At 69.7% G+C, this 230,686-nt stretch carries 191 protein-coding genes and 3 pseudogenes (2 of these 194 running past the window's edge); 75 read left to right on the top strand and 119 right to left on the bottom strand.

The features are described from left to right. From OG963_RS38255 to OG963_RS38245, 3 genes are all read right to left on the bottom strand, one after another. Window positions 1–736, bottom strand: partial view of an electron transfer flavoprotein subunit beta/FixA family protein gene (locus tag OG963_RS38255; RefSeq protein WP_093778800.1) — the 5' portion only. It extends 50 nt beyond the left edge of the window; 736 of the gene's 786 nt are visible here — the first part of the coding sequence; it begins with the start codon at window positions 734–736; its stop codon lies off the left edge, out of view. Between the two features lie 200 nt (window positions 737–936). Continuing rightward, window positions 937–1,443, bottom strand: coding sequence for a flavin reductase family protein (locus OG963_RS38250; protein WP_093778798.1), 507 nt, complete (start codon window positions 1,441–1,443; stop codon window positions 937–939). Between the two features lie 196 nt (window positions 1,444–1,639). After that, on the bottom strand, window positions 1,640–1,966 hold the full coding sequence (locus OG963_RS38245; protein ID WP_093778796.1) for a thioredoxin family protein: 327 nt from the start codon (window positions 1,964–1,966) through the stop codon (window positions 1,640–1,642). 218 nt (window positions 1,967–2,184) lie between these two features. On the opposite strand from OG963_RS38245, the gene OG963_RS38240 reads away from it, so the two are divergent. Beyond that, complete coding sequence (locus tag OG963_RS38240) at window positions 2,185–2,907, top strand: 1-acyl-sn-glycerol-3-phosphate acyltransferase (protein ID WP_030925391.1); 723 nt, start codon at window positions 2,185–2,187, stop codon at window positions 2,905–2,907. A gap of 30 nt (window positions 2,908–2,937) precedes the next feature. On the opposite strand, the gene OG963_RS38235 is transcribed toward OG963_RS38240, so the two are convergent. The 5 genes from OG963_RS38235 to OG963_RS38215 all read right to left on the bottom strand — a co-directional run bounded on the left by OG963_RS38235 (window position 2,938) and on the right by OG963_RS38215 (window position 7,581). Next, window positions 2,938–3,630: a B3/4 domain-containing protein gene (locus OG963_RS38235; RefSeq protein WP_371799921.1), complete on the bottom strand. Its 693-nt coding sequence runs from the start codon at window positions 3,628–3,630 to the stop codon at window positions 2,938–2,940. Between the two features lie 23 nt (window positions 3,631–3,653). Continuing rightward, a complete protein-coding gene (locus OG963_RS38230) occupies window positions 3,654–4,253 on the bottom strand; it encodes a transglutaminase family protein (RefSeq protein WP_371799920.1) in 600 nt (199 codons plus the stop codon). A 78-nt stretch (window positions 4,254–4,331) separates the two neighbouring features. After that, window positions 4,332–5,393: a low specificity L-threonine aldolase gene (locus OG963_RS38225; RefSeq protein ID WP_176902382.1), complete on the bottom strand. Its 1,062-nt coding sequence runs from the start codon at window positions 5,391–5,393 to the stop codon at window positions 4,332–4,334. Next, window positions 5,390–6,157, bottom strand: a complete 768-nt coding sequence (locus tag OG963_RS38220) for an SDR family NAD(P)-dependent oxidoreductase (protein WP_093778878.1) — start codon at window positions 6,155–6,157, stop codon at window positions 5,390–5,392. Before OG963_RS38220 ends, OG963_RS38225 begins: the two co-directional genes overlap by 4 nt. Before the next feature lie 26 nt (window positions 6,158–6,183). Beyond that, a complete protein-coding gene (locus OG963_RS38215; protein WP_371799919.1) occupies window positions 6,184–7,581 on the bottom strand; it encodes a DUF6421 family protein in 1,398 nt (465 codons plus the stop codon). 337 nt (window positions 7,582–7,918) lie between these two features. Between OG963_RS38215 and OG963_RS38210 the strand changes: the two genes are divergently transcribed. Further along, entirely contained in the window at window positions 7,919–8,044 is a 126-nt protein-coding gene (locus OG963_RS38210; RefSeq protein ID WP_256223535.1) for a hypothetical protein, read from the top strand. Window positions 8,045–8,142: 98 nt separating this feature from the next. Then, a complete protein-coding gene (locus OG963_RS38205; RefSeq protein WP_093929789.1) occupies window positions 8,143–8,826 on the top strand; it encodes a glycerophosphodiester phosphodiesterase family protein in 684 nt (227 codons plus the stop codon). A gap of 64 nt (window positions 8,827–8,890) precedes the next feature. Here OG963_RS38205 and OG963_RS38200 read toward each other — a convergent pair whose 3' ends face one another. After that, window positions 8,891–9,445: a GNAT family N-acetyltransferase gene (locus OG963_RS38200; RefSeq protein ID WP_093778786.1), complete on the bottom strand. Its 555-nt coding sequence runs from the start codon at window positions 9,443–9,445 to the stop codon at window positions 8,891–8,893. Window positions 9,446–9,520: 75 nt separating this feature from the next. Between OG963_RS38200 and OG963_RS38195 the strand changes: the two genes are divergently transcribed. From OG963_RS38195 to OG963_RS38165, 7 genes are all read left to right on the top strand, one after another. After that, window positions 9,521–9,907 carry a VOC family protein gene (locus OG963_RS38195; RefSeq protein WP_030925406.1) on the top strand — a complete coding sequence of 129 codons (387 nt, stop codon included), beginning with the start codon at window positions 9,521–9,523 and terminating at the stop codon, window positions 9,905–9,907. 144 nt (window positions 9,908–10,051) lie between these two features. Further along, window positions 10,052–10,648 (top strand): DUF5134 domain-containing protein, encoded by a 597-nt coding sequence (locus tag OG963_RS38190; RefSeq protein ID WP_093929788.1) that lies wholly within the window; start codon window positions 10,052–10,054, stop codon window positions 10,646–10,648. 86 nt (window positions 10,649–10,734) lie between these two features. Further along, entirely contained in the window at window positions 10,735–11,670 is a 936-nt protein-coding gene (locus tag OG963_RS38185) for a M56 family metallopeptidase (RefSeq protein WP_093778782.1), read from the top strand. Between the two features lie 34 nt (window positions 11,671–11,704). Next, window positions 11,705–12,424: a phosphatase PAP2 family protein gene (locus tag OG963_RS38180; RefSeq protein ID WP_093778780.1), complete on the top strand. Its 720-nt coding sequence runs from the start codon at window positions 11,705–11,707 to the stop codon at window positions 12,422–12,424. A 19-nt stretch (window positions 12,425–12,443) separates the two neighbouring features. Then, window positions 12,444–13,136, top strand: a complete 693-nt coding sequence (locus OG963_RS38175) for an HAD family hydrolase (RefSeq protein ID WP_030925416.1) — start codon at window positions 12,444–12,446, stop codon at window positions 13,134–13,136. A 79-nt stretch (window positions 13,137–13,215) separates the two neighbouring features. Continuing rightward, the gene (locus OG963_RS38170) at window positions 13,216–13,395 is read left to right on the top strand and encodes a hypothetical protein (protein ID WP_030925418.1); all 180 of its coding nucleotides are present in this window, start codon (window positions 13,216–13,218) and stop codon (window positions 13,393–13,395) included. A gap of 61 nt (window positions 13,396–13,456) precedes the next feature. Further along, a complete protein-coding gene (locus OG963_RS38165; RefSeq protein ID WP_030925420.1) occupies window positions 13,457–13,681 on the top strand; it encodes a hypothetical protein in 225 nt (74 codons plus the stop codon). Between the two features lie 260 nt (window positions 13,682–13,941). On the opposite strand, the gene OG963_RS38160 is transcribed toward OG963_RS38165, so the two are convergent. Next, a complete protein-coding gene (locus OG963_RS38160; protein ID WP_030925423.1) occupies window positions 13,942–15,432 on the bottom strand; it encodes an LVIVD repeat-containing protein in 1,491 nt (496 codons plus the stop codon). A 158-nt stretch (window positions 15,433–15,590) separates the two neighbouring features. On the opposite strand from OG963_RS38160, the gene OG963_RS38155 reads away from it, so the two are divergent. Together OG963_RS38155 and OG963_RS38150 are read left to right on the top strand one after the other, a co-directional pair. Continuing rightward, window positions 15,591–16,277, top strand: a complete 687-nt coding sequence (locus OG963_RS38155) for a DUF305 domain-containing protein (RefSeq protein ID WP_176902381.1) — start codon at window positions 15,591–15,593, stop codon at window positions 16,275–16,277. Window positions 16,278–16,355: 78 nt separating this feature from the next. Next, window positions 16,356–17,738 (top strand): FAD-dependent oxidoreductase, encoded by a 1,383-nt coding sequence (locus tag OG963_RS38150; protein WP_093778776.1) that lies wholly within the window; start codon window positions 16,356–16,358, stop codon window positions 17,736–17,738. A 51-nt stretch (window positions 17,739–17,789) separates the two neighbouring features. On the opposite strand, the gene OG963_RS38145 is transcribed toward OG963_RS38150, so the two are convergent. Together OG963_RS38145 and OG963_RS38140 are read right to left on the bottom strand one after the other, a co-directional pair. After that, window positions 17,790–18,176, bottom strand: coding sequence for a helix-turn-helix transcriptional regulator (locus OG963_RS38145; RefSeq protein ID WP_256328264.1), 387 nt, complete (start codon window positions 18,174–18,176; stop codon window positions 17,790–17,792). A gap of 186 nt (window positions 18,177–18,362) precedes the next feature. After that, window positions 18,363–18,774: pseudogene (locus tag OG963_RS38140) on the bottom strand (acyl-CoA thioesterase). Window positions 18,775–19,079: 305 nt separating this feature from the next. Here OG963_RS38140 and OG963_RS38135 point away from each other — a divergent pair. The 3 genes from OG963_RS38135 to OG963_RS38125 all read left to right on the top strand — a co-directional run bounded on the left by OG963_RS38135 (window position 19,080) and on the right by OG963_RS38125 (window position 23,959). After that, window positions 19,080–20,840, top strand: a complete 1,761-nt coding sequence (locus OG963_RS38135) for a glycoside hydrolase domain-containing protein (RefSeq protein ID WP_093778772.1) — start codon at window positions 19,080–19,082, stop codon at window positions 20,838–20,840. A 37-nt stretch (window positions 20,841–20,877) separates the two neighbouring features. Next, window positions 20,878–21,957 (top strand): peptidoglycan-binding protein, encoded by a 1,080-nt coding sequence (locus tag OG963_RS38130; RefSeq protein ID WP_319740110.1) that lies wholly within the window; start codon window positions 20,878–20,880, stop codon window positions 21,955–21,957. Window positions 21,958–22,141: 184 nt separating this feature from the next. After that, window positions 22,142–23,959, top strand: coding sequence for a peptide ABC transporter substrate-binding protein (locus OG963_RS38125; protein ID WP_256328263.1), 1,818 nt, complete (start codon window positions 22,142–22,144; stop codon window positions 23,957–23,959). Between the two features lie 98 nt (window positions 23,960–24,057). Here OG963_RS38125 and OG963_RS38120 read toward each other — a convergent pair whose 3' ends face one another. From OG963_RS38120 to OG963_RS38030, 19 genes are all read right to left on the bottom strand, one after another. Next, window positions 24,058–25,497, bottom strand: coding sequence for an aldehyde dehydrogenase family protein (locus OG963_RS38120; RefSeq protein WP_093778766.1), 1,440 nt, complete (start codon window positions 25,495–25,497; stop codon window positions 24,058–24,060). Window positions 25,498–25,532: 35 nt separating this feature from the next. Then, the gene (locus tag OG963_RS38115; RefSeq protein ID WP_030925442.1) at window positions 25,533–26,312 is read right to left on the bottom strand and encodes an SDR family oxidoreductase; all 780 of its coding nucleotides are present in this window, start codon (window positions 26,310–26,312) and stop codon (window positions 25,533–25,535) included. Next, window positions 26,312–27,217, bottom strand: coding sequence for a dihydrodipicolinate synthase family protein (locus OG963_RS38110; RefSeq protein WP_093929784.1), 906 nt, complete (start codon window positions 27,215–27,217; stop codon window positions 26,312–26,314). The genes OG963_RS38115 and OG963_RS38110 overlap by 1 nt, the downstream gene beginning before the upstream one ends. A 13-nt stretch (window positions 27,218–27,230) precedes the next feature. Then, window positions 27,231–28,028 (bottom strand): enoyl-CoA hydratase-related protein, encoded by a 798-nt coding sequence (locus OG963_RS38105; protein ID WP_093778760.1) that lies wholly within the window; start codon window positions 28,026–28,028, stop codon window positions 27,231–27,233. Beyond that, entirely contained in the window at window positions 28,025–29,212 is a 1,188-nt protein-coding gene (locus OG963_RS38100) for a CaiB/BaiF CoA transferase family protein (protein WP_371799918.1), read from the bottom strand. Before OG963_RS38100 ends, OG963_RS38105 begins: the two co-directional genes overlap by 4 nt. Then, window positions 29,209–30,600, bottom strand: a complete 1,392-nt coding sequence (locus tag OG963_RS38095; RefSeq protein WP_371799917.1) for an FAD-dependent oxidoreductase — start codon at window positions 30,598–30,600, stop codon at window positions 29,209–29,211. Before OG963_RS38095 ends, OG963_RS38100 begins: the two co-directional genes overlap by 4 nt. A gap of 13 nt (window positions 30,601–30,613) precedes the next feature. Beyond that, window positions 30,614–31,930 (bottom strand): MFS transporter, encoded by a 1,317-nt coding sequence (locus OG963_RS38090; protein ID WP_371799916.1) that lies wholly within the window; start codon window positions 31,928–31,930, stop codon window positions 30,614–30,616. Between the two features lie 104 nt (window positions 31,931–32,034). Beyond that, a complete protein-coding gene (locus tag OG963_RS38085; protein ID WP_051878556.1) occupies window positions 32,035–32,643 on the bottom strand; it encodes a helix-turn-helix domain-containing protein in 609 nt (202 codons plus the stop codon). 326 nt (window positions 32,644–32,969) lie between these two features. Continuing rightward, window positions 32,970–33,908, bottom strand: a complete 939-nt coding sequence (locus OG963_RS38080) for an LD-carboxypeptidase (RefSeq protein WP_371799915.1) — start codon at window positions 33,906–33,908, stop codon at window positions 32,970–32,972. Continuing rightward, window positions 33,905–35,044 carry a M20/M25/M40 family metallo-hydrolase gene (locus OG963_RS38075; protein WP_218133118.1) on the bottom strand — a complete coding sequence of 380 codons (1,140 nt, stop codon included), beginning with the start codon at window positions 35,042–35,044 and terminating at the stop codon, window positions 33,905–33,907. Before OG963_RS38075 ends, OG963_RS38080 begins: the two co-directional genes overlap by 4 nt. 4 nt (window positions 35,045–35,048) lie before the next feature. Then, window positions 35,049–36,179 (bottom strand): o-succinylbenzoate synthase, encoded by a 1,131-nt coding sequence (gene menC / locus OG963_RS38070; protein ID WP_093778750.1) that lies wholly within the window; start codon window positions 36,177–36,179, stop codon window positions 35,049–35,051. Continuing rightward, window positions 36,176–36,976: a hypothetical protein gene (locus OG963_RS38065; RefSeq protein WP_319740107.1), complete on the bottom strand. Its 801-nt coding sequence runs from the start codon at window positions 36,974–36,976 to the stop codon at window positions 36,176–36,178. Before OG963_RS38065 ends, menC begins: the two co-directional genes overlap by 4 nt. Continuing rightward, entirely contained in the window at window positions 36,966–37,952 is a 987-nt protein-coding gene (locus OG963_RS38060) for an ABC transporter ATP-binding protein (RefSeq protein ID WP_093778746.1), read from the bottom strand. The genes OG963_RS38065 and OG963_RS38060 overlap by 11 nt, the downstream gene beginning before the upstream one ends. Then, complete coding sequence (locus tag OG963_RS38055; RefSeq protein ID WP_093778745.1) at window positions 37,949–38,941, bottom strand: ABC transporter ATP-binding protein; 993 nt, start codon at window positions 38,939–38,941, stop codon at window positions 37,949–37,951. Before OG963_RS38055 ends, OG963_RS38060 begins: the two co-directional genes overlap by 4 nt. 2 nt (window positions 38,942–38,943) lie before the next feature. Beyond that, a complete protein-coding gene (locus tag OG963_RS38050; protein WP_030925471.1) occupies window positions 38,944–39,858 on the bottom strand; it encodes an ABC transporter permease in 915 nt (304 codons plus the stop codon). After that, entirely contained in the window at window positions 39,855–40,925 is a 1,071-nt protein-coding gene (locus tag OG963_RS38045) for an ABC transporter permease (RefSeq protein WP_078878987.1), read from the bottom strand. The genes OG963_RS38050 and OG963_RS38045 overlap by 4 nt, the downstream gene beginning before the upstream one ends. Window positions 40,926–41,001: 76 nt before the next feature. Then, entirely contained in the window at window positions 41,002–42,846 is a 1,845-nt protein-coding gene (locus tag OG963_RS38040) for an ABC transporter substrate-binding protein (protein WP_256223531.1), read from the bottom strand. 145 nt (window positions 42,847–42,991) lie between these two features. Next, window positions 42,992–44,356 (bottom strand): M20/M25/M40 family metallo-hydrolase, encoded by a 1,365-nt coding sequence (locus tag OG963_RS38035; RefSeq protein ID WP_256328261.1) that lies wholly within the window; start codon window positions 44,354–44,356, stop codon window positions 42,992–42,994. Further along, complete coding sequence (locus OG963_RS38030) at window positions 44,353–45,255, bottom strand: MurR/RpiR family transcriptional regulator (RefSeq protein ID WP_093778741.1); 903 nt, start codon at window positions 45,253–45,255, stop codon at window positions 44,353–44,355. The genes OG963_RS38035 and OG963_RS38030 overlap by 4 nt, the downstream gene beginning before the upstream one ends. Before the next feature lie 114 nt (window positions 45,256–45,369). On the opposite strand from OG963_RS38030, the gene OG963_RS38025 reads away from it, so the two are divergent. The 3 genes from OG963_RS38025 to OG963_RS38015 are packed head-to-tail and all read left to right on the top strand — an operon-like array spanning window position 45,370 to window position 49,399. Then, window positions 45,370–45,993 (top strand): XRE family transcriptional regulator, encoded by a 624-nt coding sequence (locus OG963_RS38025; RefSeq protein ID WP_078878988.1) that lies wholly within the window; start codon window positions 45,370–45,372, stop codon window positions 45,991–45,993. Window positions 45,994–45,998: 5 nt separating this feature from the next. Next, window positions 45,999–47,372, top strand: coding sequence for a diaminopimelate decarboxylase (lysA, locus tag OG963_RS38020; protein ID WP_371799914.1), 1,374 nt, complete (start codon window positions 45,999–46,001; stop codon window positions 47,370–47,372). Continuing rightward, window positions 47,369–49,399, top strand: a complete 2,031-nt coding sequence (locus OG963_RS38015) for a prolyl oligopeptidase family serine peptidase (protein ID WP_362274772.1) — start codon at window positions 47,369–47,371, stop codon at window positions 49,397–49,399. Before lysA ends, OG963_RS38015 begins: the two co-directional genes overlap by 4 nt. Before the next feature lie 88 nt (window positions 49,400–49,487). On the opposite strand, the gene OG963_RS38010 is transcribed toward OG963_RS38015, so the two are convergent. From OG963_RS38010 to OG963_RS37985, 6 genes are all read right to left on the bottom strand, one after another. After that, window positions 49,488–50,642 (bottom strand): anhydro-N-acetylmuramic acid kinase, encoded by a 1,155-nt coding sequence (locus tag OG963_RS38010; RefSeq protein ID WP_093778735.1) that lies wholly within the window; start codon window positions 50,640–50,642, stop codon window positions 49,488–49,490. A 79-nt stretch (window positions 50,643–50,721) separates the two neighbouring features. Then, window positions 50,722–51,744, bottom strand: a complete 1,023-nt coding sequence (locus OG963_RS38005) for an oligopeptide/dipeptide ABC transporter ATP-binding protein (RefSeq protein ID WP_362274775.1) — start codon at window positions 51,742–51,744, stop codon at window positions 50,722–50,724. Then, entirely contained in the window at window positions 51,741–52,781 is a 1,041-nt protein-coding gene (locus OG963_RS38000) for an ABC transporter ATP-binding protein (RefSeq protein WP_093778731.1), read from the bottom strand. The genes OG963_RS38005 and OG963_RS38000 overlap by 4 nt, the downstream gene beginning before the upstream one ends. Continuing rightward, on the bottom strand, window positions 52,781–53,692 hold the full coding sequence (locus tag OG963_RS37995; RefSeq protein WP_093778729.1) for an ABC transporter permease: 912 nt from the start codon (window positions 53,690–53,692) through the stop codon (window positions 52,781–52,783). Before OG963_RS37995 ends, OG963_RS38000 begins: the two co-directional genes overlap by 1 nt. 2 nt (window positions 53,693–53,694) lie before the next feature. Then, window positions 53,695–54,693, bottom strand: a complete 999-nt coding sequence (locus OG963_RS37990; protein WP_093778727.1) for an ABC transporter permease — start codon at window positions 54,691–54,693, stop codon at window positions 53,695–53,697. 128 nt (window positions 54,694–54,821) lie between these two features. Then, complete coding sequence (locus OG963_RS37985; protein ID WP_177309233.1) at window positions 54,822–56,654, bottom strand: ABC transporter substrate-binding protein; 1,833 nt, start codon at window positions 56,652–56,654, stop codon at window positions 54,822–54,824. Window positions 56,655–56,934: 280 nt separating this feature from the next. Here OG963_RS37985 and murQ point away from each other — a divergent pair, with 280 nt between their 5' ends. Beyond that, window positions 56,935–57,843, top strand: a complete 909-nt coding sequence (gene murQ, locus OG963_RS37980; RefSeq protein ID WP_093778723.1) for an N-acetylmuramic acid 6-phosphate etherase — start codon at window positions 56,935–56,937, stop codon at window positions 57,841–57,843. Window positions 57,844–57,905: 62 nt separating this feature from the next. Here the strand turns inward: murQ and OG963_RS37975 are convergent, their stop codons facing one another. Further along, complete coding sequence (locus tag OG963_RS37975; RefSeq protein WP_078878989.1) at window positions 57,906–58,853, bottom strand: MurR/RpiR family transcriptional regulator; 948 nt, start codon at window positions 58,851–58,853, stop codon at window positions 57,906–57,908. Window positions 58,854–58,939: 86 nt separating this feature from the next. Further along, on the bottom strand, window positions 58,940–60,016 hold the full coding sequence (locus OG963_RS37970) for a serine hydrolase (RefSeq protein ID WP_176902376.1): 1,077 nt from the start codon (window positions 60,014–60,016) through the stop codon (window positions 58,940–58,942). Between the two features lie 136 nt (window positions 60,017–60,152). Here OG963_RS37970 and OG963_RS37965 point away from each other — a divergent pair, with 136 nt between their 5' ends. From OG963_RS37965 to OG963_RS37955, 3 genes are all read left to right on the top strand, one after another. Next, window positions 60,153–61,073 (top strand): GNAT family N-acetyltransferase, encoded by a 921-nt coding sequence (locus OG963_RS37965; protein ID WP_371799913.1) that lies wholly within the window; start codon window positions 60,153–60,155, stop codon window positions 61,071–61,073. Between the two features lie 58 nt (window positions 61,074–61,131). Further along, window positions 61,132–62,664 (top strand): glycoside hydrolase family 3 protein, encoded by a 1,533-nt coding sequence (locus tag OG963_RS37960; RefSeq protein ID WP_093778717.1) that lies wholly within the window; start codon window positions 61,132–61,134, stop codon window positions 62,662–62,664. Window positions 62,665–62,947: 283 nt separating this feature from the next. Next, window positions 62,948–65,974 carry a carbohydrate binding domain-containing protein gene (locus tag OG963_RS37955; RefSeq protein ID WP_371799912.1) on the top strand — a complete coding sequence of 1,009 codons (3,027 nt, stop codon included), beginning with the start codon at window positions 62,948–62,950 and terminating at the stop codon, window positions 65,972–65,974. Window positions 65,975–66,036: 62 nt separating this feature from the next. Here OG963_RS37955 and OG963_RS37950 read toward each other — a convergent pair whose 3' ends face one another. From OG963_RS37950 to OG963_RS37925, 6 genes are all read right to left on the bottom strand, one after another. Beyond that, window positions 66,037–67,119, bottom strand: a complete 1,083-nt coding sequence (locus OG963_RS37950; RefSeq protein ID WP_093778713.1) for an aldose epimerase family protein — start codon at window positions 67,117–67,119, stop codon at window positions 66,037–66,039. A gap of 124 nt (window positions 67,120–67,243) precedes the next feature. Next, on the bottom strand, window positions 67,244–68,278 hold the full coding sequence (locus OG963_RS37945; RefSeq protein ID WP_093778711.1) for a LacI family DNA-binding transcriptional regulator: 1,035 nt from the start codon (window positions 68,276–68,278) through the stop codon (window positions 67,244–67,246). Window positions 68,279–68,366: 88 nt separating this feature from the next. Then, window positions 68,367–69,437, bottom strand: a complete 1,071-nt coding sequence (locus OG963_RS37940; protein WP_093778709.1) for an ABC transporter permease — start codon at window positions 69,435–69,437, stop codon at window positions 68,367–68,369. Then, entirely contained in the window at window positions 69,434–70,408 is a 975-nt protein-coding gene (locus OG963_RS37935; protein WP_030925525.1) for an ABC transporter permease, read from the bottom strand. The genes OG963_RS37940 and OG963_RS37935 overlap by 4 nt, the downstream gene beginning before the upstream one ends. Beyond that, entirely contained in the window at window positions 70,405–72,045 is a 1,641-nt protein-coding gene (locus OG963_RS37930) for a sugar ABC transporter ATP-binding protein (protein WP_371799911.1), read from the bottom strand. Before OG963_RS37930 ends, OG963_RS37935 begins: the two co-directional genes overlap by 4 nt. A gap of 107 nt (window positions 72,046–72,152) precedes the next feature. After that, entirely contained in the window at window positions 72,153–73,238 is a 1,086-nt protein-coding gene (locus OG963_RS37925) for an ABC transporter substrate-binding protein (RefSeq protein WP_371799910.1), read from the bottom strand. Window positions 73,239–73,760: 522 nt separating this feature from the next. Here OG963_RS37925 and OG963_RS37920 point away from each other — a divergent pair. Further along, the gene (locus OG963_RS37920; RefSeq protein ID WP_371799909.1) at window positions 73,761–76,211 is read left to right on the top strand and encodes an RICIN domain-containing protein; all 2,451 of its coding nucleotides are present in this window, start codon (window positions 73,761–73,763) and stop codon (window positions 76,209–76,211) included. A gap of 76 nt (window positions 76,212–76,287) precedes the next feature. Here the strand turns inward: OG963_RS37920 and OG963_RS37915 are convergent, their stop codons facing one another. The 12 genes from OG963_RS37915 to OG963_RS37860 all read right to left on the bottom strand — a co-directional run bounded on the left by OG963_RS37915 (window position 76,288) and on the right by OG963_RS37860 (window position 95,160). After that, entirely contained in the window at window positions 76,288–79,590 is a 3,303-nt protein-coding gene (locus tag OG963_RS37915) for a LamG-like jellyroll fold domain-containing protein (protein ID WP_371799908.1), read from the bottom strand. 406 nt (window positions 79,591–79,996) lie between these two features. Then, on the bottom strand, window positions 79,997–80,377 hold the full coding sequence (locus OG963_RS37910; RefSeq protein WP_256328256.1) for a glycoside hydrolase domain-containing protein: 381 nt from the start codon (window positions 80,375–80,377) through the stop codon (window positions 79,997–79,999). A 223-nt stretch (window positions 80,378–80,600) separates the two neighbouring features. Beyond that, on the bottom strand, window positions 80,601–81,698 hold the full coding sequence (locus tag OG963_RS37905) for an NADH:flavin oxidoreductase/NADH oxidase (RefSeq protein WP_093929763.1): 1,098 nt from the start codon (window positions 81,696–81,698) through the stop codon (window positions 80,601–80,603). A gap of 155 nt (window positions 81,699–81,853) precedes the next feature. Then, window positions 81,854–82,234, bottom strand: a complete 381-nt coding sequence (locus OG963_RS37900; protein ID WP_093778520.1) for a hypothetical protein — start codon at window positions 82,232–82,234, stop codon at window positions 81,854–81,856. 28 nt (window positions 82,235–82,262) lie between these two features. After that, the gene (locus OG963_RS37895) at window positions 82,263–85,445 is read right to left on the bottom strand and encodes a glycosyl hydrolase 115 family protein (protein WP_093778519.1); all 3,183 of its coding nucleotides are present in this window, start codon (window positions 85,443–85,445) and stop codon (window positions 82,263–82,265) included. A gap of 92 nt (window positions 85,446–85,537) precedes the next feature. Beyond that, the gene (locus tag OG963_RS37890) at window positions 85,538–87,073 is read right to left on the bottom strand and encodes a sodium:solute symporter family protein (protein ID WP_371799907.1); all 1,536 of its coding nucleotides are present in this window, start codon (window positions 87,071–87,073) and stop codon (window positions 85,538–85,540) included. Between the two features lie 61 nt (window positions 87,074–87,134). Next, complete coding sequence (locus OG963_RS37885; protein ID WP_371799906.1) at window positions 87,135–88,403, bottom strand: glucarate dehydratase family protein; 1,269 nt, start codon at window positions 88,401–88,403, stop codon at window positions 87,135–87,137. 37 nt (window positions 88,404–88,440) lie between these two features. After that, window positions 88,441–89,541 carry an endo-1,4-beta-xylanase gene (locus tag OG963_RS37880; protein WP_030925541.1) on the bottom strand — a complete coding sequence of 367 codons (1,101 nt, stop codon included), beginning with the start codon at window positions 89,539–89,541 and terminating at the stop codon, window positions 88,441–88,443. A gap of 99 nt (window positions 89,542–89,640) precedes the next feature. Next, window positions 89,641–92,031 carry a glycoside hydrolase family 3 N-terminal domain-containing protein gene (locus OG963_RS37875; RefSeq protein ID WP_093929759.1) on the bottom strand — a complete coding sequence of 797 codons (2,391 nt, stop codon included), beginning with the start codon at window positions 92,029–92,031 and terminating at the stop codon, window positions 89,641–89,643. A 51-nt stretch (window positions 92,032–92,082) separates the two neighbouring features. Next, on the bottom strand, window positions 92,083–92,976 hold the full coding sequence (locus tag OG963_RS37870; RefSeq protein WP_093778511.1) for a carbohydrate ABC transporter permease: 894 nt from the start codon (window positions 92,974–92,976) through the stop codon (window positions 92,083–92,085). 4 nt (window positions 92,977–92,980) lie between these two features. After that, window positions 92,981–93,910, bottom strand: coding sequence for a carbohydrate ABC transporter permease (locus tag OG963_RS37865; protein ID WP_030925545.1), 930 nt, complete (start codon window positions 93,908–93,910; stop codon window positions 92,981–92,983). A 2-nt stretch (window positions 93,911–93,912) separates the two neighbouring features. Further along, a complete protein-coding gene (locus OG963_RS37860) occupies window positions 93,913–95,160 on the bottom strand; it encodes an extracellular solute-binding protein (RefSeq protein ID WP_256223528.1) in 1,248 nt (415 codons plus the stop codon). 213 nt (window positions 95,161–95,373) lie between these two features. Here OG963_RS37860 and OG963_RS37855 point away from each other — a divergent pair, with 213 nt between their 5' ends. Both OG963_RS37855 and OG963_RS37850 read left to right on the top strand, forming a co-directional pair. Further along, the gene (locus OG963_RS37855) at window positions 95,374–96,432 is read left to right on the top strand and encodes a LacI family DNA-binding transcriptional regulator (RefSeq protein ID WP_093778507.1); all 1,059 of its coding nucleotides are present in this window, start codon (window positions 95,374–95,376) and stop codon (window positions 96,430–96,432) included. Between the two features lie 367 nt (window positions 96,433–96,799). Further along, window positions 96,800–99,472: a SpoIIE family protein phosphatase gene (locus OG963_RS37850; protein WP_371799905.1), complete on the top strand. Its 2,673-nt coding sequence runs from the start codon at window positions 96,800–96,802 to the stop codon at window positions 99,470–99,472. 102 nt (window positions 99,473–99,574) lie between these two features. On the opposite strand, the gene OG963_RS37845 is transcribed toward OG963_RS37850, so the two are convergent. After that, window positions 99,575–100,291, bottom strand: coding sequence for a cupin (locus tag OG963_RS37845; protein ID WP_093778504.1), 717 nt, complete (start codon window positions 100,289–100,291; stop codon window positions 99,575–99,577). 240 nt (window positions 100,292–100,531) lie between these two features. Here OG963_RS37845 and OG963_RS37840 point away from each other — a divergent pair, with 240 nt between their 5' ends. Beyond that, window positions 100,532–101,620: a sialidase family protein gene (locus OG963_RS37840; protein ID WP_093778502.1), complete on the top strand. Its 1,089-nt coding sequence runs from the start codon at window positions 100,532–100,534 to the stop codon at window positions 101,618–101,620. A 230-nt stretch (window positions 101,621–101,850) separates the two neighbouring features. Here OG963_RS37840 and OG963_RS37835 read toward each other — a convergent pair whose 3' ends face one another. After that, complete coding sequence (locus tag OG963_RS37835; protein ID WP_030925558.1) at window positions 101,851–102,270, bottom strand: hypothetical protein; 420 nt, start codon at window positions 102,268–102,270, stop codon at window positions 101,851–101,853. Between the two features lie 553 nt (window positions 102,271–102,823). After that, complete coding sequence (locus OG963_RS37830; protein WP_371799904.1) at window positions 102,824–103,744, bottom strand: hypothetical protein; 921 nt, start codon at window positions 103,742–103,744, stop codon at window positions 102,824–102,826. Between the two features lie 496 nt (window positions 103,745–104,240). Between OG963_RS37830 and OG963_RS37825 the strand changes: the two genes are divergently transcribed. After that, window positions 104,241–104,543 (top strand): helix-turn-helix transcriptional regulator, encoded by a 303-nt coding sequence (locus tag OG963_RS37825; protein ID WP_093778538.1) that lies wholly within the window; start codon window positions 104,241–104,243, stop codon window positions 104,541–104,543. Next, window positions 104,540–104,932, top strand: coding sequence for a VOC family protein (locus tag OG963_RS37820; protein WP_093929756.1), 393 nt, complete (start codon window positions 104,540–104,542; stop codon window positions 104,930–104,932). Before OG963_RS37825 ends, OG963_RS37820 begins: the two co-directional genes overlap by 4 nt. 99 nt (window positions 104,933–105,031) lie before the next feature. Here the strand turns inward: OG963_RS37820 and OG963_RS37815 are convergent, their stop codons facing one another. Both OG963_RS37815 and OG963_RS37810 read right to left on the bottom strand, forming a co-directional pair. Then, window positions 105,032–105,316 carry a hypothetical protein gene (locus OG963_RS37815; RefSeq protein WP_371799903.1) on the bottom strand — a complete coding sequence of 95 codons (285 nt, stop codon included), beginning with the start codon at window positions 105,314–105,316 and terminating at the stop codon, window positions 105,032–105,034. A gap of 13 nt (window positions 105,317–105,329) precedes the next feature. After that, window positions 105,330–106,007 carry a uracil-DNA glycosylase gene (locus tag OG963_RS37810; RefSeq protein ID WP_078878994.1) on the bottom strand — a complete coding sequence of 226 codons (678 nt, stop codon included), beginning with the start codon at window positions 106,005–106,007 and terminating at the stop codon, window positions 105,330–105,332. A 388-nt stretch (window positions 106,008–106,395) separates the two neighbouring features. Between OG963_RS37810 and OG963_RS37805 the strand changes: the two are divergent. The 3 genes and pseudogenes from OG963_RS37805 to OG963_RS37795 form a co-directional block, all read left to right on the top strand. Further along, window positions 106,396–106,518 (top strand): annotated as a pseudogene (locus tag OG963_RS37805) (uracil-DNA glycosylase); the annotation flags it as partial. Next, entirely contained in the window at window positions 106,515–107,546 is a 1,032-nt protein-coding gene (locus OG963_RS37800; RefSeq protein ID WP_093929754.1) for an N-acetylglucosamine kinase, read from the top strand. The pseudogene OG963_RS37805 and the gene OG963_RS37800, both read left to right, overlap by 4 nt. A gap of 119 nt (window positions 107,547–107,665) precedes the next feature. Continuing rightward, complete coding sequence (locus OG963_RS37795) at window positions 107,666–108,589, top strand: hypothetical protein (protein WP_362273058.1); 924 nt, start codon at window positions 107,666–107,668, stop codon at window positions 108,587–108,589. A 115-nt stretch (window positions 108,590–108,704) separates the two neighbouring features. Here OG963_RS37795 and OG963_RS37790 read toward each other — a convergent pair whose 3' ends face one another. Both OG963_RS37790 and OG963_RS37785 read right to left on the bottom strand, forming a co-directional pair. Then, entirely contained in the window at window positions 108,705–109,766 is a 1,062-nt protein-coding gene (locus OG963_RS37790; RefSeq protein ID WP_093778496.1) for a lactonase family protein, read from the bottom strand. A 134-nt stretch (window positions 109,767–109,900) separates the two neighbouring features. Further along, window positions 109,901–111,415 (bottom strand): FUSC family protein, encoded by a 1,515-nt coding sequence (locus OG963_RS37785; RefSeq protein ID WP_093929753.1) that lies wholly within the window; start codon window positions 111,413–111,415, stop codon window positions 109,901–109,903. A 766-nt stretch (window positions 111,416–112,181) separates the two neighbouring features. Between OG963_RS37785 and OG963_RS37780 the strand changes: the two genes are divergently transcribed. Further along, window positions 112,182–113,615, top strand: coding sequence for an APC family permease (locus OG963_RS37780; RefSeq protein ID WP_093778492.1), 1,434 nt, complete (start codon window positions 112,182–112,184; stop codon window positions 113,613–113,615). Window positions 113,616–113,702: 87 nt separating this feature from the next. Next, window positions 113,703–114,188 carry an Lrp/AsnC family transcriptional regulator gene (locus OG963_RS37775; protein WP_093778490.1) on the top strand — a complete coding sequence of 162 codons (486 nt, stop codon included), beginning with the start codon at window positions 113,703–113,705 and terminating at the stop codon, window positions 114,186–114,188. 130 nt (window positions 114,189–114,318) lie between these two features. Here the strand turns inward: OG963_RS37775 and OG963_RS37770 are convergent, their stop codons facing one another. Next, window positions 114,319–114,540, bottom strand: coding sequence for an AMP-binding protein (locus OG963_RS37770; protein WP_256328253.1), 222 nt, complete (start codon window positions 114,538–114,540; stop codon window positions 114,319–114,321). Here OG963_RS37770 and OG963_RS37765 point away from each other — a divergent pair. From OG963_RS37765 to OG963_RS37740, 6 genes are all read left to right on the top strand, one after another. Beyond that, window positions 114,521–114,853 (top strand): hypothetical protein, encoded by a 333-nt coding sequence (locus tag OG963_RS37765; RefSeq protein WP_218133115.1) that lies wholly within the window; start codon window positions 114,521–114,523, stop codon window positions 114,851–114,853. The genes OG963_RS37770 and OG963_RS37765 overlap by 20 nt on opposite strands. A gap of 554 nt (window positions 114,854–115,407) precedes the next feature. Beyond that, window positions 115,408–115,635: a hypothetical protein gene (locus OG963_RS37760; protein WP_030925584.1), complete on the top strand. Its 228-nt coding sequence runs from the start codon at window positions 115,408–115,410 to the stop codon at window positions 115,633–115,635. Between the two features lie 73 nt (window positions 115,636–115,708). Beyond that, window positions 115,709–116,515 (top strand): HlyD family efflux transporter periplasmic adaptor subunit, encoded by an 807-nt coding sequence (locus OG963_RS37755; RefSeq protein WP_093929751.1) that lies wholly within the window; start codon window positions 115,709–115,711, stop codon window positions 116,513–116,515. Continuing rightward, complete coding sequence (locus tag OG963_RS37750) at window positions 116,512–118,791, top strand: NHLP family bacteriocin export ABC transporter peptidase/permease/ATPase subunit (protein WP_319740093.1); 2,280 nt, start codon at window positions 116,512–116,514, stop codon at window positions 118,789–118,791. The genes OG963_RS37755 and OG963_RS37750 overlap by 4 nt, the downstream gene beginning before the upstream one ends. A 1-nt stretch (window position 118,792) precedes the next feature. Further along, window positions 118,793–121,663, top strand: coding sequence for an NHLP bacteriocin export ABC transporter permease/ATPase subunit (locus tag OG963_RS37745; protein WP_093929749.1), 2,871 nt, complete (start codon window positions 118,793–118,795; stop codon window positions 121,661–121,663). A 302-nt stretch (window positions 121,664–121,965) separates the two neighbouring features. After that, the gene (locus tag OG963_RS37740) at window positions 121,966–123,456 is read left to right on the top strand and encodes an MFS transporter (RefSeq protein WP_093929748.1); all 1,491 of its coding nucleotides are present in this window, start codon (window positions 121,966–121,968) and stop codon (window positions 123,454–123,456) included. 2 nt (window positions 123,457–123,458) lie between these two features. Here OG963_RS37740 and OG963_RS37735 read toward each other — a convergent pair whose 3' ends face one another. From OG963_RS37735 to OG963_RS37715, 5 genes are all read right to left on the bottom strand, one after another. Beyond that, window positions 123,459–124,793: an MFS transporter gene (locus OG963_RS37735; RefSeq protein ID WP_371799902.1), complete on the bottom strand. Its 1,335-nt coding sequence runs from the start codon at window positions 124,791–124,793 to the stop codon at window positions 123,459–123,461. Between the two features lie 363 nt (window positions 124,794–125,156). Beyond that, complete coding sequence (locus tag OG963_RS37730) at window positions 125,157–127,286, bottom strand: acetate--CoA ligase family protein (RefSeq protein ID WP_371799901.1); 2,130 nt, start codon at window positions 127,284–127,286, stop codon at window positions 125,157–125,159. Further along, window positions 127,283–127,681: a Zn-ribbon domain-containing OB-fold protein gene (locus tag OG963_RS37725; RefSeq protein ID WP_218133114.1), complete on the bottom strand. Its 399-nt coding sequence runs from the start codon at window positions 127,679–127,681 to the stop codon at window positions 127,283–127,285. Before OG963_RS37725 ends, OG963_RS37730 begins: the two co-directional genes overlap by 4 nt. Before the next feature lie 5 nt (window positions 127,682–127,686). Continuing rightward, window positions 127,687–128,841, bottom strand: coding sequence for an acetyl-CoA acetyltransferase (locus OG963_RS37720; protein ID WP_093778475.1), 1,155 nt, complete (start codon window positions 128,839–128,841; stop codon window positions 127,687–127,689). Further along, window positions 128,838–130,010, bottom strand: a complete 1,173-nt coding sequence (locus OG963_RS37715) for an acyl-CoA dehydrogenase family protein (RefSeq protein ID WP_093929746.1) — start codon at window positions 130,008–130,010, stop codon at window positions 128,838–128,840. The genes OG963_RS37720 and OG963_RS37715 overlap by 4 nt, the downstream gene beginning before the upstream one ends. 309 nt (window positions 130,011–130,319) lie before the next feature. Here OG963_RS37715 and OG963_RS37710 point away from each other — a divergent pair, with 309 nt between their 5' ends. Then, window positions 130,320–130,952 carry a TetR/AcrR family transcriptional regulator gene (locus OG963_RS37710; protein WP_030925601.1) on the top strand — a complete coding sequence of 211 codons (633 nt, stop codon included), beginning with the start codon at window positions 130,320–130,322 and terminating at the stop codon, window positions 130,950–130,952. 120 nt (window positions 130,953–131,072) lie between these two features. Continuing rightward, a complete protein-coding gene (locus tag OG963_RS37705) occupies window positions 131,073–131,867 on the top strand; it encodes an acyl-CoA thioesterase domain-containing protein (RefSeq protein WP_093929745.1) in 795 nt (264 codons plus the stop codon). 97 nt (window positions 131,868–131,964) lie between these two features. On the opposite strand, the gene OG963_RS37700 is transcribed toward OG963_RS37705, so the two are convergent. Beyond that, window positions 131,965–132,831 carry a MaoC/PaaZ C-terminal domain-containing protein gene (locus OG963_RS37700; protein ID WP_093778469.1) on the bottom strand — a complete coding sequence of 289 codons (867 nt, stop codon included), beginning with the start codon at window positions 132,829–132,831 and terminating at the stop codon, window positions 131,965–131,967. A gap of 1 nt (window position 132,832) precedes the next feature. Beyond that, window positions 132,833–133,756, bottom strand: coding sequence for an SDR family oxidoreductase (locus tag OG963_RS37695; protein ID WP_093929744.1), 924 nt, complete (start codon window positions 133,754–133,756; stop codon window positions 132,833–132,835). A 502-nt stretch (window positions 133,757–134,258) separates the two neighbouring features. Between OG963_RS37695 and OG963_RS37690 the strand changes: the two genes are divergently transcribed. Both OG963_RS37690 and lepB read left to right on the top strand, forming a co-directional pair. Continuing rightward, window positions 134,259–134,831: a hypothetical protein gene (locus OG963_RS37690; protein ID WP_030925616.1), complete on the top strand. Its 573-nt coding sequence runs from the start codon at window positions 134,259–134,261 to the stop codon at window positions 134,829–134,831. Window positions 134,832–134,994: 163 nt separating this feature from the next. Beyond that, window positions 134,995–135,612, top strand: coding sequence for a signal peptidase I (gene lepB, locus OG963_RS37685; RefSeq protein ID WP_256328252.1), 618 nt, complete (start codon window positions 134,995–134,997; stop codon window positions 135,610–135,612). Between the two features lie 39 nt (window positions 135,613–135,651). Here the strand turns inward: lepB and OG963_RS37680 are convergent, their stop codons facing one another. From OG963_RS37680 to OG963_RS37670, 3 genes are read right to left on the bottom strand one after another with little or no spacing between them, the layout of a single operon-like run. Then, window positions 135,652–136,665, bottom strand: a complete 1,014-nt coding sequence (locus OG963_RS37680) for an NAD(P)/FAD-dependent oxidoreductase (protein WP_093929930.1) — start codon at window positions 136,663–136,665, stop codon at window positions 135,652–135,654. Next, the gene (locus tag OG963_RS37675) at window positions 136,662–137,180 is read right to left on the bottom strand and encodes an isoprenylcysteine carboxyl methyltransferase family protein (RefSeq protein ID WP_093778463.1); all 519 of its coding nucleotides are present in this window, start codon (window positions 137,178–137,180) and stop codon (window positions 136,662–136,664) included. The genes OG963_RS37680 and OG963_RS37675 overlap by 4 nt, the downstream gene beginning before the upstream one ends. A 7-nt stretch (window positions 137,181–137,187) precedes the next feature. Next, the gene (locus OG963_RS37670) at window positions 137,188–138,252 is read right to left on the bottom strand and encodes a type III polyketide synthase (RefSeq protein ID WP_093778461.1); all 1,065 of its coding nucleotides are present in this window, start codon (window positions 138,250–138,252) and stop codon (window positions 137,188–137,190) included. A 42-nt stretch (window positions 138,253–138,294) separates the two neighbouring features. Between OG963_RS37670 and OG963_RS37665 the strand changes: the two genes are divergently transcribed. Both OG963_RS37665 and OG963_RS37660 read left to right on the top strand, forming a co-directional pair. Next, window positions 138,295–139,221 carry a UbiA family prenyltransferase gene (locus OG963_RS37665; protein WP_319740087.1) on the top strand — a complete coding sequence of 309 codons (927 nt, stop codon included), beginning with the start codon at window positions 138,295–138,297 and terminating at the stop codon, window positions 139,219–139,221. Between the two features lie 125 nt (window positions 139,222–139,346). Next, window positions 139,347–139,742 carry a nitroreductase family deazaflavin-dependent oxidoreductase gene (locus OG963_RS37660; RefSeq protein ID WP_030925629.1) on the top strand — a complete coding sequence of 132 codons (396 nt, stop codon included), beginning with the start codon at window positions 139,347–139,349 and terminating at the stop codon, window positions 139,740–139,742. A gap of 33 nt (window positions 139,743–139,775) precedes the next feature. Here the strand turns inward: OG963_RS37660 and OG963_RS37655 are convergent, their stop codons facing one another. Beyond that, on the bottom strand, window positions 139,776–140,768 hold the full coding sequence (locus OG963_RS37655) for an aldo/keto reductase (RefSeq protein ID WP_093778457.1): 993 nt from the start codon (window positions 140,766–140,768) through the stop codon (window positions 139,776–139,778). A 164-nt stretch (window positions 140,769–140,932) separates the two neighbouring features. Between OG963_RS37655 and OG963_RS37650 the strand changes: the two genes are divergently transcribed. Together OG963_RS37650 and OG963_RS37645 are read left to right on the top strand one after the other, a co-directional pair. Continuing rightward, a complete protein-coding gene (locus tag OG963_RS37650) occupies window positions 140,933–141,781 on the top strand; it encodes a metallophosphoesterase (protein ID WP_371800350.1) in 849 nt (282 codons plus the stop codon). A 223-nt stretch (window positions 141,782–142,004) separates the two neighbouring features. Beyond that, window positions 142,005–144,188 (top strand): discoidin domain-containing protein, encoded by a 2,184-nt coding sequence (locus tag OG963_RS37645; protein ID WP_093929741.1) that lies wholly within the window; start codon window positions 142,005–142,007, stop codon window positions 144,186–144,188. Window positions 144,189–144,413: 225 nt separating this feature from the next. Here the strand turns inward: OG963_RS37645 and OG963_RS37640 are convergent, their stop codons facing one another. Further along, complete coding sequence (locus tag OG963_RS37640; RefSeq protein ID WP_093778451.1) at window positions 144,414–145,163, bottom strand: DUF4118 domain-containing protein; 750 nt, start codon at window positions 145,161–145,163, stop codon at window positions 144,414–144,416. Window positions 145,164–145,625: 462 nt separating this feature from the next. Here OG963_RS37640 and OG963_RS37635 point away from each other — a divergent pair, with 462 nt between their 5' ends. Next, the gene (locus OG963_RS37635) at window positions 145,626–146,093 is read left to right on the top strand and encodes a DUF5709 domain-containing protein (protein WP_030925642.1); all 468 of its coding nucleotides are present in this window, start codon (window positions 145,626–145,628) and stop codon (window positions 146,091–146,093) included. A gap of 322 nt (window positions 146,094–146,415) precedes the next feature. Here OG963_RS37635 and OG963_RS37630 read toward each other — a convergent pair whose 3' ends face one another. Together OG963_RS37630 and OG963_RS37625 are read right to left on the bottom strand one after the other, a co-directional pair. Continuing rightward, window positions 146,416–146,856 (bottom strand): GNAT family N-acetyltransferase, encoded by a 441-nt coding sequence (locus tag OG963_RS37630; RefSeq protein WP_093778449.1) that lies wholly within the window; start codon window positions 146,854–146,856, stop codon window positions 146,416–146,418. Between the two features lie 61 nt (window positions 146,857–146,917). Beyond that, window positions 146,918–147,835 carry an adenosine kinase gene (locus OG963_RS37625; RefSeq protein ID WP_093778447.1) on the bottom strand — a complete coding sequence of 306 codons (918 nt, stop codon included), beginning with the start codon at window positions 147,833–147,835 and terminating at the stop codon, window positions 146,918–146,920. Window positions 147,836–148,040: 205 nt separating this feature from the next. On the opposite strand from OG963_RS37625, the gene OG963_RS37620 reads away from it, so the two are divergent. After that, complete coding sequence (locus tag OG963_RS37620; RefSeq protein WP_371799900.1) at window positions 148,041–150,584, top strand: polysaccharide lyase family 8 super-sandwich domain-containing protein; 2,544 nt, start codon at window positions 148,041–148,043, stop codon at window positions 150,582–150,584. Between the two features lie 295 nt (window positions 150,585–150,879). On the opposite strand, the gene OG963_RS37615 is transcribed toward OG963_RS37620, so the two are convergent. Next, window positions 150,880–152,067, bottom strand: a complete 1,188-nt coding sequence (locus tag OG963_RS37615) for a PP2C family protein-serine/threonine phosphatase (protein ID WP_319326522.1) — start codon at window positions 152,065–152,067, stop codon at window positions 150,880–150,882. 269 nt (window positions 152,068–152,336) lie between these two features. On the opposite strand from OG963_RS37615, the gene OG963_RS37610 reads away from it, so the two are divergent. Further along, window positions 152,337–152,876 (top strand): DinB family protein, encoded by a 540-nt coding sequence (locus OG963_RS37610; RefSeq protein ID WP_093929737.1) that lies wholly within the window; start codon window positions 152,337–152,339, stop codon window positions 152,874–152,876. A gap of 78 nt (window positions 152,877–152,954) precedes the next feature. On the opposite strand, the gene OG963_RS37605 is transcribed toward OG963_RS37610, so the two are convergent. Then, window positions 152,955–153,431 (bottom strand): (2Fe-2S)-binding protein, encoded by a 477-nt coding sequence (locus OG963_RS37605; protein ID WP_030925664.1) that lies wholly within the window; start codon window positions 153,429–153,431, stop codon window positions 152,955–152,957. Between the two features lie 16 nt (window positions 153,432–153,447). Further along, on the bottom strand, window positions 153,448–155,799 hold the full coding sequence (locus tag OG963_RS37600) for a molybdopterin cofactor-binding domain-containing protein (protein WP_319326514.1): 2,352 nt from the start codon (window positions 155,797–155,799) through the stop codon (window positions 153,448–153,450). Window positions 155,800–156,441: 642 nt separating this feature from the next. On the opposite strand from OG963_RS37600, the gene OG963_RS37595 reads away from it, so the two are divergent. Then, a complete protein-coding gene (locus tag OG963_RS37595; protein WP_256223575.1) occupies window positions 156,442–156,981 on the top strand; it encodes a DoxX family protein in 540 nt (179 codons plus the stop codon). Between the two features lie 428 nt (window positions 156,982–157,409). Here the strand turns inward: OG963_RS37595 and OG963_RS37590 are convergent, their stop codons facing one another. After that, on the bottom strand, window positions 157,410–158,315 hold the full coding sequence (locus OG963_RS37590) for a class I SAM-dependent methyltransferase (protein WP_093778435.1): 906 nt from the start codon (window positions 158,313–158,315) through the stop codon (window positions 157,410–157,412). Between the two features lie 135 nt (window positions 158,316–158,450). Here OG963_RS37590 and OG963_RS37585 point away from each other — a divergent pair, with 135 nt between their 5' ends. Further along, window positions 158,451–158,669, top strand: a complete 219-nt coding sequence (locus OG963_RS37585; RefSeq protein WP_093929735.1) for a hypothetical protein — start codon at window positions 158,451–158,453, stop codon at window positions 158,667–158,669. Here OG963_RS37585 and OG963_RS37580 read toward each other — a convergent pair. From OG963_RS37580 to OG963_RS37555, 6 genes are read right to left on the bottom strand one after another with little or no spacing between them, the layout of a single operon-like run. Then, window positions 158,656–160,110 carry an arabinose isomerase gene (locus OG963_RS37580; RefSeq protein ID WP_371799899.1) on the bottom strand — a complete coding sequence of 485 codons (1,455 nt, stop codon included), beginning with the start codon at window positions 160,108–160,110 and terminating at the stop codon, window positions 158,656–158,658. The genes OG963_RS37585 and OG963_RS37580 overlap by 14 nt on opposite strands. Continuing rightward, window positions 160,110–160,436, bottom strand: coding sequence for an L-rhamnose mutarotase (locus tag OG963_RS37575; protein WP_093778431.1), 327 nt, complete (start codon window positions 160,434–160,436; stop codon window positions 160,110–160,112). Before OG963_RS37575 ends, OG963_RS37580 begins: the two co-directional genes overlap by 1 nt. A gap of 16 nt (window positions 160,437–160,452) precedes the next feature. Then, the gene (gene rhaS / locus OG963_RS37570) at window positions 160,453–161,541 is read right to left on the bottom strand and encodes a rhamnose ABC transporter substrate-binding protein (RefSeq protein WP_093929734.1); all 1,089 of its coding nucleotides are present in this window, start codon (window positions 161,539–161,541) and stop codon (window positions 160,453–160,455) included. Between the two features lie 46 nt (window positions 161,542–161,587). Then, window positions 161,588–162,574 carry an ABC transporter permease gene (locus OG963_RS37565; protein WP_030925687.1) on the bottom strand — a complete coding sequence of 329 codons (987 nt, stop codon included), beginning with the start codon at window positions 162,572–162,574 and terminating at the stop codon, window positions 161,588–161,590. Beyond that, window positions 162,571–163,647, bottom strand: a complete 1,077-nt coding sequence (locus OG963_RS37560) for an ABC transporter permease (RefSeq protein ID WP_218133113.1) — start codon at window positions 163,645–163,647, stop codon at window positions 162,571–162,573. The genes OG963_RS37565 and OG963_RS37560 overlap by 4 nt, the downstream gene beginning before the upstream one ends. A 31-nt stretch (window positions 163,648–163,678) precedes the next feature. Further along, the gene (locus OG963_RS37555; RefSeq protein WP_030925692.1) at window positions 163,679–165,208 is read right to left on the bottom strand and encodes a sugar ABC transporter ATP-binding protein; all 1,530 of its coding nucleotides are present in this window, start codon (window positions 165,206–165,208) and stop codon (window positions 163,679–163,681) included. Between the two features lie 211 nt (window positions 165,209–165,419). Between OG963_RS37555 and rhaI the strand changes: the two genes are divergently transcribed. The 4 genes from rhaI to OG963_RS37535 all read left to right on the top strand — a co-directional run bounded on the left by rhaI (window position 165,420) and on the right by OG963_RS37535 (window position 172,559). Next, complete coding sequence (gene rhaI, locus OG963_RS37550; protein WP_030925695.1) at window positions 165,420–166,589, top strand: L-rhamnose isomerase; 1,170 nt, start codon at window positions 165,420–165,422, stop codon at window positions 166,587–166,589. A 241-nt stretch (window positions 166,590–166,830) separates the two neighbouring features. Beyond that, window positions 166,831–168,876, top strand: a complete 2,046-nt coding sequence (locus tag OG963_RS37545) for a bifunctional aldolase/short-chain dehydrogenase (protein ID WP_093778423.1) — start codon at window positions 166,831–166,833, stop codon at window positions 168,874–168,876. 225 nt (window positions 168,877–169,101) lie between these two features. After that, on the top strand, window positions 169,102–170,568 hold the full coding sequence (locus tag OG963_RS37540; protein WP_093778532.1) for a rhamnulokinase family protein: 1,467 nt from the start codon (window positions 169,102–169,104) through the stop codon (window positions 170,566–170,568). Between the two features lie 323 nt (window positions 170,569–170,891). After that, window positions 170,892–172,559, top strand: coding sequence for a carbohydrate binding domain-containing protein (locus tag OG963_RS37535; protein WP_371799898.1), 1,668 nt, complete (start codon window positions 170,892–170,894; stop codon window positions 172,557–172,559). Window positions 172,560–172,725: 166 nt separating this feature from the next. On the opposite strand, the gene OG963_RS37530 is transcribed toward OG963_RS37535, so the two are convergent. The 11 genes from OG963_RS37530 to OG963_RS37480 form a co-directional block, all read right to left on the bottom strand. After that, window positions 172,726–173,562: an SDR family oxidoreductase gene (locus tag OG963_RS37530; RefSeq protein ID WP_093778419.1), complete on the bottom strand. Its 837-nt coding sequence runs from the start codon at window positions 173,560–173,562 to the stop codon at window positions 172,726–172,728. A 103-nt stretch (window positions 173,563–173,665) separates the two neighbouring features. Beyond that, on the bottom strand, window positions 173,666–174,904 hold the full coding sequence (locus tag OG963_RS37525) for a cytochrome P450 (RefSeq protein ID WP_093778417.1): 1,239 nt from the start codon (window positions 174,902–174,904) through the stop codon (window positions 173,666–173,668). 75 nt (window positions 174,905–174,979) lie between these two features. Then, window positions 174,980–176,374 carry an NAD(P)/FAD-dependent oxidoreductase gene (locus OG963_RS37520; protein WP_030925707.1) on the bottom strand — a complete coding sequence of 465 codons (1,395 nt, stop codon included), beginning with the start codon at window positions 176,372–176,374 and terminating at the stop codon, window positions 174,980–174,982. After that, entirely contained in the window at window positions 176,364–176,609 is a 246-nt protein-coding gene (locus tag OG963_RS37515) for a ferredoxin (protein ID WP_093778415.1), read from the bottom strand. The genes OG963_RS37520 and OG963_RS37515 overlap by 11 nt, the downstream gene beginning before the upstream one ends. 168 nt (window positions 176,610–176,777) lie before the next feature. Beyond that, window positions 176,778–177,455 (bottom strand): hypothetical protein, encoded by a 678-nt coding sequence (locus OG963_RS37510; protein WP_093778413.1) that lies wholly within the window; start codon window positions 177,453–177,455, stop codon window positions 176,778–176,780. A gap of 334 nt (window positions 177,456–177,789) precedes the next feature. Beyond that, window positions 177,790–178,257: an anti-sigma factor gene (locus OG963_RS37505; RefSeq protein WP_093778411.1), complete on the bottom strand. Its 468-nt coding sequence runs from the start codon at window positions 178,255–178,257 to the stop codon at window positions 177,790–177,792. Between the two features lie 241 nt (window positions 178,258–178,498). After that, window positions 178,499–179,317 (bottom strand): ABC transporter permease, encoded by an 819-nt coding sequence (locus OG963_RS37500; protein WP_093778409.1) that lies wholly within the window; start codon window positions 179,315–179,317, stop codon window positions 178,499–178,501. Then, entirely contained in the window at window positions 179,314–180,252 is a 939-nt protein-coding gene (locus OG963_RS37495; RefSeq protein ID WP_093778407.1) for an ATP-binding cassette domain-containing protein, read from the bottom strand. The genes OG963_RS37500 and OG963_RS37495 overlap by 4 nt, the downstream gene beginning before the upstream one ends. A gap of 149 nt (window positions 180,253–180,401) precedes the next feature. Further along, window positions 180,402–181,097, bottom strand: coding sequence for a response regulator transcription factor (locus OG963_RS37490; RefSeq protein WP_030925727.1), 696 nt, complete (start codon window positions 181,095–181,097; stop codon window positions 180,402–180,404). Next, entirely contained in the window at window positions 181,069–182,328 is a 1,260-nt protein-coding gene (locus OG963_RS37485; protein ID WP_051878603.1) for a sensor histidine kinase, read from the bottom strand. Before OG963_RS37485 ends, OG963_RS37490 begins: the two co-directional genes overlap by 29 nt. 301 nt (window positions 182,329–182,629) lie before the next feature. Then, window positions 182,630–183,124 carry a lamin tail domain-containing protein gene (locus tag OG963_RS37480; RefSeq protein WP_362273108.1) on the bottom strand — a complete coding sequence of 165 codons (495 nt, stop codon included), beginning with the start codon at window positions 183,122–183,124 and terminating at the stop codon, window positions 182,630–182,632. A 743-nt stretch (window positions 183,125–183,867) separates the two neighbouring features. Here OG963_RS37480 and OG963_RS37475 point away from each other — a divergent pair. Beyond that, a complete protein-coding gene (locus OG963_RS37475; protein WP_319740081.1) occupies window positions 183,868–185,358 on the top strand; it encodes a UDP-N-acetylmuramoyl-L-alanyl-D-glutamate--2,6-diaminopimelate ligase in 1,491 nt (496 codons plus the stop codon). 109 nt (window positions 185,359–185,467) lie between these two features. Here OG963_RS37475 and OG963_RS37470 read toward each other — a convergent pair whose 3' ends face one another. Continuing rightward, window positions 185,468–186,694: a cytochrome P450 gene (locus OG963_RS37470; RefSeq protein ID WP_319326483.1), complete on the bottom strand. Its 1,227-nt coding sequence runs from the start codon at window positions 186,692–186,694 to the stop codon at window positions 185,468–185,470. A gap of 107 nt (window positions 186,695–186,801) precedes the next feature. Here OG963_RS37470 and OG963_RS37465 point away from each other — a divergent pair, with 107 nt between their 5' ends. Next, window positions 186,802–188,073, top strand: coding sequence for an FAD-dependent oxidoreductase (locus tag OG963_RS37465; protein ID WP_093929726.1), 1,272 nt, complete (start codon window positions 186,802–186,804; stop codon window positions 188,071–188,073). A 505-nt stretch (window positions 188,074–188,578) separates the two neighbouring features. Here the strand turns inward: OG963_RS37465 and OG963_RS37460 are convergent. Then, window positions 188,579–189,046 (bottom strand): ester cyclase, encoded by a 468-nt coding sequence (locus tag OG963_RS37460; RefSeq protein WP_093778372.1) that lies wholly within the window; start codon window positions 189,044–189,046, stop codon window positions 188,579–188,581. Between the two features lie 477 nt (window positions 189,047–189,523). Continuing rightward, window positions 189,524–190,081 (bottom strand): VOC family protein, encoded by a 558-nt coding sequence (locus tag OG963_RS37455; protein ID WP_371799897.1) that lies wholly within the window; start codon window positions 190,079–190,081, stop codon window positions 189,524–189,526. A 605-nt stretch (window positions 190,082–190,686) separates the two neighbouring features. Between OG963_RS37455 and OG963_RS37450 the strand changes: the two genes are divergently transcribed. Next, on the top strand, window positions 190,687–191,709 hold the full coding sequence (locus OG963_RS37450; protein ID WP_371799896.1) for a LysR family transcriptional regulator: 1,023 nt from the start codon (window positions 190,687–190,689) through the stop codon (window positions 191,707–191,709). On the opposite strand, the gene OG963_RS37445 is transcribed toward OG963_RS37450, so the two are convergent. Continuing rightward, complete coding sequence (locus OG963_RS37445) at window positions 191,681–191,839, bottom strand: hypothetical protein (RefSeq protein WP_176902406.1); 159 nt, start codon at window positions 191,837–191,839, stop codon at window positions 191,681–191,683. The two genes, OG963_RS37450 and OG963_RS37445, sit on opposite strands and share 29 nt — an antisense overlap. A 93-nt stretch (window positions 191,840–191,932) precedes the next feature. Between OG963_RS37445 and OG963_RS37440 the strand changes: the two genes are divergently transcribed. Next, window positions 191,933–192,316, top strand: coding sequence for a hypothetical protein (locus tag OG963_RS37440; protein WP_371799895.1), 384 nt, complete (start codon window positions 191,933–191,935; stop codon window positions 192,314–192,316). Between the two features lie 59 nt (window positions 192,317–192,375). On the opposite strand, the gene OG963_RS37435 is transcribed toward OG963_RS37440, so the two are convergent. Together OG963_RS37435 and OG963_RS37430 are read right to left on the bottom strand one after the other, a co-directional pair. Continuing rightward, window positions 192,376–193,077: a 2-phosphosulfolactate phosphatase gene (locus OG963_RS37435; protein WP_305367606.1), complete on the bottom strand. Its 702-nt coding sequence runs from the start codon at window positions 193,075–193,077 to the stop codon at window positions 192,376–192,378. 179 nt (window positions 193,078–193,256) lie between these two features. Further along, complete coding sequence (locus tag OG963_RS37430; protein ID WP_371799894.1) at window positions 193,257–193,760, bottom strand: hypothetical protein; 504 nt, start codon at window positions 193,758–193,760, stop codon at window positions 193,257–193,259. Window positions 193,761–194,547: 787 nt separating this feature from the next. On the opposite strand from OG963_RS37430, the gene OG963_RS37425 reads away from it, so the two are divergent. Next, window positions 194,548–195,267 carry an SDR family oxidoreductase gene (locus OG963_RS37425; protein ID WP_093779714.1) on the top strand — a complete coding sequence of 240 codons (720 nt, stop codon included), beginning with the start codon at window positions 194,548–194,550 and terminating at the stop codon, window positions 195,265–195,267. A 57-nt stretch (window positions 195,268–195,324) separates the two neighbouring features. Here OG963_RS37425 and OG963_RS37420 read toward each other — a convergent pair whose 3' ends face one another. Both OG963_RS37420 and OG963_RS37415 read right to left on the bottom strand, forming a co-directional pair. Continuing rightward, window positions 195,325–196,086: an SDR family oxidoreductase gene (locus OG963_RS37420; protein WP_319326424.1), complete on the bottom strand. Its 762-nt coding sequence runs from the start codon at window positions 196,084–196,086 to the stop codon at window positions 195,325–195,327. Between the two features lie 178 nt (window positions 196,087–196,264). Further along, window positions 196,265–196,738 (bottom strand): VOC family protein, encoded by a 474-nt coding sequence (locus OG963_RS37415; RefSeq protein ID WP_371799893.1) that lies wholly within the window; start codon window positions 196,736–196,738, stop codon window positions 196,265–196,267. A gap of 405 nt (window positions 196,739–197,143) precedes the next feature. Here OG963_RS37415 and OG963_RS37410 point away from each other — a divergent pair, with 405 nt between their 5' ends. Then, complete coding sequence (locus OG963_RS37410; protein WP_371799892.1) at window positions 197,144–198,112, top strand: alpha/beta hydrolase; 969 nt, start codon at window positions 197,144–197,146, stop codon at window positions 198,110–198,112. 228 nt (window positions 198,113–198,340) lie between these two features. On the opposite strand, the gene OG963_RS37405 is transcribed toward OG963_RS37410, so the two are convergent. From OG963_RS37405 to yicI, 3 genes and pseudogenes are all read right to left on the bottom strand, one after another. Then, window positions 198,341–198,688, bottom strand: coding sequence for a MazG-like family protein (locus OG963_RS37405; RefSeq protein ID WP_362273162.1), 348 nt, complete (start codon window positions 198,686–198,688; stop codon window positions 198,341–198,343). Window positions 198,689–198,772: 84 nt separating this feature from the next. Beyond that, a pseudogene (locus OG963_RS37400) lies at window positions 198,773–199,183 on the bottom strand (cytidine deaminase); the annotation flags it as partial. A 438-nt stretch (window positions 199,184–199,621) separates the two neighbouring features. Next, window positions 199,622–201,877 carry an alpha-xylosidase gene (gene yicI / locus OG963_RS37395; protein WP_093779726.1) on the bottom strand — a complete coding sequence of 752 codons (2,256 nt, stop codon included), beginning with the start codon at window positions 201,875–201,877 and terminating at the stop codon, window positions 199,622–199,624. A gap of 464 nt (window positions 201,878–202,341) precedes the next feature. On the opposite strand from yicI, the gene xylA reads away from it, so the two are divergent. The 8 genes from xylA (at window position 202,342) to OG963_RS37355 (ending at window position 212,300) form a co-directional block, all read left to right on the top strand. After that, window positions 202,342–203,511: a xylose isomerase gene (xylA, locus tag OG963_RS37390; protein WP_319326413.1), complete on the top strand. Its 1,170-nt coding sequence runs from the start codon at window positions 202,342–202,344 to the stop codon at window positions 203,509–203,511. Between the two features lie 146 nt (window positions 203,512–203,657). Continuing rightward, window positions 203,658–204,920 (top strand): sugar ABC transporter substrate-binding protein, encoded by a 1,263-nt coding sequence (locus OG963_RS37385; protein WP_093777754.1) that lies wholly within the window; start codon window positions 203,658–203,660, stop codon window positions 204,918–204,920. 11 nt (window positions 204,921–204,931) lie between these two features. Beyond that, a complete protein-coding gene (locus OG963_RS37380) occupies window positions 204,932–205,879 on the top strand; it encodes a carbohydrate ABC transporter permease (protein ID WP_093777752.1) in 948 nt (315 codons plus the stop codon). Between the two features lie 5 nt (window positions 205,880–205,884). Next, window positions 205,885–206,742 carry a carbohydrate ABC transporter permease gene (locus OG963_RS37375; RefSeq protein WP_371799891.1) on the top strand — a complete coding sequence of 286 codons (858 nt, stop codon included), beginning with the start codon at window positions 205,885–205,887 and terminating at the stop codon, window positions 206,740–206,742. Between the two features lie 8 nt (window positions 206,743–206,750). After that, entirely contained in the window at window positions 206,751–208,130 is a 1,380-nt protein-coding gene (locus OG963_RS37370) for a GH1 family beta-glucosidase (RefSeq protein WP_093777750.1), read from the top strand. A 353-nt stretch (window positions 208,131–208,483) separates the two neighbouring features. After that, entirely contained in the window at window positions 208,484–209,977 is a 1,494-nt protein-coding gene (locus OG963_RS37365; RefSeq protein ID WP_371799890.1) for a hypothetical protein, read from the top strand. A gap of 227 nt (window positions 209,978–210,204) precedes the next feature. Further along, window positions 210,205–211,914 carry a cytochrome c oxidase subunit I gene (gene ctaD / locus OG963_RS37360; protein ID WP_093930795.1) on the top strand — a complete coding sequence of 570 codons (1,710 nt, stop codon included), beginning with the start codon at window positions 210,205–210,207 and terminating at the stop codon, window positions 211,912–211,914. Beyond that, window positions 211,911–212,300 (top strand): cytochrome c oxidase subunit 4, encoded by a 390-nt coding sequence (locus OG963_RS37355; RefSeq protein ID WP_093777744.1) that lies wholly within the window; start codon window positions 211,911–211,913, stop codon window positions 212,298–212,300. Before ctaD ends, OG963_RS37355 begins: the two co-directional genes overlap by 4 nt. Before the next feature lie 9 nt (window positions 212,301–212,309). On the opposite strand, the gene OG963_RS37350 is transcribed toward OG963_RS37355, so the two are convergent. Next, window positions 212,310–213,950: a cytochrome bc complex cytochrome b subunit gene (locus OG963_RS37350; RefSeq protein WP_371799889.1), complete on the bottom strand. Its 1,641-nt coding sequence runs from the start codon at window positions 213,948–213,950 to the stop codon at window positions 212,310–212,312. A gap of 410 nt (window positions 213,951–214,360) precedes the next feature. Continuing rightward, complete coding sequence (locus OG963_RS37345; protein WP_327424184.1) at window positions 214,361–214,636, bottom strand: hypothetical protein; 276 nt, start codon at window positions 214,634–214,636, stop codon at window positions 214,361–214,363. A 609-nt stretch (window positions 214,637–215,245) separates the two neighbouring features. Here OG963_RS37345 and OG963_RS37340 point away from each other — a divergent pair. After that, entirely contained in the window at window positions 215,246–215,986 is a 741-nt protein-coding gene (locus tag OG963_RS37340; protein ID WP_093930812.1) for a class I SAM-dependent methyltransferase, read from the top strand. Window positions 215,987–216,385: 399 nt separating this feature from the next. Here OG963_RS37340 and OG963_RS37335 read toward each other — a convergent pair whose 3' ends face one another. Genes OG963_RS37335 through OG963_RS37320 form a run of 4 tightly spaced genes read right to left on the bottom strand, consistent with a single transcriptional unit; the run spans window position 216,386 to window position 219,163 of the window. After that, window positions 216,386–217,246 carry a DUF4232 domain-containing protein gene (locus OG963_RS37335; RefSeq protein WP_371799888.1) on the bottom strand — a complete coding sequence of 287 codons (861 nt, stop codon included), beginning with the start codon at window positions 217,244–217,246 and terminating at the stop codon, window positions 216,386–216,388. Beyond that, entirely contained in the window at window positions 217,230–217,763 is a 534-nt protein-coding gene (locus OG963_RS37330) for an RNA polymerase sigma factor (RefSeq protein WP_371126468.1), read from the bottom strand. Before OG963_RS37330 ends, OG963_RS37335 begins: the two co-directional genes overlap by 17 nt. Window positions 217,764–217,783: 20 nt before the next feature. After that, entirely contained in the window at window positions 217,784–218,437 is a 654-nt protein-coding gene (locus OG963_RS37325; protein ID WP_371799887.1) for a class F sortase, read from the bottom strand. A gap of 3 nt (window positions 218,438–218,440) precedes the next feature. Continuing rightward, window positions 218,441–219,163, bottom strand: coding sequence for a DUF4232 domain-containing protein (locus OG963_RS37320; RefSeq protein WP_093777734.1), 723 nt, complete (start codon window positions 219,161–219,163; stop codon window positions 218,441–218,443). 533 nt (window positions 219,164–219,696) lie between these two features. Between OG963_RS37320 and OG963_RS37315 the strand changes: the two genes are divergently transcribed. Then, a complete protein-coding gene (locus OG963_RS37315) occupies window positions 219,697–222,147 on the top strand; it encodes a SpoIIE family protein phosphatase (protein WP_093777732.1) in 2,451 nt (816 codons plus the stop codon). Window positions 222,148–222,307: 160 nt separating this feature from the next. Here the strand turns inward: OG963_RS37315 and OG963_RS37310 are convergent, their stop codons facing one another. Further along, a complete protein-coding gene (locus tag OG963_RS37310) occupies window positions 222,308–223,021 on the bottom strand; it encodes a TetR/AcrR family transcriptional regulator (RefSeq protein WP_093777730.1) in 714 nt (237 codons plus the stop codon). Between the two features lie 135 nt (window positions 223,022–223,156). Between OG963_RS37310 and OG963_RS37305 the strand changes: the two genes are divergently transcribed. From OG963_RS37305 to OG963_RS37295, 3 genes are all read left to right on the top strand, one after another. Beyond that, window positions 223,157–224,377: a saccharopine dehydrogenase family protein gene (locus OG963_RS37305; RefSeq protein ID WP_371799886.1), complete on the top strand. Its 1,221-nt coding sequence runs from the start codon at window positions 223,157–223,159 to the stop codon at window positions 224,375–224,377. Between the two features lie 245 nt (window positions 224,378–224,622). Beyond that, the gene (locus OG963_RS37300; protein WP_371799885.1) at window positions 224,623–226,986 is read left to right on the top strand and encodes a GH92 family glycosyl hydrolase; all 2,364 of its coding nucleotides are present in this window, start codon (window positions 224,623–224,625) and stop codon (window positions 226,984–226,986) included. Window positions 226,987–227,259: 273 nt separating this feature from the next. After that, on the top strand, window positions 227,260–228,222 hold the full coding sequence (locus tag OG963_RS37295; RefSeq protein ID WP_093777807.1) for an alpha/beta fold hydrolase: 963 nt from the start codon (window positions 227,260–227,262) through the stop codon (window positions 228,220–228,222). A 240-nt stretch (window positions 228,223–228,462) separates the two neighbouring features. On the opposite strand, the gene OG963_RS37290 is transcribed toward OG963_RS37295, so the two are convergent. After that, window positions 228,463–230,686, bottom strand: the 3' portion of a protein-coding gene (locus OG963_RS37290) for a penicillin acylase family protein (RefSeq protein ID WP_371799884.1). 5 nt of this gene lie beyond the right edge of the window; the window shows 2,224 of its 2,229 coding nt (coding positions 6–2,229); its start codon lies beyond the right edge, outside the window; its stop codon occupies window positions 228,463–228,465.

The raw sequence follows: 230,686 nt of genomic DNA, 5'->3' as shown, positions 1-230,686 counted from the left end.
CACCCTCGTCCTTGACGATCGTGCCCGCCGTACGAGCCGGACGCTGCGCCGCGGAATCCACCGCGGTCCACGCACCCGCCAGACCGACCTCGTCCGCATCGATCTCCAGATCCTCCAGATCCAAAGACTCGACCGGCTTCTTCTTCGCCGCCATGATCCCCTTGAACGACGGGTAACGCGCCTCACCCGACTGGTCCGTCACCGACACCACCGCCGGCAACGACGCCTGCAACTGCTCCGACGCACTGTCACCGTCACGACGCCCGGTCACCGTGCCACCCTCGACCCGCACCTCGGACAACAACGTCACCTGCGGCACACCCAGACGCTCCGCCAGCACCGCCGGCAACACACCCATCGTCCCGTCCGTCGACGCCATCCCGCACACGACCAGGTCGTAACCCGTCTTCTCGATCGCCTTCGCCAGCACCAACGACGTACCGATCACATCCGAACCGTGCAGATCGTCGTCCTCGACATGAACAGCCTTGTCCGCACCCATCGACAACGCCTTACGCAACGCGTCCTTGGCATCCTCCGGACCCACCGTCAACACGGTGATCTCCGCATCATCCGCCGCGTCCGCGATCTGCAACGCCTGCTCCACCGCATACTCGTCCAGCTCCGACAACAGACCGTCGACATCCTCACGGTCCAGCGTCAGATCATCCGCGAAATGCCGGTCACCCGTCGCATCGGGCACGTACTTCACACAGACAACGATCCTCAAGCTCACGCCGGCTCTCCTACTGCATCGTCATTTCTGGGCTGCCTTGATGCACGCAGCATAGGCGCCTGATGGGGCGGATTCCGGTCGGGGCGACCGACGCTCCGAGCGAAATATTACTCGCCAGTACACCCAGTGCGGCACCCATAAGCAAGCGCTTTGACTGTGACCTAGCCGACGCTGGCCGCCCGTGCGCCGCCTGGGATCTCTCAGTCCCGCAGCGCCGTGAAACGGCCCTGGTGGTAGAGGAGCGGACGGCCGGCTCCGGTCGGATCTCCGACGACCGCCTCCGCGATCACGATCCGGTGGTCGCCCGCCGGGATGCGTGCCACCACGCGGCAGACCAGCCACGCCAGCACTCCGTCGAGCACCGGCACTCCTTCCGGGCCGTTGCGCCAATAGGTGGACGGGCCGAACCGGTCGGCGCCGCTGCGCGCGAATGTGGCGGCCAGTTCCTCCTGGTGCTCGCCGAGTATGTGTACGCCGACGTGGTCGGCCTCCGCCACGACCGGCCAGCTGGACGACGAGGTCCCCACACCGAAGGAGATCAGCGGCGGCTCGGCGGCGACGGAGTTCAGAGAGGTGGCGGTGAAGCCGACCGGCCGGTCACCGGCGGCGGTGATCACGGCGACACCGGTGGCGTGCTGCCGGAAGACGGAGCGGAGGAGGTCGGGGGACGCCGTGCGGGCGGTGCCGAGCTCGGGCGAAGCCGTCATGGAGATGTCCTTCTGCGAGGGAGGCGTACGGGGCCGTGGGTGCTCAGGCACCCGGACAGCGCGCACTCGCGTTGCGGGCCAGGTCCACGTGGGCCCGGCTGTGAAGAAGGGGTTCCGGCGGCATAGCGTCAGACTGACGATGCGTGGTGGGTGCAGTCAAGCAGGTTCCGCAATGTGGGAGATGCATCACGGTCCGTCACATCGCGTGTCCCAGTGCCGCGACGACATCCACGGTGCGTGGCTGCCCGACCGCTCGCCGGACGATCCGGCCGGCCGCGTCGAGCACCAGCACCGTCGGGGTACGGCTGATGTCGAGTGCGCGCACGAGAGTGAGATGCGCCTCGGCGTCGATCTCGACGTGGGCGACGCCGTCGACCATTCGCGCCACCTCGTCGAGAGTGCGGCGGGTGGCCCGGCAGGGCTGGCAGAAGGCGCTGGAGAACTGCACGAGGGTGGCCCGATCCCCCAATTCCGCGCCGAGTTGGGCGGCGTCCAGCCGTCCCGCGTGTGTCTGCCCGTCCACCTTCGGCCTCCTGTCAGAGCTCTTCGCAAAGGGTCAGCACCACGGGGCGCGGAGGCATTCCCGGCCCTTCCACGTGATGAGAATCTCGCGCCCCGTGCCCGCGGAGACTGGCCAGCGCGACGCACATGGGGCACGATCGGCGCAATGCCGAAAACCTACGGCTGCGTAACTTCCGCCGGGAGAACCCTCCTCAGGCGCAGAAGAAGGGTCTTCTCCAGATGGCAGAACTCGTCTATCGGCCGGTCATCGGCGCCGCTCGCACCATGTTCAAGGCGCTGGACCTGAAGATCGACGCTCAGGGTTCGGAGCACATCCCGAAGACCGGCGGTGCCGTACTGGTCAGTAACCACATCAGCTACCTCGACTTCATCTTCTCCGGGCTGACCGCACTGCCGCAGAAGCGGCTGGTCCGCTTCATGGCGAAGGAATCGGTCTTCCGGCACAAGGTCTCCGGTCCGCTGATGCGCGGCATGAAGCACATCCCGGTCGACCGGAAGCAGGGCGAGGACGCGTACGCGCACGCACTCGCCTCACTACGGTCCGGCGAGATCATCGGCGTCTTCCCCGAAGCGACCATCTCCCAGTCGTTCACCCTGAAGAGCTTCAAGTCGGGCGCCGCACGACTGGCCCAGGAGGCCGGCGTACCCCTGATCCCGATGGCGCTGTGGGGGACGCAGCGGATCTGGACCAAGGGCCGGCCGCGCAACTTCAAGCGCAGCCACATCCCGGTGACGATCCGGGTCGGTGAGCCGGTCGAAGCCCCCACCGATCAGTACGCGGGTGCGATCACCCGGCGGCTGCGCGAGCGGGTGCAGGAGCTTCTCGAAGCCGCCCAGCGCGCGTACCCGGTGCGGCCGAGGGACGCGAGCGACACCTGGTGGGTGCCCACGCATCTCGGCGGTACGGCTCCGACGCCCGCCGAGGTGCGTGAGATCAGCTGACCCGACCGGGTCACGCCCACGGCTGAAACGTCACTCCGGGGTGCGGACGGTGATCTGTGCTCCGGGGCTGAGCTTCTCCAGCGATTCGGCGAGTTCGGTGCCTGCGGCTTCGAGCTCGCCGATCGTCATGGGGGCGAGGGCCTCCAGCAGGAACAAGGCGTTGACGGACTCCTCGGTGAGCCGGGTACGTACGCCCTGCCGCCAGTTCCACCGACGGCAGGTGACGCCCTCGTCGTCGCACCAGACGACTTCGCCGGGCTCGGGATGCTCCACGGCCTCCTCGCCACCCGCGACGGTGCGGAACGGCTCCTGGCCGGTGGAGCGCACCAGCCGCATGGCGCCTTGGATGCGGTCGGTGTCCTCGCCGCCCACCGGGATCAGATGGGCGACGCTGATCGCGTTGTAGAGGTCGACCAGCACGTTGATGCGCGGCAGACCGGCGTCCGTGAGAGCCCGCCTGGCGAGAGCCTCGGCGGAGTTGCGGGTGCGGGACGGCTTGGCGCCGAAGGCGGTGTAGGCGTCCCGCCAGGCGGCGACATGGGGGTCCTCGTGCGGCGCCCTGCCGTCGAGCCGCGCGACGAGACGCCGGGTGGCATCGTCGAGCAGAGCCGAACTGTCTTCGTTGCTCTCCCCGTTGACCAGGCCGCGCGCCTCGACGGTCAGGTAGGTGAAACCGGGGGCGAGCGTGCGTACGTCGTCGGAAACGGTGAGCGTCGGAGTCATCGGCTGCCTTGCCTCGATACGGTTCAGAGCGCGGTCGGGAGAGTGCGCCAGAGCTGCGTGCGATCCTCGGCACACTGCATGGCGAGCAGAACCGCCGGGTGCGGTGCTTTATAGAGTACTGGATAGTCCACTCCATTGGACTGCGGTCCGATCGCCCAGGCCAACCGCTCCTCGTCGAGCGAGAACTGGGCGTCGATACCGGGCTTGTTGCCTCGCGGGTCCTGGCGGTCCCACCGGTCCCGCCCCGGCAGGCGCACGGCGATCAGGCCGTGCAGGACCTCCGGATCCCCGTTGTCGTCGGCGAAGCCCTGATAGCAGAGCGCGGTCGGGATGCCCGCCGCGCGCAGGAGGGCGGCCAGCGCGTGGGACTTGGAGTGGCAGATGCCATTACGGGTGGCCAGGACGTCCGAGGCCCGCCAGGTGACCCGCGGATCACCTGAGTCGACGGAGTGCTCAATGGTGTCGCGTACCCACTCATAGGCTGCGACCGCGTATGAGTATGCATCGACAGTATCGGCACGAAGGCGGTCGACGGTCTCCCTCACGAGCGGATGCTCATGATCGATAGCCTCGTCAGTAGCGAGATAGGCGGAGATCTCGGGGACTTCCTGTGCCAGTTCCATGCGCACAGAGCATACGGAAGCGGTCGACCGGAAGGCAATTACTTTCCGGTCGACCGCATATTCATACGATCACTCGCGCTACTTGGCCATCTCTTCCTTCAGCGCGAGAACGAATGCGTCGACGTCGTCCTCCGTGGTGTCGAAGGCGCACATCCAGCGCACGTCGCCGGCGGCTTCGTCCCAGAAGTAGAAGCGGAAGCGCTTCTGGAGCCGCTCGCTCACCTCGCGGGGCAGCCGCGCGAAGACGGCGTTGGCCTGCACCGGGTGGAGGATCTCCACGCCGTCGACCGCACGGACGCCCTCGGCGAGCCGCTGGGCCATGGTGTTGGCGTGCCGGGCGTTACGGAGCCACAGGTCCCGGGCGAGCAGCGCCTCCAGCTGCACCGACACGAAGCGCATCTTCGACGCGAGCTGCATGGACAGCTTGCGCAGGTGCTTCATGGCCCGTACGGCGTCCGGGTCGAGGACGACGACGGCCTCGCCGAACAGGGCCCCGTTCTTGGTGCCGCCGAAGGAGAGGACATCGACCCCGACCGCATTGGTGAACGTACGCATCGGCACGTCCAGCGACGCCGCGGCATTGGCTATCCGCGCCCCGTCGAGATGGACCTTCATGCCCCGCTCGTGGGAGTGCTCGCAGATGGCCCTGATCTCGTCGGGCGTGTAGACCGTGCCGAGTTCGGTGTTCTGCGTGATGGACACGACCTGGGGCATGGCACGGTGCTCGTCGTCCCAGCCGTACGCCTGCCGGTCGATGAGCTCAGGGGTGAGCTTGCCGTCCGGCGTCGGGACGGTCAGCAGCTTCAGGCCACCGACACGCTCCGGGGCACCACCCTCGTCCACGTTGATGTGCGCTGACTCGGCGCAGATCACCGCACCCCAGCGATCGGTCATCGCCTGGAGGGAGACGACATTCGCGCCCGTTCCGTTGAAGACCGGGAACGCCTCCGCGGAGGAGCCGAAGTGGCTGTGCATGACCCGCTGGAGGTGTTCGGTGTAGTCGTCCTCGCCGTAAGCGATCTGGTGACCGCCGTTGGCCAGGGCGATGGCCGCGAGAACTTCCGGGTGGGCACCCGCGTAGTTGTCACTGGCGAAACCGCGCACCTGCGGATCGTGGTGACGTCGCGCGTCGGTCCTTATGGTTGCGGGGTCAGCCACAGACGCTTTCCGTTCACTTCCGGGGCGGGCCGTTCCCATACGCCGGCGATGGCATCGGCCAGCTCCTTGACGTCGGTGAAGCCCGCGAACTTCGCATTCGGGCGCTCGGCGCGCATCGCGTCGTGCACCAGTGCCTTGACGATCAGGATCGCAGCCGCCGTCTTCGGCCCTGCGTCGCCCCCCGCCTTACGGAAGGCGTCGGCGAGCGCGAGGGTCCAGGCCTCGGCGGCAGCCTTCGACGCGGCGTAGGCGGCGTTGCCCGCGGTGGGGTGGCTCGCCCCGGCCGCGCTGATCAGCAGGAAACGGCCGCGGTCGCTGCGAAGCAGGCCGTCGTGGAATGCCAGCGAGGTGTGCTGCACGGTACGGATCAGCAGCTTCTCCAGCAGATCCCAGTCGGCGAGGTCGGTCTCGGCGAAGGTGGCGCTGCCGCGCCAGCCGCCGACGAGGTGGACCAGGCCGTCGATCCGGCCGAATTCCTTCTCGGTCTTGGCCGCCCATTCGCGGGTGGCGGCCAGGTCGAGCAGATCGACGGTGTCGCCGGTGACGGTGGCGCCGCCGTGGGCGTACCGCGCGGCGTCGACGGCCTCGGCCAGCCGGGTGGGGTCGGCGTCCGAGGCGACCACGATCGCGCCGGCTTCCGCGAGCCTGAGAAGCGTCGCTCGGCCGGCCGGTCCTGCGGCTCCCGCGACCGCGATGACAGCGCCTTCGAGCGCGCCGTTGCCGTTGCCCGTGCCGTTCGCGTTCATGGCCATCGCCTCCTCGGTACGGGCGCTCACGCGGCTGCCTGCTCGGCGTGCGCGGCGGTGATCCCCTTGGTGGAGGCGATCACATGCTTCAGCTTCTTGGAGAGCGCCTCATAGAACATGCTCAGGGGAAACTCGTCCGAAAGCACGTCGTCCACGAGCTTGCGCGGCGGCTGCGTCAGGTCCAGGGCGTCCGGGCCCTTGGCCCAGCGGGAGCCGGGGTGCGGGGCGAGGTAGGTCGAGACCAGGTCGTACGCGGCGAACCAGTGGACCAGCTTCGGGCGATCGATGCCGTCGCGGTAGAGCTTCTCGATCTCGCCGCAGAGCTGATTGGTGACCTGCGGGGCGCGGTCCCAGTCGATCTTCAGGGTGTTGTCGGTCCAGCGGATCACATCGTGCTTGTGGAGGTACGCGAAGAGCAGCTGACCGCCGAGACCGTCGTAGTTGCGGACGCGCTCGCCGGTGACCGGGAAGCGGAACATCCGGTCGAACAGCACGGCGTACTGCACGTCGCGGCCCTGCGGGAATCCGTCGGCCTGCAGCTTCACGGCCTCCTTGAAGGCGGTGAGGTCACAGCGCAGCTCCTCCAGGCCGTACATCCAGAACGGCTGGCGCTGCTTGATCATGAACGGGTCGAACGGCAGGTCGCCGTGGCTGTGGGTGCGGTCGTGGACCATGTCCCACAGCACGAACGCCTGCTCGCAGCGCTGCTGGTCGCCGACCATGTCGCGGATGTCCTCGGGCAGCTCGACCCCGAGCAGTTCGACGGAGGCCTCGGTGACGCGGCGGAAACGAGCGGCCTCGCGGTCGCAGAAGATGCCGCCCCAGCTGAAGCGCTCGGGCGCCTCGCGCACGGCGATCGTCTCCGGGAAGAGCACCGCGGAGTTGGTGTCGTAACCCGAGGTGAAGTCCTCGAAGGTGATGCCGCAGAACAGCGGGTTGTCATAACGGGTGGCTTCGAGCTCGGCGAGCCACTCCGGCCAGACCATCCGCAGCACGACCGCTTCGAGGTTGCGGTCCGGGTTGCCGTTCTGCGTGTACATCGCGAAGACGACCAGGTGCTGCAGGCCGTCGGCGCGGTTCTTGGCAGGCTGGAAGGCCAGCAGCGAGTCGAGGAAGTCCGGCACGCCGAAGCCGCCGTCCGCCCAGCGACGCAGGTCCATGACAAGGGCGCGGTGGTACGCGGCGTCGTGCGGGAGCAGCGGGGCAAGCTCCTCGATCGCGGCGATCACCCGGTCCAGCGTCGCCCGGACGGTGGCCGGGGAGGGCGCGCCGTCGGCGTCGAAGTCGATCGATCCGTCCTTCGACTGCCAGGGGCGGATCTCCTCCACGGCATTCTTGAGCGCAGGCCAGGCCGGCTGCTCAACCACCCGCTGTGCAGCAGTTATCGCGCCGGCGGCGGCATCGTGCACAAGAATTTCCGTCATCACACTTCCTCCACGGGAGAACCTCGCGTTAAGCAACCGTATCCGTGTGCGGTTCCTCGAGACAAGTGGGCCCCAGAAAATTATCCTGCCGACCCCCCATGGTCACCGACATTTTTCCTGTCGCACCTCGCTCCTGCGGCGACTTCCGCCGCCTGGACGGGCGGCGCAGCGTCTTCGACTCGTACACCTGTTCGTTCAGACCGCGCCCGGCACGCCCACGCACGGGTGACACGGCTCGCGGCACACCTGCCGCCGGCGGTAGGACGGACGGCATCCACCCCCGCCGACCGCCGTGCCGGCCCCTGCCGCACCACCCACCCGACGGGAGACCTTCCGCGTGAGCATCCGTGCCGTCCTGGTCGCAGCAGTCATCACGGGGTTCCTGCTCGGCGCCGCCGAGATCCAGGGTCACGGCGCCACTCCCCCGCGCGGGGCCACCCACCTCCTCGCGCCGGGTCGCTAGGCTGCCGAGTGCCGAAATGCCGCAAGGCTGTAGTGCCGTACTGCCGCGTGGGTAGGAGCAGCACGCGGGGAGCCGCCGTCGACGGAAGCGAGATTGCCTTGACTTTTCTCACCATCGGTCATCGCGGGGTGATGGGTGTCGAGCCGGAGAACACTCTGCGGTCGTTCGTCCACGCCGAACGGGCCGGGATGGACGCCATCGAGCTGGACCTTCACCTCAGCAAGGACGGCGCGCTCGCCGTCATGCACGACGCCGAAGTGGACCGTACGACCGACGGCACGGGCCTGATCGCCGACAAGACCCTCGCCGAGCTCCGTGAACTCGATGCCGGGCAGGGCGAGCGGGTGCCCGTCTTCGAGGAGGTGCTCGACGCCGTACGCTCCCCCGTGCAGGCGGAGATCAAGGACGTGGCGGCCGCCAGGGCGCTGGCCGAAGTGATGCGGCGGCGCGATCTCGTCGACCGGGTCGAGGTGCTGTCGTTCCACGACGAGGCGGTCGCCGAGATCGCCCAACTCGTGCCGGGGGTGCGGACCGCGCTCGTCGCCAGCCGCTGGAAGAGCGACGTGGTGGACCGGGCCAAAGCGGTGGGCGCGGCGACGCTCGTGCTGAACATCCGCCGCCTCACCCTGGAGGTCGTCGAGCAGGCGCACGCCGAAGGCCTGAAGGTCATCGGCTGGGTGGTGAACACCCAGGATCACCTGCGGCTGGCTCGCGGCCTGGGGCTGGACGGCGCGACCACCGACTTCCCGGAGATCCGCCGCGCCGGCCGTTTCACGGCGTAGGCGCAGTACGCGGTGCTGCTGCTCACCCTTGTGTGCTGCGTGCGACCGCTCGTACCGGGTACCGCTAGACGTTCAGATCCTTGATCAGCAGTTCGAAGGCGAGATCGTCACGCTGCGGGATGCCGAAGCGTTCGTCGCCGTACGGGAACGGGGTCAGCTTTCCCGTACGGCGATAGCCGCGGCGTTCGTACCAGGCGATCAGCTCCTCGCGCACCGAGATGACGGTCATGTGCATCTCGGTCGCGCCCCAGCTCTCCCGGACGGTGCGCTCGGCCTCGGCGATGATGATCTTGCCGAGTCCGCCGCCCTGCAGCTCGGGACGGACCGCGAACATCCCGAAGTAGGCGGCCTCACCACGGTGTTCCAGCTGGCAGCACGCGATCGGTTCCCCATCCCGTTCCACCACGAGCAACCGGCTGCCGGGAGCTTCGACGACCTGACGGACCCCGTCGGGGTCGGTCCGCTGTCCGTCCAGGATGTCCGCCTCGGTGGTCCATCCGGCCCGGCTGGAGTCCCCTCGGTACGCCGACTCGATCAGCGTCACGAGTGCGGGCACATCGGCGTCGGTCGCGTCGCGGAAGGTCAGCTGTCCCGAGTCACGGGGCGGGGCGGTGTCCATGGTGAGGCTCTCCGTTTCTCTGCTGGGCCGTGCCGCAGCAGCGTAACCCGGAGCTCTGTGCCTAGGGTCTGGCCCATGGTGCATGTGCTGAGCAGCAGGGTCCTGTTGAGCCCGACGGATCCCGAGCGGTCACGGGTGTTCTACGGAGAGTCCCTCGGACTCCCGGTGTACCGGGAGTTCGGCACCGGTCCCGAGCGGGGCACGGTCTACTTTCTCGGCGGTGGCTTCCTGGAGGTCTCCGGGCGCTCCGCAGCGCCGCCCTCGCCCGCGCTGCGGCTGTGGGTCCAGGTCGCGGACGTCCAGGCGGCCTACGAGGAGCTGTCGGCCCGTGGCGTCGACGTGGAGCGGCCACCGGTGCGCGAGCCGTGGGGGCTCGTGGAGATGTGGATCTCCGATCCCGACGGCGTCCGGATCGCGGTCGTCGAGGTGCCGGCGGACCACCCGTTGCGCTTCCGGCCCTGATCCCTCGACGGCGCGGAAGTGGTGTTTCCCTCCGGCCGGTTCCCGCCACGCGCTCCCCTCGTACCTCAGTGCGCCGCGTACGACCTGCCCGGCCGGGGCATCGACTAGTCGACACCGACGTCGTACGTCCTGGGGAGGTGCACTGTGCACGGACCGGCGATGTCCAGTTGGCTGCTGATGGCGTTGTGCGGGGTGACGGGTGCGTACTGCCTGCTGCGGATGGGCAACGGGACGCGGGAGGAGCGCAGAACGGCGCGCGCGGAGGCCCTGATGGGCTTCGGGATGGCGGCGATGGCGGTGCCCGCCGCGGTCGTCACGCCGCCCGTGTGGGGATGGGCGGTGTACGTGGTGCTGTTCGGCGGGGCCGCGTTGCGCGCCCTGTGGTTCGCCCGGCACAAGGGTCACCATCTGCACCATCTGGTCGGCTCGCTGGCGATGGTCTACATGGCGGTGGTGATGGCGGCGCCCGGCAGTGGCGCGTCGGCACACGGGGGTCGAGCCGGTCACGGTGGGCATGAGATGGCACAGGTCGCCGGGGGGCTGCCGCTGCTGACCGGGGTGCTGCTGGTCTACTACGCGGCCTATGTGCTGCGGTCCGGGGCGCGGCTGATACCCGTCGCCGCCACGGTGGGCGTGGCCGGCGGACCGACCGGGGGCGCATGGGGCGCACGGCCCGAGCTTGCGCTGGCCTGCCGGCTGACGATGGGGATCGCCATGTTCGCGATGCTGCTCACGTTATGAGACAGAAGGCACGGCAATCCGTGGCGTACGTCACTTGCCGAGCGCAGCCATACCCGTGGGTAGTGCGCCGCTCATAGGCTGACGCCATGTTGGTCTCGCTTGCGCTGCTGCTGCTCGGTGCACTGGCCGCCGTCGTGACCCCGCGGCTGATGGCGCGGGCCGAATGGCCGGAGCGCGAGCCCGTCGTGGCGCTGTGGGTGTGGCAGTGCGTGGTGGCTGGGGTGCTGCTGTCCTTCGGGCTCTCCATGACCTTCAGCGCGGCCGCCGCCTGGCAGGCCGTACGCGGGCAGGTGTTCGCGCCTGCTCCCCATGCCGTGGTGGAGGCGTACGCGCTGGCCGCGTACGGGCCGTGGTCCGCCGTCATCGCCGTGCTGCTGGCGCTCGGCGGCGTCTGGAGCGGTGCGATGCTGACCCGGGAGGTCCGCCGGGCACGGCTGCGCCGCAGGAGGCGCCGGGCCGAACTGCTGGTCCGTTCCCCGTTGATGCCCGGCGAGGAGGCCGGCAGCGGCCCGCTCGTGGTGCTGGAGGGCGAACGCCCGGATGCCTGGTGGCTGCCGGGGACCGCACCCCAACTGGTCATCACCACCGCCGCACTTGGCCGACTGAAGGGCCGCCAACTGGATGCGGTGCTGGCTCATGAGCAGGGGCACGCCCAGGCACGGCACGACTGGCTGCTGCACTGTTCGGCGGCGCTGGCGACGGGCTTTCCGCAGGTTCCGGTGTTCGCCGCGTTCCGCGACGAGATGCACCGGCTCGTCGAACTGGCCGCCGACGACGTGGCTTCGCGGCGCTTCGGACGGCTGACTATCGCTCTGGCCCTGGTCGAACTGAACGAGGACCGGGGTGTGTTCGGCCCGTGCCCGACGCCGGACGCGCAACTGCCGCTGCGGGTGAACCGGCTGCTGTCCCCGGTGGAGCGACTCACCGCCGGACGCCGGCTGCGGCTGACCGCGGCAGCCGCCCTGGTGCCGGTGGTGCCGCTGCTGGTGGCCTTCGTGCCGGGACTCAGCGCACTGGGATAGCCGGTGCGGCGGTCCGTCCGCGAAGATCTCCCCCATGCACTCCCCCTCACCACCCCTTTCCCCGCCGGACCGCGCGCCCGCCACCGCGCCCCCTCTCGGCACGGGCATCGTCTGCGGATCCCTCGCCCTGGTGCTGTTGATGCTGGTCACCGTGGGCTGGTCCCCGTTGATGTCGCTGGACCGTACGGTCGCCGACTCACTGCACCGGCGGGCGGTGACCGAGCCCGGACTCGTCCACGCCAACCGGATCCTGACGGACTGGGTCTGGGATCCCTGGACGATGCGTGCCCTGACCGCCGTCGCCGTGGTGGGGCTGTGGTTGCGCGGCGCCCGGATGCTCGCGGGATGGGTGGCGGCGACGAGCCTGCTCGCCACCCTGCTGCAGCAAGGGCTGAAGGCCGCCGTGGGCAGGGAGCGGCCTCGGTGGCCGGACCCGGTGGACTCCGCCCATTACGCGGCGTTCCCGTCCGGACACGCCATGACCGCCGTGGTGACGTGCGGCCTGCTGCTGTGGCTGCTGCGCCGGCACGGCGCGGGGCGACGGGTGTGGTGGGCGGCGCTCACGGTGGCGTGGGTCTCGGTGGCCGGAGTGGGGCTCACCCGGCTCTACCTGGGGGTTCACTGGCTGACCGATGTGCTCGGCGGCTGGCTGCTCGGGGCGGCGGTGGTCGCGTTCTCGATCGCGGGGTTCGCACGGTACGAGGAGCGTGGGCGGGGCGGCGCAGACGGGGCGGCCTTGCCGCGTCGTCCCTGAAGCGGCAAGGATCGGACCCATGGTGTTCAAGGGTGCGCTCTTCGACTTCTCCGGGACCCTCTTCCGCGTCGAATCGGTCCGGTCCTGGCTGGGCGCGGTCCTCGCCGAGCGGGAGACGACCGTGACCGATGAGGACTTCGACCGGTATGTGGAGGGGCTGACGACTGCCGGGGCGCTGCCGGGCGGCCCGGACCCCGAGCGCGTACCCGAACAGTTGGCCGAGGTGTGGGCCACCCGCGACAAGAGCGCGGAACGGCACCGGGCGGCGTACACCGGGCTGGCCCGCCAGATCGGCCTGCCGGATCCGGGGCTGTACGACGCGCTGTACGACCGGCACAAGTCACCGGCGGCGTGGCGCCCGTACCCGGATGCGGCCGAGGTGCTGGGGGCGCTGCGCACGAGCGGGGCCCGGATCGGCGTGGTCAGCAACATCGGCTGGGACCTGCGGCCGGTCTTCCGCGCCCACGGTCTGGACGCCCTCGTCGACGCCTACGTCCTGTCGTACGAGCACGGCATCCAGAAGCCGGACCCACAGCTTTTTCACATCGCCTGCACGCTTGTCGGACAGGACCCCACGGATGTGGTGATGGTCGGCGACAGCCGACACGCGGACGGTGGAGCGGCGGCACTCGGGTGCGAGGTGCGCTTCGTGGACCATCTGCCTGTGGAGCAACGGCCGGACGGACTGCGGGCGCTCGGATTGGTTCCATGATCCGGGCAAGGAGACATGTGAGAGATGTCCCTGACGCCCAATGGGTCGGATTGTCACATCGGGGCCTTAGCCTGTAAGCATGTCCCGTTCTCCGCGCTCCTCCAATTCCATGCGTTCCGCCGCAGTGGTGAATGAAGAGATTCGTGACCTGTGGCAGCGCTCCGGCGGATGTCTCTCACCGGACGACGAGCAGGAGTACCAGCGGCTGCTGGTGGAGTGGGCCGCGGTGACCGGCGGGAGTGCGAGGTCCGCCGCCTGACGACCGGACCGGCTGGGCCATTCGCTGTGCAGCCGCCCTCGACGCGTCGCACCCTGGGGGCATGACTTCTCCCCCGATCGTGATTTTCCGCCCATCCCCCTCCGGCGGGCGCCGCGTCACCGTGCAACGAGACGGGCGGGTCCAGATCCTGGGGCTGGCCCACTCCGATCACGATGTGATCGTCTTCCTGGAGGGTGCGGGGCTCGAGGACCCCGAGCACATCCTCGACAGTCCGGAGTGGGTCGAGTGGCGGGGCGGGCGGGCCCACCGGTACGAAGCCGCGTGAGGAACAGCCGATTCCGGCGATCCCCTGCGTCGCCGGAATCAGGCAGCCGCGCCGGTCGACCGGGTCCGTCGGACACCGGTCGGGGCCGCGCTGATGACGGACGACATGAACCGGTCAACGCAGAGGTACAGCATGCGCCTGCGCCGGACGCCGGTCAACGAGGCGTCGCACCGCGATTGACGGCCGTGTGCCGCCGGGCGGGGATCCGCCCGGCGGCACACGGCGTGAGCATGCGGTTCAGTAGTGACTGCGCGGCCGGGTCAGTGGTCGAAGTAGTCCGGCTGCGTCTGCACGTTGAGCTCCGGCATCCGCACCCGCTTCGCGGGGTCGGTCCGCCGATCGTCGAGCTTCAGGACGTCGAAGCCCTTGGCGATGTCGTTGGAATAGATGTAGCCGTTGTAGTAGTACGCCGACCAGGGGCCGGCCGTGGTGACGGCGTCCAGACTGACGGGGCCGCGCTCGAAGTACGCGATCTCCTTCGGCGCCGAGGAGTTGGTGAAGTCCCATACCGAGACTCCGCCCTGGTACCAGGCCTGGACCATCAGGTCGCGGCCCTTGACCGGGATGATCGAACCGTTGTGGGCGACACAGACCTCGGTGGCGGCCTGCGGACGGTCGATCTTGAAGTAGCTGCGGAAGACCAGCTTGCGGTGGTCTCCCCGGCCGACGATGTCGTAGATGCCGTCGGCGCCGCGCTTCGGCCCGATCTCCTCGTTGCAGGTGGCGGCGCCACCGCCGCCGAGCTCGTCGGTGAAGACGACCTTGTCCGCCTTCTGGTTGAACGTCGCCGAGTGCCAGAACGCGAAGTTCACATTGTCCTGGACCCGGTCGATGATCTTCGGGTTCTCCGGATCCTTGATGGAGAACAGCAGGCCGTCGCCCATGCAGGCGCCGGCGGCCAGGTCCTTCGAAGGCAGCACGGTGATGTCGTGGCAGCCGGTCGTCTTGGAGACTCCCGGGTTGGTGGGCGCGCCCGGGTTACCGCCGTCCGGGAAGAGCACCGGGAAGTTCACGATCGCGGCCGTCTGGGGCGACTTGCGCGGCACCTTGATGACGGTGATCCCGTCGTGCGGCGGCTGACAGTCGGGGAACGTCTCGTTCGGCGAGTACGAGGACACGTACACGTACACGCTGCTGCGCTCCGGAACCAGCGTGTGGGTGTGCGAGCCGCACGCGGTCTCGACGGCGGCGACGTACTTCGGGTTGCGCTTGTCGCTGATGTCGAAGATCTTCATGCCCTCCCAGGAGGACTTCTCCGTGGCGGGCTGGGTGGTGCTGGCGCACGAGTTGTCGCTGCGCGAGGAGTCGGTGGACAGGAACAGCAGGTTCCCGGAGACCGAGACGTCGTTCTGCGATCCGGGGCAGAGGACCTGGGCGACGGTCTTCGGGGACCTCGGGTTGCTGATGTCGAAAATCCGGAAGCCGTCGTAGTTCCCGGCGAAGGCGTACTTCCCCTGGAACGCCAGGTCCGTGTTGAGGCCCTTGAGCGCGTCCTTCGGGATGTTCGCCAGCGGGGTGATGTTGTCGCTGTGGACGATCTCGTCCACGCCGGGTATCTCGCCGTCCTGGATGGCGGCCGCGGCCACAGCCTCCTGGCTCGCGGAGAGACCGGTACCGGTGGCTGGGTGATCACCGGGGTCGGGTGTCGCGGCCGCTGGTCCGGCCATCAGCAGAGTGGCGAAGAGCCCGGCGGCGGCTGCCGCCACACCCAGACGTCTGCGCCGCACTCGGGTGGTGTGCAACGAAGTCACTGCGTCCTCCCCTGTACCAATGCGTGGTTGAACGGTTGACTGACCCCGGCAGTATCGTCCTTCCCATGGGTATCCCAACAGATGGCAACAGGAACGTAATGAAAGTTCCCGCCACTTGAGATCGCGCAAGTGCGTCGAACGATTGGCAACCACCCCATATATCGCTGGAGGCAGCCTTGTTGATATACCGTCAGGTTGCGCACGTGCGCAGATCCCTGGTCGTGGCCGCTGTCGCGGCCGCCGTGCTCTGTCTCGGCGCGTGCGATGCGGGCAGCGGGGATCACGACGCGAACGCACGGGCCGGCGGGGGCCCTTCGGTCGTGGCACCGGGCAAGCCGGGCGAGCCCGCGCAGACGCTGTCCGCCGAGGATGCGGCGAAGGCCACCGTCGACGACACTCCCAACTCGGCCGACTTCCGCTACGTGCAGCTGATGATCCAGCACCATGCCCAGGCCCTGGAGTTGACGGCGCTGGTGCCGTCCCGTTCCTCGTCCACCCCGGTCAAGCGGCTCGCCGAGCGCATCTCCGCCGCCCAGAAGCCGGAGATCGGTGCCATGGAAGGGTGGCTCAAACACAATGGCGGCGAGAAGCGCGCGGGTGGCCACGACCATGCCGGGATGCCCGGCATGGCGACGCAGGCGCAGCTGAAGCAGTTGCGCGCGGCCGAGGGCAAGGCCTTCGACGAACTCTTCCTGAAGCTCATGATCACCCACCACCAGGGAGCGATCACGATGGCGACCGAGGCCCTCTCGGAGGGGAACAACGTCCTGGTCGAGGAGATGGCGGGCGACGTCGTCGCTCAGCAGACGGTCGAGATCGACCGGATGCGCGCACTGTCCACCTGACGCGCCGAGCGGCCGCGTCTCTCCCCTGCTCCGCCTCCCGGTGCGATGCTGGAGGCACGCTCCGGGAAGAGGTGCACCGTGCTCCGTGTCGCCGTCGTCGGCTCCGGACCCAGCGGGGTCTACACCGCGCAGTGTCTGGTCCAGCAGTCCCGGATGCCCGACGTCCGGGTGGACGTGCTGGACAGGCTGCCCTGCCCGTACGGCCTCGTGCGTTACGGCGTCGCCCCCGACCACGAGAAGATCAAGTCGCTGCAGAACAGCCTGCGGACCGTCCTGGAGCACGAGCGGATCACCTTTCTCGGCAATGTCCAGGTGGGCGGGGACGGACTGCCACCCGATCGGCTGAGCGAGCTCTACCACGCGGTGGTCTACTGCGTCGGGGCGGCGACCGACCGCGGTCTCGGCGTTCCCGGCGAGGATCTGCCCGGTAGCCACTCGGCGACCGAGTTCGTCTCCTGGTACAGCGCGCACCCCGATTCGGCCGCGGACAACTTCGCTCTGCGGGCCCGTTCGGTCGTGGTGATCGGGGTCGGCAATGTGGCGGTCGACGTCGCGCGGATCCTCGCCCGCAGCGCCGAGGATCTACGGCCCACCGATGTCCCGCACCCGACGCTCGGTGCGCTGGCCGGCAGCCGGGTGCGCGAGGTGCACATGGCGGGCAGGCGCGGACCGTCCCAGGCCAGGTTCACCACCAAGGAGCTGCGCGAGCTGGGCGGGTTGCCGGGGGCGCGGGTCGTGGTGGACACGGCTGAGCTGGCCCTCGATCCGGCGTACGCCTCCGCCGGGGCGCCGGCGGATTCGCCGGTGCCGCTGCCGGCGGTGGCGCGGCGCAATATCGAGGTACTGCGTGGGTGGGCGGAAGCCGACGTCCCTGCCGCCGGGCCCGACCCGGTGCGCACGATCCACCTGCGGTTCTTCCTGCGCCCGGTCGAGCTCCTCGAACGGGACGGGCGGGTCGCCGGGGTGCGGTTCGCGCGTACCGCACCGGACGGCGGCGGAGGCATAAAGGACACCGGGACCTACGAGGAGATCGACGCCCAGCTCGTGCTGCGGGCCGTCGGTTACCGCGGGCTGCCGCTGCCCGGTCTGCCGTTCGATCCGGCCCGCGGCACCGTGCCTCATCTGGCGGGGCGGGTGCTGCGCGACGGGGTTCCGTCGCCCGGCGAGTACGTCGCGGGGTGGATCAAGCGGGGGCCGACCGGAGTGATCGGCTCGAACCGGTCGTGCGCGAAGGAGACGGTCGCGTCGCTGCTGGACGACGCACCACTGCTCGAGGGGCGTCCGACGGCCCCCGATCCGGTGGCCGCGATGCGGGCGTGGGGGCTGCGGCCCGTGGAGTGGGAGGGCTGGCAGTCGATCGAGCGGGCGGAAGCGGCACTGGGGCGGTCGCTCGGCCGTGGGCCGGTGAAGATCCCGGACTGGGATGGACTGCTGGAGGCCGCACACAGCGGCCGGCGCTGAATCAAGGACCGCGGACGGACCCTCGGCGCGGTGGCGGCACCGAACGCGCTGTCAGCCTTCGCCGAGCCGGTCCCCCTGCCGGGTCACGGCGGCGAGAACGGTGTCGAGGAGTCCAGGGAAGAGTGCGTCCAGGTCGTCGCGGCGCAGCCCGTTCATCTTGGCGGTGCCCCGGTAGGTCTGACTGATGATGCCGCTCTCGCGCAGCACCCGGAAGTGGTGCGTGGTCGTGGACTTGGACACCGGCAGTTGGATACGGGAGCAGGTGAGCTCGCTCTCCGCGGCCGCCAGCTCGCGGACCACGCGCAGCCGCATCGGGTCGGAGAGCGCATGGAGCACCGCCTCGATGCGGATCTCCTCACGTGCCGGGTGGGCCAGCACGCGGGCACCGGTGCCCGGGGCGGCGGTGCCACTCGCGGCAGTGGCGCTGGTCGCGGTCACGTCGGCTCCTGTCGTCGCTTCGTCCGGAAGCTCCATGGTACGAGACTCATCGTACTTCGCCGTGCATCGCACCACGGGCACGGGACCGGCAGACCAGATCCTTCCGCCTGAACGAGAGCGGGCACTGCGCCGACGTCATACATGAGGCGGGGCGCCCACCGTCGCGCACGGCCGGTCCGCCTGCGGTCAGCCGCTGCGCGGGTCCGGGTTTCCGGCGAGAGAGGCGGGGCGGCCGGCCGGATCGGCGGTGAGCCTGCGGGCGGCCAGGTCGAGCATGCCCGCAACGCCCGTGACCGACGCCGCGACCGCGCCGTCCTCCTTGATGATCTTCTGCATCACCTCGAAGGTCTTCCCGCTGCCGTACACGAACCGACAGGTCCCGCGCCCTCGCTCGCCGCCCAGTTCGGGTGGGAACTTCACGCCGCTTCGAGCGCGACCGGCCCACGCCACCGGCCGGCAGTTTCTCCTGCGGCAGGCCGGCGACTCGCAGCAGCTCCCACCGGGCGTGCTCGGCGTACCGCGGATGGACGGCCTGGTGCAGGTGTCCCTGCGTATCGGGTCCGGAGCCGCGCACCGTCACTTCGACCAAGAAGGCCATGGACGTCGCAACATCGCTGCGCCGTCCGTCATTCTCAGCGCCGGGACGCCCGAAACCGTCGCATACGGGAGCTGTGTTCCTGAGGTTGCCCTCGAACCTCCTTGCCGATCAACGCGGTTGGTGACCGGAACGGCTTCACGAGCTTGGTAAGAAATTTTCGGCAATAGGTAGTGCAACGCAACTCAATGCCGCGCTACGTTTCGCCTGCCCTGCTCACGGCGGCGCCGCACGACGATGCGAGCCGGCCCCGTGGTTCGGGTGAAAGGCGCATGTCCTGTCCATCCCAGAAGCCGACCTGGAGTGCCATGAGACTGCCCAGACCACCACGAGCGCGCCTGCGCGCCGCGACCACCGTGGTCACCGCCCTGGCCGCACTGAGCACCGCCGCCCTGGCCGGCGCCGCGGTGCCGGCCGGCGCCGCCGACGGCGCCAAGGATGTGTCCTACCGGGGCTATCACGTACGTGTGCCCAGTAGTTGGCCGGTCATCGACCTGGCCGCGCACCCAGACACCTGTGTGCGCTTCGACCGCCACGCGGTCTACCTCGGCCACGCCACCGATGCCGGTCAGGCCACCTGCCCGCCCGGCCTGGTCGGCCGTACCGAAGCGCTGGTGATCGAACCACTGGACGCCGCCGGCCGGAAGGCGGTGGACGGCTCCACCCGCATCGCGCCCGAGGGCGCCGCCAGGGCCGCGTCCCCGCGGACCGGTGGTGCGCCGTCCGGGCGGATACGCCAGGCGGTGCCGGCAGCCGGAGTGCTGGTCACCGCCTCGGTGGGCACGGACGAAGCGGCCGCGCAGACCATCCTCGACAGCGCCGATCTCGACGCCGACGCCGAGGCGGTGAACCTGTCCGCAGCCCCGGCGGGCCGGGCCGAGGCCATGTCCGCGTCCGCCGTCGCCGCCCAGCCCGGCACGTACACGGGTCTCGGCTTCGACCCCTGCGCCGCACCGTCCAACGCCCAGATGTCCGCCTGGTCCGCGTCGCCGTTCCGGGCCATCGGGGTGTACATCAGCGGCATCAGCGCCGCCTGCGACCAGCCGAACCTGACCGCGCCGTGGATCCAGACGCAGACCTCGGCGGGCTGGCACATCATCCCCATCCATGTGGGACTCCAGGCGCCGTGCAACTCCTTCAGCCACAAGGTGTCGTCCACCCTCGCCACCGCCGCGAGCCAGGGTCACAGCGAGGCGCAGGAAGCCGTCGCCGCCGCTGCCGCGCTCGGGCTGCCGCAGGGCAGCGTGCTCTACGACGACATGGAGGCGTACGACCAGACCAACACGGCATGCAGCAACGCGGTGATGACCTTCCTCAGCGCCTGGACCGAGGAACTGCACGCCAGCGGTTACCTCTCCGGCGTCTACACCTCCGCCACCTCCATGGCCGACCTGGCCGGGGAGTACACCACCGGCACCTACACGATGCCGGACCACATCTGGTTCGCCCGCTGGAACGGCAAGGCCGACAACGACGCCACGCCCTACGTTCCCGACGAGTACTGGGCCGATCACCAGCGCATCCACCAGCTCAGCGGGGACACCGACGAGACCTGGGGCGGCGTGACCATCAACATCGACCGCGACTACCTGGACGTCGGAGTGGGACCGTTCGCCGGTTCCTGCACGGCCAGCCTCGACTTCTCGGCGTACGGATCGATTTCCGCGGGCTCCTCCGGCGGCCTGGTCAGCGCCGCCCAATGCCTGCTGACACGCCAGGGGTACTTCACCGGCGCCGTGGACGGAGCCTTCGGCTCGGGCACCACGAGCGCCGTCCAGTCCTTCCAGAGCGCCAAGTCGCTGCCGGTCACCGGCACCGTCGACTCCCACACCTGGACCGCCCTGCTGTCCGCGGGCACCAGGCCGACCCTCCAGTCAGGCTCCACCGGAACCGACGTCAAGCGCCTGCAGCGTGCGCTGATCGCGGCCCGCGGTCAGACGCTCACCATCGACGGCGACTTCGGCCCGGCGACCACCACCGCGGTCAAGGCCTACCAGACCGCCCAGGGCCTGACCTCGGACGGGATCGTCGGCAATCTGTCCTGGTCCGCCCTGCAAGCCGGCAAGTGACCCCCGATCCATGGCGATTCAGACTCCTGGGAGAACCATGCCTGCATACGGAAATCTCCGCCGGGCCGGCCGCGGTCTCGCGGTCGCGGCGGCAGCGGGACTGCTCGCACTGAGCACCGCGATGCCCGCGGCGGCCGCGACCATTCCCGCACGGACCAATCTGCTCTCCTCCGACTGCCCGAGCACCGTCAAACAGGGCCAGTTCAGCGGCTGTGTGACCGAGCTGCAGACGCTGCTCGACCTCGGCGGCGCCTCGCTGACGGTGGACGGCGACTTCGGCCCGGCGACCACCGCGGCGGTCCAGGCGTACCAGACCTCCAAGGGCCTCACCTCGGACGGTCTGGTGGGCCCGGCCACCAAGTCCGCGCTGTACTACGAGGACCCCGCGGTCGCCATCGACCTGCGCACCCTGCGCTGCCCGGTGGACCTGGAGCCCGACGAGAACGACGGCTGCGTCACCGAGCTGCAGAACAAGCTCAACGCCCATGGCGCCTCGCTGACCGTGGACCATGTCCTCGGCACCGGCACCACCAATGCGGTACGCACCTACCAGTCCTCGGTGGGGCTGCCGGCCACCGGTGTGGTGAACCCCGCCACCAAGGCGAAGCTGTACGGCGACCCGGCGCCCCAGCAGCCGGCGGACCTCGGCTCGGGCCGCTACGCGGCGGTCGTCGACTTCGGCGAGCAGGCCACCGGCCAGAACATCCAGTACGTCTGGGGCGGCGGCCACGAGACGGACTTCGGCCCGTCGATCGGCATCTGCGACGACTACGGCGGCTCGATCACACCGTGCCCGGCCGACAAGGAGGTGGGCCTGGACTGCTCGGGGTTCGCCCGCTGGCTGTACTGGCGGGCGGGGGCCGGCGACATAGGCCAGACCACCAAGGACCAGGTGGTCAACCCGCGCTTCATCAAGGTCACCGCCGCCACCGCGATCCCCGGTGACCTGGTGTTCTTCGGCGGCTCGGCGGCGACCGTGCACCATGTCGGGGTCTACACCGGCACCGTGAACGGGGTGGCGATGATGGTCAACGCCCCGCAGACGGCCTCGTACGTGCGCGACGACACCATCGCTTCGCACAGCGACCTGCTCGGCTACTACCACCTCTCCAGCTGACGCTCGGCTCGACCCGGCTCAAGGCGGCCGGCTCCGCACGACGGGGCCGGCCGCCGCTCTCGCCAGTCGATCTTTGTAAATTCTTGCCGTCGCTATGGACTTTGACGCACATCACTTACGAAGATGCACACCAGCCAATGCGCCTCCGCTGCATTCCCGTCCCCGCCCAAGGGAGTTGCCCCCTGTGAACGTGCGCATCCCGCGCAGAGCCGCCGCCGCCCTCGCCGCTCTCGCCCTGCCGATCCTCGCCCTTCCCGTGCCCGCCGCCCGAGCCGACGGCGCCGGCACCACCCTCCGGGTCACCATGGACACCTCCGGAGTGGACACCCTCAATCCCTTCCTTGCGTACTTCGACGGCGCCCTGGACATCTTCGGCCAGGTCTACCCGTCGCTCAACTCGCTCCGCCCGGACGGCAGCGCGGCGCCCTACCTCGCCGACTCCTGGACCACCTCCGCCGACAAGCTCAGCTGGACCTTCAAGATCCACAAGGGTCTGAAGTGGTCCGACGGCCAGCCGATCACGGCCGAGGACGCCGCCTGGACGCTGAACCTGATCATGACGAACGAGACCGCAGCCACCGCCAACGGCTCGCTGGTCCGGAACTTCGCCAAGGTCGAGGCCACCGATGCGAACACCCTGGTGATCACCACCAAGGATCCGCAGTCGAACATGCTGTACGTCTCCACCCCCAGCAGCATCCCGATCGTGCCCAAGCACATCTGGGAGAAGCACACCGGTGACCTGAAGAGCTTCAAGAACAACAGCTTCCCGCTGGTCGGTTACGGCCCCTGGAAGCTCGTCACCTACAAGACCGAGCAGTACGCCAAGCTCGACGCCAACAAGGACTTCTTCCTCGGCGCCCCCAAGTTCGACCACCTGCTCGAGCAGCAGTACAAGACCACCGACGCCGCGGTGGCCGCACTGCGCAGCGGGCAGCTCGACTACGTCACCTCGATGAACTCCACCCAGTTCAAGGCCCTGCAGAGCGAGAAGAACGTCAAGGCCTTCCAGACGCCCGGTCACCACTGGAGCGCCATCGAGATCAACGCCGGGGCGAAGACCCGTAACGAGAAGGCGATCGGTACGGCGAACCCCGTGCTCGCCGACCAGGCCGTGCGCACCGCCATCGCCTACGCGACGGACAAGAAGACGCTGGTCAAGAAGGTCCTCAACAACCTGGGCGCGCCCGGTGTGGGCTACCTGCCGCCGGCCTGGAGTCAGTGGGCGTGGACCCCCGAGCCCGGTGAGGCGACGGACTTCGACCCGGCCAAGGCCAACGCACTGCTCGACGAGGCCGGTTACAAGAAGGGCAAGGACGGCATACGCACGGCCCCGAAGTCCGGCAAGAAACTGGATCTGCGCCTGGGTATCCACTCCGACAGCACGGGCGACGCGCAGATCTCGTCCTACGTCAAGGGCTGGCTCAAGGACATCGGCATCGAGGTCACCATCCAGCCGTTCGGCATGACCAAGCTGAACGACAACCTGGCCAAGGGCGACTGGGACATGTTGATGGACAGCTGGGGCACCGGCCCCGACCCGAGCTACATGCTCGGCATCCAGACCTGTGACACACGCCCGCAGGACGACGGCACCAGCGGCTCCACGGACGCGTTCCACTGCGACAAGGAGTACGACAAACTCTTCCAGGAGCAGATCAAGGCCTTCGACCCGGCCGAGCGCGCTCGGATCGTCGGTCGGATGCAGGACATCCTGTACCGGCACAACCAGGACATGATCCTGTACTACGACAACGGCCTGTACGCGGCCCGTACGGACACCGTGAAGGGGCTTGTCTCCGGCAAGGCGGACGCGACAGGCGTGATGCCCACCCAGCTGGCCTTCTGGAACTACGCCAAGGCCGCACCGGCCGCAAGGAGCGCCGAGTCCTCCATGTCCACCGGGACCGTGGCCGCCGGTGTCGGTGCTGTGGCAGTGCTCGGCGTCGTCGGCGGGCTGGCGGTCCGCCGCCGCAAGGCCGGCGCGGGCGACCGGGAGTAGCCCACGCACCGGGTCGGCACCGAGGCCACCACGGCCTCGGTGCTCCGGCCGACAACGCAACCGCAGCGGTTTGCGGGATCGTGCGGCTGGTCGGTGGCTCAGGCGTCCCAGCCCATGTAGACGGACTTGGACCAGGAGTAGAACTCGGTGGCCACGGCTCCCTGCTCCCGGAAGGTGTTGCTGGACGAATCCTTCACTCCCCCGAAGGGCACGTTCAGGTCGAGTCCGGTCGTCGGGCGGTTGACCTTGATCACGCCGGCCCGGACGCGCGCGGCGAACCGCTGCGCGTCGGCGAGGCTCCGGGTGCACACACCTGCGGCCAGCCCGTACCGGGAGTCGTTGACCAGCTCGATCGCGTCGTCGAGATCCTCGGCGACGAGCACGGCCACCACGGGCCCGAAGATCTCGTCACGCGCGACGGCGCTGTCCCGGCCGGCACCGGTGAGCACGGTGGGTGCCAGCATCAGGCCCTGGGGGGCGTCGCCGCCGGCTGCGACGGTCACGCCCTCGTCCCGCGCCCGCTCGATCGCCGCGCTGACACCGGCGAGCTGTTGCTCGCTGACCACCGGGCCCATCAGCGTGCCACCGTCCAGACCGTTGCCCGGACGGTAGCGTTCCGCCTGCTTGGTGAGCGCCGCGACGAAGGCCTCGTACACGCCCGGGGTACAGATGACCCGGGAGGACGCGGTGCAGGCCTGTCCGGTGAGGGCGAAGCCGCCGGCCGCGGCGATCTGTGCGGCCTGCTCGACGTCCGCGTCGTCGAGCACCACCAAGGCGTTCTTGCCACCCATCTCGACCTGCACCCGGCCGCGGCGCTCGTGGACGGTGCGCTCGATGTGCATGCCCACCGACGTGGACCCGGTGAACGACACCGCCGACACCCGGGGGTCGGTCACCAGCGCTTCACCGACGACCGGTCCGGCGCCGTGCACCACATTCAGCACGCCGGCCGGCAGACCCGCCTGCACCAGCGCATCGGCGAGGTGACGGGTCGACACCGGGGTGAGTTCGGCGGGCTTGAGGACCACCGCGTTGCCCGCGATCAGTGCCGGCGCCATCTTCCAGGCCGGGATGGCGATCGGGAAGTTCCACGGGGTGATCAGTCCGACCACGCCCAGCGCCTCGCGTCGGGTGTGCACCAGGGTGTCGGGCTGCGAGCTGGGCAGCGTCGTGCCGCCGAGCCGCCAGCCCTCGGAACCGAAGAAGCGGAACACATCGATCGCCCGGCGCACTTCGCCCCGGGCCTCGGCCAGCGTCTTGCCTTCCTCCCGCACCAGGTCGCGGGCGATCTCCTCGTGACGGCCGCGCAGAATCTCCGCCGCGTCCATCAGGATGGCGCCGCGCGCGGGCGGGGGCAGCGACGCCCAGCCCGGCTGGGCGTCGCAGGCCGCCGTGACCGCGGCGTCCACTGCATCCGCGCCGGAGGCCGGCGAGACGGAAACCAGGTCGGACGGGTCCGCGGGATTGCGACGCTCGTAACCGTCGCCGGGGAAGTCCTTGCCACCGATCAGGTTGCTGATCCGATGCAGAGTGCTCATGAATTGTGGTCCTTCATCGGGTGGATTCCGGCCGGTCACAGGCTGCGGACGAGGCCGCCGTCGCACCGGAGCGCCGTTCCGGTGACGTACGAGGCGGGCGCACTGCAGAGGAAGGCCGCCGCCGCCGCGAACTCCTCCGGGGTGCCGTACCGCCCGGCGGGGATCGCGGCCCGGGAGTCGGCCGCGACATCGGCGACCGGTCGCTGCTCCCGCTCGGCGCGCGCGGCGTCGAGCTGCGCGACCCGGTCGGTGGCGATCCGACCCGGCAGCAGCAGGTTGACGGTGACTCCGTCGCGGGCGACCTCGGCGGCGAGGGTCTTGAGGTAGGCCGCGAGGGCGGCCCGGCCTGCGTTGGACAGCACCAGGCCGGCCAGCGGCTCGGCGACACCGCTGGAGCCCACGGCGAGGATCCGCCCCCAGGCACGCTCCCGCATGCCGGGCAGCACCTGTGCCACCAGACGTTGCTGGGCCAGCAGGAGCGAGTCCACGGCCGATCCGAGGTCCGTGCCCGCGCCGTCGAGGTCGACGGCGCGGCCGGGCTTCGGGCCCGGGCCGTTGAGCACCAGGATGTCCGGGTCGCCGTACGCCGCGCGTGCGGCCTCGATCAGTTGACGCGGCCCGTCCGGTGCCGTGAGATCGGCCTGGACACCCACGGCCTCGGGCAGCCCGGCGGCGATCTTCTCGGCCAGGTCACCGCGCCGTCCGGCGACGACGACGGCGGCCCCCTCGGCCGCGAGCGCCTCGGCCACCGCGCGGCCGAGGCCACCGGTGGAGGCGGCGACGACAGCGGTACGTCCACGTATTCCGAGATCCATCACCGCACCCCCTTCCGCAGAGCGGCCAGGGCCGGCCCCAGGTGCCGCTCCAGTTGCGGGACGAGCGACTCCGGCATGGCAGCGGCCGGCGGGCGCACGCCGGCCTCCATGACCAGCCCGCGACGCCGGATCGCCTCCTTGCGGACAGCCAGTCCGATTCCCGCCTGGGCCTCGAAGTTGACCAGCGGCAGATACGGCAGGTACGCCTCGCGGGCGGCGTCGTAACCGCCGCCGCGCCAGGCGTCGACGCAGGCGACCAGGCCCTCCGGGCAGGAGAAACCGGTCATCGCGCCGGCGGCCCCGGCCGCCAGCTCGTCCAGCAGACCGAGCCCGCCGAGGCCGCCGAAGACGGGCACGTCGAGCTGGGCGGTCAGGACCGCGACGGCCGCCGGGGTCGGCGGTGCCTCGGCCTTCACGCCGACCGCCGAGGGGACTGCCTGCACGGCGCTGACCAGGTCGGCCGTACGGACGGCGACTTTGCTGGCCTCCGGATAGTCCTGGACGACGATGCCGGCGCCCGTGGCCTCGTGCACGGCGTTCAGGTGCGCGGCGACGACGCGCGGGTCCGGGGAGTTGACCTGGACCATGAGCCCGGCGAGGCGGTCACCGACCACCTCGCGTACCAGCCGGGCCTCCTCGATCACCGGTGCCGTGGCGAGTCCGGTGACACCGACGACGAGCGGCAGTTCCACGGACGAGGCGACCACTTCGAGCACCGTGCGGCGTTCGTCGGCGGACAGCCGGGCGGCCTCGCCGAAGACGCCGAGCACGGTGAGACCGGTGGCGCCGATGCCCTCGTAGTGCTTCACCAGCCGGGACAGGCTGGTCTCGTCGACCTCCAGGGACGGGCCGAGGAACGGTGTGGCGACCACTCCCCACACGCCGGATGACAAATTGTCGACCATGAGTTGCTCTCCTTTACCGGCCCGGCCAGACGGGCGCGCGCTTCTCCTGGAAGGCGAGCACGCCCTCCTTGCCGTCCTCGCTGTCCAGCGCCTCGGTGAGGGCCGGCAGCCGCATCGCGTGGGCCTCCCGCGCCGACAGGTGCTCGGTGCGCTGCACCATCTGCTTGATGGCGCGCAGCGAGGTGGGGGCACAGGCGAGGATGTCGGCGACCCAGCGGTCGACGGCGTGGTCCAGCTCCTCGGCCGGTACGACCTCGTTGACCAGTCCCATGCGGTGAAGTTCGGCCGCGGGCACCTTGCGGCCGGTGAGCAGCAGTCCCATGGCCTGAGTGTGCTGCAGCCTACGGACGAGCCGGAAGACGCCGCCGTCGAGCGGGATCCGGCCGACGCGCGGTTCGGTGAGGCCGAACCTGGCGTTATCGGCGGCCACGACGATGTCGCAGCCGAGCACCATCTCCATGCCGCCGCCGAGCGCGTAGCCGTTGACCCGGGCGATGACGGGGACGTCGAGGCTGGTACGAAGGCTCAGGCCGCCGAAGCCGTTGGGGTCGAGATCGGCCCAGTACTGCAGGCCGGTCTTGTCGACCGCGTCGGCGGACATGTCGGCGCCCACGCAGAACGCCCGGTCTCCGTCGCCGGTGACCACGACGACGCGGACCTCCCGGTCGGCCTCGATCTCGGCCCAGATCTCGTTCAGCCGGGCCAGCGTCTTCGCGTCGACGGCGTTGAGCACCTTGGGACGGCTGATGGTGACCCGGGCGACGTGCCCGTCGCGCTCGTAACGCACCTCGTCGGTGTACGGGTCACTCATCGCAGGATGCCCTTCTCGCGCAGCACGGCTATCTGCTGCATGTCGTAGCCGAGTTCGCCGAGGATCTCCTCGCCGTGCTCGCCCAGTCGGGGCGGCACCCGGCGAACGGTGGCCGCGCCCTCGGACAGGTGGATCGGCGCGTTGAGCGCGCGGATACGGCCCGCGACGGGGTGGTCCATCTCGACGATCATGTTGTTGACCGCCGTCTGTTCGTCGTCCAGCGTCTGCTCCAGACTGCGCACCGGGGCGCAGAGGATGTCCTCCTCCTCCAGGCGCTTGACCCAGTAGCCGGTGGACCTGCCTGCGACGGCCTCCGCGAAGATGCGCTGCAGCTCGGGCCTGTGGGCGAACTGCTTCTCGAGGGTGTCGAACTCGGCGCGTTCGCCCAGGTCCTCGTCGAGCTCCAGGGCGCGGCTGATGTGGTGCAGCGGGTCGGCCTTGAAGCCGCCGACCATGATCAGTGCACCGTCGCTGGTGGGAAGCACGGCGGTGAGCGGCATGGCGGCCCAGTTGATCTCGGATCCGCGGTTGAGCTGCTGGCACGCCTCCTGCATCTGCATGTGGAGCATGGAGTCGTACATCGACACCTCGACCTTCTGCCCCTCGCCCGTCCGGTCGCGATGGAGCAGGGCGAGCAGGATGCCCTGGAGAAGGTGCATGCCGGTGGTGTAGTCGCACAGCGTGGTCGGGTAGAGCGTCACGGGGTCGTCGTCCGCGACCCGGCGCCACATCACACCGCTGTACGCCTGGGCGATGGCGTCCTGGCCGCCCTTGTGCGCGTAAGGCCCAGAGGTGCCGAAGCCGGTTCCGGATGCCCAGATGATCCGCGGGCTCAGCTCCCGAAGCGCCTCGTAGCCGAGGCCGAGACGCTCCATGACACCGGCCCGGAAGTTGCTGACCACGACGTCGGCGCCGCGCACCAGTTCCTGGACGGCCTCGAGTCCCTCCTCGGTACGGGTGTCGATGCTGATGCTCCGCTTGTTGCGGTTGATCGACAGGAAGATGGGGTTGTCCAGGCCCGCCGGGTCCGGGATCGAGGTACGGGCGATGTCGCCCGTACCGGGCCGCTCCACCTTGATCACATCGGCGCCGTAGTCGCCGAGCAGCTGCGTGCACGACGGGCCCATGAAGACCTGGGTGAAGTCGACGACGGTGATGCCGCTCAGCGGCTGTACGGTGCTCATGCGCGGACCTCCATGGTCGCGTCGACGGTGGCGTTCTCGGCGGGGACGTCGCCCGGGTCGGCGCCCTGGTCGCGCATCCGGCTCTGGATCACGGCCGGGTCGACGTCCCGTACCGGCACGCCCTGCTCGACCGCGGTCGCCGCGGCGATACCGGCGGCCTGGCCCATGGCCATGCAGGGCGGAATCTCGCGCGAGATGCGCTGTGCCTCGGGAGTGGCCGAGTAGTGACGGCCGGCGACCAGCAACTGGTCGACGCCGCGCGGCAGAAGCGAGCGGTACGGCGTGTAGTAGTCACGGCCGCGCGAGACACTGTCGGCGAAGTGGCGACGGGAGGTGACGTCGTCCTTGGTGACGACGTACTCGCCCTGCAGCAGACGGGTCTGGCGGACACCCATCTGCTCGGCGACATCGAGCAGATACGCACCCTCGAAGCCCGGCAGGTCCGACCTGATGTGGTCGAGCACGTTGCCGATACGGCTCCGCGCCTCGAACTCGGCCTCGGTGAGCGACTCCGGATCGGTGCCGTCGAATCCGGTCATGTGCGGCGCGTTGCACCACACCACACCGGGTACGGGCGTCTTGAGCCACCACAGCTCCCAGGCGCCGCCGAGCAGCCGCTTGATCTTGCGGTTGATCGCGCGGGCCTCCCGCGGGTTCTCCTGCTCGAAGCGCTCCGCGGCCGCGGTGTCCACGCCGCCGAGCCGGAAGACCAGGGTGACGAGGTAGTTGTCCTTGTCGTACGTGGCGCCGGCGCGGGATGCCACGTCGATGTCACCCGTGGTGTCGATGACGACATCGCCCATGACCGCCTGCGGACCGGACTTGGTCTCGCAGACGACACCCTTGACCGCCCCGTCCTGGACGATCGGCCGGGAGAACCAGCTGTGCAGCCGGAGGTCGACCCCGCTCTCGCGGACGAGGTCGTTGGACACGCGCTTCCAGCCGTCGGGGTCGAAGGCGACCGCGTAGCAGATCGGCTTGGGGCTGGTGTGGGAGTGGAAGTCGAATGCCCCCCAGCGGCCCCACTTGTTCCACATCTCCTGGGAGGAGACGCGCTCCTCGGCCGGCGGGTAGACCGCGAGTCCCAGCTTGGCCATCCGCTCGACGTACTCGTCGACGATACCGGTGACCGTGATCTCGTTGCCGTTGATCATGTCGTCCAGGACGAGGACCATGCCGCCGGAGGCGAGTCCGCCGAGCGCCGAGTAGCGCTCCAGCAGTGTCACGCTCGCCCCGCTGCGGGCGGCGGAGACCGCGGCGCTCACACCGGCGGGGCCTCCGCCGACCACGACCACGTCGGAACGCCGGACGACCGGCGCCTCGATGGCGTCAAGTGTGACGGACTGTCCGTGGACAAGTGCGCCGGACGGCGCGGCTGTTGTGGACATGGTGGGACTCCTTTCAGCTTCCGGCGCGTACGGAACCGCGGCGGAAGGCGAGCATGTAGAGCAGAACGCTGAGCAGGCAGAGCACGGCGACATAGACGGGGAAGGCCCATCCGGCGCCGGCGTCCTGCAGCCACAGCAGGACGTACGGGGCGGTGCCGCCGAAGCCGGCGACGCCGACCGCGTAGCCGAGACCGACGCCGGTGACGCGACAGCTCGCCGGCATCAAGGTGGCGGACACCGTGTTGTAGAGGCCCATCGTGAAGGCGAGTACCGGGGCGCCCACCAGCATCACGAGCGCGAAGGTGGTCATCCCCTTGCCCTGGTAGGCGAGGACGACGAAGACCAGTGGGACGACCGCGAGGCGGGTGACGATGAACGTCCGCGAGATACGCTTCCGGTCGGCGAGCCGGCCGACCAGAGGGTAGAGCGCGCCGACGACCACGCCCGACAGGGTGGTGACCGCGAACACGGTGCTGGGGTCCTCCGCGTATGCGGAGCGGGCCAGGTTGGGCAGACCGGTGGTCCAGGTGTAGTTGATCGCCTGGGCGGCTGCGACGACGAAGATGACGGTGAGCAGCGCCAGCTTGTGGTGGGCGACCTCTGCCCACACCTCCCCCGTCCTCCGGGGCTTCCCGGCGGTGTCGGGGTCCGCGGCGTCGGCCGCGCTGTGCAGGGTCTCCGGCAGGGAGCGGCGCAGCCAGAGGAAGAAGAGGCCGCCCAGCGCGCCGATCACGAACGGGATGCGCCAGCCCCAGTCACCCATGACCTCGGGGCCGACGGCCTCGCTGGTGAGGAAGCAGACCAGTGACGCCGCGACGATGCCGACCTGGACGTAGATGCTGATGATGCTGCCGAAGCGGGCGGTGCGGCCCTCCGGCGCCATCTCCACGATGTAGGCGGAGTTGAGCGGTGCCTCGATGCCGGTGGACAGCCCTTGCAGGATCCGGCAGGCGAGGAGGATCACGCCTGCCCACACGCCGATGACCGCGTGGGAGGGCAGCAATGCGATGACCGTGGTGGTGAGGACCATCGATCCGATGGACAGCAGCATGACCAGCCGCCTGCCCAGTCGGTCGGCCAGCGTGCCGAACACGATGGCGCCCAGTGGCCGGGCGGCGAACCCCACCGCGAAGACGGCCAGGGCGGACATGGTGGACGACAGGCCGTCGGTGGCGGGGAAGAACTGCGGTCCTATGGAGGACGCGAGCAGGCCGTAGACCATCCAGTCGTACCACTCGACGGCATTGCCGCCGCCGAGCGCCAGCAGTGCGCGCCGCTGGGAGAGGGGATTACGGGCTGCGGTAGCTGATCTTTCGTGGAGCGATGCCATAGCGGGGGCACCTCGCGGTGAAAGGCGCACGGCTCAGGCCGTGCGGGACCTGCGCCCGGGCCGACGGCCGGGGCGTTGAGGAAGGGGAGTACGGCGGAGGCCGCCTACCAGCTGGGCGGGGTGATGACCCAGACGGAAGTCGACGGCTCGTCGCCGGGGTTGGCGTACCAGTGCGGCGTACTCGACGAGTACGTGATCGAGTCACCGGCCTCGAGCCGGTGCCGGACGCCGTCGAGATAGACGTCCTTGACGCCGGAGAGAACGATTCCGAACTCTTCGCCGTTGTGGCGGAAGGGCGTGCTGCTGGTGTCATGCCCCGGCTGGGTCTCGACCCAGAGGACCTCGAGCGCGCCGTTCAGCGTAGGGGTGAGCAGCTCGTAGCTGGCGTCGTCGAGTCCATCGGTGCCGTGGAAGTCGAGAGTGCGCCGTTCGGCACGCCGCACCACGGGGCTGATCTGTTCGGTCAGGTGGAAGAGCCTGCCGATGGGGATGTCCAGCCCGTGCGCGATCTGGACCAGGGTGGCGAAGGACGGATTGCCCTTGCCCCGTTCGATCTGACTGATGAGGCCGGTGCTCACACCGGATCCTCGGCTGAGGTCGTCGAGGGTGTAACCGGCTTGCTTGCGCAATGCCTTGATCTGGATTCCCACTGTGGCGACGAGCGCGTCCAGATCCGGCTGACCGTCCTGGGGTACGTAGTTTGCGTCACTCACAGCTTCGACCTGCCTCAGTGGCGTGGGGACGGAAGGAGCTTCGCCGGTGAACAACGAGCGCTTCGGCGGAGCATGTGCGGCCTCGGCGACCCGGGCTTGGTCATATTGAAGAGCTTCACTAGATTGAAAACAACCCCTCAGAGTGAAGAACTTCAACCGAACAGGCGGCGGTCCGTACCGCGTCCGTCGCAGCGGTCGCCGGCGAATGATCAGCCCGGGTCAGGACATGCAGAAGCGGCGGGGAACTCCTCCCCGCCGCGTCCGCACTTCTCCGGCCGATGTTCCCGGCCACCGCCCGAAGGGCGCCTGACCGGCCGTCGGTCCGGTCAGGCGAGCACCGGTCCGTCGAAGGTGAGCGTGCCCCCGTCGACATCGAGGCGGGCCGGTACGCCGACCGGGAAGGTCTGCATCGGGACACCGTGGCCGATGTCGGCGCCGGCCAGCACGGGGGCCCCGAGGTCACCGAGCCGGTCGATGAGCAGGGCGTCGATCTCGGCCGGGTCACCGCAGCCGGTGAAGGTGCCGCAGAGGATGCCCGCGACCCCGTCGAGGTAGCCGGACCTGCGCAGCTGGGTGAGGATGCGGTCCAGCCGGTACGGCTCCTCGTCGACGTCCTCCAGGAAGAGGATGCCGCCGCGTGCCGGGCGCGAGGTGGGGGTCGCGAGCGAGGAGCAGAGCAGGCTGGCGGTGCCGCCGAGCGTGACGCCCTCGGCCGTGCCACCGACCAGGGTGCGGGCCGCGGGGAAGGAGAGCCGGGTGGCCTCGGCCGGGGTGAAAAGGGTCCTGGCCAGGGAGTCGAAGGCGTACGAACCGGCGGAGAAGTCGTCCGAGACGGGCATCGGGCCGAACAGTGACACCCAGCCCAGGTGCACCGAGACCGCCTCGATGAGCGCGGTGACGTCCGAGTAGCCGACCAGCACACGTGGCGTGGGGGTGCCCAGGGAGGCGAAGTCGACGCCCTCCAGGGTGCGTTGGGCGCCGTAGCCGCCGCGGGCCATGAAGACGGCACGGTAGCGGGGGTCGGTGAGAGCGGTCGTGAGGTCGGCGGCGCGGGTCGCGTCGTCGCCTGCGAGATAGTCGAATGGGACGCCGGCGGCGCGCGCCGAGGGCAGCACGTCGACGATCAGACCGAGACTCTCCAGGGCCGCGACGCCCTTCTCCAGGTCCTCGGCGCGCGGCGCGCCCGAGGCGGCGGTGACGGCGACCCGGTCACCTGCTCCGAGAGCGGGCGGGCGGAGCAGGCCTGTGTTTTCGGCGGAGGTCATGCGGACTCCTCGGGTGCGATGAGGTAGGCGGCGAGCAGAGCGGCACGGTCCAGAAGTGAGGCGACCGAGGCGCGTTCGGACATGGAATGGGCGCCCGCGCCGTCCGGGCCGAGGCCGTCGGCGGTGGGTATGCCGAGCGAGCCGGTGAGGTTGGTGTCACCGGCGCCGCCCGAGGTGCCGGTGAGCAGATCGGTGCCCCGCTCGGCCGCGAGCGCGGCGAGTCGCGCAGCAAGGGGGTTTGCCGGGTCGCGCTCCCAGGCGGGGCGGTACGACAGCCGGGTGACGGTCAGCTTTGCGTCCGGGCGGACCGGAGTGAGGGAGTCGAGGGCGCCGAGTACGGCAGCCTCGGCGGCAGGCGTGGCGAAGCGCAGGCCGATCTCGGCCGAAGCCGTCCCTGCGACGACGTTGGCGCGGGTGCCACCGCTGATGCTGCCGATGTTGAACTCGGCGGCGGGCGGCGCCGGGACGGCGCCCCGCACCACCGCGATCTGGTCGATGAGTTCGTCGATCGCTGAGGTGCCGAGTGAGGCGTCGAGCCCGGCGTGCGCCTCCACGCCCTGGACGTCGATACGCACCCGGGCCACTCCCCGCCTGCCGGTCTTCAGTGTGCCGCCGGGCAGCGGCGGTTCGAAGCCGAGGGCTGCGAAGGCGCCCTCGGCGTGGGCGGCGATGATGCGGCGGCCGTCCGGGGAGCCGATCTCCTCGTCGTTGACGACGACCAGGCGCACCGGGCGGGACGGGGAGAGGCCCTGTTCGCGAAGGAGAACGAAGGCCAGCTCGATGGCGACGAGGGAGCCCTTCATGTCGTACACGCCGGGGCCGGTGACCGTGTCGCCGTCCTCGTGGAGCGTGAAGGGACGCTCGACGGTGGTGCCGACGGGAAGGACGGTGTCGCTGTGGCCGATGAGGAGTATGTGTGCGTCGTCGGGGGCCGTACCCGGCCACTCGCAGACCAGGTGGTCGCCGTCCGGTCCCCTCTCGCGGGTGACCCGGGCTCCGAGAGCCCGATAGGCCTGCTCCAGATCGGCGTTCACGATCCGGAGGAGTTCGGGTTCTCCCGACGGGCTCTCGGCCATGACGAGGGCCTCCAGGCGGGTGAGTGCCCGATCGCGCAGCTGCTCGGCGTCGAATCGCATCGGTTCAGCCTTCCTTCAGTACGGCGTGCCTCAGCCGGTTCGCCCGGATCAGGGACTCGTCGACATGGACACCGAGGCCCGGGCGGGCGTCGGGCACCGGGACCAGGCCCTCGGTGGCGCGGATCGGCGGGGTGACGATGTCCTGGCGGTAGTACTTGTCGGAGCCGGAGACGTCCGAGGGCAGGGTGAAGCCCGGCAGTGAGGCGACGGCGAGGTTGGCCGCGCGCCCGATGCCGAACTCGTGCATTCCCCCGCACCACACGGGGACTCCGGCCTCGCGGCACACGTCGTGCACTGCGACGGACGGTCCGATTCCGCCGAGCCGGGACACCTTGATGTTGACGATGTCGGCCGCGCCCAGGTGCAGTGCGGTGGCCAGTACGGCGGGTGAGGTGATCGACTCGTCGAGACAGACCGGGGTGTCGAGCCGGGCGGCGAGGCCGGCGTGGCCGAGCAGGTCGTCCTCGGCGAAGGGCTGCTCGATCATCAGCAGGCCCTGGTCGTCGAGGGCGGTGAGGGCGGCCAGGTGCTCGGCGGAGTCGGCCCGGTAGCCGGTGTTGGCGTCGACCTGGAGGGCGATACCGGGGAAGGCCGCGCGTACTGCCCGTACCGGCTCCAGGTCCCAGCCCGGTCGGCACTTGAGCTTGATGCGGCGGTAGCCGTCACCGACATGCCGGGCGACCTGATCCAGCAGGGCGTCGACGGTCGGCTCGATGCCGAGACTGACACCCGCGCTGATCCTCTCGGCGGTGCCACCGACGAGGGTCGCGAGGGTCTCGCCGCGGGCCTGCCCGTACAGGTCCCAGCAGGCCATGTCGAGCCCGGCGCGGGCGAAGTGGTTGCCCGAGAGGCGGTTGGTCAGCGCCGTCGCGTCGTCGGGGTGCTCCCAGGCGTGGCCGAGGACCATGGGGGCGAGGTGCTCGCTCAGTACGTACCAGCAACTCTCGGTGGATTCGCTGCAGTAGTACGGGTCGCTGGGCGAGGCGCACTCGCCCCAGCCGACCGTGCCGTCGGATGCGGTCGCCCTGACCACGATGTGGTCGAGGTGCGACTTACGGTGGGAGCTGGTCTCGAACTCATGGATCAAGTCCAGTCGTACAAGGGAGAGTTCGATCTCGGTGATGGTGATCGTCATGAGGCGCCCTCCTGGTCGGTGCCGCGCGGAACGAACCGGTAGACCGCGAGGTCGTCGGTGACACGCAGGCAGGAGACCCCGACATGGGTGGTCAGGGCCTCGATGAAAGTCTCCCTGAGCGAGGTGCGCAGCGCGGCGGCCGCGGCCGCTCCTATGACGGTGCGGTGCAGATCCCATCGGGCGGGTACGGCGATCAGCAGGTCGTCGCCGTGGGCGAGACGCTCACCGGGTCGCCAGGCCCGCTCGGGGAGTCCCGGCTGGACCATGGCCGGTCGCGTCAGGTCCCAGTCGAGGAGGAATCGGTCGGTGGGTTCGCCCGCGTCGTCGCCGAAGCCCTCGCCGCCGTACATCGACGGCTTGAGCACGCGCACCCGCCCGCCGAGCACATCCAGGTTGAAGTGCGCGTTGCGGGTCTTCAGGGGGTCGTACGACCAGCGGATGCGGGTCAGTCCCATGGCCAGGGTCCGCTCCCGCTGCGCATGCTTGAGGAGCCGCCCCACTCCCTGCCCCTGGAGGTGGCGGGCGACCACGGCGAGCTGTGAGAACTGGAACAGCTCGCCGCCCCCCTCGCGGGCCAGGAAGCTGTATGCGAATCCGACCGGCCGCGCCGGGTCGCCGTCGCCCTCGTACGCGGCGACGACGATGCCTCCGTTGGACTGGATCGCGGTCAGCAGGCGGGGGTTGAGGCCCCCGTCCGACGGCCGCAGCCCCATCACCTCGGCATACAGACCGATACAGGCCGCCATGGCGGCAGGACCTTCGACGTCGCGTACGACGAGTGCGGGCTCAGCGGCCATGGGTGAGATGGCAGGCCGCCTGGGCGGGAGCCGGGTCGGCGGTCAGTACGGGCAGCTCGCGTGTGTCGCAGCCGGCGGCGGCCCGCTCGGCGCCCTTCAGTTCCGGCCAGAGCGGGCAGCGCGGGTGGAAGCGGCAGCCGGACGGGATCCGGGTCGGGTCCGGGGGCTCACCCGTCAGCACGGTCGGCCGTTGGTCACGTCCGGCCTCGGGCAGCACCGAGAGCAGGGCCTTGGTGTACGGGTGCTTGGGGTGCAGCAGCACCTCCTCGACGGTGCCGACCTCGACGATCCGGCCGAGGTACATCACGGCGACCCGGTCGGCGATGTTCCAGGCCAGACCCAGGTCGTGGCTGACGACGAGGGCGGACAGGCCCAGGCTGTCGCGGAGTTCGAGTATCAGCTTGAGGATCTCGCCCCGCACCGAGGCGTCGAGGGATGCGACCGGCTCGTCGGCGACGATCACCGAGGGGTCCAGGGCCAGGGCTCCCGCGATGACGACGCGCTGCTGCTGGCCGCCGGACATCTCGTGCGGGAACCGGTGCAGGAACCGCTCCGGAGGACGCAGCCCGGCACGTGAAAGAGCCGTGTGCACACGGGAGTTGAGTTCATCCGTCGTGCCGTGCAGCCGGGGCCCCTCGGCGACGGCGTCGTAGACGTTCTGCCGCGGGTTGAGGGCGCCGCCCGGGTCCTGGAGTACCAGCTGGGCGTGGCGGCGGTACTCCTTGAGCGCCCGGGCGGAGTAGGTGAGGGGCTTGCCCTGGTAGCGGATCTCGCCGCTGGTGGGCTTGATGAGGCCGACGAGGGCGCGGGCGAGGGTGGACTTGCCGCAGCCCGACTCGCCGATCAGGGCGACGATCTCGCCCTGGCCGACGGTCAGGTTGGCTCCGTCCACGGCGCGGGCGGGCCCACGGCCCGCGCGCGCCGGGTAGGTGATGCGGAGGTCGCTGACCTCCAGGGCCGGGGCGGCGGTACTCATGCCTGGCTCCCTTCGGTTACGGGGGTGTGGGCGTCCAGAACGCGCAGACAGGCGGCGCTGCGCCGATCGCCCGCGGGCCACAGCTCGACGGCCTTCGTACGGCAGGCGTCGACGGCGTGCACACAGCGCGGGACGAAGGCGCAGCCCGTGCCGAGCGCCGCGACGTCCGGCGGGTCGCCGGGCAGTCCGGAGGGCGCGAACCGGGACGCCGGGTCACCGATGGTGGGGAACGCCCTGGCCAGTGCCTCGGTGTACGGGTGCCGGGGAGCTTCGATGACCTGCTGCGAAGGGCCGGTCTCGACGATCTCGCCGGCGTACATCACGGCGAGCCGGCCGCACATCTCGGAGAGCACCGAGAGGTCGTGACTGATCATGATGACGCCGACGCCGGAGTTCCGTACCAGCTCGGTGAAGAGCTCCATGATCTGCGCCTGCACCATCACATCGAGGGCGGTGGTGGGCTCGTCGGCGATGATCAGGTCGGGGCGGCAGGCGAGGGCCATGGCGATCATGATGCGCTGACGCTGGCCGCCGGAGAACTCGTGCGGGTAGCTGCCCATGCGCCGCCGCGATATGCCGACGCTGTCGAGCAGTTCGGCGGCGCGTTCGCGGGCGGTGCGCGGGGACACCTTCTCGTGGAGCAGGATCGGCTCGCAGATCTGCTCACCGATGGGGCGCACGGGGTTGAGCGCACTCATGGCGCCCTGGAAGACCACGGACGCGCCGTTCCAGCGCACGGTGCGCAGTGCGGACCACTTGGCGGCGAGCAGGTCCTCGCCTTCGTACAGCACCTGTCCGGTGACCTTGGCGCTCTTGGGCAGCAGCCGCAGCAGGCTGAGCACCATGGTCGACTTGCCGGAGCCGGATTCGCCGGCCACGCCGAGGGTCTCGCCCCGGTCCAGGGTGAAACTGACACCGCGCACGGCGGGGATGAGGCTGTCGCCGTCGCGGTAGGTGACGGAGAGGTCGCGTACGTCGAGCAGGGTCATGGTCAGCCCACCATCCGCGGGTTGAGGACGTGTTCCACGGCACGCCCGGTGAGGGTGAAGCCGAGGACGACGAGAAGGATCGCGATGCCGGGCGTACCGACGTACCACCAGGCACCGGAGGTCATGGCGCCTTGGTAGAAGGCGGCATTGAGCATGGAACCCCAGGAGACGCCGGTCGGGTCGCCGAGACCGAGGAAGGTCAGGGTGGCCTCGGAGAGGATCGCCGAGGCGACGGTGAGGGTGGCGGAGACCAGGATCAACGGGGCCACGTTCGGCAGGACATGACGAACCATCACCTGGCGGTTGCCCGCGCCGAGGACCTTGGCGCGCTCGATGAACGGGCGGGCCTCCACGGCGAGGGTCTGGGCACGGACCAGGCGGGCGGTGGACGTCCAGGAGGTCACCGCGATGGCGATGGTGATGGACGCGGTGCCCTGCCCCAGGACCGCGGCGAGGGAGATGGCCAGCGGCAGGCTGGGCAGCGCGATGAACCAGTCGGTGACGTGCATCAGGGCCTTGCCGAGCTTGCCCGGGTAATGGCCCGCGAGCAGTCCGATCGTCGAGCCGAGCACCATGGTGAGCACGGTCGCGATGACACCGATGGACAGCGACGAGCGCGAACCCCAGATCAGCAGGTCCACCACGGAGCGGCCGGCCTGGTCGGTCCCGAGGAGGTAGCCGGAACCGGGCGCGGAGAGCAGCGGGCCGTCGACCTTGGTGACGTCGAGCTGCTCGGGGCCTATGAAGAGCGGGGCGCAGAGCGCGAGGACCGTGGCGACGAGCAGGATGCCCAGGCCGACGAGACCGGACGGGCGCTTGGCGTAGGCGCGCATGAAACGGCCGACGGAGGCCAGCCGGGGAGGTGAACCGGCCGGGGCTGCCGCGGCGGTGATGTCAGTGGTGTCGGAAATCGTCATCGCACACGCACCCGGGGGTCGAGGAAGCGGTAGAGCACGTCGGCGAGGAGGTTCATCAGGATCACACTGGCGCTGAAGATGATGAACGTGCCCTGCAGTACGGGGATGTCGGGCACTTTGAGTGCCTCGATGGTCAGCGAGCCGAGACCCGGCCAGCTGAACACGGTCTCGACCGTGATCGCTCCGCCGACCATCGTGCCCAGGTGAAGAAAGATCACGGTGACCGAGGGCAGCAGCGCGTTGGGCACGGCGTGCTTGCGGCGAACGGCGTCGTCGACGAGTCCCTTGGCCCGGGCCGTCAGCAGATACGGACTGCCCAGCTCATCGATGATCGACGAGCGCATGATCGACACGTACTGGGCGAACACCACGAGCACCATCGTCAGACACGGCAGCACCATGTGACGGGCCACGTCGAGGACATGGCCGAAGCCGGTGGCACCGAGCGACGGGTCGGACATGCCGCCGGAGGGGAACAGATCGAGGCCGACGCTGAGCCAGATCAGCAGGATCATGCCGAGCCAGTAGGTGGGGACTGACCAGAAGGTGAGCGCCGCCGAGGAGGTGATCTTGTCGAAGAGGCTGCCGTGCCGCCATCCGCTGCGCACCCCCAGCCACAGGCCGACCACCACGGATATCGCGGTGGCCGTGCCCATCAGGAGCAGGGTGGGGCCGACGCGTTCGCCGATGAGGGAGGAGACATCCTGCTGGTACTGCCAGGAACGGCCCAGATCCAGGTGGACGATGTCGTTGACGAAGTGCAGGAACCGCTCCCACACCGGCTGGTCCAGGCCCAGCGTCTGGCGCAGATGAGCCATCTGGGCATCGCTGGTGGGCCGGCCGCGGGTCATCGTCTGGACCGGGTCCGAGGGCATCAGCTGGAAGATCACGAAGCCGATGCCCAGGACGATGACGAAGCTCACGGCAGCTGCGGCGAGCTTGCTGCCCAGGAAGCGGAGGAAGTCTGCCCGCCCCGAGCCCGGGCGGGAGGCGGCGTCGGCCGCGTCGCTCCCGGGCACGGGGCCGACGGCGCTCGCGCTGTCGGACGTATCGGACGTAATGGTCATGAGTTCTCGATCTGCTCGGTCTGGTGGACCCCGCACACCCGGTGCTGCGACCAGGTGCGCGGGGCGGGCGAGGTGGTTACTCCCGCTCGTCGGCCGACGAGCGGCGCTTGATGCCGAAGGCGAGGCCCGCCACGACGAGCACGCCGATGCCGATGCCGGCCCACAGGGTGGTGGAGCCCGACGAGGCTTCCTTCACGGCGGCGACCGGGGTGGCGCTGCGGAACTGGCCGAAGGTGTACTGCATCGGGTAGACGCCCGCGGAGTCCGCCTTGCCGACCGCGAGGTTCTTCACCGTACGGGCGTTCGTCGCGCTCAGGCCCGTGGCGTAGTACAGGATGACGTTGTTGTCGGCCTTGTAGAGGATGTCCTGCATCTTGCCGACGGTCGCCGCGCGCTGCGCCGGGTCGAACTCGGTGACCTGCTGCTTGAAGAGCTTGTCGAACTCCTTGTCGCAGTGGAAGGAGTCCGTGGAGCCGTTCGTGCCGTCGTCCAGCGGCAGCGCGTCGCAGTTCTGGATGGAGAGCAGGTACGTCGGGTCGGGGCCGGTGCCCCAGCCGTCCATCAGCAGGTCCCAGTCGCCCTTGGCGAGATCGTCGTTGAGCTTGGTGGAGCTCAGCGGCTCGGCGGTCAGCTCGACACCGATCTGCTTCATCCACCCGGTGAGGTAGGTGGCGATCTGGGTGTCGGTGGCGGCGTCGGAGTGGGTGCCCAGGCGCAGCTTCAGCGGCTTCTTCGTCTTGGGCGAGACACGGATTCCGTCCTTGCCCTTGGTGTAACCGGCCTCGTCCAGTATGGAGTTGGCCTTCGCCATGTCGTACGACTGCTCGTCGCCCGGGGCGGGCTTCCACGCCCACTGCTTCCAGGTGGGCGGGATGTAGCCGGAGCCGACCTGGCCCAGGCCGTCGAGCACCTTGTCGACGAGGGTCTGCTTGTCGGTCGCCTGCGCGATGGCGCGACGCACGGCGGCGTCGGCGAGAGCCGGGTTCCCGGTGCCGATCTTCTTACCTGAGCGGGTACGGGCACCGGAGTTGATCGCGACGCTCATCCAGCGGCGGCCGGCGTTCTGGAAGGCGGTGGTCCGCTTGTCGCTCTGCAGGGCCTTGAACTGGGTGGAATTCAGATCGGACACGTAGTCGAGCTGGCCGCTGCGCAGTGCGGCGACAGCGCCGTCGACGGCCTTGTACCGCTGCTGGACCAGGTGGTCGAACTTCGGGGCGCCGAGGACGAAGTCCTTGTTGGCGTCGTACTTGACGTACTGCTCCGGCTTGTAGGCCGTGAGCGTCCAAGGGCCGTAACCGACGATGTCGCCGGAGTCGTTCTTGAAGTCCTTGAGGTCCGTGACGTGCTTCTCCCAGACGTGCTTGGGAACGATCGGCACACCGCTGTAGGGGATGGACACGAACGGGGTGTTCGCCTGGGGCTTCTTGGTCTTGATGACCAGCGTCGTGGCGTCGGGCGCGGTGACCGAGGCGAAGTTCTCGACGAGTGAGCCGTTGGCAGTGCCTGCCACCTCGTTCGTACGGATCAGATTGAGGGTCCAGGCGGCGTCCTCGGCGGTGATCGGCCGGCCGTCCGACCACTTCAGTCCCTTGCGGAGGGTGAAGGTCCAGGTGAGCTTGTCGGCCGACGGCGTCCACTTGGTCGCCAGGTACGGCGCGGGAGTGCCGTCGGTGTTCAGGGAGTTCAGTGAGGGGTAGACGGCGCTGAAGACGTCCAGCGAGCCGGCGAAGTACGCCAGGAACGGATTCAGCGAGTCGATGCCGTTGCCGGTCATCGCGGCGCGCAGGGTGGTGCCCTTGGTGTCGGCTGCGGCCCCGGGGGCCAGAGCGACCGAGCCGAGGGCGAGAGCGCCGGTGAGGGCTGCGGCGGCCAGTGCCGTAGCACGACGGCCTGTCGAGCTGCGGACCATTGTGTGTGTCATTTCGTGCCAATCCAGGAGCGTGGGCAGGACGCGGACCTCGGGGGTCCGCGTCGCACCGGTGAACGTGCTGTGTGCTGGCTTGCTGTGGCGAGCCGGGGCGATGCCGCGTGTCTCGTCTGTCGTGCGGCCGGTGAAGGCCGTCGGGTCAGCCCGATGCGGGGCCGGCCGGATCCGCCCGGAGGAAGGTGTCCAGGACCCGGACACCGAAGGCGAGGCTGTCGGTGAGGACGTGCTCGTCGACGCCGTGTACGTAGTTCCAGCTGTTGAAACCGGGCGGGGTGGTGCCGGGGGCGAAGCCGTAGCCGGCGATGCCCAGCCGGGCGAAGGCCTTGGCGTCGGTGCCGCCGGACATGCAGAACGGCAGGACCAGGGCCTGCGGGTCGTGGGCGCGCAGGGCGTCCGCCATGGCCGCGAACTCCGGCGAGGTGTGGTCGGCGGCGACCGGCTCGGTCCAGCTGGCGAACTCGCGGGTCACCTTGGTACCGAGCACCGCGTCGACGGCGGCGAAGAACTCCTTTTCGGCTCCGGGCAGGACGCGTCCGTCGATACCGGCGGTGGCTTCGCTGGGGATGACGTTGTGCTTGTATCCGGCGTTCAGCCGGGTCGGGTTGAGCGAGTTGGACATGGTCGACTCCACCAGCCGTGCGGCCTCGCCGAGTCGGGCGACGCTCGCCGGGTCGGCCGGGTCGATCGTGATGCCGAGTTCCGACCCGAGCCCGTCGAGCAGCGCCCGGACCGGCGGGATCAGATGAACCGGCCAGGTGTGCGCGGTCAGTTCGGCCACGGTGCGTACCAGAGTGGCCACGGCGTTGTCGGGGTTGCGGCGGGAGCCGTGGCCCGCGGTGCCGTGCGCGCTGAGGGTCATCCAGGCGCTGCCGCGCTCGCCGGTGGCGACCGGGTAGAGACGGCGGCCGTTGGGCAGATGGACGCTGTAGCCGCCGGACTCGCTGATGGCGGCGGTGACACCCTCGAAGAGTCCGGGGTGCTTGTCGACGAGGAACCCCGCTCCGTACGCGCCGGTGTCCTCCTCGTCGGCGACGAACGCCATCACGATGTCGCGCGGCGGGCGGGTACCGGTCCGGGCGAATCCGGTGGCGCAGGCCAGCATCATCGCGTCCATGTCCTTCATGTCCAGGGCGCCCCGGCCGCGTACCGCGCCGTCGGTGACCTCGCCACTGAACGGGTCGAAGGACCAGTCGGAGGGTTCGGCCGGCACGACGTCCAGATGGCCGTGGACCAGCAGTGCGGGGGCCAGCGGGTCGGCGCCCGGGATCCGGACCACGGTGGAGGCGCGGCGCGGCTCAGACTCCAGCACCTGCGGCGTGTATCCGGCGTCCGCGAGGACTTCGGCCACCCATTCGGCGGCTTCCCGCTCACCGCGCGAATCGCCGCCGCCGTAGTTGCTGGTGTCGAAGCGGATCAGCCGCGAGCAGTGGTCGATCGTGTCGGCGGCCAGTGTCTCGTGGTGGGAGAACTGCTCTGCGGAAGGGTCGGTGAACTCCGGGATCACGGAGCGGTCCTCTCAGGAGGGTCGGCGGGAGTGGTGCCCTCGCCGTCGCTCAGCGCCCAGGTGAGTGCGTGGCGGCGCTGGGCGCGACGGGCCGCGCCCTTCGCTCCGGCCGCGGCAAGTGAGGCGAGCAGATGGCCGGTGGCGGTGACGGCGGTCGGCGAGTGGGTGCGCGACTCGCTCCGGGTGTTCACCGCGAGGACATGGGTGGCGTAGGCGCACACCGGGCTGTCGTAGCCGTCGGTGATCGCTACGACCGTGCCGCCCAGCGCATGGAACTCACGGGCCACGCGTACGGTGTGGCGGCTGTAACTGCGAAAACTGAAGGTGATCAGTACGTCCTGGTCGCCTGCGTCGGCGAGGGCGGTGACGGCCGCTCCCATTCCGGGCTGGACGAGGGTGACGTCACGGAGCGCGGCGGAGAGATCGGCCGCGACCAGAGCCGCGTACCCGATGGACTTCATGTCACCGAACACCCAACGGCGGCGGCCCGCGACCACGGCGCGCGCGGCGAGTTCCAGGGCGCCGTTGGCATGCAGCGCGTCGAGGGTGCCGGCCAGGTTCTCCTGCTCCCGCGCGAGGATACGGCGCAGCGCGGTCCGATCTCCGGGTTCACCTTCCCGGTCGGCGATGCGCTGGTCGGGAACGGGCAGCCGGCGGCCCGTCTCACGGGCGGCGCAGGCACGCAGGTCCTCGGTGTCGGCGAAGCCCGCCATGGCGAGCAGCTGGTCGAGATCCTCGGCGTTCGCGTCGGCGGCGCGCAGGAGTTGGGCGGGGCGCCGGGACAGCGCGGCGGGGAAGTCCGCAGCGAGTACGGCGTGCAGGCGGACGGCCCCGGGGCCGCAGTGCGCAGCGGCGCGCTCCAACAGTCGAAGCACGAGGTCGGGCGTCAGGACAGACATCAAAACCTCCCTCCATGCCGTGAACTCCACCGCTACGACCAGGGATTTCTTCCCTGAGTATCACTTGCTGGCGGATACATTGATCTAAGGTGGCGCGAGTATTACTGTCACCGCATGCCTGAGTCAAGGGATGTTCCAGCCCCCGCCCCGCCGACGGTCGACTCATCGGTCGAGGCGTCCGCCGCAGATCGGGCAACCGCCCGACTGGCCAAGGTCGTTGCCTCGGCACGCAGGACGGCAGGCCTGACCCTGGCCGCCACCGCGGCCGGGTCAGGTCTCTCGCCCGCGTACGTGTCGCAGATCGAATCCGGCTCGGCGAATCCGACCGTCCGCAGCCTGGCGCAGCTCGCGAAGGTGCTGGGTCTCGAACTGCACGAGCTGCTCGGCGCCGGACGTGGCGACACTTCCGACAACAGCCCGTTCCCGGCACGTTTCACCACACTTCCGGGCTTGACCGCAATGTCGGACGGTCAAGGAATCTGGAACATGACGGCTCATGACGCGACCGTGCTCCATTCACGCCTGATAAGGGGTGAACCGGGCGATCACGCCCGACCGATCCGGCACGCCGGAGAGGAACTCGTGGTGGTGCTGGCCGGACAGTGCCGGCTCCGCGTCTCGGACACCGCCCGCGTGCTGAATCCGGCCGACGCCTGCCATTTCGCCGCATCCGAAGAGCATCAGATCACGCAGACCAGCGACGACTTGCTTCTGCTCGTCGTCCTCACGAAGGAGTGACGCAGGTGGTTCCACCAGTCGACAACTCGCCCGACGCCGCCCCCACCCGCGCCGCGGGACCGGACGAGGCACCGGACATCTGGCCGCTCACCGCCAAGGACATGGACGGCGAACTGCACGTGGGTTCCGTGCCGATGACGGCTGTCGCCCAGGCCTGCGGCACGCCGCTCTACGTCGTGGACGAGGCGGACTTCCGCGAGCGGGCCCGCCAGTGGCGGGAGTCCGGGGCGGACCGCGTGCACTACGCGTCAAAGGCCTTCCTCTGCCCGGAGATGGTCCGCTGGGTCGGCGAGGAGCGTCTGCACCTGGACGTCTGCAGCGTCGGCGAGCTCGAACTCGCCGTCGCCGCGGGCTTCGACCCCGCCCACATCGTGCTGCACGGCAACAACAAGCTCCCCGCCGAGCTCAGCGCGGCCGTCGAGCACGGGGTCGGGGTGGTCGTCGTCGACTGTGCCGAGGAGATCGACCGGCTCGCCGGCTACGCGGCCGACGCCGGCCGGGTCCAGGACGTGTATCTGCGCATCGCGCCGGGCGTCGCCGCCGACACCCACGACTACATGGCCACCGGCAGCGACGACGTGAAGTTCGGCTTCCCGGTCAACGGTGGATTCGCCGAACGGGCGGTCCTCACCGTCAGTGGCATCCCCTCGTTGCGCCTGACGGGCATCCACTCCCACCTGGGTTCGCAGATACTCGACCCGTCCGGCATCCGGCGGGCCGCCTCGCGGGTGGCCGCATTCGTCCGCATGCTCGCCGAGCGGCACAGCATCCGTATCGACGAGCTGGATCTCGGCGGCGGCGCCGGAATCGCCTATGTGCCCGGCCAGCAACGACTGGCGCCCGCCGAGTTCGTGGCCGCGCTGCGGGCCGGGGTCGCCGAGGAGCTGGACCCTGCCTCCGTCCGGCTCGCGGTGGAGCCGGGCCGTTCCCTGATCGGCACCGCCGGTGTCACGCTCTACGAGGTCGGTGTGGTCAAGCAGGGCCTCGAGCGACGCTTCGTCTCCGTCGACGGCGGTATGAGCGACGCTCTGCGCCCCGCCCTCTACCAGGCCTCGTACACCGCCTGGACCGCCAACCGCAGGCTGACCGGCCGGCCCGTCCACTCACTCGTCGTCGGCCGGCACTGCGAGAGCGGCGACATCGTCGTACCCGACATCGCGCTCCCGGACGACCTGGCCGTAGGCGATCTGCTGGCGGTGCCCGCGACCGGCGCCTACCACCACGTCATGGCCAGCAACTACAACTTCCAGCCGCGCCCCGCCGTCGTCGCCGTACGCGATGGGCAGGCGCGCCTCCTGGTGCGTCGCGAGACCCCCGCCGACCTGTTGCTCCGCGACGGCGCCGGCGCCGCCATAGACCTCTCAGGAGACCTTCGATGACCGAGCGCCGCGTCCTCCCCTACGGCGAGTGGCCCTCACCGCTGACCGCCGATTCGGCCGCGGCCGGCTCCGGATCCACGAGCTGGCCGTCCGGCGTCGGCGAGGAGACCTGGTGGTGCGCCAACGACCCGGCGACCGCCACCGTGAGGCTGTTGCGCACCGGCTCCGGGCACGCCCCCGAGCCGGTGCTGCCGGAGGGGGTCAGTGTGCGCAACCGTTCACTCGGCTACGGCGGCCGCCCGTATGCGGTCCGTCCCGGCCAGGACGGCGCCCCGCATCTGCTGGTCTTCACCGACCACCGCGATCAGCGGCTGTACGCGACCGGGACCGCCCCCCTGGGAACGGGGGGTACCGGTGAACTGACCCCTCTGACCCCTGCCGACCCGGCCGAGTACGAGACCTGTTGGGCGGACCCGGTGTTCGCGCCGAGTGGCACCGAGGTCTGGCTGGTCCGGGAGGTCACCCGGGCGGCCCGGGAACCGGGCGAGGATCCGGCTCCCCGCACCCGTCGCGACATCGTCGCCGTGCCGCTCGACGGCTCGGCCGTCACCGCGCCGGACCGGCTGCGGGTGGTCGGCGGCGACCACCACTTCCTGTCCACTCCGCGGATCAGCCCGGACGGACTGCACTTGGCGTGGCTCGGCTGGGACCACCCGCAGATGCCTTGGGAGACCACCGAGTTGATGGTCGCGCCGCTGGCCGACGGCGTCGCGGGGGAGCCGGTGCGGGTACTGGGCGGCGGTGAGGTTTCCGTACCGCAGGCGGCTTGGGCGCCCGACGGCACGCTGTACGCGATGGCCGACCCGGACGGCTGGGCGAACCTCTTCCGGATCACCCCGGCGCCCGACGGGGACTGGCTCGCCGAGTGCGTACTACCCATGGAGCGGGAGTGCGCTGGTGCCCTGTGGCGGGTCGGCGGAAGCTGGTTCGCGGCCACGGCGGCGGGGGTGGTGCTGCGGCACGGCGTCGGCGAACAGCGGTTCGCGCTGTGGGATCCCGCCGACGGCACGCTGCGCGATCTGGCGCCCGAGTGGACGGAGTTCGGCTCCGACCTGTGGGCCGACGACCACGCCGCGGTGGTGCTGGCGGCCTCCCCCACGCTCGGCCACGCAGTGCTGCGGGTGCCGCTCGACGGCAGCACTCCGGTGCGCTGCAACGGTGAGCGCGACACCACGTACGACGCCTGGCGGGCGGTGCCGGAGCGGCGGGTCGCCAAGGCCGCGGACGGAGGCGACGTGCAGTACGTCTACTATCCGCCCACCAGCCCGGACTGCACCGGCCCGGCAGGCGAGGCACCGCCGCTGCTGATCCACATCCACGGTGGGCCCACCAGTTCCAACGGCGCCGCCCCCGATGCGGAGTTCTCACTCTTCTGCAGCCGGGGCTTCGCCGTGGCCGCCGTCGACTACGGCGGCTCCACCGGCTACGGCCGCGCCTACCGGGACCGGCTACGGCACACCTGGGGTGTCACCGACGTCGAGGACTCGGTGACGGTCGCCTCGGAACTGGCCTCCGCCGGGCTCGCGGACCCGTCGCGCACCGCGATCCGCGGCGGCTCGGCGGGTGGCTGGACGACACTCGCGGCGCTGACGTCGACCGACACCTTCTGCTGCGGGGCGGTGTACTACCCCATCAGCGACCCGGAGACCTGGATCTACGGGCAGACCCATGACTTCGAGTCCCGCTACATGGAGTACCTGGTCGGGAAGTTGCCCGAGGACCAGGAGCGGTTCGACCGGGTGTCGCCGATCCGGAAGGCCGGGCAGATCACCGGCCCGCTGGTGATGCTGCAGGGAGCCGACGACTTCATCTGCCGCCCCGACCAGGCCGAACGCATCGTCGACGCGGTGGCCCGACGCGGGCTGTGGCACCGCTACCTGCTCTTCGAGGGCGAGGGCCACGGATTCCGTCAGGCGTCCAGCGTGAGCGCCTCACTGCGCGCCGAGGCTGAGCTGTACGGGCACGCGATGCGCATCGACGTCGACCTCTCGGACACCAGCGGCGCAGCGGCGGGGGTGCAGGGCTGAGCAGCCTCCCGCGCCCGGAGGAGCGTCACGGTTCGGCCCGCCCGGCCGGTTCGTTCGCCCTCCGGGCCGGGCGGGCACGAGGGCGAGGTCAGCAGCTGAAGCGGGCGGCAGCCGGAGGCCCGGTCAACGGCTCCGGCAGCCGCAGCGGCCCGTGGCCCGGGGTGAGCCGGCCCAGCACCCGTCCTCCCGTCGCCCCGGTGCAGCTGGGCAGCGTACCCGGCAGACCGTGCGCGGTGAACCAGCCGAGCAACGCGAAAGCCACCGCCTCCTTGGCGGCCGAGGGCAGCCCCAGCGCGTCGGAGCGCAGCAGCTCGACTCCCGGCAGCAGTGCGCCGATCCGCTCGGTCAGCACCGGGTTGTCCGCGCCGCCGCCGGACACCACCAGGCTCCGCAGGCCTCGCTCCCGTACCGCGTCCGCAACCGTGCGCGCAGTCAGTTCGGCCAAGGTGGCCAGGAGGTCCTCGACCGGGAGCGGGGGACGCCCGGCCAGATACCCGGCCAGGTAGTCGGCGTGGAAGAGCTCCTTGCCGGTGCTCTTCGGCGGCTCGCGCCGGTAGTACGGTTCGGCGAGCAGAGCGGCGAGCAACGCCGGGTCCACCTGTCCGGCGGCGGCGAGCCGGCCGTCCTCGTCGTACGGCCGGCCGGTCCCTGCCAGTGCGGCCGCGTCCATCAGTGCGTTTGCGGGACCGGTGTCGAAGGCAACCGGCGCGCCCCGCCCGACCGACGTCAGATTGGCGATGCCACCGAGGTTCAGCGCCCCCGCCGGACCTGGCAGTCCGCTGAGCAGCAGCGTGTCCAGCAGCGACACCAGGGGTGCGCCCTGGCCGCCCGCGGCCACGTCGGCGGTGCGGACGTCGGACACCACCGGCACGCCCAGACGCTCGGCGATCCAGGCGGGCTGGCCGAGTTGCAGGGTGCCACGCACGGTCCCGTCGTCCACCCAGTGGTAGAGGGTCTGGCCGTGCGAGCAGACCAGGTCGACCGGCCCTGCCGCGGCCACCGTCGCCGCCGCGGTGTCGGCGAAGGACTGTCCGATGAGGGTGTCCAGTCGGCACACCGCGGCCAGCGTCACATCCCGCGGGGGCAGTGCGTCCAGGATCTCGGCGCGCAGTTCGGCCGGGTAGGGGTGTGCGGCCGAGTGGACGAGGGTGCCGTGCAAGGTGTCGTCGTCCAGGCCGAATTCGACGACGGCCGCGTCGATCGCGTCGTGCGAGGTGCCGGAGCTGAGTCCCAGGACTCTCACGGGGTTCCTTTCTGAACATGGGTGCGGGCGGGCCCGCCCCCTGGATGGAGCGGGTCCGCCCGATGCCTGATGCCGGAGGTCAGACGGCGGCCGGCGCAATCTCGACACCGACCACGCGCCGCGCCGTGGGGTGGAAACAGGCGTGGAGCTGTCCGGACTCCCCCACCGCTTCGAGGACGGGCCGTTCGGCCGTGCAGCGTTCGGTGGCGAACGGGCAGCGGGGTGCGAACAGGCAGCCGTCCGTGGCCACCTTCTCGTCCAGCGGGGCCAGTGGCGCCAGCCGGTCGGGTCCCGCCTCCTCCAGACCTCGCATGATCGGGATCGCCGAGAGCAGGCACTGCGTGTAGGGATGGACGGGTCCCTGGATGACGTCGTCGGTGAGGCCGCTCTCGATGACCTGCCCGCGGTAGATGACGTGCAGCTCGGCCCCCTCGCCGACGTACCGCGCCGTCGCCACGTCGTGGGTGATGAAGACCAGCGAGATGCCCAGGCGTTCACGCAGGTCGTGGAGGAGGGCGAGGATGCCCAGGCGCATCGAGACGTCGATCATCGAAACGGCCTCGTCCGCGATGAGCACCTCGGGGTCGACGGTGAGCGCGCGGGCGATGACCACACGCTGACGCTGACCGCCCGAGAGCTGGTGCGGGTACTTGGGGAGGACGCCGTCCGGCTCCAGACCCACCAGTTCCAGGAGTTCCGAGGCCCGTGCACGTACACCGGACGCCGAAGAGGCGCCACCCGTCTCCTTCGCGCGCATCCGCAGCGGATCGCCGAGGATCTGCTCGATCGTACGGGTGGGGTTCAGGGCCGAGTACGGGTCCTGGTGGATCATCTGGATGCGCCGGAAGTACGGGGCGCGCTTACGCGGCGAGAGCTTGGAGAGCGCCACGCCGTCGACCACGAGTTCGCCGCCGTCGAAGGTCTCGATCCCCGTAAGGATCTTGCCCAGCGTCGTCTTGCCGCAGCCCGATTCGCCGATGAAGGCGACCGCACCGCCCTTGGGGAGCGTGAAGTCCACGCCACGCAGGGCGTGGACCGTGCGCTCGCCGGTGAAGGCCCCGCGGGAGTGGTAGGTGCGGGTGATGCCGCGCGCCTCGATCACGACGCGTCTCCCTTCGAGGTGGTGGGGCCGACCACGGCGGCGTCCGCGTGGCACGCCCGCCGGTGGCCTGCCGAGTGCTCCGCGAGCTGCGGCTCGTCCTCGGCGCAGATGTCCATCTTGAAGACGCAGCGGTCACGGAACACGCAACCCGTCCTCGGGATGGTGGTGAGGTCCGGCGGGCGGCCCGGCAGGGCGCGGGCCGCGGCCGGGTCGCCGACGATGCGTGCCGTGGCGCCGATCAGAGCCTTGGTGTAGGGGTGGGTGGGGTTGCGGAGGAGATCCAGCGTCGGGCCGTGCTCGACGATCCGGCCGCCGTACATCACGGCCAGGTTGTCGGCGAGTTCCGAGACCACACCCATGTCGTGGGTGACGATGAGGGTGCTGAGGTTGTTCTCGTCGTGCACCTGGCGGATGATCTTCAGCACCGCGGACTGGGACAGTACGTCCAGAGCCGTGGTCGGCTCGTCCAGGATGAGGACCTTGGCGTTCAGCACGAGGGCGAAGACGATGCCAAGGCGCTGGCGCATGCCGCCGGACAGCTCGTGCTGATAGGAGTCGAGAACGCGATTGCCGTCCAGGCCCATCCGTTCGGCGATCTGCTTGGCGCGGGAGAGCAGGCCCGGGAGATCTTTGACGTCGTGCGAGCGGCCCAGGTCCAGAATCTGCTTGCCGATGGTCTTCAGCGGGTTCATGGAGTTCTGCGACGCCTGGAAGACGTATCCGAGCGCCGAACCCCGCACCGTCCGCATCGTCTTGGCGCTGAGCGTCGTCACGTCACCGATGCCGTCGACGTGGATGGCGCCGCCCGCGATCCGGCCCGGCTCGGGCACGGCGTTCATCAGGGACAGGGCCAGGGTCGACTTGCCCGATCCGGACTCCCCCACCAGGCCGGTGATCTCACCGCGACGCAGGTCGAGGGAGGCGTTCGCGACAGCCGGGTACTCCGAACCGTTGATGCGGTAGTGGACCCTGAGGTCGCGCACGCGGACCTCGGCCTCCGCGGCCTCGGGCGCGGACTTCTTCGTCGTCGTGGTCATCAGCGCTCCCTCAGTCGCGGGTTGAACAGCTCGTCGATCGCGTCCAGGAACAGCACCACGCCCATGATCAGGAGCAGGATGCAGGTGAGCGGGGCGAGCAGGTAGAAGATCGCCTCGGGGCTCTGCAGCGCTCCTCCGGAGAACACCGCCTGGTTGATCATCACGCCCCAGTTGGTGCTGGTGAACGGCACGATGCCGAGGAAGAACAGCCCGACCTGGGCCTCGACGAAGCCGATGACCGACAGGAGCAGGTGCATCGCCACGTACGGGGCGATGTTCGGGAGGAGCTCGCGCACGATGATGTGCCGGCTGGGCAGCCCGAGGCCGCGTGCGGCCTCCAGGAAGCCGCGCTCGCGCAGGCTCAGCGCCTGGGAGCGGACGGCGCGGGCGATGCCGCCCCAGCCGACGACGCCGAGCACGAAGCCCATCTCCAGCGGACTGTCGAACTTCCACACGGTGGTGAGCACGACGAGCAACGGCAGGCCGGGGACCGTGAGGACGAAGTCGGTGAAACGCATCAGCGCGGAGTCGGGCAAGCCGCGGTGGAAGCCGGCCAGGAGACCGACGGTGGTGCCGATCGTCGAGGCGAACAGGGCGGCGAGGGAACAGGTGAGCAGTACATAGCGGCTGCCGACGACAGTGGCCTGGAGCACGTCGGAGCCGGCGAAGTCGGTTCCGAGCCAGTGCTCCGCGTTCGGCGCCTGATAGATCGCGTCCGGGTCGATGGCGAGCTGGTCGCCGTAGAGCATCGGGCCGAAGGTGCCCATCAGGACGAAGAACACCAGGATGGACAGGCCGACGATCCGGCCGGGCTTGCGCGTGAGGACGCGCCAGATGCCGGTCCAGCGGGAACGCCTCGCAGAGGGGGCATCAGCCGGACGGGACGGCTCGGTGAGCGTCGCGGTGGTCATGGTCAGCGCCTCACTCGGGGGTCGATCACGGAGTAGAGGAGGTCCGCGACGATGTTCGCAAGCACCACCGCGGTGGTGATCAGCAGGAAGGCACCGGTCATCAGGGGATAGTCACGCTTGCCGATGCTGTTCAGCAGCAGCTGCCCGACGCCGGGGTAGTTGAAGGTGGCCTCGATCAGGATCGCTCCGCCGAACAGCGTGCCGAACGAGAGGGCGAGGGTGGTGAACAGCGGCAGGATCGCGTTGCGGCCGATGTAGCGCATCCGCGTGCTGGGGGTGATGCCTCGCAACTCGGAGGCGAGGATGAAGTCGTCACCGAGGACGGAGACCACGCTGGAGCGCATGCTGAGCATCCAGCCGCCGTAGGAGATGAGGACGTACGTGGCGACCGGGAGGATCGCGTGATACGCGACGGACGACATGTACTCGGCGTTCCATCCGGGGTCCACCAGGAGTGTCTCGGAGACGGTGCCGCCGTACGGCAAGGCTCCCAGGTTGGTGTAGAAGACGGTGATGAGCAGGATCGCGATCACGAACGAGGGGATGCCGGCGATCATCGAGGCGGCCAGGCTCAGCCCGCTGCCCAGGCGGGACGACCGCTTCACCGCCGCGACCACACCACTGCTGACACCGATGCAGAAGCTGATCAGCAGGCCGCTCATGATGGGGATGACGGTCCACGGCAGGGCGTCGCCGATGACATCCGCGACCGGCACGCCGCTGTAGGAGATCGAGATCCCGAGGTGACCGTGGAGCAGGTCGCTGATGTAGTGCGTGTACTGCGTGAACAGCGGGTCCTGCGAGGTGAACCCGTAGATGACCGAGGCCTTGGCCTTGGCCTCCTGGGAGTTCATTCCCATGGCGACGTACTTCTCGTACGCCACGTCGCCCGGTTTGCCGGGCAGGGCGTGGACGAGGAAGAACGTAAACGTGGCCACGATCCAGATCATGACCGCGCCGCCGACCAGTCGGACCGCGATGGTGCGCGCCAGTCCCTTCACGTTCCTGCACCTCCTTCCTTGTCGTAGGGGTTGTCGTGGATCAGCGCGCGAGCGGGGCGACGGCCTGGTGCGGCTGCCGCCCCGCGGTGGTGCGCCGTGCGGTGGTTGGTGCGTTTACCCGGCCTGGATCACTTGCCCTTGGCCTGGATGTAGCCCTGCATCATCCACACGCCGGGCTGGTTGGCGAGGATCTCGTCCTGCCCGTTCTTCGGCCAGTTGGTGAAGTTCTTGTCGTAGGTGAACTTCACGTTGGTGTAGTCCCACATCGGGATGACGGGAACTTCCTGGTTGGTGGCCTTGACGAGCTGGGCGATGACGGGCTTCTTGGCCTCGGTGTCGAGGCCGGCGAGGCCGGCCGTGAGCTGCCCCGGGTTGATGGACTGCCCGTCGACCGTGAAGGTCTCGTCGCCGTGCATCCAGTTGCCGTCACCCTTCTTCTCGGTGTGGGTGACCTTGTTGCCGTTGGCGACGAAGCCGTCGCTCTCGCCGTACAGGCGCTGGAAATTCTGGCGCGGGTCGGAGCCGACGGCGGTCAGCCACCAGCCGACGTCGAACTTCTCTGCGGCCATGTCCGTCTGGTAGGCGCCGAAGTCGGCGGAGAGGGCCGGCTTGGTCTCGATGCCGAAGGCGGTGAGTTCGTTGGCGACGACGGTGGAGGCGGCGATCCAGTCACTGAAGCCGTTGACGGTCTGCAGCGTGATCTTCCACTGCTTGCCGTTCGCCAGGTACCACTTGCCGCCCTTCTGCTTCAGGCCTGCGCCCTTCAGCAGTTCGGCGGCCTTCGCCTCGTCGTGGGCGTACGGGTTGAGCTTGCCTACCGCGTCGGCGCCCAGCCACTGCTCGGTCGACTTGCGGATCATGCCGGTGGGGGCGGTGGCGGCCATGCCGCCGACCGGCTGGCCCACCTTGGTGATGGCCTCACGGTCGAGGATGTACGCCAGGGCCTGGCGCACCTCCTTCTTGTCGTAGGGTGCCTTGCTCTGGTTGAAGGCGATCGAGGCGTTGACGTAGGAAGTGCCGTCGGCGCGCTTGTACCCCTTGGCCAGGATCTGGTTCAGGACGTTCGTGGGGATGGCGGTGAAGGGCGCGGCGTCCAGGTCGCCGTTCTTCATGAAGCCCCAGATCTGCTCGTTGCCGGAGTAGTGGCGGATGACCACCTGGCTCGGAGCGATCTTGTCGAGGTCGTAGAAGTACTTGTTGCGGACGAGGATGGCCGAGCCGGGGTTGACGCGCTTGACCACGAACGGGCCGGCCGAGACGTCCTTCTTCGGCGCGAAGGCCGCGATGGCCTTGCCGGTCTCGTTCAGCTTGTCGACAGCGGCCTGGGCGGCGGTCGCCTTGGACGCGTCCACCTGCTGGCTTGCGGCGATGGTGTCCCAGATGTCGGCCGGCACGAGGTGGCCGTAGACCGACTTGGGGACGATGGACTGGCCCAGGATCTGCTTCGCGAAGTTCGCGTTGTTGGTTCCGGCGGCCTGCTTGAACTCGATGTCGTGCTTGCCGACGGAGGTCACGGAGGCGACGTTGAGGCCCTCACTCAGCTGGCCGGAGCCGACCGAGGCGGTGCCCTGGGTGAGCGCGATGGCCATGGACATCTTGATGTCCTCGACGGTGACCGGCTTGCCGTCGGACCACTTGGCGCCGGGCTGCATGTGCGCGACCAGGGTGTCGCCCTTGATCTCCCAGCTCTTGGCGAGGCCCGGGAAGGAGTCGTTCGCATCCATCGGGTTCTTCTTCTCGAACCCGAGACGCATCGAGTTGTAGCTGAGGAACGTGTTCCCGTTCGGGCTGTACGGGTTCATCGGCGCGCCCGGGGTGATCGGGTTGTTCGCGTCGACCGTGGTGAAGACGCCACCGCCGTTGGCGCCGTTCTTCGCACCGGAATCCGGTGCGCACGCGGCGAGGGTACCGAGCGTCGCGAGGGCGGCGGACGCTGCGACAAAGTGCTTGAACCGGACCATAGCGCGTGGTCTCCGATCGGCAGGCAGAAGTGGAGTGTGTGGGACAAGGCCTGGGGGGTGAGCAGACCGTAGGAGCGGCGCCATGGTTATGTCAATGAGTTGCGTTGGCCGAATCCAGTTCGTAATTTACCGCCACACGCGGGGGCCGAGATCGCCCGAATCGCGGTGAGAGGTCGACAACGACCCATCCGCCCTGGCGGAAACTTACGCTCAACTCTCAAACCATGTGGCAAAGTTACGCGCGCTCGTCCGCCCGCCCTCCCACCGAGAGGAAACCGCGATGCACCCGCAGCTTCCGGTACGAATCGACGCCCCGACCGAACGCCGTAACCCACGCACCCGCGACATCGACGACGTGCCCACCCTGGAGGTGCTGCACCTGCTCAACGCCGAGGACCGGATCCCGGCCGAGGCAGTCGCCGCAGTACTTCCCGACATGGCCCGGCTGGTGGACGAGACGGCGCGCCGGGTCCGGGCCGGCGGCCGGCTGCACTACTTCGGCGCGGGCACGTCGGGCCGCCTCGCGGTGATGGACGCCGCCGAGCTGATCCCCACCTACAGCCTCCCGCCCGGCGTCGTGGTCGCCCACCACGCGGGCGGACTGCGCGCACTGGTCGAGCCGGTGGAGGGCGTCGAGGACCAGGAGTCCGTCGGGGCGGCCGACGCTGCCGAGGTGGGGCCGGGCGACGTCGCGGTCGGCATCGCCGCGAGCGGCCGCACTCCCTACGTCGGCGGCGCCCTGCGCGCCGCTCGGGCGGCGGGCGCCTTCACCGCACTGGTCAGCGCCAACCCCGGGGCCGAGCTGGCGGATCAGGTGGACATCCACCTGGGGGTGGACACCGGTCCTGAGGCGATCGCCGGCTCCACCCGGCTGAAGGCTGCCACCGCGCACAAGATGGTGCTCAACAACCTGTCCACGGCCGTGATGGTGGCGCAGGGTCGTACGTACTCCAACCTGATGGTCGATGTGGCCGCCACCAACGACAAGTTGCGCGGTCGGGTCCTCAACATCGTGGTGGAGGCCACCGGGCTGGACGAGGACCGCTGCGGCGCCGCCCTCACCGCCTCGGGAGGGGAGTTGAAGACGGCTCTCGTCGGCCTGCTCGCCGACTGCTCCCCGCAGCGGGCGCGCGAGGCCCTGGAGGCCGGCGGCGGGAGCGTCCGCGCGGCCCTGCGCACCCTCACCTGAGTGCGGACGAGGATGCCCCGCGACCCGGTGGGTCGCGGGGCATCCTGGTCACCGGGGGCCGGTCACTGCGGGGACCGCCGCCGGTGCACCGCCGTGTACGTGCGCTCCAACGCCCGCGTCGTACGGCTGTAGTTGCGCTGCGCCACCCCGACGAACAGGCAGTCCACCAGCGTCAGCGCGGCGATCCGGCTGGACATCGCGCCCGACCGGAAGGTGGTCTCACGCACTGCGGTGGTCAACACGTGGTCGGCCACTTCGGCGATCGGCGAACGCGGGAAGTTGGTGATCGCGATCGTGGTGGCACCGTTCTCCCAGGCCTCGCCCAGCGCCGCCACGGTGTCCGTGGTGGCGCCGGTGTGCGAGATACCGATCGCCAGGTCACCGCGGCCGAGCAGAGCGGCGGACGTGAGCGCACCGTCGGGGTCGGGCCAGGCGGTCGCCCGGCGCCCGATACGGTGCAGCTTCTGCTGGAAGTCGAGCGCGATCAGCGCGCTCGCGCCGACGCCGTACAGGTCCACCGCGCTCGCCCCGACCACCTCGTCGATGGCCCGCTCCAGGATGTGGAGGTCGAGTTGGGCAATGGTGTCCTCGACCGCGCGGGCGTCGGCGAAGCCCAGCTTGCCGACCACGTCGGCCAGCGAGTCGCCGGGCCCGATGTCGCTACCGGCGCTGGACCAGGCGGGGCCGCTCTCCTCGCTGCCGGCCGCCGAGGCCAGCTTGATCCGCAGGTCGGGGTAGCCCTTGAGGCCCACGGCCCGGCAGAACCGGACGACGGTGGTCTCGGAGGTGCTGCATTCCGCGGCGAGTTCGCTGATGGTCTTCCCGGCCACCCCGACGGGATCGGCGATCGCCGCTTCGGCGACCCGCCGCTCCGAGGGTGGCAGAGAAGGCAGCAGGGCCCGGATCTGCACCAGCACCGTCTGTGGCGGCGTCGCGCGCTCTGCGGTGGGTGCTGCGGAGCGCCGGGAGGCGTCGCCGCCTCCGCGCTGTCGGTCACGTGGGGCAGACATGTGGGAATCCTACGGGTTCGTTGGGGTACGCGTCGCTGAGTGTCCGGGATATGTACGATTCGGGCCCTTGATGCACCACTTGGCGCTCAGCCGCGCACGGGCTCGGCGCGGGCCGCCACGGTGGCGTGCACAACACGTCGCAACTCCTTCGCCCGCGCCCCGCGTCCGTAGTGCACGGCGTTGGTCAGCAGCACCACCCAGATCCCGGTGACCGGGTCGAGCGCCAGGCTCGTGCCGGTGAAGCCGGTGTGCCCGGCGCCGGTCGCGGGCCAGTGCGGGGACATGTGGTCCCAGACGTCGCCGGGCAGCGTCCAGCCGAGCCCCCGCGCGCCGTCCAGCCCCACGGTCTGAAGGCTGAGCGCCTCGGAGCGGGTGCGGGCCGACAGCGGCGACTCGTCGGCCAGCCAGCAGGCACGAAGGTAGTGCGCGAGGTCCGGCGCGGTGCCGAACAGCCCGGCGTGCCCGGCCACGCCGCCCAGGCTCTCGGCGTTCTCGTCGTGCACCACGCCACGCTTGGGCTCTCCGCCGGGTGGTGCCTCGGTGGCGGCGGTGGCCGCCCGCCAGTCCGCGGGCGGCAGGTAGCGGGTGGCGGTCAGGCCCAGCGGGTCGAGCACCAGCTCCCGCACGGCGGCGTCGAGCTGTTGTCCGGCCACCGTGACGACGATCTCGCCGAGCAGGATGAACCCCAGGTCGGAGTAGTTGACGACGGTGCCGGGCAGATGGTCGAGGGGCTCTGCGAGGACGGCGGCGATCCGGTCCGCGGGGCCGCCGGGAAGCTTCCAGTAGTCCCGGTGCGGAGGCAGGCCGGAGGAGTGCGACAGGAGATGACGGATCGTCACTTCGCTCTTGCCCGCCCCGGTGAAGCCCGGCAGGTGGCGGCGCACCGGGTCGTCCAGTCGCAGCGCCCCGGTGTCCGCGAGCCGCAGCACGGCGGGAGTGGTGGCCACCACCTTGGTGAGGGAGGCCAGGTCGAAGACCGTGTCCGCGGTGACCGGGCGCCCCGACGGACCGGCGGCGGTGGTACCGAACGCGGCGGTACGGACGGGGCCGTGCGCACCGCGTCCGGTGATCAGGACGGCTCCGGGAACGACACCCTGCTCCACCGCGTTCCTGACGAGGTCTGCCGGATCGGGGAGACTTGCGGGATCTTCGCGGACGGTCATCACGGCCTGCTTTCCGATGAGGTGCGGGGGGCTGACATCCCGATCATCTCGCTGGTAAATTTCCACCGCAATACCGAGCCCCGATGTCATTCACTTACAATCCGGTGTCCCCGGAGCTAACTCGAGGTGAGCAGGCATGACGAACCTTCCGGCGGCACGCACCGCGACCGAGCACGACCTGCCCGCCCTGCGAAGCCTCGCCCGCGCTGCCCTTGTCCACGACAGTGACGCCGAGGACGTGTTCGATCTGCTGTGGTCGCAGACCGCGGGCCACCCGCAGCTGCGGGTCCTCGCCGAGGACGAGGGGAAGCCGGTGGGCGTCGCCCTCGCCGCACTCCGTCCCGCCACTGCGAGCGCCCCCGCCACCGGCCACATCGATCTCATCGCCGTGCACCCCGGGATACAGAGCCGCGGCGTCGGCCGCGCTCTGCTCACCCGTGCGGAGGAGCTCCTCGTCGTTGTTGGGGCCGGCCGGCTGATGATCCGCGGCAGGCCTCCGTACTACGCCTGGCCCGGCATCGACATCCGCTACACCCGCGCCGTCTGCCTGGCCGAATCCAGTGGCTACACCCGGGGCCCCGAGGGCCTCAACCTGAGCGTCGATCTGCGCACCGCCCCGCTCGGCACCGTCGAGGACGAGGCACGCCTCGCCGCTGCCGGGGTACAGGTCCGCCGCCTCACGCCGGCGGACGAGAAGCCGTTCCTCGCCTGGATGAACCAGTGGGGCGGCTCCTGGGACGGCGAAGCGGCTCGCGCCCTGACCTACTCCCCTCCGCGCGGCCATGTCGCCGTCCGCGAAGGCGCCGACGGCCCGGTCTATGTCGGCTTCGCCTGCCACGGCGTCAACCGACGCTCCTGGTTCGGCCCGATGGGCACCGAGTCCTCGGAACGCGGTCTCGGCGTCGGCACCGTGCTGCTCCGACGCTGTCTCGCCGACCAGCGCGCCTTCGGACTCGACGAGGCGGAGATCGGCTGGACCGCCCCCATCCACTTCTACGCCCGCGCCGTCGACGCACAGCTCGGCCGGGTCTTCTGGACCTACAGCAAGGACGTCTGACCTCTCGGCGGGCCGGCCCGTCCCGAGGAACCGACCGCCCAGCCCGAGAGGAACCGCCATGCCGCCCACCCCCGCCCCCCGTCCCACTCGGGCCGACGGTGAACTCCTCGCCCTCGCCGACCGCGTGCTGCAGCCCGGCTTCCGTGGCACCACCGCCCCTGACTGGATCCGCCGCCGACTTTCCGGCGGACTCGGCTCGGTACTCCTCTTCGGGCCCAACATCCGAGACCGCGCGCAGACCGCCGCACTCACCGCCGCCTTGCGCGCCGAGAACCCCGATGTACTGATCGCCGTCGACGAGGAGGGCGGGGACATCACCCGGCTGGAGGCCGCGACCGGGTCCTCCTATCCGGGCAACCTCGCCCTCGGCACGGTAGACGACCCCGAACTCACCGCCGCCGTCGCCACCTCCGTCGGCGGTGAACTGCGCGCCGTCGGCATCGGCCTCGACTACGCCCCCGACGCCGACGTCAACTCCAACCCCGACAACCCGGTCATCGGCGTCCGCTCCTTCGGCGCCGACCCGACAGTCGTCGCCCGGCACACCGCCGCCTGGGTGCGCGGGCTGCACGACGCGGGGGTCGCCGCGTGCGCCAAGCACTTCCCCGGCCACGGCGACACCGACACGGACTCCCACCTCGACCTGCCCACCGTCGCCATGGACGCCGACCGCATCGCCGAGCTGGCCCTGCCGCCGTTCCGCGCCGCCCTCGCGGCCGGCGCCCGCGCGGTGATGACCGCCCACCTTCTCATCCCCGCCTACGACCCGGATCGCCCCGCCACCGTCAGCCCCCGTGTGATCATCCAACTGCTGCGCCAGGAGCTGGGGTTCGACGGGCTCGTCGTCAGCGATGCCATCGAGATGCAGGCGGTCCGCGCCCGCTACGGACTGGCGGGCGCGGCCGTCCGCGCACTGTCCGCCGGGGTCGATCTGATCTGCCTCGGTGACCGATCCGGCGACACCGAGTTCGCCGGCCTGCGTGCCGCCGTCGCGGACGCGGTGGTCCGCGGCGAACTCCCCGAGGAGCGGCTCGCCGAGGCCGCGGCCCGTACCGCCGGGTTCGCCACCTGGCAGCGGGCCCTGGCCGCGTCCGTTCCCGCGCCGTCCCCCGATCGGGCGCTCGGACTGACCGCCGCCCGCCGCGCGTTGCGCATCAGCACCGATGACGCTGCCGCGCTGCCGCTGCAAACCCCTGCCGTTCTGGTCGAGTTCGGTGTCCCCGGCACCGTGGTCCAGGGCGACGCAGTGCCATGGGGCCTGGGCCCTGCCCTCACCGCACTGATGCCCGGGACCGTCCGCACCACCCTGCCCGCCCTCGCGCCCTTCGACCCGGCGCAGGCCGACCGGATCCTCGCCGAGGCCGCCGGCCGACCGCTCGTCCTCGCTGTCCGCGACGCCCACCGCCGGCCCGCCGTGCGGGACTGGCTGCGTGTACTGCTCGCCCGCCGTCCCGACGCGATCACGGTGGAGCTCGGTGTCCCGCACCCCGGACCGGCCGGTGCCGTCCGTATCGACACCCACGGCGCCGCCCGCGTCTGCGGGCAGGCGGCCGCGGAGGCCCTCGCAGGGCGGACACTTCCCGGAGTGTGACCGTCGCTGTGCTGTGGTGCCGGCCGGCACCACAGCACAGCGCGATGCCGGCCGGTCGCGACCGGCCGCGCCGTGACTCTTTACGTACCTGTCATGCACGGGTAACTTCCTGACCGCAAAAGATTGCAGCAAAATTCTGACGGCTCTTGCTGACGGGATGCACTGCTCGCCCGAACCCCGAGGCGCGTCAGGGTTCTCCGGCGGGACCGCGGTCGCTCGATGGGCGGCCGCGCTCTTGGTTGCCGCGGCCGACCGGCCGCTGCCCTCCCCCCTGGAGATGCGTATGAGACGTTCCCCCCACCGACTGCTGAAACGCCCTCTGGCGGCAGCCGTGGTGGCCGCCGGGCTTCTGGGGCTCCTCACGGCGGTACCGCACACGGACGTTCCCGCCACCTCCGTCCCGGCCGCGGCCTCGGAGAACACGGCGACGGTCTTCTACTACACGAAGACCCGGAACTGGTCGGCGTACAAACTCCATTACGCGCCTGACGGCGGTTCGTGGACCACCGTGCCGGGCGTCCAGATGGAAGCGGCGTGTACGGACTGGGTGAAGAAGACCGTGAGTCTCGGAAGTGCGAGCGGGCTCGCCGCCACGTTCAACAACGGTTCGGGCGTCTGGGACAACAACGCCGGAAAGAACTACGCGTTGGGCACCGGAACCATCACGGTCAAGGACGGGGTCGTGGCCCACAGCGACCCGTGCTCCGACGGCGGCACCGACCCGACGCCCTCACCCACTCCGGGTGACACACACACCGCCTCGGTCTACTACTCCACGGCGACTGTCGGCTGGACCACCACCAATCTGCATTACCAGCCCGAGGGCGGTTCATGGACCGCCGTCCCGGGCGTCGGCATGGAAGCGGCCTGTACGGGGTGGGTCAGGCGGTCCGTCGATCTGGGCAGCGCCACCAAGATGCAGGCCGCGTTCAACAACGGCAACGGTGTCTGGGACAACAACAACGGCAGCAACTACACGATCCTCTCGGGCGTTTCCACGGTCGAGAACAAGCGGGTCACCGCCGACGCCGAGGATCCGTGCGCCGCCGAGCCGCCGGACACCCAGGCCCCCAGCGCGCCGACGAAGGTGACCGCCGATGCCGACGGCGTGTCGGTCGTGCTGACGTGGGACCCGTCCACCGACGACCGAGGAGTGACGAAGTACCAGGTCACCCGTACCGGCGGAACCAAGGGCACCATGGTGACGGACGTCGGCTCCACCGTCTTCTCCGATGCGAACCTGGAGGAGCGGACGGCGTACAACTACACCGTCAAAGCCGTGGACGCGGCGGGCAACACATCGGCCGCTTCGACCGCCGCCACCGCCACGACCGGCGAGAAGCCGGCCGCACCGGCGGCCGGAACACCGCTCGGCACCGACCCGCGCAAGGACCCGATCTACTTCGTGCTCACGGCGCGGTTCAACGACGGCGACAGCTCCAACAACCGGGGCGGCAGCCAGCATGTGAAGTCCGGCAACGCGGCGAACAACGACCCCATGTTCCGAGGTGACTTCAAGGGCCTGGTCGACAAGCTCGACTACATCAAGGGGCTCGGCTTCTCCGCCGTCTGGATCACTCCGGTGGTGCTGAACCGATCCGACTACGACTACCACGGCTATCACGGCTACGACTTCTACAAGGTCGACGCCCGCCTGGAGTCCGCGGGCGCCTCGTACCAGGACCTGATCAACGCCGCCCACGCCAAGGGCATGAAGATCTACCAGGACGTCGTCTACAACCACTCCTCGCGCTGGGGCGCCAAGGGCCTGTTCACCCCGACCGTCTACGGGGTCCGGGACGACCAGTGGAGCTGGTACTACGACGAGAGGAACGACGGCTTCGAGTACGACGGTCTGAGCGTCGAGTCCAAGACCGGGAAGTCGTACTACAACGGTGATCTCTGGTCCACCGCGGAGCCGTCCGGCAACACCTGTCTCAACTGGGGCAAGCCCACCGGGGGCACCTCCACCGAGGGCTACAGGATCTACAACTGCCAGTGGCCGAGCCCGACTTCGGGCATGTTCCCGAAGACGTACTACCACAACTGCTGGATCGGGAACTGGGAGGGCGAGGACTCCCGCAGCTGCTGGCTTCACGAGGATCTCGCCGACTTCAACACCGAGAGCGCACCCGTCCAGAACTACCTGATCGGCGCCTACGACAAGTACATCGACATGGGGGTCGACGGCTTCCGCGTCGACACCGCCGTCCACATTCCCCGCACCACCTGGAACCGCCACTTCCTGCCCGCGATCCAGGAGCGCGTCACGTCGCAGTTCGGTGCGGAGGCCGCGAAGAACTTCTTCGTCTTCGGCGAGGTCGCCGCCTTCGTCAACGACAAGTGGAACCGTGGCTCGGTCAACCACTCGGCGCAGTTCTACACCTGGAAGGAGCGCAAGGAGTACGACGGCGACGACGCGAAGGCCGCCCTGGAGATGTACGACTACGAGCAGCAGCTCGGCACCGGGAACCAGCCGACCTCCACCAACGCCTTCCTGAACGGAAACGCTTACCACACACCGGACCAGAGCCGGTTCTCCGGCATGAACGTCATCGACATGCGGATGCACATGAACTTCGGTGACGCCAACAACGCGTACAACAACGGTAAGGACTCCGACGACAGTTACAACGACGCCACGTACAACGTCGTGTACGTCGACAGCCACGACTACGGGCCCAACAAGAGCAGCGAGCGATACTCCGGCGGCACCGACGCATGGGCCGAGAACATGTCCCTGATGTGGACGTTCCGCGGCATCCCCACCCTGTACTACGGGTCGGAGATCGAGTTCCAGGCGGGCAAGAAGATCGACTGCGGGCCGACCTGCCCGCTGGCGACCACCGGCCGCGCGTACTACGGCGACCACCTCACGGGCACGGTGCAGGCGTCCGACTTCGGCAAGGTCTCCTCGGCGACCGGCGAGGTCGCCAGTACGCTCGACAAGCCGCTGGTCAAGCATCTGCAACGACTGAACGAGATCCGGCGGTCGGTGCCGGCCCTGCAGATGGGCCAGTACTCCACCGACGGCATCACCGGCTCGATGGCGTACAAGCGCCGCTACACCGACACCGCGAGCGGAGTCGACAGCTTCGCCCTGGTGACCGTCACCGGAGCGGCCACGTACACCGGCATCCCCAACGGCACCTACAAGGACGCGGTCACCGGGGACACCCGGGTGGTGACGGGCGGCACCCTCGCAGTCCCGGCACCGGGCAAGGGCAATCTGCGGGTCTACGTACTCGACCTCGGCGGCAGCAACGCGGCGCCGGGCAAGATCGGGACCGACGGTCCCTATCTGAAGTAGGCGCGGGCACCGACCGGGGTGACGGGCGTGCTCCGGGCACGCCCGTCGCCTGCGGCGGCGGCTCAGCGCGCGGACGCGTCGAGGTGCGGGAACCGGAACTCGGTGCGGCTGCGCGCGGTCTCACCGGGTCGCAGGACGGTACCGGGGTAGTCCGGGCGGTTGGGTGAGTCGGGCAGGTGCTGGGTCTCCAGGCACAGCGCGCCGTGCCGCTCGTGTCGCCGGCCCGCGGTGTCGGCGAGCGAGCCGTCCAGCTGGTTGGCGGTGTAGACCTGGATGCCGGGTTCGGTGGTCCAGACTTCCAGGATCCGGTCCGTCGTGGGAGCGGTGAGCCGCGCGGCCCGTCGCACGGCATCCGAGGTCTCGGGCGCGCGGACGATCCAGCAGTGGTCGAAGCCGCCCGCCATGCGCAGTTGTTCGTCCGGCAGCACGATCCGCTCCCCGATGGTCTGCGGGGCGGTGAGGTCGAACGGCGTGCCGCGTACGTCGGCGGCGGGGCCCTGCGGGATGCCCTCCGCGTCGACGGGCAGGTAGGTGTCGGCGTCCACCTGCAGCGTGTGGTCGAGGATGTCGCCCTCCGCGGTCAGGGCGAAGTACGCGTGGTTGGTGAAGTTGACGACCGTGGGGCGGTCGGTGGTCGCGGTGTAGTCGAGGGCGAGTGTGCCCGCCGTGTCGAGGGTGTACGTCACGGTGACGTCGAGCGCTCCGGGGAACCCCATGTCGCCGTCGGGGCTGTGCAGGGTCAGCCGGACGACCGCGGCGTCGTCGCGGGTGTGACCGGTGGCCTGCCACATTCTGGTGTGGAACCCCTCGGGGCCGCCGTGCAGTGCGTGGCCGCGGTCGTTGGCGGGGATCTCGTGGGTGGTCCCGTCGAGGGCGAAGCGGCCGTGGGCGATGCGGTTGGCGAAGCGGCCGATGAGAGCGCCGAAGAAGGGGTTCTTCCCCATGTAGTCGTCGAGCGTGGCCAGGGACCGTACGACCGAGGCGGCGGATCCGTCGGTGTCGGGCACGGTGAGGCTGTGCAGGATGCCGCCGTAGGTGAGGATCTCGGCCTGGACTCCCGTACCGGAGTCGAGAGTCCAGACATCGACGTCGGAGCGGCCCTGGGCGGCGCCGAACGGTTGGTGGTGCACAGTGGGGCGAGGCATCGGAGATCCTTCTTCGGAGAACCTGGTGACAGGCGGCGGACCAGGCAATTTTAGGGACGGGCCCGGGACAGCCCCGGAGGTTGCCCGGCCGGCGGGCCCGGCTCGACCGGCCGGACGGGCCCCCTCAGGGCCCGGACTGCTCGGCGGGCGGCCGCATCACGGTCGATTCGCGGACGATGAGCCGGTAACCGGGGCGGGGCCGTCGAGGTTCCGGTACCGGACTGCCGGAGAGCCGTTCGACGAGACTGTCGACGGCGAGCCGGGCGATGGCTTCCTTGTCCGGTGCGATGGTGGTGAGGGTGGTGGCTCCGTACAGGCTCTCCTCGATGTTGTCGAAGCCGACGACGGCGACGTCGTCGGGAATTCTCAGCCCGCGCTCGGAGAGGGTGCGCATGGCTCCGATGGCGATGAGGTCGTTGTACGCGAAGACGGCGTCGGGCCGTTCGCCGCGGTCCAGGAGGGCCGCCATGGCGACGGCCCCGTCCTCACGGCCGTATCCGTCGGTGACGACGACCAGGGACTCGTCGGCCTCGATGCCCGCAGCGGCGAGCTCCTCGCGCCAGCCTCGCAGCCGCAGGTGGGCAGGCTGACGCTCGCGTCCGGTGCGTGAGCCGAGGAACGCGATCCGGCGGTGCCCCAGGTCGATGAGGTGCCGCACGGCGTCGCGGGCGGCCGCCACGTTGTCGATCGCGATGTGGTCGTAGGGGGCCTCGTACTCACGCTCGCCGAGCAGGACCAGCGGCGCCGTCTCGGTGCGTGCCATCAGGTCCTCGGTCTCCAGATGGATGGGGCTGAGGATGAGGCCGTCGATGACATGGGACCGGAAGCCCTGGCTGACCAGGAGTTCCTTCTCCCGGAGGCCGCCGGTGTGGTCGACCAGCACGGTGTAGTCGTGCCGGGCCGCCGCGTCGACGACCGCACCGGCCAGCTCCGCGAAGTACGGGTTTCCGAATTCGGGCACGGCGAGGGCGATGATGCCGGTCCGGCCCTTTCGCAGATGGCGCGCGGTGAGGTTCGGGCGGTAGCCGAGTTCGTCGATGGCCTGCTGCACCTTGGCGCGCATCTTGGGTGTGACGTGCTGATAGTTGTTCACCACGTTCGACACGGTCTTGATCGACACGCCCGCCCGTTGCGCAACGTCCTTGAGGCTGACGCCCACGGCACTCCCTGACTCGACTCGGCGCGCGGTGTCGCGCATGGGATCGCTTGCTCCGGCCCGGGACCGGCGGACCCGGGCCCGGCACGGTTCAGGTGGTTCTGCGGCTGCGCGCCAGATAGCGCTGTGCCACGACGACAACGATAAGGAACCCACCGCTGACCACCGACTGGTAGGAGGAGTTCAGCGAGCCGATCTGGTTGATCAGATTCTGGATGACGGCGAGCAGCAGGACACCCCAGAGCGTGCCGCTGATCGATCCGGCGCCGCCGATCAGAAGGGTGCCGCCGATGACGACGGCGGAGATCGCGTCCAGTTCCATGCCCACGCCGATGATGGTGACGCCGGAGGACAGCCTGGCAGCGTTGAGCGCTCCGGCGAGTCCGGCCAGCAGACCGCTGAGCGTGTAGACGAGGATCTTCGTTCGGGCGACGGGAAGGCCCATCAGGGTGGCCGCGTCGCTGCTGCCGCCGACGGCGAACAGCGTCTGTCCGAACGAGGTGCGCTGCAGGAGCAGCCCGCCGCCGGCGAACAGCACCAGGGCGATCAGGATCGGGTGGCCGAAGCCCCAGATGCTGCCCTGCCCGAGCTCGGCGAAGGCGGAGCCCTTGGGCACCAGGTACGTGGTCGCGCCCTCGTCGGTGAAGGCGAGGAGGATGCCGCGGGCGGCGAGGAGGGTGGCGAGCGTGACGATGAACGGTGCCATCCCGGCGCGGGCGATCAGGAGCCCGTTGAGCAGACCGATCGCCGCACACACCAGGAGCGGTACGAGCAGTGCGGGCAGGAGACCCCACTGCGAAGCCCAGGCCGCGAGCACTCCGCCCAGGGCGAAGACGGATCCGACGGACAGGTCGATGCCGCCCGTGATGATGACCATCGTCATGCCGAGGGCGACGACGGCGAGGAAGGACGCCTGCACTGTCACGCCACGGGCGTTGTCCAGGGTGGCGAACGTCGGATACACGAACGAGGCCACGATCACGACCGTGAGCAGTACGGCGAGCACGCCCTGGCGCTGCACGAGTTCGGCGAGCCGCTGTGCGCGGGTCGGCTCGGTGCCGCCGGACGGTGGCCGGGGCACGCCGCGGCCGGCGGACGCGGGCGCCTTCTGCGGCACGAGCGCCGGGGCTGCGGGGACGGGGGCGGGTGTGGTTTCGTTCATCGGGACCGACGCTCCCGGGCGACGTAGACGGCGGCGATGATGATCGCCGCCTGGGCGATCTGTGCGGTGGAGTCGGGCAGGTCGTGCTTGACGAGGGTGGCCCGCAGCAGCTGCATGAGCAGGGCGCCGGCGACGGTGCCGAGCACCCGGATGGAGCCGCCGTTCAGCGGGGTGCCGCCGACGACGACGGCCGTGATGGCGGAGAGTTCCATGAGGGTGCCGAGCGAGGAGGGGTCGCTGGCGGTGAGTCTGGCGGTGGCGAGGATGCCGGCCAGGGCGGCGAGCACCCCGCAGAGCACGTACACACCGATCAGTACGCGCCGGACGGGCAGCCCGGCGAGGGCGGCGGCGGGCCGGTTGCCTCCGACGGCGACGATCTGACGGCCGAAGGTGGTGCGCTGCACGAGGAACGCGACGGCGACGGCGAGCACCGCGGCGATCAACACGACCAGCGGGATGCCGAGGAAGGAACCGGTGCCGAGCGAGAGCAGGTCGGGGTTGACGATCTGCTTGAGCTGACCGTCGGCCATGACCAGGGCCAGTCCCCGGCCGCCGACGAACAGGGCGAGCGTGGCGACGATCGGCTGCAGCCCGATCAGCGAGACCAGGGCGCCGTTGACCGCTCCGACGACCGCTCCGGCGAGCAGGGCGACGGCGAGCGCCGGCACGAGCCCGTATCCGAGGTAGAGCGGGAGGAGGGCGGCGGCCAGCGCCATCGTCGAGCCGACGGACAGGTCGACGCCCTCGGTGCCGATGACCAGGGCCATGCCCAGGGCCACGATGACGATGGGGGCGACCTGGACCAGCTGGGTACGGAGGTTGTCGGCGGTCATGAAGTGCTCGGTGAACACGGCGTTGAAGACCAGCAGCACGGCCACGGCCGCGTACACGCCGTACTCCTGGTACCAGGAGGGGTTCCGCAGCCACGCGAACGGACGGGCGGGTGAGGCGAGTGTCGCCTGGGTGGTCATCGAGGGTCCTCCTGAGCTGCCGGGGCCTTCCCGGTGGGCGCCGGTGCCGACTCCGCGTCGGGGCGGGGCGCCGGTGAGTGGTCGGCGAGCACTTCGAGCAGCTGGCTCTCGCCGACGTCGTCGCCCGTCAGTTCACCCGCGACGGATCCGCCGCGCAGGACGACGATGCGGTCGGCACCCTCGATGAGTTCCTCGATGTCGGAGGAGATGAGCAGGACGGCCAGCCCTTCCCCGGCGAGGTCGTCGATGAGGCTCTGGACCTCGGCCTTGGCACCGACGTCGATGCCGCGTGTCGGCTCGTCGAGCAGGAGGACCTTGGGCTCCAGGCAGAGCCATCGGGCGAGGAGGACCTTCTGCTGGTTGCCGCCGGAGAGTTCACCGACCTTCTGCTCGGGGCTCGCCGCCTTGATCCGCAGTCGTTTCATGAAGATGTCGACGATGCGGTCCTGCTTGGTCCGGGAGACCACACCGGCGCGGGACAGGCGGGGCATGGCGGCCAGCACGATGTTCTCGCGCACGGAGAGGCCGGGGACGATCCCTTCGGCCTTGCGGTCCTCGGGCAACAGACTGATGCCGGCGCGGATGGCGCCCGCGGAGGTGAGCCGGCGCAGCCTGCGGCCGCCGACGGTGAGCTCGCCCGCGTCCAGGCTCAGGGCGCCGGCCAGGGCCTTCGCCGTCTCGCTGCGGCCCGAGCCGAGGAGGCCGCCGAGTCCGAGTACTTCACCGGCGTACAGCGACAGGGATATGTCGTGGAGCTGGCGGTCGCGGGAGAGTCCGTTCGCGGTGAGTACGGGGGTGCGTGCCGCGTCGTGACCCTCGGCGGCGAAGCCGGTCGTGCCGTTGCGGCGGACCTCGGCCAGGTCGCGGCCGAGCATCATCGAGACGAGCTGCATGCGGTCGAGGTCGGCGAGGTCTCCGGTGTGGATGTGGCGGCCGTCGCGGAGCACGGTGACGCGGTCGCAGATCCGGTAGAGCTCGTCCATGCGGTGGCTGACGTAGAGGACGGCGATGCCCTGGCCGCGCAGGTTCTCGATGACCCGGAACAGCGTCTCGACCTCGCGCGGTTCGAGCGAGGAGGTGGGCTCGTCCATGACGACGACCCGGGCGTTGACGGAGACGGCGCGGGCCAGCGCGACCATCTGCTGGGTGCCGATGCCCAGGGTGTGCAGGGGCCGCCGGGGGTCGACACGTACGCCGAAGCCGTCCAGCAGGTCGGCCGCCTCCCGGTGCATACGGCCGAAGTCGATGAGGCCGAGGCGGTTCTTCGGCTCGCGGCCCAGGAAGATGTTGCGAGCCACGCTCATCAGCGGGACGAGGTTCACCTCCTGGTAGATCGTGGAGATACCGGCCTGCTGAGCCTCGAACGGCCGGGCGAACCTGACCTGTTGGCCGGTCATCCGCAGTTCGCCCTCGTCGGGCCGGTACACACCGGTCAGTACCTTGATCAGGGTGGACTTGCCGGCGCCGTTCTCACCCACCAGCGCGTGGGTCTCCCCCGCGCGCAGGGAGAAGGTCACGTCGTCGAGAGCGACGACGCCCGGGAACCTCTTGCTCACCGAGCGGGCTTCGAGGACGGTGTCGGCCGCGGGCGGGGCAGTCGCCTCCGGTGCCCGAGGTACTGCTTCGGGTGGTGCCATGGATCTTGGCCTTCCGCTGTTCCAAGGTGTGGGCCCGCAGCCGCCGTGGCGGGTGGGAGCGCCACGGCGGCATGAACCTGATGAGTCGGTACGGGAGTCGTTACGGCTCAGTACGCGCCGCCGAGCGAGGCCTTGGCGTTGCTCTCGTCGTACGCGCGGTCGGAGATGATCACGTTCTCCGGGATCTCCTCGCCGCCGTAGAACTTCTGGGCGGTGGCGAAGGCCAGCGGACCGAAGCGCGGGTTCGACTCGATGACGGCGTTGTACTCGCCGTTGACCAGTGCCTGGACGGCGTTGCGGGTGCCGTCGACGGAGACGATCTTGACGTCCTTGCCGGGCTTCTTCCCGGCGGCCTTCAGTGCCGTGACGGCGCCGAGCCCCATCTCGTCGTTCTCGGCATAGACGGCGGTGATGTCGGGCTTGGACTGGATGAGCTGCTCCATGACCTGCTGCCCCTTGTCGCGGGCGAACTCACCGGTCTGCTGGGCGACGATCTCCATGTCCGGCGCCTTCGCCTTGATCTGGTCGACGAAGCCCTTGGTGCGGTCGGTGGTGACGTTGTTGCCCGACGCCCCGAGGAGGATGGCGATCTTGCCCTTGCCGCCGGTCGTCTTGATCATCGCGTCCGCGGCGCGCTTGCCCTGCTCGACGAAGTCGGAGCCGAGGAAGGCCACGTAGTCCTTGCAGGCGGTGGAGTTGACCTTGCGGTCGATGGTGAGGACGGGGACCTTCTTCGCCGCGGCCGCCTTGAGGGCCGGCTCCAGTCCGTCGGAGTTCAGCGGCGCGACGATGAGGAACTGGGCGCCCTGGGACAGCATGTCCTGGATGTCGCTGATCTGCTTGGAGAGCTGCGACTGCGCGTTGGTGGTGAGCAACTTCTTCACGCCGATCTTCGCGGCCTCGTCCTTGATGGACTGGGTCTCGGCGATACGGAACGGGTTGGCCTCCTTCTCCGACTGGGAGAAGCCGACCACCGCGTTCTTCAGGTCCAGCTTCGGCGCGCCATAGGTCTGCAGCGAGCAGCCGGAACCCGAAGCGGCCTCCGGGGTCTTGGCGGCCTGGGCTTCCTGGCTGCTGTCGCCGCCGGCGTTGTTCGAGCTCTCCGACTTGGAGCAGCCGGAGGCGGCCAGCGTGGCGGTGGCGGCGAGCAGGCAGGCCGCGGCGAGGGTACGGGTTCGACGCTGGATCATCATGCGCGGGGACGCTCCTTGGCGGGATGACGGCACACCGGCGGGCGTGCGGTCGGGGCATGGCTGGACGATGCATCAGCCGCTCGGCGGCTGATGTCACTGCATTCCTCACGGCCCCGCTTCGAGCTGCACGGACTGCTGCTTCCAGCTGCGGTCGTGAGAGCCTGCGCGGCCTGTCGGCGGCTCGGTTTACAACGTTATATAGGCGGTGCGGCACAGGCGGCAAGAGCGTTGTCGATGAGTTTCCAAAATGTGTCGGCGTCGCACGCCCGCGACTGCCCAAGACCGGCCCATGGAGGGCGAGTCGATGACGCGACACCTCTGGACAGCCTCCGGACGGCGTGCTGTCATACGGCCGAACGCCAAGTTTCCAACGTTGCAATGCTGTTGACGTCCGAGCCACGCCCGGCGCGACGGCTGTTGTTGTCATGCGCGGAAACGGCGACCGGTCGCGGACCGGTTCGTCATGGCCGCACCACGCGCCCCCCTTGCCCGCTCGAGCCGCCAGAACAGGAGCTCCCCTCCATGCCCCTGAACCGCAGACAGCTCATGACCAGCGCACTGGCCACCGCGGCCGCCACGACCGCGACCGGCCGCTGGGCCACGACCGCGACCGCCGCCGAAAACCGGGTGGCAGCCGTCCACGGAGGCCACTACTCGCCCAACGCAGCACCTCTGCATCCGACGGCATTCCTGAAGCTCCCGCCGGGCCGGATCACCGCACGCGGCTGGCTCGCCGGCCAACTCCGTCTCCAACTGGACGGGTTGTGCGGTCATTACGAGGAGTTCTCGCACTTCCTCGACTTCACCGCCACCGGCTGGGTCCGCCCCGAACTCGGCGGCTGGGAGGAGGTCCCGTACTGGCTGCGCGGGTACACCGATCTCGCGATCGTCACCGGGGATGCCAAGGCCCTGGCATCGGTGCGCCGCTGGTTCGACGCGATCCTCACCACGCAACAGCCCGACGGCTTCTTCGGTCCCAAGGCGCTCCGTACCTCACTGAACGGCGGCCCGGACTTCTGGCCGTTCCTCCCGCTCCTACAGGCGCTGCGCTCGTGGCAGGAGTACAGCGGGGACGGCCGCATCATCCCGTTCCTCAGCAAGTTCTTCCGCTATATGAACGCCCAGGGTCCGGGCGCGTTCAACACGAGTTGGATCGCGCTTCGTTGGGGCGACGGCCTGGACAGTGTGTTCTGGCTCTTCAACCGCACCGGTGACACCTTCCTGCTCGACCTGGCCGACAAGATCCACACCAACGGGGCGGACTGGGGCGACAATCTGGTCAACCTGCACAACGTCAACATCGCTCAGGGCTTCCGCGAGCCCGCCCAGTACGCGCTGCGCAGCGGTTCGCCCGACGACACCCGGGCCACCTACGGGACGTACGGCAAGGTCATGGACCAGTACGGACAGTTCCCCGGCGGCGGCTTCGCCGGCGACGAGAACGCGCGCCCCGGCCACCGCGATCCGCGGCAGGGGTTCGAGACCTGCGGCATCGTGGAGTTCATGGCCAGCCATCAGCTGCTGACCAGGATCACGGGTGACCCGCTCTGGGCCGACCGCTGCGAGGAGCTGGCCTTCAACTCGCTGCCCGCGTCGCTGGATCCGTCGGGACGGGCGATCCACTACATCACCAGCGCCAACAGCGTCGATCTGGACGACGTCCCCAAGAGCGGGCGGCAGTTCCAGAACGGCTTCGCCATGCAGGCGTATCTTCCGGGCGTCGATCAGTACCGCTGCTGCCCGCACAACTACGGCATGGGATGGCCGTACTTCGTCGAGGAGCTCTGGCTCGCCACCCCGGACGGGGGCCTGGCCGCCGCCATGTACGCCGCGTGCGAGGTCACGGCCAAGGTCGCCGACGGCACGGAGGTCACCGTCACCGAGGAGACCGGCTATCCCTTCACTGACACGGTCTCGCTGACCGTGAGGACGCCCAAGCACCTGCGGTTCCCACTGGTGCTGAGGGTTCCCGCCTGGTGCTCCGAGCCCGAGATCAGGGTCAACGGGCGTCGCGTCGGCGCACCGGCGGGCCCGGCCTTCACCCGTATCGAGCGGAACTGGTCCGACGGGGACAAGGTCACCCTGCGCTTCCCCCAGCGCACCACCGTGCGCACCTGGGCGGACAACCACGGCGCGGTGAGCGTCGACCGCGGGCCGCTCACATACTCGCTCCGGATCGGGGAGGAATACCGGCGCATCGGCGGCACCGAGCAGTTCCCGGAGTACGAGGTGCACGCCACCGGGGCCTGGAACTACGGGCTCGTACTGGACAAGCAGCGGCCGACCGCATCATTGCGGCACCGCACCACCGGCCGCCCGCCCGGCGACAACCCCTTCACCCTCGAAGGCACGCCGCTGACCATGACCGCACGCGCGCGTCGTATCCCCGAATGGACCGCGGACGGCGAGCATGTCGTGGCACCGCTCCAGGACAGCCCCGCGCTGAGCACCGAGCCGGTGGAGGATGTCACGCTCGTCCCGATGGGGGCGGCCCGGCTGCGCATCACAGCGTTCCCGACGGCTGAACCCGACGCTCCCCGGTGGCTGTCCGACGGCTGGTTCCGGATCCGTAATCTGCACTCGGGCAAGGTCCTCGGCGTCGACGACATGTCCACCGCCGACAGCGCCCACGTCGTCCAATTCGACGACAACGGCACCGACGACCACCTCTGGCAACTCGTCCCCGACGGCGACGGCTGGTACCGCATCCGCAACCGCCACTCCGGCAAGGTCCTCGGCGTCGACGACATGTCCACCGCCGACAGCGCCCACGTCGTCCAATTCGACGACAACGGCACCGACGACCACCTCTGGCAACTCGTCCCCGACGGCGACGGCTGGTACCGCATCCGCAACCGCCACTCCGGCAAGGTCCTCGGCGTCGACGACATGTCCACCGCCGACAGCGCCCACGTCGTCCAATTCGACGACAACGGCACCGACGACCACCTCTGGCAACTGCTGGCTCCGTGACCTGACGGACCGCTCCCGACACAGGCCGGCCCGGCACCGACGGTGTTCCGTCGCTGCCGGGCCGTCCTGTGTCGTGCTACGGCTGCTGGCTGTCGTGGAGTGCGCTCACCTCGTCGGTGCCGAGAGCCCTGTCGAACACGCTCACCTGGTCGATGGAGCCGTTCCAGAAGTCGCCCTTCTCTGCCGCGTACTGGGCACGCCCCACGGAGAGCGGCCCGGTGCTGACGTCGGCGGGACCGGCCGCGGCGGTCGACACGAGCTTCCCGTCGAGGTAGAGCTTCACCTCGTCACCGTCGCGCACACCCACGAGGTGGTACCAGGTGCCGAGCTCCGGCTTCATCTCCAGCCGCGCCCGGTTGCCGCCCGGCGTACTGAACGCGAAGGCGCCCTGCCCGTACTGGAGGTAGAACGGATTCTCGGTCCGCCTGCCGTCCTGGCTCACGGCGGTCGCGTAGTTGCCCGGGAGCGAGTCCAGCGACACCCATGCCGAGACCGTGTAGTTCCCGGTGGTGTCGACGGCGGGACCACCGGTCTGGGCGTACTGCCCCTGGCCGTTGAACTTCAGCGCCGAACCGTGCACACCGGGTGTCCAGGAGGTGCCCTCGCTCAGCGTGAGGCTGCTGTGGTTGGGGCCGAGATCGGCGGATGTCGTGCCCTTGCCCTCGTCCAGCGGCCAGTCGGCGCCGCCCTTCACCTCGTCGCGGTGTCCCGCGGCCGCACCGGCGGCGATGACCTGCTGGTTGATCTGCCGTACCTTCTTCGGGTCGACCTTGATCTCGCGCCGGTCGTAGGTCCAGAGTCCGTTCAGCTCGTTCTCCAGGTCGCTGACCTGGGTGTAGACCGAGCCGGACAGCTCGGCGTCGGCCGCCGCGAGATAGTACGTGCGGGTGTTGTCGACGTACTTGGCCGTCAGGGCGTCCTTGTCCGCCACACCGCTGTAGATCGCCGCGGGCGCACCCGGCCACATGTGTCCGGGGGTACGGAGCGTGAAGCCGCCGTGCTCGCCGTCCATCGCGGCACGGTCGTCCGGGAACGGCGCCTCGCGGTTGAGGTAGTCGTGGTGATCGATGATGTCGCCCTTGCCCGAGTCACCCTTCGAGGAGCAGCAGTTGACACCGCTGTGGGCGTTGACGACTCGGGACGGGTCGGCCGCCTTGACCGACTCGGCGATCTTCCCGGTCTCGGTGCGGTCCCACTCGCCCCAGCCCTCGTTGAAGACGATCCAGCCGCCGATCGACGGCGAGTTGTGGAGCTGCTGCATCATCTGCTCGCCCTGGGAGAGGAAGGCCTGCCGGCCCTTCTCACCGGTGATGTCGCTGGAGACGAAGTCCTGCCAGACCAGCAGGCCGAGCTTGTCGGCGTGGTAGTACCAGCGCGCGGACTCCACCTTGATGTGCTTGCGCACGGCGTTGAAGCCGAGGTCCTTCTGTGCCTTGAGGTCGAAGGTGAGCGCGGCGTCGCTGGGCTGCGTGTAGAGACCGTCGGGCCAGAATCCCTGGTCCAGCATGGCGAGCGAGTAGAACGGCTTCCCGTTGAGAACGAGCTTCTGGTAGCCGCCCACCTTCGCGATCCCGATGGAGCGCATCCCGAAGTAGCTGTCGACGGTGTCCTTGGAACGGCCGTCCGTCAGGGTGACGTCGAGGTCGTAGAGGTACGGGTCGTCGGGGGTCCAGAGATGCTGCTTGCTGACGGGCAGGCTCAGCGGGGTGTTGGCCCGGCCGCTGACCGTGCCGACGACCCGGCCCTTCGTGTCGCGGGCGACCGCCGTGACGCGGGCGCCGGACGAAGCGGCGGCGGAGTTGACGGTCAGGGCGAGGGTGCTCCTGTCGATGTCCGGCGTCGTGGTCAGCGAGTCCACGGAGGCCACGGCCACCGGCTCCATCCACACCGTCTGCCAGATTCCGGAGGAGGGGGTGTAGACGATGCCGCCCGGGTTGCCGGACTGCTTCCCCTTCGGCTGGTCGGGGCCGGTCGTGTCGGTGACGGCGACGACGATCTCCTGCGGGCCGCTGCCCTTGATCGCGTCGGTGATGTCGGCGCTGAAAGAGGTGTAGCCACCGGTGTGTTCGGCGACCTTCGTGCCGTTGACCCAGACCACCGACCGGTAGTCGACGGCGCCGAAGTTGAGCTTCAGCCGCTCGCCGTCCTTGCCCTTGCCCTTGCCGACGGACCAGCTCTTGGGAACGGTCACGAGCTTGCGGTAGAACATGTGGTCTTCATGGCGTTCGAGTCCGGAGAGCTGCGACTCGACCGGGAACGGCACGGTGATGCGCTCGCCGAGCTTCTTGCCGAAGACCGGCTGCTCGTCGGCATCGGCGCCGGCGAACTCCCACGGGCCGTTGAGGTTTTCCCACCGGTCACGCACCTGCTGCGGGCGGGGGTACTCGGGCAGCGGGTGCTTGCGGTCGAGCTTGTCGCCCCAGGTCGTGGTCAGCCGGTGCGTCGAGAGGTTCTTCGCCGTACGGCTGATCTGGGGAACCGTCTCGCCGCCCGCCTGGAGCCCGCCCTTCCCGTCGTACGCCACCCGGACCTGCTGGCCCTTCTGGACGGGCGCGGTCAGGTCGACGATCACGGCGTGGGAGTTGTCGGACGCCTTGGACACGGACTTCACCGGGATGGGCGAGGTGTCGGCCTCGACGGCAAGGTGGTCCTGCACGGAGCCGAGGTTCTTGACCTCGTCCTTGAAGGTCGCCTGCAGGCGCTGTCCGTCCTGCGTGACCGTCAGCGCGACCGGGTAGACCTCGAAGTCGGCCGGCGGCGTGAAGGCGGACTCGGGAACGATCTGCCTCTTGAGCTTCGCGCTGGACCAGCGCAGGAACATGTTGGCGCCGCCGGTGTCCTGGAACATCTCCAGGCGGAACTGGTGCGGCTCGCCCGCAGTCAGCGAGACGGGTTTGCTGGTCTGCTCGTTGTCCCAGTCCGGCAGCCAGTGGTCGATGACGACGTTTCCGTCGATGGAGAGCCTGAAGCCGTTGTCGCCGCTGGCGGCGAAGGTGTAGTCACCCGTCTCGGGGGCTGTGATGCTGCCGGTCCAGCGGGCTGTGGTGTTCTCCGTCCTGCCCGTTGTGGACTCGAACGTCCCGGTCAGACCAGGAAAATTGATCTCCGGGTCGAGTGCGACCCCACCGAGCTCGGCGAAGTCGCGGGCGCCCGGGGCGGACATCCGGAAGTACTCGCCCTTCAGCCCGTGCACATCGGCGGTCGGGTCGTCGTCGGCGAAGGCCTTCGCGGTGGCGGTCGATGCGGCGCTCGCGGGGACGGCGGCAGCGGGGGCGGCGGCAGCGGCAGGGACCAGAGTGGCCCCGAGGGGAATCAGCAGCGCGGCCGTACAGGCCATCGATCTGAACAGGACTCGGGGGCGGGGCAGTTGTCGTCTCAAGGCGTCGTCCTCGTCGAGAGCTGAAGTGCCTCGCACACAGCGAGGCACGCACACAATCGAACATTGAGCCACAACGTCAAACGCATAACAACGGTCGTGCACAGAGAATTTTCAACGATAGAAATCGGCGACCGGCCCCCGGCGAGCGGGCCGTGCGACCCGCTCGCCGGGATCCGGAACCGATGGGTACGCCACCTGCCGAGGCGGCCCGGAAGTTGCCGTGCCCCGACGGAGTCGGGCGCTTCAGCCAACCGGAAGGCGTGGGTGACGCCACGGGTGACCAGACTGGCATCGGTCCAGGACCGGTCGCTGGTACGCCCGTTGACCCGGACCGCGTCGACGTACGGATGGCCGACATCGGCGTCCGGCGCACCGATCGTGATGTCCCTGCCGTGTGCGCGGTCGATCAACGCGTCCGGGAAGAGCGGGTGCCCAGCGGCATCGTGGCGCCTCCCGGCGTCCGCGGGTACAGCCCCGACGCCGAGACGACGTACCACGCGGACATGGTCCCCAGGTCGTCGTTGCCGGGCAGGCCGCCGGGGCCCGTACCGTACACGGTGTCGAGGATCCGACGGACCGTCACCTGTGTCTTCCACGGCCGGCCCAGGTGCGATGTGAAGCCAAGGGGCTTGGATGCCGGGCCCGTTGGTCGGTGCAGCGCAGCACGTCGCCGCCCTTCACCGACCAGGACCCGTCCGCGTTCGTCGAAGAAGACGTCGAGCCGCCGAGCGGCCCGGTCCCGGCCGCCCATGGCCTCGGCCAACCCTTGGACGTCCTGCGGAACCATCCAGGCGTACGTGGCGCTGGTCCCATCGCGAAGCCGAGGTCGCTGCCGGGGCCGTACGGGGTCACGCACGAACCGTCGACGTCGCGCCACCCTGATCCGGCACCCTGTCCCGCGTACGGCAACACTGACGCGGAGTCCCGCGTTGCGGCCGCCCGCAACGCGCCGAGCCCCGGCCGGATGCCCGGCAGGGGCTCGTCGTGTCGGACGGAACGAAGGCGTCGCCTCAGACGGCTCGAAGGTACTGGGCCGGCTTGTGGACCTCGCCGCCCAGTTCGCGCGCCGCGTGCTGGGCCCACGACGGGCTCCGCAGCAGCTCCCGCCCGAGGAGCACGGCGTCCGCCTGCCCGTCGGCCACGATCTTCTCCGCCTGCTGCGGCTCGGTGATCAGCCCTACGGCCGCGACGGGCAGCGAGGTCTCCTCGCGCACCCGGGCGGCGAAGGGGACCTGGTATCCGGGGCCCGTCGTGATGCGGGCGCCCGCAGCATTGCCGCCGCTGGAGACGTCCAGCAGGTCGACGCCGTGCGCCTGCAGCTCCTTGGCGAGCCGTACCGTCTCGTCGACGGTCCAGCCCTCACGGTCGTCCTCGTCGTTCTCGCTGAGCCAGTCCGTGGCCGAGATCCGGAAGAAGACCGGCAGATCCTCGGGCCATACCTCGCGCACGGCGTCGACGACCTGCAGGGCGAACCGGACGCGGTTGTCGAAGCTGCCGCCGTACTCGTCCGTGCGCCGGTTGCTGTGCGGGGAGAGGAACTGCCCGACGAGATACCCGTGGGCTCCGTGCACCTCGGCGACCTCGAAGCCCGCGTCGACGGCCCGCCGAGCGGCTTCGCGGAACTGGTCGACGACGCCGTGGATCTCGTCCACGGTCAGCTCGTGCGGGACGGGATGGCCCTCGTCGAACGGGAGCGGGCTGGGGGCGACGGGCTGCCAGCCGTGCTCGTCCGGTCCCACGGGCCCTCCGCCCAGCCAGGGGGCAGCGGTCGAAGCCTTGCGGCCGGCGTGGGCGAGCTGAATGCCGGCGACGGCGCCCTGGCCCTTGATGAAGGCGGTGATCCGCCGGAGCGCGGCCACCTGGGTGTCGTTCCAGATACCGAGGTCGGCGGGGCTGATCCGGCCTTCGGGGCTGACGGCCGTCGCCTCGGTGAGAATGAGACCGGTCCCGCCTGCGGCGCGCGCCGCGAGGTGGGCGAAGTGCCAGTCGGTCGCGACGCCTGCATTCGGCCCCACCGCTTCCGCGCTGTACTGACACATGGGCGCCATCCACACCCGGTTGGGTATGACAAGCGACCTCAAGGTGCAGGGCTCGAACAGGACACTCACGGCGGACTCCGTTTCGCCGGGACGGCAGGATCGCTAGTACGATACCTCCCGTACTACGACGTCCGTCAAATTACGAAGACTCTCGTACGACGCGACAACGCGGACGAGGCCCTCCCCCATTCCGGGAAGGGCCCCGTCCGCGAGCCGTTCGCGACTCAGGCGCGGCGCCGCAGCGTGATCTCCACGTCCGCGTCGTAGCCCTGGGTCCAGTTGCGCCCGGCGCCCGACTTCCAGGTCACGTAGGCGGTGGCCCCGTCGACCCTGACGGCTTCCACCGTCATGGCCCGGTCGCCGTCCCGTACGTCACCGCGACGCAGCTCCTGCGCCGTGACGGTGACGGGCTCCGCCGACTGCGCGCTCTCCACCTCGTCCGCCGCACGGGCGAGAGCCGCAGCCAGTTCCCGGGACCGGGCAGGGGTGCAGATCAGTGAGAACTCCCCCGCCGGACCCGCCACCCGGACCTCGACCCCCGCCCCAACGGGGGTCACGCCCAGGATCGCACCGTGTCCGTCGGCGTCCTCGATCTCACTCTTCATCGCTCTGCTCCCCTGCCCGTCCCATGGCTCACTTCAGCCGGAGGCTCTCCTGCGGGCCCAGGTAGCTGGGCTTCAGGCCGCCGGTGTCGACCACCAGGTTCTGCAGCACCACCGTCGGGTCGACCATCCAGAATTTCAGCACATGCACACCGGCCCGGCCGATGTCGTGCACCGTGCTGGTGCGGTTGACGTTGTCGGAGGTGTTGCGCGCCCACTGGACGTTCATGGTGCCGTCGTCGGATCCCGTCACCGCCGTGACGTTCACGCTCTGCGGCGCGTCGTCGTCGAAGGAGACGGCGTACGTGAGGCCGTCGGACGCCAGCGCGTTGTTGCGGGGCGACAGGTACGCGTGCACCGTGACCGGCCCGGTGGTGAACAGGCTGACTCGGTACTCCAGCCGGGGGCTGCCGCCGCCGGGGGTCTGGCGGGCGGAGGTGACCGGGAAGGGTTCCATTCCGGCGCCGGTACGGCCGATGCCGGGGATACGCGTCCAGGTGATCCCGTTGCCGCCCACGGACCGGGAGTAGTGGTCCGCCTCGATGGACACGTACCCGTTGGCCTCGACGAACCCTTCGAGCTGCGAGCGCCTCTCCTTGGGGTGGTCGATCACGGCCTGGACGACGACCTCGCGGCCGTCCGGACCGCTGACGGTGATCGGCACCTCCGTGACGCCCTTGGGCGCCCGCGACCAGTCGACGCGGAAGGTGATCCGGTCCTGCTTGTCGACCCGGCCCCTGACGCGGTCGGCGACGAGCCAGGAGGCCCCTGTCCTGATCCTGTAGTCGAACGGGGCGGCGCCCCGGTTGAACACCTCGATGTACTGCGCGGCCTGGCTCTGGTACGGGCTGAAGGCCGGCAGAACGGCTGGGGAGCTCTCCTCGGGCCACCACTTGTCCGAGCCGTCGACGGCCACGCCCATCTCGGCTCCCGCCGGGAGGTCGATGCGCTTGACGGCGGGGAACAGCACGTCCTTGATGGCGACGTTGTTGAGCTCGGGCTGCTGCCAGGGGGCGTTCGGCCCGTAGCGGGCCACATCGCCGTAGTCGATGTGCGGCTGGGTCTGGAACCCCTGCCACTTCCCGTCGGCGACCTTCGTGTTGAAGCGGTCGGCCAGCGCCAGGTCGTCGGCGAGCCGGGACTCGGCGGCGGCCGCCAGATCGTTGGTGAGGGCCCGGCCCTGCGCGGCGTAGTGCAGGTTCTTGAACTCGGCCTCACGCAGGGCGTAGAGGTTGGCGGTGGCCTGCACCTCGTAGCCGACCAGTTCGTACCAGGCGTCCTGGACGGAGGCGGGCAGCTTGCGGGTGATCCGTCCGGCGTCCGCCCCGAGCTGCTGCCACTCCTCGGTGACACGCTCCAGCTCACGGTAGTCGGTCAGGCTGAACGGAGTGGCCTGGTCGTCGTAGACGATCGCCGACGCGTCCTTGGCGGGGTCCTTGGCCGGGTCGAGGGTGATCCTGCGGTTGAGCAGCTCGGGCTTGCGCCGGGACTGCAGCTGCGCATACCTGCGGAGCACCTCGGCGATGTCCTCGGCCTGCTGCTCGCCGAAGTTCTGCCGGGCGTACTGCTCCTCCCACTCCGGCAGCCGGTCGAGGGTCCAGCGCTCGGGGTTCCAGGCGTACTCCAGGAAGAACTGCGTGGGCAGTTCGTTGCCCTTGAGGTCGCCGACGTTGGTGACCCAGAGGCCGTGGTTCCCGTAGGCGACGGACTGGTGGAGCTGGTCCCACATATTCGGCAGCGAAGTGGTGTCCACCCACTTGTAGTTGCGGCCGACCCCCACGTAGTCGAAGTGGTAGTAGAGGCCGTAACCGCCTTCGCGCGCATCGTTCTCGAGGTCGGGGAGCTTACGGATGTTGGCCCAGTTGTCGTCGGTGAGGACGACGGTGACGTCGTCGGGCACGCGCAAGCCGCGGTCCCAGTACCGCTGGACCTCCTTGTAGAGGGTCCACACCTGCGGAATCGTGGTGACGTCCTTGCCGGAGACCTCGGCCAGGATCTGCCGCTGGGTGGCGATGATCTCGGTCATCAGCTCGATGCCGTCGCCGTCCGGCAGGCTGACATCGCCGTTGCCGCGCATGCCGAGGGTGACGACGCCCTCGAAGTCCTCGTCCTTCATCCGGCGGATGCCGTCGGCCCAGTACGCCTTGATCGCCTCGGCGTTGCGCCGGAACGACCACTCGCCGGTGCCGCCGTAGGGGTCGTGACCGGGGGTGGTGATGTTGCCCGCGCTGTCCCGGACGGCGGCGACGGCGTGCCGGTTCCACTCCTCGATACCGCGCATCATGGGCGCCTCGTGCGAGGTGCCCATGACGACCCCGTACGCCTTCGCGGTGGCGTGGTTCTTCGGGTCGTCCTCGGCGAACGCGCGGCCCCAGACAGCCGGCCAGAGGTAGTTGGCCTTGAGGCGCAGCATCACTTCGAAGATCTTGGCGTAGAAGTCGGCGTTGAAGCCGCCCTCGAAGCCGGGAGCCTTGCCGGGGCCGAAGTACGCCGGTGCCCATGTACCGAGCGCCGGGTTCTCGTCGTTGATGAAGAACCCGCGGTACTTCACGGCAGGGGTGCCCTGCGTGTGCCGGCCGGGCAGGACGTACAGGCCGTCCCGGTGTACGGGGGTGACGTCGTCCCACCAGTACCAGGGCGATACGCCGATCCCCCGGGAGACGTCGTACGTACCGTAGATCGTGCCGCGCTGGTCGCTGCCCGCGATCACGAAGGCGCGGTCCACGCCGGGCAGCGGCTTCTCGACGACGGTCTGGAGGCTGGTCTCCCACTTGCCCTTGATACCGGAGACGTTCAGCTTGCCCGCCGCGATCAGTCCGTCGATCAGCGGGCTGCGGCCGATGGTTCCGACGATGACGATCTCACGGCCCTTCGGTGTCGCACCCCGCGAGAGGACGGGGCGGACCCCGGTGACGCGCTCGATGTCGGCCTGGAGGTCACCGGCCACCCGGACGACGCCCGCGTGGTCCCGGTCGCTGACCAGGATCGGGGCCGCCGCGCCCGATCCGAAGAGCGGGAAGCTGCCGGAGCGGGGCGTGAAGGAGATGTACGCGCCGGGGTCCGTCGGCAGTCCGGCCGCGGCCGGTGCGGCGGCCAGGGCCTCCGACGAGAGACCGAGCAGCGAGCCGAGAGGTGTCGCTGTCAGGGCTGTGAGCCCCAGTCCGAGCCCCAGAATCGATCTGCGGCTCGCATGTTGCGGGAAGTGCTTGTCCATACTGCTCTCCCAGTTTTGTTCACACTCATGACAAATTGGACGGTTGTGCACCTTGACGAGTTGTCGGGCAGGGGTTCGAGGTCCGGGCCTCGTCAGTCCGAGGCGCCGGACGCGGTGGCCTGCGGCACCGCGGCGGCCGCCGGCTCGCTGTCGCCGTCGGGGGCGGGCGACACCGCGGCGACGATCGCGTCGGCCGTCGCGTCGGGCTCCGGGCTGAGCAGGCCGACCACCACGTACACCACCAGCGAGGTCACCAGCGGGGTGACGATGATGACGGTCTGGTCCGTGCTCTCCAGCACGAACTTCACCAGGACGTAGCCCAGCAGCCCCAGCGCCCAGGAGGACAGGGCGGCCCGCGGCCCGCACTTGCGGAAGAGTGGCAGCAGTCCCAGCAGCATGGGGATGGAGATCGGCCCCATCACGGCCGCGACCAGACCGACGATGATGCCCAGCACCCCGCCGAAGTGGTCCGCCTCGATGGCGACGAGCATGCTCACGGTGATGAAGACGACCGTGCACACGCGCGCGACGAGCAGTCCGGTGGCCGGCGGCAGTTCCTTGGCGCGGCGCACGACCGCCGGGATGATGTCCCGGGTGACGACCGCGGAGACGGCGTTGGCGTCCGACGAGGCCATGGCCATGGTGTGCGAGAACATCCCGGCGAGCGTCAGACCCACCAGTCCGGCCGGCAGGTACGACTCCGCCATCAGCGCGTAGACCTTCTGCGGGTCGGCGATGTCCGGAAGCAGCACGGCCGCGGCAACGGGCGGGAACAGCAGGACCGCGGGCCAGATCACGTACAGCAGCGCGGAGAGCCCGGCCGAACGGCGCGCGGCCTTCGGGGTGTCCGTGGCCATGTAGCGCTGGGCCAGGTTCCACATGCCGCCGTTGTACTCGAAGAGCTTCACGACGACGTACGCGCCGAGAAAGGTGGCGGTGTAGGGGCCCACCAGCGGGTGACCATGGCCCTCGGGCAGCTTGTGCCAGAGAGTGCCCAGGCCGGAGATGCCGTCGCCGAGACGGTCCAGCACCACCCAGACCATGGCCAGCGCCGCGACGCCCTGGACGACGAACTGCCCGAAGTCGGTGAGCGCATCGGCCCAGAGCCCGCCCACGGTGCAGTAGAGCAGGGTGACGACGCCGGTGATCAGGATGCCGGCCGTCATCGACATGCCGGTGAACACATTGAGCAGCACGGCGACGGACGCCCATTTGGCGGCCACGTCGAACACCTTGAGCAGGGCGCCGCTCCAGGCGAGCGCCTGCTGGGTGGGCACGTTGTAGCGCTTGGCCAGATATTCGAGCGGTGAGGCGACCGCGTATCGCTTCCTCAGCCGGTTCCACCGCGGCGCGAACAGCCAGGCACCCACGGCGGTACCGAAGGCGAGCGGCAGGAACGCCCACACGTAGACCGTGATGCCGTAGCTGTACGCGATGGCCGCGTAGGCGACGAACACGGCGGCGCTGTAACCGGACATGTGGTGGGAGATGCCGGACAGCCACCAGGGCATCCGGCCGCCACCGGTGAAGTAGTCGCTCACATCACCGACGCGGCGGTGCGACCAGAGGCCGATGATCAGCATCACCAGGAAATAGCCGCCGAGGGCGGCCCAGTCGAGCCAAGCCATGAATGCTCCTTGCAATGCTGTGATGCGCGGAGGTACCGCGGCGGCCGTGAGCCGCCGTCGCTCACCAGCGCGGAGTCTTCTTCTCGTAGTGAGGGTCGATGCGCTGCATGTAACCGGTGTCGTCCCGGTTGCGCAGACCGCAGTCGAGGTACTGCTCGTGCAGCCGGGCGAGCGCGTCGCGGTCGAGTTCGACGCCGAGCCCCGGCCCCCGCGGAACCCGCACGGCTCCGTCGGTGAACGTCAGCGCGCCCGGTTCCACGACTTCTTCGGTCTTCCACGGCCAGTGGGTGTCACAGGCGTAGGTGAGGTTCGGCGTGGCGGCCGCGAGATGGGTCATCGCGGCCAGACTGATCCCCAGATGCGAGTTGGAGTGCATGGACAGCCCCATGGCGAAGTTGTCGCAGATACCGGAGAGCAGCTTGGAGCGGTGCAGACCACCCCAGTAGTGGTGGTCGGAGAGCACCACCTGGACCGCCCGCTGCTCGACCGCGGGAGCCAGGTGGTCGAACGCGACGACACACATGTTGGTGGCCAGCGGGATCGGTGTCCGCCTGGCCACCTGCGCCATGCCGTCCAGCTCGGGAGTCGGGTCCTCCAGGTACTCGAGGACACCCTCGAGTCGGCGGGCCACCTCGACCGAGGTCCCCACGCTCCAGGCGGCGTTGGGATCGAGCCGCAGCGGCACGTCGGGGAAGGCCTCGCGCAGTGCGAGGACCGCCTCGACCTCCTCCGCGGGCGGCCGGACACCGCCCTTGAGCTTGATCGCGGTGAAGCCGTACTCGGAGATCATCCGGCGCGCCTGGGCGACGAGGGCCTCCGGATCCAGTGCCGCACCCCAGTCGTCCGGCTCCTGTCCCGGGTGCGCGGCCCACTTGTAGAAGAGGTACGCGCTGAACGGCACGGATTCGCGTACCGCTCCGCCGAGCAGGTCACTGACCGGGCGACCGGCAGCCTTGCCCTGGAGGTCCAGGCAGGCCACTTCGAACGGGGAGAACACCCGGTCCACGGCGCTGCTGGTGGTGATCATCCCGGTGAGTCCCGAGCCGCCGACTCCGTTGTCCGAGGACAGGACTTCGGCGACCCTGCGGTGCATGGCACCGAGCGCGTACACGCCCATGCCGATGAGGGCGTCCGCAGCCGCCCGCAGCCGGCGCAGATGGCCTTCGTCGGCATAGGTCTCGCCGAGGCCGACGAGGCCTTCTCCGGTGTCCACCTCGACGATCGCACGCAGGGCGTACGGTTCGTGCACGCCGACCGCGTTGAGCAGCGCCGGGTCACGAAAGGCGACCGGGGTGATCCTCACTGCATGGATCCGGAGGCCGGCCGTCACAGCGCCGCCTCCACCGTGCTGTCGATCATGTGCGCTGTCAGTCCCTGCCTGCGGCCAGCGTCAGGTCCTGGCTCATCGCGTTGTACGCGGCCTTGGCCTTGTAGTTCTCGTCGAGGATGTTCGCCGCGCCCTCGCCCGTGAAGACGCCGGGAACCCAGGAGTACTTGTCGGTGAAGCCCCACACCGTGAAGTCGGTGCAGTGCTCGGTCAGCAGGCAGCCCCGCAGCAGTACGTCGTAGGCCTCCGCCTGCGCCTCCAACTCGGTGTTGTCGGCGGGCATCGGGATGCGGACGTCGGCCTCGGTGATCGCGGTCTCCAGACCGAGGTCGTCGAAGCGCTTCATGTTGGTGGCGATGTCGTGCGGGGCGCTGTACTGGACGTCCAGGTGTCCCTGGATGCCGACGCCGTCAACCGGCACGTGCTCCTTGCGGAGCTGTACGACGAGGTTGTAGAGGGCGGTGCTCTTCGCGTTGACGCCCTCGATGTTGTAGTCGTTGATGAAGAGCGTCGCCTTGGGGTCGGCCTGGTGCGCCCAGCGGAAGGCGTCGGCGATGTAGCCGGGGCCGAGCTTCTGCAGCCAGATGCTGTCGCGCATGGTGCCGTCGTCGTTGAAGGCCTCGTTGACGACGTCCCACTGCCAGATCTTGCCCTTGAAGTGGGTCACCTCGTCGGTGATGTGCTTGTGCAGGATCTGCCGCAGCTCGTCGGCCGTGAAGTCGCCGTTGTTCAGCCAGGCGGGCAGCTGGCTGTGCCAGACGAGCGTGTGACCGCGGACCAGCTGACCGTTCTCCTTGGCGAAGTCCACCAACTCGTCGGCGGGAGCCCAGTTGTACGTGCCGCGCTGCGGCTCGACGGACTCCCACTTCATGACGTTCTCCGGGGTGACGGAGGAGAACTCCCCTGCGGCCTTGGCCCGGTAGGGCGCGTCGGAGGCGAGCGCCGACATGTCGACCGCCGTGCCGATCCGCAGGTCGGCGCGCTTGCCCAGGGCGCCGAGGGTCTTGGCCGCGGCGTCGTTCTTCGGCTTGGTGTGGTGGGATGCGTTCTCCGCGGTGGCACTGGCGGCGACGGTGAACGTGGAAACCAGCAGGGCCGCGGCGGCGGTGCCGACGACGGCAGCCCGAGTTGCCTTGTGCATGACATGTCCCTTCGATGGAATGTACCGAGTCGAAAGTTTCGGGAACCTCCCCGCAGCTGGAGCGGGGAGGCCCGGGCGCCCCTCAAGTGGGGGGCGGATTCAGATCAGTTCGATCGACGTGTCGCAGACGAGTCGGCGCCGGTGATCGACCGTGCGCTCGGGACCGGTGAGCCGCAGCTTCACGGTCTGCTTGACGTCGTCGGCCGCGCTGGATGTCGCGAGCCGCAGTTCGAGATCGCCGGGTTCGACGATCCGTCGGCCGCCGATACCGGTGAAGGACACCAGATCGGCATGGAAGTGGAACCGCACGCGTCGGGCCTGCCCGGCGGCGAGCTGCACCCGGGCGTACCCGATCAGCCGCGACTCCGGGCGGGTGGTCTGGGCGACCGGGTCGTGCACGTAGAGCTGCACCACCTCGGCGCCGTCACGGTCCCCGCTGTTGCGAACGGTGAGTTCGATGTCGGTGGAACCGTCGGTGGGGAGCTCGGCCGGGGCAGCGGCGCCGGCCTCCCACTCGAACGAGGTGTACGACAGACCGTGTCCGAAGGGGTGGAGCGGCGTCGGGTCCAGGTTGCTGACCCCGCTCGCCAGCCCCAGCGGCGGTTGCAGATACGTCCACGGCTGGCCGCCCGGGCCGTGCGGGACACCGACCGGCAGCCGGCCCGAGGGGTTCACGCGGCCGGAGAGCACACCGGCCAGTGCCGGACCGCCCTCCTCGCCGGGGAAGAACGCCTGCACGGTCGCGGCCGTCCGGTCCGCCCAGCGGCCCAGCGCATACGGACGGCCCGTCAGCAGCACCAGGATCACCGGGGTTCCGGTGGCCAGCAGCGCGTCGAGCAGTTCGCCCTGGACACCGGGCAGGGCGAGGTCGGCGGCGTCGCAGCCCTCACCGGAGGTGCCGCGGCCGAACAGCCCGGCCCGGTCGCCGAGCACGGCGATGCACACATCGCTGTGGCGGGCGAGTTCGGCCGCCGCCTCGATGCCGGAGGTGTCCGTGCCGTCCACGTCGCAGCCGGCCGCCGAGCCGATGTCCGCCCCGGGGAACTCCCCCCGCAGCGCTTCGAGCACGGTCGGAATGTCGATCCCCATCGGCACCTCGGGGTGCGAGACCCCGACGTGGCTGGGGAAGGAGTAGCAGCCGAGCATGGCCAGCGCGTCGTCGGCGCGCGGCCCGACGACCGCGATCCGGCCGTCGCCGCGCAGCGGCAGCGCACCGCCGGAGTTGGCGAGCAGCACGACTGCCTGCTCGGCCAGCTGCCGGGCGAGTGCCCGGTTCTCCGGCGGGTCGAGGTCCACCGTGGCACGCGCCTGCTCGGGGTCGGCCCCAATCAGCGCGGCCGGCAGCGGCGACCATTCCGGGTCGAGCAGTCCGAGTTCGCACTTCTGCAGCAGGACCCGGTTCAGCGCCCGGTCGACCAGCTCCTCGGCCACGGAGCCGTCCCGTACGGCGGCGACGAGCGCATCGCCGTAACTGCGGACGGTGGGCAGTTCCACGTCGACCCCCGCGCTCAACGCGAGGCGGGCGGCGTCGCCGCGGTCCGCGGCGACCTTGTGCAGTGTCTCCAGGAAGCCGATGCCGAAGTAGTCGGCGACGACGGTGCCGTCGAACCCCCAGGTGTCCCTGAGCAGTTCGGTGAGCAGCGCCGGGTCGGCCGCCGCGGGAACACCGTCGATCTCGGCGTACGAGTGCATCACCGAGCGGGCGCCGCCTTCCCGCAGTGCCATCTCGAAGGGCGGGAGGATGACGTCGGCCATCTCGCGCGCACCGGCCCGGACCGGAGAGAGGTTACGGGCGCCCGCCGAGGCGGCGTATCCGGCGAAGTGCTTGAGGGTGGCGACGATCCCGGCTGATTCCAGGCCGCGGACGTACGCGGTGCCGATGGTGGCGACCAGGTAAGGGTCCTCGCCGATGGTCTCCTCCACCCGGCCCCAGCGCAGGTCACGCACCACGTCGAGAACGGGTGCCAGCCCCTGGTGGATGCCCACCGACCGCATGTCGCGGCCGATGCGGTGGGCCATCTCGGTGACCAGCTCCGGGTTCCAGGCGGCTCCCCAGGACAGCGGGACGGGATAGGCGGTGGCGCCCCAGGCGGTGAAGCCCGCGAGGCACTCCTCGTGGGCGAGCGCCGGGACACCGAACCGGCCGGCCTCCACGATCCGCTCCTGGGCGCGGGCCAGGGAGACTGCGCCGACGCCGGGGTCGACCGGCGCGGTGCCGAACGGCCTGGTCAGCTGACCCAGGCCGCGGGTGGTGAGCTCGTCCAGGTCGACCGGGTCGACCATGTCGTTCTGGTGCGGTGCGACCCCGTCACCGTCCACGTCGGCGCCCACCCATACTCCGTACAGCTGCGCGGCCTTCTCCTCCAGCGTCATCCGGGCGACGAGGTCGGCCACCCGTGTCTCGGGGGTGAGTGAAGGGTCGCGCCACGGGCCGTCGACGGCGGTGGGCCGGGAGGCCTGGTGGACATGCTGGGCAGGTGGGATTGCCATGGCGGCAGGGGTTCCTCTCATGAGTGGGTGGTGCGGGGCGGCGTGGGTGTGTTACTTGCCGCCCACCCCCATCAGTCCGTTGATCAGCGCCTTCCGTGCCACGAGGTAGACGGCGAAGATGGGTACGACGGAGAGGACGATCGCGGCCAGAACGGCGGGGATGTTGACTCCGAACTGGGTCATGAAGTTGAAGAGACCGAGGGTCAGCACCCGGTTCTCCTCGGACTGCGTCAGGATCAGCGGGAAGAGGAAGCCGTTCCACGCCTGGAGCGCCGTGTAGATCGCCACCGTGCTGATGCCGGCCTTGGACATGGGGATCGCCAGCTGCCACAGCATTCGCAGGGGCGAGGCGCCGTCGAGCGCCATCGCCTCGTACATCTCCTCGGAGACATCGCGCATGGTGCCGCTGAGCACCAGTACCGCCACCGGCATCGCGAAAGCGGCGGTCGGCAGGATGATCGCGGGCAGGGTGTCGTAGAGCCCCATCTTGCCGATGAGCAGATACAGCGGCACGATCACCGCCTGCGCCGGGATCGCCACGCCGAGCAGGAAGGTCCGGAAGGCGAGCGAGGAGAGCCGACTGCGGGTGCGCACCGCCACGTAGGCGACGGGCACCGCGAGCAGCAGCACGATGACCACGGTGGACGCGGCGACGATCGCCGTGTTGGCGAGCATCGTGGAGAAGCCGCTGTCCAGCACGGTGCTGTAGTTGTCGAGCGTCGGGTGGGTGGGGAAGGCCAGCGGGTCCCCGTTGAGCGCCTCGTCCTGGTGCATCAGCGACGAGGAGATCAGCGTGTAGAGCGGTACGACCACGATGACGAGCCAGACCAGCGAGCCCAGACCGGCCAGTGGGTTGCCCCAGCTCTTGCGGCGGCGGGCGGCGGCCCCACGGCGTCGGATCGCGGGCGACACGGCGGGCGCCTCGGGGCGGGTGTCGATTGACATCTCGTCACATACCTTCCCGGGTGGACCGCATGTTCCCGAAGCCGCTGAAGCGGACCAGGATCAGCGACAGGGCGGTGGCCACCACGACCAGGGCCGTGGCGATCGCCGCGGCATAGCCGAGGTCATAGGTCTGGAAACCGGTCCGGTACATGAGGTACGGCAGGACCGTGGTGTCCGTGCCGGGACCGCCCTTGGTCATGATCAGCACGGTGTCGAAGTACGTCAGCGAGCCGACGATCATCAGAACCGACGAAGTCGTGATGGTGTGCCGCAGCTGCGGCAGAGTGATGTGGAAGAACTGCCGGAACATGCCGGCGCCATCCATCTCGGCCGCCTGGTACAGCACCTCGGGTATCTGCCGGGCGCCGCCCTGGTAGATCAGGGTGTGGAACGGCATGAACTGCCAGCCGCCGACGAACGCCACGGTGAGCAGGGCGCCGGTGGAGGACCCCATGATGTTCGGGTCGATCCCGAGCCAGGGCCCGATCTCCGTGATCACGCCGAAGTTGGGGTCCAGCAGGGCGTGGAAGAGCATGGCGATGGCGGTGGTCGACAGCAGCAGCGGGATGAAGAAGACCGCGGAGAGCACGGCTCTGCTGCGCTGCCGGCCCGCCGCCCAGACACCGAGGAGCAGTGCCACAGGGGTCTGGAAGGCCCAGCTGATGGTGGTCAGCAGAAGGCTCAGCCAGGCGGCCTGGCGGAATTCCGGGTCCTTGAACAGCCGGGTCCAGTTGTCCAGGCCCGTCGGGGTCGGGGAGTTCAGCCCGTCCCACTGGCAGAAGGAGAGGTAGACGGCGATCGCCAGCGGGACGATCGCGAAGACGGCGAAGAAGAGGATGCCGGGCAGTGCCCAGCTGACCGGAGGACGGCCGACGTTTCCGACGGCCGTCTTCCTGCCCCCACGCGTCTTCACGTGCGGAGTGTGGTGGGACATGCTTACTTGACGGCCTTCATCGCTGCGACGAACTGCTCCGGGGTGGACTTGCCGGCGAACAGCTTGCTGATCTCGGTGAGCAGCGGGGTGGCGTACCGGGACTCCAGTGCCTGGTCCCACGAGAGCGTGAAGCTGGGCGCCTTCTGGACCAGGCTGTACTGGTCGTTGGCGAACTGCGGGTTGGGCGACGTGCTGAGCATCGAGGCCGCGTTGGACGTGGTGGGGATGTCACCGTTGTCGACCAGGGCCTTGGCGTAGTCCTGCGAGGCCATCGTCTTCAGGAACGCGATCGCGGCGTCCTTGTGCTTGGTGCGCGCGTTGATCGACCAGTAGTTGGTCGGGTTGCCCACCACGTCCGCCGCGTCGCCGACGCCGCCGGCCACGGTCGGGAAGGCGGTCCAGCCGAGGTCCTTCTTGGCGAACTCCGGTGCCTTGCCCAGCTGGGTCGAGTACTCCCACGAGCCCATGAGGTGCATGGCGGCCTTGCCCTTGTTGAGGAGCGTGGGCGCGCCACCGTTGCCGTAGTCGACGGAGTTGAAGTTCTTGCCGAAGGCACCCTGGTCGACGAGGTCCTTGACGGTCTGGGCCGCCTTCAGCACCGCGGGGTCGCCCCAGCCGGAGGTGTCGCCGTTCTGGATCTTCTGGAAGACCTCGGGTCCGCCGATCCGGTCGAGCAGGTACTCCATCCACATCAGCTCGGGCCACTTGTCGGCGCCGCCGAGAGCGAAGGGCGTGATGCCCTTGGCCTTGAAGGTGGTGATGGCGTTCTGCAGGTCCTCCCAGGTCTTGGGGGCCTCGAGCTTGTTCTCGGCGAACAGCGACTTGTTGTAGAAGAGCATCACGGGCTGCATGCCGCGCATCGGCACACCGTAGATCTTCCCGTCGAGGCCGCCCGCCGTCATGATCGACGGAAGGAATCCGTCCTTGAGCTCAGGGGTGCTGTTGACCGTCGACGTGAGGTCGACCAGCTGCTTCGCGTCGACGTACGGCTTGATCGAGCCGCCGCCCCAGTTGAAGAACACGTCCGGGGCGCTCGGCGAGCCCATCGCGCTGCGGAGCTTGTTCACGTAGTCGGTGCCGGGCACCGACACCAGCTTGACCTTGACCTTCGAGGTCTTGTTGAACTTCGTGACCGCGGCCTGCTGAACCTTGACCGCGTCATCGCCGTAGACGTACGCGGTGATGGTTCCACCGTCGCTACCGCTGCCCCCGCTCGTACCGCAACCCGCCAGCAGACCGGCCATTACCATGGCCGCACCCGCTGCGGTCCATCTCGCCGTACGCGTGCCCTGAGTGAAAATGCCCGACCGCATGACCGCACCTCTGTCGAATGTTTCGGGGTGTCTTTCGAATGTTGCCGGAACCGTACGGTCGTGTTTCGGGCACGTCAAGAGGTTCGCGGAAGGATTTTCCGAACCCTGGCCCCTTCCCCGTTCCGAGCGACATGAAGCTACGATTCGCGCATGAGCCCTGCAAAGGTCCAGTCACCACAGGAGAAGGCGTCTGCCGACGTGCCGTCGCAGAGCACCGCCACGTTGGCGGAGATCGCTCGCGCGGCTGGAGTCTCGGCACCGACAGTTTCGAAAGTGCTGAACGGCCGAGCCGACGTCGCACCCGGTACGCGCACCAGGGTGGAGGAGTTGCTGCTACTCCACGGCTACCGGCGCAGGCGGGGTTCCACGGCACAGTCGCAGCTGATCGATCTGGTCTTCCACGAGCTCGACAGCAGCTGGGCCATGGAGGTCGTCCGGGGCGTCGAGAACGTCGCCCGGGAGGAAGGGCTGAGCCTGGTGCTCTCCGAGAGCGCCGGCCGGCTGACCCCGGGCCAGACCTGGGTGGACGGCGTGCTGGCCCGTCGGCCGGTGGGTGTGATCCTGGTGCTCTCGGACCTGACCGCGGCCCAGCGCGCCCAGCTGACCAGCCGCAACATCCCCTTCGCGGTGGTCGATCCGGCAGGCGACCCGGGTGACGACGTGCCGTCGGTCGGAACGACCAACTGGCAGGGCGGGCTGGCCGCCACGCGCCATCTGACCGGCCTCGGACACCGGCGGATCGGTGTCGTCAGCGGCCCGTCCCGGATGATGTGCAGCCGAGCCCGGGTCGACGGCTACCGAGCCGCCATGGAGACCGCGGGGCTGCCCCTCGACCCCGCTCTGGTCCGGGAGGGCGAGTTCTCGCACGAGGACGGCTACACCGCGGGACTGGAACTCCTGCGGCTGCCCGAGCCGCCCACCGCCATCTTCGCCGGCAACGACCTGCAGGCACTCGGCGTCTACGAGGCCGCCCGCGAGCTGGGCCTGCGCATCCCGGAGGACCTGAGCGTCGTCGGCTTCGACGATCTGCCCCTCACCCGGTGGATCGGGCCGCCGCTCACCACGGTGCGCCAGCCGCTCATCGAAATGGCCGAGACCGCGGCCCGGCTGGTCCTCGATCTCGGCCGGGGCCAGCAGCCCGCGACCACGCGGGTCGACCTCGCGACCAACCTGGTGGTGCGCAGCAGCACGGCGGCCCCTCGCCTCTGACGTCCCGGCCGACCAGAGGCCCGACCTCCGACGGATTCACCACAGAGGTGATCGATCGCCCGGAGGCGGGCAGCGGGTCGCGGGCGGCGCCCTACGACGGCCTCGGTCGCAGCTGTGGGGCACCCGCCGACCAGGCCACGACAGCCGTGCGGAGCGGGCGTCTGCCACGAGGACAGGCGCGAGCAGGGGCCACGAACCGTCCGAGGGGCGCGGTGACGGCCCTGCCCCCGGCGTACCGCGCCTTTTGCCCATCGAGCGATACTCCTTCGAATTCTCGTAGGGACATAGCTGGTAAAACTGAGCTATGGGTAGCTTTGGCAGATATGTGGCAAAGCTCCGATCATCGCGTCCTGGGCACTCCCACACCTTGCTCGGCGTGCGCACCGTGGCCGGGCAGGTGCTGCTTCTGGAGCTGGCGCTCGTGGTGCTGCTCGTCGCCGCGGCGGTGGTCTCGCTCGTGGTGCAGGGCCGGCACGCCGCCGTTCAGGAAGCCCGAAGCCGTTCGTACGCCGTCGCCGTCACGTTCGCCCACTCCCCGGGCATCGTGGCGGCGCTGGACGGCCCGGATCCCACCGCCGTACTGGAACCGCTCACGCAAGCGATCCAGAAGAGCACACACGTCGAGTACGTCGTCGTGTCCAGCACACGCGGTATCCGCTATACCCACCCCGATCCCACGATGATCGGCAAACACATCCTCGGCCCGTACAAGGAAGCGGTTCTGGGGCACGGCTTCACCCGCACCTATCCGGGGAGCCGAGGGCCGGCCGTGAACTCGGTGGTGCCCGTACCGAGGTCCGACGGCTCGACCGCCGGCCTGGTGTCCGTGGGCATCAAGGTCACGAACATCAACAAGATGGCCGACCGCGAACTGCCGGTGCTGGCCGGCTCCGCGGTGACCGCACTTGCCCTCACCTCGGGCGGAGCGGCGCTGGTCAGCCGGCGTCTGCGGCGGCAGACGCGCGGCCTCGGCCCCGCCGAGATGACGCGCCTGTACGAGCATCACGACGCGGTGCTGCACTCCGTACGCGAAGGTGTGCTCATCATCGACGGCGACGGACGGCTGGTGCTGGCCAACGACGAGGCCCGTCGGCTGCTGCGCCTGCCCGCGGACGCCGAGGGGCATCCGATGACGGATGTCGGCCTGCCCCCGCCCCTCGCGGAACTCCTCGCCTGCGGCCGTGTCGCCTCCGACGAGGTGAGCGTGGCCGGCGACCGGCTGCTGGCCGTCAACCTGCGGCCCACCGACGAACACGGCGGACCTGCCGGGACGGTCGCGACCCTGCGCGACACGACGGAGCTGGCCGCGCTCGCCGGCCGGGCGGCAGAGGTACGGGGGCGGCTGCTTCTGCTGCACACGGCCGGTGCGCGCATCGGGACGACCCTGGACGTGACCCGGACCGCCGAGGAGCTGGCGGAAGTGGTGGTCCCCCGTTTCGCCGACTTCGCCTCGGTCGACCTGGCCGAGTCCGTCCTGCACGGTGAGGAGCCGTCGGTGCCGCTCGGCGCCGTGCTGGACATGCGGCGTACGGCTGCGGCAGGCGTGCGCGGCGACCACCCCTTCTATCCGATCGGAAGGATCATCGGGTTCGTTCCCGCCAGCCCGCCGGCCCTGGGCCTGATCAGTGGGCACACGATGCTGGTGCCGGAGCTGTCCACCGAGCCGCGCTGGCAGGGGCCCGACCCCGCACAGGCGGCGAGGATCCTCGCGTACGGAGTCCACTCCCTGCTCTCCGTTCCGCTGCACGCCCGTGGTGCGGTCCTGGGGATGGCGAATTTCTGGCGCGCGGAGAATCCGGAACCCTTCGACGAGGACGATCTGACGTTCGCCGAGGAACTGGTCGCCCGGGCAGCCGTCTGTGTCGACAACGCCCGCCGCTACACCCGCGAGCACGAGATGGCGGTGACGCTGCAGCGCAGCCTGCTGCCCCGCGGCCTGCCCGAGCAGGACGCTCTCGATGTCGCATACCGCTATCTGCCGGCTCAATCGGGGGTGGGCGGCGACTGGTTCGACGTCATTCCGCTGCCCGGTGCCCGCGTCGCGCTGGTCGTCGGTGACGTCGTCGGACACGGTCTGCACGCCGCCGCGACGATGGGCCGCCTGCGCACCGCGGTCCACAATTTCTCCACGCTGGACCTGCCGGCCGACGAACTCCTCGCGCGCGTCGACAAACTGGTGGCGCGCATCGACCAGGAGGAGCACGCCGACGGCGACCGCGCGGAGGTCACGGGGGCAACCTGCCTGTACGCCGTCTACGACCCGGTGGCCGGCATCTGCTCCGCCGCCCGGGCCGGCCATCCCGGTCCCGTGCTGGTACTGCCCGACGGCACGGTGCAGATCCCCGACATCCCCGCAGGTCTACCTCTGGGCATCGGCGGACTGCCTTTCGAGGCGGTGGAGTTGCCACTGCCGGAGGGGACCCGTCTGGTGCTCTACACCGACGGTCTCGTCGAGTCGCGCGAGCGGGATTTCGATACCGGGCTCGACACATTGCGCGACACGCTGGCCGGACGGCACCGGACTCCGGAGGAGACGTGCGACGACCTGATCACTGCGCTCCTGCCCACCCCTCCGGGTGACGACGCCGCCGTCCTGGTGGCCGCTACGCACATCTTCGCCCCCTCCCGTATCGGCGAATGGGACATCGAGCCCGACCCGTCGGCCGTCGCCGGGGTCCGCAAGAAGGTGTCCCAGTGGCTCACCGAACGGGGGCTGGAGGAAGAGATCTTCGCCACCGAGCTGATCCTCAGTGAGCTCGTCACCAACGCCATCCGCTACGGCGGCGCCCCCATCCGCGTCCGGATGCTGCACAACCACGCGCTGATCTGCGAAGTGTCCGACTCCGGGAGCACCGCACCGCATCTGCGCTATGCATCGACGACGGACGAGGGCGGCCGCGGCCTGTACCTCGTCGCCCGGTTCGCCGACCGCTGGGGCACCCGCTACACCGCCAAGGGCAAGGTCATCTGGTCCGAACAGACGCCGGGGGCGGGTGGAGCACCGGCGTTCGACTGGGCCGACGACGCCTTGGGGCTCTGAGCGCACCACCAGGAGCGCTCGAAGCATCGGAGCACGGCGGGGCGCCCACGAGCTGCGGGTCGCGCCCGGCGGGCACGGCCTGGGCCGCCGCCTGGCGTGGGATCAGCCGCCGTAGACGTCGAGACGGCCGCACATCCCGAACTTTCCGTATGCCGAAGGCTGTGCGGCGTGCACGGAGGCACGGGCGAGATGGCCACCGTCCCCCCGCGCCAGGGAGTCCAGTTGTTCGCCGGTCGCCCGGGACGCGGCGGCGGCGCCCTGCTCCCAGCGCCCCCGCCAGTCGTCGGTCCGATGCTTCACGAGCGCGGCAGCAGCCCGGTGGAAGGCGGCGAGCGGCTCGGGGTCGCCGGCCTCGGTGGCGCGGCGCAGCGCGAGAAAGCCTTCGACGGCGAGATCGCGGCGGGCGCGGGCGGCACGTTCCTGTTCCGGCTCCGCGACGTCGGCCGGGAGTGCGACCGCCGCACGGTAGGTGTCCGTGTCCGTCAGGTACCGGGGCGGCAGGGTGAGAACGGCGTCGCCGGCTTCGGGCAGTCCGCTGTTCTGCATCAGGACGACGATGCGCAGTGCGTCGTCGTTGACGAGGCGGTGGATCGTGCCCGGGGTGAACCACACCAGGGACCCGACGGCCAGCGGCGTCTGCCGGAAGCCGGACGCGGTCAGGGTCTGCACGGAGCCGGCGCCGCCGACCACCACATACCCCTCGGAACAGGTGAGGTGGAGGTGGGGCGTACCACCGCGCAGTCCGTCCTCGGTGGGCCAGTCGTAGACCCGGAGGTGGGAGACGGCCACGGCGCCGGGCAGTCCTTCGAAGGTCACCACGGGTGCTCCTGGGTCCGGATCGACGGCGGGGCAAGCGCTTTCTACCGCACGCTACGGCCCGCTCCGGACGGTGGTCAAGACAGCCCGCGGGGACGCCGCCGCATCCCCTCCGCCGGAGGCCCGTCCGCCTCCCGCCACCCCCGTCCGACCTGCACAGACGTCGTCTCTGCCCACCACTGTCAGTGGCCGGGTGCAAACTGACCCGTGTCCGCGACAAAGGCGTTTCGGGAGGAGTCGGCCATGACCGACGTACTGCTCACTGTGGGAACCCGTAAAGGACTCTTCATCGGCCGAAGGCGTGGTGGCGCCTGGGAGTTCGGCGCTCCGCACTTCAATGCGCAGGCGATCTACTCGATCGCCATCGACACCCGCGGTCCGGTGCCCCGGCTGCTGGTCGGCGGGGACAGCGCGCACTGGGGGCCGTCGGTGTTCCACTCCGACGACCTTGGCGCGACATGGGTCGAGCCACAGCAACCTGCGGTGAAATTTCCACCGTTCACCGGCGCCTCGCTGGAGCGGGTCTGGCAGCTGCACCCGGCGGGCGCCGAGGCGCCCGACGTCGTGTACGCGGGGACCGAGCCGGCCGCGCTCTTCCGCTCGGAGGACCGCGGGGAGTCCTTCGAGCTGGTGCGCCCGCTGTGGGAGCATCCGACGCGTTCGAAATGGGTGCCGGGCGGGGGCGGCGAGGGGCTCCACACGATCCTGACCGATCCGAGGGATGCGCGGGACGTGACGGTGGCGGTCTCGACGGCCGGGGTGTTCCGCACCAAGGACGGCGGTGCGAGCTGGGCACCGTCGAACAAGGGGGTGTCGGCGGTCTTCCTGCCGGATCCGAACCCGGAGTTCGGCCAGTGCGTCCACAAGGTCGCCCGGGACGCGGTCGATCCGGACCGGCTCTATCTGCAGAATCACTGGGGTGTGTTCCGCAGCGACGACTCCGGGGACAGCTGGACGGACATCGGCGTGGGGCTGCCGTCCGACTTCGGCTTCGCCACTGCGGCCCACCCGCACCGGGCGCAGACGGCGTACATCTTCCCGATCAATGCCGACGCCGACCGTGTCCCGGCCGAACACCGCTGCCGGGTGTTCCGCACGACCGACGCCGGCAACAGCTGGGAGCCGCTGTCCGCCGGACTGCCCGAGGAGACGCACTACGGCACGGTGCTGCGTGACGCGCTCTGCACGGACGACGCCGACCCGGCCGGGGTCTACTTCGGCAACCGCAACGGCGAGGTGTACGCGAGCAGGGACGACGGGGACAGCTGGGAGCAGCTCGCCTCGCATCTGCCGGACGTTCTCTGCGTTCGGGCGGCCGCCATCGGCGGTTGATCGGCCCGGCCGAACGGTCCCTGCGATCCGACGACGCCGGTCGGCGGGTGACTCGCCCACCTCCAGCAGCATGTCCGTCGCACCCACGACGAACGGATCCGGCTTCTTTACGACCGGATAGCCCTTGGTCGGGTAGCGCGCGGATCCAGCAGGGTGCGCACGCACTGAGCGACCTGGAGGAGGGCGAGCCGGACGGTCGGGTGCGCGAGCGGTTCGGACTCCTTGACCAGTCAGCCGTGCATCGTGGTCCTGTAGATGTACAAGGCGATCACACCGGCGACGCAGGCGAGGACCACCCATGATCCGAAACTGGTGTGTCTCCCACTGCCTTTGGGCCGCGCGGCCTTCCCGGACCGGTTGGACCGCCCGCGCGCTGCCCGTCCCGGCGCGACCGGTGTCACATCAGCCGCCGCCTCGGCGAGCAGGCGACGGCAGGTCGCGGCGAGCACGCCTGTACCGGCGGAGAGTGGCACCACGGCCTCCGAACGTGCCGGGGCGGTGGTGCCGCCGTCCAGGATGCGCCCCGCGCGTACGAGGACCACGTCCTGGCCGCCCGCCGGAGCGAGGCTGATCCACCGCCGTACATGCTCACCCCGAATGACCACACCGCCGGATCGCTCCCGGTACACAGTGTGTTCCCGCCACAACATCTCCGCCAATTCGGCGGCCGTGTCCCTCAGTTGTGCGCTCACGGCGCCTCCCCCTCCACCCCACGGCAAATCGAACAAGCCTCGCACTCTAGCGACAGGCGCAGAGCGGGGGTCCAGCAGTCCCCCACCCCGAGTGTGGTGGGGGGTGGAACGACGCAGTCGGGGACAGGAGCGGCCGGCCAACCTCCGGCCAGGAAGTGCACATGCGAGTCTTGCCAGGCCTGCATTCCCAGGTCGAAGGCACGTGGCGGCGATATGCAGACCGGTCTTGAGAACCGTCATTGCGTACGCGGTGGAACTTTCTCTACATTCATCAAGAGCCCGCGCAAGCGCGGGCCGGGCCCAAGGGGCCGGTACCGGTCACATGTTCCGCGACTTTCGTCGGTGACCTGGACGTTGGGGCAGCCGTGGGCCGGGCCTACGCGCTCCGCGTGTTTGCCCAGGTCACCCTGTACGCAGAGCGTTCTTGAATCTGCCGCTCCAACGGATCGGCATCGTGCCTGCCGGGTGCGTGTGCGGTGTCCGCTCAGCTCCATGTCGACCCACTGTGCACTCAACTCCGTTCGGCCGAGGGCCCATTCTCCTCATGCGGCACCGGCCGCCCCGTGAAGGCGTCCAGGAGGACACGGTCGCCGACCGGCCGGTCCAGCTTCACCGTCACCTCTTTCGCAAGCAGCTGACTGGTGCAGGGACCGTCCTTGGTCCCGACGACGGATGCGGACAGCACCACGGTGCCGCCGGTCTCCAGCACGTCCACGGCGGGGCCGTCGTCGCAGGCTCCGTGGTTGGCCACCACAGTGACGGACCGGCCGTCCCCAGCCACCCCGACCATCCGGCCGAGCGGCGCCAGTTCGTCGGCGGGCACCTCTCCGGCCGGCTTGATGGGCGCCTCGGGGAGCTTCGACGGGCTGAGGGCAACCCGCTTGAGCGGGGTGTCGTAGCCCTCCAGGGCGAACAACCAGGCCGGGACCGTGGCCGGGCCACGGCTGGTGGCCAGGGACATCTCGCCCAGCTTGACCACGGTCACGGTGAGGTGTGGTCCGTCGCTGCTGCCGCCGGCCACAGTTGCGAACGCCTCCCGTGCCCCCATCAGGGGCAATGTGAGCGAGTCTCCGCTCTCCCACTTCACCTGTCCGTCCTTCTGCGCGGTGGCGGGGAGCTCGCCGCGCAGGACGAGGTTCCGGGCCCCGTAGGCGAGCTTGTCGTCTCCGCTACGGAAGGCGTTCTCGGGCAACTGGACCACCTCGCCCATCGGGTAGTAGCCCTTGGCCCACGCCTCGGCGGCCTTGGAGCCGTCCCAGGCATCGGCGACCTGGCGGGCTCGGTCCTGCGACTCGGGCGCCTGATCGGCGCCGCGGACCCGTGTGCCGCTGCCGGCCCTCTCGCTGCCGCAGCCGGTGACGGCACCGGTTCCGACGGTGAACAGGGCGAATACGACGAGCAGATCGGCTGTTCGTGCGGCGCGCGTGCGCATGGGGTCCCCCTGGTCGGTGACGGTGACGAAGGCTGTGCGGTGAGAGGTGGAGGCCGTATTGCCCCTGTGACGAGCCGCCCCCGGGTCGGGTTCCTTCAGTGACGGCGAAGGTTCGGTCCATGCGTCGGTCTGCTCGGTGAGGACGGCGGTGACCGGGCGAAGGACGGCAACGGTCGAGGTACGGACGCCTGGCCGACGGCCCGCCACGACGCACGTCCGTCCGCCGCTTCCCGCAGCGGGAGGCCGGCCCGTAGCCCGGCCAGGTCGCCGGTTGTCAGGTCCCGCCTGATGGGCCGGCGCAGTGTGGACAGGCTCACCGGCTCGCTTCTGGTCTTCCCGGTGTCTTTGACGAGTTGTTCGTGGCCGCGTTCAACGTTGCCGCGCGCGTCCCACCGCGCCCTCGCCGCCTGCGAGCCTGCGCCCCGACGGCAGGCCGACTCGGCTCGCGGCGCACCTCGACTTGATAGGCAAGTGAGCGATTGCCTATTCTGTGGTCGTGGCCGACGACCTCTTCAAAGCCTTGGCCGACCGCACCCGCCGCACCATCCTCGACGAGCTCACGGAGAAGTCCGGACAAACACTGTTCGAGATCTGCTCGCGACTGAGCATGAAGCATCAGCTCGGCATCTCGCGTCAGGCGGTCTCCCAGCACCTCGCCGTACTGGAGGCCGCCGGGCTCGTCGAGACCAGGCGGGAGGGCCGATACAAGTTCCACGACCTGAACACGGCCCCTTTGCGGCAGATCGCCGAGCGATGGCTCGTGCCCGACACATCCGGACCGAAGGAGAGCACTCCATGAAGATCCATCTGACCAGCGTCTTCGTCGACGACCAGGCCGAGGCCCTGCGCTTCTACACCGAGATCCTCGGCTTCGTGAAGAAGCACGACGTCCCGGTGGGCGAGAAGGACCGGTGGCTCACCGTCGTCTCGCCCGACGAGCCCGGTGGCACCGAACTCCTCCTCGAGCCCGCCGGCCACCCGGCCGTCCAGCCCTACCGCGACTCGCTCGTCAAGGACGGCATCCCGCTCGCCCAGTTCGCCGTGGACGACGTGAAGGCGGAGTACGAGCGCCTGCGCGCCCTCGGCGTCCGTTTCACCCAGGAGCCCCTGGAGATGGGCCCCGTCACCACCGCCGTCTTCGACGACACCTGCGGCAACCTGATCCAGATCGCGACACTGCCGCAGTAGCTCGACACCGCATGATCAGGAACTGCAGCTCCCGGGTCGGTTCGGCCAACTATCCCTTTCACCGGCCAACCGACCTTGGCCTGAAGGGTACGGAAGCCGCTACGACGATCCGCGGGTGTCCGCCGGACGTTCCGGACCGGGATCGCGGAGCTTCCGGGCCCCGCGCCCGGGTGAAGGGGCGACGGCACTCCGGAACAGCTCTTTCCCGACTTGCCCCAGGAGTTCGGCGGCGAATTCGGCACCGGCTCCGGACCGCCCGAAGTGGTGGCGTGAGTCGATCAGCCACCACGCGGCCAGTTCGCTCGCCCGCCGCGCGCGCAGCTCCGAGCCGGGCCTGGTACCGCGCCGTGCGACGACCGGATCGACGGACCGTGCGTCGCTCACGCCCGCCGGCTGCCTACGGCAATCGCCAGTCCACCGGCTGGGCCCCCTGCCGGACCAGAAGGTCGTTGGCCCGGCTGAACGGCCGCGAACCGAAGAACCCGCGGTCCGCGGACATGGGGGAAGGGTGCGAGGACTCGATCGCCGGGTAGTCCTCAAGGAAGGGCCGCAGATTCCGGGCGTCACGCCCCCACAGGATCGACACCAGAGGCTTGCCCCGCGCGGCCAACGCGCGGATCGCCTGCTCGGTCACTTCCTCCCAGCCCTTGCCGCGATGCGCCGCGGGCCGCCGCGGGGCCGTGGTCAGTGCCCTGTTGAGCAGCAGCACCCCCTGCCGGGTCCAGGGGGTCAGGTCGCCGTTGGACGGCCGGGGCAGTCCCAGATCCGTGTGCAGCTCCCGGAAGATGTTCTCGAGGCTGCCCGGCAACTGACGCACTTCGGGCGCGACCGCAAAGCTGAGCCCGATGGCCATGCCTGGGGTCGGGTAAGGGTCCTGACCCACGATCAGAACCCGCACATCGTCGAAGGGTTGCTGGAAGGCGCGCAGGACGTTGGCTCCGGCAGGCAGATAGGTGCGGCCTGCCGCGATCTCCGCACGGAGGAAGTCGCCCATGGCGGCGACACGACCGGCCACAGGGCTCAGCGCATCCGCCCACCCGGGCTCAACAAGTTCGTTCAACGGTCGTGCTGCCACGAAAGATCACCCTACCGTCGTACACGGCGTACGCCCACACCCGACCGGTGCACTTCGGCTCACCGGCGAGCGTCATCCGCCGCCCGCCCATGCGGTGTTGTCCCCGCTCACCGTTCACGAGGAGACGCACGCGATGCCATCGGGCCCACCGGCCCACGTCCGCAGCGGTCAGGATAGGCTCCCGCCGTCACTCATCTTCTTCCTGGAGACGGTCCATGAGGTCGCGTAGGCACTCGCCGGAAAGTAGCGGTGCTCGTTGCGCCCAGTGATCAAGCCGTTCGGCTTCAGCGATCGACACCGGTCCGCCCCCTCTGCCGAGAAGACACATTCCCACCCCACCGACCATGCGGTGGGGCTGAGCTCTGCGGTGGCACCCGATGTGCGTCCAGAGCCCTCGCACTCCTCCCCCATGTCCGCAGACCGCGGGTTCTTCGGTTCGCGGCCGTCCGGCCGGGCCGATGAACTGCTGGGACGCCAGGGAGCGCAACCGGTCGACCGGCGGCAGTCATGACCGCCGCCGTGGGGCCGTACGTCCTCGGGGTGGACTCGGGCGGTTCGGGGATGCGGGTGGCGCTCGGCGTGGTCGGGGCCGAGAAGCCGGTGGCCACCGCGGTCTGCGCCGCACCGGTGCGTACCGGACCGGCCGGGATCGATGCCGGACACCTGCTGGAACAACTGCTTCCCGCCACCCGGGAGCTGCTCGCCCAGGCCGGTGAGCAGGAGCGGGCCGCCGAGGGTGCCGCCATCGGCGCCGTGGCGATCGGCGCCGCCGGCATGGCGACGCTTGGGGGTCAGCTTCGCGCCGAGCTTCCGGCGGCCCTGGAGAGCGCGCTCGGGGTACGACTGCTGGCGCTGGCCGCCGATGCGGTGACCGCCTACGCCGGAGCGGTCGGGCAGCGGCCGGGGGCGGTCGTCGCCGGCGGCACGGGCATGATCGCGCTGGGCACGGATCTGACGAGCTGGCGCCGGGCCGACGGCTGGGGTCACCTGCTGGGCGACAGCGGTGGCGGCGCCTGGATCGGCCGGGCCGGACTCGATGCCGCCATGCGCGCACATGACGGGCGGCGCGGCGGATCGGCTGCGCTGCTGGCCCGGCTCGAAGCGGTCTTCGGTCCGGCGGCGGACCTGCCCGGCGTGCTCTATCCGCGTACCGACCGGCCCGCTCTGCTGGCTTCGTTCGCACCCGAGGTCGCCGCGTGCGCCGGGGACGATCCCGTCGCCGCCGGCATCCTGCGCGACGCCGCCGGACACATCGCGGAGGCGGCCGCGGCGGTGTGCCCGCAGCGCGGGTCGGACGACGAGCCGTGCGAAGTCGCCCTGACGGGTGGCTTGTTCCGGATGGGTGCCCCGCTCCTCGTACCGCTGCGCGAAGAGCTCGCCCGGCAACTGCCGCAGGCGCGGACGGTCCCCGGTTCGGGTGATCCGCTGACCGGTTCGCTACACATCGCCGAGGCGCTGGCCACCGGTGATCTGCGGCTGCCGCTGCACCCGACGATGCTGTGCGTACCCGCCTACGGGCCTGGACAGGAAGGGCTGTAAGGACCGACAGAGCAGGGCAGTTGGCCGGTAAGCCATTCATCGGATAAAAGCGGACAGATAACGCCCGACTGGGCCCTCCCCGAACAGTGGGGCACCCAAAACCAGTAGCATGCGGCGCCATGAGCACCCCCACTGGGCCCGCTTCCGGCCTGCCTGTACGAATGCCGCGACCTCGCCAGTCCGGACGGCACCGCCGCCCGGAGCCCGTGGTCGCACCTGAGGGCGCTGCCGCGCTCGTTCTCGCCGTTCCCGGTACCCCCTCCTCGGCCACCCGAAGCCTGGCCGAAGAGGTCATCAGCATCGCCCGGTCCGAGCTGCCCGGTCTCAATGCACGGATCGGCTATCTCGACGGCGACGACGCCGAATACCCCACGCTCACCTCCGTGCTCGCGAACGCGGCCGCCGAGCGCATCGCGCGCTTCGAGCAGGCGCAGGCCGCGGGCCGTGAGGTCGCCGAGCCCGAGGGTCCGGCCGCCGTCGTGGTGCCGCTGCTCGCGGGTCCGGACAGCGCCCTGATCCGGCGGATACGCCAAGCCGTCATGGACAGCCGCGCGCAGGTCGAGCTGACCGATGTGCTCGGTCCGCACCCGCTCCTCGCCGAGGCGCTGCACGTACGCCTCTCCGAGGCCGGTCTGGCCCGCGCCGACCGCGCCAGGCTGTTCACCGTGGCCACGGCCGCCGACGGCATCGTGCTGGCCACCGTGGGTGGCGAGGAGGGCGTGCAGGCCGCCGGGATCACCGGCATGCTGCTGGCGGCCCGGCTCGCGGTGCCGGTGATGGCCGCGGCCCTCGATGTCGAGGGTTCGGTCGCGTCGATCGCCGAGCAGCTGACGGGCTCCGGTTCGGTACAGCTGGCGCTGGCGCCGTACCTGGTGGGTCCCGAGATCGCGGAGGGTCTGGTGGACGCCGCCGCGAAGGAGGCGGGCTGTGCGACGGCCGAGCCGCTCGGTGCGTACCCGGCGATCGGCAAGCTCGTGCTGTCGATGTACATGACGACGCTGGGCATCACCCCGGGAACGCCGCAGGGAGCCCAGGCCCTCTGACCTGGCCGGTCCGGAGCAGCGGGGCCCGTACCGGTGGAACCACCGGTACGGGCCCCGCTGTCCGCTGCGTGGACGCGTGTACTGCGCGCTACCCGTCCGGGGCGGTCAGTCCGCGTCAGCCGAAGACGACGCAGGAGGCGGCTGGAGCCCTCAGGGAGCCCCTGTGGCGCGGGATGCCGGTCGTCGCGTCCACGGCGAACCAGCTGACGTTCCCGGCCCGCTCATTGGCCGCGTAGAGCCACTGGCCGGTGGGGTCGAGGGCCAGGTCGCGCGGCCAGTGGCCACCGCAGTCCACGTTCGTGACCAGGGACGCCTTCTCGCCCGATTCGTCGAGAGCGAGGACGGCGATGCTGTCGTGCCCCCGGTTGGCGGCCCAGAGGAACCGTCCGTCGCGCGAGACGACCACCCCGGACGGATAGACGACGGCCTCGGGGTCGGCGACCACGTCCTCGGGCACGACGGCCGTCTCGGCGAGCGGTTCGAGGACACCGGTGGCCGGGTCCCACCGGCAGACGGTGACGGTCGGTTCGAGCTCGTTCAGGACGTAGGCGTGCGCGCCCGCCGGGTGGAAGGCCAGATGCCGCGGCCCGGTGCCCGGCCGCAGCGCGGTCTCGCCGTGCAGCCGCAGCGTCCCGCTGCTCGGGTCGAGCGCGCAGATCCGTATGGAGTCGGTCCCGAGATCCACACTCAGCACCCAGTTCCCCGACGGGTCGGGCTGCACCTGGTGGGCGTGCGGGGCGTGCTGGCGGTCGGTGCGCGGACCGCTGCCCTCGTGCTGGAGCACGGAAGCGGCGGCGCCCAGCGATCCGTCCGCGCGCACCGGGAGGGCGGTGACGCTGCCGGAGCCGTAGTTGGCGGTGATCAGATGGCCGCCGGCGATCGCCAGATGGGTGGGGCCGTCGCCCTCCACGGGCCGCATCTCACCCAGAGGCTGTGGCACGGCGCCGGTGATGTCGAGCGCGGCGGCCGCGCCGGTCTCGGTCTCACTGACCGCGTAGAGGGCGGTGGAGCCGGACCCGGGACCCAGGACGAGATACGAGGGATCGGGGACGGCGTCCGTCGCACCGAGGACGGTCAGCTCCCCGGTCTCCCGGTCGACGGCGGCGACGGTGACTCCCCGCCCGCCCGCCGACGTGAACGACCCGATGAATGCCCGCCCGGCACCGTTGCTGTTCACCGCTGCTGCCCCTCTTCGCCGACTGATCGCGACGGTCCGGCCCGTCGCGATCTTCCGGGGCGACGGTAGCAGTGCACCCCTTGCGGTCTAGACCAGGGCCGTGACGTCGCCGACCGCCTCCGTGGAGCCGCAGGTCAGGCGGGGACGAGCGGGGACCGCGGCGAGGTGTGCAGGGGTGCGGCCAGCTCCGCGAGGGCTCCCTCCAAGGCGTGCAGATGCGTGAGGGCGGCCTCCGCGCCGGGGTGGTGGTGCGGCGCGGACGCGGGAGCGGCATGCGGCTCCCGACGGACCGGGCGGGGCTGCGCCAGAGCCAGCACCGCGGACTCGACCCTGCGGCAGGCCGCGTCGAGCCGGACGTCGTGCGAGGCGTCCGGGTCGGCGGCCACCGCGGCGAGGCCGCGCACCTCACGTGCGCAGAGGTCGAGCAGTACGAGGACCTGCCGGGCGCGCGCCCTGCGGGCCCGCAGCGGGTTGAGGGGGTGCACGAGCGGGGCGAGCGAGAGACGGACCCGGCCGAGCAGCGCCTCCAGTTCGGTCACGCGCGGGGCGGGGTCGGCGGTGGGGGATCCGGCGAGGCGCGCGGCGGCCTCGGCGGTGCACGCGTGCACGCAGTGCAACGCCCGCCGGATCCAGGCATCGGTGGTCGCATGGAGGGTGACAGGCAGCACGAGGACGACGGCGAGCGCCGCCCCGAGAGCCCCCACCCCGGTCTCCGTCAGCCGCAGGACGAGGAGTCCCGGGTTCAGTACACCGAGCAGCCCGTAGAGCAGTCCGGCCATCACGGTCACGAAGAAGACCATCCAGCTGTAGGAGACAGCGGCGGTGTAGAAGATCCCGAAGACGCAGACGGCGACGAGGACGGCGGTGAGAGCCGTGTCCCCGTGCAGCGGGACGGCGACCAGCAGCCCGACGGCGATGCCGACCACCGTGCCGAGGACCCGGCGGAAGCCGCGGACCAGCGTCTCGCCCCGCGAGGCGGTGTTCACGAAGATCCACCAGACGGTGCCGACGGCCCAGTACCAGCGGTCCACGGAGAGAAGCTGTCCGGCACCCAGCGCGAAGGCGGTGGCAGCGGTCGCCTGGAGCGCCTGACGCGTCGTCGTGCGGGCCAGACCGCTGCCGCCGTGAAGCGCGGGTACGACGGGCACCGGCAGTCGCCGTTCGTAGCACCAGAGACCGAAACGGACGGTCGACGAAGTGGCGAGGGAGAGCGCCACGGCGGCGTACAGCTCTGGCAGCTGACCCGGTACGGCGTGCAGGAACTGCGCCATGAAGAACGCCATGAACGCGAAGATCCCGAGGGCATGGCCGCGCGGCCCCCAGCGGCGCGCGTACACCCCGGCGCACACGACGGCGAGGAACGCCAGATCGCGCGCCGGCGGATGGTCGTGCAACACCGTCGCCAGCGCCAGCACCGGAAAGCCGACGAGGGGCAGCAGCGAGGTGGTGAGCGCCTGGTCCCTGACCCTGGCGTCGGTGACCGTGAAGAGTGCGAGCAGTGCGGCCAGGCCGCCGGCGACGGCCGCGGGGAGGGAGTGCGAGGCGAGGCCCGAGAAGGTCACGGCGAGGCCGATCCCGAGGACGGCCCGGGTCGCGTTGCGAAGCCGCAGCCGCCCTGGGTCCGGAGCCACCAACATCCGCTTCAGCACCGCTTGGCTCTCCCCACTGTGTCCTGACATGACTGTGTCCCGGCATGAAAAAGGCGCCGCGGGAGTCCGCAGCGCCATCGACTGGGTTCATGACAGCATCCGAACACCATCCGGCTCAAGTCACCCAGATCCAGCTGTGCCATTGGCACAGCCGACCGCCCATTCGGTGTGCCACGGGGACACCAATGGACGACGACGGGCCGGACCGCCTCACGCAGCTCCCCCGGGGGTGGTCCCCGATACTTCCGGGCGGCGCCGGGGGGCCGGTCCTCCGCCACGACCGATGCGGCGAGCGAACCGCGAAGGCAGCCGCACCGAACACGGCACCACGCCTGCCGCCCCCGGTCCGGGCCGATGCCGTCGAGCGGGCCCACACCCCGCCCGGCTCCCCAAGAGCAAAAACCACGCAACGTGACCGGTAACACTCTGCGATTCCCGTCGCGACCGATCCACTGATCATCCCCGCCCCCACCTCCTTCGTATCACAGGTATATGTGCATGTGAACCTCGCATTCGAAGGATATGAGGGCGAATCTGGCGTCAATCTCGCCAGTCGTTAATACGGCGTCAACAAGGCCTTCATCTACGAATATCGCTAGCAGATCGCCGGAAGGCGACGAATTCCGAAGGTAATTGACGGTTGACGTGACGGATCCCACAGGTTTCGATAACGCGCCGGGAGCAGACGAAACCAACATCGCAGCAAGCCACGGAGGCGATACCGCTCCCGCGTCACCCGTCACACCCAGTCGATCGGAACCGCCCCATGACCGACATGCTCAGCCAGCCCGTCACCTCCGGCGCCGCACCGGCGGCAGCCGATCCCGGCGGCCAGGACGGCCCGCGCGCCCTCAAGCGTTCCATCGGCGTCGTCGGCGGCACGCTGCTCACCCTGTCCTGCGTGACTCCCGCCTCCACGCTCTTCGTCGTCGTGCCCGACCTGTTCGGCGACCTCGGGACCGCCACCGCGCTCACCATCGCGATCGGCTCGCTGCTCTGTATCGCCGTGGCGTTCTGCTACTCGGAGCTGGGCACGCTGATCCCCAGCGCGGGCGGCGAGTACGCCATGGTCACCACCCTGACCGGCCGGCTCGCCGGCTGGCTGGTGTTCGTGCTGTCGCTGCTGGTCGTGATGATCGTGCCGCCGGTGATCGCCATGGGCACGGCGGACTACCTCGCTCCGCTGGTCCATGTGCCGGCGGAGGCCGCCGGTGCCGGGGTGATGGTGCTCGCCACCCTGGCCGGACTGCTGGACCTACGTGCCAACGCCTGGATCACCGGCGTCTTCCTGGTGCTCGAAGTGATCGCGGCGGGCGTGGTGGCGGTGCTCGGCTTCGCCCACACCGAGCGCGGCGCCGGCAGCCTGGTGCACGGTGTGGTCGCGAGCGACGACGGGGTGTCCCGCCCGGTCACCGCGATGCTGGTGGTCTCGGGTCTGGCCATCGCGCTCTTCATCACCCAGGGTTTCTCCACCGCCGTCTACCTCTCCGAGGAGCTGGAGGACCCGCGGCGCAACGTCTCCCGTACAGTCCTCGCCACCCTCGCCATCTCGACCGCCGTCATCCTCGTCCCGGTGGTCGCGATCACCATGGGTGCTCCCGACCTCGCGGCCCTCACCTCGGGCGACATCGGCCGGATGGTCACCACGTGGAGCAACTCGGCGGTCGGTACCTTCGTCAGCCTGTGCGTCGCACTCGCGATCATCAACGCGGGCATCGTCATGGTCATCCAGAACTCCCGGGTGCTGTTCGCCTCGGCCCGTGACAAGGCGTGGCCCGAGCCGGTCAACAACGCCCTCGCCCGCCTCGGCCGCTTCGGTTCGCCGTGGGTCGCCACGCTGGTGGTGGGGGTCCCCGGCGCGGCGCTGTGTTTCGTCAACCTCGACACCCTGTACGGCGTGACCGGTGTCTCCGTGACGGGCATGTACCTGCTGGTCGCGGTCGCCGCGCTGGCAGCCCGCCGCTCCTCCCACAAGGACCTGCCCGCCTGGCGGATGCCCCTCTGGCCGGCGATGCCGGTGGCGCTGATCGCCGTACTCGTCTACATCCTCAGCCAGCAGGAGGCCCAGTACCTGCTGTGGACCGGCGGCATCATGGCGGCGGCCACCCTCTACTGGGCGTTCTACCTCCGCCCCCGCAAGGACACCCGCTGGCTGGTCACCCTCCCCGAGGACGCACTCCCCGAGAACGCCCACCTCTGAGACGAGTGGCACGACCGGACGGTGCGACGGTGGGCCATGGGTACAGTCGGAGCCCGTACCGACCGACCGGGAAGGGGCCATCGGACCATGGCGGTGGACGCACTGGACACCCGCATCCTGCGGCTGCTCATCGAGCAGCCGCGGACCAGCGTGCGCGAGTACGCGCGGATCCTCTCCATCGCCCGGGGCACCCTCCAGGCCCGGATCGACCGGCTGGAGCGCAACGGCGTGATCACCGGTACGGGTCCGGTCGTCTCCCCCGCCGCGCTCGGCCACCCGGTGCTCGCCTTCGTCCATCTGGAGGTCACCCAGGGGCATCTGGACGAAGTGGGCGAGTCCCTCGCCGCCGTCCCGGAGATCGTCGAGGCCTTCTCGACCACCGGCGGCGGGGACCTGCTGACCCGGGTCGTGGCCCGTGACAACGGGCACTTGGAGGATGTGATCCAGCAGCTGATCCAGCTGCCCGGTGTGGTCAGGACCCGTACGGAGGTGGCGCTGCGCGAGCGAGTGCCGCACCGGCTGCTGCCACTGGTCGAATCGGTGGGCCGGGCCGCGGCCGGCCCGACCGGCTGATCACCGGCTCGGCAGCTGCTTCCCCGTGAGGGCAGAGCGAGTTCTCCGGGATGGGTAGACCGAGTTCACTGCGCCGCGCGTACCACCGCCGGTCGAAGCTCGGCCATCTTGATCTTTCCGGTGGCGGCCATCAGGAACTGTCGAGGAGTTCGATCCCGGGGACCTTCTCGTCGAGGCTCCCGATGTCGCCGGTGTGCAGCCGGCCGTCACGCAGCACGGCCGCGGTGGCCGCGGTGGATTTCCAGTAGCGGGTGAGGAGGGACGGGCCGCGGACGACGATCTCGCCGGCTTCGCCGAGCGGCAGCGGCTCTCCGGTGGTGAAGTCGACGACCATGAAGTCGGCGCCGGGCAAGGGCAGTCCGCAGAAGACCGGGTCGGTCAGCAGATCGTGGACGCCGTCCTGGAACCGTGAAGACGGGCAGGAAGCAGAGCGAGACTATGCCGCCGCTGCCGCCGGGGACCGCGTCGCGGATGGCGTTGTCCGTGCAGACCATGCGGCGCTGGGTGTGTTCGCAGCCCTCGGGCATACCGGTGGTGCCGCCCCTGTATTCACGGGCGGCGAGCGCATCGAGGCCGTCGCCGATCCGGTCGAGCGGGGCGTGTTCGAGCAGCCGCTCCCAGTCGCCGACGCAGGCGAGCGCCGCCCGTTCATCGACACCTGGTGAACCACCGATGGAGCCGGGGGTGGGTCCGGGCCACCACCGTCACGAGGACGACGGTCGCGCCGCCGGCTCAGGAGGCTGTCACCTGTCCCGAGCGTCGAGGGCAGGCCCGGCTCCCCAGTCCACCGAAGGCCCTCCGTACGGGTTCGCACCATCCCGCATCGATCGGGACGTATCCGAAGCAGCGCTCCTACCTGCTGTTTTCGCCTCTCAGCTCACCTTCGGTAAACCTGCACACCTCATGCCCAGACCGGTCACCCCGGCCCACCTGGACGCCCTGGCCCGGAACAGCCGCAGGGGGGTTTGAACAGGAGTGTCCCAGTTGAAGTAAATGGACTTCCAGGCAAAGAGAATTCAGACGGTGAAGCTTGTGAAGAAGCCGCCGTCGATTCATGAACACATCTGCACGCAGCGCTAATTCATTGCATGAAGAACCCCTGATCAGTGCCGGTCCGATTAGCTGCGCACGGCGTCAACGTGCTTTGATCCTGGCCAATGCGGCGGCCACACCAAGGGGTTACCGCTATGAATTACCAAGCTGAAAGGCAGCCTTCATCATGAACCACACCCCCCAGGTCGAGACCCTCGAGATTTCCGACAACGACCTCGACAACGTGTCCGGCGGTCTCGTCGGCGGCCTGCTCGGCAACGTCACGGGCACCGTCGACTCCGTGGCCCCGGTCTCCGGCGTCGTGGGCTCGGTCACCGGCATCGTCACCTCGACCACCGGTGTGAACACCGGTGCCGTCAGCGGCCTGGCCACCGGTCTCATCGCCGGTCTCTGAGACGGCCCGTGAGCCCCGGAACCTCATGGTTCCGGGGCTCACTGCTCACATCTGACAGCGAGGGAAGAGTTCCGTGCAGTTCCGCCAACAGGCCCTTTCCAAGCTGCAGTCGCCGGAGGAACTCGACCTGCCGGTGCGCTTCGCACGCCCGCAGGGCCGGCTCGCCCTCGGCGTCACCGTGCTCGTCATGGCCGCCGCCGGCTTCTGGGCGGTGACCGGCACCGTCTCGTCCACACTCCGGGCGCCCGGCATCTTCACTCACGCGCAGGGCAGTTACATCCTGCAGAGCCCCGTCGCGGGACAGGTCACCGCCGTACTCGCCAAGGAAGGCGAGACCCTGCCCGCCGACGCACCGCTACTCAAGGTCCGTACCGAACAGGGAGACCGGGTCGTTCGCACGATCGCCGCAGGACGGGTGACCGCTCTGACGGCCTCGATCGGAGCGGTGGTCACCACCGGGGCGGACGTGGCGAGCGTGGAGCGGACCCGTGGCGCCGACGACCCCCTGATGGTGATGCTCTACGTGCCGGGCGACAGCGGCCCTGGCATCACCGTGGGTGCCTCCGTGGATCTCACCGCCCAGTCGGTGCCGGCCCAGAAGTACGGAGTGCTGCGCGGCCGGGTGGCCGCGGTCGGCAGGAACTCACAGACACCCCGGCAGATCAGTGCCTTTCTCGGCGACGGGCAACTGGGCGAGCAGTTCTCGCAGCACGGCCGGCCGGTCGCGGTTCTGGTGCGACTCGACCGGTCGTCCGCCACGGAGTCCGGCTACCGGTGGTCGTCGGCCCAGGGCCCTCCGTACGCGATCGACTCCATGACCCTGGCCACCGGCGCCGTCCACCTGGCCGACCAGCGTCCGATCGATTGGCTGCTCCCGTGACCGCACCGCGCACCTCTCCCGCCGCACCGCAACTCCCGCCTTCCGGCCGCGGCCGGCACCGGCCGGACGCACCCGGCAGCAGGCGGCGTTCGGGGCCGCGGCCCTCGGCACCGAAGGGCAAGAAGGCCAGGACCGTACGCAGCCCCACCGTGCTCCAGATGGAGGCACTGGAGTGCGGTGCTGCCTCGCTGGCCATGGTGCTCGGTCACCACGGCCGTCATGTACCGCTGGAGGAGCTGCGCATCGCCTGCGGCGTCTCGCGCGACGGATCGCGGGCCAGCAATGTTCTCAAGGCGGCGCGTAGTTACGGGCTGCAGGCCAAGGGCATGCAGATGGAACCCGCGGCCCTCGCCGAGGTGCAGGCACCGGCCATCCTCTTCTGGGAGTTCAACCACTACGTCGTGTACGACGGCATGGGCCGCCGCTTCGGACGGCGCGGCGTGCACATCAACGACCCGGACAAGGGTCGCCGTTTCGTGTCGGCCGAGGATTTCGACACCAGCTTCACCGGCGTCGTACTGGTGCTCGAGCCCGGCGACGGGTTCCGCCGCGGAGGCAGGAAGCCCGGGATCATGCGCGCCCTGCCGGCGCGGCTGCGCGGCACCTCGGGCACGATGCTGGCCGCGCTGCTCGCGAGCCTGCTGCTCGTGGCCGTCGGCGCGACGCTGCCCGCACTGAGCCGTGCGTACATCGACATGTTCCTGATCGGTGATCAGACCTCGTTGCTGAGCGTCCTGTTCGCGGCCATGGGCACCATGGTGGCGCTCACCGTCGTGCTGACCTGGCTGCAGCAGGCGAACCTGCTGCGCGGTCGCATCATCTCGTCCACGCTCAGCAGTGCCCGTTTCTTCCGGCATCTGCTCAGGCTGCCGGTCACCTTCTTCTCCCAGCGCAGCCCTGCGGATCTCGTCCAGCGACTGCAGTCCAACGATGTCGTGGCCGAGACCCTGGCCCGCGACCTCACAGCGGTCGGCGTGGACGGAGTCGTCGTCCTGCTCTATGCCGCCCTGCTGTGGATCTACGACCCGCAGTTGACGGTCATCGGCGTGGGGCTGGCGCTGCTCAACGTGGTGGCGATGCGCATCGTCGTGCGCCTGCGGGCCACCCGTGCCCAGAAGCTGCGGGCCGACAGCGCCAGGCTGACCAACACCTCGTACACCGGGTTGCAGCTGATCGAGACGATGAAGGCCACCGGCGGCGAGAACGGATACTTCCGCCGCTGGGCGGGACAGCACGCGACCACACTGGAGGAGCAGCAGCGCCTCGGTGTGCCGAGCGCCTGGCTGGGTGTTGTCGCCCCCGCGCTCGCGACCCTCAACAGCGCCCTGATTCTGTGGATCGGCGGGCTGCGGGCCGTCGACGGCCACATTTCGATCGGTCTGCTCGTCGCGTTCCAGGCGCTGGTGACCCGCTTCACGGCTCCGGTCGCACGGCTCAACTCGGTGGCGGGCCGAGTGCAGGACTTCGCCGCCGACGTGGCCCGTCTCAAGGACGTCGAGAACTTCCCGGTGGACTCGCTGTACTCGCGCCCCGAACCGGCTGCGAGCACGCGCAGGCTCAAGGGGCATGTGACGTTGGAGGAGATCACCTTCGGCTACAGCCCGCTCGACAAACCGCTGCTCACCGGCTTCTCCCTGTCCGTCGGCCCGGGACAGCAGGTGGCGCTGGTCGGTGGATCCGGCAGCGGCAAGTCGACGGTCTCCCGGCTGATCTCGGGGCTCTACAGCCCGTGGGAGGGCACGATCCGGGTGGACGGGCAACGTCTGGAGGACATTTCCCGCAGTGCCCTGGCCGCCTCGGTCTCCTTCGTCGACCAGGACATCTTCCTCTTCGAGGGCACCGTGCGGGACAACGTGGCGCTGTGGGACCCTTCGGTCCCGGACGACGCCGTCGTCGCCGCCCTGGAGGACGCCGCCCTGTACGAGGTCGTCGCCCGCCGCCCCGGCGGGATTCACAGCCGGGTGGAGCAGGACGGCCGGAACTTCTCCGGCGGGCAGCGGCAGCGTCTGGAGATCGCCCGGGCGCTTGTCCGCCGGCCGAGCATCCTCGTTCTCGACGAGGTGACCAGCGCCCTGGACGCGGAGACCGAGCAGATCATCATCGACAACCTGCGGCGGCGCGGCTGCGCCTGTGTCGTGATCGCGCACCGGCTGAGCACGGTGCGCGACAGCGACGAGATCGTGGTCCTCGACCACGGCTCCGTCGTGGAACGGGGCCGGCACGAGGACCTGGTCGCTGCCGGAGGCCCGTACGCCGAGCTGGTCAAGGAGCACTGAGGTGACATCCGTTCACCATCTCGAGGGCGCGGGCTCGCACCCGTCCCCCGCAGAGCACGACGCGGTCATCGGCGCCCTGGGAGGGCTCGGCGAACAGGTCGACTGCCACGGTCTGCGCAGGCTGTCGCTGGAGGGGCCGCAGGTGCTGTGGCTCGTCGTGGGCGGCGCCCTGGACCTGTTCGCGGTCGACGCGGCGGAACAGGGCCACTGGCACTTCCTCGGCCGGCTGGAACCCGGGACGCTGCTGCTGGGCCCCGTCGAGGGACCGCGGCACACACTGATCGGCAGGCCTCTGCAGGAGTGCGTGCTGCGCCGCATCCCGCTGCGCGAGCTGTACCGGCCGGAGTACGTGGACACGGCGGCCTACGGCGGCCAGTACCCCAGCTGGTACGACACCGGGGACACGGCTCTGAGCCTGCTGGAGCACGCCGTGGCGCTGGGCGTCGGGCGCAGCAGGCAGGTCCTGTTCGAGGCCCCGCTGGACGGCCGGACGACCGTCGACGAAACGGTGGCGGACGACGACATCCTGTGGCTGCCGGTATCTCCCGGAAGCGTGCAGTACGGCGCCGCGTACAGCGCGGAGGCGGCAGGCGATCTGCTCGTCGACGGCACGCTGTGGCAGGCCATGGTGAACCAGCAGTACCGCCTGCTGTCAGCGCTGGACCGCTGGATCGAAAGGATGGAGCTCGCACACGAGGACCGCACGGCGGCCGGCATCAAGGCCGGCGAAGCCGTCCGCGACGAGGCCGACCGGACGCTGGTCTCCTCCATCGGCCGGTCCCGGAGGGCTTCTTCGCGTGCGGCGGGCGCGAGCGACGACGCGACGTACGCCGCGTGCCGGCTCGTGGCCGAGGCGGCCGGGATCACGCTCGCGGAGCCGTCGAAGAGCGGTGTGGTGAGCGACCGGATCGATCCGGTCGAGCGTGTGGCCGTCGGCTCGCGGATCCGTACGCGCCCGGTCCGGCTCGACCGCCGCTGGTGGCGCGAGAACACCGGGCCCCTGGTGGGACACCGGGCCGCGAGCGGAGCGCCGGTCGCCCTGCTGTGGCGCCGCGGCGGGTACGACGCGGTGAACCCGGTGACCGGCCGCCGCACCCGCGTCGACGCGGCCAATGCGGAAGAGTTCGAACAGCGTGCGGTCATGTTCTACCGTCCGCTGCCGGAGCGGCCCATGGGCAAGTGGCAGCTGCTGCGGTTCAGTCTGCGCGGAACCCGGCCCGACATGCGCAACCTGGCGCTGGCGGGAGTGGTGACGGTCGCCCTCGGCGCGCTGGTGCCGATCGCGACGGGACAGGTGCTCGGCGTCTACGTACCCAACGCCGAGAACAGCCTCATCGTGCAGGTCTCGCTGGCCGTCATCGTCACGAGCATCGTCTCGGCCGTCTTCATGCTGATGCAGAACCTCACCATCCTGCGCATGGAAGGACGCATCGAGAGCACGCTCCAACCTGCCGTGTGGGACCGGTTGTTGCGACTGCCGACAAAATTCTTCACCGAGCGTTCCACGGGTGAGCTGGCGAGCGCTGCGATGGGCATCAGCGCCATCCGCAGGGTGTTGTCCGGCATCGGTCCGATCGCCGTGCAGGCGGGCACCGTCGGGGCGATGAACCTTGTCCTCCTGTTCTGTTTCAGCATCCCGCTGGCGTTCACGGCGATCGCGATGCTGATCGTCATAGCCGTGGTGTTCCTCACCATGGGGCTGTGGGAGCTGCGGTGGCAGCGCCGGCTGGTCGAGCTCGGCAACAAGCTCAACAACCAGGCGTTCCAGACACTGCGGGGACTGCCCAAACTGCGGGTCGCCGCGGCGGAGAGCTTCGCTTACGCGGCGTGGGCGGGAGAGTTCGCGCGGAGCCGCGAACTGCAGCAGCGCGCGGGCCGGATCAAGAATCTGACGACCGTCCTCAACGCGGTGTATCTGCCGCTGTGTTCGTTGGCCATGTTCGTTCTGCTGGCGGGCCCGGCCCGCGGGTCGATGTCGGCCGGGGCGTTCCTGACCTTCAACACGTCCGTGACCATGCTGCTGACGTCCATCACCCAGCTCACGGGTGCCTTCGTCTCCGCTGCCGCGGTCCTGCCCATGTTCGAGCAGATCAAGCCGGTGCTCGACGAAGCCCCCGAGGTACGCGGAGCCAGCACCCAGCCGGGCGTCCTGTCCGGGGAGATCGAGGCACGCAATCTCTCCTTCCGGTACACCGATGACGGTCCGCTCGTCCTGGACGATGTGTCCCTGCAGGTGCGCCCCGGCGAGTTCGTGGCGATCGTCGGCCCCAGCGGCTGCGGCAAGTCGACGCTGCTGAGGCTGCTCATCGGCTTCGACAAACCGGTGTCGGGCAGTGTGCTCTACGACGGCCAGGACCTGGCCTCCCTCGACCAGGCGGCCGTGCGCCGCAGCTGCGGGGTCGTCCTGCAGAACGCCCAGCCCTTCACCGGATCGATCCTGGACTGCATCTGCGGCGCCGAGGTCTTCACCCAGGAAGAGGCCTGGGAAGCCGCCGCGATGGCGGGCCTGGCCGAGGACATCAAGCGCATGCCGATGGGTCTGCACACCATGATCGCCGGTGGCGGCTCCATCTCCGGCGGCCAGCGCCAGCGCCTGATGATCGCCCAGGCCCTGGTGCGGCGTCCGCGCATCCTGTTCTTCGACGAGGCCACCAGTGCGCTCGACAACGAGACACAGCGCATCGTGATCGAAAGCACCCGCTCGCTGAACGCCACACGCGTGGTGATCGCCCATCGGCTCTCCACGGTCCTGGACGCCGACCGGGTGATCGTCATGTCGGACGGCCGTGTCGTCCAGCAGGGACCGCCCGCCGAACTTCTCGCGGACACCAACGGCCGGCTCCACGAGCTGGTCCGGCGTCAGATGCGCTGAACTTCGCCCTGGGTCGCGTCCCACAGATCGCGCCCGGCGCCCGACGGGATCTGTCCGACACGGCTCAGGGTTTCCGAAGCTCTTCGCCGCAGCCTCGGTAACCCCGCATCCTGCGGCTCGACGTGGGCCACGAAAGGTCCCACCCTGCCGCCGCCCCGCCCACCGCCCCGGTCGGCGGGCGTCACGGTGCGCTCGAGCCGCAAGGACCCGGCCCCGGTCCTTGCCGGGTTCCTTCATGACACCCAGAACCGAATGGAGTTCTAGTATTCTGATTTACAATTCGCATCCTGGGAGGAGCGCCCATGTCCGGATCCGACGAGGAGGCCCAACTCCGTTACGCCTGGCGCGCGTTGTCGGTCGTCAGTCTGGCGAGCATCCTGACGGCGCTGGGCAGTAGCTCATTGAATGTCGCATTACCGCAGGTGGTGCGACATTTCGATGCGAGCGCCACCGCTGCGAACTGGATCCTGCTGTCGTTCATGCTGACCAATACCGGACTGATGGTGGCGTTCGGCCGGTTGGCGGACATGTTCGGGCGGCGCACCATGTATCTGCTCGGCCTGGCCACCTACACCGGAGCCAGTCTGCTGCTGGGCTTCGCGCCCGGCGTGTGGTACCTGATCGGCCTGCGTGCGGTGCAGGCCGCCGGCGGTGCGATGTTGCTGACCAACAGTGCGGCCCTGCTCGCCGACGCGTTCCCGCAGCGTCATCTGGGGCGCGGCATGGGTGTCTACATCGCTTCGTTCTCCGTCGCCCAGCTGGTGGGACCGACCCTGGGCGGCTTTCTGACGGACCGTTTCGGCTGGCAGTGGGTGTTCTGGTACAACGTGCCGATCGGGCTGGGGTGTCTGACCTGGGGTGCGGTCGCGCTGCGCAAGGTGGGCGGCCGTGCGCGCGAGAGCGGCATCGACGCGACGGGCAATCTGCTCGTGCTGATCAGCCTCGGAAGCCTGCTGTTCGGATTGTCGCAGGTCGGTGAGAGCGGTTGGACCGATCCCGCGGTCGTCGCCTGCCTGACCCTGTGCGCCCTGCTGGTACCGCTGTTCGTGATGGTCGAGCGACGCAGCCCGCACCCGGTCATGGACGTGACGCTGTTCCGGGACCCGCCTTTCGCCCTCGGCCTGCTCACCTCGTTCCTCAACTCGGTGGCGCGGATGGCGGTGGTGCTGTTGATCGCCTTGTTCTATCAGGCAGTGCACGGCGAGTCCCCGGTGTCGGCCGGATTGAAGGTGCTGCCACTGTCGGTGGCCGCAATGATCGCCTCGGCGTGTTCGGGGATGCTGCACGCAAGACTGGCGCCGCGCACGATCGCGCTGCTGGGCACCTCCACCGGCACCGCGGGCCTGCTCCTCCTGCTGCTGAACATGTCGGCGGACACCGGCTACCCACCGATCGCCTGCGCGCTGGTCCTCATCGGCGCCGGATCGGGAATGTTCATGCCGGCCAACACCACGGCCCTGCTGGACGGGGTTTCGTCCCGGCGCATCGGCATCGTCAACGCGATGCGCCTGATGGTGCAGAACACCGGTGTCGTGGTGAGCACGGCTCTGGCCATGTCGCTCGTGACCAGTCCACTGCCGGCCGGCCTTCGGCAGTACGTCTTCGCCGGCACGATCGCCGATGTCTCCTCGCACGGGGTCATGCAACTGGTCACCGGATATCGGCTGGCCCTGCTGGTCATGACGGGGATCTCCGCGCTGTCGGTGATCGCCTCACTCGGCCGGCACCGGGCGACGGGCGTCACCACCGGAGGCATCCGGCCGAGCGAGGAACCGGTCGGCAAGGCGCCGTGATCTCAGTCCGCCGCGCCCGTGCCCGTGCTCGCGGTCGGCGCCAGCACGGGCATCACCTCGGTGCCCGTACGCCGCCACGGCCCGTGGAACAGCAGCACCGCCGGGATGAACAGCACCGTGCAGCACATTGCGATGATCATCCAGGTGTGCCAGCTGCTGCTCTCCACCACCCGCGGCACGGCGAACAGGGCCAGGACCGCCGCACCCTTGGAGACGAATCCGAACAGGCCCCAGGCACTGCCCTGCAGCCGCGGATCGATGTCTTCGGCGTCCTCGGAGAAGTTCGCCATCCACGGCCCGTACGCGACGCCCAGTGCGCCGCCCAGCAGCGCGCCGGTGAGCATCAGATGGATTTGGGAAACGTCCTGACGGCCCATCAACATCACCAGATATCCCGTGATCGCGACTGCCGCGGCAGTCCCGGCCACACAGATCGGCTTGCGCAGCTGCAACCGGTCCGAGATCCGGCCGCTCACCACGACGGTGAGCAGATTGAGCACCCAGAAGACCGACATGATCCCCGACGCCTTGGCCGCTCCGAGGCCGAAGGAGTGCGCGAGCATGGTCGGACCGTACAGGGAGAGCGTCAGGTAAAGGATCAGCCACAGTCCGATGCCGACGACATGCGCCCAGATGGTGCGGTGTGTGAGCAGGTCACGGGCCCGGGGCGCCGTGCCACGGCCGTCCGGTGTGAACGCCTGCCGTTCGGTCTGCTGGATACGCGCGCGCAACTGCGGCGACAGGTCGGCGATGTTGAACGCGATCATGAGGGATACCACGAGTGATATCGCGGCCATGATGACGAACTGGGACCGCCAGGAGTCGTGGAAGAGCGGCAGAGTGGCGCTCGCGACAGCGGCAGCAAGGAAGTTGGCCCCCACAGGCCCCCAGGTCCAGAATCCGAACGCCTGCGCGCGGCCCATCCGCGGTGAGAAGTCACGAACCAGCGGGGCGGTGCCGGCCATGGCCATTCCGTCGATGACGGACAGTGCGATGCGGGCCAGCATCAGTTGCGTCGGTGAGTGGACCGCGGTCATGACCAGGCAACAGACGGTCGTCAGCAGCATGAGCGGGATGAGCAGGCGCACCCGGCCCAGGTTGTCGGTGAGCCGCCCGCCGAGGACCGAGGCGAGCGCACCGGCGACGGTTGCCAGCGCGGACACGGTGCCGTAGGTGGCCAGGGACATGTGCAGGTCCTTGAGGAGCAGCGGAACCACGGGAGCGATCTGCCCCTCGTAGGACCCGATCAGGACGGCAAGGACGGCCATGGTGAGGATCCGCATCCGGCGCCCGCCGGTCGGGTATTCGTCGAGTTCGCGTACGTAGGAGAGCTTCATCGCTCTGACCTTTCTGCGAGTGGATTTCCGGCTGGTTCCACCGGCGCCGCCCCGTGGTCGCAGGCGGAGCCGCGGAACAGAATTTCCCTCTGTGATGCGATTTCCATCGATATCGGACTGCCGTGCCGGGGCCAGGGAGGTGCACGTCTCCCGGCTGCATCCCGGGGCCGTGGTCCTGCCTGTAGGCGGAGGGCGCAGGCCGCGCTCCGTCGGAACCGGACGGCACCGCTCGCGCCCCGGCCCGTATCGACGGTCCGGAGAACAGGGCAGGCGGCTACCTGCCGGACCCCGGTAAGGCGAAGGCCGCCACGGTCGCAGCAGGCGACCGCGGCGGCCTTCGGACAGGTGCCGCAGGTGTGCGGCTCAGCTCCAGGTGATCAGCGCGTCCAGCGCCTCGACCCGACTCCCTTGAACGAGAAGGGGGTTGACCTCCAGTGACTCGAGACCGGGTCCCAGGCCGGCCGCGAGTCCGGCGATACGGGCAATGACCTCGGCGACCCTGTCGAGGTCCGCGGGTTCGGTGCCGCGTGCGCCGTCCAGCAGCCGGGCGCCACGCAGTTCGCCGAGGGCCCGGCGTATGTCGTCGGCGCCGACCGGCAACAGGCGCAGCACCGAGTCGCGCAGTACCTCGACCCACACGCCGCCGAGGCCGACCGCCATGGTCAGCCCCCACGCGGGGTCACGGACCACGCCGACGAGCAGTTCCACTCCGCCGCTGCGCTGCGGCTGCACCAGGGTCCCGATGCCCGCGAGTCCGCGCTCCCGCAGGACGGCACATACCTCGCGGTGGGCCCGGCGCACTTCGTCGGCTCCTCCCAGTCCCAGCCGGACCCCGCCGATGTCGCTCTTGTGACCGAGGCCGTCGGCAACTGCCTTGAGCACCACGGGGTATCCGAATTGTTCCGCCGCCACCACCGCCTCGTCCTCCGTTGCGGCCGGGGCGGAAGGCACGACCGGGATGCCGTTGTCGCCGAGCAGCTGCGAAGCCCGGTACTCCGTCCACACCCCGGAGGTCGGGCCGTGCACCACCGGCCGGGGGCCCGCCGCAGGCCCCACCGGGCCGGCGGCGGCCCGGGGCAGGTCCCGGGACCAGCGCACGGCCGCGCCGATCGCCGTCACCGCATGCTCGATCCCGCCGGCCACATACGGAAAGCCGGTCTCCTCCTGTACATGTCGGCCGAATTCGGTGATGTCGGTGAGGATGTTGCTGGCCACCATCACCGGGCGGCTCGCGTCGCGGATGCGCTGCGCGGTGGCTCCGAAGTGCAGGAGTGTCAGAGCCGGATCGGCCGGCACCACCCGGGGAAGGTCGGACAGCAGCATGACCGCGTCGATGCCCGGGTCGTCGGCGACGACCTCCAGCGCGCGGCCGAGCAGGGTCCGGTCCACCACCACGTACCCGGTGACGTCCAGGGGGTTCTGCACGGTCGCGAAGCCGGGCAGGATCTCCTTCAGTCGCGCCACCGTCTCCGGTGCGAAGGGGGGCAGCTCGAGCCCCTCCTGCTCGGCCCGGTCGGCGATGACCTCGCAGGCCCCGCCCGAGGGTGTCACCACGCCGATCCGCGGACCGTCGATCCGGCCGACCTGGGCCAGCAGCCCGGACGTGATGATCAGGTCCTCGAGCGAACTGACCCGGACCACACCCAGCTGCCCGAACGCGGCGTCGATCACGCGATCGTCCCCCACCAGTGCCCCGGTGTGGGCCTGCGCGGTGTGCGAGGCGATCTTGCTCGACCCGATCTTGAGCGCCACGATCGGTTTGCCGGCCCGAGCGGCGCGGCGGGCGGCGCGGGCGAACCGTTCCGGGTGACGCACGGACTCCAGGAACAGTGCGATCACCTTGGTCGCCGGGTCGTCCACCAGGTAGTCGATGACGTCGGTGACCGACACCATCGTCTCGTTGCCCATGGAAGTGAGCAGGCTCAGCCCCACGTTCCGTGCCTGCGCGAAGGAGAGTATGGAGCTGGCCAGGGCACCGCTCTGCAGCACCACCCCCACCGGGCCGCCGAGCAGCGGCGCCGGGATCGGGAGCCCGTAGGGGGTCGTCCCCGCCGTGGCGTTGATGTAGCCGTTGCCATTGGGGCCCAGTACGGTCAGCCGGTTCTCGCGTGCGAAGTCGAGGATCTCCTCCTCCCTGCGCCTGCCCTCCGGGCCCGTCTCGCCGAAGCCCGCGGTGAGCACCACATAACTCCGGATGCCCAGACCGGCACCTTCCCGAAGTACCGGGAGCACAGCGGCTGTCGGCACCATGACGTAGGCCATGTCGACCGGCTCGCCGATGTCCGAGAGGCTGCGATGGGCGTGCTGTCCGTGCACCACCTCGGTGCGTGGATTGACCAGATGGACACGTCCTGAGAAGCCGTGGTTGCGCAGGTTGTCGAACGTGGCCAGCGACCATCCCGACTTGTCGGTGGCGCCGACCAGGGCGATGGACTTCGGGGCGAACAGCGCGCGCATGGCCTCGGCACCCGCTTGCGTGGTGGGCGCGCTCATATCGCCTCCACCACCCGGAAGCACGGCAGCTCCGGAGAATCGTCGCCACCCAGGCGGGTGATCTCCAGCTCGACGCGGTCGCCGATGCGTACCCGGTCCCCGCCGACGATCCTGGACATCATCCGCACGCCCTCGTCGAGGTCGATCAGCGCAACCGTGTAAGGAGGCTCCCCGGCGGACGGGCTGAAGGCGCGGTGCGCGACGGTGTACGAGTAGACGGTGCCGGTTCCCGGCGAAGTGAACCACTCCAAGCGGTCACCGAAGCAGTGCGGGCAGAGCGCCCTCGGATAGAACACCGCACGGCCGCAGTCGCCGCAACGCTGCAGGCGCAGCTCTCCCGCGGCTATGCCGTCCCAGAACGGCCTCGTCTCGACATCCGGAGCAAGGTCCGCCACGCTGATCAACTCCTTCCGAGTACGACGGTCGAGGTGGACGACAGCACGCCGCCGGTCCCGTGCACCAGGGCCAGTCCGGCACCGTCGACCTGGCGGCGCGGGTCGCCGGCGAAGTCGTGCCGCAGTTGCCGGGTCGCCTCGATGAGCAGGAAGATCCCGTACATACCGGGGTGCGTGTAGGACAGACCGCCGCCGTTGGTGTTCATCGGCACCGGTCCACCGGGGGCGGTACGCCCGTGGGCGACGAAGTCCCCGGCCTCCCCCGGTTTGCAGAACCCCAGTGACTCCAGGGTCAGCAGGACTGTGATGGTGAAGGAGTCGTAGATCTCCAGCAGGTCGAGGTCGTCGTGCGTCACGTCGGCCATCTTCATCGCCGTCGGTCCCGAGCGGGCAGCACCGGTGACGGTCAGGTCCGGCATCTGGGCGATGCTGCTGTGCGTGGTGGTCTCGCCGTGGCCGAGCACGACGACCGGACGGGTGTCCACGTCGGGCCAGCGGTCCTCGGCCGCCACGACCACCGCGCCGCCACCGTCGGTGACCAGGCAGCAGTCCAGCAGGTGCAGCGGATCGCTGATCATCGGCGAGGCGAGCACGTCGTCGACCGTGATCGGGTGACGGTGGTACGCGTCCGGGTTGAGTGCCGCCCACTGCCGTGCGCTCACCGCCACTTCGGCCAGCTGTTCGCTGGTCGCACCGTACTGGTGGAGGTAGCGGTTGGCCGCCAGCGCGTAGGCGCCGACCGGCTGCGGCAGCCCGTAGGGCCGGTCGAACTGCTCGGTGAGCGACGCGGGTGGCCGTGGGGCGTTGCGTGAGCGGTTGCTGCGCTGGGTGCTGCCGTAGGTGATCAGAGCGACGTCGATCACCCCGGCTTCGATGGCCGCCGCCGCGTGGCCGAGGTGGGCCTCGAAGGACGATCCGCCGATGTTGGTGCCGTCCAGGTAGTCCGGCTGGAGTCCCAGATACTCGGCCAGCGTCAGCGCGGGTGCCCAGGACCAGTTTCCGGCCACGAACAGGGCGTCCACGTCCTGGGGGCCCAGCCCGGCCTCGGCCAGCGCCCCCCGGCTCGCCCTTGCCTGTTGGGACAGCACGGTCAGGTGCGGGGTCCTGCCCACCTCCGACTCGGCCACCCCGACGATCGCCGCGCGCCTGCGGGCCCTCATTCGCCGATCCCACCCAGCCGCACATGGCCCTTGAGCAGGTTGCGGGCGATGGTGCGGCGCTGGATCTCGTCGGTGCCCTCGAAGATCCGCAGCAGTCGCAACTCCCGGTACCAGCGCTCGATCGGCAGTTCCTTGGTGTACCCCATCCCGCCATGGATCTGCAGCACACGATCCACGACCTGGTTGGCCATGAGCGCGCCGTTGAGCTTGGCGATGGAGGAGGCGTGGCGCGCGTCCATGCCCTGCTGGACGCGCCAAGCCGCGTACAGCGTGAGCCACTTCGTGGACTCGATCTCCACCTGCGAGTCCGCGATCTGCCACTGGATCGCCTGGTACTCGGCGATCGGGTTGCCCATGGACGTCCGGATCTTGGCGTAGTCGATCGCCATCTGCAGCATCCGCTCGGCGGAACCGATCGCACGGGCCGGGATCATGTAACGGCCCTGGCCGATCCACCGCAGCGCCAGCGCGAAACCGTGGCCGACCTCGCCGAGTACGTTCTCGTCGGGAACACGCACGTCGTCGAAGACGAGTGCCGCCGGACCCCACTGGCCCATCGTGGGGATCGGTTCGGACTTCCAGCCCATGTCCCGGTCGACGAGGAAGCAGGTCACTCCGCCGTCCGCACCCTTGTCCGGGTCGGTGACGGCGAACACCATCACGAAGTCGGCCTCGTTGCCGCCGGTGATGAAGGTCTTCTCCCCGTTGATCACCCAGTCGCCGCCGTCGCGCATCGCGCGGGTACGGATGTTGCGTGCGTCGGATCCGGCTCCCGGCTCGGTGATCGCGAAACAGGACCGCCGCTCACCCTCGATCGTCGGGATGAGGTAGCGCTGCTTCTGCTCGTCGTTGCAGCTGTAGAGGATGTTGTCCGCCGAGCCGCCGAAGCTGAAGGGAACGTACGTCCTGCCGGTCTCCATCGCCAGGATCGCGGACATGACGGCGCCCAGGTTCATCCCGCCGTACTCCTCGGGCGTGTTCATTCCCCAGAAGCCCGCCCGGCGGGCCTTGGCCCGCAGCTCGGCCAGGACATCCAGGGCGATCGCGGGAACGCCCGCCCGTTCGTTGCGCAGCACCTCCTGTTCCAGCGGCATCACCTCCTTGGAGATGAACGCGCGGACCGTGTCCCGGATCTGACGTTCCTCGACACTGAGGGAGAAATCGACCATCGAGCGGTGTCCTTTCCTTCTCAGGACGCGCGGGTGACCACCCGGGGTCCTTTTCTAGAACGGAACTCTAGGAATTGGCTCAGCCTGCGCCCGGCCGGACGAGCGTGTCAAGACGCCTGCCGCAAGCCGGTTCACGCACAACCGGCCGCCCTTGGCGGTAACTTGCGAATCGGCGCCACCACGGCCGACGCCACCGATCATGGAAGACTCACGAAACGTCGACGAAACATCCCCGACGGCAATTCTAAGATTGGATTCGGTACGGTGGACCGCGTCGATGCCCGTCAACGAAGGCAAGGAGGGGATCCCATGGCACGAAGCGCGAGCAGCGCCGCGGCCGGCGGGAACGCCTGGCAGTGGAGCCGCACAGCGGAGACCCGCCGGGTGTTGCTCAACGCCGCGCGTGAGGTGTTCTGCGAACAGGGCTTCGCCGAGGCGAGCATCGCAGGGGTGGTGGAACGGGCCGGGTCCAGCGTGGGCAGCCTCTACCACCACTTCGGCGGGAAGACCGAGCTCTTCCTCGCCCTGTGGGAGGAACACCAGGCCGCCCATGAGCAGAACGCGGTGACAGCGGTCGCCGCGGCCCGGGCCGCGGGCGAGGGTGAGGACCCGCTCGACCTGTTCGTCGTGGGCGCCCGCGCATTTCTCGAGGGCTCCTGGCAGCGCCGCGATCTGGCCAGGCTGTTCATGGACGGCGACGGGCCACCGGGCTTCGAGCTGGTCCGGCGCACCCGCAGCCGGGAATGGGTCCGGCAGAACGCCGTGCTGCTCGGCGCCGGCATCGACTCGGTCGACCGGCTCACGGTGGCGGTGCTGACCACGATCATCGGCGAGGCGGGACGAGAGATCGCGACGTGCCCGAACAAGCGCCAGGCCAACAAGATCACCGAAGCCGCGATCGTGCTGATCCGCCGACTCGGCTCACCCGGCCAGGACACCTGACCGGCGGCCGGAGCATCGGGACCGCACGGCCACCGGCCGGCCGGTGCACCGGCATCCCGGCGGCGCACAGCCCGGCACATCGACATGTCGACACATCGGTTCCCCAGGAAGGAAACGCCCGTGGCCCAGGCCGAACAGCAGGAGGCCTTCTTCACCGGTGCCGGAGACGAGTTCGTCCCCGCCCCCCACGCACGCAGCTGGTGGGCGCCCGGCATGATGCACGGCAGGCTGCTCGGCGCACTGGCAGCCCGGGCCCTGGAGCGTGAACACGCCGCCGAAGGGCTGCACTTCACCCGACTGACCGTCGATCTGTTCCGCAACGCGCCGATGGCTCCGGTGCGGGTGGAGACCCTCCGGGTACGCGACGGCCGTCGCATCCGGGTCGTCGATGCGACCGTGCACGGCGCCGACGGCGTCGTCGCGCGGGCCGGCGCCGTGCTGCTGCGCCGCAGCGAACAGCCGCCGGGCCATGTCCCCGCCACACCGCCCTGGGACGCACCCGCGCCTGAGGAACTTCCCGCACCGCGCGAAGGAGCCTGGACGGTCTGGAAGTTCGACGAGCACAACACGCCTGTGCGGGACGGCGGGCAGGGAACGGGCAGACGCCGGGCCTGGCTGCGGGAATCGTGCGAACTGGTCGCCGGCGAGTCGCTTTCGCCGTTCGTACGGGCGGCGCTCGCCGCCGACACGGCAAGTCCACTCGCCCATGCCGGCGACGCCGGACTGCAGTTCATCAATGCCGACTACACCCTGTGCCTGAGCAGACTGCCGCTCAGCGACGCCATCGGGCTGGAGTCCACCGCCCACAGCAGCGAGGACGGGGTCGCCGTCGGGCACTGCACACTGCACGACACCGCGGGCCCGATCGGCTACTGCATGACCACCGCGGTGGCCAACCCCAGGGCCGGCACCTGACCGGTGTCCGGCGGACCGCGATCGGGGGCGACACCGACCAGGGCCGCCCCGTCTCCGCGCACGGCGTCCGACGGCGTCACCCCGGAGCGACGGCCCGTCAGGCGCCAGGGCCGCCCGCCCCGCGGACGGCGGCCCGTCCACGGTCGATCACGACTGTTCCGTCGGCCTTGGTGGTACGGAACTGTGCGGTGTCACCGTCCCTCCAGATGGACACGGTCAACGACTCGCCGGGATGGACCGGCCTGCTGAACCGGCCCGACATGGAGACGAACCGGGACGGTTCCGATTCCGCCAACGTGTGCAACAGGGCGCGTCCGGTCACCCCGTAGGTGCACAGGCCGTGCAGGATCGGACGCTCGAATCCGGCTTTCGCGGCAAACGCGGGATCGGAGTGCAGTGGATTGCGGTCACCGGAAAGCCGGTACAGCAGTGCCTGTTCCGGTCGGGTCGGGCAGGTGATCCGGTGGTCCGGTGCACGAACGGGCTCCGGCCAGCTGTCACGCGGCCCCCGGTCCCCGCCGAAGCCACCCTCCCCTCGGATGAAGACGGCACTGCGCGAGGTGACCACCGGATCACCCGTGCCGGGATCCACCGCCACCGCCTCGCTGGTCACCAGCGCACCGGATCCCTTGTCGTACATGCCGGTGATCTTCGAGGTGACCCGCACGGTCCCCGCCGGCGGCAGGGGACGGTGCAGTTCGAAGGACTGCTCCGCGTGTACGAGCATCGCCGGGTCGAACTCGCCGATGCTCCGGCCCCGGCCCCCCTGCGCGGCCAGCACGGCGAACGTCGGCAGAACCTGCTGGCCGATGCCGTGCGAGTTCTCCGTGGTGAAGGCCAGTTCCCGCAGCGGGTCGTCCTGCCCGGCTCCGACCCCGACCGCGTAGAGCAGGGTGTCCTTGGAGGTCCAGGACCGCTCGACCGGTGGGGACTCGATGCCGATCACACTGTGGTCGAGGGGCACGTCAGCGGTCCTCCCCCGGCGCGCGGCCGTTCTGCAGCGCGTTCGGACGGGCCTTGTCGACCAACGCCGGTATCGCCCTGTCGAGTTGGGACTGTTCCCAGCGTGATTCGTTTTCGGCGGCCGGCCCGGCGTGCCAGCCCTCCGCGACGCTGATCAGTCCGCCGCGCACGTTGAAGACCCGACCGGTGATGCCCCGCGCCGCGGGACCGGCCAGCCAGACGACCAGCGGAGCTATGTTCTCCGGTGCCGACGGGTCGAAGGTGCCGGGCTCCACCACGGTACGGTCGGACCGCAGCCCCTCCGTCATACGGGTGAGCGCCGCCGGTGCCACGGCGTTCACCGCGACGCCGTAGCGCTCCAGCTCCAGGGAGGCGATCACGGTCAGCCCCGCGATCCCCGCCTTGGCCGCTCCGTAGTTCGCCTGTCCCGGGTTGCCGTAGATGCCCGACGAGGACGTCGTGTTGATGACCCGGGCATCGACCTGCACCCCGGCCTTCGCCTGCGACCGCCAATAGGCCGCCGCATGCCGCAAGGGACCGAACGTACCGCGCAGGTGCACCCTGATCACCGCGTCCCACTCCTCGGCGCTCATGTTCACCAGCATCCGGTCGCGCAAGATGCCGGCATTGTTGACCAGGACGTTCAGGTCACCGAAGTGCCTGATCGCGGACTCCACCAGCCTGCGAGCGCCTTCGAAGTCGGACACGTCGTCGCCGTTGGCGACGGCCTCACCGCCGGCCTCGCGGATCTGCGTCACGACATCACCCGCGGGTCCGGACGAGGAACCGGTTCCATCGACCTCCGCGCCCAGATCGTTGACGACCACTTTCGCGCCCTGCCGGGCGAACTCCAGCGCGTGCCCGCGTCCGATCCCGCGTGCCGCCCCCGTGACAACCACGACCCGGCCCTCCACGACGCCACCCATACGCCTCTCCCGTCCGCAACTCCGCGCCGGCCCGCGCTTCGGCGAGCCGGCCAATCATAGAATCACTTTCTAAAAAGCGTCTCGGTGCGGTAGTCGGATGTCAACCCTCCTGCATGCGCGGCCACTCCGGACGTTCGGCCTTCGGCCATGCCGTCCCCCGTCCGTCCGGCTCCCGGCGTCAGCCCTGTTCGCGCTCCGGAGCCGGCACATGTACCCGATCGACGTCCAGCCGGAATCTGAGCCTGCGGATCATCGCGCCGGTGCCACGGCCTACGACGTGCGCCACCACCGCGACCCGCTGGTTCCGGAGCACGCGCCCCACAGGTGGGCGGGCCCCGCCGGTCCCGCCCGATCCCCGCGAGCTCCTTGCGCCGACCGGCCGCGTCTTCACTCGCCATTCGCCCCGGCTGCCGTCAGGCACGCGTCAGGACCTGCGGCACCGGCATCAGCACTTCGTCAAGACACGATGACCGTCCGACTCGCCGTCCTTAGCCTCAGCGCCATGGAACGACGCATCACCCGCGCGGTGCCCGACGCCCACTCCGGCCGTCGAGGCCGCGTCCTGCCTCCCCCGGGCACGACGGCGCACGACGAGGACTGGGTCGGCCACGTGCGCTTCGCGGTCGGCTGCGCGGCCGCGCTCCTGGGGCTCCTGCTGGCAGTCGACGCGGCCGCCGGCCGGCTCACCTGGCTGCGCGTCCTGCTGTGGACGGCTCTCGCCACGACGCTGTTCGTGGTGCTGGTGCCACCACGGGTCCGCGCGGGCGCCGGGTGGCTCTCCTCCCGCGGCCTCCTGCGCGCTCACACGGTGCGTACGGACCGACTGGTCTCCGTCCGCTGGTCGGACGGCGTCGCGCAACGTCTGGTGCTCCGGGACGCCGACGGCTGCCGGGTCGAGGTCGATCCGAGGGTGTTCGTCGCCAACCCGGCACTGTGGCACCGGCTGGACCAGGACACCCGCGCCTGCGTCGAGCACGGGACGATGCTCTGCGGGGTGACCGCGCTGCGGCAGCTCGCGGAGCGCATCGACCGCCGGACGGCCCAGACGGTCTTCCAGGTGTCCGGCCTGGAGTAGCGGCGCTCCCCGGCCGGTCGCATCTCTTCCCCCCGACCCCTCTGCGGTCCCGCCGGGATGGACGCTCTACGGTGTCGCTGCAGCCACCTGGCTGGGGGTGAGGGGCACGAGGGGAGATCCACGGATGCGGCGCGCTGGGCGAGGGTTGTTGATCACGGGGGCTGTGCTTGCCCTCCTGGGGGTCGTGCTGGCAGCGGGCGCGCTCTGGACCGTGCGCAGGGACTACACGGTGGTCACCCTGCCCGGTGGGTCGATGGAGCCCACCTACGCTCGGGGCGCCCGCATTTTCATCGCGAAGACGTCCGGCGCGAAGGTACGGCGGGGCGATGTGGTGCTCTTCGGCGTGCCGGAGCAGTTCGACGGCAAGCCGGTGCTGAAACGCGTCATCGGACTGGGGGGCGACCATGTGGTCTTCGACGGCACACGCCTGACCGTCGACAGCACCCCGCTCAAGGAGCCCTACCTGAAGGACGGAGAGGTCGACGGCGGCCACGGACCGTACGACGTGAAGGTACCGGCCGGGCGGATGTTCCTTCTCGGCGACCATCGTGCCAACTCCTACGACTCGCGCTACTTCGCGGGCGAGGACTCCGGAACCGTACCCGTGACGGCCGTGCGGGGCCGGGTGCTCGACGACGCCGTCGTGCCGGTGGTGCTGGGACTGGGCGTGCTGCTCGGTGTGGTTCTTGCCCTCGCGGGTGCCGTCTGCACGTTGGTCGGCTGGTTGAAGCGGCGGCACCGGCCGGTGCCGCCCGCGCCGATCGCACACCCTGTGGCGTGACCCGTAGCGACGGACCGGGTGGACGCTGCCGGACCGCGCTCAGGCCAGCTGGTTGACCAGGTTGGTGAAGGCCGCGGGGAGACGGCTCGCAGTCGGGACGATGCGGCGGGCCAGTCGCGGGTGCTGCCGGGCCAGCAACAGCGATTCGGTGAGCAGGCGGTGGCGCCGGGAGACCTTGCGCCACGCCCGCTCGTACGCCTGCGGCCGGTCGTTCCGGACGCAGCGCACCAGTTGAGCGGCTCCGGCGAGAGCCAGCGAGACTCCTTCACCGGTCAGGGCGTCGATGTATCCGGCGGCGTCCCCCACCAGGAGGACCCGTCCTGCCACCCGGGAGCCGACCCGCTGGCGCAGCGGTCCGGCGCCACGCACCGGCGTGGTGGTGCTCGCAGGCAGACGCCGGGCCAGCAGGGGGAAGCGGGCCAAGTGGTCGTCGAACGGGCCGCGTTCCGTGGTCAGGACGGCGACGCCGACCAGGCGTGGGCCCAGCGGGGTGACGTAGGCCTCGGCCCGTGGTGACCAGTGCACCTCGACGCAGTCCGTCCAGGGCTCGATCACGAAGTGGCGCCGCAGTCCGAACCTCGGGGGGCGTGGGTCCGGCAGGTCCAGGCCGAGTTGGCGTCTGATCGGTGAGTGCAGGCCGTCGGCGGCGGCGAGGTATCGGGCGCTGACGCCTGCCGCGTGGACGCTGTCGGCGCTCTGCCGGACGCCGCCCGACCGCACGGGGATCACCCGCACGCCGAGTTCCGCCGCGCGGCGGGCCAGGGCGGTCTGCAGTTCGGTGCGGCGGACACCGCGACCGGGGCCGGGTGCGAAGAGGGCTTCTGCCCGGTGGCGGTCGTCGAGGTAGCGGATTCCGCGCAGCGGGTGTCCGGCGACGGTGACGCCGAGTCCGGCCAGAGCGTTCACGGCGCCCGGCATGAGCCCCTCGCCGCAGGCCTTGTCGATCGGAGTGGGGCGCGGTTCGACGACCACCGCTTCGAGCCCGGCCTCGGTTGCGTGGATCGCCGTGGCGAGGCCGGCGGGTCCGCCGCCGACGACCAGCAGGTCGATCACGGCGCCGCCGGGGCGGCGGCGAGGGCGGAGTTCTCGCACCGTACGCGGGTCGCGAGGAGCGGCAGGTTGAACAGGGTGAAGGCGGTCGCGGTGAGCCAGTTGGTGTGGACGAGGGGCAGTGCGACGCCCTCGACGATCACCGCGACGTAGTTGGGGTGGCTCAGCCACCGGTACGGTCCGGCGGTGACGAGCGGCAGGTCCGGCACCACGATGACGCGGGTGTTCCAGCGCGGTCCCAGCGTGGTGATGCACCACCAGCGCAGACCCTGGGCGCCCAGGGCCAGGGCGAGCATCGGCCAGCCGAGTGCGGGCAGGAAGGGTCGGCCGCCGAGCCAGGTCTCCGCCAGGCAGCCGGCCAGCAGTCCGGTGTGGAGCGCGACCATGACGGGGTAGTGGCCCTGCCCGTACTCCGCCGCGCCGTGGCGCCGGCTCCAGTGGGCATTGCGTCGGGCGGTGACGAGTTCGGCGAGTCGCTCGACGGCGACCAGAAGGACGAGGACGGTGTAAGGGATCACGGGGCGGCTACCAGCGGAGCAGGACGAGTTCGGTGCAGAAGCCGGGCCCCATCGCGAGAAGGAGCCCGGGAGTTCCGGGCGGTGGTGAGCGCAGCGCCAGGGTGTCCCTGAGGACATGCAGGACGGAGGCGGAGGACAGATTGCCGACCTCGGCCAGCGAACGCCAGGCCAGTTCCAGTGCTCGTGCGGGCAGATCCAGCGTCTCGCGTACGGCTTCGAGTACCTGGGGGCCGCCCGGGTGGCAGACCCAGGCCGTCACGTCCTGCGTCTTGAGGTCGTGGTCGGAGAGGAAGGAGTGCACCTCTTCGCCCAGGGTCTCGCGTACCAGGTTCGGGAGGTCGGCGCCGAGTACGATCCGGAAGCCCTGGTCACCGATGTCCCAGCCCAGTGTGCGTTCGGTGCCGGGGTAGAGGCTGCTGCGGGTCGCGACCACCACGGGCCCTGACTGTTCCCGGTGGTGCGGGTGGTCCCGGCCGACCGCGAGGACGGCGCCGGCGCCGTCACCGAACAGTGCGCCAGCCACCAGGTTCGGCACGGATGTGTCGGTACGTTGCAGGGTCAGCGAACAGAGTTCGACGGAGAGCAGCAGTGCGACCTGGCCGGGGTGCCCCTCGAGGTAGTCGTGGAGCCGGGCGAGACCTGCGGCCCCGGCCACGCAGCCGAGCCCGAAGATCGGTACGCGTTTCACGTCGGGCCGCAACCCGATCCGTCCGGCGAGCCGCGCCTCCAGGGACGGGGCGGCGATGCCGGTGACGGAGGTGGAGATGACCAGGTCGATGTCGCGCGGGTCCAGGCCAGACCGGTCCAGGGCACCGCGTACGGCCTGTTCCCCGAGCTCCAGGGCGACTTCGATGAACGCGTCGTTGGCCTCGCCGAAACCGCTCAGCGCGGCGTACCGTTCCAGGGGCAGCGCCAGATGGCGGCCGCGTACGCCGGCGGACCGGTGCAGGCGTTCCAGCACACCACGGTCCGCGCCCGGAGGCAGGCACATGTCGGCGAAGGCGTCGGTGATCCCGGACTGCTCGTACCGGTGCGGCGGGAGCACTCCGTGAATCGCGATGATTCGCGTCATGACGTCACCATAGGTGTGGAATGGATGTTTTGATCGAACATCATGAATCAGACTTTTCAGGCGCGCTCTTTGTCGGCCACCCCGCCCTCGCCGGCACCCGTACCGGCTGAGGCCGCGGCGCGTGCGGGTGCCCCCGGCCTCGGCCGCGGCGCCTTGGCGCTCCTCCTGTCGGCCCACCCGGCCCCCGCGCTGGCCGTGACCGCCTTGATCACAGCCCTGGGCGTGGCAGCGGGGCGCGACGTCCTGGGCAGTTGTCTGGTCGCCCTGGCCGTACTCACCGGACAGCTCTCCGTCGGCTGGAGCAATGACCGAATCGACCTCGCGCGGGACACCGCGGCACACCGGCGCGACAAGCCGCTCGTGGCGGGCGAGGTGGGGATGCGCAGCGTGTCGGTCGCGGCGTGTGCTGCGCTCCTGCTGTGCACTCCCCTGTCCCTGGCGAACGGCGCGGCGGCGGGCGGCGCGCATCTGATCGGGGTGGCCGCCGCATGGTCGTACAACCTCGGCGTCAAACGGACGCGGTGGTCGTGGCTGCCCTACGCGCTGGCCTTCGGACTTCTGCCCGCCTTCCTCACCCTCGCGCTGCCCGGTCACCCCTGGCCCGCCGCCTGGGTGATGGCCGCCGGTGCCCTCCTCGGGGTGGGTGCACACTTCACCAACGTCCTCCCCGACATCGACGCCGACCTGGCCGCGGGCGTCCGGGGCCTGCCCCAACGTCTGGGCCGGCGCCGGTCCCGTACCGTAGCGGCACTCGCGCTGCTCGCGGCCTCGGCCGCCCTCGTTCTCGGGCCGCCCGGACCACCGGACGCCACGGGCTGGAGCGGCCTCGCGGTGACCGGGGCGCTGGCCGTCGTCCTGTGCCTCCCGCCGGGCACCTCCCCCGACAGCCGTCTGCCGTTCCTGGCCACGCTCGGCCTGGCCGCGACCGACATCGCCCTGCTGGTCGCGCGCGGTACGTCTCTGGTCTGATCGCGTGGCCGGCGCCGGATCCCGTACCCCGGCCGGCATGTCGGCCTCAGGGCCGTCCCGATCACAGGACAGCCCTAAGGTTGACCTCCGGCGAGGGTCACCGGCACCGACGGGGAGAATCACGCATGTCGAGATATCACGAGATGAAGTTCCGGGCCGTCACGTCGTTCCAGCGGCGGATCGGCAATCCGTTGGTCCGACTGCTGCCGCGCCAGACACTCCTGGAGACCACAGGACGCACATCCGGACTCCCCCGCCGGACGCCGGTCGGCGGACGCCGCGTCGGGAACGAGTTCTGGCTGGTCTCGGAGTACGGCGAGAAGTCGCAGTACGTGCGCAACATTCAGGCCGACCCGCAGGTCAGGATCCGGATCAAGGGGCGCTGGCATGCCGGTACCGCCCACCTGGTTCCGCAGGACGACGCCCGCGCACGACTCAGGACGTTGCCGCGCCTGAACAGCGCCACCGTCCGGGCGGTCGGTACGAACCTGCTGACCGTGCGGGTCGATCTCACCGGCTGACCGGGCCCGGGCCCGGCCGGCCGCGCCTTCCGGCTACCAGCGGTGGTGGACCTCCGCGCGGATCCGGCGGTCGTACAGGTCCCGTACGGCGTCCAGGGTGCTCTGCGGCAACGGCGGAAGTGACGCGGCCGCCGCGTTGGCACGGGCCTGCTGCACGGAGCGCGCGCCGGGGATGACGCTGGTGACTCCGGGCTGCTGGATGATCCAGCGCAGTGCGGTCTGGGCCGGTGTCGCCCCCTGCGGTGCGAGTTCGGCGAACTCGGCGGCCGCGGACACCCCGTTGCCGTACTCGATTCCGGAGAAGGTCTCGCCCTGGTCGAACGCCTCGCCGTGCCGGTTGTACGAGCGGTGGTCCTCGGGGGCGAAGACGGTGTCCTTGGTGTACTTCCCGGAGAGCAGTCCGGAGGCGAGCGGGACCCGCGCGATGATGCCCACACCTGCCGCACGGGCAGCCGGGAGGACTTCGTCGAGCGGCTTGAGACGGAACGGGTTGAGGATGATCTGGACGCTCGCGACGCCGGGGCGGGCGATGGCGGTGAGCGCCTCGGCGCACGTTTCGACACTCACCGCGTAGGCGGCGATCCGCTGCTCGGCGACGAGAGTGTCCAGCGCGTCGTAGACCTCGTCCGAGGAGTAGACGGCGGTGGGCGGGCAGTGCAGCTGCACGAGATCGAGCGTGTCGACCCCGAGGTTGGCCCGTGAGCGGTCGTTCCAGGCACGGAAGTTGTCGAGGACGTAGTTCTCCGGAACCTGGTCGGCACGCCGCCCCATCTTGGTGGCGACGAACACACCGGCGTCCGGGCGGTCCTTCAGATAGCGGCCGATGAGCTGTTCGCTGCGGCCGTCGCCGTACACGTCCGCCGTGTCGAAGAAGGTGACGCCCGACTCGACCGCCGCGTCCAGGACACCGAAGGCGTCCGCCTCCTGCACCTCGCCCCAGTCACCGCCGAGCTGCCAGGTGCCCTGTCCGACGACGGATACGTCCTGTCCGGTCCTGCCCAGTGTGCGCTGTTCCATGGGGATCATGCTACGCCGGTGCCCATGGGCCGCCGGAGGGCGGCAGAGCACACGCCCGTCCCGAACGGCGTCTTGATCGAACACCGGTTCCCTGAACGGCCATTGGCCGTCTCGCGCGGGCATGCCGATAGAGTGGCTGCCGGGCGGTACCCACGGAGCAAGGAGTTCTGGCCCTGAACGGACACCTGCTGGCAGTCAGCGACCTGCACGTCGCATACGCCGACAACCGTGACATCTTCTCGTCCCTGCGCCCCGGCACCGACGCCGACTGGCTCATCGTCGCAGGTGACGTCGGCGAGAAGGTCGCCGACGTGGAGCGGGCACTGACGCTGCTCAGCGAGCGCTTCGCGCAAGTCGTCTGGGTCCCCGGGAACCACGAGCTGTGGACGCACCCGAGCGATCCCGTGCAGTTGCGGGGCGAGGCACGCTACCTCCACCTGGTCGACCTCTGCCGAAGCCTGGGCGTCCTCACCCCCGAGGACCCCTATCCGGTATGGGAGGACGCGGACGGGCCGGTGACCGTCGCCCCGCTCTTCCTGCTCTACGACTACACGTTCCGCGCCCCCGGCGCGACCACCAGGGACGAGTCCCTCGACCTCGCCCACAGGGCCGGGGTCGTCTGCGCCGACGAGCACTTCCTCCACCCCGATCCGTACCCGACGCGCGACGACTGGTGCCGGGCGCGGGTGCGGGAGACCGAGCTGCGGCTGGCCGGCATCCCCGAGGACCACCGCACGGTCCTGGTGAACCACTACCCGCTGGTGCGAGAACCGACGGACGTGCTGCGCCACCCCGAGTTCGCGCAGTGGTGCGGGACCGAGCTCACCCGGGACTGGCATCGCCGCTTCCGCGCCGCGGCCGTGATCTACGGACATCTGCACATTCCGCGGGTGACCCATCACGACGGGGTGCGGTTCGAGGAGGTGTCGATCGGCTACCCGCGCGAGTGGCGGGCCCGCCCGCCGCGCGAGCCCCTGCGGACGGTCCGACTCTCGCCACGACCGTCCGGCGAGACCCCCTGAAGCCGACACTCCCGGGCCGCCTGCGCCACCACCGGTAAGGACGGATCGACGATCCGGTCGCCCCACACCATTCGTTCAACTCTTGTTCTCAACAGGCCCTGAAGCAGCACCCGCTGCACATCTATTGACGTGTCCGAGTCAAGCGAGAAGTATCTTCCGCAGCTGAGAGCGCTCTCAGACTGCGCGTCGTGCACCCGCACCACGACTCAGGAGACGAACCCCCATGTACGCACCCCCCGTACTCCGCAGACCTGCCCGTTCATCGACCGGACGACGTAGCGGTGTGCTCGCCGTCGTCGCCGGTCTCGTCATCTCGCTGCTGGCGTTCGTCCCCGCGACCCCGGCCGGCGCGGCGCCCTCACTGCTCTCCCAGGGCAGAACCGTGACGTCCTCCAGCGAGGAGAACGCCGGCACCCCCGCCGCCTCCGCCGTGGACGGCGACGACGGCAGCCGCTGGTCGAGCGCCTTCTCCGACCCGCAGTGGATCAAGGTCGATCTGGGCGCCTCCGCCTCGGTCTCCCAGATCGTGCTGAAGTGGGAGGCGGCCTACGCCACCGGCTACCGGATCGAGTTCTCCACGGACAACAGCACATGGACCACCGCCTACTCCACCACCGGCGGCCCCGGCGGCACGGAGACCCTGAACGTCTCCGGCACCGCCCGTTACGTCCGGCTGACCGGCACCGCCCGGGCCACCCCGTACGGCTACTCGCTCTGGGAGTTCCAGGTGTTCGGCACCACCGGTGACCAGGGCGGACCGCAGATTCCCGGCGGCGGCGACCTGGGACCGAACGTGCTGGTCTTCGACCCGTCGACGCCCGGCATCCAGGCCAAGGTCGACGAGATCTTCAAGCAGCAGGAGTCCGCGCAGTTCGGGAACGGCCGCTATGCGTTGCTGTTCAAGCCGGGCACCTACAACAACATCAACGCGCAACTCGGCTTCTACACCTCCATCGCGGGGCTCGGCCTCAAGCCGGACGACACGACCTTCAACGGGGACGTGACCGTCGACGCCGGCTGGTTCAACGGGAACGCCACGCAGAACTTCTGGCGCTCGGCGGAGAATCTGGCGCTCAACCCGGTGAACGGCACGGACCGTTGGGCCGTGTCGCAGGCAGCGCCGTTCCGGCGGATGCACGTCAAGGGCGGGCTCAACCTGGCGCCCGACGGCTACGGCTGGGCCAGCGGCGGCTACATCGCCGACAGCAAGATCGACGGCCAGGTCGGTCCGTACTCCCAGCAGCAGTGGTACACCCGCGACAGCTCGGTCGGGGGCTGGACCAACGGCGTCTGGAACATGACGTTCTCCGGAGTCGAGGGCGCGCCCGCGCAGAGCTTCCCCGACCCTCCGTACACCACGCTCGACACCACCCCGGTCTCCCGCGAGAAGCCGTTCCTCTACCTGGACGGCTCCGCGTACAAGGTCTTCGTCCCGGCCAAGCGCACCAACGCGCGCGGCATCTCGTGGGCCGGCACGCCGCAGGGCGAGTCCATCCCGCTGAGCCAGTTCTACGTGGTCAAGCCCGGCGCCACCGCACAGACCATCAACGCCGCGGTGCGGCAGGGCCTGCACCTGCTGTTCACGCCCGGCGTCTATCACGTGGACCAGACCATAGACATCGACCGGGCGAACACGGTCGTCCTCGGTCTGGGGCTCGCTACGATCATCCCGGACAACGGTGTGACAGCGATCAAGGTCGGCGACGTGGACGGCGTGAAGCTGGCCGGTCTCCTGATCGACGCGGGTCCGCAGAACTCCTCGGTGCTGCTGCAGGTGGGCCCCGAAGGCGCCTCTGCCGACCACTCGGCGAATCCGACCACCGTGCAGGACGTGTTCGTCCGGATCGGCGGCGCGGGCCCCGGCAAGGCCACCACCAGCATGGTCATCAACAATGACGACACCATCGTCGACCACACCTGGATCTGGCGCGCCGACCACGGAGACGGGGTCGGCTGGGAGACCAACCGTGCCGACTACGGGATCCGGGTCGACGGTGACGACGTCCTCGCCACCGGCCTCTTCGTCGAGCACTTCAACAAGTACGACGTGCAGTGGAACGGCGAGAACGGCAGGACGATCTTCTTCCAGAACGAGAAGGCGTACGACGCACCGAACCAGGCCGCCGTCCAGAACGGCACCGTCAAGGGGTACGCCGCCTACAAGGTCGCGGACTCGGTCGACAACCACGAGGGCTGGGGCCTGGGCAGCTACTGCTACTTCAACGTCGATCCGACCATCCGTCAGGACCACGGCTTCGAGGCACCGGTGAAGCCCGGGGTGAAGTTCCACGATCTGCTGGTGGTGTCCCTGGGTGGCCAGGGACAGTACGACCACGTGATCAACAGCACCGGTTCGCCCACGTCCGGGACCTCGACCGTTCCCTCGACGGTGGTGTCCTTCCCCTGAGCAGGGTCCGGGAACGACCCGGTGAGGCGCATGAATGACGTGGGGTCCGGCAGTGACTGCCGGACCCCACGGCCACGTCTCACCGCCGCCCGTGCCGGGGCGGGCCACGCCGCCACCCCGCGAGAGACGCGCCGGGTGGAGCCGGACCCGGCGCGCCGGCCCGCACCCACGTCGGCCGACCCGGCCGGCCGTCCGCCCTGCTTTTCGGCGGCCGGCCCGTCCGTCTCAGCCGCCCGTCGGCCGGCCGGCCGTCTCGAGCGCGGCACCCGCCTGGTCGGCCAGTGTCACGGCGACAAGACGGGCCTGCAGTGTCGGTACGGTTCCCGGCGTGGGATCGAGCATGTACCTGCCGACGTAGTGGCCCTGTCCGCCGGCCCGCAACTCGATCTCGCCGTCCGGCCAGCCGCCGCGCGCGAGGTCCCAGCATCTTCGGCCGACGGACACACTTCCGTCCTGCTCCAGCCGCGGTGGCCGCCCCAGCAGGGTTCCGTACTCGAACCGGCAGCCCCGCAGCTGCAGCAGCTCGACGAGCTCACCCCGCACATGGGCGACGACGGCGTCGGCGGAGGTCGTCGCCTGCGCCAGTTCGGCGGTGTCATGGATTCGGGCGAGATGCCCTGCATCCGTCACGGCGATCACCTCGAGCCGCCGTGCCCGGGCGGCCAGCTGCGAGACGATCAGGCCGACGATCAGGAGCAGCACGGCCGTTTCGATGTCGTCGCCACCATTGATGGTGAACCGCTGGTACGGGCGGGTGAGGAAGAAGTCGAACCAGACGGCGGCGGACAGTGCCGCCACCGCGCCGGCGACCCGGCTGCCGAAGGCGGCGACCGCGACGACCACCACGACGAGCACGAGGGCGGCATTGGTCCTCGACAGGTCCGTACGGAACGGCACGAGTACCAGCGCGACCAGCAGCGGTCCCACCAGCGCGGCCACGAATGCGAGCCGGTCGCCGAGCGGTTGGCGGGTCATGTGTCACCTCCTACGCCCTCCGTATCACGGGCCGCCGGTGGCTGCCCGGCGAGATCTCGATGTGCGCGCCCCGGGCGGTGATGATCACTCGCCCGCCCGGGCCACGCCACGGACCGGTCGCCCGCGCCACCCCGGGTTCAGTCTGGGTCCGCCGCGATCCACGGACGCCATGCGTTGATACGGCCCTGATACGTCGCACACCCGAATTGACGCCACGCTGACGGGGTGGGTGACGAATCAGGCGTCCGGCCGGTTATGTGAACCGCCGCGTGCGGCGAACCGATACGCACCGCGCCGTTCCGATCGCACCGCGTCACCGGTGAAGGTCCCGGCCTTCGCGTCCGCAGCGGTCGCCGGTGCGCTTCCGCTCGTCCCGACGGCCGACACCGCACATGATGAGAACGAGGGCATGACGCGAACAGGACGTCGCCCCGACGGTTCACTCCCGACATTGGAGGTGACATGGACATCGACACCACGATGGGCGACGAGGTCTACCAGCCGGACGGCTCGGAGGTGCAGGACGACGCCGGGCTGCTCGACGTGGAGGACACTCTCGACGACCGGGCCGGTGCGGATCCGCTCGATGCAGGCTATTCGCCACCCGAGCGGCCGTGGGCCGTGGAACACCACGGTGTCACGGCGGCCGAGCAGCACGAAGGTGAAACGCTCGACCAGCGCCTCAGCGAGGAGGAGCCGGATCTCGACGTACCCGACGGAGACGAGATCGGTGACGTACTGGACACCGACGGTGAGGTCCGTGACGAGGAGGTCGGCGGTCTGCGCGCCGGACGGCTCGTCGCACCCGACGAGGGCGCTCACGAGGACGACGAGAAGGACATGATCGCGTTCGACATCGGCATCGACGGCGCGGCCGCCTCGGCCGAGGAAGCGGCCATGCACGTGGTCCCCGCCCCGGAAGGTCCGTAGCTCCGCCCCGCCGCGCACCACCGGCCGCCACACTCCGGGATGCGGGGGTCGCATGGATCGCGGTGCCGCGACGCCGCGTCCGGGCGCCACACCGACCGAGCCGTGCGCCCGCTCGGCGGGCTTCCGGCGACACGCCTCACATGCCTGGTCGACGGCGCCTGGCCGAACGACGACGTGACCGAATTGCTGAGCAGCCAGCACGGGCGGCTGGTCAAGGTGCCCACCGGCATCGGCCGATGCTCCCGCGGCGGCACGAGTCCGCACCGAGTCCGCTCCGGTCAGGCAGGGAGCCCTGAGCACCCTCTGCGGGTCGACGTCGGCCTCAGGCCAGCCTCAAGTCGACGAAGCGCACACTGTCACCCGGCAACAGGTATCTCTCGACCTCGACGAATCCCTGCGCCAGCGCGAACCGCAGCCCGTCCGCGTTGGACTCCAGGACCACCGTCTCGACGACGTCGGCTCCGAGTTTGCGCGCATGCGCCAGCCCTCGGGCGTACAGTGCCCCGCCAAAACCCTGTCGCCGGTGAGTCGGGAGCACTCTGGCGATCACCGTGGCAACGGATGCTTCTGCCGTCGGCGGGCGCACGGTCGAGCAGCCGACAAGGACGTCGCCCAGATACGCGACCTCCAACCGGTTGCGTCCGACACGCTCGCGTACCTCGTCCAGAGACAGGGCAGCCGTGGGAATGATCGCGTTATGGACATGCTGCCAGTCGTGAAGCGTGGCGTCGCCGTCCACCGGCGCGATGCGAAGATCGGTCATCGCAGCAGGAAATCGCGCGCCCGGTGTGCCGTCAACTGCAATAGCCGCACGACAGGTCATGTCATTCGTCGGCCCGGCCTCCTTCCGCCGCGGCCAGGGTGAGCAGTTCGACCCGGCTGATGAGGTCGGTCCCCGTCGCCGGCACGGTGCAGGCATGGGCTCCGGCGATCGCGCCGTAGAGACCGCACCTCTGTGGTGACTCGCCGGACAGCCGGCCGAACAGATAGCCCGCCACGAACGCGTCGCCTGCACCGTTGGAGTCCACCACCGGCGCGAGCGGTGTGACCGCCGGAATGTGGGTCAGCTCCCCGTCGCACAGTTGATACGCCCCCTCAGCTCCCGCCGTGGCGACGACCGCTCGGGCCCGGCCTCGCTCGGCGATCTGCCGCATGGTCTTCTCGGGGTCCACCAGGGCCGCGGTCGACAGGAAGACCAGGTCGGCCTCGTAGGCGAATGCTTCGTGGTAAGCCTCCGCACCGTCCCAGTTGTGCAGGTCGGTCGAAATGGTCACGCCGGCCTCACGCAGCGTGGGAAGGGCGAACGCGCAGGGATAGGTGATGGAGACGTGGGCGTGGCGACTGACCGCGGCGAGGGCTCCCACCGTTTCCGGGGGCAGCCGGTCCGCCTCCTGCGAGCGGCTGTTGTCGTACAACGAAAGCCGCCGCCCGTCGGGGCCGACGAGATTCACCGCGCGCTTGGTGCCTGCAGGCAGGGGGACTTCGGTGAGCGCGATGCCCCGGTCGCGGTGCAGCGCGCGGATCAGGTTACCCGCGTCGTCATCGCCGATCATGTCGATGTGATGCGTGCGCAGCCCCAGAGCGTGCACCCCGAGCGCCACGAAGTCGCCGGTCTGTCCCGCCCGCGTTTCGATGGCGGGCACCATGTAGCTGTCGGCGTACGGAAGAGGCAACTGAGGGACGTACACGATGGTGTCCACGCCGGCGCCCCCCAGGACGAGGATGTCGGTCTCGGTACTCAACGGCGCTCCTCCGGTTCTTGAACTCCAGGTGCAGCGTATCCGCGGGGCGTACCTCACCGAAGGGCATGGCCGCAGCGCGGTCCGTCCACTTCGGCTCGGCACTCGTGGACAGCGGTCCCGGCCCGGCCGCGTCCCCTTGTCGCCGCTCGGCCGTTCTGGTTGACTCCGGCCGCCGGGTCGCCAACTCACAGGCGGAGGACGCCATATGGAGATCACCCGCAGAAGTCTGCTGGCCGCTCTGTCAGCCACCGGTCTCCTGGCGGTGATCCCCGCACAACCGGCGACCGCCGCAGGTGTCGCCGCGGGCTGCACACGCCTGATGGCCAACACGGTGGCGGCCTTCGCCGGGACCGCGGAGTCCAACTCCCGTCCCGAGACGGCTGCCAAGCTCGCCGCCGTGGACAACGTGGCGCGGACGAATCTCAGGGCGATGGACTCCGCGGGCCCCGGCGAGCTGTTCGCCGGGCTGGTGCTCGGCAGCAACGAGGCCAACCTCAACAGCGCCTTCCAGCGGCTGTACGAGATCGCTCTCGCCACCTGCACACCCCCGGGTGGCACCCCCTCCGACCTGTACGGGAACACCGTCGCGCAGCGCCGTGTGCTCGACGGCCTCGGCCGGCTGCACGACCACTACTACGGCGACCAGTCCAAGGGCTACTACGGCAACTGGTTCTACTGGGAGATCGGTCTCGCGCAGCACATCAGCAGGACCCTCGTGCTCCTCGCCGACGAAGTGCGCGCATACCGCCCCGATCTCGCACAGACCTACGTCGCCTCCATGGACGCCTACCTGCGCAACGGCATCGACGGCGACGTGAATCTCGATTCGCGCTTCCACACCGGTGCCAACCTCGCCGACATCACCACCAACCGCATCCTGCAGGGCGCACTCCTCGGCGACGAGGCACGCATCCGCAAGGCCCTCACCGACCAGCTGACCGTGTTCGCCACCATCGACCCTTACCACCTCGACCACGGTGTCACGGACGGGTATTACGCCGACGGATCCTTCATCCAGCACGCCTCCGTCGCCTACACCGGTTCGTACGGGAAGGGCCTCCTGACCCGCGTAGTGCAGACCCTCAAGATCCTCGACGGTACGGGTTTCGCGCACGGCGAGGAGCTCGTACCGACGGTGCGCAGCTGGGTGCAGAACGGCTTCGCGCCGCTGATCTTCGAGGGTTGGATGATGGAGATCGTCAAGGGGCGGGCGGTGTCACGGCCGGACAGCGGCTACACCGATGTCGCCGTGGTCGTCGAGGCCGTGGTCGACCTGGCCTCGCTCGCGAGCGGCGCCGACGCCGCCGCTCTCAACAGCTACGTCAAGCACATCCGGTCGACCTCGCGCGGCACGCTCGATCCGGGGCGTTTCGTCTCCCCGGTCAGTGTCGTGCGTTACGCCGACATCATCGGCGACCCGGCGGTGCCCGCCGAGGATCTCAACGCCACCGCGCGCAGCGTCGCCTTCAACGCCATGGACAGGAATGTGCACCGCAGGCCCGGTTACGCCTTCGCGCTCGCCCGCAGCTCCGACCGGATCAGCAAGTACGAGTACATGAGCGGCGAGAACCTGATGCCATGGTTCCAGGGCGACGGGGCCTACTACCTCTATCTCTCCGGGCAGGACCAGTCGCAGGTGTACGGCGTCGACTACTTCACCACGGTCTCGCCGTACGGCCTCGCCGGTGTCACCGCGCCGGTCGAACACCGACGGACCGTCCCCGACCTTTACGGGAAGCCGTACTACGACAACCCCGGCCACCCGTTGAACTTCACCTCGTCGTCCGAGTCGCAGAACACGTACGTCTACTTCCCTCGTGGCACCGATCAGCGCTCCGGCGGCGCCGTTCTCGGGGCGTACGCCGCGGCCGGCATGGTGCAGTCCGGCGATGTCGCCGACCGCGACAGGCACCTGCTGCCTGACGATTTCGTGGTCTACCGCAATGCGACGGCGACCAAATCGTGGTTCCTATTCGACGAGGAGATCGTGGTCCTTGCCGCAGGGGTCGGTGATCCTGCCGGGCGGGCCGTGACCACGACCGTCGACGCCCGCACCGCCGCGCCGGGCGACCAGGTCGCGCTCACCGGGATGCTCCGTGGCGGCCGTCCGTGGAGCGGCGCGGGCACCGGCGACCTGGCCTGGCTTCGCTATGCCAACACCACACAACGCACCGCCGTCGGCTACGTCTTCCTCGACACCCCTCAGGTCCGGGTCTCGCTGGACGAGGTCACCCGCAGCCGCCGGGTCGTCCGCACCTCGAACCCGGACACAGCCGTCACCCGCGCCGTCCTCGGCGTGACGGTCGACCAGGAACCCGGGTCCGAACCCGTGCGCATCGCCTACGCGTTGGTGCCGAATGCCGACGGGACGCAGTTGGCCTCGTACCCGAACGGTCCGCTGCGGGTCCTGGCCAACACACCGCGTCTGCAGGCCGTGTCCCACACCGGCCTCGGTCTGAGGGCGGCCAATGCGTTCACGCCCGGCCGGCACGAGGTCGCGGGTCTGCGCATGGACGGCCCGGCGTCGGTGATCGTGCAGCGCCGCGGACACCGGGGCCCGACCACCGTCGCCGTGTCCGACCCGACGATGGGCCGGGACACGGTCGGCGTCCTGATCCGAGGCAGGTCACTGCGGAAGGTGTCGTCGGACGACGGGGTACGTGTGAGCCCGGCCCACGGCGGAACCCGCGTCGACGTCGACACCCGCCACGCGTACGGGCGCAGCTTCACGGTCACACTGCGGGACTGAGTCCGAGCCGTGACGGTGCGGTCTGCGGGGCCGGTGCCCTTCCCCCCGTTTCGAGAGGGACAGCCGCAGTGACCCTCCGAAGTGAGGCGTTCCTGGACCGTGTCCAGGAACGCGGCGGCCACGGCATCCGGGACGAAGCGGAACGGGCAGCCCGCGTCGTGCCGGCCCTCCTGGGCGCGCGTCCGGCCCGGATCGAGGGAGCCATCGAGGGGACCGCGAATTGGCACGTCGGCGCCGGGCTCGGCGCGACCGCTGACGCTGCGGGCGAGGACTCACCCGGCGGGTCCTGCTCCCGCTACCGGTGGGCTTCGACCTCCTCTTCGGCCGCACCCTGCCGGCGTGACCATCCGCCGGGACACAACGCGGCATCCGGCAGTCGTTCGATGGCGACCATGGCCGCATCGTCGCCCAGGCGCCCGCCCGCGTGCCGTAGGAGGTCGGCACGCACGTACTCCAGCAGGGATTCCGCGCCGTCCCAGGACCGGGACGCGACCCGCTCGAGCAGTGGGTAGAAGCCCCCTGACCGGTCCCGGGCCTCGATGACACCGTCGGTGTACAGGAGCAGCACCTCGCCGGCGCCGAAGGTGAACGTCTCCGCGGTGAATGCGGGGGCGAGCAATTGCGCGAGCCCGAGAGGCGGAGCGGGCTCACGCACTTCGAGGGACAGCACCTCGCCGGCACGGATCAGCAACGGCGGTGGATGACCGCAGCTGACCAGGCGAAGTTCGGAAGCGGCATCGGGGATGTCGAGGACGGCCGCGGTCACGAAGGCCTCCGCGGTGTAGTCGTCCTCCTCTTCCTCGTCCGTGGTGCCGTTCCGGTCCACCGTGACCCCGTCCTCCAGGTGCCCCACCAGTTCGGGCAGCCGCGCCTCCCTGTGGGCCAGAGCCCGGAATGCGCCCAGTACGCCGGCTGCTTCGCCGATCGCGTCGAGTCCCTTGCCGCGGGCGTCGCCGACGATCACGCGGGTGCCGTCGGCGGTGCGGGCGAGCGCGTAGAGATCACCGCCCAGCTGCGCCTCCGCCTCTGCGGCCAGGTAGACCGAGGCGATGCGCAGGGGGCCGCTCCGGCGGGGCAAGGGCTGCATCAGCACGTGCTGTGCCGCTTCCGCCACCGAACGCAGCTGCGTCATCTCCCGCTCGTGCCGTTCCCTCAGGTGTGCGAACAGCGTGACAAAAGCGGAGATCAGACAGAGGGCGATGATCTGGTAGGTGTGATTGAGGTCGTTGAGGCTGGTGCGTGCGATGGCGACCACGGACTGGGCCAGCACGGCGACCGCACCCACGAAGGCAGTCATACGGGGGCCGGCAAACGACGAGGTCACAGCGGGCGCAGCCACGAGGAACGGGCCCAGGTGGACGTCCGGCGGCGCGCTGATGTCCATCACGGTGACGGCGGCGATAAGGGTGAAAGGCATCGCCACGAGTGCCGTCGAGTGCCGCCGGGTCGCGTGGAGCGAGCGCAGGAACCGCTGCGAGTTCATAGTTCCGGAATACCTCAGACCGTCTGCGACCGCCCTTCCGGTGCCCGCGGATCCGGGCGCGGGCACCGGCGTCCGGGCGTTGCCGCATCTCGGATCTCACGCACCGGATCCACCCGTCGGTGGACCCGGAGGCTTCAGCGTCGGCCTCGGAAGGTGCGACCCGGCGCCTTTCCGTTCCGGCGCGCCCCGGGCCGGCCGCACCTCCAGATCCGGCCGACCGCACCGGAGTCCCTGGCCCGGCACGGGCCCCGCCGGTAGGCTCACCGGCCATGCCCGACATGGACGAGCAGGGTCGCCCGGAACCTCCCCTTGCGGCCGACGAGACCAGCACCCTCCTGGGTTTCCTGGAGTTCCACCGCGCGACCCTGACGTGGAAGTGCGCCGGACTGGACAGGAGCGGCCTCGGGGCGACCGTCGGTGCCTCCTCGATGACGCTGGGCGGGATGCTCAAGCACTTGGCCTTCGTCGAGGACTACTGGTTCTCCCGTTGGCTGCACGGGCGGGACCCCGAGCCGCCGTGGGACACGGTGGACTGGAAGGCCGATCCCGACTGGGACTGGCACTCGGCCGCCGAGGACACCCCCGAACAGCTTCGTACGCTCTGGCAGGACACCGTGGCCCGCTCCCGCACCCTGGTCACGCAGGCGCTGGCCGACGGCGGCCTGGAGCGGCTGGCCAGGCGCACCTGGCCCGACGGTCGTGCACCCAGCCTGCGATGGATCCTGGTCCACCTGGTCGAGGAGTACGCCCGCCACAACGGGCATGCCGACCTCCTCCGGGAGTCGTTGGACGGGCGCACCGGGGAGTAGCCACGGGGCAGCGCTCGTCCCCCGCGAGCGCCGGTGCCACCGGACGGACGGCGGACATCCACCGTCGTTCACATCGGCTCAGAACTTCTCCGCGCCTGCCGCGATGGCCTCACGGATGCGGTTGTACGTGCCGCACCGGCAGATGTTGCGTATCTCGTCGAGGTCGGCCTGATCGATCTCGCGTCCCTCCTCCCGGGCGCGCCGGACCTTGGCGACGGCGGTCATGATCTGGCCGGGCTGGCAGTAGCCGCACTGCGCGACGTCGTACTCCAGCCATGCCTCCTGCATCGGGTGCAGGTCCCGGCCGACCGTGGCGGGCAGGCCCTCGATCGTCGTCACCTCGTCGGCGGGACCGACATCCTTGACCGGGACGCTGCAGGGGTTGAACGCCTTGCCGTTGATGTGGCTGGTGCACGCCTGGCAGACGCCGAGCCCGCAGCCGTACTTCGGTCCGGTGACGCCCAGGACGTCGCGAAGCACCCAGAGCAGCCGGACGTCGTCCTCGATGTCCACGGTCACCGGTTTGCCGTTGAGGATGAAGGTGTGTTGCGGCACGGGAGCTCCTGGTCGTCTAGAAGGTGCGGTCGAGGCCGTCGGTCGGCGAGGCGGGGATCGGCGGGGTGGTCGGCAGCGGGTCGAAGCCGAGAGGCTCACCGTGGTTGATGGGGAAGGTGGTGGGCATGGTGCCGGTGGCCCGGCCGTAGGCGCAGGCGACGGCCGCCATCGCGCCGGCGACAGCCAGCTCCCCCGCACCACCGGGCTTGCCTGTGGTCGGTGGCATGACGACGATCTCGAGCTCGGGCGGGGTGTTCCACTGCCGGGTGTAGAAGTAGTTGTCCCAGCTCCCCTCGAGGAAATGCCCGTTCTGGAGGTGGAGGCCCGCGGTGAGGGTGACGGCGATGCCGTCGATGATGCCGCCCATCATCTGGGCCTCCAGGCCGCGCGGGTTGACGGCGAGGCCGACGTCGACGGCGCAGACGACCTTGGTGACACGAGGGCCGGTGTAGGCGTCACGGACCTTACGCCCGGTCGTCTCCGGCCGGCAGTCGATCTCGGCCAGGACAGCGACGAAACCGTGGTACTCGGGGTGCACCGCAATCCCCTGCCCCGTTCCGGCAGGCATGGACCGGCCCCACCGGCCCACTTCCGCGACCTTGTCGAGGACGGCCCTGGCCCGCTCGTCCTTGAGGAACCGACGCCGGAACGCGTGGGCGTCCCTCCCCGTGCGTTTCGCCAGCTCATCCACGACGAGTTCCTGCGCGCAGCGGACGTTGGGCGAGTAGATGTTCCGCATGGAGCCGGTGTTGAAGCCCTTGTCGGTCTCGGCGAGGAGCTGGGTGGTGACCCCGAAGTGGTACGGACTCTGCTGCGTCAGAGCGAATATCGTCTCGGAGAACGTCAAGTCGCCGACCGGCAGTTGGGCCGCCTCCGAGGTGATGATCTCGCCCAGGCCATGGCCGAAGTCGGTGGCCACCGACGTGTGCCGCTGCTCGTACGTGAGGACCTCGCCGAGCGTGTACGTGGCCCGCACCCGCGAGGTGGACATCGGATGGGTGCGACCCTGCCGGAAGTCGTCGGTCCGGTGCCACATCAGCCTGACCGCCTTGCCCATGGCCCGGGAGATCTCCGCGGCCTCGCGGGCGGCGTCGTGGAAGAGTTTGCGACCGAACGAGCCGCCGCCCTCCGTGACATGGACCTTGACGGCGGTGAGCGGCAGACCGAGCTGGAGGGCGATCTCTTCCTGTGCGGCGATCGGTGACTTCAGACTCGCCCAGATCTCGGCGGAGTCCGCCCGTACGTCCGCGACGGCGCAGTTGGTCTCCAGGGCGCCGTTGCTGGCGAAGTGGAAGGTGAACCGTGCGTCGACGGCCTTGGTGAGGAGGGGCAGCGGCGGTACGACGAGGGGAAGTTCGGCTGCCCGCAGCTTCTTGAGGACGGTCGTGTCCGAAGCACCTTCGGCAGTGCCGGGTGCCCAGGTGACCTTCAGGGCGCGGACGGCGTCGATGCACTGCCCGAACGTACGGCCACGGACGGCGACGCCGGTGGAGATCCGCGCGACGTCGGTGATGCCCGGCATGGTCCGGACCTCGTCGAGGTTCTCCACCGAGCGGACCGTGCCGTTGATCGTCGGCGGCCTGCACACCATCGTGGGCAGGGCGCCGGGCACCTGCACGTCCATCGCGAACTTCTTGCGGCCCGTCACCGCAGCCAGGGCGTCGATGCGCCGCTGCGCCGTTCCGATGACCTCGAACTGCGAGGGCTCCTTGAGCGTGACCTCGACCTGGCCGTCCGCGTGGGCGGCCGCCTTCACCGCCAGCTCGCCGTAGGTGATGCTCGCCCCGGCCGGGGAGGTGATGACGCCGGCCTTCGCCGTGAGGGAGCCGATCGCTTCACCCAGCTCCAGAGCCGCGGCCTTCAGCAACTGCCCTCGCGCCACGGCCGCGGCCACCCGGATCGGGGTGAAGGTGGAGATGGTGGTGTTCGAGCCCCCGGTGAGCTGGTTGAACAGCAGCTCCGGCCGGGCGTCGGCCAGCGTCACCGATATCTTCTCCAGCGGGAGGTCCAGCTCCTCGGCGATCAGCATCGCGGAGGACGTGGTGATGCCCTGCCCGACCTCCGCCCGCGGCAGGGCGAAGGAGGCCGTGCCGTCGGCACCGATCCGGATCGTGATCAGATTCGACGTGGGCAGTGCGGCGTGGGTCAGCATGTCGTTGAGGTCGTATACCTCGGACGGCCCCGGCACCGAGGGAACGACGGCGGCGGCCCGCGACGGCGCCAGCACCACCTCTCCCAGCTGGGCGGCGACCGTGAGCGTCGATCCCGCCACGACGTATCCGAGGAACCGCCGCCTGCTCACCCCGGCCGTCCCACGACCGAGGTCATCGCCCGGGTTCTCGTCCCGCAGGCGCTTCTCCACATCCATCAACGGTCCTCTCGTCGAGTCGGAGTCGGACTGGGACCGGCGACGGCCGGGTGCGACGGGGCCGGAACGCGCCTGACCACCGCCCGGAACCACCTGTCATGTCGTCGGAATCACCAGAGTTATACGCGAACTGAAGCCACACGCCGGGCGGGGTGGGGAAAACTTCCACCGTATCGGCATGAAGAACGCACCAGTTGCGTCCCGCCTGGTCGCCCTCACCGGCCGGCCCGGCCTGGTGAACGGCCGGGCATCGGCTCGCCGCTCGGTCCCGTGCGCGCCGAGGGTCCGATGTGCGTCGGCGGAGAAACCGGGCGCGCCGAGCCCCTCGTGCCGGTCCGCACCCGCCCCCGGGCCGGGCATCCGAACCGGCTCGGCACAGGAGGCGAAAGGGCGTAATGATGGAAGACAACAAGCCGATGTCACTCAGTTCGTAAAGACAACGACCGGCGGCCTGACCGGACTGACGCGAGGACGCCGACGGTGGTCCTGCTGTCTTCCTGCTCCGGCTGCGTCGCGGTCCGCCACACATGGCAGTGCCCTTGAAGGCGCCATGGTGACCAGACAACCGCCCTGCTGAGTCCTCGGTGGTCGGTCGGCACCTCCGCGGGACCTCGGAGCAGAGAAGAGCCCCCGGTGAAGTACATCCCTGAACAACTTCGCGCCTCCCCCGAGCCCGCCTCCGCCGCGGCACGGCCCGCAGTGTCCGCCGCCGACTGCGCGCTGCTTCTCATCAGGGTGACGATCGGCCTGCTCATGGCAGGGCACGGCGCCCAGAAGCTCTTCGGCCTGTTCGGTGGCGACGGCCTCACCGCCACGGGTGCGTGGCTCGCCTCGACGGGATACCGCCCCGGGAAGGTCTACGCCGTCATCGGTGGCGGATCCGAGCTCCTCGGCGGCCTCGGACTGGCTCTGGGACTGTTCACGCCACTGGCAGCGGCTGCCGTGATCGGTGTGATGATCAACGCCATGGCGACCGTTACGGCGGCACACGGTTTGTGGGACCAGGACGGTGGCATGGAGTACAACCTGTGCATAACGGTCGTCGCACTCGGCATCGCGGCCATCGGCCCCGGGCGGCTCGCCCTGGACCGCCCCTTCCGCTGGGGGAAGGGCGGCTGGCGCGAAGCTGCCTTCGCTCTGTGCCTCGGCGGCGTGGTGGCCGCGATCGTGCTGAGCCTCTGAGGTGGTCCCGTGTCTGCCGGACGCCGCTCGTGCCGAAGTGTGTCGGCACCCCCGAGTCGACGCAGCGGACCCGCTCCGCCCCGCCCGGATGGCGACGTCGGCTTCGTCGGCGCCCCGCACGGCGTCCGGAGCGACGGCGAGCAGTGTTCTGCTCGCCGTCGCTCTGCGTGGCCGGCCGGCGCCGGTGCGCCGTGTCCCGCCCGACGTGATCGAAAGGGCCTCGACAGCCGCATCGGCCCCGGCCAGGAACTCTCGTCCGGATCGGGCGGTCGAGGGCTACCGCGCGATGGACGAGTGCCCTGCTGTCACGGCTCCGCTTCACCCCGACGCGGCAGCGTGCGCAAGGCATCGGCGCGGAGCGCCCTTGTCATCGACGAGGAGTACGGCGGCCGCGTCGGACGCGGGCATCGACTGGCCGGCGTGCTGCCCTACGTATGGCCGCCCCCGGAGTCATCCCGGCGCCGCTGTTCCTGATCGGCGCACGCCGAGGAGGAAGGCATGGCCTCCTGGGGTCTCCATCCCCAGGCCGTGATCATTCCGGGCGACAGCGCGGCGCAGTCGGGTGAGTCGAGGTACCGGATCGCCGCGTCGACCGTCGCGTCGTCCACCAGTCCGGTGGCCAGGATCGCCTCCCTCGCCCGGTCCCAGCTGCGGGCCCAGAAGCGGCTGATGGGGCTCCCGGGGACCAGGGGCGGTACGTGGATCTCGGCGGCGACGGACTCGAGCCCCGCGGTGCGGAACAGATGTGGATACTCGGGGACCCACGAGACGTCGGTGCCGATGGTGTCCCGCAACCCTTGCCACATGGCCTGCATGACCCGGGTGTACGGCGTCGCGGGCGCAGTCGCGGTGGTCAGGTCGACGGCGTCGCTGAGGACCAGCACCCCGCCTGGAGCCAGGAGTTCGCCCAGCCCGGCGATCAGGCGCTGCCGTGAAGGCAGGTGCATCAGGAGGAATCGGGCGTGGACCAGCTGGAACCGGCCGGGGTCGAACCCCGGGGCGTCGATGTCCGCCTCAAGGACACCGAGCCCGGGCAAGGGGTGGGCGGTGAGGAAACGTACGTCGCGGTCGACGGCGAGCACGGTCGCGACGCCCGCCTCGTACAACAGCCGCCGGGCGACGGTGCCGGTGCCGGCTCCCACGTCGAGGCAGTTCCAGCCCGGCCCGACCCCCAGGCTCCGCAGACGGGCCATCGTGACGTCGTCGTACACGAGCGCGCCGAGGTCGATACGGTCGTCCTCCCCCGGCTGCTCGGGACGGAACACCGCCTCACCGTAGTGGCCTGTTGAGGACAGTCCCGGCCGCACCCCGCCGGGCCGGGCGTGTGCGCACATGTGTCATCCACCGCCTCTGTGCCTCAGCGGGCATCGTGCGGGCGGCGTGGTGCCCCTGGGGTGACGGTCACCGCCCGCGGCGCGTACTTCTCCATTATGGGTGGAGTGCTCGGCGCCTTCCTGGCGTGACCGCGGGTGACGTCACGCCGCGCCCGCCACGCGCCCCGGGTGCGGCCGGGCTCGCCGAACCACGTCCTGCTCATGCTCGGCGTCCTGTGGCGCGTCAACCCCGGCCGCGACGGTGATGCCCGCGCGGACCGCCTCATCGATCCTGTCGTCGACGACCCGCGCCACGTCCTGGCAGCCCACCAGGTGGCTCGCCAACCGGCCCGCGAGGGTGTCATCGGCCGGTGACTTCCACCAGCTCCAGGCCGACGAGGTCCGCCAGCGCCCGAAGTTCGGGCAGCAGCCGGCCGGTGGCCAGTGCCCAGTGGTGGCCGACTCCACTCGCGCTCCAGGCGTCCGTCCACTCCCCCGGGTCGGTTCCGAAGTCCACCCGCGAGGTGGTGTTGCCGATCTGGAGCAGCGGACCTCCGACGACCTCGCCCTCGGAGGCGATCAGCCGGTAGCGGCCGTCGCGGGACTGGCCGAGTCCGACGAGGGTGACCGGGCCGTGCCTGACGTCGAACTCGACCGAGACGCCCCAGCCGCGCTTGCCGTGGTAGACGCCCAGGCCCCGCAGCAGCGGTTTCCGTTCGCTGATGGCGAGGTGTCCCGGGCCGTCGTGGCCCATCTCCACCACGCCGTCCCGGAAGTTGAGTGCCTGCAGTTCGGTGAACGAACCGCCCGCCCCCAGCCGGTCCGCGACCAGCATGGCGAGCGAGGTGCGCAGTTCGTACTCGCCGCACGTGGGCACGCCGCGCGCGGTCAGCAGGGAGGAGCCGAGGATCATGCCCGCCCCCAGCCGCTCGTGGGTCTCGCCGTCGAGGCCGCGGTGGTAGTACGCCAGGGAGTCCAGGTCGAAGTCCTCGACGAGCCGGTCGAGTCCGACGGACACCCGCGCGGCCCAGACCAGGTCGCCCTGGTCAACGGATTCGGCCAGCTCGAACACCTCGCCGACCTCGGCGAGTTTGGCCTCGACCTCTTCGTCCCCGGCCTTCTCGACCCGCACCCGCAGGTCGTCGAACTCCAGGACCTCGACGTGGCCGCCCAGGTTGCCGGCGACCATGGTCAGGTCGGTGGACACGTCGTACATGCCCGGGTAGAGGTGACCCATCAGCCCGTGCCGCCCGTGCCGCAGCACCGACCGTACGCCCGCGGTCCGGATCCACCGGCCGATGCGCTGCCAGGCACGCTCGTCCTCCAGGTGGCCCGAGACGGAGCGGAAGGGAACTCCCGCGCGTTCGAAGGCACCGGCCATTTCGGGAAGCGGGCAGGCACCGCAGTAGGCGAGCCACGCGCCCGTGTCGAAGGACGCGTGGTCCATGGCCTCCGTGGGCTGGAGGTTGATGAGGAGTACGGGGGCGCCGCTGCGCTGGGCGATGGGCACCAGCATCGTGGCGGTCATATAGGTGGTGAGGAACCCGACGATCAGGTCGCAGCCCTCGGCCCGGAGCTTCTCGGCCGCGACGGCGCCCTCCTGGGCGTCGGAGATGAAGCCCACGTCCACGACGTCCGCGTCGAACTCCCGCATCCGCTCGGTGACGCGGTCGGCGGAGCGCCGCAGTTGCGGGAGGAGGTCGGGGAACTGGGGCCAGTAGGCGCCGAGTCCGCCCGCGACGAGCCCGATCTTCGGCCTGCGTGCGGTGGCGGGAGTCCTTGCGGTCACGGTCGGTCCCTTCCTGTGCCGGGTCATCACGGTCGATCGAGGTGGAAGATTTCGGTGAGCGGCTTCATCGCCTCGTCCGGCTTGGCGCCGTCCAGGGCTTCGAAGAAGCCCGCCATGTCGGCCTGCCAGCGGGTGTTGACGTCCGTGGCGGCCATTGCGGCCTGCGCTGCCGCGAAGTCCTCGGTCTCCAGGTAGCCGACCAGCAGGCCGTCCTCCCGGAGAAAGAGCGAGTAGTTGTGCCAACCGGCGGCGGAGAGCGCCGCGAGCATCTCGGGCCATACGGCCGCGTGACGCTCGCGGTACTCCTCGAGCCGCTCCTGCCGGACCTTCAGCAGAAAGCAGACGCGCTGCATCGGACGCTCCCGGAACTCAGAAGTCGAAGTCGTCGATGTTGTTCTTGTCGAAGACGGTCGGCGGGCCGAGGATGACCTCGCCGTCCTTGCCGACGGTGTACTCGCCGAGGTCACCCGCCTTGAACTTCTCGCCCTCCGCACCGGTGATCTGGCCCGAGGCGAGAGCGGCGGCCGCGTACGAGCCGAGGTAGCCGAGCTTCTTGGGGTCCCACAGGGAGAACTGCTCGACCGTGCCGTCCTTGACGTACTTGCGCATCTGGTTCGGCGTGCCCAGGCCGTTGATGACGACCTTGCCCTTGTAGCTGGAGTCGCTGATGTAACGGGCGGCGGCGGCGATGCCGACGGTGGTGGGCGAGATGATCCCCTTCAGCTTCGGGTAGGCCTTGAGCAGGCCCTGGGTCTCCTGGAAGGACTTCTGGTCGTCGTCGTCCCCGTAGGCGACCTTGACCAGCTTCATGTCCTTGTACTCGGGCTTCTTCAGCTCGTCCTTCATGAACCCGATCCAGGTGTTCTGGTTCGTCGCGTTCTGCGTGGCCGAGAGGATCGCGATCTCGCCCTTGTGGTCGAGTTGCTCGGCGAGGTGCTGGACCTGACTGCGGCCGATCTCCTCGGAACTGGCCTGGTTGATGAACAGCTGGCGGCAGTCCTTGGCGGTGTCGGAGTCGTAGGCGACGACCTTGATGTCCTGCTTCATCGCCTGCTTGAGCGGGCCGCACACCGCGTTGGGGTCGTTGGCGGCGATGAGGATCGCGTCCTGGCGCTGCTGGATGAGGGTGTTGATGTACGAGACCTGCGAGGAGGCCTTGGCGTCGGAAGGGCCGACCTCCTTGCCCGAGCCGCCGAACTCCTTGACCGCGCCGATCCCCGCGTCGTCGACGATCTTCTCGTACGGGTTGTTGATCTGCTTCGGCAGAAAGGCGATCTTGAGGCCCTTCTTCAGCGGTGCATCGGGGTCGGCCTTGGCGCTGCTCGCCGCCTCCTTGGCATCGTTCTTGGTGTCGTTCTTGGTGGTGCCCGAGCAGCCGGCCAGCGTGACGGCGAGGACGCAGGCCGCAGCTGTGGCGGTGAGGGTGGCACGGCGGCGCGTGCGGGAGTGCGCAGACATGGTGACGTCCCTTTCGGAGGGCGGGAGTTGAGGGTGGGAAGGGGAGCTAGGCGGAGGCGGTCGCGGCGCGCCGGTGGCGGCGCTCGGAGACGGCGGCGACGACCCGCGGGGTGAGGACGGAGGCCACCAGCAGCAGGCCGGTGACGATCACCTGGATCTCGTTGGACACGTCGTTGAGGGTGAGGAGGTTGTTCAGCAGCCCGATCAGCAGCACACCGGCGACCGCGCCGCCGAGGGTGCCCCGCCCGCCGTCGAAGTCGACCCCGCCGAGCAGCACCGAGGCGATGACCACCAGTTCGAGTCCGACCCCGTTGTCGGCGCGGGCGCTGCCGTACCGCAGGGTGAAGACGATTCCGGCGAAGGAGGCCACGAAGCCCGCGAGGACGAACAGCACCAGTTTGATGCGCTTGACCCGGATGCCCGCGAAGTAGGCCGCGTCCTCCTGCGCGCCGATCGCGTACAGGGACCTCCCGAAGGCCGTGCAGTGCAGGACGACGGCGGTGATGACGGCCAGGACGCCGAACAGGGCGACGGGGTACGGGATGAAGGTGCCCGGCACGGTACGGGTGTAGGTGGCCCACTGGGAGTACGTCTCGGGGAAGTCGGCGACCGCCTTGTCACCGAGAACGACGGAGGCCAGGCCCCGGTAGAGAGTGAGCGTGCCGATGGTGACGGCGAGCGAGGGCAGCCCGACGCGGGTGACGAGCCACCCGTTGAGGAGGCCGCCGAGCGCGCCGACGAGCAGGCACAGGGGCACGATCGTCTCGAAGGCCCAGCCGGCCTCCCACAGCGAGCCGGCGAGCGCGCTGGAGAGTCCGAGCATGGAGGCCACGGAGAGATCGACCTGTCCCGCGACGACCAGCAGGGTCATCGGCAGGGCGATGAGGGCGATTTCGGCGGTGTCGTCGAGGGCGGCGGAGAGGTTGGCGGTGTCCGCGAATCCTTCCGTCGTACCGGATCCGGCGAGGAAGACGGCGATCAGGAGTACGCCGACGACGGTGTCCCAGCGCAGGTATTTGACGAGGGTGTTCATCGCCGGCTCCTCTTCCTCAGCGCGCTGGTGGTGCGCAGGTTCACGATGCGGTCGGTGGTGATGGCCGCGAGCAGCAGCACACCGGTGATGGCCTGCTGCCAGAAGGAGTCCACCTTCAGGACGACGAGGGCGCTGCCCATCGTGGTGAGCAGCAGCGCGCCGAGCGCCGCGCCCCAGACCGTGCCGACGCCGCCGGTGATGGCGATGCCGCCGACGACGACCGAGCTGACGACGGTGAGCTCCCAGCCGTTCGCGGCGTCGGCGACGACCGTGCCGAAGCGGGCGAGCCACAGCGCCCCGGCAAGGCCGGCGACGGCGCCGGAGAAGGCGTACGCGGCGAGCACGCGGCGGCGGATGGGGATGCCGGCCAGGCGGGCGGCCTCGGGGTTGGACCCGATCGCGTACAGTTCCCGGCCGCTGCGGTAGGTCCGCAGGTAGTAGGCGGTGCCGACCAGGACGGCGGTGGAGATCAGCGGCAGGTACGGGATGCCGATGACACTGCCGCTGCCGAGGCCGAGCACGTCGTCAGGGACGTCGGCGGCGTTGATCTGCTCGCCGTGCGCCCAGGCGTGGTCGATGCCCTGGATGACGTAGAGCATGCCGAGGGTGACGACCAGCGCGGGCACCCGGCCGAAACTGACCAGCAGGCCGCTGACCAGGCCGCACAGGACTCCGAGTCCGATGCCGAGCAGGACGACGGTCAGCGCGCTGTGGTCCGTCCCCGAGACGAAGCTGCCGCAGGCGAAGGCGGTGAGCCCGACGACGGAACCGACGGACAGGTCGATGTTGCGGGTGATGACGACGACGGACTGGCCGACGGCGAGCAGCACGAGGATCGAGGAGTTGAGGAGCAGATCCTTGATGCCCTGGTCGTCCAGGAAGGACGGGTTGGATATCCAGGTGCCGAGGATCAGCACCACGAGGGCGCCGCCGATGCTCAACTCACGGGCACGGAAGACCAGGTCCATGAGCGAGCGCGCGGATCGCCGGTCCGCCTCCGGCGCGGCCGGCGGAGATTCGAGGGTGGCCGTCACGCCGCTGTCCTTCCGTGTGTGTCGTGCGAGCCGCCACATCGGCGGCGGCCGCTGAGACCTGGCTCGACTGTCATGCCGCCTTCTCCTTGCCGGTGAGGCGACCCGTGGCGGCGGCCATGACCGTCTCCTCGGTGGCCTCTTCACGGGGGATCTCCGCCACCAGTCGGCCCTCGTGCATGACGAGCACGCGGTCGGCCATGCCGAGCACCTCGGGAAGGTCGGAGGAGACCATCAGCACGGCGAGCCCTTCGGCGGCGAGCGAGGACAGCAGCCGGTGGACCTCGGCCTTGGTGCCGACGTCGATGCCGCGCGTGGGTTCGTCGACGATGAGCACGGACGGGTCGGTGGCCAGCCACTTGGCGAGCACGACCTTCTGCTGGTTGCCGCCGGACAGCACCCCGACCGTGTCGGAGAGCCGGTTGTACTTGAGCTGGAGCTTCACCGCCCAGTCGGTGGCCCGCCCGCGCTCCAGGGTGCGGCGCACCATCCCGCCGCTGCCCAGGCTGCCGAGCCCGGTGAGGCCGATGTTGCGCTCGATGGACATCTCCATCACGAGCCCGCGCTGGCGCCGGTCCTCCGGTACGAGCGCAACTCCGGCGTCCATGGCGGCAGTCGGCGAACCTGCGCGCAGCGGAGTGCCGTTCACGTGCACCTCGCCCGCGTCCGCCTTGTCCACGCCGAAGACGGCCTGGACGACTTCGGAGCGGCCGGCGCCGACCAGTCCGGCGAGCGCCACGATCTCGCCACGTCGCACCTCGAACGACACGTCCCGGAAGACGCCTTCGCGGGTGAGCCGCCGCACCGACAGGGCGGTCTCGCCGACGGTCGTGGCCTGCTTGGGGTAGAGCTCGTCGAGGTCCCGGCCGACCATGCGGCGTACGAGGTCGTCCTCGGTGAGGCCGTCCAGCGGCTCGGAGGCGACCCATCGGCCGTCGCGCAGCGTCGTCACGCGCTGGCAGAGCCCGAATATCTCCTCGAGGCGGTGCGAGATGAACAGGACGGCGGCGCCGGAGGCGCGCAGCGTCCTGACGACCGAGAAGAGGCGCGCCGTCTCGCTGCCGGTGAGGGCGGCGGTGGGCTCGTCCATGATCAGGACGCGGGCGTCGAAGGAGAGCGCCTTGGCGATCTCGACGATCTGCTGGTCGGCGATGGACAGTCCACGGGCGAGCCGTTCGGGGTCGAGGTCGACGCCGAGCCGGGTCATCAGGGCGGCGGTCGCCTCGCGTACGGCCCGGCGGTCGATCCGGCCGAGTGAGGCGCGCGGCTGACGGCCCATGAAGATGTTCTCGGCGATCGACAGGTCGGGGAAGAGCGTGGGTTCCTGGTAGATGACGGCGATGCCGGCATTGCGGGCGTCGGCCGGGCCGTTGAAGACGACCGGCTTCCCGTCGAGCAGCACCTGGCCGGAGTCCGGCCGGTGCACCCCGGCCAGCGTCTTGATGAGCGTGGACTTGCCCGCGCCGTTCTCCCCCGCGAGCGCGTGGACCTCGCCCGGCAGCAGTTGCAGGGAGACGTCCTGCAGCGCCCGCACGGCACCGAAGGACTTGGATACGTCCGTCAGGGCCAGGACGGGGGCCGGGCCCGTGTCGGGCTGGTTCATGGATGCTCCGTGGAAGGTACGCCCCGAAGGCGCCGTGAAAGGTTTCAACTAAGTTTCACGGAAGCTAGACGCGCAACACCCACGCCGTCAATGGGTCAACCCATGAAACCTCTGAACCGACTCAATCCCTTGACATGCCTGCTGGGTGGTCATAGCTTCACCCTCGATGAAACGATTCACATATCTGCTCGGCCCCCGGGAGCGCTGATCCATGACTGCCGTATCCGCCGTGAAGGCGGCCCTCAAGACCCAGGCCATCGAGACGCCGTCATGGGCGTACGGCAATTCCGGCACGCGCTTCAAGGTGTTCGCGCAGCCCGGCGTGCCGCGCACCCCACGGGAGAAGCTGGACGACGCGGCGCGCGTCCACCAGCACACCGGAGTTGCCCCGACCGTCGCCCTGCACATCCCGTGGGACAAGGTCGAGGGCTCCGACGGTTACGCGGACCTCGCCACGTACGCGCAGGAGCTCGGACTCCGGCTCGGCGCCATCAACTCCAACGTCTTCCAGGACGACGACTACAAGCTGGGCTCGGTCACCAACCCCGACCCTGCCGTCCGCCGAAAGGCCCTCGGGCACCTGCTGGAGTGCGTCGACATCATGGATGCGACCGGCTCGCGCGACCTCAAGCTGTGGTTCTCCGACGGCACCAACTACCCCGGCCAGGACGACATCCGGGCCCGTCAGGACCGGCTGGCCGAGGCCCTGGCCGCAGTGCACGAGCGGCTGGGCGAGAACCAGCGGATGCTGCTGGAGTACAAGTTCTTCGAGCCTGCCTTCTACGCGACCGACGTCCCCGACTGGGGCACCGCGTACGCGCACTGCCTGAAGCTGGGCCCCAAGGCACAGGTCGTGGTGGACACCGGCCATCACGCGCCCGGCACCAACATCGAGTTCATCGTCGCGCTGCTGCTGCGCGAAGGGAGGCTCGGTGCGTTCGACTTCAACTCCCGGTTCTACGCGGACGACGACCTGATGGTCGGCGCGGCCGACCCCTTCCAGCTCTTCCGCATCATGTACGAGGTGATCCGCGGCGGCGGCTTCACACCCGACGTGGCCTTCATGCTCGACCAGTGCCACAACATCGAGGCGAAGATTCCGGCCATCATCCGCTCCGTGATGAACGTCCAGGAGGCGACGGCGAAGGCGCTGCTCGTGGACGGCGAGGCGCTCGGCGCTGCGCAGCGCTCCGGGGACGTGCTGACCGCCAACGCCGTCCTGATGGACGCGTACAACACGGACGTACGGCCACTGCTGGCCGAGGTGCGCGAGGAACTGGGCCTCGACCCGGACCCGATCGCGGCGTACCGACGTTCCGGCTGGGCGGAGAAGATCGTCGCCGAGCGGATCGGCGGTACGCAGGCGGGCTGGGGGGCGTAAGGCCTCCCGCGGGAACACGGAGGGGCGGCGTGCGTGGCCACCACGGTGGAGTGGGGTCGAGCACGACGCCCGCAGCCGGTTCGGCACCGCCGGCCGCCCGTTGTCGCGTCGGGAAGCGGGCGCCGCGGCGGGACCACGATCTCCCGCGGCGGTTTGCGTCCCACGCGGGGCAAGCCCTGCGACGTGAGCCCACCGCACCCCGTCGGCAGGAAGCCATGACGAAACTCGAAGGAAGCAAGTGATGACAAACGCACCTCACGAGCGCGTGGCGGAGCTGCTCGCTCGGTCCCACCGACTGGGCGCGGACGCCCGCAACACCAACTACGCGGGCGGAAACACCTCCGCGAAGGGCACCGCCACCGACCCCGTGACCGGCGGCGACATCGAGCTGATGTGGGTCAAGGGTTCGGGCGGCGACCTGGGCACGCTCAAGGCCGACGGGCTCGCCGCACTGCGGCTGGACCGGCTGCGCGCGCTGACCGGGGTGTACCCGGGCGTGGACCGCGAGGACGAGATGGTCGCGGCGTTCGACTACTGCCTGCACGGGAAGGGGGGCGCCGCGCCGTCCATCGACACCGCGATGCACGGCCTCGTCGAGGCCGCCCACGTCGACCATCTCCATCCCGACTCCGGCATCGCGCTCGCATGCGCCGCCGACGGCGAGGCACTGACCAAGGAGTGCTTCGGCAACCAGGTCGTGTGGGTGCCGTGGCGCCGCCCCGGCTTCCAGCTCGGCCTGGACATCGCGGCCGTCAAGGCTGCCCACCCCGAGGCCATCGGCTGCGTCCTCGGCGGCCACGGCATCACCGCCTGGGGCGGGTCGTCCGAGGAGTGCGAGCGCAACTCCCTGCACATCATCCGCACCGCCGGGGCGTTCCTCGCCGATCGTGGCAGGGCGGAACCCTTCGGGCCGGTACTCGACGGGTACGGGGCGCCGGCCGAGGACGAGCGCCGGGCCCGCGCCGCCGCGCTCGCCCCCGTCGTCCGTGGTCTGGCCTCCACCGACCTCCCGCAGGTGGGCCACTTCACCGACTCCGATGTCGTACTGGACTTCCTGGCGCGCGCCGAGCACCCGCGGCTCGCCGCACTCGGCACCTCCTGCCCCGACCACTTCCTGCGGACGAAGGTCCGTCCGCTGGTCCTCGACCTGCCGGCCGGTGTCCCGCTGGAGGAGGCGGTCGCACGGCTGACGGAGCTGCACGCCGCCTATCGCGAGGACTACCGCGCGTACTACGAGCGGCACGCCGACGCCGGCTCCCCCGCCATGCGCGGCGCGGACCCGGCCATCGTCCTCGTCCCGGGCGTCGGCATGTTCAGTTTCGGCAAGGACAAGCAGACCGCACGCGTGGCAGGCGAGTTCTACGTCAACGCTATCAACGTGATGCGCGGGGCCGAGGCCGTCTCCTCCTACGCACCCATCGAGGAGTCCGAGAAGTTCCGCATCGAGTACTGGGAGCTGGAGGAGGCCAAGCTCCGCCGGATGCCGCCGTCCAAGCCCCTGGCGACCCGGGTCGCGCTCGTGACGGGGGCCGGCTCCGGCATCGGCAAGGCCATCGCGCACCGGCTGGCCGCCGAGGGCGCGTGCGTGGTGGTCGCCGACGTCGACGCGGACAGCGCCACTGTGGTGGCCGATGAGCTGGGCGGCCCCGACAAGGCGGTCGCCGTGACCGTGGACGTCACCTCCGAGGAGCAGATCGTCGCCGCCTTCGCCGCCGCGTCGCTCGCCTTCGGCGGCGTCGACCTGGTGGTCAACAACGCGGGGATCTCCATCTCCAAGCCGCTGCTGGAGACCACGGCGGAGGACTGGGACCTCCAGCACGACATCATGGCCCGCGGGTCCTTCCTCGTCTCCCGTGAGGCGGCGCGGGTGATGACTGCGCAGGGCATCGGCGGCGACATCGTCTACATCGCCTCCAAGAACGGCGTGTTCGCGGGCCCGAACAACATCGCGTACGGAGCGACCAAGGCCGACCAGGCCCACCAGGTCCGGCTGCTGGCAGCCGAACTGGGCGAGCACGGCATCCGGGTCAACGGCATCAACCCTGACGGGGTGGTGCGCGGTTCCGGTATCTTCGCCGGCGGCTGGGGGGCGAAGCGGGCGGCCGTGTACGGCGTGGAGGAGGAGAAGCTGGGCGAGTTCTACGCCCGGCGGACCCTGCTGAAGAGGGAGGTGCTCCCTGTGCATGTCGCCAACGCGGTGTTCGCTCTGACCGGCGGGGACTTGAGTCATACGACGGGGCTCCATGTGCCGGTCGACGCGGGGGTCGCGGCGGCGTTCCTGCGGTAGCGCCCGTGTGCGGGGCGGGCGTCCTGCCGCGCCGCCGCCCTGCACCGCGGCGCGCCGCCGGGCACCGCCCGCGCCGCCCGCGGAGAGCCGTTCCGCCCTGGTGCGGGCAGGCACGGCGCCGCACCACAGCTCGTACGAACCCTCACGAAGGACTGACAAGACGTGGCACCGACCGATCCCCGCCCCTTCGCAGCCGTCGACCTGGGCGCGTCCAGCGGCCGCGTGATGGTGGGCCGGGTGGCCGCCGGAACGCTCGATCTGACGGAAGTGCACCGCTTCCCCAACACTCCCGTACGGGTCGGCTCGACCCTGCACTGGGACATCCTCGCCCTGTACCGCGGCGTGCTCGAAGGTCTGCAGGCCGCAGGCCGGTTCGCGGGCGGGCCCCCGGCGAGCGTGGGGATCGATTCCTGGGCCGTGGACTACGGCCTTCTCGACGCGGACGGCGCGCTCATCGGCAACCCCGTGCACTACCGGGACGGCCGTACGGGGAGCGCCATCGCGAAGGTCGCCGGGACGCTGCAGCCCACCGCTCTGTACGCGGCCACCGGGCTGCAGCACCTCCCCTTCAACACCGTCTATCAGCTGGTCGCCGCCCAGGGCACACCCGCACTGGCCGCGGCCCGCAGGCTGCTGATGATCCCGGACCTCGTCTCGTACTGGCTGACGGGCGAGGTCGGCACCGAGCTGACCAACGCCTCCACCACCCAGCTGATCGACCCACGCGCCCGCGACTGGTCCCGGCCCGTCGCCGACACCCTCGGAATCGACCTCTCGCTCTTCGCGCCCCTGCGCCGGCCCGGCGACCGGGCAGGGCAGTTGTTGCCGGAGGTACTGGCCGAGACGGGGCTCGGGGGACCCGTGCCCGTGACCGCCGTCGGGTCGCACGACACCGCGTCCGCCGTGGTGGGCGTACCCGCACGCGGTGACCGCTTCGCGTACATCGCCACCGGCACGTGGTCGCTGGCCGGGCTCGAACTGGATGCGCCCGTCCTCACCGAGGACAGTCGCCGCGCCAACTTCACCAACGAGCTGGGCGTGGACGGCACCGTCCGCTACCTGCGCAACATCATGGGTCTGTGGCTGCTCCAGGAATGCCTGCGCGCCTGGGAGTCGCAGGGCCGGACCTACGAGTTGGACGAACTGCTGCGCCGCGCCGCCGAGTCCGCCCCCCTTCGCTCGGTCGTGGACGCGGGCGATCCGGAGTTCATCGCACCGGGCCGGATGCCGGAGCGGATCTCCGAGGCCTGCCGCCGCACCGGCCAGCCCGTGCCACGCGACGCGGCCGAGACCACCCGCTGCGTGCTGGACTCACTGGCCCTGGCCCACCGCCGCGCGCTCATGGACGCCCAGCGGCTTTCCGGCCGTACGGTCGACGCCGTGCACATCGTCGGCGGCGGCGCCCGCAACGAGCTGCTGTGCCGGCTGACGGCGGACGCGTGCGGGCTGCCCGTGGTGGCGGGCCCGGCCGAGGCCGCGGCGCTCGGCAACGTCCTGGTGCAGGCCCGTACCGCGGGCGCGGTGGCAGGTGACCTGTCCGACCTGCGCCGACTGCTGTGCGAGACACAGGAACTGCGGCGCCATGAGCCCATGGGTGATCGCAGAGCCTGGGAGCGTGCGGAGGCCCGCATCGCGGACGGCCGGGAGTCCCACCGGCACAGCGAGGGTGAGGACGAACAGCCCCGCGGCTGACGTCCTTCGTCGCCTGACCTCACGAGCCACTCCGCGCCTCGAACATCCAACGACCCTGTCTGGTAGTCGACTTGATGTCCGCTCAGCGCCGGTCCCAGCGCAACGGCGCCGAGTGGATCAGGTCCGCACGATGAACAGGAAAGTTTCCTAATCAAACTATTGACAAGCGATTTGCCACTTCGGGAAGCTGTCGACCCAGCCCGACATGCGCTTCCCCGGCCCGTCCCCCGCGGGCCGGGAGGCCATTTTCGCTCGTGTCACCGGCGTCGGTGTCGACGCTGTCGCGGTTCGCGTTTGTCCCTCGTCCCCACAACGGAGGTCCCGTGCGCACTCGATCACGCCTGCTCGCTCTGGCAGGTGCAGTCCTGCTCGGTACAGCAGCCACCCTGACCGTTCCCGGCACAGCATCCGCGGCGAACCTGGTCAACAACTCCGGCTTCGAATCCGCAACCCTGTCGGGCTGGTCGTGCAGCGGCGGCCTCGCTTCCGTGGTGTCCAGCCCGGTGCACAGCGGCAGCAAGGCGCTGGCGGGGGCCGCCGGGGACAGCGACAACGCCAAGTGCACCCAGACCGTCGCCGTGCAGCCCAACACGACGTACACGCTGTCCGGTTGGGTACGTGGCAGCTACGTCTACCTCGGTGTGACCGGCGGCAGCTCCACCTGGACCACGTCGACGTCCGGCTACACCCAGCTCTCGCTCTCCTTCACCACCGGCGCGTCCCAGACCAGCGCCGAGATCTACCTCAACGGCTGGTACGGCCAGGGCACTTACTATGCCGACGACATCACCCTGGACGGACCGGGAGGCAGCGTCGACACCCAGGCACCCACCGCGCCCAGCGACCTCCGGTCCACCGGCAAGACCTCCTCCAGCGCCACTCTTTCCTGGACCGCCGCCACCGACGACATCGGCGTCACGGGATACGACATCTACCAGGGCAGCACCAAGGTCAGCAGCGTCACCGGAACCGGCGCCACCGTGAGCGGCCTGGCCGCGAGCACGACGTACTCGTTCACCGTCAAGGCGCGCGATGCGGCCGGCAACGTCTCGGCCGCGTCCGACGCGGTGAGCGTCACCACCAGTTCCGGGAGCAGCGGCGGGACGGGCTTCAAGCAGGCCGCCCCCTACCTCTACCTCGGCTGGGGCAACCCGCCGGCCCCGAGCACGGTGATGAACGCCACCGGAGTCAAATGGTTCACCATGGCCTTCATCCTGTCCTCCGGTGGCTGCAATCCGGCCTGGGACGGCCAGCGCGCGCTGACCGGCGGTGTCGACCAGTCGGCCATCGCCGCCATCCGGGCGGCCGGCGGTGACGTCGTCCCGTCCTTCGGCGGCTGGCAGGGCAACAAGCTCGGCCCGAACTGCTCCACCCCGGCGGCGCTGGCCGGCGCCTACCAGAAGGTGATAGACGCGTACGGGCTCAAGGCGATCGACATCGACATCGAGAACACGGACGAATTCGAGAACACCGTCGTGCAGGACCGTATTCTCGGCGCTCTGAAGATCGTCAAGCAGAACAACCCGGGTCTGAAGACCATCGTCACCTTCGGCACCACGACCACCGGACCGAACAGCTACGGCAACCGTCTCATCGACCAGGCCAAGGCCCTGGGCGCGGACATCGACGTCTTCACCATCATGCCCTTCGACTTCGGCAACGCATCCACCGACATGTACGCCAGTACCGTCAGCGCGACCGAGGGCCTCAAGGTCAAGCTGAAGTCCGCCTTCGGCTGGGACGACGCCACCGCCTACGCCCACATCGGCATCTCCGGCATGAACGGCGTCAGCGACAACCAGGAGACCACCACCGTCCAGAACTGGACCGACATCCGCAACTGGGCCAACTCGCACCACATCGCACGCCTCGCCTTCTGGTCCGTCAACCGCGACCACGGCTGCCCCGGCGGCGGCCTCCAGGAGACCTGCTCGGGCATCGCCCAGAGCGACTGGCAGTTCACCTCCATCACCGCCGGCTTCACCGGCTGACCGGGTGACCAACAGCCGGTGGGGCACCCGGACTTCGGGTGCCCCACCGGCACGTCGGTCGACAGGTCCGTCGTCGGTCGGCGCCCTTGCGGCGGGCTCCGCCACATCTCCGCGCGGCCCGGGCGGTCGCTTCACCACTCCGCATCGAGCCCGCCGGTGTCGGCGGCTACGTGCTGCTCCGCGGCTCCGTACGCGCCAGAACGTCGCCCACGGCGTCCGTGGGCATGCCGGAGCCGGCCCGGCCGGCCGCTCGTACCCTCGTGCCGCCGTCGACGAGCAGGTCCGTGCCGGTGACCCAGTCCGCCTCATCGGAGACCAGCCACAGCACCGCGCGCGCCACGTCCTCCGGTTCGCCGATCCGGGCCAGCGGCAGGCTCCGGGCGATCCGCTCCTCGGCCCGCTCCCACACGAATCGCGCCATCTCGGTCCGCACCAGGCCAGGCGAGACAGCGTTCACCCGCACACCGGGCGCCAGCTCACCAGCGAGCTGGCGGGTCAGGTGGAGCAGGGCCGCCTTGCTCGTGCCGTACGCGCCGACCTGCGGCCCCACGCCGTAGGTGCCCTCGGTGCAGATGTTGACGACTGCTCCGCCGTGCTCGCGCATCCATGCCCGCCAGGCGAGCTGGATCAGGCGCAGCGGCGCCTCCACGTTCACGGCGAAAGCGTCACGCCAGACCTCGGGCTCGGCCTCCATCAGCGGGCCGAACGGGGCATTGGTCCCGGCGTTGTTGACGAGGATGTCGAGCCGTCCGAACTCCCGCACCACGAGATCCGTGCACGCTGCCAGGTGCGCGGGATCCGCGACCGAGCCGGCGCGGCCGACCGCCCTGACGCCGGTGGCGGAGAGCCGGTCCACGGCCACGTCCACTCCCGCGGGGTCGCGAGCGGTGATGCAGACCATCGCTCCCGCCTCGCCCAGGGCCTGCGCCGTGGCGAGGCCGATGCCCCGGGAGGCCCCGGTGACCAGAGCCGCCCTTCCGTCGAGTGCCGGTGATGAGGTCATCTCCGTACCGTCTCATGACGGACCGTCAAAAAGGCGTGTACGTAGACGAGGATCGTTCACTCACCGGACCACCGTGCACAGCTGACGGAACGTCGATTCGCTCCTACCGGGGGCGCAGGCCGTCGAACGTGATGTTCAGATGGCGGGGGCCGCGCAGGACGGCGTTCTGCCGGTAGGGGGGCGGGTCCTCCACCAGGCGAGGATTGTCGAGCCTGCGGGCCAGCTCGGTCAGGGCGAGCTGCGCCTCCAGCCTGGCGAGCGGTGCGCCGAAACAACTGTGGATGCCGCTGCCGAAACCGAGGTGCTGGATGTCCTTGCGGTCCGGGTCGAACCGCTCGGGGTCCTCGAAGCGCTCCGGGTCCCGGTTTCCGGCGGCCAGGACGAGCCAGATCGACGAGCCCTTCGGGATGGTGACCCCGCGGACCTCGATGTCCGCGATACACGTGCGCTGCGGCACCAGCTGCACCGGCGGCTCGTAACGCAGCAGTTCCTCCACGATGTTGACGGCGAGGAGCGGGTCGTCCCGGAGCCTCTGCAGTGCCTCCGGGTGGCGCAGCAGGGTGAGCATCCCGTTGGTGATCAGGTTGACCGTCGTCTCATGGCCGGCGATCAGCAGCAGGGCAGCGGTGCTGAGCACCTCCATCGTCGTCATCGGACCGTCCGGTCCATGGCTGGTCACCAGCTCGGAGAGCATGTCGTCACCGGGTGCCTTGCGGCGCTCCTCGACCAGCCCCGCCAGATACATGCCCAGCTGCGTCCTGGCCTCGTGCGTGACGCGGTTCCGCTCGGTGGGGTCGTCGCCCGGAACCGGGTCCAGGCCGGCGGCGATGGTGTCCGCCCACGAGTGGAAGCGGGCCTCGTCCTCCCGCGGCACCCCGAGCAGCCGGCAGATCACGGTCACGGGAAAGGGATACGAGAACTGGTCGACCACATCGATCCGGTCCGTGTCCCCGAAGCCGGCGATCAGGTCCGAGACGATCCCGTCGAGCTCGCCGCGCATGTCGTGGACCCGTCTGGGGCTGTGCGGCGGGCCGAACGGACGGTTGGTCATCCGACGCAGCCGGTCGTGCTCCGGAGGGTCGAGCCGCAGGAAGCTGGGCGGCAGAGCCGTCTCCTCCTGCTCGGTCAACTGGCCGTCGCCGCGCGCGGTGAGGTTGGCGGCGTCGGAGCTGATCCGCGGATCGTGGAGCAGGCTCTGGATGTCCCAGTACGTGCTGATGACGAACGGGCCACCGTCCTCCTCCTGGAACACCGGGGTCCTGCGGAGTTCCGCGTACAGCGGGTACGGGTCGGCACGGTTGGCGTAATCGGTGATCTGGCGCAGGAGCGGGGCTTGCGTCATGGCGGGTCCTCGGGGCGTGGGAGCAGAAGGGGCCGTTTCGGCGTCGGGCAGCGGGCTGTCGGGCCCCGCCGGGGGTCAGGAGTGGGCCGGCTTGAAGACCAGACGTCGGTCGGCGGGCGAGTAGCCGCTGAGGGTGACGGTCGGCCCGTGGGTGGGCAGCGAGGGGTCCGGGAAGTCGGCCGGGACGGGTTGCCGGCCCTCGGGCCGGCGGTCCACGGTGAGGAACGCCGGCGGGAACGGCGCGGCCGTCTCGATCAGCCCCTGGTAGAACTGCAGCCATCGTGAGTTGTCGAAGGTGACCGCACCGATGACGCGGCCCTGATAGCCGTACGCACCGGTGAAGCGGCGCTCGGCGAGCGACCCCTGCGCGATGAGGATCTCCTCGCCCATGGACGGGACTCCGACCGACTTGATGTTCACCCCGAACTGGGACGACCAGAAGGCCGGTACCCACATGTGCGGACGGCGGTCCGTGCTGGAGCTGATCATGTTGTGCGCCGCCACCTCGGACTGCGTGACGGCGTTGCCCCAGTGTTCGAGGGAGAGGAACTGATAGCCGAAGAGCGGATGTGGGGACCGGGCCACATCTCCGGCGACGAAGATGTCGTCGGTCACGATGCCCCGGTAGTCGAAGGCCCGGCATCCCGCGTCGCAGGCGATCCCGCGGGGTCCCGCGCCGAGTCCGGATCCGGCCAGCCATTCGGTGTTGCGGGTCGCGCCGAGCGAGACGACCACCACGTCCGTCTCGACGGTGCTGCCGTCGGACAGATGAGCGGCGCGCACCCGCCCCACCGAGTCGCCTTCGAGGCCGGTGACCATGACGCCGGTGCGCAGGTCCACCCCGTTCTCGCGGTGCAGCTCCGCGGCGACCGCACCGACCACCCCTCCCAGCGCACCCACCAGGGGCGCGTCGGCGCGCTCCGCCACCGTGACCGGGAGGTCACGCGCGCGGCAGGCGGACGCGATCTCCGAGCCGGTGAAGCCGGCGCCGATCACGAACACCCTGCGGGGCGAGGCCATCAGCCGGCGCTGCAGTCCGGCCGCGTCGTCGCGCGTCCGAAGGACGAAGACGCCGTCCAGCTCGGCCTCCGCCGGGCGCGGCCACGGCCTGGCCCGTACACCGGTCGCGATGAGCAGCCGGTCGTACTCCACCTCGTCGCCGTCGGCCAGCAGCACCCGCTTGGCCGCCATGTCCAGCCCGGTCGCCGCGACACCGAGCCGCCACTTCGCTTCCACCGATCGGCGCCGGGGCAGCTCGGTATGGGCCGGCGACGCCTTGCCCAGCAGCACAGACTTGGAGAGCGGCGGCCGGTCGTACGGCTCGTACGGCTCGTCACCGATCATGGTGAGCGACCCCTCGAAGCCCTCGTCGCGGAGCGTCTCGGCCGCCCGCAGGCCGGCCAGCGAGGCACCCACGATCACGATCCGGCCCTCGCGCCTGAGCCACGCCAGGAATGCGTCAGCGGCCATGGGACTCCTCCTCGCCCGGCGCGGCAGCCCTCTCTCCCGGTGTGTCCGGCGCGTCGGCCAGAATGGCCTGGACGGGGCACGCCGCGACGGCGCGCGCCACGTTCTCGTGCTGGTCCTCGTCGGCCCGTGGGTTGTAGATGAGCGCCTCTTCGCCGTGCATGGCGAAGACATCGGGCGCGAGGAAGGCGCACTGCGCGTATCCCTGACATTTGTTGAGATCGACGACAATCCTCATCGACGCTCCGCCCCTTCCGGCAGCCTGATCCGGCGCCGTCCGCGCCTTCTCGGCGACGGGACGGCGGGTCTTCTCCCCCACGCCAGCATCGAAGGACAGGCCGGTTCGGCGCTCGCTCAGGAGAGCCGAAGGAGTGAGCGTGCCCGGAACCTGGGGCCGCAGCCGCGGTCAGGCCACCTTCGCCGCTTCGGGCCCGGGGGCGCGGCTGACCACGAGAATGTAGATGCTGACGATCAGTGACCAGAACGGGAAGACCAGCTCGGACCAGGCGACGGTGGCCGCCACGAAGAGCAGCGTCAGGGCGACCAGGAGGCCGAGCAGGGTGAGCCACCGGGAGAAGATCCCGAGGCGGTACCCCAAGGTCGACGTGGTGAGCGTGAACACCGCGGCCATCCGCATCGCATAGTCCGTCAGCAGCGTGTACGCGAAGTGGCGGCCGAAGTCCCAGGACGGCAGCCCCGGGTCGTTCCCGGACGGAACCCCGACGGACAGCACGCCCCCTGCGGCCGCGGCCGCCGCGAACAGCGAAGCCACGAAGATCAGACCGCTGCCCAGGAAGACGGTGGCGACGAACTTGTCCTCCGCGTCCCCGACGTGCGCGCGCAGCACGCCCACGAACCACAGGAAGAAGATGCCCGCGAAGGGGACGAGCGCGAGCGCCGTCTTCACCGCGTTCCGGCGTGAGGAGTCGTCGAACCCCCGGACCGTGACCGCGTCGGCGCCTTCGGGGATCGCCAGCCGGATCAGGATGATGGCGGCTGCGAGCAGCACCGCGAAGACGACCCCGGCCAGTCCTGCCGCCCGCGGAGTCTGCAGCGGGTGCCCCTTCGTCCTCTGCGTCGCCATGAGCACTCGCTTCCTCTCCCCGGGGGACCCTGGGACCAGCAAGCAGCCGGCTGTGCGACGGCGCCACCGGGAGGCGGCCGAACGGCAGTCCGCCGTATCCGTCGGGAGAGCGATGAACGGTACGGCGGACGTGTACGGCCCAGTCGTCCGGAACATTTCCCGGCCGACGTCGGCGAAGGCCATGAACAGGCACTCGTGCGGGCCTACGGTACGTCCGCGACCTCGCTCGTCGCCGTGCTGCCGGGCGCGTGCGCCCGAGTCGGACCCGGCGCCGCGGCACTCACCGCCTCCGCTGTTCCCCGCGGCCCGGACGTGGGCGTCGATCGCGTCGGCCTCAGCCGGCGGACGGCCACGGTGTGACCACCGGGCGGAGGGACTGAGGCGTCGCCCGCCCCTCCACCCCGTCTGCCGTTGCCCGGGGGGCCGGGGCATTTCTGGCCGCTCGCTCGCCCGGCTCACCTGACGCCCGCATCCTGCTCAGCAACTGGGTGACGGTGAGCGGCGTGCCCAGGATCGCGCGGGTCGGACGACGCCGACGGAGCTGCTGACGTGAGGGGTGGCAGCTCTCGGCCGGGGCGGGCACGTACCTCTGCTGCCGGCGCTTGATGTCGTGGGCCAGAGCTTCACGGAGCAGGGGCAGGTGTGCGGACACGGCTGCGAGGCAGTCGTACTCGTCCCGGCAGGCGGGGCAGGTGGTCAGGTGGGCGCAGACCTGAGCGGCTTCCTCGGGCGCGAGGGAGTTGAGGGCGTATCCGGCGAGCAGTTCACGGATCGTGCGGCATTCCTGGGGCGAGGTGAACATGATGGGTCCTCTCCGTGCTGGGTGGTCCACGCGGTCGGCGCGGCCACGGGTTCAGGCGCGGGCGTCATCGTGGTTTCGCTCGGTGACGTCCAGGGCGGTGCCTGTTCTACGGTGCTGTCCTGAGGCGTGGGGTCGCCTTCGGTGTGTGCACGAGCCCGATGGGGGTCGGCGGTTTCGGCCATGGACCGGGAGTACGGTGGGCGGGCTCCGTCCGCAGCGCGGCGGCTTCCTGCAACGCCGGTCAGGCGTCGCGTCGCTTGAGGAGCCAGGCGGCGATGCCCAGGAGGGCGACGGTGTATCCGGCGAAGAGTGCCAGGCCCGTCCAGGGAGCCATCGCGGGATCGGGGACGATTGAGAGCACGGCCTGTCCTGCGTTGCTGGGCAGGTAGGGGTCGATGTGCTGAGCCCAGTCGGCCGGAAGCAGGGCTCCCAGTCCGGGCAGGACGAGCAGGATGCCCACCAGTGTGGCAATGGCTCCCGCTGAGCTGCGGATGATGGCGCCCAGGGCGACGCCGAGCAGTCCGACGACGGTGAGGTAGAGGGCGGTACCGAAGACCACGCGGATGACCCCGGGGTCGGAGAGACGCATGGACAGGTGAGCGTGAGCGGAGGACAGGACGGCCTGGCCACCGAAGAAGGCGGCGAAAGAGGCCGCGGTCATCAGGACGAGGACGACGCCGGTGAAGACGGCTGCCTTGGCCGCCAGCATGGACAGCCGCCTGGGGACGGCTGTGAGGGTGGCGCGGATCAATCCGGTGGAGTACTCACCCGTGAACATCAGGACGCCGAGGACACCGATGGCCAACTGTGCGGGCCTGTACATGCTCAGGCTGACCTCGGCTCCGTTGAAGTGCGCCAGGTCCCGCGTGTTGAGGTCGCCTGCCCGCAGGTGGGTGACCAGCATGCCCAGCCCGACCATCGCTGCCACGGCGGTCAGCAAGGTGATCGACGTGGAGCGCACGGTGCGCAGCTTGATCCATTCGGACCTGAGCACCCGGAGCGGGGTCACCTTGCCGGGGCGCACTGTCGCGCCGAGCGGGCGCGTGAGGATCGTGGTCATGACGCGCTCCTTGCTGCGACCGTTTCGCCGGGGGTGGTGGAGCGGTACTCGACCGCGTCCCGGGTCAGTTCCATGAATGCCTCCTCCAGGGAGACCCGCTGGGGAGAGAGTTCGAGCAGGGTGAGCCCGTGGTCGGCGGCCGTGAAGCCGATCTGGTCGGTCGTCAGGCCCACTACATCCAAGGTGTACGGCCCACAGGTGGTAAGGGTGACGTCCGGCCCCGCCAGCAGACCTTTCAAGCGGTCGATGTCCGGGCAGCGCACGCGCACCACGGTGCGGGCCGCGCTACGGGTGAATTCCTCGACCGAGGTGTCGGCGATGAGCCGGCCGCGGCCGATGACGACAAGATGTTCGGCGGTGACCGCCATCTCACTCATCAGATGCGACGAGACGAACACCGTTCGCCCCTCCCCCGCCAGGCCCTTGAGAAGATTCCGGATCCACCGGATACCCTCCGGATCGAGGCCGTTGACCGGCTCGTCGAGAATGACAGTGGCGGGGTCACCGAGCAGCGCGCTGGCGATACCGAGGCGCTGGCCCATGCCCAGAGAGAAACCGCCGGCCCTCTTGTCGGCGACCTCGCGCAGGCCGACGAGGTCGATGACCTCGTTCACGCGCCGTCGGGGGATGCCGGTGGTGGCGGCCAGGGCCAGCAGGTGGTGGTAGGCGGTACGGCCGGTGTGGGTCGCGCGGGCCTCCAGCATCGCCCCGACCTCGTGCAACGGCGCTGCGTGGTGCGCGTAAGGGCGGCCGTTGACGGTGGCATATCCGGCGGTAGGGGCGTCCAGGCCGAGGATCAGCCGCATGGTGGTGGATTTCCCGGCCCCGTTGGGGCCGAGGAACCCCGTCACGATGCCGGGGCGGACCGTGAAGGACACATCCTCGACGGCTGTCTTGCTGCCGTACCTCTTGGTAAGGCAGTGGGCTTCGATCATTGCGAAACCTCCGTTCACCACCTCACTCTCGCTCGTGACCGACCCCTCGCACATCGTCTCCGTGCAGCGATTCCCGGCTACCACGTCCGCGGTACTGGGCGCATCGGCCTACGGCTGGGACAGAACCCCGCACGTACCCGCGCCGGCGACTACACGGGTGTCGACGGACCGCTCGGCTCCATCGCCGGGCTCACCAGACCGCACTGGTAGGCGATGACCACGAGCTGGGCCCGGTCACGAGCGTCCAGCTTGGTCATGGCCCGGTTGACATGGGTCTTGGCGGTCAGCGGGCTGATGAACAGGCGATCGGCGATCTCGTCGTTCGACAACCCCAGTGCGACGAGTGCCAGGACATCGCGTTCCCGTGGCGTCAGGCACGCCAGCCGCTCGTGCATGACTGCCGGGCACGCTTCCGGCTGCGTCAGAAATCGTGTGATCAGCGCTCGGGCGGCCGACGGGCACAGCAGCGCCTCCCCGCCGGCGACCGTGCGCACGGCGTCGAGAAGCTCCTCGGGCCGCGCGCCCTTGCCGAGAAAGCCACTCGCACCCGCACGCAGCGCCTCGGCTACGTACTCGTCGTCCTCGAAGGTGGTCAGGATGAGGACCTTGACCCCCGCGAGGTCTTCCGATTCGCTGATCAGCCGCGTCGCGGCGAGACCGTCCATCTCGGGCATGCGGATGTCCATCAGGAGCACATCGGGGTGCTGGGCATGCGCCAGCTCCACCGCCTCGCATCCGTTGGACGCCTCGCCCACGGTCTCCATGTCGTCCGCGGCGTCGAACAGCATCCTGAAGGTGCCCCGTAGCAGGGCCTGGTCATCGGCCAGCAGTACGCGGGTCGTCATACCCATCTCTCCTCGACGGTCCGTCCCCTGCCGGACCGACCGTTGCGGTGCCGGCTCGCAGGGGCAGATCGGCAGTCACGGCGAAGCCGCCCTGCGGGCGGGCTCCCGCGTACAGCGTGCCTCCGACGATGGCCGCACGCTCGCGCATCCCGATCAGCCCGTGGCCGGTCCCCTGGCGGGGTCGGTGGTGGTGCGGGCCGACGCATCCGTCGTCCTCGACGGTGATCGTCAGCCATTCGGGGCGGTAATGCAGAAACAATCGGGCGTGGTCCGCGCCGGCGTGCTTGTGCACATTGGTCAGGGCCTCCTGCACGATGCGGTACGCGGCCAGGTCCACCGCCGGCGCCAGCGGTTCGCTGACACCGCGCTGGCTGTGCCTGACAGCCAGTCCGGCACCTTCGAACGACGCGAGCAGGTCCGGCAGCTGTGTCAGACCCGGCATCGGATCGCGTGGCGCCGCCGGATCGTCGGTCTGCCGCAACAGACCTACGGTCGCCCGCAGTTCGTCCAGTGCCGACCGGCTGGTGTCCCGGATGGTCTCCAGGGCGGCGAGTGTCTGCTCCGGCTGCCGCTCCGCGAGATGGACGGCGACACCCGCCTGAGCATTGATCAGGGCGATGTGGTGCGCGACGACGTCGTGCAGTTCGCGCGCGATCCGGACCCGTTCGGCCGCCACCCGCTGTTGTGCCTCCTGCTCACGGGTCCGCTCCGCGTGCTCGGCCCGTTCCTCCACGGCCGCCACATAGGCGTGGCGTGACCGCACCGCGTCGCCGATGGCGGCAGCCAGAGCCGTCCACGCCAGCATCACCGCCTTCTCCGGCTCAAGCCACGATCCGGGGGTGAACAACAGGGCCGTGCCCACCAGGACGGCAGCCGTGGCCGCCGCCGTGGTCCAGGTGGTGCGCCGGTCGGTCCGCACGGCAACGGTGTAGAGGGACACCACGACCGGGCTGGACACCAGCGGACTCTCCCGGAATCCGAGCACCTGAAACGCCACGCCGCAGCCGACCGCGACAGCCAGTACGCCGAACGGGTGGCGACGTCGCCACATCAACGCCGCGCAGCCGATCGCCGCCAGCACCACGCCCGGCCACCGGAACGCAATCCGGTGCTCGTCCGGCACCACGGCAGAAGCCAGTCCCGACAGCGCGAACAGCACGGCCGCCAGCAGCGCGTCCACCGCGCCGGGCCGGGCTCGTGCTTCCCTCCTCCAACCGTTGATCACTGCCATCCCACCACCGTAAGCGCGGTGGCCGGACCGGGCAGTGCGGCAGCGCCGCCCCTGAGCACACCGCCCGGTCCGCAGTGGACGATGTGGAAGCGAGCCGTGGAACGGCCAGGCCTCGAACCGGATGGCCGCGATGACCGGCGCAGGCCTGTTCCACGGGGTCACCGGCGCCGCTTCGGACGCCTGTCGTGACAAGAGCGCCCCGACCGCCGACCGGCACGCCGGATGACAGCGGGACGCCCGAACCGGCGGCAGAGCACTCGCCCCTCTGCCGCCGTTCCCATCGGTGGTCAGCAGGAGTGCGTCAGCCGTGGTACGTGATGTAGCCGTTGCGGTCGCGGTCGTTGCCGGTCTTGGTGTAGGAGTGGACGTCCGCCCGGCTTCCCGACGGCTTGTACAGGTAGATGGTGTCCTTGTCGTTGTTCCAGATGAAGTTGCAGTTCTGCCGGTAGACGACGTTCTTGGCGTCGGAGTCGGTGCCGTGGCCGCCCCGCAGCTTCACGTAGTCGCCGGGCTGGAGATAGTGGCTGGCCGAGAAGGTGAAGCGATTGCCGGTGGCGTCCTTGACTACGTAGCCCTTGAGATTGACGGTCGCCGTCGACGAGTAGTTCTTGATCGTCAGGTACTCGTCCTTGCTGTTCCCGGTGGAGCACTTGTTGGAGTCCGTGCCGGGCGCGTCGTACTGGACACCCTTGATCTTCAGCGCCGACGAATACTCGGCTGCCTGTGCCGGAGCTGCGACGACGACCGCGAGGGTCCCGACGGCGACAACAGTGGATATGACATGGCGTATGCGCATGAGGAATCCCCCCAGTGGTGGTGCGGACAGAGCGCCTGGAGCATACACAATCCGTGACGATGGGGTGTCTAAAAGGTGATGAATATGTGAAGGGGGTTGTGCAGCGCATGCCCGGTGTCGCTCGAGTGCCAGTGGCAGCCGAAGAGTTGGTGGACCTGGCAGACCACGTCACCCGAGCAAGATCGCCGAACAGGACCTCTGGCGATTCCGCGTCCGTCGCCCGGGATCTCGTCGCCCGGCGTCGCCGCGGTGGTGCCCGGCGAAAGACCCACATCGGTGACCTCCCGCTGAGCGACGCCACCGCTTCGCCGGGCGCATGGGTGCACGATCAGCCCCGGATGCGCACCGAACCGAAAGGCAGCCGCGAACGCGAACCGATCGAGGCGAGCAGTGCGGATTCGGGGCCGCTCCATGGGACGTACACTCCACCCATGGGCGACACACATGCAGTGAGGGAGTGCCTGCGACAGGCCCCTCACGTGCTGGGACCAGTCGCGCCCAAGGCGCTCTGCCGCGCGCTGCACGGTCACGGTTAGCCAGGCACTCACGGACTTCTCGGTTTCAGTCCCGATGGTCTGATCCGCACGTTCTCCCATCGCTTCCGCTCCGCCCATGGAGCGCTTCTCCACCCCCTTCGCTGTGCGTTCCGCAGCACCCCGCACTCGCGCAGCTCCTCGGCGTGCCGCCGGCATCCCCTTCGGCGACGGCCGAAGGGGCGTGGCGCATTTTCGAGAGGACCCTGCATGAAGTTGAGGGAGTTGCTGGCCGGTCACGATCACGAGGTCCTCCTCGGCGATCCGGATACGAGGATCAGCGCAGGGACCTGTTTCGACGCCCATCGCGTTTCACCGGGTTCGCTGTTCATCGCCGTGCCCGGTCATCGGGAAGGGGGTCCCGAGGCCGTCGGCTCGGCACTGGCACGCGGCGCCGTGGCGGTACTCGTCGACAGGGCGGCGCCCGATCTCCCGGCGGGAGTATGGGCATCGGCAGGCGATGCATGCGTCGTCCGCGTGCCGGACACCCGGGTGGCGGCGGCGGTCGTCACCTCGCGCTACTACGGCGAACCCGGTCGGGATATGGACATGGTGGCCGTGACCGGTACCAATGGGAAGACCTCGGTGTCGTACATGGTCGAGTCCGTCCTGAGGATCGCCGAAGGCGCGAAGGTGGGCGTGATCGGGACATCAGGCAGCCGCATCGGCGACGAACTGATCCCGATGCCGCGCTCAGTGCTGACCACACCGGAATCGCCGGACTTCCAGTACCTGTTGGGCCACATGCGCGACCACGACGTGGGCACGGTCGTCCTGGAGGCCACCTCGATGGGCCTGCTGAACCACCGGGTGGACCGTGCGTTCATCGACGTGGGGGTCTTCACCAACCTCACGCAGGACCACCTGGACGACCACGGCACCATGGAGAACTACCGCGATGCCAAGCTCCGCCTCTTCCAGGGGCTTTGCCGGCTCGCCGTGGTCAACGCCGACGACTCCGTGGGGGCCGGGATCAAGCGGATCATGCCGGGCCCGGTCACCACGTACGGTATCGACGCGGAGGCCGATTACCGGGCGACGGACCTGATCATGAACGCCTTCGGTACGCGTTTCACCCTCCACCACGCGGGGAGCAAGTACCCCGCGGCGATCCCTGTGCCCGGCCGGTTCTCGGTGGCCAATGCGCTGGCCGCGGTGGCGGCCTGCCACCTCCTGGGGCACGACCTGGCGGGTCTGGTTGCCGCACTCGACCGAATGCCCCCGGTCCCCGGGCGACTCGAACGCTTCGAGACCCCCCACGGCTCGTCCGTGATCGTGGATTACGCACACTCCCCCGACGCCCTGGAAAAGGCGCTCTCCGCCATCCGGGACTTCGCGCCGGGCCGGGTCATCACCGTGTTCGGCTGCGGGGGCGACCGGGACGCCACCAAACGCGCGCAGATGGGCGAGATCGCCGGGACCCACTCCGATCTGTGTGTCCTCACCTCGGACAACCCACGGAACGAGGACCCCGAGGCGATCATGGACCAGATCACGCCTGGGCTCGTGGCCACCGGCACCCCGTTCGAGAGGTTCGCAGACCGCCGCCGGGCCATCGCCTTCGCCTTGTCCGCCGCCGGTCCGGAAGACATCGTCCTGGTTGCGGGCAAGGGCAGTGAGCCGTACCAGATCGTCGGCGAACAGCTGATTCCGTTCAGCGACATGGCCACGGTGCGCGAACTCGCGGCCGCGCAGGCGTAACGTACGGCGGTCTCAGGTCGCCCTCGCTCGCACCGTGCGACTGCTGAGGTGGTGCCGGGAGACGGTGCGGAGGGGCTGTGCGCCAGGACGCTCTCGGATTCCGGTGCTCTCAGCCGGCGCCACCGGAGGCGAAGGTGACAGGCAGACGCTCGGGGCCCCGCAGCCCGCCCGGCCGCCAGCGCAGCTCGCCCGGCGGCACGGCAAGCGCGAGGTCCGGGAGGCGGCGCAGGGCGGTTCCGATGGCGATCTGACCCTCCAGTCTGGCCAGCGGCGCCCCCAGGCAGTAGTGGATGCCGTGCCCGAACGCAAGGTGGGCGGTGTCCCGTCGGGTGATGTCCAGCCGGTCCGGATCGGCGAACCGCGCCGGGTCGCGGTCCGCGATGGCGGAGGCGATCAGCACGGTCGCGCCGCACGGGATGTTCACGCCCGCGATCTCGACGTCCTCGCGCGCGAACCGGGCGATGCCGGGGTTGACCGGTCCGTCGTAGCGCAGGAACTCCTCGATCGCGCCCGGCAGCAGCTCCGGATCGTCCCGCAGCATCCCGAGCTGACGGGGGTTGGCCAGCAGCGCCGCGATGCCGCCGCCGATCAGGTTGACGGTCGTGATGTATCCCGCCACCAGCAGCAGGAAGGACATGGCGATCAGCTCGTCCTCGTTCAGCTGCTGCTCCTCGTCCTTGGCGGTGATCAGCGCGCCGAGCAGATCATCCCCGGGCCGGGCCCGTTTGGTCTCCAGGAGCTTGGTCAGGTACGAGTGCATCCGCTGCCATGATTCGTCCACGAGTGCCGGGTCCGGAAGTTCCGCCCCTCGCAGGAGCATGTCGTCCGTCCACCGCTGGAAGTCGTGCCGGTCCTCCACGGGCACGCCGAGCAGTTCGCTGATCACGGTGACCGGCAGCGGAAGCGCGAAGTCCGCGACTAGTTCGGCCCGGCCGGCCGGCGCGACCGCGTCGAGCAGCCGGTCGCTGATCTCCTGGATACGTGGCCGCAGCTCGGCCACCCGGCGCGCCGTGAACGCCTTGGAGACCAGACGGCGCAGGCGGGTGTGGTCGGGCGGGTCGGAGCGGAGCATGTTGCTGATCATCGACTCCCGTTCCGTCACGGGCAGCTGTCGCAGCAACCGGGGATCCGAGGCGTCGCGGACGTCGCTGCTCAACCGGGGGTCCGCCAAGGCCGCGAGACCGTCGTCGTACCGCGTGACCAGCCACGCCTCCAGACCGCCGGCGATCACGGCGCGGCGTACCGGCCCCTCCTCGCGCAACTGCCGGAAGAGCGGGAAGGGATCCGAGACGAAGGCCGGGTCGGCGTAGGGCAGAAGGACCGGCTGCTGGCTCATGATGCCTCCAGGGATACGTTGCGACCCCTTAGTACGGACTTGTCGGAACTGAGGGTATATCTCCCGATATGACTAATCCGGGGATTTCGCCGAAAGGAGCGGTTCCGATGGAGCGGACCACGTGCTGCGTGGTGGGCGGTGGCCCCGCCGGCATGGTCCTCGGGCTGTTGCTGGCCCGGGCGGGGGTGGCGGTCACGGTCCTGGAGAAGCACGGCGACTTCCTGCGCGACTTCCGCGGTGACACTGTGCATCCGTCCACCCTGGCGCTGCTGGAGGACCTGGGGCTGGCCGAGCGATTCGGCAGGCTGCCACAGCGCCGAGTGAGAACGGTCCAGCTGCCGCTCGGCCCGAACCGTTCGCTGGTCACCGTCGGAGACATCGGCGCGCTGCGGGGCAAGTACAACTACATCGCGATGGTGCCCCAGTGGGATCTGCTCGATCTCCTCGTCGACGAGGCCGCACGGGAGCCCTCCTTCTCCGTGCGGATGAACACCGAGGCGACCGCCTTTCTGATGGAACGCATGGAGGCCCCTCCTGGTCGAGCGAAGCCGCGAGCTCGCGGGAGGGTCACAGGGGTCCGGTACCGCACGTCCGACGGCCGTACCGGTGAGCTGCGCGCCACCCTCACCGTTGCCTGTGACGGTCGGTCCTCGCTGGCCAGGGCACTGCCCGAACTGGGACTCCGGAGGTTCACCTGCCCGATGGACGCCTGGTGGTTCCGGCTGCCGCGGCGGGAGGACGACCCGCACGGCCTCGTGGGAGGCGTCGGCGACCGGTTCGTCAGCGCCATGATCGACCGCGGGGACTACTGGCAGTGCGCCGCACTGATCCCCAAGGGATCCGACACCCGGCGCAGAGCCGCCGGTCTCGGCCGGTTCATGGGCGAATTCACGGCTGCCGTCCCCTGGCTCGCGGACCGGGTGCACGCGCTCGGGTCGTGGGACGACGTGAAGCTGCTCGACGTACAGCTGGATCGACTGCGCCGCTGGCACCGCCCGGGACTGCTGTGCATCGGCGACGCGGCACACGCGATGTCTCCGGTCTTCGGCATCGGCATCAACCTCGCCGTCGAGGACGCGGTGGCCGCCGCCCGGTATCTCGTCGAACCGCTGCGCGCGGGCACGGTCGGCCTGCGGACCGTGCGCCGCGTCCAGCGCCGCCGCCGGCCGACCACCGCCGTGACACAGGCCCTGCAGCGCTTCGCCCACGCGAACGTCATCGAACCGGTCCTGTCGGGCCGCCCGGCGTTCGGCAGCCGGAAGCGCGCCCAGCGGCTGAGCGAACTCATCACGAGCTCAAGGTGGCTGAACCGGCTGCCGGCCTACTTCCTCGCCTACGGCGCCCTACGCGAACGCCCGCCGGCCGCTTCGGTGCGCTGACCGGCCGCTTCGGTGCGCTGAACGGGAGCCCATGCGCCGGCGGGGCCGACACCATGCCGCCGCCCCGGTGCCCGCACGCGGCTGAGCAGGACTGAGCCTGATGACCTGGTGTCACATCGAGCACATGCGTTCCGATACGCCCGACGCCACCTGACCCGTTCGCCGACCGGTGCGAGGAACCTGCTCGCGACGGAGCCGACCGGGGGCAGCTCGGGCGCGGGCTCCGGCTGGGGCTCGGCCGCCGGGGGCTCGGGCGTGGGCGGGTCCTCGCGGACTCGCGAGCCGTAGTTCGCGACGCCGGTCATCGGGCGGTCGCCGGCCGCGGTGGGGCTCGCCCGGCTCCTGGTCTCGGCCCCCCGACTCCGGCTCGGTGCACTGCATCGTCACCACAGCCACGCGGTGGAGTGCCGCACCCGGAACAGGGCGCGCGCACCGCAAACGCCACGTCGGGTCGAACTCGACGCACGACTCGCGAGACTGGTCGCGGGCTGGCGCGGTCAGGTGGTCAGCGAGAGGCGGGGACGAGCTCAACGCCAAGCTGGCGCAGCCACTCCAAGTTGTCGTACTGGACCCACTCTTCCGCCAGCCTGCCATCCTCGTCGTAGCGGAAGACATTGATCAGCGTCAGCGTCACCTGCTTGCCGTGCGGCTGCACAGTTCCGATCGGCGTCGGGTCAAAAGGCCTAATAAAGACACCGCCCATCTCCGTTCGGCAACCGATCACATTCCCAGCAGAGACGATCTCATATCGCTCGCAGTAGTAGTTTGCGAATGCGTCGCGCATCTGACTGAAGAAGATTTCCAGCTGCTCGAACCCGAGGTCACCGTCGGGGCCATGGAACTTGAAGTCTTCACTGAAATAGCTGCGCAGTGCGCTTGGGTTCTCCTTGGAGATGGCGTCCCGTCCAATGCGGATGAGCGCGCGGGAGCGCTCGTCGTAGCGGGTGTCATCGGGAGAGATGAAATTAGACATGTTGTTTCCTCTGGATCAGGCTGAAGGTGCAATTGTGGAACCTGGAGTCAGCTTCCGGGTCAGAAGATTTGCAGGGAAGGACTCCGCGCAGTCCAGCAATGAATGCCGAGCGCAGATGTTCTAGCCACAAACTCGCCGAGAGCTTCTTGCTCACACGTTTCGCTTACACTGCTTTTCCTTTCATAGAGTGCTCGGTCCACCTGTGGCCCGGCCGACGGCATGGGGGTGCGGCGCGTCGGCGCTGCCCGCTACCTATGGGGCCCACGCTGAGGCTGAGGTCCGCCTTGCGCAGGCGCGCGATCGCCCGGAGCGCCGGACTCGTAGCCATTGCCGGATACGTACCGACGACCACGCGTCCCCGGATTCGGTCGCGGAGTCCCGCCATCTCGGGTCGACTGCTTCCATGTGCGCAAGCACGTGTCGCACGTGTGCCGGGTCGGAGGCACCGCGGGCGCTTCCGACCCGGCTTGTGTCAGATCAAATGACTGGAGGCTTGCCGGCACGCAGGTCCGCCATCGCCGCAACTGTTTCGGTGTCGAACCAGAGAATCTCGGTGTGGACCCCGGTCACCGGGCGGGAATCGAAGTAGGCGAAGTGACTTCCACCGGTGGAGAAGTTTCCGGCTTGCACGGCGGGACCAAACTTGGCAGTCAAGTCTGCGGCCGTCGTGTCGAAGTCGTGTACCTGGAATCCCAGATGGTGAAGGCCGCCTTCCGGCTGCGCTTCGAGGAACTCGGTGTAGAGATTTGCATCCCCATCCCGGCGAGGGCTGATGACCTCGATATTGGTGTCGCCGATGTAACCAAGCGCCATGTCCACGCGCAGGTCGATCGGCTCACCGCGGTAGGTCGTCTCTAGCAGAGGGGCATTTTCCATGATCCAGAATCCTGCGGGGCCGTACACCCGCTCCAGTTCGGCACACTTCGACTCCAGATCCGGCGCGACGACGCACCACTGAAGGAATCCCTGGGCCAACTGGTTTTGTGCCGGGCGAGCGAGGTCGAAAGCGGTGAGCTTCTGCACTGTTTCGTTCATGTAGACAGCGTTGCACCGTTGAAGCCATTCGACTAGCGACGTCTTTTCATCCCTGCCATGCGAAAACCGCATGGCTGGCGCCACCCGGCCCGATCACCCGAGCGAGGCCCACAAAACCCTTCTCGCATTGACCTGCGCGCATGGCCCGCCGTCCTCGCACGGAGCGGGGAAACACCCATACGATCGCCACGAATCTCACCGGATTCGCTCCAGCTCGCCCGCCGGGCGGTCCAGCGCCGTCGTGCACAGGACGGCGGCGTGTTTGTCCAGCTATAAAGCATCGACTGCCACACCACCTTCCCAGGCTTCACGGTCTACCACGCTTTCAAGTTGGGTCGTGGGAGGGGCACTTCGCGACGCTGACGGCGGAGTTCGCACCGTTCGGGATCAAAACGGTGCACATCGAGCCGGGGGTGATGCGGATGAGTTCCTACGACGCTGGAGCGGGCTCCGCTGAACGCGCCATACCGTGGCGGTCCTTCGGACGCTCACCAGCCAAGCGTTGGGGGATATGGGCGACAGCCAGTCCGGCGTCGCACACGCCACCATCGAGGCGGTGTTGTCCGACGACCCTCACTGCCTGTTCTGAACTCCGACCTCCGGTCGTGGTCGGCACACAGCCCGCTGTCGCGTCGCCGCGCCATGCGCGGCATGAAGAGTCGTTCTTTGCCTGCCCCTCGGTTCACGCATATCGTCAGGCCATGCCAGAACTGACGCTGACGGGCTTGCGGGTCACGCTCGAAGTAGCTCAGCGCGGATCTTTCACCGCGGCGGCCGAAGCGCTCGGCTACACGCAGTCCGCAGTGTCTCGCCAGATCATCGCCACGGAAGCGGCGGTGGGAGCCCCGCTGTTCGAGCGCCTTGCCCGCGGGGTTCGGCCGACACTCTCCGGGGAGACGCTGCTGCGGCACGCGCGCCGCATGTTGGCGCATGCGGAAGCGGCCGAGCTGGAGATCGCCGGGCTCCGCGACCGCCTCGCCGGCCGTCTGGCCGTCGGCGCGTACCCCACCGCGGCGGCTGCGCTGGTACCCCGGGCCATCGCTCGCTTGCAAAAGGCACACCCGGCCCTCACCGTGAGCCTCTGGGAGACGGGCAGCCCCGCCCAGCTGCGCCGCCTTCGCGCGGGACGCATCGAGATGGCTGTAGTGGCAATCGGGGAAGGACTTCCCGACTACGACTTCACCGGGCTGCGCATCGAGGTCATCGGCGCCGGCCGAGGCATGGGCGTGGCCGTCCACGCGTCCCATCCGCTGGCTTCCCGGGACGAGGTGCACGTCGACGAGCTGGCGCAGGAGGCCTGGATCGTGGGAGCCGGCGAGGAGGGCGCACCCCAGTTTGGTGCTTGGCCCACCCTTGAATCTCCGCGTGTGGCCTACGAGGCGCGCGGCTGGCAGACGCGTCTGGGGCTCGTCGCCGCAGGATTGGGTATCTCAGTGGTACCTGGGTTGGCCGCGGACATCGTCCCGAAGGATGTGAAGTGGCTGCGTGTCGAGGATCCCGCGTTCGTACCAAAGAGACAGACCGCGATGGTCACGGCAGCCGACGCGTCGGCCGGCGCGCGAGCCATGCTCCAAGCCATGCGCGACGAGATCACCGGACTCACCGCGGAGCGCCAATCAGCCGTATGACGGCTCCGCTCTGTTCAACGAGTACGTAGCTGCCGAGGTAGAGCTCGCCGGCCGGGGCGGCCACGGGGAGCTTCTTGCCCAAGCACGGGATCACGACGACGAACTCCGGGGCGTGGGGCGTGGTGGTCATGAGGGTGTCCTCTCTGTCCGGACACTGTCCGGATGGCTGTCCGGACAGTGTCCGGGCCGGTGTCCGCGTGCTGGCGTTCGTGCAGGTCGGCATGTGTCCGGACAAGCCGCCATGGACCGGCTCCTGCGCGGAGAGATCCGGCCCGGTGCCGCTCGAACTCGGTGCGGAGATGGGCGTAGGGGCGGGTGCCGTAGAACGCGGCGCCTCCAGGCACTCCAAGATGCTGGCGAGATCCCCGATCCTCGCGAGGCTCAGGTCGCCCGGCTCAAGGCGGAGAACTCCAAGCTCAAAGAGCGGCTGGCCCAGTCGGAACAGACGATCGACGCACTCACCGACTTCCGCGCCCAGGCCCTGGCCCGGCTCGCCGCCCAGCACGAGGAAATCGTCCACCTGCGTCAGACCACGGCCACCGCGAGCCGTGTCGCGCGACTTCCCGCAGCCCGATCGTCAACAACCGTCATCGGGACACGCAGTTGATGCCGCATACCCGACCGGGTACTGGCCCTCGCCCAGTGACAGTCGGACTTCACCAGCGATCAAACCGACGCATCTTCGCTCAGCGAAGGCACGGCGCACGGACGGAGGACCATGAGCGAGCCTTCCAAGGTCGCCGCCATGGCAAAGGGGAATCGGTCGAGCTCAAGGCAGAGTGCAACGTCATCAGGATGGACTCCTTGACGCACCCCCTCCGCCAGCTCGGCGGCGGCGCGGGACTCGGCAGCGCGACGGAGGAACTCAGCAGCATCCGTCCCAGCCTCGGTGGCCCTCCGAGCGATGTATTGAGCACACGCCAGATCCTCATCGGCCTGCCCATCTTCGCCAGTGACCACGAACGTGACACCGTCACTCTTGCGTGTCCGCAAGAGCCGAGCCGTTGCTTCGGCCACCACGAAGCCGGCGCACAGCACCAGCGACGACTCCTTGACCGCAAGGGCGCCGACCGTCCCTGCCGTGGTCTTCTGCACAACGGTCCGTCCGCCAAGGTCAACGGACCTCAGCAGGCCCGGCGAGTTGACCATCTCGAACCCGGGCGCGGGCGGACCGTCTTTGAGCGCCGCCCAATCCGGGTGGCGAGCCTTGAGCGCCAGGGCCTCGTCCAGCGACTCAGCAAGAACGATCTTCTCCGCCCCCTGGGCAAAGGCCCAGGCAGCCACGGTGAAAGCACGCATGACGTCGACTACGACCGCCACGGACGGGGCTTCGACCAGATCGGCGATGCCAAGGAAACGAGTGTCCATTCCGGTCATGATCGCGCATGCCCGATCCGAGGCACCCGGAGAGTGATACGCATCACATCGACGGTCTCGGAATGCAACACCTCCGGCTACCTGCGTCGCGAAAGTGGTCCGCAACCACACGCCTACTCAATCGCCACACGGGATCACCCGCACACGGCCTCTGCGGACACAAGTCACTCTTACGTCACGCATCTGACCGAGGACGGAGTCGACCGCCGGTCCAGCAGCAGGTCGGCCATGAGTGCGACAGCTCCCTGGCCATCCACACGCACGTCAGCGACGACTTCATGAACACTTCCCTGCACAAGGCACTGGCTCCGGCGTTCACCGGGGCTTGACAGGAGGGAGCCGGCGATTGTTGCCTTGCTGAAGTGCTCGGCGGAGCGGATGTCGCAGTTCCCGAAGGTAGGGAACATGTACATCTCCAGCACCCGGATGCACTGCACTTTGTAGCGCTTGCTCGCGGTGCGGTTCTCGACGGGCTCAAGCGCCCATCGATCGAAGCGGTAGCGCAGCGTGTTCGCGGCTGTCGGATCGATGTAGCCCCGGCCTTTCACCCAGCCGGGGGGCCAGTGCTGCCCGGCCTCGTCGACGGCATCCTTGAAGACCTTGGCCGAGTCCTCGTCGTCGAAGCGCTCCGACTGCCACCTATCGGACCGTGCGCCGCCGTCCTTCCACTTCACCTGGTAGCTGTGGATGCCCCGGCCTTGTTCCTACGCGGAACGATGCTTGCCATGGCGGGAGACCAGTTACGTTTTCCCACCGTTTTCCCAGCCACCCGTTTGAACCAGCCAAGTTATATCGATACTTGCAGGTCAGAGCGAAGAGAGACAAAGACAGCCGGAGCCGAACGCGAGACGGTTCCGGTGTCGTGCATGAGGATGGTGCGCCTTTCATCGTGCTGGGTGGCGTCGCCTGCCCCGCGGGGCAGCGCCACGGCCCCCTGCCCGTGCAGCGACTGCCAGGCGTGCGGGCGCACGCCTGCTGCGGGAGTCGCCGGGGGATCACCTCATGCTCGGATATCGGACACCGCACACAAAATCGCCGGTGAATGTTCACCAGGGTCCCGGCCGCCACCGAAAATCGGACGGACCCCGGCCCGTGTGACCGCGCATCCTCCGCCACCGGATCGAAGACTCCGACTGACGCCGCAGCCGGCCGTCGCCCGCCCGACGGGCCAAGGAACGGCCGACGCGAGCGAGCGGCGTTTGGCGCCCGGGAGCCGCCCGACCAGGGCTCCGTCGACCCACCTCAGCCGGCGCCCGGCCGGGGCCTCCGAGGACTCGATCGGCATCAGCGGCCATTGGCGATCATCCTGTGGAGCACGGCCCGGACCCACCGGGCCGGCCGCGGTTCGGGTGGTGGCGGACACCCGGGCGATATACGTTCGGAGCGGGCTGCGCTGCGCCGTCGCACACGTCGCGACGGCCGGTCCTCGGCCCTGCAACGCACCGTCGGGGAGGTTCTCCCATGAAGGTCCAAGGGTCTGTCGCTTTCGTCACCGGAGCCAACCGCGGCCTCGGTGAGCAATTCGTCCGGGCGCTCTTCGATGCCGGGGCGGCCAAGGTCTACGCGGGAGCGCGTGACCCCGGAAAGATCACCGTGCCCGGGGCGATCCCGGTCCAGGTCGACATCACCGACCACGAATCCGTGAGCGCGGCAGCAGCCCAGGCCCAGGACGTGACGCTCCTCGTCAACAACGCCGGTTCGACGACTCGCGCGGACGTGCTCGGGTCCGACCTGGACTCGTTCCGGAAGGAATTCGAGACGCACGTGGTCGGCACCCTCGCCATGAGCAGGGCCTTCGCCCCCGTTCTCGGACGCAACGGCGGTGGCGCGCTGGTCAATGTCCTGTCCGTGATGTCCTGGATATCGATCCCGGCCAGCTCCGGATACGGCGCGGCCAAGGCCGCCGAATGGTCGGTGACCAACGCCTTGCGGGTGGCTCTTGCGGAACAGGGCACGCAGGTCACCGCCCTGCACGTCAGCTACATGGCGACGGACATGGTCGCGCATCTGACCGGTCCGAAGGCCGAGCCCGCCATGGTGGCCCGCGCGGCCCTCGACGGTGTCGACGCCGGACTGCACGAGGTGCTCGCCGACGACGTCAGCAAGCAGGTCCAGGCAGCGCTGTCCTCGGGCCCGGAGGCGCTGTATCCGCAACTCGCGGGCCGCCCGGCGCTGGTCTGATCACCTTGTCCACGGGTCTTTTCGCCTGCCCTCCCCAGAGGCACTCCTCCCTGGTGGTCAGTGGGAGAGGAGCTGCTGGCCGCCGTCGACGTCGTACGTTCCACCCGTGAGCGCGTCGTTGCACATGATGTGCACGGCCAGAGCAGCCACGTCGGCCGGGACGACGACCCGTCGGATGGGAAGCGTGGCGCGCAGCTCCTCGCGCCGGGCGTCGAGCTGATCGCCCAGGAGCGAGGCCGACAGGGGTGTGTCGACGAATCCGGCAGCGATGAGATTGACCCGGATCGGCGCCAGTTCCAGCGCCAGGTTCGCGGTGAGGGCCGGCAGAGCCGCGGTGACGGCGGACATGACGGTCATGCCGACACCGGGGCGCCGACCGCCGGTGCCGCCGATGAACAGCAGTGTGCCTCCGGCTCGCACCTTGTCACGGCTGTAGAGGGCGACCGCGAGTGTCATGGCCAGGCGCTCGTCGAAGGCGCGGCGGGCGTCTGCGAGGTCCATGCTTTCCAAGGGCAGGTAGAACGGGCCACCGGCCGTGACCATCACATGGTCGACCGGGCCGGGCAGATCCTGGAAGAACTGCTTGAGACGGTCGGTGTCGGTGGCGTCGAACGCTGCTGTGCCGAGAGGGTGGAGCTCGAGTGCGACCTGCTGCAGCCGTTCGGGGTTGCGGCCGACCAGGACGACCTGGCCGCCGCATGCGCGTACCTGACGGGCCGTCTCCAGTCCGATACCCGCGCTGGCGCCGATCACCACGACGGTCTGGTCGGCGAGATCGGGCCGGCGTCGGGCGCCGGGGTCGCCGGGTGCGGCACTCATGACGAACCACCGCCGCCCGGAACCGTCATGCCACAGCCGTGGGGTCTGCTGCCCGCCATCCGTACCTCCGGGTATCAGTCTCTGGTTCCGCAGTCGCGCTTCAGACCGCAGATCGCTTGCCTGTCGACCCGGCTGCCGGCACTCCACGCCCGTCCCGCCCCGGGTCACTGATGTGATGTCAGCGGCCGGGGGCCCTCTTCCTCACTTCCTGGAGCACCCAGCCGTTGCCATCGGGGTCACTGAAGGTGGCGTAGGAGCCGTAGTCGGCACGATCGGGATGCGGGCCACCCACCCGTCCGTCGCCCCCGGCGCCGTAGGAGACACCGCCGCCATCGTGACCATGGTGGAAGACTCCTCCGGCATCGTGGAACACCTCGCCCACTTCGACGCCACGGCCGACGAGTTCCGCGCGGGCCGCCTCGACGTCGGGGACGACGAGGTACAGGCCCTGGGCCGAGCCGGGCGCTGCGGAAGTGACCCCCTTGCCCAGGATGATCGAGCACTCGGAGCCGGGCGGCGTGAACTGCACCACCCGGTAGTCCTCACCGGCGACGTGGTCGATGTCCATCCGGAAGCCCGCCGCCTCGTAGAAGCCCTTGGCCCGGTCGACGTCGGAGACGGGCAGCACGATGACTTCGAGTTTCAGGTCCATGCGGATGTCTTTCTCTCTTGACGTCGGCGAGCCCCGCACCCTGTGCGTCGCCGGTTCAACGTGCGGCGATCCTCACATGCGGCGGCGCCGGCGGCCGTCCGACCCGCCGACCTGACCCCACGTCCACGCACCACGCCCACCGGCGTGCGTACCGGTCACCGCTACGCCGCCCGGCACGGACGGACTGCACGGCCCGGATCATCAGGCCGGGAGCCGTCCGCGCAGGTGATCTTCGCGCGGGTGCGGCTCATCCCGCCCGCGCGTCAGCTACTGGCCGTGGCGCCTGCTGTCCGTGTGCGTTCGCCGGAAGATCCCGTTGCACGCCGGTCCCTTCCGTGAGAACACGGATGAGTAGGCAACGAGCGAATGGATTCGTTTCGGCGAGTCCGACCTGGAGGCACTTCCATGGTTGACCTGCCTGATCCTCCCTCTCCCCGTCTCGAGTCGGCTGCCCAGGAACTGGCCGACGCGACCAGCCCTCACCCGCGCATCTACGAGGTCCCGCCCGAGCAGGGACGTGACATCCTCGCCGGCCTCCAGACCGGAGAAGGCGTCGAGAAGCCCGACGTCGACGAAGAATGGGTGACCGTCGACGCCGGCCGGTACGGGCAGGTGCGTACGCGCATCATCAAACCGGCCGGGGCGATCGAACCGCTGCCTGTCATGCTCTACATCCACGGCGCAGGCTGGGTCCTCGGAGACGAGAACACGCACGACCGCCTGGTCCGCGAGCTGGCGACAGGCGCAGACATGGCCTGTGTGTTCCCGGTCTACGACCGGGCACCGGAAGCGAGGTACCCGACCCAGATCGAGCAGAACTACGCGGTCGGCCGCTGGATCGTCCAGCACGGTGCCGAACACGGCCTGGACGCCTCACGCCTGGCTGTCAGCGGTGACTCGGTGGGCGGAGACATGGCTGCCGTGTTCGCCCTGATGGCCAAGGAACGCGGCGAGATCGACGTCAAGGGCCAGGTGCTTCTGTACCCCGTCACCGACGCCGACTTCAATACGGCGTCCTATCTGCAGTTCGCCGACGGCTACTACCTCACGCGCGACGGCATGATGTGGTTCTGGGACCAGTACGCGGACCCCAGCCAGCGGATGGAGCCCTACGCCGCACCCCTGCGGGCCGGCCTGGATCAGTTGAAGGGCCTGCCGCCCACCCTGGTCATCACCGACGAGGCGGACCCCTTGCGCGACGAGGGTGAGGCCTACGCCGCGAAGCTGCGAGAAGCCGGCGTGGACGTCACCGCAGTGCGCGTCGAGGGCATGCTGCACGATTTCCTCATGCTCGACAGCCTCCGCGACTGCAACGCCACCAACGTCGCGCGCCACCTCGCCATCGACGCCCTGCGAACGAGCGTCGCCGCCTGACGCCGGCAGATGCGTGTAAGAAGAGAGCTCGGGGAAGAATCGGACCCTCATCACCTGCACGTCGCCCTCCCCCGGAGGTGACCGGGCCGGTCTGTCAGCAGCTGACCGCTTGCGCCGGATCGAGGGCGGTCAGTCACGCCCCGGGGAGGCCGTGGGGCCCCGGACCCACACAGGTCGGTGCTGCGGACATGGGCGCGGGATCAGCGGGCCGAGGTGACCCATGTCCTCTCACACCACGTCGGCCCCGGTCCCGTCACCGGGCGGCAGCACACGGTCCACCAGGTGTCGCAGCCGCTCGTCCAGGAGCTTGCGCGCGTCGGGCGTGCACGACGCGAGCGCGACCATGCCTGTCACGATGACGTCGCACAACTCCTTGTTGACGTCGTCCCACGTATGGGACGCCCCCTTGCGCGGATTGGCGCCCATCACGCCGTGCAACGCCTCGGCGACCTCACCGAACTCCTCGCCGATCTTGAGTACGCGCAGCAGCCGCACGTCGCTGTCCGAGGCCTGGACGGCGTTCTCGTCCAGCCAGGTCCGCAGCCGCTCCACACGATTCCACGCTTCGTCCTGCATCAGGTTCCCCTCGGATCGTCCGTACATGTTCGCCCCGTCGGCCGCCCGGGGGGGGGGGCAGCTGGTGCCGAGTGATGCGCTTTCCTCGGTGTCGAGCTGGTGGTCCGCCCAGACGTAGCTTTCGGGAAGCAGGTCGGTGATGGAGACGGTTCTGAGGCCGGTGCTCGTACCGACGATGACCTTGAGGGCGGGGAAGTAGTCGACGAGGACCTGGCGGCAGCGGCCGCACGGCGGTACGACGCCTCGGTCGCGGTCGCCCACCGCGACGACGGTGTCCAGGTCGTAGACACCCTGGGTGGCAGCCGTGCCGATGAGGACCAGCTCCGCGCACGGGCCTCCGGTGAAGTGGTAGGCATTCACAGCGGTGACGATCCGGCCGTCTCCGGCGCGGGCCGCCGCCGCCATCGTGTGGTTGTCGCCGCGGCAGCGTGTGCCGGCGACGTGAGCTGCGGCCCGGATCAGTTCATGGTCGACGCGGTCCGTCCGTGTGGTCATCTTCCCTGCTTTCAGGTGGTGTCAGGCGACATCGACTCGGGTGTCGATGGTACGGAGGCGGGCATCGGCCCGCCGGTGTCCTCCGAAGTGAAGTCGACGGGGCACCGCCGCGTACCGCTTACTCGTATCGCCATTTCGGACACTCCCCCACGATCCCGAGGCGGCCGAACATCACCCGATAGGCGTGGCTCCCCTTCTCGTTGCCGATGATGGACTTGCGTCGTGCGGCCATGAACGCCCACGCCATCGCGGTCGTCAGGTTCGAGCAGGAATGGACCCGTCTCGGCAAGTGCCTCCAGAAGGTGGTGGAGGCGGGCGAGGTGACGGCCCGCACGCTTCCCGAGCGGGCGCACCCGGCCTGGGCCCTCGCCGCGTGCGCCGGGTCCGGTCCGGCTTCACGTACGGTCGAGGGCCGGACCGGCCCGTCGGACGGCGGCGTCAGGCCTTCACGACCTTCAGGCCGTTCTCACCCACGACCGTCACCTCGTACGGCCGGTCCGTGTCCGCCGTGACACGGACCGTGTCGCCCTCGCGGACCACCTCGTACGTCGCGGCGGGCGCACCCGTGAGGTCGGGGACCGTCACCGTGCGGGTGAAGTCACCGATCCCCTCGGGGGCGTGGACCCGCAGCTCCAGGTCGTCCGGCCAGTCGCCGTCGGGCCGGGAGGTGTCAGCGCCCAGGGCCAGGACCGCGCCCGGGCGGACCAGCAGCGGGAGGCTGTCGAAGCCGTGGATCTCGTGGCGCCAGGCCGGGCCGGTGACGGTCTCACCGGAAAGCAGGTGGGTCCAGGTGCCTTCCGGGACGTAGTACTCGACCTGGCCGTCCTCGCTGAAGACCGGGGCCACCAGGAGATCCGGGCCCAGCAGATACTGGCGGTCGACGGTACGGGTGGCCGGGTCGTCGGGGAACTCCAGGAGCATGGGCCGCATCGTCGGGACACCCGTGCGATGGGCCTCGACGGCTGCCCCGTACAGATATGGCATGAGGCGGTGCTTCAGCTCGGTGAACTGCTTGGCGACGTCGACCGCCTCGTCGCCGAACTCCCACGGCACCCGGTAGGACGAGGATCCGTGCAGTCGGCTGTGCGAGGAGAGCAGGCCGAAGGCGAGCCAGCGCTTGAAGACGGCGGGGTCGGGGGTGCCCTCGAAGCCGCCGATGTCGTGGCTCCAGAAGCCGAAGCCGGACAGGGAAAGTGAGAGTCCGCCGCGCAGGGACTCGGCCATCGCGCCGAAGGAGGACCAGCAGTCGCCGCCCCAGTGGACGGGGAACTGCTGGCCGCCGGCAGTGGCCGAGCGGGCGAAGAGGACCGCGTCGCCCTGACCACGTTCCTTCTCCAGGAGTTCGAAGACGGCCTTGTTGTAGAGGTGCGTGTAGTAGTTGTGCATCCGCTCGGGGTCGGCGTTGTCGTGCCAGACGACGTCGGTGGGGATGCGCTCGCCGAAGTCGGTCTTGAAGCCGTCGACACCCTGGTCGAGCAGGACCTTCAGCTTGCTCTGGAACCAGGCGGTCGCCTCGGGGTTGGTGAAGTCCACCAGCGCCATGCCGGCCTGCCAGCGGTCCCACTGCCAGATGTCGCCCTCGGGCGTGTGCACGAAGTAACCCTTCGCCGCGCCCTCCGCGTACAGGGGGCTCTTCTGCGCGATGTAGGGGTTGATCCACACGCAGATCTTCAGGCCCTTCTTCTTGAGCCGGGCGAGCATGCCGACCGGGTCGGGGAAGGTATTCGGGTCCCATTCGAAGTCGCACCACTGGTACTCGCGCATCCAGAAGCAGTCGAAGTGGAACACCGACAGCGGGATGCCGCGCTCGGCCATGCCGTCCACGAAGGAGGTGACGGTCGCCTCGTCGTAGGAGGTGGTGAACGAGGTGGTCAGCCAGAGGCCGAACGACCAGGCCGGGGGCAGGGCCGGACGGCCGGTGAGTGCGGTGTAGCGGGTGAGGACGTCCTTGGGGCTGGGACCTGCAACGACGAAGTACTCCAGCGTCTGGTCCTCGACGCTGAACTGGACCTGGCCGACGGCCTCGGAACCGACCTCGAAGGAGACCTTGCCGGGGTGGTTGACGAAGACGCCGTAGCCGCGCGACGAGAGATAGAACGGAATGTTCTTGTACGCCTGCTCGCTGCTGGTCCCTCCGTCCGCCTGCCACATGTCGACGACCTGGCCGTTCTTGACGTACGGGGTGAAGCGTTCGCCCAGGCCGTGGATGGTTTCGCCGACTCCGAGGCCGAGCTGGGCGAACATGTGGTGGCCGCCGTCCTGGACGGTGGCGAAGGCGGTGCCCTTGTGTCCGGCGGAGGTCAGCAGGTGGCCGTCCGCATCCAGGAACTCCAGGCCGAAGGCACCCTCCGTGGGCAGCCGCAGGGTGAGGGGGCCGGTGGTCAGTTCGGCGGCCCGGCCCTCCGTACGTGTGGCGGCGGCAGTCGTGCCGGTCGCGCCCGGCAGGGCGAAGTCGGGCCCGAGGTTCCGCTTGCCCGCGAGGTGGGTGACCCGCACGCCGATGACACCTTCGGCGGCCGCGTACGCCTCCACCGTGATCAGGGGCGCGTTGAGGGTGTCACCGCGCCGTTCGACGCGCTTGACGGCGGCGTAGGCCGTGAGACGGTCGGCGCCGAGCTGGAGGTCGCGGATTTCGGTGGCGTACGAGGCGTGCACACCGTCTCGCATCTGCCAGAAGCCGTCGGTGAACTTCATGGGGGTCTTCCTTAGCCGGTCAGGAGTGCGTGTTCAGAAGTGACGGGGTGGCGCGGGCAACCGGGTCACGGGAGCTCTCGCGGGCGCCGTGGCGGCCGGGCGTCGACGATCACGGCCCTGGTGGACGGAGCGGGGCTGCCCACCCCGAGGACGGCCGGCACCGGTGCGGTGGCCGTGGCTGGTCGCGGCGGCATGACGTACCTCGTTCCACTGAATCCCGATTTTGATCGTACACAAAACAAAAATTTTGTCGAAGCGCTTCGACAACGCACCAACCCCCTCCGAACCCGCCCCGATCAAGCGCAGGATCCTCATGGAAAGCGGTCAGGTTGTCTGGATGTGACGTGTGTGTCACATGGATGCTCTAGAAACAAACGTCAAGATGCCGTATTAGTACTGCCAGCCAACAAATCGGTCGGTCGGCGATGCAGCCGTCCGGTCCCTTGTCGACAAGAGGCAGATTCATGTCGAAGCGCTTCACTCCCACCTCCGCGGACAAGTTCACCTTCGGTCTCTGGACCGTCGGCTGGCGCGGCAACGACCCCTTCGGTGACGCCACCCGTCCCGCGCTCGACCCGGTCGAGTCCGTCGAGCGGCTCGCGGAGCTCGGTGCGCACGGTGTGACCTTCCACGACGACGACCTGATCCCGTTCGGCTCCTCGGACAGCGAGCGGGCCGCGATCATCACCCGGTTCAAGGACGCCCTGGACCGCACCGGTCTCAAGGTCCCGATGGCGACGACGAACCTGTTCACCCACCCGGTGTTCAAGGACGGCGGCTTCACCTCCAACGACCGCGACGTGCGCCGCTACGCGCTGCGCAAGGTCATCCGCAACATCGACCTCGCCGTCGAGCTCGGCGCCACCACATACGTGGCCTGGGGCGGCCGCGAGGGCGCGGAGTCCGGCGGCGCCAAGGACGTACGGGTCGCGCTGGACCGGATGAAGGAGGCCTTCGACCTGCTCGGTGAGTACGTCGTCGAGCAGGGCTACGACCTGCGGTTCGCGATCGAGCCCAAGCCGAACGAGCCGCGCGGCGACATCCTGCTGCCCACCGTCGGCCACGCCCTCGCGTTCATCGAGCGCCTGGAACGCCCGCAGATGTACGGCGTCAACCCCGAGGTCGGCCACGAGCAGATGGCCGGGCTGAACTTCCCGCACGGCATCGCGCAGGCCCTGTGGGCCGGCAAGCTCTACCACATCGACCTCAACGGCCAGTCCGGCATCAAGTACGACCAGGACCTCCGCTTCGGCGCCGGCGACCTGCGCCAGGCCTTCTGGCTCGTCGACCTCCTCGAGACCTCCGACTACGACGGCCCGCGCCACTTCGACTTCAAGCCGGTGCGCACCGACGGCATCGACGGCGTCTGGGAGTCCGCGAAGAACTGCATGCGCAACTACCTCATCCTCAAGGAGCGCGCCCTCGCGTTCCGCGCCGACCCCGCCGTCCAGGAGGCACTGGCCGCCTCCCGCCTCGACGAACTCGCACAGCCCACCGCCGAGGACGGCCTCAAGAGCCTCCTCGCCGACACCACCGCGTTCGAGGAGTTCGACGTCACCACCGCCGCCGAACGCTCGATGGCCTTCGAAGCCCTCGACCAGCTCGCCATGGAACACCTGCTCGGCGTCCGCTGAGCCCACGGGGGTGTACCGACGTACTGCCGCCGGACACCCCCTCCCGCCCCTACGGACCTGCCGACCCGTACCGAGGCGTATGCATCTCCTGGCCGGGACAGAGAGGTCCCGCCGGGTCGGCACCCCTCTCATGCAAGGGCACGCACGTGACAGCATCATCCCCGGACGGCCTGCGCCATCGGCGCCGTCGTCGCAACAGGCGGGTTATCGTCCCGCTCACCGTCGTCTCCGCGATCGTCGTCGGCACAGCTCTCTCAGGGTGTGGCCAGCAGCGGGACGACAATGTGTACACCGTCCTGAACTCCTCGACCGACGACTCGTACCACAGCTGGGACGCCGCCACCCTGTCGCGGTGCAGCACGAAGCTCGGCGTGACCATCGAGCAGCAGAGCGTTCCGGCCGCCCAGGTCATGACGAAGTCGCTGCGCATGGCCTCCTCGAAGTCGCTCCCGGACATCATCCAGTTCGACGGCTCCGAGATGCCGACGTTCGCCGAGACCGGCGGACTGAAGGACCTCGAGAAGCTGGGCGTCTCCACCGCCGACATACCCCGGGGCATCTTCGACTACGGCTCGTACAAGGGCACGTACTACGGCGCGGCGCGCACGGTGAACACTCTCGCGCTGTTCTACAACAAGGACATCCTGAACAAGGCCGGCCTGGAAGTGCCCACCACCTGGGCCGAGATGCAGGAGAGCGCCAAGAAGCTCACCCAGGGCAGCCGGTACGGCATCGCCCTGAGCGCGGGCGGCGCGGAGGACGGCGTCTACCAGTTCACGCCGTTCATGTGGTCCAACGGCGGAAGCGAGACCGATCTCGGCAGCAAGCAGGTCGTCGAGGCGCTGGACTACTGGAAGGCGCTGCTCAAGGACGGCTCGCTGTCCAAGTCCACGGTCAACTGGACCCAGGCGGACGTCAACGACCAGTTCATGGCCGGCAACGCCGCCATGATGATCAACGGTCCCTGGCAGGTCGAGACCCTCAACACCAAGAAGGGGCTCAACTGGGGCATCGCGCAGATCCCCGTCCCCGAGGCCGGTGACGACTCGGTCGGTCCGCTGGGCGGCGGCATGCTGACCATCCCCGACATCGGTGACACCGTCCGGGAGAAGACCTCCGCCCGCATCATCAACTGCATGACCAGCGAGCAGGAAGAGATCACCTACGCGCTGAACAGCTGGATGATTCCTGCCAACCAGAAGGCCGCCGACACCTGGCGCAAGAAGGTTCCCGAGCTGAGCTCGCTGGCCGACCAGGTCGCCACCGCCCGGTCGCGCACCGCCAAACTCGGCGCGGGCTGGTCCTCGGTGTCGCTCGCTCTGCAGAGCGCCTTCCAGGCCGCTCTCACCGGCCAGTCCAGCGAGAGCGTCCTCAAGCACGCACAGCAGCGTGTCGAGAGCGGGAACTGAGGTAACTGAACATGTCGACCACCACTGCTCCCGCGCCCGTCGCGCCGATCGCCACGAGGACGAGGACTCCTGACCCGCTGAGGGCCAAGCGCCGCAGGAAGCTCGCCCAGTGGGGCTTCCTCGCCCCCGCGGTCGTGTTCATGCTGCTGTTCTTCGGCTACCCGCTCGTCCGCAACGTCGTGATGAGTTTCCAGGACTACTCGCCGTCCACCTTCTTCACCGGCAAGGCCCCGTTCAACGGGTTCGACAACTGGAAGAACGTCTTCCAGGACGACCTGTTCGGCAAGGCTCTCCTGCAGACCATCCTCTTCACCATCGGTTCGCTGATCGGCCAGTTCTGCATCGGTCTGGCGCTGGCGGTGTTCTTCACCAAGCGGTTCCCGCTCAACGGCGTGCTGCGCTCACTGATCCTGCTGCCGTGGCTGGTCCCGATGGTCGTCTCCGGCATCGTCTGGCGGCGCATCCTCGACCAGGACACCGGTGTCCTCAACTCCTTCCTCGGTATCTTCGGCCTCGGTGACACACCGTGGCTGACCAGCACGAGCATGGCCCTGGTCTCCGTCGTCCTGGTCAACATCTGGATCGGCATCCCGTTCAACATGGTGATCCTCTACGGCGGACTCCAAGAGGTACCCAAGGAGCTGTACGAGGCCGCCGCGCTCGACGGCGCATCCGCGTGGCGGACCTTCCGGTCCATCACCCTGCCGCTGCTCAAGCCCGTCATCACCGTGGTCCTGGTGCTCGGCTTCATGTCCACCGTCAAGATCCTCGATCTGATCCTGGCCCTCACCGACGGCGGACCCGCCGACTCCACCCAGACCCTGGGCACCCTGACCTATCAGAACTCCTTCGTCTCGCTGGACTTCGGAGCCGGTGCCGTGGTCGGCAACATCCTGATCCTGATATCCGCCGTCTTCGCGGTGTTCTACCTGCGGGCCAACCGCAACGAGGGGAAGTGACCGGAATGGCGACCATCACCCACACCCCCGCCGTCCCGTCGCAGGCCGACCGGAACAGGCCGAGGCGCCGCTGGGGCTCCATGATCGCGGGCCTCGCCATCCTCTGCGTGATGCTCTTCCCGCTCTACTGGATGATCAACACCGCGCTGCAACCCGAGTCCGGGCTGCTGGAGGTGGACGCGATCCCGCACAGTCTGGATCTGTCCGGATTCAGCTCGGCCATCGGTGAGCAGGGCACCAACCTGCTGACCTCGCTGGCCGTCGCACTCGGCGCCGTCGTCATCTGTCTGGCCATCTCCGCGCCCGCCGCCTACGCGCTCGCCCAGTTCAAGCTGCCGGGCACCAAGTTGATCGTCTTCGGCACGCTCATCACCCAGATGGTCCCGGGCATCGTCATCGCCAACGCCCTCTACAGCGCATACGTGGACCTCGGGCTGGTCAACTCGTACTTCGGCCTCATGCTGGCGGACTCCTCGCTGGGCATCCCGTTCGCAATCGTGCTGATGCGCTCGTTCATGGTGGCCATCCCGCGCGAGGTCATCGAGGCCGCCGAGGTCGACGGTGCGGGACGCTTCCGTACCTTCGTCCAGGTCGTGCTGCCGATGAGCCGCAACTCGCTGATCACCGCCGGTCTGTTCTCGTTCCTTTACGCGTGGAGCGACTTCATGTTCGCCCTCACGCTGAACACGACCGACGACGTCAAGCCGATCACTCTGGGCATCTACCAGTACATCGGCGCGCACGTCGGTGACTGGGGTTCGGTCATGGCCGCGGCCGTGCTGTCCGCGATCCCCGCGGCGATCCTGCTCGTCCTCGCCCAGAAGTACATCGCTGCCGGTATCTCCGGCGGCTCCGTCAAGTAAGGTCCGTGATGAGTGAGTTCCCCGCCTTCCCGCCCGGATTCGTCTTCGGCGCGGCAACGGCTTCGTACCAGATCGAAGGTGCCGCGCAGGAGGACGGCCGCGGCCCCTCCATCTGGGACACCTACAGTCACACGCCCGGCAGGACGGACGGCGGCGACACAGGTGACGTGGCCTGCGACCACTACCACCGCTACCCCGAGGACATCGCGCTCCTTCGCGACCTGGGAGTGGAGTCGTACCGCTTCTCCATCGCCTGGCCGCGGATCCAGCCCGACGGCAGCGGGCCGGCCAACCGGAAGGGCCTGGACTTCTACTCCCGGCTCGTCGATTCACTGCTCGAAGCCGGCATCGAGCCGGCCGCCACCCTCTACCACTGGGACCTGCCCCAGGCGCTGGAGGACCGGGGCGGCTGGCGGGTACGGGAGACCGCGGAGCGGTTCGGTGAGTACGCGTCGATCGTCGCCGAGCACCTCGGCGACCGGGTGCCGCGCTGGATCACGCTCAACGAGCCGTGGTGCAGCGCCTTCCTCGGCTACTCCGTGGGCAGGCACGCACCGGGTGCCAAGGAGGGCACCGGGGCGCTGGCCGCCGCGCACCATCTGCTCGTCGGTCACGGCCTGGCTATGAACGCACTGCGCGCCGCGGGTGTCCGCGAGGCAGGGATCACACTCAACCTGGACCGCAACGTCCCGGCCACCGAATCGGACGCCGACCTCGCCGCCGTCGTCCGCGCCGACACCCAGCACAACCTGGTGTGGACCGAGCCGATCCTCGCCGGCCGCTACCCGGCGACCGACGAGGAGACTTGGGGCGAGCTGATCACCGCGCAGGACTTCCGCCGTGAGGGCGACCTGGAGCTGATCTCCCAGCCGCTGGACTTCCTGGGCATCAACTACTACCGCCCCATCGTGGTCGCCGCCGCCCCCTACCGCGAGGCCGACCCGGCGCTGCGGGTCGCCACGGACAACCGGTACACCGAGACGGAGTACCCGGGCGTCCGGCGCACGGCGATGGGCTGGCCGGTCGTCCCCGAGTCCTTCACCGATCTGCTGACCGCGCTGAAGCGGACGTACGGTGACGCCCTTCCGCCGGTGCACATCACCGAGAACGGCTCCGCCGAGTTCGACACCGTCGGCCCGGACGGTGCCGTCCGCGATGCCGACCGGGTGAGCTACCTGCAGAGTCACCTGACGGCTCTGAAGGCGGCGATGGACGCCGGTGTCGACGTACGCGGCTACTACGTCTGGTCGCTGCTGGACAACTTCGAGTGGGCACTGGGCTACGCGAAGCGGTTCGGGATCATCCGGGTCGACTACGACACCCAGGAGCGGACCCCGAAGGACAGCTATCGCTGGTATCAGCGGCTGATCGCCGCGCACCGGTCCTAGACGCTGTCGCCGGACGGGCCTGATGCAGGCCTGTCCGGCGACGGGGTCCCCGTGCACCACCCGGGCGGTGAGCGGACGTCCGAGGACCATCGCGCCACGGCATGAGCCCTCGCAACATCCCGCCCAGGACGACCGCCTCCGGGTCGAACAGGTCCACCGAGCCGGGCGGGCCCCGTCCCGCCGCCCGACGGATGACCCCGTGACCGCCGGGTGAGCCGTCAGCCACTCCTCCACCGCACGCCCGGCACGGCGTGTGCTCCACATGGCCGATCAACGTTGGCCGGTCGCTCCAGGCACTCGCAGAGTTGCGCACAGAGCCCGGCCCGCTGTCCGTTGCCGTGGAGGACTGATCCATGCCTGACCGACTCGCCGTCGGCCCGCGAGTGGCGCAGATGCGGCTCAGCCATGCCGACAACGCGCACAGCCGTGCCTTTCCCTGGCTGGCGTCCGTCGCCGCCGCCTTCGTTCTGGTCCAGTTGGTGCTGGTGGTGCCCGGCTCCGGACTCGGCTGGGACGAGACCGTCTACGTCAGCCAGGTCAGCCGGGATGTTCCGGCCGCGTTCTTCAGTGCGCCCCGGGCCCGGGGAATTTCGTATCTGGTCGCTCCGGTGGCCGCGCTGACCTCCTCCACGACCGCACTCCACGTCTATCTGGCGCTGTGCTCCGGATTCGGGCTCTTCGTCGCCCTGTGGGTCTGGCGTCGCCTTCTGCCACCCGCGGTTCTCGCCGGGGCGGGTGCGATGTTCGCCGGGCTGTGGATCACCCTCTACTACGGCCCGATGGCGATGCCCAACCTGTGGTGCGCCCTGGGTTCGCTGGCGGCGGTGGGCTGCTTCCTACGCGCCGTCAGGGAGACGACCGACGGCAAGGCGCTCGCCGGCCTCGGCGCCGGTGTGGTCCTGGTCGCCCTCATGCGACCTTCGGACGCCTGCTACCTGGTCCTGCCGCTGGCCGTGGCAGCCGTGGCGGTCCCGGGCTGGCGGCGTCCGGCCGTGCTCGCCGTGCTCGTGGCCGCCCTTCTCCTCGGCTCGGCGCCGTGGATCATCGAAGCCCAGCTGCACTACGGCGGCGTGTCAGCCCGGTTGCACCGCGCCAGCGAGATCCAGGGCGGCCTGGGCCGGCACCTCGCCGTCGACGATCAGATTCGAGCCTTGGACGGGCGGACTCTGTGCCGGCCGTGCGATGTGCCCTGGAAGCACCCGGTCACCGCGGCGTGGTGGTTCGCGCTGCCGCTGCTCACGGCCGGCGGCATCATCGCCGCCGGGCCGCGCCGCTCCGCCGCCGTCCTCACGACCCTGGTCGCGGCGTCCATGGCGACCCCCTACCTGTTCATGATCGACTACGCCGCCCCCCGGTTCCTGCTTCCCACCTACGCTCTGCTGGCGCTTCCCGTCGCCGAGTGCCTGCGCGGTCTGTACACCTCCGCCCGACCCGGGTGGCGGCCGACGGTCGCCGTGTTGCTCGCGTACGCCCTGGCCGGTCACTTCGCCGTCCAGTACTGGGTACTCGGCCATGTCGTCGCACGCAGCCGGGTGGCACGACAGGAGTACACGGCGATCGCCGACCGGCTGCACGTTCTGGGAGTACGCCCACCCTGCGTGGTCACCGGCTTCGACGCGGTGCCGATCGGCTACTACGCCGGCTGCGCGTCACGACAGATCGGCGGCCACGACGGGAGCATCACCGCCGAAGGTCTGCGCGCGGCAGCCCGTCACACGCCTGTCGCGGTGATCGTCGCTCCCGGGCACAAGCCACCCTCCTACGCCCGCGCCTGGCGGCCCGAGACCGTGCCGCCGCTGCGCGGGGGCACGGACCTCGCCGTCTACCTGGCATCCCCACGGCGATGAGTCCTTGCGGTGCCGGTTGCGCGGAACGAGGCGGCCACCGATCAGTTCCGCGTGTCACATCGGACTTCGCCCGGTGACGAGATCCGTCGGGAGCGTCCGGCAGGACCCCGGGACGCCCGCGCGGAGCACCGGTGATCCGGTGAAATTCGAGGGTGACACCGCCAGTCGTACGGCCGTCCCTGCCCGCAGGCTCCACCATCGAGTCAACCGGGAGGGACGGAGAACCGATGGCGCAAGACCTGCAGGACGCCGCACCGGCCGCGCCGGTGGCCAACAAGCGCATCGCTGCCGGTGTGAGACTCATGGGGTGGCTGACGACCACGGACCACAAGGTCATCGGCAATCTCTACATGGTCACCGCGTTCGGGTTCTTCCTGCTGGGCGGAGTGCTGGCCATGCTCATGCGGGCGGAGCTGGCCCGGCCAGGACTTCAGATGGTCAGCGCGGAACAGTACAACCAGCTGTTCACGATCCACGGCACCATCATGATGCTGCTGTTCGCCACGCCGATGTTCGGCGGCTTCGCGAACGCCATCATGCCGCTGCAGATCGGCGCGCCCGACGTGGCCTTCCCCCGCCTGAACGCGCTCACCTACTGGCTCTTCCTGTTCGGCGGAATCATCGTGGTGTCCGGATTCGTGGTGCCCGGCGGCGCGGCGCACTTCGGCTGGTTCGCCTACGCCCCGCTGAACAGTGCCGTCTTCTCGCCCGGCGCCGGCGGCGATCTCTGGACCATGGGCCTGGTGCTGTCGGGGGTCAGCACGACCCTGGCATCGGTCAATTTCATCACCACGATCGTCTGTCTGCGCGCTCCCGGTATGACCATGTTCCGGATGCCGATCTTCACCTGGAACGTTCTGTTCACCTCGATCCTCGCGCTGCTCGCGTTTCCGGTGCTCGCCGCCACGCTGCTCGTCCTCGAAGCCGACCGGAAGTTCGGTGCGCATGTCTTCGACTCCGCCAACGGCGGGGCACTGCTGTGGCAGCACCTGTTCTGGTTCTTCGGCCATCCCGAGGTCTACATCGTCGCGTTGCCCTTCTTCGGAGTGGTGAGCGAGATCATTCCCGCGTTCAGCCGGAAGCCGATGTTCGGGTATTTCGGAATGGTGATGGCCACGATCAGCATCACCATGCTCTCGGCGGTTGTCTGGGCTCATCACATGTTCGCCACGGGAGCCGTTCTCCTGCCGTTCTTCTCCGCCATGTCGTTCATCATCGCCGTGCCCACCGGTGTCAAGTTCTTCAACTGGATCGGCACCATGTGGCACGGCAGCATCACGTTCGAGACACCCATGCTCTGGGCGATCGGCTTCCTCGTGACATTTCTCCTCGGCGGCCTCAGCGGGGTACTGATCGCCTCGCCCCCGCTGGACTTCCACCTCACCGACTCGTACTTCATCGTCGCCCACCTCCATTACGTGCTCTTCGGCACAGTGGTCTTCGCGATGTTCGGCGGTTTCTATTTCTGGTGGCCCAAGTTCACCGGCCGCATGCTGGACGAACGGATCGGGCGTATCCATTTCTGGACCTTGTTCGTCGGCTTTCAACTGACCTTTCTGGTCCAGCACTGGCTGGGGGAAGCCGGAATGCCTCGTCGTTACGCCGACTATCTGGCAGCGGACGGCTTCACCTTGCTCAATACGATCTCGTCCATCGGCTCCTTCGTGCTGGGCCTGTCGACACTGCCGTTCCTGTACAACGTGTGGCACACCACCCGTTACGCACCGAAGGTTCACGTGGACGACCCGTGGGGGTTCGGCCGTTCGCTGGAGTGGGCGACCTCCTGTCCACCCCCGAGGCACAATTTCCGGGCTTTGCCCCGCGTACGTTCCGACTCGCCGGCCTTCGACCTGCACCACCCCCTGACCGAGAAGCCGGTCCTCGCCCGAGGCGGGTACCACTCCGTCTCGGGCGCCGAGGAGGAGTCGGGCGAATGAAGATCGAGGCCACTCTGTTCGCCGGAGTCGCGGGGTTCTTTCTCGTGACCGATGTTCTCTACGCCGTGTGGTCCCGGGATCCGACGGGCACGGCGGCGCTCACCATCTCGTTCCTCATGGCGCTGCTGGTCGCGTTCTTCTTCGCCACCAACTACCGGAGGAAGGGACTTCGCCCCGAGGACCGCGGGGACGGGAGGGTCCATGAGCGGTCCGGCCCGGTGGACTTCTTCTCTCCGCACAGCATCTGGCCGTCGCTGACCGCCGCGGGGGCGGCCCTGCTCGCGCTCGGTGTGGTGTTCGGTCTGTGGCTCTTCCTGATCGGGATGGGCGTGGCCCTGGCGGGGGTGTTCGGAATGGTCTTCCAGTACGCGCGTGTGCAGGGCTGAGGGCGGCTCTCAGTCCTCGGGCCCGCGAACCGGATCCGGCGGCGCGGTCCGCTCGGCGATCCGGGACCGCTGCTCGTCCGTGGCCGGCAACTCCACGAAGTCCCTGTAGTACCACCCGCTCAGTGCGGTCCGAACCCGTCGCCGACGCGAGACCGGGCCCTCCGTCGGGAGCTCCAGGGGCGTCGGGACGTCACGCATCAGGATGCGGTAGCGGGCTGTCGGGCTCAGGCCGCGGTGGCTCTCCGCGAGGTCGCCGTTCACCGATTGGGTCACCTGGCCGGTCTCCTCGCCCTCGGTCAGCCGGCGGCGGTCCCGCATCTGAAGCGCGAGGCAGAGGCGCTTGGTCAGCGCGAACGCCAGGAGCGGGGCGACGACCAGCGCGATCCTGAGGATCCATGTCATGACCTCGATGGAAACCCTGAACGAGAAGGCGACGACGTCGTTGCCGCCGGCGACCAGGAGAACGGCGTAGAAGACGATGGCCGCCACGCCGAGCCCGGTGCGGGTCGGCCGGTTGCGCGGTCGGTCGCACAGATGGTGCTCCCCGCGATCACCCGTCACCCACTGCTCGAAGAAGGGATAGAGGAAGAGCAGCGTGAAGACCACGCCCGGCAGCACGAGCGTCGGAATGAACACATTCCACATGACGGTGTGACCCGCGATGTCGGTCTCCCATGGCGGCATCAACCGGAGCGCGCCCTCCAGGAACCCGACATACCAGTCCGGCTGCGCATCGCCGGAGACCTGGTCGGCGCGGTACGGACCGTAGTTCCATACCGGGTTGATCTGGGCGAGCCCGCCCAGCAGGGCCAGTACGCCGAACACCATGAGGAGGAAACCCGTGGTCTTCGCGGTGAACTGCGGGAAGGCCGGTGAACCGACGGCGTTCCTGTTGGTCCTCCCCTGCCCCGCCCAGTGGGTGTGTTTGAGGTAGGCCACCAGCATGAGATGGGCGGTGATCAGCGCCACGATCAGGCCGGGCACGAGCAGGATGTGCACGGCGTACAGACGAGGGATCACGTCGTTGCCCGGGAACTGCCCTCCGAAGACGAACATCTCCACGTAGGTTCCGACGACGGGGATCGACCCCACAATGGTGGCTGCCGTCCTCAGGCCCGTACCGGACAGCAGATCGTCGGGCAGCGAGTAGCCCGCGAATCCCTCGAGGAGCGCGAGTACGAACAGTGTCACGCCCACGATCCAATTGGCCTCTCGCGGCTTACGGAAGGCGCCGGTGAAGAAGATCCGCAGCAAATGGACGGAGATCGCGGCGACGAACACGAGTGCCGCCCAGTGGTGGATCTGACGGATCAGCAGGCCTCCTCGCACGTCGAAGCTGATGGCGAGGGTGGTGGTGTAGGCCTGCGTCATCCTCACGCCCTGCAGGGGCGCGTAGGAACCGGTGTAGACGCTCTCCGTCATGCTCGGGTCGAAGAACAGGGTGAGGTACACGCCGGTGAGGAGCAGGACGACGAACGAGTAGAGGGCGATCTCGCCGAGGAGAAAGGACCAGTGGTCGGGAAAGGCCTTGCGCACCAACTGCTTGGCCAGCTCGCTGACGGGCAGGCGCGCATCCATCGCACCGTATCCGTCGACCGCCGCCTTCCCGGCCCGGGTCTTCAGCTGCGCCTTACGTTTCCGCAGGGGCATGCACCACTCTCCCGTCGGTCTCCCTTCCGCCACCCGTCCCTTATTGTTCCGGTTCGCCCTTTACGGGTAACGCATTACTCGAAGGGATTACGCAGAATCGCGGTATCGGCACCTGATCAGCCGACCTGGCTCCGACGTGCCGGTCGAGGCCGTACCGGTGGGTCGGAATCGGCAGCGGATTCTTCGTGGCGGCCGGGTGCGCGTCGATCGCCGCCGGGCGGCACCGCATCGACAAGGCCACCACCTCCGACGGCCACCGGGGCGCCGACACCTGGCGGGCTCCCGCCCTCCAGCAGGGCCCTGGCGAGCGCATGACGGGCGCCGTTCAAAGCTGCCGCCGCATGCCATGTCGGGACACGGCGGCGCCCCTGTGCGCAGCTCGCACAGGGGCGCAGTGAGGAGGGCCGGAATCAGTGAGACCTGTGTGCGAGCCCCTTCGTCACGAGGAACTTGACGGGCAGTCGGTGACCCTTCAGGTGCATCGTGCGGTGGTGCCGGACGCCGTAGCGGATCTTGTTGGACTTCCCGTGCTGGTTGAACTTCCCGTGCCGGTTGAACTTCTCGTGCTTGCAGTGGTGCTTCGGGCCGCCGTGCGGGGAGTCGGCGCTCGCGACGGTCGCCGATCCCGCGAGTACCGAGATCGCGGCGACCGCGGTGACGACTGCGCGCTTGATGGTGAGGTTCATTTTCGTTCTTCCCTTCCGTGCCGGGCGTTCCGGCGCAAAATCACGATGTCCCGTGACCTCGTTCGGAGCGGTCCTGCCGGGGATCGCGGCGCGCCGCCCCGCCGGTACTGCATCCGGGCGCCCAGGATGAAGATCCTCTGAGAAGAGTTCGTCCGAAGGGGACCACACGTCGGCACGGCGGGTGAATTTCTCTCATCTCCCCTTCATCCAGGGAGTTCTGGCGTACTCGGGAGCGCCCGTCAACTTCACTCCGACGGCTCAATCGCGGGCAGTCCTGGAGACGCGCGCGGTGTCCTCGCAGGCCGACCGGTCGCTTCCCCGATACCAGCAGGCCGTGCGTCAGGCATGCATCGGGCAGCTCGCCATGGCGGTGGCTGCGGGGAGCGTGTCTCCGGATCGTCCTCGACGAAATGGCCAGCCGGCGTGGTGCGGCCGTCGGAAGACCCTTCTCGGCCAGGTGCCCCTTCGGTGGACGACCGGACCTCCGGCTCATCCGCGGCGCCGACGGCCACCATCAGGTCGGCGACGCGGGCCGGAACCGCGTGCCCGGAGCCGGTGGAAGGTAAATACGTCGACAGCGCCCTGTCGCGCCCGGCAAAGTGCACGCTCGTGACGAGCAGTGAACTGTGGACCCGTGCGACCGCCGACCGCTACGACGCCGAGGAGGACGAGATGTCCTCGGGCGCTGTTCTCGGTCCGACTCTCGACTTTCTCGCCGAACTCGCCGGAGACGGCCGGGCACTGGAATTCGCCATCGGAACCGGACGCGTGGGTGTCCCGCTCCGGAAGCGCGGCGTGCCCGTGGTGGGCATCGAACTGTCCGAACACATGGCAGCTGTTCTGCGGCGCAAGATCGACGAGGACGCGCTCCCGGTCACCATCGGGGACATGGCCGCGACCACCGTCCCCGGCAAGTTCACCGTGGTCTATCTCGTCTACAACACCATCACGAACCTGCTCACGCAGGACGAGCAGGTCGAGTGCTTCCGAAACGCCGCGCGTCACCTGACGCCCGGCGGCCGATTCGTCATCGAGTTGGGCGTGCCGCCGCTGCGGTTCCTGCCGCCTGGACAGGTCGCGGTACCGTTCGACGTCTCCGAGCGGCATCTCGGCTTCGACACCTTCGATCTGGTCGAGCAGATCCTCGTCTCGCACCACCTCACCCGCGACGGCGACGACGGCCGCTACCGCCGCGGCAGTTCCCGGCACCGGTACGCGTGGCCGGCGGAGCTCGACCTCATGGCACGGATCGCGGGTCTGGAGCTGGACCTGCGCGTCGCGGACTGGGACAGGGCGCCGTTCACCCAGGACTCCGCGAAGCACATCTCGGTGTGGCGCAAGCCGGCTTGAGGTGAGCCCCTGATCCCCCCGCTCATCGGCCGGTCCGGGACCGACGGGGCCGGACACACCGGACCGTGCCGCACCTGATCATTCCGAACGCTGCACCGACGCCTTGGCTGTCGTACCAGGGCGGTACGGTCACCTCCCGTGTCATCAAGTGCGAGGGCAGGGCTGGGGGTTGAGCGACGGCATGTAGGGCGGCCAGTGTCCCTGTGCCGCGCTCGCCGGACCACCGACGCATTCCGTGACCGCCCGGCACGCCGGCGACGCGCAGACGTGCCACCCGGATTGTGTGCGTCCCCGCACCTCGTTCGCCGCGGCGCGTGACCAACGGCGTCCTGCTGACCGGCCCTCGACGGACCCTGGGCCGGGACGCGAGGGCCCCGTGCCCGATCGGATGCAGCTGCGTCACGCCGGCGGGTTCCCTGACGTACCGTCGGCGAACGGCGTGACGCTGAACCGGTCGTCGCAAGTGGTGATCTCTCCCGGGATCACCAGCGATGCGGTGTCGCCCGGGGGGTAGACCCGCAACCGCGCCGACGTGGGCAGGCACTCCCCCTGCCGATTGATGGTGTGGATCGTGACGCTCGCGGAGCCGCCGGGCTCCAGGACCACCGGTGCGTACGTCCTGCGGTCGCGTGTCGCCGGTGCGCCGATCTGCTTTCCGCCCGCGTCCAGCAGGGACAGCCCCGGGTATCCGGAGACCTGGCACGCACCGGACGTACGGTTCGTGAGCACGAGGTACCGGTAGAGGTTGCCCGCACCGGCGTCGCCGCCGCCGAGCGAGGCGGTGAGCTGCGAAGCGGTGCACATCGGTGAGGTACCCGGCGTGCGACCGGACGGGCCGACTGTGCGGCCGGAAGCACCGGTCGTGCCGGCGGACGGGGCACTCGGCGCGTGGTGGGTGGGGGTCGGGTCGGTCGGGTGCGAAGGGGCGGAAGGAGAGGTGGAGGGGCTGGGCAAGGACGGGTGCGGGCCGGTCCGCGTACCGGTGACGGTGGGTACGACCAGCTCGTCGCCACCGTTCGTGGACATCACCCCGAACAGGTACGGCGCCCCGCCGAGCACCGCGGCGGCCGCCGCAGCCACCATCACCGCCCGGGCCCGCCTGCGGCGCGCGGCCCGGCGGCGGATGCGGTGGAAGGTGCCGGGCGGAGTGGCCAGGTAGGTGGCCGGCGGCCGCAGCAGCGGCTCCAGCGGGTCGGCCCGGCCGGCATCCAGCCGTCCGGTCAGGTCGCCGTCCTCACGGTCGTCAGGCGATCCGGTCATGGTGTCCCCCGAGCTCGGCGCGGAGCAGTTCGCGGGCCGCGTGCAGATCGGCCTTGACGGTTCCTTCCCTGCGACCCAGCAGCCTGGCCACCTCACGTACCGGCAGATCGGCGTAGTAGTACAGCAGGGCGGGGTTGCGCAGCCGCGCGGGCAGCGACTGCACCAGCATGCGTACGGAAGGATCGGTCTCGTCGTGCTGCTTCCGCTGTTCCTGGGCGGTGACACGGCGCATGGCCCCGCGTTCACGCTCCAGTTTGCGCCAGTGGTCGCGGACCAGGTTCGCCGCGGTCACATAGAGGAAGCCGCGGGGCTCCTCGACCCTGGCCCAGCGTGCCCACAAGCGGGTGAACGCCTCCGCGGCTATCTCGTGCGCGGTCTCGTCGTCCTCCACCAGCCGGCGCACCCAGCCCGCCAGCCGCGGGTAGACGGCCGCGAACAGTTCGGAAGCCGCGCGCTCTTGAGACCGGATGGCCGCTCGCCTCCCTCCTGTCGTGACACCCGTCGTGCCGGCCGGCAAGGCGACTGCCCGCTCCCCGCTCACGACGCGGCGACCAGCGAGGCGTAGACGATGACGTTGTCCGAGTAGCCGCCGGCTGCGCCGACCCGGGTGCCGCCGCAGGTGATGAGACGCAGCGCGGGGTGGTCGACGTTCCCGTACACACGCTGCGTCGGGAATCTTGTCTTGGCCACCGTCTGCACCGAGTCCACGGCGAACGTCGCCTCCGAGCCGTCCATGCGGGTGACCGACACCCGGTCGCCCGCACGCAATCGGGGCAGCTGCTTGAAGACCCCGTCCCCGTACCTGCCGACGGTGACGTGGCCGAGGATCACCGACGGCCCCGTCTGGCCGGGCGTCGGCGAGCCGTCGTACCAGCCCGCGGGTGCGTGCGCGGCGATCGGCGGCACGGCCACCTCACCGTCGGCGAGCAGGCCCAAAGACATCACGGCGGTGTCGACGCCGATCAGCGGGATGCGCAGCCGCTCGGGGAGTGAGCGCGCCATGGCGCGGACCGCGGCCGGCTGGGCCGAGGCGGTGGTGCCGGGCGGCGCGGAGACCGCGGCACTGCTGGAGGACGCCTCGGGGGCGGGCGCAGTCGGCGTGCAGCCGCTGATGAGGGTGAGAGCGGCCGCGGTGAGCGCGATCGCCGTACGGCCACGGAGCCGGTACACGGGTGGGGCGAGGGCGCTCAACGCTCAGCCCCGGCCCCACGCCCGACGCCGCAGCGCCACCGCGAAACCGGCACCGCCGAGTGCCAGCACTCCACCCGCTGCTGCACCGAGGGCCCTGCCGGGACGGGCCCCGCCGGTGGAGATGGCGGCCGTCCCGGTGTCCGGTGCGCCGCTGGGCACAGCGGTGACCTGCCCGCCGGATCCTGCTCCGGCGGTGGCGCCGCTGCTCGGCGAGGAACCCGCGGGGTTGCCGCCGGTGCCCGCGGCGAGCGGCGTGATGCTCAGCACGCTGTGGCAGTTGGTGATCGCGCCGACGAGGACCAGTGACGCGGTGTTGCCGGGTGGGTAGACCCGCACCCGGGTGGAGGTGGGCAGGCAGGTGCCCTGATGGTTGACGGTGTGGACGGTGTCGCTGGCCGAGCCGCCCGGCTTCAGAGTCACCGGCTCGTACGACGTGTGCTCGCGGGTCGCGGCCGGACCGATCTGCCGGCCGGAGGCGTCCAGCAGTGACACACCGGGGAAGCCGGTGAGGTGGCAGGTCGTCGAACTGCGGTTGGTCAGCACCAGGTAGCGGTAGAGGTTCCCCGCGCCGGCGTCGCCGGCGCCGAGCGAGCCCGTCAACTGCGAGGTCGCGCACATCGGCGTGCTGGATGTCTCTTGTCCGGGCACGGCCGCCGTCGCGGGGACGACGGTGAACACGGCGACGGCTGCGGCCGCCGCACCGGCGGCGAGTGGTCCCTTGCGCATGTCCTGCTCCCTCTCCTCAGGGCGGCCGCCGGCCCCATGGGCGGAGACCGGGCCGGCCGATCCGGGATTCGCGAACAGAGACGACGCGGCCCAGCATCGGGTTGTAAAGAAACGTCAAAGTCTGAGAGGCGCAGCGGGACTTGGTCCGGGTTCGAGGGTTCGGCTCGCAGCCGGGCAGCAGTGCGGGTGTGCCACGGAAGAGGCGCGTCGGCCGCGCGCTCACCGGGACCGGGGCCCGTGCCGGCAGGTGGGGCGCTCCGCGGGTTGTGGGCCCGCCGGCCGTCCGCTCGGACGGCCGGCGGGTGTCTCCCGTGCCCCGCCCCACGCCCGGTCAGCCACGAAGACCTCTGGGGCGGCCATGACCACCACTGATCATTCGGCGCTCGACCGGTGCACCGGGCGCCGTCCGGTCGCAGCCGTGCGTGCCCTGGCCGTGCACTCCGGGCACGGCCCGTACGGAGCGCTTCCATCGGATCGGGAATACGCTGCCGACGAGGGCTGCGGCCATGATCGAAAGTTGTGGGACGGCGCGGATGGCACGGAACACCGGAGGCAGCCAGGGGAGTGATGCGGTCGTCGGCGCCGAGGTGGCGGCGACCGCTGTGCTGGATTCCCGAGGTGTCGTTGTCCGGTGGAGCCCGGCTGCCGAACGGCTGCTGGGCCGTCCGGCGGCCCAGGTTCTGGGCCGGCCCGCCCTCGAACTGCTCGCCCGGCCCGAGCCGGCCGTGGTCGCCGCAACACGGCGCGCGCTGCGAGGGGTGCCGGAGGTACGGTCCGCGGACGTGACCGTGCGCTGCGGGGACGGCCGACTGCTGGAGCTGGTCCTGTGGGCGTACCCCTCGACCGGCCCCGAAGGCCCCGGGGCCGCGCCGCACTGGGTGGTCCTGGCCGTCGAGGCTGCCCAGATGCGCCGCTGGGAAGGCGACCAGGCGGTCATGGAGGGACTCTTCTCCCAGTCACCCGTCGGCCTGCTGGTCACCGATACCGAATTGCGATGCGTACGGCGCAATGTGGCCCTGGAACGCATGACCGGCATACCGACGACGGAACGGCTGGGCAAACGGATCGGTGAGGCACTGCCGGGCCTGAGCGCCGAGGCCATCGAGACGCAGATGCAGCAGGTCCTGGACACCGGCGTACCGACCATGGACTTTGTGCACCGCGGGCGCACCGTCGCCGACCCGGAACACGAGCATGTGTGGTCCACCAGTACCTTCCGGCTCCAGGACCCGGCCGGAGCCGTCCTCGGGCTGTGCCACGCGGTCATCGACGTCACCGCCAGTTACCGGGCCCAGGAACGGAGAACTCTGCTCAACGAGGCCAGTCTGCACATCGGCACCACCCTGGACGTCATGCGGACCGCGCAGGAACTGGCCGAGGTGGCCGTCCCCCGGTTGGCCGACACCGTCGCCGTCGATCTGCTGGACGCCGTCGTGGAGGGCGAGGCACCCGAGCCGGGTCCGGTCGAAGACAGCGTCACGCTCCGCCGGGCGGCATTTCGGTCCACCTGGCGCGGGCACTCCCGGGCGGCGTACGCGGTCGGCGAGCTGAGCCGGTTCGCCTCTTCCTCGCCGCAGGCCCGTTGCATGGCCGACCTCGAATCCCGCCTCGTCGCCAGACTGGACTACACCGCCGACTGGTTGCGGGACGATGCCCGGCGGGTGGTGGGACTCCGAGCCGCCGGCGCGCACTCCCTGATGGTGGTTCCTCTGGCCGCCCGGAACGTCCTGATGGGCGTGGCCAGCTTCTACCGGTGGCAGCAACCGGACCCGTTCGACGACGAGGACCTCACCCTCTCGGCGGAACTGGCCTCCCGGGCCGCCGTGTGCATCGACAACGCCCGCCGCTACACCCGTGAAAGCGCCGCCTCCCTGGCCCTGCAACGCAGACTGCTCCCCAGCGAGCTGCCCGAACTCCACGCCGTCGAGGTCGCCGCACGCTACCGACCGGCCGGCGCGGAGAGCGACGTGGGAGGCGACTGGTTCGATGTCATCCCGCTCTCCGGCGCCCGAGTCGCCCTGGTCGTCGGCGACGTCCCCGGACACGGCATCCACGCCTCCGCCACCATGGGGCGGCTGCGTACCGCCGTGAACACCCTCGCCGACCTCGACGTCCCCCCGGACGAGCTGCTCACGCACCTCGACGACCTGGTGGTCCGGCTCGCCGAGGAGGACGGTTCCTCCGGCTCCCCGCCGACCGCCGGCACCGTCACAGGGACCACCTGCCTGTACGCGGTCTACGACCCGGTCGAGCGACGCTGCACCCTGGCCTCCGCCGGCCACTACCCGCCCGCGGTGGTGCACCCCGACGGCAACGTCGAGTTCCCGCACCTGCCCGCGGGGCCGCCACTGGGCCTGGGCGGCATGCCCTTCGAGACCACCGAGCTGGATCTCGCGGACGGAACGGTGCTCGCCCTCTTCACCAACGGACTCCTCCTGGGACGGGACCCCGACATCGACGTCGGGCTTCAGGCACTGCGGCGCAGCCTGTCCCATCCCGACCGCCCGCTCGAGCAGATCTGCGACCAGGTGGCCGCCACCCTGCTCCCCCTCCGGCCACCGGACGACGTCGCGCTCCTGGTGGCCCGCACCCACGCCCTGGGGGCAGACCGCGTCGCGTCCTGGGACCTGGCCGCCGACCCGGCGCTCGTCGTGGAGGCCCGGTCCCTGGCCGCACGGAAGCTGACCGAGTGGGGTCTGAAGGAGATCTCGTTCATCGCCGAACTGGTGGTCAGCGAACTGGTCACCAACGCCATCCGCTACGGCCTTCCGCCGATCCGGCTCCGGCTGATCCGCGGCACCGACCTCATCTGTGAGGTCTCCGACAGCAGCAGCACCTCACCTCGTCTGCGTCGCGCCGGAGCGGACGACGAGGGCGGCCGTGGTCTGTTCCTCGTCGCCCAGCTCACCCAACGCTGGGGCACCCGTTACACCCCGAACGGCAAGACCATCTGGACCGAACTCGCCACGCCCCACACGATGTGACGCCACCAGGCTCCGCACCACTCACGGACCGGGCCCGTCCCTCGACCCGAAGCCCCCGCACGGCGGTTGAGCCGCACGGTCGGGGGACCCGGGGTACCCGGAAGGCGTCGGGATCGGCCGCACGGGACGGGGCCGCCCCGCAGCGGCGGCGGACGATCCTCTATCGCCGGGCGCGCAGGGCCTCCCACTGCGCCGCGGCGCCGTCCAGGAGCATCTCGAGGGCGATGGGATAGGCGCTGTCGACCATGCGGGTCGCCAGGAGGGGCGCCGCCTCGGCGATCCGGGGGTGTGTGCTGTGCGGCAGGCGGGCGTACGTCGACCGCCACATGTCCTCGTCGGCTCTGAGACTTTCGCGTGGCAGAGCCAGCGAGGCGGCGTCGAGTGCGGCGAACGCCAGGGTCTGGTCGATGAAGGCCTGGTAGATCCGCACCGTGTCCGGCAGGGGGAACCCCGCGGTGCGAAGCACGTCGAGGATGGCCTCGTCGGCGGCCAGCTCGTGCGCCCGGCCGGTGACCCGGTTCGCTGTCAGCAGTGCCGCCTGCGGATGCCCGACGTACACGGCGTGGATACGCAGCCCGAGGCCACGCAGGTCTGACCGCCACTCCCCCGTGGGCCGCCAGCCCTGCAGGGCCTGCCCGATGAGCGCGTCGCCGATGGCGAGGGTCAGATCGTCCATGCCGCGGAAGTACCGGTAGAGCGTGCTGGGATCGGCGTCCAGGGCCAGGCCGAGACGCCGGGCGGTGAGTCCCGTGCTGCCGTGTTCACGGAGCATCCGCAGGGCGGTCTCGAGAATCAGTTGCTCGGACAGCACGGTGCCGCTCCTGGTCGGACGGCGACGCCGCCGCTTCTCCTCGGGCACCACGGCCTTCGCCATCGCCGCCTCCTCGCCGCGCTCCTTATGCCAACACCATTGACCTTATCCGAGCACCCGGCGTTGGATCTCCCGGCAGGGCGCCCGCACCTCCGGTGCGCGCGGTCACGCCCTGTCTCCAGAGAGGAAGTCCGTGTCATGCGTGTTCTGCTTGTGGGAGCCGGCGGTGTGGGCACCGCGATCACCCGGATCGCGGCCCGGCGCACGTTCTTCGACGAGATGGTCGTGGCCGACTACGACCTGAGCCGGGCCGAGGCGGCGGTCGCCGCCCTCGCGGGTGCCGCGGGCCGCTTCCGTGCCGAGCACGTCGACGCGTCCGATCAGGCGGCGGTGACGGCGCTGCTGAAGCGGCACGGGTGCGACGTCCTGCTCAACGCCACCGACCCTCGGTTCGTGATGCCCCTCTTCCAGGCGGCGCTCGCGGCCGGCGCGACCTACCTCGACATGGCGATGTCCCTGTCGCGCCCGCACTCCGATCGGCCGTACGAGGAGTGCGGGGTCATGCTCGGCGACGAGCAGTTCGCGCGGGCCGCCGAGTGGGAGAAGGCGGGCGCGCTGGCCCTCGTCGGCATGGGTGTGGAGCCGGGGCTGTCCGACGTCTTCGCGCGGTACGCAGCCGATGAACTCTTCGACGAGATCGACGAGATCGGCATCCGCGACGGCGCGAACCTCACCGTCGACGGCTATGAGTTCGCCCCTTCCTTCAGCATCTGGACCACCATCGAGGAGTGCCTCAATCCGCCGGTCGTCTACGAGGCGGACCGCGGCTGGTTCACCACCGCGCCCTTCAGCGACCCGGAGGTGTTCGACTTCCCGGAGGGCATCGGCCCGGTGGAGTGCGTGAACGTGGAGCACGAGGAGGTTCTGCTCGTCCCCCGTTGGATCGACGCGCGGCGCGTGACCTTCAAGTACGGCCTGGGTGAGGAGTTCATCCAGACCCTCAGGACACTGCACCTCCTCGGTCTTGACCGCACCGACCCGGTGACCGTGCCGAGCGCTGCGGGGCCGGTGGGTGTGTCCCCCCGCGACGTCGTGGCCGCCTGTCTGCCGGACCCGGCGACACTGGGCGAGCGCATGCACGGCAAGACCTGCGCGGGCACCTGGGTGCGTGGCACCAAGGACGGTGCGCCGCGCGAGGTCTACCTCTACCACGTGGTCGACAACCAGTGGTCGATGGCCGAGTACGGCTCCCAGGCGGTGGTGTGGCAGACGGCCGTCAACCCGGTCGTCGCCCTCGAACTCCTGGCCACGGGTGCATGGACCGGCTCGGGAGTCCTCGGCCCGGAGGCCTTCCCCGCCCGCCCCTTCCTGGACCTGCTCAGCGCGTACGGCTCTCCGTGGGGGATGCGGGAGCAGTGACCGTCCTGGGTGCAGGGGATTCCGACCTCTTTCCCGGTGATCCCCTGCACCCACGACGACGGTGGCCGCGGGCCGGCCGCCACACCTCGGCCATGTCACCCGACGCCCGTACGCCTCGTGTGCTTCACAGCCGGCACCGACGGCACGGCTAACAGGCCGTCGGCAACCGTGGATTGACGGAACACCGCGGAAGAGAAAAGATCGTCGAGCTTGAATTGACAACGTTGTCGTACGAGAGGATCGCGATGAGAGCGTTGAAACGCGTGGTCACCGCCCTGTTGATAGCCACCACCGTGGCCGCGGCTTCCGTCACCTCCGGCGTCGCGAACGCCGAGGAGCGGGGACCGAAGTTCGCCGATGACCCCACCACACTGGTCGACACGTCGATCGGCAACAACGGTGACGGGACCACCTTCCCGGGTGCCGCCGCCCCGTTCGGCATGGTGCAGTTGAGCCCTGACACGCAGCTGAACAAGTACGCTTCCTACGACTACGAGCAGGACACCATCCTCGGCTTCAGCCACACGCACCTCTCGGGCGTCGGCTGCCAGACGATGGGTAACTTCCGTTTCATGCCGACCACCGGTGCGGTCACATCGTCCGACCCTGCGCAGTCCGGTGCGAAGTTCAGCCATGACAACGAGACCCGCGCGCCGGGCTACTACGGCGTGAAGTTCGACAACGGCATCAGGGCCGAGCTCACCGCAACGCAGCGGACCGGCCAACACCGCTACACCTACCCCGCCGGATCGGGCCCCCAGAACGTCCTCATCGAGGCCGGCGAGAGCAACGGCAGCACCTACGCCGGCGACGTGGAGGTGGTCGGCGACGACACCGTGGAAGGCTGGGTCCAGGGGGGCAACTTCTGCGGTGAGACCGGCAAGGAACGCTACCGGATATTCTTCAGCGCCAAGTTCGACCGGAAGTTCTCGAACTTCGGAACCTGGACCGACGGCACCCTCACCCCGGACCGGCGCGAAGCATCGCGCGGCGCCAAGCGTGCCGGCGCCTGGGTGACGTTCGACCCGGCCAAGGGTGACCAGGTCGGCACTTCGGTGGGCCTCTCCTACACCTCGGTCGACGGCGCGCGGCTCAACCGCAAGGCCGAGCAGCCCAAGTCGTTCGACAAGGCCCGCACCGGCGCGCACGACGCCTGGCAGGACGAGCTGAACCGCATGCGCGTGGCCGGTGGCAGCACCGCCGACCAGCGCACGTACTACAGCGCGCTCTACCACTCGCTGCTGCACCCGTCGATCGGGTCCGATGTCGACAACCGCTACCGCGGCTTCGACGACCAGGTGCATCGCGCGGATTCCACCTACTACCAGATGTTCTCGCTCTGGGACACCTACCGCTCGCAGAACCAACTGGTGGCCCTGCTGCACCCGGACAAGGCCGCGGACATGGCAAAGTCCGTACTGCGCATCTACGAGGACAGCGGCTGGCTGCCGCGCTGGGGTCTCGGCAACGGCGAGACCAACGTGATGAGCGGTGATCCCATCACCCCGTGGATCGTCGACATCTACAACCGCGGCCTGCTCGACAACCGCACCTCGCGCCGGCTGTTCGACGCGCTCTGGAAGAACGTCAATGAGGTCCCCGCGGACCAGTCGATCTTCCGCGGGCGTGACGGCAACCCGACGTACGTCAAGAACGGCTGGGTCGGCTACCAGAACCTGCCCGGTTACAAGTACGGCGACAGTCGCCAGGCGGGCTCGGCCACGCTCGAATACTCCCTCGCCGACTGCGCGCTGTCCACGATGGCCGGCCGCCTCGGCTACAAGGACAAGGCCGCGACGCTCGCCTCGCGCTGCGACAACTTCACCAAGCTCTGGGACCCCGACGTCACGTCGCAGGGCTTCTCAGGGTTCCCGGTCACGAAGAACGCGGACGGCACCGTCGCGGGCGACCCCGACCCGGCCCAGGCCGGCGCGTTCCACGAGGGCACCGCATGGCAGTACGAATGGCTCGCCCAGCAGGACCCGCAGACCCTTTTCGGGCTCATGGGCGGCCAGGCGAAGGCCGAGCAGCGGCTCGACAAGTTCTTCGACATGCCGACCGTGCTCACCGACCCGGCGAAGGCCGCTTCGGAGTCATGGGTGACCGGCGCGTACGACTACCACAACAACTTCGCCTTCAACCCCAACAACGAGCCCGACTTCCACACGCCATGGATGTACGCGTGGACCGGCGCACCGTGGAAGACCTCGGCCGTGCTGCGGGCCATGCGGACGCTCTTCACCGACGACGTGTACGGCATGCCCGGCAACGACGACCTCGGCGCCACCTCGTCGCTGCTCGTCTTCGCCATGACCGGCATCTTCGAGGCCCAGCCGGGCTCCGCCGACTACATAGTCACCGCGCCCATGTTCGAGAAGGTCGAGATCCGGCCTGAGCACGGACGCAGGATCGGCATCGAGGCCCCGGGCGCCAACGCGTCGAAGCTCCAGTACGTGTCCTCCGTGGACACGGACAAGGGCAAGCTGCGCCAGAACTGGCTCTCTCACAAGGACCTGCTCCGCTCCGGCACGATCAGGATCAAGCTTTCCGACAAGCCGACGAGCTGGGGCGTCGACGCCGCCCCGCCCGCCATGGCCTCGCAGGGCTGAGGTTGTGGGGTGCGGTCCCTCCCACAAGGAGGGCCGCACCCCGGCGGAGTCCCGTATGGCGAATTCCCCCTTCACCGACATCGCATCCGACCGCGACAACGCGTTCCATCGGGTCATCCCTGGTGGTTGCCGCACGGCCCACGATGCGCTCTCCGGACGGCACCGCGCCGACCCACGGCGAGACGAAAGGGGCGGGCTCCCAGCAGACCGATGACCTGCGCCGCCGCGCAGTGGAGACGCTGTCGGAAGGTCATGACGTATACGCTCAAGCACATGGTTGAGCATCGGATGATTGACACGAACGGGGTCCGACTGCACATCGCCGAGGAAGGCGAAGGCCCCCTCGTGGTGCTCCTGCACGGCTTCCCGGAGTCATGGCACTCCTGGCACCACCAGTTCGGTCCGCTGGCCGATGCGGGCTTCCGAGCAGTCGCCCCTGACCAGCGTGGATACGGGCGTAGCGACCGTCCCGACGCCGTCGATGCGTACAGCATCCTCCACCTGGTCGGCGACGTCGTCGGCCTGATCCAGGCACTGGGCGAGGAGAAGGCGTACGTCGTCGGACACGACTGGGGCGCGCCGGTCGCCTGGCACACCGCGCTGCTCCGACCGGACATGGTCCTCGGGGTGGCCGGCCTGAGCGTGCCACCCCCCTTCCGGGGTACCGAACCTCCGCTGGTCGCCATGGACAAGAGGTTCGGCGGCCGCTTCTACTGGAACTACTTCAACCGTCCCGGTGTCGCCGACGCCGAGTTCGCGAAGGACACGCGAACCACCCTGCGGAAATTCTTCTACTCGGCTTCCGGTGACGCTCCCGGCGCCGACGCGGGGAAGCAACCGCTGGTCGACCCCGAGCGCGGCTGGCTCGCGGACATGCCGGACCCCGAGGCACTCCCGGAGTGGTTCACCGAGGACGATCTCGACACGCTCACCGAAAGCTTCTCCAAGGGCTTCACCGGTGCTCTCAACTGGTACCGCAACCTCGACCGCAACTGGGAACTGACCGCTCCATGGCAAGGCTCGGTCGTCACCCGTCCCGCCCTGTACATCTACGGCGACCGCGACCCTGTTCCCGCCTTTCCAGGCACGCCCGAACTCATCGAACGTCTCCCCGGCCTGATGCCCGACCTGCGGCGCAAGCCACTCAAGCTGGCGGGCTGCGGACACTGGACACAGCAGGAGCGCCCGGCCGAGGTGAACGCGGCGCTCATCGAATTCCTCACCGCCTGTTCCTGAGCCCGGCCCACCCGATCACTCGACCTGCCATCCGTGCCCGAGCGCGGCAAGTCGCTGCCGGTGGCGAACCGAAGACGGGGGCGGCCACACGTACGGTCTCCATGCGTCAGGGGCCGTCCGAAGACGGCCCCTGACGCAGACAACCGCGCCGCTCCGCTCAGGGAAACTCAGCGATGCCCGGCAGCTCAGATCGCACAGAGCACACCGCACACCCGACCGCGCCCGTTCCCGGGCGACCGGTCACCTACCCGGCCGGTACCTCCGCTCGACATGGCCCTCGAGGTCATCGGGATAGAAGTAGACGCGCCGCAGGTCGCCGTCGGCGTAGCGCTCGGCCTGGTCGTCGAAGTGCGGCGAGTCGGGATGCCCGCTCACCCCGCCCGCCGTCACCGCCCAGGCGCGCAGTCGCGGCCCGAACTCCACCACCGCCACGAAACTGTTGCCGCTGGTGCCGTAGTAGCGCTTCGTCCCCGGGTAGGCCTTGGCTCCGAACGAGGCGAGGGAGCCCCATCGCGACGAGGTGAAGGGCACGGGGATGCTCGGCTTGGCGTCGTTGAACTCCTGGACGATCGCACCGTCGTTGCGCTGGTAGCGGTTGATCTCGCCCCACGGCACCTTCCAGCTGCCGAAGTCCCGCTGCAGCCGCTTCGTCGCCGTCTCGAGCGCGCCGAGCCGCTGCGCGTCCGTGGCGCGGTCGGCCATGTAGTCCCATACCGACATCCCGGCGTCCGCCGCCGCCTGGGAGGTGAGCGCCCACAGGTCCTCACCCCAGAACACGGCCACCGACGTCGCCGTCGACTCCGCGCCCCACCGGTGGTCCCAGTCTCGGAGCAGGCCGATAGGACCGGCCAGCCTCGTCTTCTGCCCGTCGCTCACCGGTAGTTGGTACCAGGCGGCGACGAGGTCCGGCACCAGCCGCGCGAAGGCGGTGAGGTACGGATCGAACGCGGCCTTGATCAGCGACTGCGGAGTGAAGTCGTCGCGTGCGGTCAGCACCCGGACCGCCTGCGGCCCGCGCGGGTTCTCACCGACCCGGTCGAAGTAGCGTGGGTAGTCGGCCGCGACAGGGCTGTCCGCGCCGGCGGCGGTCCAGGGCCAGTTGTTGGTGTTGAAGGCCCAGCCGTTCTTCGGGTTCACGGCCTTCGGCATGCTGTCCAGGCTGTGCAGTCCATGCCAGTCGGTCGCCGGATCACTGCCGTCGACGGGCTTGAGACGGTCGAATCGGGCGTCCCTCACCGGCATGAACTGCGGCATCAGGAAGGCGATATCACCCTTCGAGTCCGCGAAGAGTGTGTTGTTCGAGCTGTTCGCCTTCAGTCCCGCGATCTTCAGGTACTGCGTGTAGTTCTGCGTCGTGGTGCGCAGGAAGCTCTGCTCGAGCGCCGCCACCGGCTTGTTCATCAGCGCACACGCGATCCACTTGCCGTCCGCCTCGCGCACGATCGGGCCGTGGTGGGTGGCGAACGTGGTGAAGCTGCGCTCCTCCTGCCCGCCCTTCTCGGTGCGGAAGGACAGGGTGATCGTCTTCGTGGTGACGGGGCGCAGTTCGCGGCCGTATCGGTAGGACCGGGTTCCGTCGGCCCTCGTCACGATCGTCTCGGCGAACTCATCGATGTTGTCGACGCCGCTCGTCGTGTGCATCCAGCCCGTGTGCGCGTTGAAGCCCTGATAGATGAAGAACTGCCCCCAGGTGGCGGCGCCATAGACATTCAGCCCCTCGCGGCTCGTCACATGCTGCTCCGCACGGAAGAAGAAGCTGGTGTGCGGGTTGATCAGCAGCAGCGCATGGCCGTCCCGCGTGTGACTCGGCGCGATGGCCATGCCGTTCGACCCCGTGGGTTCACGCAGCACCAGCCCACGCTCCTCGTCGGTCATCGGGACGTCCCGCTCACCGTAGAAGGCCTCGAGTTGGGTGAGCAGCACCGACTCGATGTCGCCGCCGATGCTGCCTTCCGAGAAGCTCAACGGCATCCACGGCTCGAATCGGTCGAGCACACGCGGGCGCACCTCAGGGTGCGTCGCGAGGTAGTAGTTGAGTCCGCCCGCCCACGCCTGCATCAACGTGCGCAGCCACGCCGGGCACTTCGCGTACTCCTTCTTCAGAGCCTCGGGGTCGAGGAACAGCCGCTGACGCAGGTCCTGCCAGATCGCGCCCTCGGCCTCGGCAAGACGTCCCAGGGCAACGAGGTAGTTCTGCTCGATCCGGTTGAAGTCGTCCTCCGCCTGCGCGTACATCATCCCGAACACCGCGTCGGCATCGGTCTCGCCCACGACGTGCGCAACGCCCCAGTCGTCCCGCGTGATCGTCACCCGGGCGGCATGCCTGCGCCAGCTGGCCTCATCGGCCGAATTCGGCGCCGATGCGGCGAACGCGGTGCCGGACGGCAGCCCCGCGGCGGCAACGGCCAGCCCGGCGGCTCCGCCCAGGACGCGGCGTCGGCTCGGTCCGGGGTTCTGCGCATGG

The organism is Streptomyces sp. NBC_01707, assembly GCF_041438805.1.
Taxonomy (GTDB): domain Bacteria; phylum Actinomycetota; class Actinomycetes; order Streptomycetales; family Streptomycetaceae; genus Streptomyces.
The sequence above is the reverse complement of the archived record's forward strand: the minus strand, read 5'-3'. Positions and strand labels throughout refer to the sequence as shown.

Coding starts and splice junctions, on each gene's coding strand:
- OG963_RS38250 (WP_093778798.1), bottom strand. CDS start 1,443: ATGACGGCTTCGCCCGAGCTCGGCACCGCCCGCACGGCGTCCCCCGAC.
- OG963_RS38240 (WP_030925391.1), top strand. CDS start 2,185: ATGGCAGAACTCGTCTATCGGCCGGTCATCGGCGCCGCTCGCACCATG.
- OG963_RS38235 (WP_371799921.1), bottom strand. CDS start 3,630: ATGACTCCGACGCTCACCGTTTCCGACGACGTACGCACGCTCGCCCCC.
- OG963_RS38230 (WP_371799920.1), bottom strand. CDS start 4,253: ATGGAACTGGCACAGGAAGTCCCCGAGATCTCCGCCTATCTCGCTACT.
- OG963_RS38220 (WP_093778878.1), bottom strand. CDS start 6,157: ATGAACGCGAACGGCACGGGCAACGGCAACGGCGCGCTCGAAGGCGCT.
- OG963_RS38215 (WP_371799919.1), bottom strand. CDS start 7,581: ATGACGGAAATTCTTGTGCACGATGCCGCCGCCGGCGCGATAACTGCT.
- OG963_RS38200 (WP_093778786.1), bottom strand. CDS start 9,445: ATGGACACCGCCCCGCCCCGTGACTCGGGACAGCTGACCTTCCGCGAC.
- OG963_RS38195 (WP_030925406.1), top strand. CDS start 9,521: ATGGTGCATGTGCTGAGCAGCAGGGTCCTGTTGAGCCCGACGGATCCC.
- OG963_RS38185 (WP_093778782.1), top strand. CDS start 10,735: ATGTTGGTCTCGCTTGCGCTGCTGCTGCTCGGTGCACTGGCCGCCGTC.
- OG963_RS38180 (WP_093778780.1), top strand. CDS start 11,705: ATGCACTCCCCCTCACCACCCCTTTCCCCGCCGGACCGCGCGCCCGCC.
- OG963_RS38175 (WP_030925416.1), top strand. CDS start 12,444: ATGGTGTTCAAGGGTGCGCTCTTCGACTTCTCCGGGACCCTCTTCCGC.
- OG963_RS38170 (WP_030925418.1), top strand. CDS start 13,216: ATGTCCCGTTCTCCGCGCTCCTCCAATTCCATGCGTTCCGCCGCAGTG.
- OG963_RS38165 (WP_030925420.1), top strand. CDS start 13,457: ATGACTTCTCCCCCGATCGTGATTTTCCGCCCATCCCCCTCCGGCGGG.
- OG963_RS38135 (WP_093778772.1), top strand. CDS start 19,080: ATGAGACTGCCCAGACCACCACGAGCGCGCCTGCGCGCCGCGACCACC.
- OG963_RS38130 (WP_319740110.1), top strand. CDS start 20,878: ATGCCTGCATACGGAAATCTCCGCCGGGCCGGCCGCGGTCTCGCGGTC.
- OG963_RS38120 (WP_093778766.1), bottom strand. CDS start 25,497: ATGAGCACTCTGCATCGGATCAGCAACCTGATCGGTGGCAAGGACTTC.
- OG963_RS38115 (WP_030925442.1), bottom strand. CDS start 26,312: ATGGATCTCGGAATACGTGGACGTACCGCTGTCGTCGCCGCCTCCACC.
- OG963_RS38110 (WP_093929784.1), bottom strand. CDS start 27,217: ATGGTCGACAATTTGTCATCCGGCGTGTGGGGAGTGGTCGCCACACCG.
- OG963_RS38105 (WP_093778760.1), bottom strand. CDS start 28,028: ATGAGTGACCCGTACACCGACGAGGTGCGTTACGAGCGCGACGGGCAC.
- OG963_RS38100 (WP_371799918.1), bottom strand. CDS start 29,212: ATGAGCACCGTACAGCCGCTGAGCGGCATCACCGTCGTCGACTTCACC.
- OG963_RS38095 (WP_371799917.1), bottom strand. CDS start 30,600: ATGTCCACAACAGCCGCGCCGTCCGGCGCACTTGTCCACGGACAGTCC.
- OG963_RS38090 (WP_371799916.1), bottom strand. CDS start 31,930: ATGGCATCGCTCCACGAAAGATCAGCTACCGCAGCCCGTAATCCCCTC.
- OG963_RS38080 (WP_371799915.1), bottom strand. CDS start 33,908: ATGACCTCCGCCGAAAACACAGGCCTGCTCCGCCCGCCCGCTCTCGGA.
- OG963_RS38075 (WP_218133118.1), bottom strand. CDS start 35,044: ATGCGATTCGACGCCGAGCAGCTGCGCGATCGGGCACTCACCCGCCTG.
- menC (WP_093778750.1), bottom strand. CDS start 36,179: ATGACGATCACCATCACCGAGATCGAACTCTCCCTTGTACGACTGGAC.
- OG963_RS38065 (WP_319740107.1), bottom strand. CDS start 36,976: ATGGCCGCTGAGCCCGCACTCGTCGTACGCGACGTCGAAGGTCCTGCC.
- OG963_RS38060 (WP_093778746.1), bottom strand. CDS start 37,952: ATGAGTACCGCCGCCCCGGCCCTGGAGGTCAGCGACCTCCGCATCACC.
- OG963_RS38055 (WP_093778745.1), bottom strand. CDS start 38,941: ATGACCCTGCTCGACGTACGCGACCTCTCCGTCACCTACCGCGACGGC.
- OG963_RS38050 (WP_030925471.1), bottom strand. CDS start 39,858: ATGACGATTTCCGACACCACTGACATCACCGCCGCGGCAGCCCCGGCC.
- OG963_RS38045 (WP_078878987.1), bottom strand. CDS start 40,925: ATGACCATTACGTCCGATACGTCCGACAGCGCGAGCGCCGTCGGCCCC.
- OG963_RS38040 (WP_256223531.1), bottom strand. CDS start 42,846: ATGACACACACAATGGTCCGCAGCTCGACAGGCCGTCGTGCTACGGCA.
- OG963_RS38030 (WP_093778741.1), bottom strand. CDS start 45,255: ATGTCTGTCCTGACGCCCGACCTCGTGCTTCGACTGTTGGAGCGCGCC.
- OG963_RS38025 (WP_078878988.1), top strand. CDS start 45,370: ATGCCTGAGTCAAGGGATGTTCCAGCCCCCGCCCCGCCGACGGTCGAC.
- OG963_RS38015 (WP_362274772.1), top strand. CDS start 47,369: ATGACCGAGCGCCGCGTCCTCCCCTACGGCGAGTGGCCCTCACCGCTG.
- OG963_RS38000 (WP_093778731.1), bottom strand. CDS start 52,781: ATGACCACGACGACGAAGAAGTCCGCGCCCGAGGCCGCGGAGGCCGAG.
- OG963_RS37995 (WP_093778729.1), bottom strand. CDS start 53,692: ATGACCACCGCGACGCTCACCGAGCCGTCCCGTCCGGCTGATGCCCCC.
- OG963_RS37985 (WP_177309233.1), bottom strand. CDS start 56,654: ATGGTCCGGTTCAAGCACTTTGTCGCAGCGTCCGCCGCCCTCGCGACG.
- murQ (WP_093778723.1), top strand. CDS start 56,935: ATGCACCCGCAGCTTCCGGTACGAATCGACGCCCCGACCGAACGCCGT.
- OG963_RS37975 (WP_078878989.1), bottom strand. CDS start 58,853: ATGTCTGCCCCACGTGACCGACAGCGCGGAGGCGGCGACGCCTCCCGG.
- OG963_RS37970 (WP_176902376.1), bottom strand. CDS start 60,016: ATGACCGTCCGCGAAGATCCCGCAAGTCTCCCCGATCCGGCAGACCTC.
- OG963_RS37965 (WP_371799913.1), top strand. CDS start 60,153: ATGACGAACCTTCCGGCGGCACGCACCGCGACCGAGCACGACCTGCCC.
- OG963_RS37960 (WP_093778717.1), top strand. CDS start 61,132: ATGCCGCCCACCCCCGCCCCCCGTCCCACTCGGGCCGACGGTGAACTC.
- OG963_RS37955 (WP_371799912.1), top strand. CDS start 62,948: ATGAGACGTTCCCCCCACCGACTGCTGAAACGCCCTCTGGCGGCAGCC.
- OG963_RS37950 (WP_093778713.1), bottom strand. CDS start 67,119: ATGCCTCGCCCCACTGTGCACCACCAACCGTTCGGCGCCGCCCAGGGC.
- OG963_RS37940 (WP_093778709.1), bottom strand. CDS start 69,437: ATGAACGAAACCACACCCGCCCCCGTCCCCGCAGCCCCGGCGCTCGTG.
- OG963_RS37935 (WP_030925525.1), bottom strand. CDS start 70,408: ATGACCACCCAGGCGACACTCGCCTCACCCGCCCGTCCGTTCGCGTGG.
- OG963_RS37930 (WP_371799911.1), bottom strand. CDS start 72,045: ATGGCACCACCCGAAGCAGTACCTCGGGCACCGGAGGCGACTGCCCCG.
- OG963_RS37925 (WP_371799910.1), bottom strand. CDS start 73,238: ATGATGATCCAGCGTCGAACCCGTACCCTCGCCGCGGCCTGCCTGCTC.
- OG963_RS37920 (WP_371799909.1), top strand. CDS start 73,761: ATGCCCCTGAACCGCAGACAGCTCATGACCAGCGCACTGGCCACCGCG.
- OG963_RS37910 (WP_256328256.1), bottom strand. CDS start 80,377: ATGGTTCCGCAGGACGTCCAAGGGTTGGCCGAGGCCATGGGCGGCCGG.
- OG963_RS37900 (WP_093778520.1), bottom strand. CDS start 82,234: ATGAAGAGTGAGATCGAGGACGCCGACGGACACGGTGCGATCCTGGGC.
- OG963_RS37895 (WP_093778519.1), bottom strand. CDS start 85,445: ATGGACAAGCACTTCCCGCAACATGCGAGCCGCAGATCGATTCTGGGG.
- OG963_RS37890 (WP_371799907.1), bottom strand. CDS start 87,073: ATGGCTTGGCTCGACTGGGCCGCCCTCGGCGGCTATTTCCTGGTGATG.
- OG963_RS37880 (WP_030925541.1), bottom strand. CDS start 89,541: ATGCACAAGGCAACTCGGGCTGCCGTCGTCGGCACCGCCGCCGCGGCC.
- OG963_RS37875 (WP_093929759.1), bottom strand. CDS start 92,031: ATGGCAATCCCACCTGCCCAGCATGTCCACCAGGCCTCCCGGCCCACC.
- OG963_RS37870 (WP_093778511.1), bottom strand. CDS start 92,976: ATGTCAATCGACACCCGCCCCGAGGCGCCCGCCGTGTCGCCCGCGATC.
- OG963_RS37865 (WP_030925545.1), bottom strand. CDS start 93,910: ATGTCCCACCACACTCCGCACGTGAAGACGCGTGGGGGCAGGAAGACG.
- OG963_RS37860 (WP_256223528.1), bottom strand. CDS start 95,160: ATGGTAATGGCCGGTCTGCTGGCGGGTTGCGGTACGAGCGGGGGCAGC.
- OG963_RS37855 (WP_093778507.1), top strand. CDS start 95,374: ATGAGCCCTGCAAAGGTCCAGTCACCACAGGAGAAGGCGTCTGCCGAC.
- OG963_RS37840 (WP_093778502.1), top strand. CDS start 100,532: ATGACCGACGTACTGCTCACTGTGGGAACCCGTAAAGGACTCTTCATC.
- OG963_RS37835 (WP_030925558.1), bottom strand. CDS start 102,270: ATGTTGTGGCGGGAACACACTGTGTACCGGGAGCGATCCGGCGGTGTG.
- OG963_RS37830 (WP_371799904.1), bottom strand. CDS start 103,744: ATGCGCACGCGCGCCGCACGAACAGCCGATCTGCTCGTCGTATTCGCC.
- OG963_RS37820 (WP_093929756.1), top strand. CDS start 104,540: ATGAAGATCCATCTGACCAGCGTCTTCGTCGACGACCAGGCCGAGGCC.
- OG963_RS37800 (WP_093929754.1), top strand. CDS start 106,515: ATGACCGCCGCCGTGGGGCCGTACGTCCTCGGGGTGGACTCGGGCGGT.
- OG963_RS37795 (WP_362273058.1), top strand. CDS start 107,666: ATGAGCACCCCCACTGGGCCCGCTTCCGGCCTGCCTGTACGAATGCCG.
- OG963_RS37780 (WP_093778492.1), top strand. CDS start 112,182: ATGACCGACATGCTCAGCCAGCCCGTCACCTCCGGCGCCGCACCGGCG.
- OG963_RS37775 (WP_093778490.1), top strand. CDS start 113,703: ATGGCGGTGGACGCACTGGACACCCGCATCCTGCGGCTGCTCATCGAG.
- OG963_RS37765 (WP_218133115.1), top strand. CDS start 114,521: ATGAAGTCGGCGCCGGGCAAGGGCAGTCCGCAGAAGACCGGGTCGGTC.
- OG963_RS37760 (WP_030925584.1), top strand. CDS start 115,408: ATGAACCACACCCCCCAGGTCGAGACCCTCGAGATTTCCGACAACGAC.
- OG963_RS37740 (WP_093929748.1), top strand. CDS start 121,966: ATGTCCGGATCCGACGAGGAGGCCCAACTCCGTTACGCCTGGCGCGCG.
- OG963_RS37735 (WP_371799902.1), bottom strand. CDS start 124,793: ATGAAGCTCTCCTACGTACGCGAACTCGACGAATACCCGACCGGCGGG.
- OG963_RS37730 (WP_371799901.1), bottom strand. CDS start 127,286: ATGAGCGCGCCCACCACGCAAGCGGGTGCCGAGGCCATGCGCGCGCTG.
- OG963_RS37720 (WP_093778475.1), bottom strand. CDS start 128,841: ATGAGGGCCCGCAGGCGCGCGGCGATCGTCGGGGTGGCCGAGTCGGAG.
- OG963_RS37715 (WP_093929746.1), bottom strand. CDS start 130,010: ATGGTCGATTTCTCCCTCAGTGTCGAGGAACGTCAGATCCGGGACACG.
- OG963_RS37710 (WP_030925601.1), top strand. CDS start 130,320: ATGGCACGAAGCGCGAGCAGCGCCGCGGCCGGCGGGAACGCCTGGCAG.
- OG963_RS37695 (WP_093929744.1), bottom strand. CDS start 133,756: ATGGGTGGCGTCGTGGAGGGCCGGGTCGTGGTTGTCACGGGGGCGGCA.
- OG963_RS37690 (WP_030925616.1), top strand. CDS start 134,259: ATGGAACGACGCATCACCCGCGCGGTGCCCGACGCCCACTCCGGCCGT.
- OG963_RS37670 (WP_093778461.1), bottom strand. CDS start 138,252: ATGACGCGAATCATCGCGATTCACGGAGTGCTCCCGCCGCACCGGTAC.
- OG963_RS37665 (WP_319740087.1), top strand. CDS start 138,295: ATGAATCAGACTTTTCAGGCGCGCTCTTTGTCGGCCACCCCGCCCTCG.
- OG963_RS37660 (WP_030925629.1), top strand. CDS start 139,347: ATGTCGAGATATCACGAGATGAAGTTCCGGGCCGTCACGTCGTTCCAG.
- OG963_RS37655 (WP_093778457.1), bottom strand. CDS start 140,768: ATGATCCCCATGGAACAGCGCACACTGGGCAGGACCGGACAGGACGTA.
- OG963_RS37645 (WP_093929741.1), top strand. CDS start 142,005: ATGTACGCACCCCCCGTACTCCGCAGACCTGCCCGTTCATCGACCGGA.
- OG963_RS37640 (WP_093778451.1), bottom strand. CDS start 145,163: ATGACCCGCCAACCGCTCGGCGACCGGCTCGCATTCGTGGCCGCGCTG.
- OG963_RS37635 (WP_030925642.1), top strand. CDS start 145,626: ATGGACATCGACACCACGATGGGCGACGAGGTCTACCAGCCGGACGGC.
- OG963_RS37630 (WP_093778449.1), bottom strand. CDS start 146,856: ATGACCGATCTTCGCATCGCGCCGGTGGACGGCGACGCCACGCTTCAC.
- OG963_RS37620 (WP_371799900.1), top strand. CDS start 148,041: ATGGAGATCACCCGCAGAAGTCTGCTGGCCGCTCTGTCAGCCACCGGT.
- OG963_RS37615 (WP_319326522.1), bottom strand. CDS start 152,067: ATGAACTCGCAGCGGTTCCTGCGCTCGCTCCACGCGACCCGGCGGCAC.
- OG963_RS37610 (WP_093929737.1), top strand. CDS start 152,337: ATGCCCGACATGGACGAGCAGGGTCGCCCGGAACCTCCCCTTGCGGCC.
- OG963_RS37600 (WP_319326514.1), bottom strand. CDS start 155,799: ATGGATGTGGAGAAGCGCCTGCGGGACGAGAACCCGGGCGATGACCTC.
- OG963_RS37590 (WP_093778435.1), bottom strand. CDS start 158,315: ATGTGCGCACACGCCCGGCCCGGCGGGGTGCGGCCGGGACTGTCCTCA.
- OG963_RS37580 (WP_371799899.1), bottom strand. CDS start 160,110: ATGACCCGGCACAGGAAGGGACCGACCGTGACCGCAAGGACTCCCGCC.
- OG963_RS37575 (WP_093778431.1), bottom strand. CDS start 160,436: ATGCAGCGCGTCTGCTTTCTGCTGAAGGTCCGGCAGGAGCGGCTCGAG.
- rhaS (WP_093929734.1), bottom strand. CDS start 161,541: ATGTCTGCGCACTCCCGCACGCGCCGCCGTGCCACCCTCACCGCCACA.
- OG963_RS37565 (WP_030925687.1), bottom strand. CDS start 162,574: ATGAACACCCTCGTCAAATACCTGCGCTGGGACACCGTCGTCGGCGTA.
- OG963_RS37560 (WP_218133113.1), bottom strand. CDS start 163,647: ATGTGGCGGCTCGCACGACACACACGGAAGGACAGCGGCGTGACGGCC.
- OG963_RS37555 (WP_030925692.1), bottom strand. CDS start 165,208: ATGAACCAGCCCGACACGGGCCCGGCCCCCGTCCTGGCCCTGACGGAC.
- rhaI (WP_030925695.1), top strand. CDS start 165,420: ATGACTGCCGTATCCGCCGTGAAGGCGGCCCTCAAGACCCAGGCCATC.
- OG963_RS37545 (WP_093778423.1), top strand. CDS start 166,831: ATGACAAACGCACCTCACGAGCGCGTGGCGGAGCTGCTCGCTCGGTCC.
- OG963_RS37540 (WP_093778532.1), top strand. CDS start 169,102: ATGGTGGGCCGGGTGGCCGCCGGAACGCTCGATCTGACGGAAGTGCAC.
- OG963_RS37530 (WP_093778419.1), bottom strand. CDS start 173,562: ATGACCTCATCACCGGCACTCGACGGAAGGGCGGCTCTGGTCACCGGG.
- OG963_RS37525 (WP_093778417.1), bottom strand. CDS start 174,904: ATGACGCAAGCCCCGCTCCTGCGCCAGATCACCGATTACGCCAACCGT.
- OG963_RS37520 (WP_030925707.1), bottom strand. CDS start 176,374: ATGGCCGCTGACGCATTCCTGGCGTGGCTCAGGCGCGAGGGCCGGATC.
- OG963_RS37515 (WP_093778415.1), bottom strand. CDS start 176,609: ATGAGGATTGTCGTCGATCTCAACAAATGTCAGGGATACGCGCAGTGC.
- OG963_RS37510 (WP_093778413.1), bottom strand. CDS start 177,455: ATGGCGACGCAGAGGACGAAGGGGCACCCGCTGCAGACTCCGCGGGCG.
- OG963_RS37505 (WP_093778411.1), bottom strand. CDS start 178,257: ATGTTCACCTCGCCCCAGGAATGCCGCACGATCCGTGAACTGCTCGCC.
- OG963_RS37500 (WP_093778409.1), bottom strand. CDS start 179,317: ATGACCACGATCCTCACGCGCCCGCTCGGCGCGACAGTGCGCCCCGGC.
- OG963_RS37495 (WP_093778407.1), bottom strand. CDS start 180,252: ATGATCGAAGCCCACTGCCTTACCAAGAGGTACGGCAGCAAGACAGCC.
- OG963_RS37490 (WP_030925727.1), bottom strand. CDS start 181,097: ATGACGACCCGCGTACTGCTGGCCGATGACCAGGCCCTGCTACGGGGC.
- OG963_RS37485 (WP_051878603.1), bottom strand. CDS start 182,328: ATGGCAGTGATCAACGGTTGGAGGAGGGAAGCACGAGCCCGGCCCGGC.
- OG963_RS37480 (WP_362273108.1), bottom strand. CDS start 183,124: ATGCGCATACGCCATGTCATATCCACTGTTGTCGCCGTCGGGACCCTC.
- OG963_RS37475 (WP_319740081.1), top strand. CDS start 183,868: ATGAAGTTGAGGGAGTTGCTGGCCGGTCACGATCACGAGGTCCTCCTC.
- OG963_RS37470 (WP_319326483.1), bottom strand. CDS start 186,694: ATGAGCCAGCAGCCGGTCCTTCTGCCCTACGCCGACCCGGCCTTCGTC.
- OG963_RS37465 (WP_093929726.1), top strand. CDS start 186,802: ATGGAGCGGACCACGTGCTGCGTGGTGGGCGGTGGCCCCGCCGGCATG.
- OG963_RS37460 (WP_093778372.1), bottom strand. CDS start 189,046: ATGTCTAATTTCATCTCTCCCGATGACACCCGCTACGACGAGCGCTCC.
- OG963_RS37455 (WP_371799897.1), bottom strand. CDS start 190,081: ATGAACGAAACAGTGCAGAAGCTCACCGCTTTCGACCTCGCTCGCCCG.
- OG963_RS37445 (WP_176902406.1), bottom strand. CDS start 191,839: ATGACCACCACGCCCCACGCCCCGGAGTTCGTCGTCGTGATCCCGTGC.
- OG963_RS37435 (WP_305367606.1), bottom strand. CDS start 193,077: ATGGACACTCGTTTCCTTGGCATCGCCGATCTGGTCGAAGCCCCGTCC.
- OG963_RS37425 (WP_093779714.1), top strand. CDS start 194,548: ATGAAGGTCCAAGGGTCTGTCGCTTTCGTCACCGGAGCCAACCGCGGC.
- OG963_RS37420 (WP_319326424.1), bottom strand. CDS start 196,086: ATGAGTGCCGCACCCGGCGACCCCGGCGCCCGACGCCGGCCCGATCTC.
- OG963_RS37415 (WP_371799893.1), bottom strand. CDS start 196,738: ATGGACCTGAAACTCGAAGTCATCGTGCTGCCCGTCTCCGACGTCGAC.
- OG963_RS37410 (WP_371799892.1), top strand. CDS start 197,144: ATGGTTGACCTGCCTGATCCTCCCTCTCCCCGTCTCGAGTCGGCTGCC.
- OG963_RS37405 (WP_362273162.1), bottom strand. CDS start 198,688: ATGCAGGACGAAGCGTGGAATCGTGTGGAGCGGCTGCGGACCTGGCTG.
- yicI (WP_093779726.1), bottom strand. CDS start 201,877: ATGAAGTTCACCGACGGCTTCTGGCAGATGCGAGACGGTGTGCACGCC.
- xylA (WP_319326413.1), top strand. CDS start 202,342: ATGTCGAAGCGCTTCACTCCCACCTCCGCGGACAAGTTCACCTTCGGT.
- OG963_RS37380 (WP_093777752.1), top strand. CDS start 204,932: ATGTCGACCACCACTGCTCCCGCGCCCGTCGCGCCGATCGCCACGAGG.
- OG963_RS37375 (WP_371799891.1), top strand. CDS start 205,885: ATGGCGACCATCACCCACACCCCCGCCGTCCCGTCGCAGGCCGACCGG.
- OG963_RS37370 (WP_093777750.1), top strand. CDS start 206,751: ATGAGTGAGTTCCCCGCCTTCCCGCCCGGATTCGTCTTCGGCGCGGCA.
- OG963_RS37365 (WP_371799890.1), top strand. CDS start 208,484: ATGCCTGACCGACTCGCCGTCGGCCCGCGAGTGGCGCAGATGCGGCTC.
- ctaD (WP_093930795.1), top strand. CDS start 210,205: ATGGCGCAAGACCTGCAGGACGCCGCACCGGCCGCGCCGGTGGCCAAC.
- OG963_RS37355 (WP_093777744.1), top strand. CDS start 211,911: ATGAAGATCGAGGCCACTCTGTTCGCCGGAGTCGCGGGGTTCTTTCTC.
- OG963_RS37350 (WP_371799889.1), bottom strand. CDS start 213,950: ATGCCCCTGCGGAAACGTAAGGCGCAGCTGAAGACCCGGGCCGGGAAG.
- OG963_RS37345 (WP_327424184.1), bottom strand. CDS start 214,636: ATGAACCTCACCATCAAGCGCGCAGTCGTCACCGCGGTCGCCGCGATC.
- OG963_RS37335 (WP_371799888.1), bottom strand. CDS start 217,246: ATGACCGGATCGCCTGACGACCGTGAGGACGGCGACCTGACCGGACGG.
- OG963_RS37320 (WP_093777734.1), bottom strand. CDS start 219,163: ATGCGCAAGGGACCACTCGCCGCCGGTGCGGCGGCCGCAGCCGTCGCC.
- OG963_RS37315 (WP_093777732.1), top strand. CDS start 219,697: ATGGCACGGAACACCGGAGGCAGCCAGGGGAGTGATGCGGTCGTCGGC.
- OG963_RS37310 (WP_093777730.1), bottom strand. CDS start 223,021: ATGGCGAAGGCCGTGGTGCCCGAGGAGAAGCGGCGGCGTCGCCGTCCG.
- OG963_RS37305 (WP_371799886.1), top strand. CDS start 223,157: ATGCGTGTTCTGCTTGTGGGAGCCGGCGGTGTGGGCACCGCGATCACC.
- OG963_RS37300 (WP_371799885.1), top strand. CDS start 224,623: ATGAGAGCGTTGAAACGCGTGGTCACCGCCCTGTTGATAGCCACCACC.
- OG963_RS37295 (WP_093777807.1), top strand. CDS start 227,260: ATGGTTGAGCATCGGATGATTGACACGAACGGGGTCCGACTGCACATC.